Below are 230,686 nucleotides of genomic sequence, written 5' to 3'. Positions count from 1 at the left end.
ACCGGACTTCCGCTTCCGTTTATCAGTTTTGGAAGCAGTTCGCTGATCAGTATTTTTATTGGTATGGGGCTTGTGCTCAATGTAGGACTGCAGCGGGTACCACGACACTACTAATTCCTAAGGAGGGGTCTGAATATGACAATTGGCTTAATTGCACATGATGCAAAGAAAAAACTGATGCAGAATTTCTGCATCGCATACAGAGGGATTTTAAGCAAGCATTCTCTGTATGCCACCGGAACAACCGGAAGACTCATAGAAGAGGTTGCAAATCTTAATATCCACAAACATTTGGCTGGTCATCTGGGCGGGATTCAGCAGATGGCGGCTCAGATTGAGCATAACGATATGGATCTGGTTATTTTTTTGAGGGATCCCCTGATGCCCAAGTCACATGAGCCGGACGTAAATGATGTAGTCCGTCTCTGCGACACCTACAACATTCCTCTGGCTACCAATCTGGCGACTGCGGAGCTTTTGATCAAGGCTCTTGACAGAGGTGATATGGAATGGAGAGAGGTTGACAGATAATGAAGCGGGGGTATGTCAGAGCTTGGAGTGCCCTCATATTGGCTGCTTCTTTGTGTCTTGGAGGCTGCTTTGGCGGCTTTTCTGATGCGTATTCTCTGAAAGAGCGCCTTCCGGCGATTGCCTTGGCAGGTTCAGAGGAAGAAGTCATGGAAGGTTTCGCCTCAGATCTCTGCGTTGTATCCGATGAGAGTGTCTTTGATCCGAATTTTCTCACCTCTGAGGCGGGAGCGCTTTTTGATCTGAACGGCCATCAGACGCTTTACAGCAAGGATGCCTTTGAGACCATGTATCCGGCCAGTATTACAAAGGTAATGACTGCTCTGGTGGCGATCAAATACGGCAATCTGGAGGATCAGGTAAAGGTTACGGATGAAGCGGTAATTACAGAGTCAGGCGCTACACTCTGTGGCATTAAGCCGGGTGATACCCTTACGCTGGAGCAGCTTCTCTATGGTCTTATGCTTCCGTCTGGAAACGATGCGGGTGTAGCCATTGCGGTTCATATGGATGGCAGTATAGAGGCATTTGCAGACCGGATGAATGAGGAAGCGAAACGTCTGGGCGCAGTGGACAGCCATTTTGTAAATCCGCACGGACTTCATGATGAGGATCATTATACCACAGCCTATGATCTCTATCTGATATTCAACGAGGCCTTCAAATACCCCCAATTTCGGGAGATTATTGAGGCGAAGGCGTACACGGCAGATTACATTAATGGGGCCGGAGAGAGTGTATCCAGAACCTGGAAATGCAGCAACCAGTTTATCACAGGGGAACGGGATACGCCGGAGGGAGTTACCGTGTTAGGCGGAAAGACGGGTACCACAAAAGCAGCCGGCTATTGCTTAATTATTGCATCAAAGGATGATGCCTCGGAAGGAAATTTTATATCTGTTGTGCTGAAATCGGACAGCCGCGCCCATCTTTATGATAATATGACAAATATAATTTCTAAAATCGTCAAATAGTGATTGCGTTCCGCATGAATTTGTACTATAATCAAGGTAATCTTAATTGATTTTTTATACAACATATATAACTCAAGGAGGAGATAGGTATGGTTCAGATTATTGCAGGAAAAAAAGGTAAAGGCAAGACAAAACATCTGTTAGACATGGCCAATGCAGCAATCAAGGGAGCCAGCGGCACCGTTGTATATCTGGATAAGAGCGCTCAGCATATGTATGAGCTGAACAACCGGATCCGTCTTATCAATGTGAACGAATTTCCGATCACACACAGCGAAGGATTTTTAGGATTTATCTGTGGCATTCTTTCTCAGGATCATGATCTTGAGACTATGTATCTTGACAGCTTCTTAAAGCTGGCGTGCTTAGAGGGAGCGGACATTTCCGAAACCTACGAGACATTGAAAAAACTCAGTGACAAATATCATGTTACTTTCGTATTAAGCATTTCCATGGACGCGGATGAGCTTCCGGAGAATGCAAAGGGTGATGTGATTATTTCATTGTAATGATACATATTCTGTGATAAAATAGCAGACAGAACTTAGGCTGCCTGCCGCACGAGGTTTTGAAGTACGCCTGGTGCGGAGGGCAGCTTTTTTACGAAACAAGACTTTAAAAGGAGAGCCGTTATTCATGGCCAGTAAAAAGCACAGAAAAAACAGAAAGATCATTCCTTACCGGCGGCCACGCAATGATATCGGCAAGCTGATATTCGGTGTTATCTTTCTGTATCTTCTGATCAATATTTTTATCTATATGGGACATGAAAAAATCCAGTTTTATGAGGTGTCAGAAGGCGGTATTGTAAATGACCGTCCCTACACAGGACTGATCCTGAGAGAAGAACAAGTCTATAATGCGGATAACAGCGGGTATATCAACTATTACCTACAGGAAGGCAAACGTGCCTCCGTAGGTTCCAGGGTTTATTCTCTGGACGAAACCGGCCGCCTGGATTCCCTTTTAAAGGAGCATGGGGTTGAGAATCAGACGCTCAGTGATGAAAACCTGGCTGATTTAAAAAAACAGCTGTCCTCCTTTGTTACCAGCCGTTCGGACGAGGATTTCGGGGCGATTTATGATGCCCGTTATACCCTGGAAGCGGCAGTGATGGAGTATTCCAGCTTCAGTGCTCTGGATCAGCTGGATCAGATTGCCAGGGAATCCGGCATTGTCTTTGAACAGGTGGTATCGCTTCAGTCAGGTGTGGTATCCTATGGCTTTGATTCCTATGAAAGTCTTAAGCCTGAGGAAGTGGAGACGGCATCTTTTGACCGGTCTGCCTATACGAAAACCTTTCATAAATCAGGAGATCTGATCGAGAGCGGAACACCTGCCTATAAGATTGCAACTTCTGAAAACTGGTCGGTTGTATTCCCTCTTACAGAGGAGGACAGGGCCCTCTATGGGGACAAGTCCTCGCTTGAGGTGGAATTTAAGGATCACAGTATTGAAACCACCGCTTCTTTTTCCATTTTTACGGGAAAGGACGGCTCTGTTTTCGGTAAGCTGGATTTTAATAAATACATGGCACAGTTTATCACAGACCGTTTTGTGAATTTTGAGATTCGCCAGGATCAGGCAAAGGGGCTTAAAATCCCTGTCAGTGCAGTAACTGAGAAAAATTTCTATCAGATCCCAAGAGATTTTGTCACTCAGGGCGGGGACAGTACAGACAGCGGTGTAAATAAAGAAATCTATGATGCAAATGGAACAACAGCTGTCTTTACCCCTATAGAAATCGGCTTTGATGATGAAGAATTTTATTATATTGCTGTTCAGGAGGACGGCCCCTTAAAATCCGGCGACTATATTGTAAAGCCTGATTCCCAGGAGCGGTTCCAGGTGGGAAGTACCAGGGCTTTAAAGGGTGTTTTTAACATTAACAAGGGATATACCGTATTTAAAGAAATTGAAATTCTGGATTCCAACAGCGAATACTATACCATAAAAAAAGGAGCAAGCTACGGTTTGTCTGTATATGACCATATTGTGCTGGATGCCTCTCTGGTTACGGAAGGCCAGATCCTGTATCAATAGGATCGCTGTTTTAAATCAGGATTTGACAGAGGAGGATGAAACGATGTCAGAGATAAGAGACAATCTGGAAATAGTAAGAAGGCGTATCGAGGAGGCCTGCCAAAGAGCGGGAAGAGATGCGTCCGAGGTAACGCTTATTGCGGTAAGCAAGACAAAACCTGTTCCCATGCTTGAGGAAGCTTATGAGGGAGGAGCCAGGGATTTTGGTGAAAATAAGGTTCAGGAGATCCAGGCAAAATATGGCAGCCTTCCTGATGATGTGCGCTGGCATATGATCGGACATCTGCAGCGCAACAAGGTTCATCAGGTTTTGGGAAAGGCCGTCCTGATCCATTCTGTGGATTCCCTGCGCCTTGCCAGACAGATTGAGGAGGAGGCTGCAAAAAAGAATATGGAAGTGGATATTCTTTTGGAAATCAATGTGGCAAAAGAAGAGAGCAAATATGGCTTTTTTATGGAAGATGCCGAGGCGGCCATACGGGAGATCAGCACCTTCCCTCATGTGCATATCCGCGGATTGATGACAATTGCGCCATTTGTTGAGAATCCAGAGGAAAATCGGGGAATTTTTAAAAAATTATATGAATTTGCTGTTGACATAGGTAGGAAAAACATTGATAATGTTACTATGGATGTGCTTTCTATGGGTATGACCGGAGATTATGAGGTCGCTGTTGAGGAAGGCGCTACCATGGTAAGGGTCGGCACCGGTATTTTTGGTGAGCGGCATTACGGCGCTGTGTAAGGCAGCGTTGATAGAGAGGAAATGGAGAGAGTAAAATGAGTCTGTTAGGTAAGTTGATGGATACCATGCGATTAAATCCTGAAGAGGAGGGTGAGGATTACTACCTGGACGATGACTTTGAAGATGAGCCGCCTAAAAAGAGCTTTTTCTCAAGGAAGAATACTGCGGATGATGAAGAGTATTACGATGAACCTCAGGACAAATCCCGTTTTCTGGGACGTCCTACGCCAAAGGTGGTTCCCATGCGCCGTTCCGGTATGGAGGTTACGATGGTAAAGCCTACCTCTATGGACAGTTCCAAGGATATCTGTAATTACCTTTTATCTGGAAAAGCAGTGGTTCTTAATATGGAAGGAATCCACATGGAGGTAGCACAGAGGATCATTGATTTCGTATCCGGAGCTGCTTATTCCATGGATGGCAATCTTCAGAGAATTTCCAACTATATTTTCATTGTAACCCCTAATTCTGTGGAGCTGTCCGGTGATTTTCAGGACATGCTGGCAGCCGGTGATGTGTCCGGTATGGAGATGGCAGGTATGACCATTCACATTTAAACTACATAGGGACAGGATTTGCGGAGGCTGCTGCCACTGGGAGAATTTTATTTCCTGCAGCAGCCCCCGTTTTTCTGTTCATACTACACAAAATTCAGACAGATCAGGAGGAACTTGACGTATGAAGGAACGTTTGACGGTTTGCAGGGATGGAGATCCCATTTATGATATTTGTATGGAAACATCCTTTGAAGGACTGAAGGAGGAACTGGCGGCATTTCATCTGGAAAAGCGCAAAATATGTATTGTTACAGATTCTAATGTGGCATTCCTTTATCTGGACAAGGTAAAAGAAATCCTAAGCCAATGCTGCAGCATGGTTTCTGTTTTTATTTTTCCAGCAGGTGAAGAACATAAAAACCTGGATACGGTTCGGATGCTTTATGAACATCTGATTTTAGAGCATTTTGACCGAAAAGATATGCTGGCAGCTCTGGGAGGAGGCGTGACAGGAGATCTCTGCGGGTTTGCTGCTGCCACTTATCTGAGAGGAATCGACTTCATCCAGATCCCCACCACACTGCTGTCTCAGGTGGATTCCAGCATCGGAGGAAAAACGGGGGTGGACTTTGCGGATTACAAAAATATGGTGGGTGCCTTTCATATGCCCAGACTGGTATATACCAATCTGGAAACACTTTTGACGCTTCCTGCGGAACAGTTTTCTTCCGGAATGGGAGAGGTGATAAAGCATGGACTGATTCAGGATAAGGCATACTATGAGTGGTTAAAGGAACATCGTGATGCGGTGATGGCCCGTGATCTTACGACATGCCGGCAGATGGTCTTTCGGAGCAATGAGATAAAAAAAGCAGTGGTGGAAAAAGACCCTACAGAGCAGGGAGAACGGGCATATTTAAACTTTGGCCACACATTGGGCCACGCTGTGGAAAAGTTAAAGAATTTTACTATGCTTCACGGCCACTGTGTCGGCCTGGGTTGTGTGGCAGCAGCCCGTATCAGCTGTTTAAAGGGTACTTTGAGTGAAACGGAAGCAGATGATATTAAACATACGATGGCGTCCTTTGAACTTCCAACTACTGTAGATGGCCTGATCTGGAAGGAAGTATTTGAGGCTACAAAGAGTGATAAGAAGATGGAAGCAGGAAGGGTGAAATTTGTCCTTTTAAATGGAATCGGAGATGCTTATGTGGATCATTCCCTTTCAGAGGATGAAATCCGTGCCGGTTTTGAGGCTGTTTCCCTGTAAAAAAGATTATGCCTTTGACCGGGGCAGAAATACGATTGATATGAAGGAGTAACAATGATGAGCAGACAAAAACGATCCCTTCTGGTAAGCTTCTTAATCGGTTTTTTGATTCTTGTGGGGCTGGATCAGTGGACAAAAGGGCTGGCGGTTCGGTTTCTTAAGAACCAGGAGCCGGTAGCCGTAATAAAAGGCGTATTTGAATTTTCCTATCTTGAAAACAGAGGTGCCGCCTTTGGAATGCTGCAGAACCGTCAGTTTTTTTTCTTCCTGATCGGAATAGCCGTATTGGCAGCAATCCTGTATATGATGTGTCGGATGCCGGAAACACCGAAATATCGTCCGTTAGCAGTATGCCTGATGCTGGTAGCCGCAGGGGCAGTCGGCAATATGATCGACAGGATGACCCAGAATTATGTGGTTGATTTTCTTTACTTTCGCCTGATTGATTTTCCCGTATTTAATGTGGCAGACTGCTACGTTACCATAGCGGCAGCAGGACTGGTGCTTTTAGTGCTTTTTTATTATGATGATGAAGATTTGGACTGCTTCCAGCCCGGAAAGGCTCATGGAAAGGAGAAAACGCAGTGAAACAGGAAATCTGTGTAGGCGACCAGGAAGGCGGTCTGCGTATTGATAAATATCTGGCCGAAGCTGCCGGACAGCTGAGCCGCTCCTACATCCAGAAGCTTTTAAAGGACGGACGGATCCTGGTAAACGGAAAGCCGGTAAAAGCAAGCTATGTGGTAGAAGATGAGGATATTCTTTCCATGGATATTCCAGAAGCGGTGGAACCAGAAATAGAGCCGGAGCATATGGAACTGGACATTCTATATGAAGATCAGGATGTGATCCTGATCAATAAGCCAAAGGGAATGGTTGTCCACCCCGCCGCAGGCCATTATTCCCATACATTGGTCAATGGACTGATGGATCATTGCCGCGGGCAGCTTTCCGGTATCAATGGAGTCATGCGTCCGGGGATCGTACACAGGATTGATATGGATACAACCGGCGTATTGATCGTATGTAAAAACGATATGGCACATAATTCGATTGCGGCTCAGTTAAAAGAACACTCTATTACCAGGCGCTATCAGGCGATCGTTCATGGCGTCATAAAAGAAGAGGAGGGAACGATTGACGCTCCCATTGGCCGCCATCCGGTGGAACGGAAAAAGATGAGCATCAACTATGACAAGGGAAAATCAGCAGTGACCCACTATCATGTATTAAAACGTTTCAGGCAGTTTACTCACGTAGAATGCAGACTGGAAACAGGACGTACCCACCAGATTCGTGTTCATATGGCCAGCATTCATCATCCTCTTTTGGGAGACGCCGTTTATGGCCCGGCTAAATGTCCGATTTCCGGTCTTAAAGGTCAGACACTCCATGCAGGTGTCCTTGGATTCATTCATCCCAGAACAGGTCTTTATATGGAATTTTCCGCCCCCCTTCCAGATTACTTTGAAAATCTGCTTAAGACTCTGAATTAATTAGACACAATTAGTGGATTTTATCACTCTTGTCTAATAATGTGCTTTTAAAATAGAATTTTCTGTATATTTCTATATACTTTTCTGAATTTTTGAGTTATAATACAAATATGGCAGAGAGAGCAGGGAACAGCTTGGTTCCTGCTGTGAGGCCAGAGAAAGGGGTATGCAGAATGTCAGGAAATCTTGTTATTACGATCGGCAGACAGTGCGGCAGCGGCGGAAAATTGATCGGAGAAAAGCTGGCGGAAAAGATGGGAGTGAAATGCTATGACAAAGAGCTTCTTTCAAAGGCAGCAAAGCATAGCGGCCTCTGTCAGGAATTATTTGAAAAGCACGATGAACGTCCTACCAGCAGCTTTTTATATTCTTTGGTGATGGATTCTTATTCTATGGGCTATACAGCCGCAGGATACTCGGATATGCCTATTAATCACAAAATCTTTCTTGCGCAGTTTGATGCGATCAAGCATCTGGCAGATGAACAGTCTTGTGTGATCATTGGACGATGCGCAGATTATGCCCTGGAAGATTATCCCAATGTTTTGAACGTATTTATCGCGGGCGATGAAAAAGATAAGCTGGAGCGGATTAAGACGCTGTATAACCTGGATGATTCCAAAGCAAAAGAGGTTATTGTAAAGACAGATAAGAAGAGATCCAGCTATTATAACTATTATTCCAACAAGCGCTGGGGTGATCCCAGAAGCTATGATCTGTGTTTAAACAGCAGTTCGGTAGGTCCTGATGGTGCTGTAGAGGCTATTATGGCCTTTGCAAAGCTGAAACAGCAATGGAAGGATCAGAAGTAATTTCAATCACGATAATTTATGAAGTTTTTGATATGCCCCTTTCTGGCAGCAGTTTTTTGGTATTTCATCTGTCTGTCTGAAAGGGGATATTTTTTATATTTACAAATTTTACCATCAGTGGACAATGAATCAGATTTAATGATTCCGTAAGACTTTACAGCTGTATTTATCTGTTTTCCTGTGGTAGAATAGCTGTTATGAAAGAAAATGAAACAGAGGTGAAAATCCATGAATTACCATGATAATGAGGATGAACTTTTACGAATGCAGTCCAGGCGCAGGAGGACGGGCTCTTACGGAAACGTGCCTTCCCGCTCCAGGGCCTCTTCTTCCCATGACGGCCGCAGTTTTCGGGAACGGGAATCCTTTGATTCCATAGATGACGCTTATTTTGAAGACGAGTATGGCTGTGAAGACGGACTGGATATACCGTTTTCAGATGAGTCTTCCAAAAGAGGTACATCCCAGGGACGATCTGCGAAAAGAGCGGGAGGTTTTTCCAAAAACCACAGAGAATCCTATAGCCGTTCCCGAAATAAGTTTAGGACAGGAGAGAAATCCCGCCGCAATCCGAAAGGCAGTTCTGTCAGAGAAAGACGTCGTAAAAGAAAGAAAAAATGGCCGATGCTTTTGATATTCCTTCTTTTAGCGGTTACGGCATATGGAAGCTTTCTATACCTTCATCGTCCTACAGGGATCTGGACAGTGGCTGTATTTGGTGTAGACAGCCGTGACGGTAATACGAAAAAAGCGCTGGCAGATGTACAGATGGTCTGCACACTGGACAGAGAAACAGGTGAGATACGGTTAGCCAGTGTATTCAGAGATACATATTTAAAAATTGACTCCAAGGGAACGTACCATAAAATCAACGAAGCTTATTTTAAAGGCGGGCAAAAACAGGCCGTAGATGCACTGGAAGAAAACCTGGATCTAAAAATAGATGATTATGCTGCCTTTAACTGGAAGGCAGTGGCTGAAGCGATTAACGTTTTAGGCGGTATTGATTTGGAAATTACTCCGGCAGAGTTCAAATATATCAATGGATTTATTACAGAAACCGTCAATTCCACGGGTATTGGATCGACGCAGCTTAAACAGGCCGGAGCCAATCATTTAGACGGAGTTCAGGCGGTAGCATACAGCCGTCTGCGGCTTATGGATACGGATTTTCAGCGTACAGAGCGCCAAAGGAAGGTGATTGCTCTGGCGTTGGAAAAAGCAAGACAGGCAGATGCAGGCACGCTTACTAATCTTGCAAAAGCTATTTTACCTCAGATTTCTACCAGTGTAGGGATTGAAGATGTGCTGCCTCTGGTAAAGGATATTGATCAACTTCATATTGCAGATACGGCAGGTTTTCCTTTTTCCAGGGAGACAAAGCGGGTTGGAAAAATGGACTGTGTGATCGCAACTACTCTGGAGAGTAATGTGATCCAGCTGCATCAGTTCCTGTATGGAGAGGATACGCCATACCATCCATCTTCCGGATTAAAAAAGATCAGTGCCCACATTTCGGAAGAAACAGGGCTGTATGAAGAGGGAGCAGCTGCACCCTCTAAATCTTCTTCGGGCTCCGGAAAAACAGATTCCAAGGATAAGACAGGCGGCGCCGATGCTCCAAAGGAAACAGAGGCTTCAAAGCCACAGGAGACAATTCCGGAGACTTCTGCAGAAGAAACGGAAACAGAAGAGGAGAGCAGCAGCTTAGAAGAAACGGAAGAAACAAGGGAAACGATCAGTATAAAGGAAAGTGAAAAAGAAACAACAAAAGAGGAAGAGAAGAGACCGGGAATTTGGGGATCGGGCAGCAGTAAGGAAACCGAATCAGAGAAAGAAACGGGATCTCTGGAAAATAAGCTTTCTGAGGAAAAGGAAGAAGAGGACACTTCCAGGCCTTTAGGAGAAGCAGGAAGTACAGGACCTGGGGCATCCTCAGACCAGCAGCCGGGCGGAGGCCCCGGTATCTCTGCCTTACCGGGAGCCTCTAAAGATACAAAGCCCGGGGAGTCCGTAAGTAACCAGGGACCAGGGATTTAAGCATCTGCAGAATCGGCAGCTTTGCTCCAACCGGGTATATTTCCGTCTGTAATAGCACGAAAAAGACAATCCTTAATATGGGGGTTGTCTTTTTGCAGTTTCTGGATCAGTTCTTTGATGTACTGGCGTTTGGTGTATCCATCCATAGGGCATGGATTTTTACATACTGGAAGCTGGTACTTATTTTTAAATCCGATAACATCTGCTTCCGATACGAAAATCATAGGACGTATTACAGTCAGATCCATCCGGTCCAGATAGGTGTTGGGAGGAAAACAGTAAAAGCGTCCTTCATAAAAAAGGGACATCATCATTGTTTCCATCACATCCTCTTTATGATGGGCATAGGCGATTTTATTGCATCCCAGTTCTTTGGCTTTTTCATTTAAGGCGCCTTTGCGCATTTTTGCACAGAGAGAACAGGGATTGGATTCCTTTCGTATATCAAAGAGAACGGTTCCAATCTCTGTGGGAAGCACATAATAGGGAATTTCAAATTCTTTGCAGAGTTCCCTTATCGGATCCAGGTCAAGATTTCCAAGCCCCAGATCTACAGTGATGGCTGTAAGATCGTATTTTTGGGGATAGAACCGTCTTAAATGGTGAAGCGCATAGAGCAGTGCAAGACTGTCTTTTCCACCTGAAATTCCCACTGCAATATGATCTCCGTCCTGTATCATATGATATGTATCGAGAGCCTGGCGGACCAAGCTTAATAAACGCTGGAGTTTCATTTTATAATCCTTTCTTTCATAAATTTGTACCAAATTATTCTAATCGTCCGTTCCTCCGGTGTCAAGTGTTTATAATCAATGGTTGTCATTAACAGACAATTGTGTTACTATAAGGATAGAGATTTTCAATAATGTCATAAATAAAAGATTAAAATCAAACAACAATGCCGTCTATTTCTGTAATATTGAAGATTTAATTTAAACACTAAAACGCAAAGGATGATAAAAATGATAAGCTACAGATATGTTATTTCAAACAGACAGGGACTTCATGCATCAAATTCTATGAGCTTAAGCCGCGCGGCTTCAGATTATCAGAGTCAGATTACCATATCCAGCGCCAAAGGAGAGGCAAACTGCAAAAATGTGCTGGCACTTATGAGTCTGAACGCCAGACAGGGAGAAAACCTTGTACTAAAGATAGATGGTCCGGACGAAAAACAGGCTGCCGGATTTTTAAATGGATTACTTCGGACGATTTTATAATAAAATAAGTTTGTCTGCACAGATGTAAGATACGAATATGTCCCGGATAAAAATTGTCCGGGACGTTTTATTCATTTGACAATAATGAAGAGTATGTGATATAAAACAGAAGGAAGCAGGGGCAGCTGAAAATCAGTGAAAGTCGATGATTTAGTAAAATCAGTAATTCCTGCCTCAACTATTCGTTAAAGCTGTGTTTCGCGAATAGTTGAAACACTGTCTCTCATCACATAACTCCAACTGTTTTTATAAAATGAATTGTATGGAGTTTTTATTATGAGTACATTATCCTATCACGAACAAAAAGACAAAGAAAACATTATACGCCTTCGCGGTTTGATCCGGGATCTTCCGGGATTTTGCGCAGATTTCTTCCGTGGAATTGAACCCAGGACTTCTTCACGAACCCGAATTGCATATGCATATGATCTGCATATATTTTTTGATTTTCTCCATAAAGAAAATCCGGCGCTGAAACAGATTGCTATCACAGATCTTTCTCTTGATCTTTTAGATCAGCTCTCTGTAACAGATTTTGAAGAATATATGGAATATCTGAAATATCGGTTTAATGACAAAAATCAGGAAATTATGAATAAAGAACGTGGAATCATGCGCAAGATTTCATCACTCAAAAGCTTTTATAATTATTTTTACCGAAATGAACGTATTAAAAATAATCCGGCTGCATTAGTCCGTTTACCCAAAATTCATGAAAAAGAAATCATTCGTCTGGATATAGATGAAGTTGCTCTTCTGCTGGATGAGGTGGAACAAGGAGAAAATCTGACAGAAAAACAAAAGGCATATCATAATAAGACAAAACTTAGAGATCTGGCCATTATGACGCTCCTTCTTGGTACGGGAATCCGTGTGTCAGAATGTGTGGGATTAAATATTGCTGATATTGACTTTAAAAATGGAGGTATTCGTATCTACAGAAAAGGCGGCAAAGAAGTAACGGTATATTTTGGAACGGAGGTTGAGGAGGCTCTTTTAGATTACTTGGAGGAAAGGGACCGTATCATTCCGGAAACAGGCAGTGAAGATGCACTCTTCCTGTCTCTCCAAAAGAAACGCATGGCTGTACGCAGCGTGGAAAATCTGGTAAAAAAGTATGCCCGCACAGTGGCCCCTTTAAAGCCAATTACGCCCCATAAACTGCGCAGTACCTATGGTACCAGTTTGTATCGTGAAACAGGTGATATTTATCTGGTGGCAGATGTTCTTGGACATTCAGATGTAAATACAACAAAACGTCATTATGCGGCGCTTGAAGATGAAAGACGGCGTAGTGCCCGTAATAAGGTGCAGCTTCGAGAATCAGGGGGGAAGAAATGATACCCCCCCTATATATTACTTAATTCCCGTCCCAATTTCCTGCATCGCTCCAGTGCTTCTTCATCCGGTGCTTCCTGACAGATTACTCCTGTTCCACCCTGGATTTTGGCTCCTGCCGCAGCCATACGCGCTTCCCAATCGCGCATCCACTGCCCATCACCCCATCCATAGGAACCAAACAGGCCGATTACTTTACCGGATACAAACGGTTCAGACTTTGTTACAAACGGTTCCATCTCGTCCTCTTCCAGAACCTCTCCTCCCATAGCCGGACAGCCCAGAGCAAATACATTGGCTTTTTTTAATATCTCTGGCTCCGCTTCAGATACCTCCAGAAGCTTTGCCTGGTTCCCCTCTTCTTCTATCCCCTGGGCGATCGCATGAGCCATGGCCTCTGTATTGCCGGTCTGTGACCAGTATATAATGAGAATTGTTTTCATATAGTCCTCCTTGCTATACAGCCGCTGTGCTGTAATAATATGGGTGGTGCAGCGCTATAATGTGTCTGACGGTCATACCTCCAGCCATGAGACGGATCACACGCTCTCTGGCGTGATCATATTTATTAAAAATACGCCGGCATTCTTCCGGATCGGAGTATACTTTCCAATAACCGCTGTAAAGAGAATCCTGACCTTTATTTTCTATAAATCCCTCTACATCCGCCACCGGATATCCCAGAAGCAGGCCGATTTCATGGGGGAATTCTCTTCTGCCCTCCATATGGTCCTTATAGCATTGGCCTAAAAGAGAAAGGATTTCATCCAGCTTCATCCCCGTATAACCAAAACGTTTCATCAGTCCCTTGACAGAAGGCAGATCCAGATATGCCTTCAACTGCTCCTTCATATATAAGAGAAAAACAGCCTTTCCTTGGGATTGGCAAAGCAAAAAGCAGGATACCGGCGTACGGCTGAACAGACGTGCTGTATGGATCCGGTTGTTTTGATCAGTTGTCAGAAGGTTTGAAATCTTTATACCTGTTAAAAGCGGAGCACACTGCATTACAACCTGTGTTTCCAGTTCCTTTCGGTTAAGGCAAAGCATCATTTCGAGAGTCTCTTTACACATAGTATACCTCACATCTGCAAAATTATAAGTTAGTTTAATCTAACTATAGTTATATCTTAGCATAAGTGTGGAAAAAATGCAAGGCTGTTTTCAGAGGTGCCGTTATTTATAATAAACAATGGTAAGGTGCGCGCCGGCATGGATTGTATCTCCTGTCAGTCGGTTCATCCTCTGGAGCTGTTTTACATACTCTTGTGTAGTCATCCGGCTTCCTTTTCGATAACGGTCTGCAATTTTCCACAGGCTGTCACCCTCCTGGATTTCGATGCTGCTGTAATAAGGCAGCCCTTGAACTGGCTCCTCTTCTGCCAGTGTGGTCAGCATACTGTACCCTGTCACTGCGATCACGAGAATCAGAAGCATAAAACAGGATGCAAAAAAGCGCCGCCTTGTCATTTGAATGGTTTGTCTCATACCAGCTCCTCCTCTGTAAAACGTATGTTCTGCGAACGTGTGTTCTTATAGATGCAGTTATACTATAGCATCAGAACATATGTTTGTCAATGGGGCGCAGAAAAATCCGAACAAAGGTTTGCATTTTTTTCGAACATATGTTACTATAATATCAGCAAATGATGCCCGTATTATACAGCAGACAGGAGGTAAGGATTATGGAACAGGATAAGATCACTGCAAAACAGCAGGAAATATTAGAATATATTAAAAATACGATTTTAAAGAAGGGATATCCCCCGGCTGTTCGGGAGATCTGCGAGGCTGTTCGTTTAAAGTCAACGTCCTCCGTTCATTCTCATCTGGCTGCACTTGAGGATAAGGGATATATCCGCCGTGATCCTACAAAACCGAGAACCATTGAAATTCTGGATGATACGTTTAATTTTAACCGGAGAGAGATGGTAAATATTCCTGTGATCGGCACAGTGGCCGCGGGAGAACCCATTCTGGCAGAAGAATGTATTGAGGATTATTTTCCCTTTCCTGCAGAAGCCCTTCCCAATGCAGAGATTTTCATGCTTCATGTAAAAGGAGAAAGCATGATCGGTGCAGGGATCTTTCCGGGGGATAAACTGATCGTAGAACAGCGTTCTACTGCAGAAAACGGAGAGATTGTAGTAGCTCTTCTGGATGATTCCGCTACTGTAAAGCGTTATTATAAAGAGAAGGATCATTATCGTCTGCAGCCGGAAAATGATGCTATGGAGCCGATCATTACTGATCATGTAGATATTTTAGGAAAGGTCATTGGTCTGCTCAGGATGATGTAGCCAGCGGTGCTGGGTACTCAGGTATGAAAGTAGCATAAAAGCCGCAGCTTTTCGAAAAATCCCCATCCCGGATTCCAGCGAAAAGCTGCGGCTTATTATACCTTTATAAATCATATATTACAGTTCATTTACATCTACAAATGTCTTTCCGTCTCTCCAGATACGTTCCAGATCGTAGAATAAACGATCCTCTCTGCAGAAGATATGGACAATCACATCTTTATAATCCATCAGGATCCAGTTTCCGCTCTGGTATCCTTCGATCTGTCTGCATTCACATCCAGCCTTTGCCAGCATTTCTTCTACATTGTCAGCCATTGCCTGAACCTGATTGACATTGCTTCCATCTGCGATGATAAAATAGTCTGCAAGGACAGATACCGGCTGGATATCGATGATTTTGATATCCTGTCCCTTTTTATCGCTGAGCGCCTCATAGGCGATTTTAACCATTTCCTTAGAAGTCATTCTTCATTTCCTTTCATCTGAGCCTTAAAGTATTCATATGCCTGCAGTGTCATGGGGTCTATACAGCCGCCCTTTCTTTGGAGATATTCCAACGTGCCTTTTAAAATAGCATACATGGTCTGATCAAGATCCTCATAAGCCATACGGCGGATCTGAGGCAGGTTGTCTGCTTTGTAACGTCTGGGTTCGATATAATCTGCAATATAAAGAATCTTATCCAGAACGGTCATCTCCGGTTTTCCGGTAGTATGACAGGCAATGGCATTCAAAATTTCAGAATCCTCAATCTGATATTTATGCCGGGCCAGCCAGGCTCCGTACTTTGCGTGGAGCACTGCAAGAGCCTTTCTCTCTCCTTCTGTAACGGGAATTCCATGCTTTAGGCATTTTTTTAAAATAACCGAATCTGGAAAACGCTTGCCGCAGTCATGAAGAAGACCTGCCAGCTCAGCCTTATCTATATCATACCCATAACGCATAGCCAGATTCATACAGGTAAAGGAAACGCTGAGTGAATGTTCATAGCGCATGGGATCCAGTCTGGATTTAAGTTTTTTCCGAAACATTAAAACCTGATTGCATTGGTGATCCATTTTCATCCGAAACCGCCTTTCTTTGCTGCGGCCCTGTCTTACTGATACAGTCCGTGGGCTTTTATATATTCCGCTACTTTGTCCGGAAGCCATTTAGTCAGATCGCAGCCCTGTTTCGCAGCTTTGCGGACAGTCTCTGAAGAAATGTCCATTTCCTCAAAATGTATCCGTTCGATTCTGGCACTGTATTTATCCTTTAAATAGGCAATCTGAAGATCAAGAGGCCTGTGGGTATGTTTGTATGGGCGGCCCGCAACCAGGATCGTTGTTTCCTGCATCACCATTTCCGGATGATACCAGTCCTCGATCTCATACAGAGAATCCGCCCCTTCTATAAAATAAAATTCATCATGGGGGTATGCTTCCTTTAATAACATAAGGGTCTGAGCAGTATAGCTGTTTCCGTGACGCCTGAATTCAAAATCAGAATACTGAAACCACGGATAATCCCTGATAGCCAGCTTTACCATATCCTGACGCTCGGTTCCTTCAGTCACCTTCTGCGCTCTTTTGTGAGGCGGAAGGCTGGAGGGCATAAACCAGATCTGATCCAGCTTAAACTGCTCATATGCCTGCTGTCCCAGTGCCAGATGTCCTTTGTGTATGGGATCAAAGGTGCCTCCCAGGATTCCTATATTTGCCATAATAGACCTCCTGCATTATTTAGGAAGTACGATTTTTCTCTTCGCCTCATCCTTTGCAGGACGGTACAAAACAATCTTGCGTCCGATTACCTGGACCACCTGAGAATGGGTTCTTTCCGCCAGTACATCAGCGATGGAACGCCCATCATCCAGACAGTTCTTTAATACAGTAATCTTGATCAGTTCCCTGGCTTCCAGTGCTTCAGCCACAGCCTGGGTTACTTCAGGCGTGAGGCTGGCTTTTCCAATCTGGAAAACAGGATCCAAATTCATAGCCAGGCCCTTTAAATAGGCTCTCTGCTTACTTGTCATAGCTGCTCCTTTATACTTGAATCACAGGGGCCAAACGATTTTTTGACCCCGATATCATTATTTATAATAGTCAAATTCCAGTCCGTACATCCGGACCGTGTCGCCCTCATTGATCCCGGCCTTTTCCAGATCATCCAAAACACCTGTATTTTTCAGGAATTTCTGGAAAAAGTCAAAGCCTTTCTCAGAATCCAGGTTGGTATAGCCAAGCATTTTTTCAATTCTCGGTCCTTCTACCACATAGGCGCCGTCATCAGCTCTGGTAACGGTATAAGGAAGGCTTCTGTCTCCCTGATACTGAATTTCAAACTCCTTTTCAAAAACGACAGGAGTCTGATCAACCGTCTTTAAAAGATCATTGATATGCCATAAGAGTTCCTTTACACCCTGACGGCTTACTGCAGAGATTGGGAATACACGGATGCCCTTGGGTTCAAATTCAGACTTTAATGCATCCAGGACCTGATTTTGGTCTTCTTCGGAATACATGGCATCCATCTTATTGGCAGCAATTACCTGCGGACGCTCCAAAAGCTTTGGATTGTACTTCTCAAGCTCTCTGATAATGGTGCGGATGTCCTCCAATGGGTCACGGCCCTCCACAGAGGCAGCGTCTACCACATGAACCAGCACCTTGGTACGCTCAATATGGCGCAGGAAGGAGTGGCCCAGCCCTACGCCTTCAGAGGCTCCCTCGATCAGTCCGGGGATATCGGCCATAACAAAACCGGCTCCGTCTCCTAAGTCCACTACACCCAGATGGGGATTTAATGTAGTAAAATGATAATTGGCAATTTCGGGCTTTGCATTGCTGACAACGGAAAGCAGGGTGGATTTTCCTACATTTGGATAACCTACAAGGCCTACATCTGCAATGACTTTGAGCTCCAGCTGTACCCACAGCTCCTGTCCGGGTTGTCCGGGCTGGGCATACTTTGGCACCTGCATGGTAGAGGTGGCAAAGTGCATATTTCCAAGTCCGCCCTTGCCGCCTTTTAGGATTACTTCCCGTTTGTTGTCTCCTGACATATCGGCAATCACCTTGCCGGATTCAAAATCTTTGATCACAGTTCCTTCTGGAACTTTAACGATCAGATCATCGGCATCTGCTCCGTGGCAGCGGCGTTTTCCGCCTTCCTGTCCATCCTTTGCGATGTATTTGTGTATATGACGGAAATCGATCAGTGTATTTTTTCCTGTATCAACCTGAAAAATCACATCGCCGCCTCTTCCGCCGTCACCGCCGTCAGGACCGCCGTTAGGAACATAAAGCTCCCGTCTGAAGGACACATGGCCGTCGCCGCCCTTACCGGACTTGATAAATACTTTTGCACGATCTGCAAACATATAACAGCACCTCCTGTATGGTGTGGCACACGCTCCGTCATCCGGAACGCATGGTTTTTGTATGCCCCGTCTTTTCGGGTACACTGTCTAAAAAAAGGGCTCCATACACCAGGTATGGGGCCCCTCAGAATTATTCGTTGATTGCTCTTGGGTAAACAGAAACCTGCTTTCTGTCTCTGCCCTTTCTTTCAAACTTAACAACTCCGTCTACTAATGCAAATAAGGTATCGTCACCGCCTTTGCCTACGTTGTTGCCAGGATGAATGTGAGTACCGCGCTGTCTGTACAGGATGTTTCCTGCCAGTACGAACTGTCCATCAGCTCTCTTGGCGCCCAGTCTCTTGGACTCGGAATCACGGCCGTTCTTAGTAGAACCAACACCCTTTTTATGAGCGAATAACTGAAGGTTCATCTTTAACATGTCTTACACCTCCTTGAATCGGATGATAATATATGTTCTCCCATAATCCTTCTCAATATTCTGAAGTCCCAGAATAAGAGAATTCATAAGGAGCTGCGACTCAGGACTTATATCTGAGGTAAACCGAAAGTCAAACTGAACGTCCTCCTGTCCGGCAGCCCCCTCAAATGGGTCTTCCGTAAATGTCTCTACCGAATTATAAAAATTGATCGCCAGCGCCGATACAGCTGCGCAGATGATATCCTCACCCTCTTCAGCATATCCAGCATGACCTTCAATCACAATCCCCCGGTAAAGCACATTGCCTGAATCTCTGGAATCTTTTAATACAGTTGCCTGAATCATATCATTTACAATTAGGCATTGATCTTTTCGATCTTAACCTGTGTATAGAGCTGTCTGTGGCCGTTCTTCTTGTGATAGCCAGTCTTTCTCTTATACTTGTAAACGATCACTTTCTTAGCCTTACCTTCCTTCTCAACTGTTGCTGTAACAGTTGCTCCGGCTACGGTTGGGCATCCGATCTGCAGTTCGCCGTTGTTTACAGCCAGCACCTGGTCAAATGTTACGGTCTCGCCTGCGCCTGCGCCCAGTCTTTCTACCTTAATGACATCGCCTTCTGCTACCTTGTACTGCTTTCCGCCTGTTGCAATAATCGCGTACATAAAAGGCACCTCCTATGTTCATTACTCGCCAGCTTCGGTGCCGGTTTTCTGGATGCATCCATTCTCCCGGACTTTTACCCCGCTGTGCGGCATACTCGTATACTATAGCATTCCTGTTTTAATCTGTCAATATGTTTTTAGAATTTTTTGTTTTTCCGTCCGTCAGGCAGATACTTTTTTCACGGATGCCGAACGTATCAAAATATGCGTTTTCTTTCGGGATCCATTCCTGCTTAAAACGTTTGCACATTGCCTCGCCGTTTCTGATCCGGATTCTGTTTAACTGCTCTGCGGGATCAATTTCACAGAAAAACCTCAGATCCCAGATGTCTCCAAAGAAGGGGTGCTGGCTGTAGGAGCCTTCAATGATGCTTAAGGGAGTCCAGTCCGTTTGTATTCGGCAGTCCAACCTCTGAGCCTTACAGCTGTAGATTTGATATTCCAGTCCCTCTCTGTCATTTAAGTGATCTAAAATCTCTTTTTTAAAACGTTCATAATCTACATTCCCGCCGATCTGGGACAGCCGGTCGGCGGTGCGCTGATAAGGCTGTAAAAAAAAGTCATCCATATGGAACAGCCGGCAGGAGTAAATACTTTGAAGAATCCGCCCCATGGTACTCTTCCCTGCAGCGCACATCCCGTCAATGGCAATCTGTACCTGCATCCTCTCTCTCAAAGCCCTGTCAATCCTTACGAAAGCTTCATAATAGCGTGCATAGCTGGCGGAAACGATCCGATAGGCCGGATGATAGGCACTGCGGTAACAGCTACTGTGACGGACGGCGGGATATCCCTGGCTGCGGTATGTATCCAGAAATGCTTCTGCCTGAGCCAAAGTGAACGGAAGCTCTCCCGACCGGCAGCACTGGAGCAGACACCTTAGTTTCTCCTCAAAGCCTTCCCTTGTTCCGGATGCTCTGGCTGCAGTTTCTGTAAACATCCGGTTTAAAGTTTCTTCGGACAGTCCGTCCTCCAGAGCAGACAGATAAATCCGGTACATTTCTCCCCCGATTGGTTCGCATATAATGGGAGAATACTCCCACTTAAAGCTTTTGTACTCTTCTTTCAGACGATCCAGGCTTTTTTCAGGACTGGTGATCATATGGCCGCCGCCAAATTCGCTCTGATACAGCAGCTTTACCACATCCTGGAGCTGCATCTGGGGATATTGTTTTAAATGCGCAAGCAGTATTTCTTTCATATTTTATTCGATTACCTTTGCTTTTCTCAATGTTATAATAATAACAGGAATCAGGACAAGCTGCAAGATAATTCCCGGGACTGCCTTTAAAAGGGCTCCGCTTAAAAAAATCTGCACAGAAAAGGCATTTCCCATAATTCCATAAAGGACCATGCTTACAAGTCCCCATACGATACGCCCGAAAATCATGGCACCGATCAGACTGATATAAATGGAAATGGTATTTTTCTCCAGTTTTTCATAGAGAAGCCCTGTAGAAGCTCCGTAAGCTGCAAGTTCAAATGCCATAGCAGCTGCTACGGGCATCATAGGAGGCATTCCAAGAGTCATGCTGCGCAGAATGGGAACAATCAGGCCGACTAAAAGCCCCCACTGCCAGCCGCAGACATAGCCGCAGATCAAAACCGGAATGTGCATGGGAAGAAGCATACTTCCAATAGTTGGAATCTGACCGGTGAAGAAGGGAAGCACCATGCCAAGGGCCAAAAATACAGCTGCTGTTACCATGTTTTTTGTTGAAAATCGTTCTGTCATACCTTACTCTCCTTTTTGCACAAAAAATACCAGAAATGTACCTATCCTGTCGGATTTTTGTACCTTCCTGGTATCAATTACGCATGTTTATTTTTAAATATTCCGCTTTTGCGGGAACGGCTTCAGCCGGGAACGCTGGCTTGTGCCAGCTACTTTATTTATTATAACGGACAAGGGGCACTACGTCAAGAAAATATGAAAATCCAAGGATGGCGTTGTTTTACGATGTTTTGCGATAAAAGAAGGATAACATAAAAACAGCGCCTGCTCCCTTCACATTTCTGAGAACAGACGCTGTCTTTCAGTTATCCTTTCTTCCACGTTCCTGGCGAAAACAGCACCAAGATCGGGAAAAGCTCCAGCCGTCCGGCCAGCATATCAAAGATCAATACCAGCTTTGATAAATCAGACAGCATGGAAAAATTAGAGCTTGGTCCGACGGTCGATAAACCGGGCCCAATGTTGTTAAAGTTTGCAGCCACCGCAGAAAAACTTGTGGCAAAATCAAAGTTATCCAGACTGACCAGCAGCACAGACACTGCAAAAATCAGGGCATAAAGAATCAGATATGCATTCAGCGAACGCAGGATGGGGTGTCCCAGCACTTTTCCCTCGTATTTAATCACCTTGACGCTGCGGGGATGGATCACTGCTGCCATTTCCTTTTTGGCCTCCTTGAAGGCCATCATAATGCGTGATACCTTGATGCCGCCTCCGGTGCTTCCTGCACAGGCGCCGATAAACATCAAAAGCAGAACGATGCATTTGGAAAATTCCGGCCACTGGTTAAAATCCACTGTCGCATAGCCTGTAGTTGTGATAATAGATGCTACCTGGAACAGAACATGGTGAACTGCCAGAAACAGGGATGGAAACAGGTGGCGTACATTCAGAGTAATCAGGATTACTGCTCCCAGAATGACGGCCAGATAGCCGCGCATTTCTTCACAGCGGAAGGCATCCTTGGGTTTTTTGATCAAAAGCAGGTAATAAACATTAAAATTCACGCCAAAAAGGATCATTGCGATACTTAAAACGGCCTGCTGATACAAGGTATAATCTGCCTGGCCGCTGTTTCTGCAGGCAAAACCGCCGGTTCCTGCTGCACCGAGACTCATGCAGATGGTATCAAATACAGGCATTCCGCCAATGAGCAGAAAGCCCATGGTAGCAATGGTCATAAAAAAGTAGATCTGGTACAGAAGCTTTGCTGTAATGCGGATTTTTGGCACCAGCTTTCCTACAGAAGGACCGGGGCTTTCTGCACGCATGATATGCATATTGTAATCCCCGGTCATGGGCAGGATGGAAAGGATAAAGACTAAAATCCCCATACCGCCGATCCAGTGGGAAAAGCTGCGCCACATCAAAGTAGCCTTGGAAAGCTCTTCTACCTTTGGCACAATACTGGCTCCGGTAGTTGTAAAACCGGAAACAATTTCAAACAGCGCATCAATAAAATGAGGAATTTCGCCGCTGAGCCAAAAGGGCATACAGCCAAAAAAGCTGAGTACGATCCAGCCTAAGGACACCAGTACAAAGCCTTCTTTTGCAAAAAACATTTTTACTTTGGGCTTTTTCCTGGTACACAAAAAGCCCAAAACTCCGCAGATGCAGGAAACAGCCAGATAGAAGGTGATTACGGATTCCCGGTAAACGGCTGCCGTAATAATAGGCAGAAACAGCAAGACGGCTTCAATGTTCATAATCCAGCCAAGCATATAGATAATAATACTTCGATTCATCTCTCTCCCGCCTTTACCTTAAAATATCTGTAAGATCGTTTAAGCCTGTATGAGTCGTAACGACAATAACCGTATCTCCAGCTTCAACCGTATCTTTGCCTCGTGGAGTGATGATCGTTCCGCCCCGGTTGATGCAGGCCACTAAAAGATTATCGATCAGCTTCAGTTTTTCCAAAGGAATGCCAAGAATCGGCGATCCCTCCTTTACGCGAAATTCCAGCGCCTCCGCTTTATCTGCGGCAATTTTATAAAGAGTCTCAATATTGCTGCTTCCCATGGAATTCTGCATAGCACGGACATACTGGAGGATAATCTCAGCAGTGAGCATCTTGGGCTGGATCAGACTTCCGAGATTTAAAGAATTAATAACATTTTCAAAAGCAATCTTATTGACTTTTGTGATAAGTTTTGCTTTCGACTGGCTGGAGGCATAGAGGGACAGCATGATATTTTCCTCATCAAAGCCGGTAAGACTGGCAAACGCCTCTGTCTGTCGGATCCCTTCCTCCAAAAGGAGCTGTTCATCCGTACCGTCGCCGTGGATGATCATAGCTTTGGGAAGAAGTTCGCTTAACTGGCGGCACCTCTCTTCGTCTCTTTCGATGATTTTAATCTTGATTTTTGTGTCCTCCAGCAGCCTGCACAGATAATGGGTCAGCTTTCCGCCGCCCACAAACATTGCGCTTTTGACAATATTATTGTCAACTCCCGCTTTTTTAAAGAAATCCGCACTTTCCTGATGAGAGGCAATAAAGGAAATTTTATCTCCCTTTTTCATCACAAAATTACCGTCCGGTATCACAACGTCATTTCCGCGCTCCACCACACAGATCAGAACATTGCTTTTTAGACGGTTTACAACGTCCATGACCCGCATATCATTCAGAAGAGAATGCTCCGGGATCAGGAACTTTAAAAGCTCGATCCGCCCCTTTGCAAAAGGCTCGATCTTAATTGCAGAGGGGAAACGAAGAAGGCGGGCGATTTCTCTGGCGGCTGCCAGCTCCGGATTGATAGCCAGAGACAGATTCAGCTCTTCTCTGATATAACGGATCTCGGATGAATATTCCGGATTTCGGATACGGGCGATGGTGTGGCAGTTTCCGGCCTTTTTTGCGATCAGACAGCAGAGCATATTTAATTCATCTGAATTTGTGGTAGCGATCAGAAGATCTGCATCCTGGATCCCTGCCTCCATCTGTACCTGATAAACTGCACCATTTCCCGTCACGCCCATTACATCCGCGCTGTTGGAAATATTTTGTATGGCTTCCTCATTCGTATCAATGAGTGTGATATCATGATTTTCTCTGTTCAGCTGTTCAGCCAGGGTGGTTCCCACCTTACCGCAGCCAACAATTATGATCTTCATAGGTTTTTATCCCCCCGCATCCCGTCATAGGTTTGTCCCGCCTGTTCATAAAGCGGTTTTCTTACCTTTTTTCTTGTCAGTTCCACCAGCCCCAGAGGCGTCATATCCACAACCACCGTACGGACCGGATCCGTTGACACAGCCTGTTTTAAGCAGTCTAAAAGGGCCTTTTTGTCCTCCTCCTGCTCCATATCAATAAAATCTACCATAATGATGCCTGAAAGATTCCTTAAACGCAGCTGGGCTGCAATGGTAAAAGCCGCCTCGTTATTGATTTTCCGGATGGTGTCGGCCATTTTCTTTCTGCCTTCATACTTTCCAGTGTTTACATCGATCACCGTCATAGCCTCTGTAGGCTCAATAACCAGATAGCCGCCGGATTTAAGCCAGACACGTTTTCCAAGAGCACGATCCAGTACAGTTTCCAGGCTGTAAAGCTTATATAAAGGCAGAAGGCTGTCGTCATAAAATTCAAGCTTTTCCAGATCCTCAGGCTGCTCTTCCTTCAGATAGGCCTTAAGCTGGTCATACAGCCCCCTGTCATCGGTTACAATAGAAGAAAGCCGGCCTTCATAGGCATCCCGCACCCCTGTAATATAGGACGGCAGAGGCTGGTACAGGCAGGAACCACTCACTCTGCAGGCCGCGTCTTTTATTAAAGCTTCCAGACGTTCTTTTAAAAGGATACATTCTTTTATAAGAGCATCCATGCCGGCCTGGTAGGCATTCGTCCGTACGATCACGCCAAACCCACTTAAGGGAGCTTCCTCCAGACAGGCCTTTGCTTCCTTTTTAAACAGGCTGTCGCTGATCTTATTGGAAAAGCCAATGCCTGTTCTGCCTGCGGTAACCACACAGAGACGGCCGGGAAGGGACAGGTTTGCTGTCAGCACCGGAGCCTTTGTCTTTACGCCCTCCCGGCTGATCTGCACCAGGATTTCATCTCCCTGGCGCAAAGGCCCCTCTTTCCGGTTCCTGTCGGTAAACAGATGGCTGCGGTTTTCTGTAAGACTGTAATAGCCTACACCGTCTCCCGTGTCGATAAATGCCGCGTTGATGCCCGGTACTACCTTCTGTACCCGTCCCACATAAATACGGTTTAAAACAGAGCAATCCTCGTCCTCCAGAGTCAACTCCACCAAAGAGCCGTCCTGGATAAAAGCAGTACAGATCCTGCCCCTAAGCCATGTAATGATCCGTTTTTCCATCACTCAATGTCCTGTCCCAAAGCTCCAAGAGGAATAAAAGAATGAATTCCCTGCTCTCTCTCATGCTCTGATGCCTGATCTGCGTATACTTCCTCTCTCTGAACCATAAAGGCAAAGGGAGAACGTTCCTTGCCCAGTGCTTCATAATAAGCATCCAACAGAAGCTCCGGCTTAATATTGGATGCGCTTCCGGTGGAAATCTTCATAAAGAGCTGTGACTGTGCTGCATCATTTCCGGCAATCACGCCAAGGTCATAGATAAGAGGCTTAAGGTCCATTTCCTTTTCGCCTTTTTTCGTCTTTTTAAGAACCATAACCTGAGGCTGGTCAAAAAAAGCAGTAAGCTTTTTAAACCACTCTTCTGCGCTTTCCTCCTCCGGCTCATAGCCGGGACGGAAGGTTAAGGTGTAATCTGCGGCAGCCACACTTGACATGGCGTTGGCAGCGGTATCAGGAAGAAGCTTGTACTCTGCGATCTCAAAGCCCTCGGCCATAACGGCATTTAAACGCTCTAACATCTCAGCCGTGGTGCCGGTGGAGTGTACTTCAATATCCACATATTCGCCGTTGCTGGTGATTCCCACGCCTAAAGGCGCTGCAAAGGACATGATCTGATGAGGGCTGAACCCCCCGCTGTAGCAGATCTCCACATCGGCTCTTCGGATGGCCTTCTGGAAATAGCGCATCACATCCAGGTGGCCGATGAATTTCATAATACCTGTTTTTCTGAACTTAATACGGATTTTCATTGGTTTTTCCCCCTGGTTTCAAAACATACGCCGCCGCCAAAGCCCATGGCTCCGCAGCCGGAACATTTCTGGCGGCAGTTGGGCGTCACCTCACCATTTAAAGCCTGCTGCCATTCTCTCTTTAAAAATTCCTTTGTCACGCCTGCATCAATAAAATCCCAGGGGAACAGTTCATCCAAGCTGCGCTCTCTGGTGGTGTAAAAATCAATGTCCACGCCGCAGGTCTTAAATGCATCCATCCAGATCTCATTTTTAAAGAACTCGGACCAGGAATCAAAGATGGCACCGTTTTTGTAGGCCTCCTCGATCACAGGGCCTACCAGGCGGTCGCCTCTGGCAAGGACGCCCTCAAGAACGGTCAGCTCTGCCTCATGCCAGTTGTATTTTAAGCTTTTGAAATTTTTCATTTCACGGAATTTGCCGCGGACAATATTGGCCCTCTCTAAAAACTCCTCTTTCGTGCACATTCTGGCCCACTGGAAGGGGGTAAATGGCTTTGGAACAAAGAAGGAGGAACTGGCAACTACCTGGACTTTTCCGTTTCTCTGATCCTTTGGAATGTCATAATAGGCTTCTGCGATCTTTTCAGACAGCAGGGCAATGCCCTCCATATCTTCTACGGTCTCTGTGGGCTGTCCCAGCATAAAGTAAAGCTTTACCCGGTTCCATCCGGCCTGGAAGGCTTCGGAAGCGCCCTTTAAGATTACCTCTTCGGTCAGTCCCTTATTGATTACGTCCCGCAGACGCTGAGAGCCGGCCTCAGGCGCAAAGGTAAGGCTGCTCTTTTTGATATCCTGAACCTTGCTCATGACATCCAGGGAGAAGGCGTCGATTCGTAAGGAAGGCAGGGAAATATTGACCCCTTTCCCCTTAAACTCGTCAATGAGGAAATTCACAAGGCCCTCCAGATAGGTATAGTCGCTGGAGCTTAAGGAGCTTAAAGAAATTTCCTCATGGCCTGTACTCTTAAGCATATCGTAGGCATAATGCTTTAAATATTCCAGGCTGTGCTCTCTTAAGGGACGGTATACGTTTCCGGCCTGGCAGAAACGGCAGCCCCGGATGCAGCCTCTCTGAATCTCCAGAACCACGCGGTCCTGAGTGACCTTTATATAGGGAACCAGAGGCTTTTCGATATAACCCACACTGTCCATATCGGCAACGACCTGCTTGCGGATCTTCTCTTTTGCGTGGCTGTTGTTGGGGGTAAAGCTTTTTAAGGTGCCGTCCTCATTATACTCAGGATCATAGAAGGAGGGCACATAAATGCCGGGAATTTCCGCCGCCATCTCCAGAAAATCCTTTCTGGAGCCGCCTGCCGCCTTATTTTCCTGATAACGGTCAATAAGGTCAAAATACACAGTCTCGCCCTCTCCGATGTAGAACAGGTCGAAAAAGTCCGCCAGCGGTTCCGGATTGTAGGCACAGGGGCCGCCGCCGATGACAATGGGATCATTTTCACAACGGTCGCAGGCATGAAGGGGGATCTGGGACAGATCCAGGATCTGAAGCACATTGGTGTAGCACATCTCATACTGGAGGGTAATGCCCAAAAAGTCAAAATCCTTTACCGGCTTCTGGGATTCTAAGGTAAAAAGAGGGATTTTCTTCTCTCTCATAATGGGATCTAAGTCCACCCAGGGGCTGTATACACGCTCACAGCACACATCTTCTCTGCTGTTGAACATGGAGTAGAGGATCTGGATGCCGAGGTGGGACATGCCAATGTCATAGACATCCGGGAAGGCGAAGGCGAACCTGGTACGTACTTTGGAGTGATCCTTTACTACCATATTTACCTCTCCGCCGATGTAGCGGGCAGGCTGCTGGATCGATAGCAGAATTTCATCACTTAATGCTAATTTTCTCATTCTTTTTCCTTTTTGATTTTATTTGATTTGCAATGTTTTATATCTTCATTGCGGATAATTATACAACACATACTGAATTTAGGCAACCGTGAGTTGGCTTACAAACTTATCTAAATGACAGCTCCGACAGCTTTCGTAAAAAAGAAAAGCACCAGAAACGGTGCTAATCTTCATACTTCCCAAGTCCTTGTGATAGTCCATCCCGATCTATGCTCTTAATAAGTTCATTGATCCTCTTAACTATCTTTTTGTCTTCCAGCTGCCAGTCTGTGTATTGCTGCCATGCAGTTGGAGTAAATACCAAATTCATTATTCGTATGCCTCCAGCTCATCAATGGTCTTTACAACAAACCCACCTGCTTCAGCTTCAGCCATAGATTTATCTATCATTGCAAGATAATCAGCGTTTCTCTTCGCTTTCATCATTTCATTATACTCTGCCTCAGATAACATCACAACATTTTCGTTTTTCGGTCTTGATATAATGAGAGTTTCACCCCGAAAAACTTTGTCGCATAATGATTTGAAATTATCTCTAACATCCATGCTCTTTACTGCTAACATTTTCAACACCTCATTTCTGCATTAAAAATCGTATGGTTTTTCGTATTTTTATTATATATTAGCATCTTTTACCTGTCAAGTACCATGATGATATAGGATAGTCTTTGTGAAAGGAATCTTATTCCAGCTTGACCACACCTTCCCCAATGACAGATTCCAGTCTGGCTCTGGCATCACCCACATATTTCTCCGGGGTGTCTATAAAACACCTGTTTTCCAGAAATCAGTTCCCAACTGCTGGCCGGATAAGAGCCGTTATCCTGCTTATAGAAACAACATAGCCCATGATGGGTGTCTGCTGTTTCTGGCTTTTGTTGTTTTAAATCTGAATTATTACATTTTGTAAATCAATCATTCCGCCTGCATTGCCAGAGCCATCTTTTTTGCAATAAATACCAGAAGGATCGCGGCTCCTGCAAGTATGGCAGAACCTATGTATCCGGCAACATAGGAGCCGGTAGAATCATAGAAGCTGGCGCTGATTTTAGGTCCCACAAAGGCTCCGATTCCGTATCCGATAAAAATCAGACCATAATTGCGGTTATAGAAACGGGAACCGAAAATGGTTTTTACCATAGGTGCAAATACTACCAGCAGGCCTCCAAAGGAAAAGCCAACCAGACAGATGCAGAGAATAAAGTATGAAAGAGAGTGGGCGGCAGTCAGCATACACATGGAAATGCCGTTGATCGCAAGCACCAGAAGCAGGGGGTTCCAGCCCTTTAACCGGTCATAAATAAAGCCAAAGCCGATTCTTCCGCACATATTTGCAAGGGTCATAATGCTGACGCACATAGCGGCCATCATTGGAGTCTGTCCAATCTGGTTTTGAGCAATCGGCGAGGTGGCGCTTACCATCATGGTTCCGGCTGCATTTGCAAAAATGAACATCAGGAGCATAACCCAGAAAACGGGCGTTTTTACCATCTGAGGAATATTGTAATTGCTGCCGTTTAATTCTTTGGACTGAGCTGCACTGGGAGTCCAGCCTTCAGGCATCCAGCCCTCAGGACAGGGCACGATCATCCAGGCGACTGCTCCCACTCCGATCAGAAAGATAACTGCCAGGATTTTGCATGCTGCCTGTGCTCCGTAGGTATCAATGAGCCACTGGGCAATCGGGGACATGATGAAGGGCCCGCAAGATGCCCCGGCCTGTACCAGGCCGGAAATGGATCCGCTTTTATCAGGAAACCATTTTAAAGCCGTAGGAAGACAGGCCGGATAAATGGTGCCGGCTCCTGCTCCGGCAAAAATTCCATAAAACAGATAAAGCTGCGGGATGGATGAAGCAAAGCCGGTCAAAAACCATCCGGCTGCAAAAAATGCCAGTCCCAGATAGATCGCCACTCTGGGCTGAAGCTTTTCAGCCAGAAGCCCGCCTAAAAATCCAACGGCACAGTAGACAAACATATAAATCGTATAGGCCATGCTGAATTCAGAGCTGCTCCAGCCAAACCGGGTGGTAAGGGGCAGGGCAAAGAGGCTGAAAAATGCGGTGGCAGAGGTAAAAAGGCTCTGGATCCATACGCCTGCAAATACGCGCCATCTGGTTGCTTTTGTGATCTTCATATTCCTCTGCCCTCCTACTGCTGTAGTGTGCCCAGATCAAGTCCCAGGTCGCGTCCGGAAAATTTGCCTCCGGCCCTGCTGGTTCCCAGCCAGTAAACCATATCGGAAATATCCTCTACATCTAGGAAAGGAACGCCGTCATACATTTCCTGCCAGTTTTTAAAATCGTTTCCGGTCAGATCATTGATAAACTTCACATAACTTTCCGTCTCACACATAGGTGTTTTTACTTTGGTCGGACAGATGGTATTTACCACAATTCCCGTTCCTTTAAGCTCCTGGGCCAGTGTTTTTGTAAGTCCTCTCACACCCCATTTTGCCATACAGTAGGTAGCCAGCTGGGGCGTTCCATACATTCCGGAGGTAGACGCAATGTTGATAATGCGGCCAAAACCCTGCTTCCTCATATACTGAGCGGCATATTTATTTGTACGCCAGGTACCGATCAGGTCAATGTCGATCACCTTCTGAACCTGTTCGTCTGTGAGCTCCCAGGTATAGCCGAAATTGATCACACCTGCATTGGCTACCACCACATCCAGTCGTCCAAAGGTTTCCCAGGCTTTTTCAAACAGCACCTTCATATCACTGTCGCTTGTGATATTGCAGCGTACAGCCAGCGCCTTAACGCCCAGAGCCTCAATCTCCTTTACGGTAGAGGAAAATACCTCTCCTGCCGGATCCTGCATATCCGCCAACACTACGTCAAATCCGTTTTCTGCAAATTTCAGAGCATGAGCCCGTCCCTGTCCCATGGCTCCGCCGGTAATAAGAACTACCTTTCGTTCCATTTTCATATCCCTCCTGTTAATTCGTTGATTGTTACTTTTATAACAATCATTATGTATTACTATGGACCTTTTATTTCATAAATACTATTGAATTATTTTTATTAAATCCATAAATAAAAATACATGAATTTTTGATATGATAAGAATATCATCTATGGATAAAGGGAGGAACGAGTTTTATGAATCTGGAGCATTTAAGATATTTTGAAACCATAGCAAAGCTGGAGCACTACGGAAAGGCGGCCAGTCTTCTTCACGTTACACAGCCTAATCTGAGTCATGCCATGGCACAGCTGGAGGATGAGCTGGAGATCAAGCTGTTTGAAAAATCAGGGAGGAACGTGCGCCTCACCCGTTACGGAGCCGTCTTTTTGGAAGCAGTTTCAGGCTCTCTTGAGCAGCTAGACCGTACGGTCCGAAATTTAAAGGAGATCCAAAGCGGGAGCGGCCTTATTATTCTTGGCTGTACCAGGGATTTAGGATCCAGTCTTGTCCCCGTTCTGATGCGTGATTTTAAAAGGACAGCCCGAGGAGAAAAGATCGTCTTTCAGCTCCATACAGACAGCAGCTTCAGCCGTGTTCTGTTAAATCAGGCTCTTGAGGGGCGTTACGATATGGTATTTACCTCATTGCCTGGAGATCCGTTCTGTATGGAATCCTTTTCTTTTGCACAGCCGCCTTTTATTGCGGCGGTTTCACTAGATCATCCGTTGGCCGGAAAGGATGAGATTTCATTACGTGAGACACTCTCCTTCCCTCATATCTTTCTGTCCAGAAAGTCCGGCCTGAGAGCGTTTACGGATCATCTTTTTTATCAGATTGGGACGTTTCCCTCCATCAGCTATGAAACAGAGGAAGACTTTGTAGCCGCCGGACTGGCCTCTGCCGGCTTTGGCATTGCCATTCTTCCGAATCATCCTTTTTTACACACCATGGATTTAAAGCTTTTAACGCTCACTGACCCGGATCCAAAAAGAACCGCCTATCTCTCTCTTGCAAAAGAAATCAAGCGGTCCAAAGCGGCGGAATATTTTTATGAATTTTGTCGGGAAAGGCTTGCATAATCCTCACGGGATACGTTTTCTTTTATATTAAAAAAACCTTCAATGGGGTACCGTCACTAAGAGGTCCGCTTCCAGCCGGTATAATCGGCTGTGATGTCCAGCCTGCCTCGCAGCAGGCGGGTGCACCAGCTTTTTTTCGGAAAATCATCGGCCAGAGTCACTGTGATCTCCTTTATATTTCTGTGCGTATTCTTCCATAAATTTGTCTAATTCATGGAGATACACGTTCGCAAGCACTGGACTGACACCTACTCCCTGCGGTACACCGCTGTATGTCCGATTGTACGTCCATTGCTCCATATATCCTGCTTTTAGGAATTTCCAGATAAGTTGTAGGAACATTTCATCATCAATGCGTTTTCTCAGCAATCAGATGATTGTGTGGTGATTAGAACTGTCGAGGCAGGCGTGTATATCACCCTCAACAAACCAGTTTGTTCCCGTAAAGGTTTTCTGAATCTGGTATAATGCTGTCAGACAGCTTTTGTTTGGTCTGAACCCATGAGATGTTTTCTTAAACACAGGCTCATAAATGCTTTCTAAAATCATTTTCACTACTTCCTGCACCAGTTTGTCATTGCCCGACTGGATTACCAGCGGGCGCTTTTTATTGCTGTTTTTCTTAGCAATATATTCCCTGCGTGCAGGTTTTGGCAAGTAACTTTTATCTCGCATGGATTCAATAATCCTTTGGATTCTTTCGTCACTCATGCCATCAATGCTTTTCGTATGCGGAGTGCGGATTCCCCCACTCTGGCTATCGTTCAGGCAGTTTAGCTTTGTACCTCATACACGAATTTTTATTCTTGAATTTTCAGATACACAGGATTAGTACCTTATCATTCAGGATCTCGTCTATTAACAAGAGCGACAACATTCTACACTCCCATTTGGGTTTCCCCTCTCGGATAAGTTGTAGAATAATAGGTTGTGATTTTTCATCACTTGATACTTTTACCTACTGCTTGCTAAAGGCAGTATTTCATAAATACCACGCCGCCAAATTTATAATGCGCTGGCGACTTCTGGGCGCACGCAATTTCCTACCAGGGTTTCCCATATTTTGTCATATTTTGCTTTAATCTGCGACAGGGATTGGAGGATGATCGTACAGGAAATTTCGTATTTCCTCATGGTTGATAACATTTTGTCAAAATCGGGAATTTCTCCGAATAGAGATAGGTAAGCCTCTGGTGTTACCACCTCGGGCTTTTCAGCCGCTCCACACCGTGCGTGATAGTTTCCCATCACACGGCGTTCCACCGACTAAGATTACTTTTTAGTGCCTATATAGTCCTCGAATTATATTTCTTCCAACTCCCTATGTTTTCGGAGTTTATTGATTTTCTCTTTCATTTCTTCGGTCAAGTCTAAGTCTGTAAGCAACTTTCTGATTTTTTCCGGATTTGTTGCTCTGACCACTTCTGATACCGCTTTTGACAGGATAATTAGATTCCTGTAGGTGTCGTTTCGCTCTCCCTTACAGGGTTTGATGTGCACACAGACCATATCTGATATTGACAGAGCATTATGCGTTACCGCACATTTACCTTTTTGTACGATATACCTCGAAAGAGCGTTTTTCACCATATACTTCATAACATCGTAACTAATACAATTTTCGATGTCGGAATATTTCCTCACATATTTATTGACTTCATGCCTTTTATATTTAGGATATTCGTATGACACATATCCTACAGGTATAATCATTTTTCCATTTATCCACTGAAACTGCTTGGATTTTCCATACTTTTCTTGAATAATTATACATGTAAAGGGTGGTTTCTGCCATCTAATACATATGACTGCGGCTCATTTGTGGTAAATTGAAAAGCAGTTGTAAGAATGGAGTCAAAAAGCCTTATAACCGCTGGAAATCAACACAAAAGGAGCTGAATTTTATGAAAACTATCTTTGAAGAAATGGGCGGTACATACCGTCAAGTGGGCGATTATTTCATTCCCAGCATTACTTTGCCGGATGACGGCGAATATCAGATAGGCAAATACGGGCGTATGCGCCGCAGCTACCTGAAAGAGTACCGTAAAATCCTCTACAACAACTATGTGTTGGAGGGAACACTGTTCAAGCATTTAGCTGAAATCGATCAAATCGGCAACGAGCGCATTGAAAACATCGTTTCCGCTATGGCAAAGCAGGAAGGCGTCTGTCCCGCCATGCAATCACATTTTCAAACTCCCGTTGTGTTCTGGAGGAATCCTCCAATCGTGCAAGGGCTTCTGCCCGCAGTTCTCGTTTGAGCTTCTTACGATCCGGTTCTTCCTCGTCAGTACCATCCTCAAAGGGATGTTCCTCGGCGTCGGCTTCCAGTTCTTCGATAAGCTGTTCTTCTTTTGCAATCTGGCACATGGCTTGTTCGGATAATTCGGTTTCTTCGGTATCCGTATCATTGTCAGCAAGAACAACTTGGTTCTTCCGCTTCTTTTCGGGAAGATCGTCAGCAGCTTCTTCCTCATCGTCCCAAAGGGATTTTCATCTTCTTCCTCATCGACTATGTAATCGGAATCGTCCGTTTCATATTCATCTTCATAGTCAGTATTTTCTTCATAAAAACCGTCATGTTCATATCGTTCGGGATCGTCGAACACCGCAGACCCCTCCCTTCGAAAATATTTTCAAAAAAAGCTGGTTACTTCTCTCTGCGCCAACTACGACAACGAGTACGGCTGCCTGCCATTGGACTGTGACTGTCCAGTGTTGGGGATCTGTTTTACCAACAGCGCACTATGCAGATATTTCCGCAAGTCTGTCCTGCCGGAAGATGCAGGGTTGGAAGCCGTATTCACGCAAACACCGACCACTCATTGCAAACAATGCGGCAAGCCGTTCCCAACTGACGGAAAACGGGTGTACTGCTCACAGCGCTGTGCCAAAGGCTTTTTGAGGGTATTTTTGCATTGGCAGGGTGTTAATACCTTTTCTATTAGACGAAAAAATAATGAATATTTCAACACGGAGGTAACTGCCTATGGCAAAAAACGAGAACAGTAATTTTTCTTATATGACTCGCCGCATTGACGGCACCACCTATAAAGTTAAAGTAATATTCAGCGATACAGAGAAAGAAATAATGGAGGATAAAGTTTTACGGATGATTCGCAATGAAACGGTTACAACTGGCGGAACTTGTCGTATAATAGATTCACCACAAATGAGCCGACAGTCTGAAAGGAGCGCATCATGAGCATAAAACAGACTGAAGGAAAAATCATGGAACGGGGAAAAGATAGTTATCGTTAGCCATCTTTTTCTCTTTTTTATAAAAAAATTTCAGGGCCGGTTGTGACTCGCATAAGTCACAACCGGCCCTGTTTTAGGCTATCTATTTCCCGACAACCCCTTTTCATAGAGTGATTTACATATTAAAATAATTCTTCTTCTTTTACACAGTGGTTTTTAAGTTCGCCTACCAGAGACTGAAGAGCATCAACCACATGGGGACGGATATCTCCGCCGACTAACACCAGCATGATATCGTCTCCTACCTCCAGCTGTCCTTCATTCAGCCATACACGGACATAACCGATTCCCGGCATATTCTGTGTGTTCTCTACTGCCTCTTCCACCTTCTCTTTGTCATAAGAGAATACCATTCCTTTCACATCGGATGCAGAAATGTCTCCCTGTCTTACCTTTGCCTTCGCACTCTGGCGGACGATTCCATTGTGGAACAGATACATTCCGCATTCAGGTGCGCTTTTATCTTCTTTTGCCTCTTTAATCCATGCATCCATGGAAGGTACTGTGGTTTTTGTATGCTCCATACGATCCATTTATTTTATCCTCTTTTCTTTATTGTATTAAACCGACATTTTAATATATTATTTTCTGTAAATGAGCAAGTTCGTGATTTTGCACAAAAGAAAGACACTGCGAAGTCAAGTAATGATTTTGATTCATTTATGAAGCTGGCAATATAATTTTATGCAATTTTTCAAATTTGCTCATTTATAGTTATTTTTATATTATAAACGGTTTTTAAATGAATGACAACCATCTCATTGAAGCCAGAAGATCTCATACACCATAGGCCGGCACTCCTGCGTTTCTGTTTTTCCATGTCGATCACCGGCGAGATAAACATGATCTATCATACATATTTTTAATGCTGTTATCATCCTTACTTTTCTGTATAATGGTGGAATGGATTTCAATGAAAGGAAGTGAAAATACGATGATTCTATATTTTACAGGAACAGGAAACAGTGAGTATACTGCCCGGAGGATAGCGAAAGAACCCGGGGAAAAATCTGTAATCTTTTTACAAAAATGCTTGTAAACGGCAAACCCCATTGGGGAAATAAATGTACCCACTGTATGACCTGTATCTGCCGCTGTCCCCAAGAAGTGATTAAGTATGGAAAACACAGTCAGGAGCTTAACCGATACACCTGCCCGAAATAAAAAGAACCGCCCCGTCTCCTTTTGAAAAGAGATCAGGCGATTTTCGGGCTGCAGAACATGTTGGTCTGTTTGATCAGGAAAGGCCCGCGTAAACCTTCGCTGCATTCTGATACAGGATCTGTTCCCGCTCTGCATCATTTAGCCCTTCCATCTCCCGAATCCAGCGCACATAGTCGCCATACGGAGCCTCTTTCAGGGCTGAAGGCATATCTGTGCCGAACAGCAGCTTATCTGCGCCCACCAGGTCTCTTGCCAGCCGTACATAGGCTCCGGCTCTCTTCCAGGGCTCGGAAGCATCCATACAATTATGGGGTACGCTTGCCAGGTCAAACCATACATTGGGGAGGGCCAGCCTTTCCAGAGCCCGTTTCAGTTCCTCCTCCTGCTTTCCGTTGGGAGCCAGAAGATGGCAGATCACAAAGTTTACGCCCGGATGGCGGGTAACTACGTTTTTAAGTCCCTCCGCCTGCCCGCTTTTACTGCCGCACTTTCCGATGTCAATAACCATCACATGGCCCATACGCTCCCCATAGGAAAAGGCCTCCTCCATGCGTTCTCCGTCGATGAGGAAATCAGGATGGATTGCCATCACGCCGGAGCCGGTGCTGACCTCGAACTTTTCAATCTTAAATCCCAGTTCTTCAAACAGAAAGCGCCGGATTCCATCCCGGTCAAAGGAATAGGGATCATAGCTGGCGGCGCCGATAAAACGATCCGGATACTTTTTTACAGCCTCCCAGGTATAATAATTCTGAAAACCGTAGAAGTTTCCCTGAAGGAGCACGGATTTTTCGACTCCGTTCTCATCCATGATTTCAAGAAGCTGTTCCGGGCTTACGCCGTCTGTATGAAACTGCTCCGGTATCATCCGGACTACCTGTCCGTTGGCATAGCGGGCCATTCCGCCGCCGATGCTGCGCAGCTCTCCGCCGGAGCCGATCCCTGCGATGTACTGGACAATATGGGCGTGGCTGTCGATTATCTTCATAGTTCCTTTTAACCTGCCTTTTCTCTGTTATTTAAAAACGGCATCCATGTTTTCTGCCGGCTTTTTCCTGTCTGTGATGGCCGCCGCAATGTTCCCTTTGCGGTCTGTGGAAGGCTTCCCGCTGTCCTGCTTCACCATAACGGTCGCAGACGCCGTCCTGATCCGCGTCCTCATAATACCTGCCGCATCCCGGCTCGGCTGCAAAGGTGCTTACTGAACCCATTGCAAACACAGCTGCCGCTGCAAAAAACGCTACAGCCGTCTTTTTTATGTTCCGTTTCATAGAGGTTCCTCCCTTCTTTTTATACCATAAATATAACACAGTCCGACGGCTAAATCCAGTGGGAGCCGGTATGTCTGCTGTGCAGTTTTACAGTTCAATCTGAAGTTTGTTTTCCAAAAAAAATAAACAGATATGGGCATAGTGATGCTAAAAAATAGGATAAAACTCCACCAGAACCTATTCTGACAAGCAGACGTATTATGATTCTGTACCAGCCTATAGGATACAAAAATAGAACTATCCCAAGAGCGCCTAACAGGTCAGGCATTACCAGTTCCAATGCTGTTATGATTATCTGAAATATTACAGTTATACTGGCTGAATAAAACAGGATTTTTCGAGAAAAAAAAACGAAAAATAAATCTTCCAAGCAAAAGAGCGATTGCAAAGATTGCTGCTTCCAGTATGTAGTTTTCCTGTTCTGTATGAACGCTGTATGTGATATCCGCATAAAAACCAATCGTTCCTGTGATCAAACAATAGGCAGGGACAATCCAAAGACCGTGCATTTTATATTTTATATTCAATTACAGCTCTCCTTTTCATGTTATTTTAGGATATACCATATCTTAAATATACCACAAACCTGTGTTTTGCTGTCTTACTATTTTTTTACATTTTTACATGGATATAAAACAAAAAAGCGCCCCATCCGGCTTTCAGCCTCCGGACAGGACACTTTTATTTTACTTACCTATGAAACAAAACTTTCTTCCCATACCTGCCATGCCTCCCTGGCCTGGCGGTATTTTTTATTGTGCCATTTCAGCGCTTCGCTGTTTCCGGCACATTTGGCAAGGCTTTTTTCAAAGCGTTCGTCGATGGATACTTCTTTATCTCCCTGGATCATCTTATCTGCTAGATATACAACCAGGGTTTCGTCTGCCTTTGAGGGCATCCTGTCCAGCCAGTGGTGCTGCCGTACAATCTCCGCTGCCCGGCTGTAGCCGCTTTCCTTTAAAAGCGCTGCTCCTGCTGCTGCATGATCTGCGCTCCCCTTGCGGATGTCATGAAGAAGGGAAGCGGACCGAACCAGATTCAAATCCAGGAGTATCCCTTTTTCCTGCAGCTTTACAGCCATGGAAAGAGCCTTACGGCTCACTGCCTCGCTGTGGCGGCGGAGGTGATCCGGCATCTGAGCGGTTTCCAAGAGCCATTTTAAGGCTTCCCCATCAGGATATCCCTGTCCTCTGCTGCCCTCCAACTGTAACAGACGGCGGTATTCCTCTTTTGTATCTGCATCTACAAAACTGCCCTCATCAGCGACTTCTACATCCAGAATCAAATCTGAGCAGCTTTTTAAAAAGCCCTTCAGTCCCTGCTCTCCCTGATACGATAATACAGCTTCCATCATTACTGAGCTGAGTTTTACCGGATGTCCACGCCGTCCGGCACATTTTGTCCGGACAATAGGGCTGTCTGCGTCTATGATCTTTTTTACAGTTTCTTCGGTTACGGCAGGCACGTCCACGGGCATGACAAGCACCTCGCTGCATTGTCCTTTAATTGCTTCGAACCCCAGCTTTAACGAATCGAGCATTTCCGTAGAAGCATACTGCCGATTTTGGATAAATATAATATCCGTATCCTTTAACTGCTGTTTTAGCTCTTCTCCCCGGTATCCTGTAACCATTACAACAGGGGATACGCCGGTTCGCGCAAGCATCTGCGTCAGATGCCTGGCAACACATTCTTTTCCAAAGGGAAGCAGGGGTTTAAAATCTCCCATCCTGGAGGAAAGACCCGCTGCTGCAATTACAGCGCCTGTTTGCTTCATATGTTTACCTCTTTTATGCCTGTTTGCTGATCCGTTCTGCACGCTTTACAGCGTAATCCTGAAGAGTCCGTTTAAGGCCGATTTCCGCCATCTGAGCGCAGTGGATGCTCTCCTTTTCAAGTCCGCCGAAAAACTCAGACAGCTGGGCGGCATTGATCAGATATGCTTCCATTACAGGTTTGCCCAGTGCACATTCTGCGACTCTTGCGGCACATGCTTTTAACGGAGGGCAGGCGGTATCGGTAACTGTATAATGAAATTCTGTAATAACTTCCCTTTTTGTATCAATAAACATTTCCAGACAGTCGCCGCATCCCGGCTCTTTAACCTCTCCCGCTCCCAGAAAGTGCTCCGGCTTTCCCAGATTTTCTTTTTTTTCACTGTATAACAGAATTTTCTCCCTGTCCATTTTACAATATCCTTTCTTTGATGCCGGAGAGGTCTTTTGTCCTCCCGCTTTTTATTTTATCCAACTGGATGGCTTAAATCAGAATCCAAGGAATCTCCGGATCATAACCTTTGCCATTTCAATCTTATAACCGTTCATCTCCAGAGGAATTGCCTTCTTAAGGGCAATCTCTGCTGCTTCTTTTGCGGTTTCCTCTGTAAGTTCCTTACCAAGCAGATACTGCTCTGCCTCCTGTAATTTCATAGGAATCGGTGCAGCTGCTCCCAATACAAGGCTGATTTCCTTTACAATGCCTTCTTCCAGACGAAGGGTACCTGCTACTGCAAGAATAGCGAAATCAATTGATTTTCTCGTTCTGTACTTATCATAAACAGCAGTTGTGCCTTCAGAAGGCATTGGAACTACGATTTCCAGAACAATTTCTCCCGGCTTTAAGGTATCCTTTACGCGGGTAGAGCCTGCAAAGAAGGTTTCTGCGTCCAGCTCTCTCATATTTGTACGGATTTTTGCACCGTAAGCATACAGCATATTTGCCATGTCGCTTGGGTTTACAGCCAGACATCCGCAGTTGAAGCAGCGGGATGCCTCATGCTTTACAGCACTTTCATCCAGTCCGCTTAAATCCTCCTTATCCATGGCTCTGTCTTCTACAGAAAGGAGGGACGCCTTTGCTGCCTCGTGATTATGACGGCACTCATTTGTAAAGGATGCCAGTTTTTCTTTCAGGCGGGCAGCAGCTGCCTTCTCAACCTCAAGGGCGTCTGTCTGGCAGTATTTGCGGATAGCGATCGCAGTGTCCTTTCCTGCCGCAATTGCCTTGATAACGGTTGCAGGTCCGGTTGTTACATCGCCTCCGGCAAAAATGCCTTCCACGCTGGTCTTGTTTCCTTCTAATGCCTTGATGCGTCCGCGTTCAGTTTCAACCTCATAAGCGCCTTCCAGGAAGTCCAGATCAGCCTTCTGTCCGATTGCCATCATGATAACATCTGCATCTACTGTAAGCAGATTGTTTTCATCATATACAGGATTGAAACGTCCTGTTTCATCCAGAACCTGAGGACAGTTCTTGAATACGATTCCGCTGACTTTTCCGTCTGTTCTCAGAACTTCCTTGGGTCCCCAGCCGTTGACGATCTTTACGCCCTCTTCCAGTGCCCTTGTAACCTCTTCTTCATTTGCCGGCATGGAATCTCTCTGCTCAAGACAGACCATGGTTACATTGTGGGCGCCCAGACGTTTGGCAGTGATGGCAACGTCCATGGCAACGTTTCCGCCGCCGACTACAACAACATCAGAACCGGGTCTGTCAAGAATATAATTATTTACGTCAATCAGGAATTCCAGGCCGAACCGTGTGAGTTCTTCGCCTGCAAGCCCGATCAGAGGACGTTTCCATGTGCCTGTATCCAACATTACGCTGTCGCTGATTTTATAAATTTCATCCAGAGTAATGTCTGTGCCTACATTACAGCTGCAGCAGAATGTGACACCCATATTTTTAAGAACAGAGACGAATTTTCTTACGATATCCTTTGGAAGCCGGTATGCCGGAATCGCATAGGAAAGGCAGCCGCCCGGTTCTTTCTGTTTCTCATATACGGTAACTGCAAAGCCACTCTGGCGGAGATAGAAAGCGGCGGTCAGGCCCGCAGGACCGGAACCTACGATGGAAATTTTCTTTCCGTTTTCTTCCTTCGGTCCCTGCATAAAGTCCTCGGAATGCTCCAGGATCATATCTCCAAGATAACGCTCAATGCCGCCTACATTCAGGCTCTCATCATATGTATTGCGGTTGCAGCCTTCCATACAGAAGTGAGCGCATACGCGGCTGGTAATAGCCGGCATCGGATTTACCTCCAGGATTACGCGGGCCGCATCCTCATATCTTCCTGCGCGTACCATTTCCATATATGCGGAGATGTCTGTATGGGCTGGGCAGTTTCCGGTACATGGAGTCTCACATACCTTTGCTGCACCGAAAATGGAGTGATAACGGTTTTCACCCATCATAGCGGAGCAGAGATGGCCGCTCTTACGTGCACAGTCAATCTTTCCGCCTAGAATATCCGGATAGCGGTAATACCAGCAGCGAATGTCCTGACACAGATTTCCGGCTACGGTAGCAGTATTGCGGATGTTAGGAGTGGCAACACTTGTAGCGGCAGTGCTTAAAGCACCCCAGTGCTCTTTTACCGCTTCAGAATCAGCTACCTGACGCAGAGTTGCCTCCGCGCCAATGTGAAGTCCGTCCTCCTTTACTTCGATCTGGGACAAGCCGGGAAGCTTCTTTAAACTAACCACCTGCTCCGGATATTCCGGAAGCAGTCCGTCCTTTAATACGCCAATCAGATCCGTGCCTCCGCCCATGGCAACTGTGCCGGACTGTTTCAGCAGCTCAGACGCATCCTCCACAGAAGATGGATTTATGTATGTAAAATTTTTCATTTATTTGCCTCCTTTTCCTTCAGCGCTTTCAGGACTTTTGCAGGTGAGAATGGATAAGAATCCAGCTTAATGCCGCAGGCATTGTAGATTGCCATACGGATGGCAGGACCGCCGGGAGCCAGTAAGGGTTCTCCTACTCCCACTGCGCCAAATGGATAATCATTCTCTGTATTCTTCATAGACTCCAGGACAATGTGGTCATGGGGAACTACATCATTAAAGGTTCTTGTCTTATAATCAATATTGCTTGCGTTTAATACCCGGTAATCATTGGGATCCCATACGGTTTCTTCCATACATGCGATATCAATTCCCGCAAAGAAGGACTGCATCTGGTTGCGCAGCGGAAGCGGGTTTACAATTACGCCTGCATCAGATCCGCCAAAGTGGTCTACAAGTTTAAAGGTACCCATTTCCAGATCCACCTCTACTTCTACAAACTGAAGATGGAAAATGGTACTGTCATGAACACCGTCAAAATGGCCACAGCCGGTAACGCCGTCTACTTTTCCCATCAGGTGAGGGAAAAGAAAGTATTTTTCTTCCGGATTGGACAGACGGCATACGTATCCGCCCTTAAATTCCAGATCATCCTCAGGAAGGCCGAGCTTTTCATGAGCCAGCTGATAAAGCTTCTTTTTCACATCCTCACAGGCGCGCTTTGCTACGATGCCTCCGCAGTAGGTAGAACGGGAACCGGTGGAACCGAAATCAGGCGGCGTCATTCCTGTATCAGAATCGGACACACGGATGGACTCCAACGGCATATCCAGCTCTTCTGCCACAACCTTGAGCATAACGTCTCTGGTACCTGCGCCAAACTCAGACATACAGGTTGACAGATAGACTGCGCCCAGTCCGGTAAGGGTAACATTGGCATTGGATGGCTTTCCGCCGGTATCTGAATGGCCTGCAGCGCCTACTCCCACGCCTCTTACCTTCTTTCCGTCAGCAGATACCCAGGTAGGAACGCCCCAGCCCTTGAATCGGTCAGACCAATGGAATGCATCTGCTGTCTTGACAACCAGATCGCTCCAGTCGGCCGTCTTGTTATACTGCCATGGATGAGGCTCTGCATTTGCATTGTGATACCGGTCGCCCTTCTTCATCGCATTTTTAACCAGATAAGTTACAGGATCAATATCCAGCTTTATACATGCCTCCATAATTGCCTGACTTACCAGAGCCGTAGACTCCATGTAGCCATATCCGCGGAAGGAACCGGAAGGCATATGGTTGGTAACAACTACTTCTGCATCGTATTTCTTATTGTCTGTTTTACAGAGGATGGGAAGAGTATTAGTTCCCACCGCCAGCATGAATTCCTGAGTGGAAGCACAAACGCCTGCATCTGCAACCTGATTCATAACAACTGCGCTTGCCAGACCGTCTTTCTTCATACCAAATTTAAGATGAGCCTTGGTAACCATACGGTTCTGATGGATCGCAAAATGCTCTTCTTTGCTGTAATTAAACATAACCGGACATCCGGCAGCCTTCGCCATTACTGCTGTAAATACAAGAGGCTGCACATTGCCGCTGTATAACTTGGAACCAAAGCTTCCTCCTACTGCCGGAGCGGTAAGGCGTACCTGCTCATAAGGCACATTTAAGGATGAAGCCACATTCTGATGACAGTACGCAGGAGCAGCAGCAGATGCGATAAAGTTATATGTATCGTTTTCATACCAGCAGATGGTAACTGGAGGCTCTACTGGAAGCGGATTCTGTCCGTTTTCGATAGAAGAATCAACCTCAACGATTACATCTGACTCCTCAAAGCCCTTCTCTACATCTCCTACCTCAAAGTTCAGGTTATTTTTGTGAGGGGCAATATTTCCCGGAAATTCAGGATAAAGCTGTGGTGCATCGGGAGCCAGCGCTTCCTCGATGGTGAATATGGGCTTAAGCACTGTGTAGGTTACGTCAATCAGCTTCATTGCTTCCAGAGCAATATCCTCTGTCTCGGCAACTACCAGGGCAACTGCATCTCCGATGAAACGGACATACTGATCCATAATATGATGATGCTTAGGAGGGGTAAAACCGTTTGTGATGTAAATATTCGGATCCACATCCTTCCAGGTCACAACGGCAGTAACTCCGGGATAAGCCTTGGCCTTTTCAACGTCAATGGCTTCGATTTTGGCATAGGGATGGGGGCTTCTTAAAATTTTTCCGTACTGCATACCAGGCAGCTTAAAATCACCGGTATATTTTGCTTTTCCCGTTACAATCTGAGGACCTAACAGGCGAACCTTTTCCTTGCCTACATACTTTAATTCTTTCATTCCTGCTCCTCCTTTTTGCTTTTATTGCTTTCTACATAGGCCATAATGGATTCTACTGCCGTATAGTGTGTTCCGCAGCGGCAGTAATTTCCGGCTAATGCTTCTCTGACCTCTTCCTCTGTGGGTTCCGGATTTTCATTTAAAAGCGCTTTTGCTGTCATGATCACACCGGGAATACAGAAGCCGCACTGATAACCGCAGTTGTCTAAAAATGCCTGCTGCAGGCCGTCCAGTTCTCCTGTGGCCCGGTCAGCCAGACCTTCAATTGTGGTAATCTCTGATCCGTCACAATCCATAGTCAATGTCATGCATGACGTAACTGCCTTTCCGTCCATGATCACGGTACAGCAGCCACAGGCTCCCTGATCGCATCCGATCTTTAAGCCTGTAAGGCCCAGACGATCCCTGAGGGTATGAGCCAGAGTCTCGCTTTCGGGCATATCATTTCTGCCCGTTCCCACGGTGATGTCGTAATCCTTTCCGTTTACCTTCAAGGTAATGATTTTTTGAACAAGTTCTTTCATATTGCTTTTTTCCTTTCTATAAAAGTGATCTTTGAATCAAAAGGTACCTTTTTATGGACGTTCATCATTTTTTACCAGGAAGCTGAAGAATACCGCAACCGCTGCGCATCCAACGAAGATGTACCATACAAAGGAATAACTTCCTGTTGCATCAATTACCCGTCCTACAATGATAGGCATAATCAGGCTTGCCATCTGGAACAACAGGTTCTGTGTGGAGGCGGCAGTTGCTGTAAAACGCTCTCCTGCCAGCATCATGGCAGAGGTGGTGTAATGAGTGGAAGGCAGATAGGAAACCGCACCATAGATAATTCCTATCAGAATCAGTCCGGTGTAGCTTCTCTGCATAGAAAAGATAATGGTCATCACACCCATGCCTGCAAGGGTCATCATAAGGAAATTCCGGTGGCTCATGTGAAGTTTCTGGGCAATGCTTCCGGACAGACAGGAGGCGATAATGCCTGCAATGCTGTAGCAGGTAATGATCATGCCACCCTGGACAGGGCTGAAACCGATGCTCTGAACATATTTATTAGTCCAGGTAGCAAAACCTACGCTGATAAACATGAACATAAATCCGCTGGCGCCCAGAAGAAGCTGTTGTTTATTGGTAAAGAAACCAACCAGTCCCTCCAGCATTCCGGCCTGTCCGGTTCCGGGAGCTTTGGCTGCTGCGGTCTGTGCTGCTGCCTTGGGGGAGGAAGCTTCCGGCACTTTCTTTTCAACGGGCTGTACAAATACAGCTAATAAAACCACGATAACAGCTGCTACTGCGCCTACGATCATAAAGGTAGTCCGCCATCCAAAAGCCTGGTTGAGAGGGGCACCTAAAGACTGAGCCAGCGTGATACCGAAAGGCGGGGAAGCCAACACTACGCCCATAGCAGAAGCTCTCTCTTTTGGTGCAAATGTAAGGGCAACTACTTTTGAACACTGGGCCATAACGCAGCCGCTGCTCACACCTGTGACCACACGGATGGCCAGTCCCATTTCATAGCTGTTTATAGCTGACATAAGGGCTGTCATAGCGCCGCCTAAAACGGTACAGGCAATCAGAATATACTTGGGCTGATATTTGTCTGCCATAATTCCGCCCGGAATCTGTGTTACCAGATATCCTGCAAAAAAAGCGGACATATAAAGTCCTGCCTGTGTAGCGTTAATACCAAATTCCCCGGATACGTCTGCCATCAGAGGGCTCCAGATGTACCGGCTCAAAAAGGTAAATGAAAACGCCAGTGTAACCGCTGCCAATGACATATACTTGTTTGTTTTTTTCATTTGAGTTCCCATGACCTCTCCTTTTAGTTATTTTTTTAACATTTGTGTTTAAAAAAAAGAATTCAGCTGACCTTTTTGTACTATACAAACACATTTTGTATACTGTTGATTTTAACCTTTTTTATCCATATAGTCAATATAATTTTGTAATTTAATTCAAAATTTACGTTATTAATTTATATAAATAACGTTTTTTTCGATTTTTTCACACAATACAAAATATTATTTGTATAGCACTATTTTTCTTGATTTTGTCAGATAATATAACAATCTTCTTTGTTCATATTTACTTGGCAAAGATTTGTCATTGAGTTATAATGGTTTGGGAAGGCCAGAGTATTTTCCTCCTGACCATCCATATCAATCTAAAGGGAGTCCAATATTTGAAAGAAACAGAATCCAGAAATTTAAAAGAAGAAATTCTGACGGTAACCGGCCGTATGTTCCTTGAATACGGATACAGCGGCACTACATTTCAGAAAATTGCAGATGAATTAAATATTACAAAAGGCGCCATCACTTATCATTTTAAGAACAAATTTATGATCATGGAAACGTTTATAGATGATCTGTTCAGTCAGATCAAAGGATATGTAGACTCGTTTCCGGAAGAATATAAAAACCGATACTGGCGTCACTGCATAATCTATATCTACGCCTACAGAAAGATAATGAGCACGCCTAAAAACATGGAATTATTTTATCATAAGGATCAGCAGCTGATCTGGCAGAATCATAAGCTGGCCATGATCGCCGGAATCTATGAAGAGATTGAAAAGGACTTCCACAAATCCTATGACCGAAAAGATCTGCAGATGAAGGCATACATGGATATGGGGGTTCGATCCAGACTGTTTGAAACCTACCAGAATCATCCCGGCGTATTTACCCTGGATCAATACTGCTACTATCATATCTATCTGTTGGGCATTTTATGCAAGCTGGATGAAATGACCATCCAGGAAAACATAAAAGACGCCTTTACCTTTGCCGATTCCCATCCTTTCGATATACGGTCATGTATTTTTGAATAAAGCGCCCCATTCCGAAGATCCGGAAGGGACGCATTTGTTTTTATCGATCCATTTCCCCGAATCGCTTTGCAATCCGGATCAGAAGCTCTGTAATGGTTTCCATAGATTCTGCACAGATATACTCATACTTCCCATGGAAATTGTGGCCTCCGGTACACAGGTTGGGGCAGGGAAGGCCCATATAGGAAAGCCTTGCTCCGTCTGTGCCGCCGCGGATGGGTACGATCACCGGAGTGATACCCAGCTCTTCCATAGCTGCCTTTGCCTCGTCGATCAGGTACATATAGGGCTCGATCTTCTCTTTCATGTTGTAGTAGGAATCTTTTACCTGTACCTCTATAGAACCAGAGCCGTATTTTTTGTTCAGATAGGCAGCTGCTTCCTTAAACAGTTCCTTTTTATCCTCAAATTTCTGCTTATTGTGGTCACGGATAATGTATTCCAGAGAAGCCTCCTCTACACTGCCCTCCATCCGGTCCAGATGGAAGAAGCCTTCATACTCCTCTGTATACATGGGATTTTCAAAGGCCGGTAGCAGGGACTGAAATTCCATTCCCATTAAAAGGGCGTTTTTCATCTTTCCCTTAGCGCTGCCGGGATGGATGCTGGCTCCATGGATCTTTACCCGCCCGGATGCCGCATTAAAATTCTCATATTCCAGTTCTCCGATCGCTCCGCCGTCCACGGTGTAGGCCACATCTGCTCCAAAGCCATTTACATCAAAGCGGTCAGCGCCCCGTCCAACCTCTTCATCCGGGGTAAAGGCGATACAGATCTTGCCATGCTTTTCCTCCGGATGGGATAAAAACCAGGCTGCCATGGTCATGATCTCTGCCACACCCGCCTTATCATCTGCCCCTAAAAGGGTGGTGCCGTCAGTGGTGATAAGCGTCTTTCCCTTATAATTTTTCATTTCCGGAAAGTCATTTGCGGAAAGCCAGATGGAGGCGTCCTTATTTAAACAGATATCCTCTCCATCGTAATTTTCAATAATCTGAGGCTTTACGTTTGTGCCTGAAAATGCAGGCGCTGTATCCATATGGGAAATAAAACCCAGAGCAGGTGCCTGATGGCCTTCCTCCAGATTTGAGGGGATCACGCCGTATACATAGCCGTTTTCGTCCTCCCGCACATCCGATACGCCCAGCTCTTTCAGTTCCTCTGCCAGCATATGGCCTAAAACCCTTTGCTTTTCTGTACTTGGCATCTGCTCCATATCATCCGCAGACTGGGTGTCTACGGCTGCATAGCGCAGAAAGCGCTCTGTTACCTGTGATCGATTCTGTACCATTGTGTTTCCTCCTTAAATGTACCATTTTCACAAAGTTCAGTTTCTAAAACTGTAAATAAGTATATCACAGGAACCCTATCCTGTCCAATCCGCTTTAGCTTACGTCTCTGCATCCTCCAAACCCTCTCTCAGCTCCAGATCCCTTGCGATCATTTCCAGATAATGCACCAGCATATCCCTGTGAGCTCGGATCCGCCAGGAATGGTCAATTTCATCATAGGTAAAGCTCTTGCGCCCTCCGGCTTCCATCCGGTCCCAAAAGTGCTTTACGGTACGGAAAGGCACATAATATATCTCATCCATCCCCGTATAGTACAGAACAATAAAGGCAATCCCACCCTGAGCCTCAAACTCCTCCATAAAACGGATCTGGTGAGCATGGATGTTCTGCAGAGGAAAAGTAGATGCACTGCATTCCTTGGCATCAAAGCATACGGGAATCCCCTGAACCGCCCCGATATAGTCCACGGTACTCTTCTGGTCAAAATAAGCCAGAGTGATGTGCCGGCTGGACTTATCAATCTGGATCGGTGTGATGGGCGTGGGGATTTTCTGTATCAGGGCAAGCTTTTTCTCCCTGTAGCTGTCATTGGTACGGTTAATCAAATCCTCAAGGGTAGAGCCCCGAAGGCCTCTGGTGTTCCAGGTTCCCATCGTGTGTCATTTTCCTTTCTGATGTCATGATGCTGATGATACACATAAAAGTATAACAGGAGAATCCACTAAGAGCAAGGCGCAAAAAAAGCGCTTTTTCCTATAGATAATTCTCCTGAAAAAGCACTTTTTATTCATAGCAAACGGTTATTCATTATTTTTGACATAGACCGGTGAAACATAGGCCCATTGCCGATTTTTCTGACACACTTCCATATGATATACATCCTGGGAAAGCTGTGGAACGTTATCTACAATTTCCCCCTCAAACTGGTAACGGGTACATGGAAGAGCAGGATGGATTTTAAATGCCTGAGAATGATAATATTCCATTTCTGTCACATAGCCATATTCCAGAAGATCTTTGATAGAAGCTTTATACTCCTTGTGATTGATCTTAAAATAAACAATCGTGCTAAGATCTCCCTGTATCTCAAACACCAGAGAAGAAGTAGAGGGATGGAGTGTAGATTTATTTCCTACCGTATCACAAGTCCATTCTGCCCTGTCTTCATCTATTACAGAGGTATATGTTGCTATATCATTGATACTGTCAGCATCATAGGATTCATCCTGAGAAGGCGCCAGTACGCTTCTTCCGCGGAAATATGGGTTCAGAGCAATGATTTTTCCTCCTGTTACCTGTATTCTGCCATTCCAGCGGTAAAGATTTTGCTTTCCCCACCCCATTTCGACACGGAGTTTATACCGCCCTTTATCAGGAACCTCTCTGTATGTTTCTCCATTTTCCACATAAATCGGCACCTGATTTTTATAAATCACAATTTTATCCAAGGCATATTCTGTTTCTACACTCCAATGTATCTTTCGTCTATTTCCATATGTTTTTGCGCCCATCGGCACTCCGTTTATATCAAAACTGCAGCGGATCCTGTCGCCGGTAACAGCATATGTGCGACCAGCTTTGATGGCCTTCCAAATATTTTCTCTGCTTTTTTCTTCTGCCCATACGGCTGCCATTCCGTCTCCATAAGATCCGGGAAATCCTGCATGATGATCGGTAGATGCTACAAAACTGAACTGTTTGCCTCTTTTTAATCCCTCATATATCAGATTCCGCCCATCTCTCGGCCCCATATTATGATAATATGGGTAATCTGCTTCTTCACACATTCCGCAGCCATGTTTGGAATATACCTCTACCACAGGTGAGATCGAGCTGTCAAATGCGTCCCAGTTGATTCCTCTGTATCCGGCCGGATAACCAATATGGTGAGGAATTACAATCGCATCTTTGCCGCAGGCCTTTATCAGATCTTCAGGTGATCTGCCGTATACCAAGGGAAGGTCATCCTCAGGTGACAGCAGATGATGATCGCCATACTGGCTTGAATGCAGCTCATATCCCTGAAATGTAACAAGTCCTTCCTGACCTGCTTTTTTTACTTTTTCACGTATTTCGGGCCAATGATCGTTCAGTTTTTTGAATCCTACCTCGTGAAAGTCTACAACAAACTCTGTTTCGGGACGCTTTTCGTACATATCCGGCCACATAGCATGTCCGGTAAAGGCGCAGAAATCCAACTGGCTTTTTGCACGTTCAATTGCGTGTTCCAGACTTCCAAACCCATATGTAATTCCGCAGTGATTATGAAGGTCTCCCCAATAAATATTCATTTTCTAATCCTCCTGTTTTAAATCCGGCCACTGGATCGATCGTTCTTCTTTCCCAATTCTGATCCGTATGGTGCGTTCTGCTGTTTCAACCTGCGGAATACATTTCATATAGCGTTCTGCCTGATTGGTACGGTCTGCCAGAAAACAGTCGATCAGCAGGTGACAGCCCGGCTTTAGACGCCGGCAAATTGTGGGAAGCACAGCCAGATTATATAAAAGATTTGTGTTTGGGAAAGTATCGATCAGTTTTGCCTCTCCATCTGTTAAAGCAGCTGCCCCGCTAATTCCCCACGGCAGACAGGCAAATATGCTATTTTGATCCTGTTTTATCTGGTCTGGCCTGTATTTTCCGGAAAGAGCTCCTGACTGCACCTCAAAACAGGTTTCCGCTTCAATGGAAAATCCACCGTCAGCAGTGTCAATTTCTTTATCTGTAGAAATATGATGTATTCTGATATGCCATGGCCCAAGAGGAATAATCGCACTTTCTGCTTCAACTCCTGGCATAAGCGTATAGTCCAAAAATACAGCCTGCTCTGTCACTCGAAAATGATTAGTTCCGTATTTCATTCGATAATGTTCATCTCCTGCAAGAGAGGCAGCAAGCGTATTATCGAATGCACCATCCTGAAGCCTGTGCCCTCTGGACACGCTGAATCCGAATTGATTGGAATATACGAACTTTTCATATTTTTCTGATACACAGCCATGATTCTGGCAGTGCTGTCCTGCTACAAAAGCCTCTGCATGATCATTTTCATGGACAACCAGCATATGAGGATGTGTTAAAAGACGGATCGGCTCGAAAACAGGAAAACGATCCGGAGCCGTCCAGAACGGATGGCTGTCACTTAAAGCCAGCATGAAAAATGTCTTTAATCCCCAGTAGGGTGAGCCAGGCCCGTTATATCGTTCACTCATAAAAAGATTGGGATATCCGTATCCGATACTCAGAATACCTGCGTGATTGAAGATAGGGTGGGAAATCCACTGCATCAGGTTTCCAACCGCAAGGCGCCTGTAAACACCATAGTCAATTTCTTCCACTTCTGCAAAGGCCGCCGCAGAAAAAAAGGCTCCATGAGCAAAACGATATGTAAGGCTTCGTCCATAAGGAATCTCCCGGCCGTCCTTGTCAAACCAGTATATAAAATCATCGGCAAATTTTCTTCCCCGTTCTTTCAAAATATAACTGTATTCAGGATCTTCCTTTACCATAAACTTTGCATATAGCAAACCATAAAAATGAATTGCAAAAGGGATATAATAGTCCAGCTGTCCCTTATTTCCATCATGGTACCAGCCGTCTCCTTCATAACATCCTTCAATCACAGCCCGATCCTCTTCCATCCGTTCCTTAGACCAGGGACAGCCGATCATACGGAACATGGTATTTACCAAAATCCGGAAAAATCTCCAGTTATTAGGGTGAACACCATGATCGTTGATCTGATTCATCCAACAAAAAAAACGTTTTTTCTGTTCCGTGTTTAACGGTTCCCACAGTGTTTTGGGAGACAGGCTTACGGCAACCGCTAAAGCTGCCATTTCTACCATTTTCTGATCATAATCGACCAGATCCCCCCAATATTCTTCATGTGAAGGGTCTGTACCGTGTATAATTCCGGAGAGATACCGCTGCTTCCACTCCTCCGCTTCCTCTTTTAATTCTTTGGAAAGAGCCGGACTTTCCTGAGACCATAAGGGACCAAGCCCCCATAAAACTCTGGCAAATCCTTCCATTCTGGATGATTTTTCTCCGTAATGCACCCCGGAATCTCCTGCATGAAGCCATGCATTTCCTTTACTGTAATATGGTTTTAACGGACGGATCATATCTAAAAGCAATTCCGCTGCATCAGCTCTGCTTTGAATTGTCCTTCCCTTCCACTTCTCTATCATTTTTCCTCCTCTACCTGAATCGTAACCTGAAGCATACCGGATTCATCTGGTTTTATGACAAATTCCCATGCCTCAAATCCCCCTGACAGGCAAAAAATCGGCTGCGGTTTCTCTATATTATCTTTGTTTGATATGTTTATCTGCAATACTCCTGATTCTCTGGGAATCATAAAACCTTCTTTTGTTTCGGAAATTCCCATATGGTGCTTTCCAATGACAGGAAGGATAAAAGCAGGAACTGTATTGGACAAAGCTTTTGTCACTCCCGTAATTTTTACATAATGATCTGTAACTGTATACTCCAGACAGCCAAATACATGGTGATCGAAAGGCTGATGCATCATATCCTTTAATTCCATCTCCGAACGGATTTTTATTTCTCCATTTGTTTCCTCTGCAGTAATGCAGGGGGTATAGTCATAACAGCTGGCGTATTTTTTTGTTTCCAAAGTCAATTCCAGTCTTGGAACCAGGCTTTGATGCTGAGATTTTTTTAAAGAAAGCTGCATATTATGAGGTTCCTTCAGCCAGTAGTCTGTCATAGATGCCATAATGATCGGCCCGGCTGTTTTATGCCACAGCATAGTCAGAGTTCCGCCGGAAGCATGACCGCCCTTCATATATTCAAAGTCATACCCCGTCACCGTTCCAAGAAATCCGCCCTTCGATATTTTCCATGTATCTATTTCCGGATAAAACATCAGGGGAGCGGCCTGTTCGGAAGGAATAAGTTCGTTTCTGCTGCTCCATTTACCGCAATCAAGCATAGAAGCCAGAACCTTAGCATGACAAAATGTATGATGGATACATGGCTCTTCACCGTGGGCTGCATAATGAGGTCCTCCATACAAAAGTCCTTCCTGGCTGCATTGTTTATACAGCATTAAATTTCTGACAGCAGCTTCATGAAATACAGGTTCTTCTTCTCCCCATATTCCATATGCTGCCTGACAGCCGTCAGAAGTTCGGCTTCCCCAATAAGTCCATTTATAATTCCGTGTTCCAAAACTGTTGTCCCACCCTCCATCAGGAAGCATAAAATAAAGCTGTTTTCTTAAAATCTCCTTCAAACGGCGAAGCAAAACATCATTTTGAACCGTTCTGGCATAAAGAACCAGGGAAGGGATGGATTCTTCTGCATTATAACCTATGTCTACTGGACGACATCCCCGCTTTGTTACATATTCTGCCGGCTGTCCCTCTCCATAAAAAAGGCCGCTTTCCAAAAGATGCATTTTGCAATGATCAGCCAGAATTTTTGCCTGCTTTAAAAATGTTTCCCGGTGCAGATAACTTCCAGTTAAAGCAAGAGCTGCTGCTGCAGATGCATGGTAATTGATATTTGTTTTATAATCAGTCGTTATTGTCTTCTCAATCCACTCCGCCCCCATCTCCATCCGTTGTTCCCATTTTTTTCTGGTATCTGAATCCAACAGATGTCCGTGGTATTTTAACGCTTCACACAGGCTGATTACTCCAAAAACTGTGATTCCATTCCACTCACTTTGAGCATCGTTATAAAAGCTTCCATCATCGCAAACCATGTTGGAACCCCACTCAAAAACAGCTTCTGCTGCATCCTGATATTTTTTCTGGCCTGTGAAATCTGCTGTACACATCAGCGGATACACTGCATCCGAACTTCTTCCATGGATCATCTTACAGGCGGGACAGAAAAAACCGCCATAAAATCGAGGATCTTTTTGTTCCCTTATCTGGTAGCGAATCAAACCATCACACCAGCTTTTTAACAGATCAAAACACCCTTCCCTTTCCATATCTTCTCCTTTACCAGATCATAAAATCTTTTCCCAAAAGCCTGAGTATACCTTCCAAGAAAAAGTAATCTCCGTAAATCAGCGGAACATGAACCTGCTTTCCGTAAGCAACACTTCCATCCTGAAGAATACCGTCTTTTTCTGTATCCCAACAGCAATGCTTTTCTTCAAGTGCTTCCAATATCCGTTCTGCACTGTTTTGATATAAAAATTTTTCATTTTCATCTACTGCCTGCGCAATCTCAAGAAGTCCGCAGGCAGCACAGGCAGCAGCGGAAGTATCCCAACAAACCGGCTCTTCAGGTGCTCTAAAATCCAGAAGAGATACAAAACCGGTGCAGGCTACATTTGCAATAAAATAGTGAGCAGCCCTCTTTGCTGCCTCCAGATACTCTTTCGTTCCCGTATGACGGTATCCCAGCGCAAAGCCATAAACAGACCATGCCTGCCCTCTGGACCAGGACGAACCTTCTGCATATCCCTGTCCGGCCGGAAATTCAAGTGGTTCTCCTGTTAGCGGATCAAATACTGCAATATGATTACAGGATCCATCCGGTCTTTGCAGATATTTTACTGCAGTATCGGTATGACGTCTGGCAATCTCTTCAAAACGGGGATCCTTTAACTCCCTGCCTGCCCAGTAAAGAAGCGGTACATTCATCAGACAATCTACGATCATCCACCCCGTTTTATCTTCATTCCATGCCCGTATATAATTACCTGCCGGATTAAAGCGGCCTGCCAGTATGTTGGCAGCGTGAAGCCCTCTGGTTCGTGATTTTGGATTCTCTGTAAGACGGTAGTCAGCTACTGCCGTGTGGAGAAACAGAAATCCCACATCATGGTGAAGTGCTTCAAAGTGCTCCAAAATTTTGTCAAATTCCTGTTCTGTATGTTCTGCCGCAGTTTTGTATGCAGAGTCGCCTGTACACTGATACATCTGCCAGAGAATTCCCGGCCAGAAGCCGTTGGTCCACCAGGACAGTTTTACATCACGCATATCCGAATATGTTCCATTTTCTGCTATGTAAGGAATACGCTCTCCGAGCCGGAGACATTCCGCATGAATTTTCGCTTCCATCTTCTTAAAAATTTTTTCTGCATCCATATATATTTACTCCTTTACTGCTCCTGCAATCGTTCCTTTTGTAAAATGTTTCTGTAAGAATGGGTACACACAGAGGATCGGAACCGTAGCTACTACAATTGTGGCATATTTAATTGTCATTGCAACGGATTCCTGATCCATGGTTCCTACACCTGTAGTCATTGACGTCACATCATTCTGCATCAGTATCTCTCTTAAAATAACCTGCAGAGGGTAGAGCTCTCTTGTACGGATAATAGCAGAAGCCCAGAACCAGGAATTCCAGATAGAAACACCATAGTACAGAACCATAACCGCTAATATTGCCTTTGAAAGTGGAAGCACAATCTGGGTCAATATGGTAACATGACCTGCTCCGTCAATCTGAGCTGCTTCAATCAGGCTTTCCGGAATGCTTTCAAAAGAGGTCTTTAAAATAACCAGATTATAGGTACTGATCATAAACGGCACAATCAGTCCCCATAAACTGTCCGTCAAATGAAGATCCTTCAAATTCAGATAAAATGGGATCATTCCGCCTGAAAAGAACATGGTGAACATAATAAGCATCATAATCGGCTTTTTAAACATAATTCTGCGCCGTGAGAGAAAATATGCTCCCAGAGATGTCATAATAATATCCAATGATACTCCCACTACAAGTATAAACAGTGTATTCAGATATCCTTTTACGATCATTGGGTTTTTAAATACTTTGTTATATGCTTCCACGCTCCAGCCGTCCGGCTTTAATAAAAGCCCTGTATGTTGGGTAAGCATATTGCTGTCGCTGAAAGATGCTACCACTACATACCATACCGGGTATAGGCAGATCAGCATGATTAACGACAGAAAGATGTAATTGAAAACAGAGAAAATCCGCTCTCCCCTGGAACGTTTTACTTTCATTGATTTCATATTAATCTCCATTCCGCCGCCTTCGGCTGGCGGCACAAATAGTAATGAAAGTGTTCCAACTCTCTACACTGTGCTGTAAAATAGTTTGCAAGAAGCTACACTACAAAGCACGGGAGGAGGAGTTGTAATAACTTCCTTCGTTTTAGACAGCATATTAATCAGTGTAAGTTCTGCCTTTTCAAGCACAAATAAGTGGCATCATGAATCCGTACACTAAGAATTGTTTAAGCCTTTCGTTTAATTGTGTGGCAGTTCAGTCAATGGCTTCTTATCATTCACGAAAGGAGTCTGACTATGAAAGTTACTTATCAAACCTGTTGTGGTGTCGATGTTCACAAATCTTTTCTCGTTGCCACAATTGTAAAAACTACCGGCGGCATTGAGCCTTCTTACCAAAAGAAGCGTTTTTCCACCTTTAACAATTCAATTCTTGAATTCAAGCAATGGCTTCTCGACAATGATTGCCATGATGTCTGCATGGAATCCACAGGTAAATACTGGGTTCCTGTCTTTAATCTTCTGGAAGATGATATCAATGTTGTCATTGCCAATCCTAAATGGGTAAAGGCGGTGAAAGGCAACAAAGATGATACAAAAGATTCTAAATGGATTGGGGATTTGTTCCGTCTTGGACTTGTCAAAGGCAGTTATATTCCCTGCAAGAAAGTCCGTATTCTCAGGGAATACACTCGCTATCGTTACAAGCTTGTTTCCTGCCGTTCAAGTGAAAAGAATAGATATCAGAATGCTCTTACTGTTTGCAATGTTGCATTAGATTCTGTTGTTTCCGATATCTTTGGGAAGTCATCCACATCCATTATCGACTATCTGCTTGAACAATCGGGTTCATCCATTAACCACGAAGAAATCGCATCAAAACTTCTTCGGAGCCTCAAATCCAAAGAAGATGCTGTTATAGAATCCGTCGAAGGATATCAGATGACTGATGCCCAAAAATACCGTATGCGCCTTGTCCGCGCACATATGGATTATATCACAGCCGAAATCAATGATGTTGATAAAATGATAGAAAATATGATTTCTTCTAACACTGATTTTGAAAATGCTGTCCAGTTCCTCTGTACCATTCCGGGTGTCAAACGTGATAGTGCAATCACTATCATCTCCGAAATTGGCACTGATATGTCTCAGTTCTCAAGTTCCAAACGTTTATGTTGCTGGGCTGGTTTAACACCTGGCAGCAATGAATCTGCTGGTAAGAAGAAATCTGTCCGGATTACACGTGCCGGAGTCTACCTCAAACCTGCATTAGTACAGTGTGCTCATGCAGCCGTAAAATCTGACAAATCTCCTTACTACAAAAAGAAATATGAATCTCTTGTTAAACGTCGTGGCAAGAAAAGAGCCATTATCGCTATTGCCCGTATGATTCTTACCGCCATCTACCAGATGCTGTCTACTGGTGAGCAGTGGAATCCGAGCGATCTTTACAAAATCGATATGCCTGTAGCTCTTGTTGAAAAACAAAAAGCGAAGGCTATCAAATAAGCCAGGAAACTATTGCAACGAGAAGGATTACTTCCTCCTGATGAACCATTCGCTTCTTGAACTAATTTCCTAACTCTATAACACTTCAAAAAGTTGCCTGCTTTAGACAGCTTATTCAAGTGCGCCAATCTATGGCTTTCCTCTACTTTCTTTCACACTATCTCCTCCTACCACAGACTTGTCTCACCGCACTTGCGTGCAATTTTATTCGTGAGCAGCAGCAATCCCAAATTGATCACTGAGTTAAACAGACCGATTGCGGTTGAATAACTCCAATCCTGCTCCAAAAGACCGATTCGATAAATATACGAAGAAATAATATCCGCGGTTTCATAGGTTGCCGGATTATACAGAAGGATTGTTTTTTCATATCCCATATTCATCAGGGTTCCCATTTTCAGGATAAACATTATGATAATCGTAGGGGCAATTCCAGGAAGGGTAACATGAATTAACTGCTTCCATTTCCCGGCTCCATCAATCTGAGCTGCTTCATAAAGCTGGCTGTCTACTCCCGATAATGCTGAAAGATAAATAATGGATCCCCAGCCAATTTCCTGCCAAATGCCAGAAGCGACATAGATTGTACGATACAGATCAGGGTTCTGTAAAAGCGGAGAGCGTTCACCGCCAAACAGTTCAATAATATCGTTGAAAAGGCCGCTTGTCATACTGAAGTCAACCAACATTCCTGTTACAACAATCATAGAAATGAAATGAGGAAGATATGTAACGGTCTGTGTCAATCCCTTGAATTTTTTGTTTTTAACTTCATTCAATAAGAGAGCCAGTATAATTGGGGCTGGGAATCCAAAAAGCAGGCTGTAAAAGCTTAACAGGATTGTATTGCGGATCAGACGTCCAAAATATACACTGCTGAAAAAACGTGTAAAATTGTCCCAGCCTACCCAGGGGCTCTCTGCAATTCCCAAAGCGGGTGTATAATCTTTAAATGCGATAATTGCCCCGTACATGGGCTTGTAATGAAACAGAATAAAAAAAATCAGCACAGGAATAATCATCAGATACAGTGACCGGTTCCTCATCCAATCCTTCTTTACTCTGTAAAAAAACGATGACTGTTTCATTTTATCCTCCATTCTGTTTTTCAGGATTAAAAAAGGATGCTGCAAATTGTCGCAGCATCCTTTCTTCAGCCTTTAACGGGCATTATAACGTTCTAATGCCGCATTCTGAATCTCAAGTGCACGATCCAGTCCCATGCTTTCAATATTCTTTACATAAGTATCAAAATTGTCCAGACTTTCTGTACCGAAGATAAACTTTAATACCATTTCATCGCGATATGTATTGATTTCATTCATGATAATGGAATATTCTTTACTTTCTTCCGAGGTAGGAGTAACCGGAGGCATTTTATGAGCTTTAGCATTTGTATCTCCCCATACATCTGGTGTTTCCTTCTGCTGGTCAATGGTATAATACTGTTCCAGATAACGCATATCCTGAACAAAAGGTCCGTTGTAATTTCCACGGATATATGCTGACATTGCCTGAGATACTGGCCATCCATCTGGATTTTTCATTACCCAATCCGTATAGGTAGGATAATCATCTTTCATCTCATAGGATTCTCCCTCTACACCAAAGTTAAAGAGCATATGTCCTTCTTCTCCATAAGCATAATCCAGAAGTCTTGCAGCTCTCTCAACATCTTTGCAGGAAGTGGTGATTGCTACACTGGCTGTTCCTGGATACTGATTATCCATCTGACCAAATTCCGGCTTTGCTCCCTTTTCAAGCGTTGGATATGGTGCCGCTACTAACATATAATTGGGATCATTAGCCTGGGCTGCTGTTATCCATGCTCCCATGCGGCTTCCTGCAAATCCGATCGAAGCACCTGCGGAGCCATTAGTCATCTTGGCGCTGACCTGATCAAATTTCAAAGTGGCCATATCCGGATCAATGAGTCCTTCTGCATACCACTGATTCATAAGTTCCAGATATTTCTTATAATTTTCCTCTACTGCACCGAATTTCACTTTCCCATCATCACCCAGATAAAAGCTGCGGCAGGTATTAAAAGCGTAGGCAAAAGGATCATTATCTTTAAAATCTTCCCTTGTCCACTCCGGACAATACGGGGCCGCTACACCCTTTTCATTTTTAAATGCAGTTAAAACAGTATGCCACTCGTCAATGGTCTCCGGCACTTCCAGATTCAGTTCTTCCAACCAGTCCTGACGCAGCATCAGGCCAATCGTATTGCAGAGTTTTTCATCACCCCGGATAAACGGAAATACATAATAATGACCATCATCTGTTTTAATCATTTTGTCTACTTCCGGATGTTCTTTTAAGTAAGCAGTAATATTAGGACAATACTGCTCAAATACATCATTTAAAGGAATGATAACCCCATCTTTAATTGCTTTTTCCGGGCCGCCTGGATAATCCTTGATCCAGGTATACTCCATCATATCCGGAAGGTTGCCATCTGCAAGTATTAAACTAAACTGTTCTTTTACCTGTCCCGTAGGAGGATGCATAAACTCAATGTCAACCCCGGTTTCTTTCATCCATGTTTTTGCAAAAGGTGTTTCTCCCAGATTGGAATAATTGGGACTTACTGTACCCTGAAGTTCACACCAGTAAGTGAGAGCATCTCCTGCCGTCATAGGATAAGAAAACTCCCCGCCCCCATCTGCTTTCTGAGCGCTTTCTGTTCCTGCTGCAGCGGCAGTTGTTGCTTCCGGCTCTGCTTTTCCCCCGCAGCCGGCCAGCGCCAGTGTCATGGCCGCTGTCAAAAACAATGCTGTTTTTCGTTTTTTCATTGTCCTTCTCCTCCTTATATTTTGTTGCAACTGCTTTGCTTTGTGCCATGATCATATCATACGCCTGCTTATCTTTATATGAGAAAAATGCAAATTTCATTGGCAAAATCGCTTCTGAATATTTGCATTTTCTAAAATCAATAGTAAAAATCTAAAATTCTCTTTTTAATTGTCCTGGCGTAATACCCTTTTTCTTCTTAAAAGCCCGAATAAATCCGGCACTGTCCCGAAATCCCGATCGTTCAGCAGCCTCTGAAACACTGACCCCCTTCTTTAATAATTCTTCTGCAAAATCCATACGCACATTGTTGATAAATTCCAAAAGACTTTTTCCTGTCTGTTTTTTATAGAGTGAAGAAAGGTAAGAGGGTGTCATTTTGAAATGCTGACTTGTTATGGAAATATTAAGATCCGGATCTGTAAAATTAGCTGTCACATATTCTTCTACCTTTTTGCTGAATACATGATCATCACTGGCCTTTGAATGAATTTGGCGAATCTTCATGCATATCTGCTCCAGACAATCCAGAAAACACTCCCTGGCTCTTTCAGCCGGAGTTTTTACCGAAATCTGTTCTAAACTGCTTATTTCCTGGTAAGCGTGATTATATCCTCCAGTACTTGCTCCTTTTAAAAGAGTGCCAATCATATCAAAAATTAAACATTGATACGTATTTGCCTTTACTTTGCCGGAGAGATTTCGGTCAAATACCTGCATCATACATTGTCCTGCTGTTTTCTCATCGCCAGCCTTCATAGCAAGGATAATTTTCTGCTCCATTTCTTCTGGATACTCATATGTAAACCGTAAATCTTTTACTTTATCATATCGGATGATTGATGTATCCAGAAGACTGACATATTCTTCCATTCCCTGTGCCTGTATATAAGATTCGTGAATACCGCCGATTCCTTCAGATGCCATACCCATAAGAGCGATACAAGTAAAGCTGAATGATTCCTCTGTAATCTGCTGCAGATTCTCAATACATTCCTGCAGTTGTTCCATATTTTGGTCAGATGACTCTTTCATCCCAACAATAGCAGCTTCCTGTTCCCCCATTTCTGTCATTTCTATCTCAAAATATTGCTGAGATATTTCCTCAAATACATTTGCTATTATGAACTTTCGCAGTGTTTGAGCTTCTTCACCCATACGTTCCGCCGTCAGTTCGCCTTGCGGTTCCGGTTTAAACAGCACAACAGCAAAATATTCAGAATAAAGATGAATCCCACTCTGCTCTTGAGGATTTTTCTCACAATGTTCCATCATAAGACGTGACAAATAATATGTCTTTAATGTTTTTCGACTGTTTTTTAATAATCTTTGAGTATCGATATGTTCTTTAAAAAAAGTCTCCATCTTTCGATTCAGCCATTGATATTCGTTCTCTCCCTCCATAATCTTTGAATTATCATGGCGTGCAAAATTTTCCATAAGCATTTTTAAAGGATTATAACTTTTCTTAGCCAGATAACTTGCAATTCCAAATCCTGATATAATACAGATAAACAGCCCCAATACAGACCATATCTGTATCTCATGCGCCTCTTTATCAATCACAGCATTGGGCACTACCGCTTCAAAACGCCAATCTGTTTCATCTGAATCTATTCCAGTAATGATGTAAGAATCCTGCTCTGCCAATTCAGGAAGCATATCGCTTTTAGAATCCAGACATATTGTTTTGTTTCCACTGTTCGCAATTCGTATATGCACCTGCTCATCCCATTTTCCAAAGAGAAGCTTCTGGCGAAACTGGCTTTCATCAACGACGATCCCTATGGTTGCTGGAGATTCTCCGGTATTCGCATTGAGTGTGCTCATAGTAAATATAAGCAATTCCTGTCCAGATGAATCCTTAATCTCCAGTATATCATTATAGCGGCGGCTGGTCATATACTCTCTAAACTGATCCAGGCTCATGGATTCATCTTTATAATAAAGATTATAGTAAAGAGACATATCCATATTTCCAAGACTGCTGCTTATTTTTTCTGTTCCAGGGAAATACACAAAGATATGGTTTAAAAATGATTCTGCTACATCAATCATCCGTAAATCCGTATAAAGATAATATAATGACTGCTGATCTTTCAGATCAAAGTGTCCCTCTCTCTTTTTCGAGAGATTTTGAATCATATTATCAAGAGCCAGACGACTTTCTATCTTGTGAATGTTTTTTATTTCGCTGTCTATCTCTTTCTGTACCATATACAGGAGATTTTCATTTATCCGAGCTGTCTGGGTTCGTATGACCTGCCATGCCCTCCCATATATTCCCAAAGCCACAAGAATTGGGATAATTAAAATTCCCAAATAAGATAAAAGCAATTTTAAATATACGCTTGATTTTCTTTTCATAAATAGTTTTCCTCCACCCCAGCCGACCCCATAGCTGTATTCTGACATTTTTATTATATAGCTTTAAGTTTTCTATGTAAATCGAAATATTGCGAAAATCCCATCATTGCCATTTTCCCCCCTTTGTTTTATAATAAAAAAGGAACTGTAAACCCTTACATAAAAAGCAAATGATTACGAGGTGAACCAATGAATCCGTCAAACGTTTATTTCACAGATTTTCACACAATTGCCTTTGGCGACAGTCTTCCTACCAAGTTAAAAAAGCTGATCAAAAAGGCTGGGATTGAAAACCTGGATCTGGATGGAAAATTTGTTGCGATCAAGATGCATTTCGGAGAGCTGGGAAATATCAGCTACCTGCGTCCCAATTATGCCAGGGCCGTTGTTGATGTAGTAAAAGAGCTGGGCGGAAAGCCCTTCCTTACAGACTGTAATACCATGTATCCAGGCAGCAGAAAAAATGCCCTGGAGCATATGGAGTGCGCATGGGAAAACGGCTTTACTCCTTTGACCGTGGGATGTCCCATCATTATCGGAGACGGCCTTAAGGGAACCGATGATGTAGATGTGCCGGTAGAAGGCGGCGAATATGTAAAAGCTGCAAAGATCGGACGGGCAGTGATGGATGCTGACGTATTTATCAGCCTGACCCATTTTAAAGGCCACGAATCCACAGGATTTGGAGGCGCTATCAAAAATATCGGTATGGGCTGCGGCTCCAGAGCCGGAAAGACCGAACAGCACAGCAGCGGAAAACCCCATATTACCCCTGAGCTTTGCAGAGGCTGCCGCAAATGCCAGAAGGAATGTGCCAACAATGGCCTTATCTTCAATGAAGACACCCGCAAGATGGAGGTCAATCTGGACGGCTGCGTAGGCTGCGGACGCTGTCTGGGAGCCTGCAACTTTGACGCCATTGCCTTTAATGACAACGCGGCCAATGCCCTTCTCAACTGCCGCATGGCTGAATACACCAAAGCTGTAATTGACGGACGGCCAAACTTCCATATTTCCCTGATCGTGGATGTATCCCCCAACTGTGACTGCCATGGTGAAAATGATATCCCGATCCTTCCAAATATCGGCATGTTCGCATCCTTTGATCCTCTGGCCTTAGACCAGGCCTGCGTGGACGCCTGTCTGGCAGCTGCTCCCATGCCCGGAAGCCAGCTGGCAAGAAATATGGCAAAGAAGGATTTTGTGGATCACCATGACCATTTCCGCAATTCCACTCCTGAATCCGAGTGGAAAAGCTGCTTAGAGCATGCGGAAAAGATCGGACTGGGAAGCAGGGAATACACCTTGATCAAAATGTAATATGTGATCCGCAAGAAACAACAAAACAGGAGCATATCAGGCTTTTTGCAGCCAGATGTGCTCCTGTTTGACTGTGGTGCGCCTGACGGCACACGTTTCATTTATGCTTCTGACTCGCTCTTAAATCTGGCTGCCTGCTCTGCGATCAGTTCCTTGTCCTCAAAGTAATTGATCTTCATGGCGCGCTTCATCTCTGCCAGTGTTTCTGCTGCCTTTTTCTCAGCTTTGATGCTTCCCTCTTCCAGGATCCTGTATACAGCGGGAATATCCTTTGCAAACTCTTTTCTGCGCTCACGGATGGGGCGAAGCTCATCCTGGATCACATTGTTTAAAAATTTCTTAACTTTTACGTCTCCCAGTCCGCCTCTCATGTAATGAGCCTTTAACTCATCCAGATTTTTGTACTCCGGCAGATACTTTTCAAAGTGAGCGTCCGTACAGAAAGCATCCAGATAGATAAATACAGGATTCCCTTCCACCTGTCCCGGATCCTGAACTCTTAAGTGGTTGGGATCGGTATACATGGACATGATCTTCTTTTTAATCTCCTCCTCAGAATCAGACAGGTAAATGCAGTTTCCAAGGGACTTGCTCATTTTTGCCTTTCCGTCGATTCCCGGCAGACGCAGACATGCCTTATTGTCTGGAAGAAGAATCTCAGGCTCTACCAGACTTCCGTCATAGACGGAGTTGAATTTATGGACGATCTCTCTGGTCTGCTCGATCATGGGCGCCTGATCCTCTCCTACCGGCACGGTCGTCGCCTTAAAGGCAGTAATGTCCGCAGCCTGGCTGATGGGATAGGTGAAAAAGCCAACCGGAATGCTTGTTTCAAAGTTGCGCATCTGAATCTCAGATTTTACCGTAGGATTTCTCTGGAGACGGGAAACCGTCACAAGATCCATATAGTAGAAGGTCATCTCACAGAGCTCAGGGATCTGGGACTGGATAAACAGAGTAGACTTCTCAGGATCTAGACCGCAGGCCAGGTAATCAAGGGCTACTTCGATGATATTCTGGCGTACTTTTTCCGGATTATCTGCATTGTCTGTCAATGCCTGAGCGTCTGCGATCATAATATATATTTCATCAAACTGACCAGAATTCTGCAGTTCCACTCTGCGTTTTAATGAGCCTACATAATGTCCAACATGAAGGCGGCCTGTAGGACGGTCGCCGGTTAATATGATTTTTCCCATTGTATTTTATCCTCTCATCTCCAGTTAAAAACCGGAGTTTATAATAAATAAGCATACCCCAAAGGTGATATTCTGTCAAGCACGGAAGAGGCTGTTTCCAGCCTTGCTTATGCCAGTCCTTCGCCTTTCATAACTCTTAAAAATGACTCGGGAAGAGGCGCTGAAAACTCCTTTTTGCCAAGATAATGAAGAGGCGCAGGAAGATATTCAGGCATAACCAGACGGAAGGAATGAAGCATCTGGGAGGTGATTTTGTAGTTTGACCGCACACGTTCATTGACCCTTCTGTCACCATACTTAAAATCACCTAAAATAGGATGGCCGATGGAGGCTAAATGGGCCCGGATCTGATGGCTGCGCCCGGTAATCAGCGTTACCTGCAAAAGGGTCACTTTTCCGTTTGATTTAAGGGGAACATACTCCGTCATAATGGGTACGCTGTCTGCTGTCTGCTTTGAATGGATCTCTACTTTGTTGGAAGCTTCATCCTTCTTTAAAAAGCCTGTGATCAGCTGTTTTTCTTTCACCTCTCCTTTAACCAGGCACTGATAATATTTGTGGATGCTCCTGTCTTTGAATATGCGGTTCATCCCCTGGAGTCCTGCCAGTGATACGCCTGCCGCCACAAGTCCGCTGGTATTCCGGTCCAGACGGTTGCAGATAGAGGGCTTAAAGGTACGCAGCTGCTCAACCGGCAGATGGCCGGACTGGATGAGGTAGTTTAAGATATGTTCATTTAGGGAAATATCACTCTCTTTTGCTTTCTGAGAAAGCATGCCGGAGGGCTTGTTGACGATCAAAATATGACTGTCCTCATAGATGATATCCAGCTTTACTGCCTGGGCGCTGTTTTCCTTTCCCGTCTTTTTGCAGCAGACAGTGCTGCTTTCTGATACCAGCCGACCGTTCAACGTCTGCGGGGTTTTTAAAGCCTGAGGGACTTTTGATGCAGACGGGGCGAAGGATAGATCGGCTGTGATCTGGGAAAATTTAGCAATCGTCTCATCCGCCAGAAACAGGCGGATCACATCTCCTTCCTCCAGTCTCTCGGCTCCCTCACACTTCTTTCCGTTAAGCGTAATGTTTTTTTTACGCATCATTTTATATAAAAAGCCTTTTCCTGCCTGATTCAGATATTTGGTTAAAAGCTTGTCTAACCGCTGTCCGGCCTCATTTGCCGTGACCTTCAATTCCTGCATGGTCTTTTTCTCCTTATATCCTGATTTAGGATTCCCACCGGCTGCCCTTTGGCGCGTATTCGATCCGTTCCATTACATCCAGGATCAGGCGGTGGGGCAATAGCTTTGTAAGCAGATAGAAAGCCTTCATGGTCCAGCCATAAACAGAAAGCTCACGTCTGGATACACTATCCCGGATGGCTTTTTTTACCACCCGGTCCGGCTTTGCCATCACAAACTGCTTATAAAGGGGGATTTCACCTGTTGTCTGGGCAATATCAAAAAATTCCGTTTTCACAGGTCCGGGGCAGATGGCTGTTACAGAAATCCCCCGATCTTTTAATTCCCGGTTTAAGGCTCTGCTATAGCTTAGTACGTAGGCTTTTGTCGCCGCATAGACCGCAAAGCCCGGCTGTGGCAGAAAGGCGGCGCTGGAGGCAAACTGGAGGATCCGGCTGTTATTTGGCATAAAGGGAAGAACCATAGACGTAACTGCCGTAAGGGCCGTGCAGTTAAGCTCTGCCATTCCTGTCTGGTCTGATACAGAAAGTTCCCTTACACCGCCAATCTTTCCAAAACCGGCGGCATTTACAAGAAATTTTACCTGAGGCCCGGCCTGCGTAAGAGCTGCCTTTAATCGTTCAAGGTCTTTTTCTTCTGTAAGATCCAGATCAAAGGTGCGTACAGGAATACCGATGAAATCCTTTAACTGCTCCAGACGCTCCTTTCTGCGTCCTATGGCCCAAATCTCATCCAGGCCTTTAAACTGCTCCCACAGTTGAATGGCGCATTCTCTCCCCATTCCTGAGGTGGCTCCTGTCACTACAGCAATCATCATAATAAGCCCTACCTTCCCTTCTTTTTATGGATATTGCGAATGGCTTTCTTCTTTCCTGACGGCTGGCCTTTGTCTGTTTTCTGGACAGGCCGGCTGTTTGTCCCCTTTCCTCCCTTTGATCCGCCGGAACTGTTTTTGCTCCTGTAGTCCTTCGTTCCACCCGGACGCACCAGACACTTCTTATCATAGCCGATCAGATCCGTCCTTCCGGCAATCCGCAGCGCCTCTGTCACAAGATCGTAGTTTTTCGGGTCGCGGTACTGGATCAGCGCCCTCTGCATGGCTTTTTCATGTGGATTGACCGGCACATAGACTTTTTCCATGGTACGGCAGTCATAGCCGGTATAGTACATACAGGTGGAAATAGTAGAGGGCGTGGGGTAAAAGTCCTGTACCTGCTCCGGCATATAGCCCAGATCCCGCAGATATTCTGCCAGCTCCACCGCTTCCTTCATGGTAGAACCGGGGTGGGAGGACATCAGATAGGGAACCAGATACTGATCCTTTCCCAGACGCTCATTCATCTCCTTATATTCCTTGACAAACTTGCGGTAGACCGCATTTTTCGGCTTTCCCATACGGTTTAACACAGCATCAGAAACGTGCTCCGGAGCTACTTTTAACTGTCCGCTTACGTGGTATTCGCACAGCTCCTTTAAAAATTTTCTGCTGGTGTCCGCTAGCAGGTAGTCAAAACGGATCCCGGAACGGATAAATACCTTTTTCACCTTCGGAATAGCCCGCAGCTTCCTCAAAAGGGCCACATAATCGGAATGATCTGCTTTCAGATTTTTACATGGCTCAGGAAACAGGCACTGCTTTGAGGGACAGGCTCCCTTCGTAAGCTGCTTTTCACAGGCCGGGAAGCGGAAATTAGCCGTAGGCCCGCCTACATCATGGATATAGCCCTTAAAATCAGGCTCTTCTGTCAAACGCTTTGCCTCTTCCACTAAGGATTCATGGCTTCTGGCCTGAATGATCCGTCCCTGATGGAAGGTAAGGGCGCAGAAACTGCAGGCGCCAAAGCAGCCCCGGTTGCTGATGAGGCTGAACTTGATCTCACGGATAGCCGGAACACCGCCAAGAGCCTCATAAGAGGGGTGATAGCTTCTCATATACGGCAGAGCATAGACGTCATCCATCTCCTGCTTCGTAAGGGGCTTTGAAGGCGGATTCTGCACCACAAAAAGTTTCCCGTCATAGGGCTCCACCAGACGTTTTCCAGAAAATGGATCTGTATTGCTGTACTGGATAAAAAAGCTTTCCGCATACCTTTTTTTATCACGGACAAGCTCCTCATAATCCGGCAGAAGCTTGTAGTCATAGACACTTTCCAGCTGCTTTGTCTTATAAACCGTACCGTCAATAAAGGTAATATCCTTCACATCCAGACCGCTGTCTAAGGCATCTGCTATCTCTATGATGGAGTGCTCTCCCATTCCATAGGAAATAAGATCCGCCTGGGCGTCTAAAAGGATCGAGCGCTTTAACCGGTTGGACCAGTAGTCATAGTGGGCCAGACGGCGCAGGCTGGCTTCAATGCCTCCGGCGATAATAGGAACATCCTTGTAGACGGAGCGGATCAGGTTGCAGTAAACCACAACCGCATAATCCGGCCGTTTTCCCATGACGCCTCCCGGAGTATAGGCGTCCTCTTTCCTGCGCTTTTTCGATACGGAATAATGGTTCACCATGGAGTCCATATTTCCCGCAGAAACTAAAAAGCCCAGCCTGGGGCGTCCGAATGTCTGTATACTTTCCTTTGTTTTCCAGTCCGGCTGGGAAATGATCCCCACACGGTAGCCGTGGGCCTCCAAAAGCCTTGAAATAATGGCGGTTCCAAAGGAAGGGTGATCTACATAGGCGTCGCCTGTCACATAGACAAAATCACACTGATCCCAGCCTCTTGTTTCCATATCCTGCCGGGTAACCGGCAAATAATCATGTATCATACGCTCTGCTCCTTATAAAAGCTCTCTAAAATCACAGATAAAGCCGTCTGCCAGAGCTTCCTTTTCTTTCCGCATGGCTTTGGAAAATGTATCTTCCACTGCGTACACCGTCATCCCGGCTCTCTTTCCAGCCATGATTCCAGCCGGAACATCCTCAAACACCAGACAGTCCTCCTGCTTTGCTCCCAGCCGTTTCGCTACCTCCAGATAGATATCCGGAGCCGGTTTTCCAAAGGGTACCTCACAGGCCGTTACCACCTCACGGAAATATTTTTCCATATCAAGGGATTTTAATACAGCGGATACCATTTCTCTGCCGTTGCTGGTGGCAATGCCTGCGGGAATCCCTCTGGCTGCAAGCTCCTCCAGAAATTCCCGTGCTCCCGGTTTTAGAGGAACTTCCTTTTCATATTTTTCCAGAGACATGGCAATCCAGGCTTCCTTGATTTCTTCTATAGAGTCAGGAAGTCCGAAGCGCTCCTTAAAATAAACAGCCGTCTCTGTAAAGCTCATGCCTTCAATGGCTTTCTGCAGATCCTCCGGGCAGGACAGGCCGTACCGTCCCAGATATTCGATGTCAATATCCTCCCACATCCACATGGAGTCTACCAGTGTTCCATCCAGGTCGAAAATGACTGCTTTTATGTGATCCAGTATCATATTTCTGATATTTCTCCTTTCAGACCGGCCAGTTCCTTTTGGGTAAGCGGCCTGTATTCTCCCGGCAAAAGCGCCGGATCCAGACAAAGCGTTCCCATGGACAGCCGCTTTAAAAATACGACCCTGCAGCCCAGAGCTTCAAACATCCGCTTTACCTGATGGAATTTCCCCTCATGGATGGTCAGGGTCACAGGAGCCGCTTCTGCAAAGGCTGTCTCCGGCGCACGTCCCAAACGTTGTTCCCCCTCTTCTCTGCTTAAACAGATAAGCTCTGCCGGCCGAGTCTTTACTCCATCCTCTAAAATCACGCCATTCTTCATCTGTTCTGCGGCATCTTTAGGGAGAGTTCCCTCGATATAAGCCAGATAGACCTTATCCACATGTTTTTTCGGGGAAAGCAGTTCATGGGCCAATGCTCCGTCATTGGTAATCAAGAGCAGGCCCTCTGTATCCAGATCCAACCGTCCAACCGGAAAGAGATCTCCCCTGAGGGCATCCCCGATCAGGCTTACTACAGTAGGATAACGGCCATCCTCTGTGGCAGATACGGTTCCCTGAGGCTTATTTAACATAAAATACTCCATCCGGGCATAGCTTACCGGCACACCGTCAAGGAAAATCTCATCCTTTTCCGGATTTATCTTTGTATCTGCTGCCTTTACGGTCTGTCCATTGACCTGGATCCGGCCCTTTCTCGCAAACTCCTTTACCTGGCTGCGGCTTCCCTTTCCCATTTCTGTGAGAAATTTATCCAGACGCATCTGTCCGGTATTCTGTTTTTTCTTCTCTGCCATATGGATTTTACTCCTGTTTTTCTTATCCGCCGCTGGCAGCTTCACAGTTACTGTAAACGCCAGCCGGGATAGTATTTATTTTTCAGTGTCATATTGTTTCCCTTGGCCCAGCCTAGTGGGAAACCTCTATAGGCCACCAGGCACCAGCCTTTTATGGGGCCTTCCTCCGGCAGCAGGCTGATCGTTTCCCCTTTCAGGTAGCGCGCCACACGCTCATCTTCCTCAGAAAGATTTAAAACCACTGGATATTCCTCTATGCGCAGCGCCATTGCCAGTGCCTGTGAGGGCTCAAAACGGCCCTTTTTCAGTTCTCCGATCAGCAGGCCGGTGCGCAGAAAACGTAAAGGCAGACCCGTTTCCAGTCCGCAGGGCAGATAGTATACATGTTCCTGATGGATGAACATACGTTCCTTTTCCCAGGAAATCCTGCACGAACGTAAAAATGCTTCCAGCTCCCGAAGGCCTGTATCCTCAGAAGCCGAAGATTTTTTGCCCTGGATCTTTCTGCTTTCGGCTCTGTTGGGATGACGTTCTCCCGGTTTGGCAGGATGACCGACCGGGGTTGGTATCTTTTTTGATCCTTCACTCTTTTTTCTTAAAAGCGCCAGAAAATGGCCTTCCCCCTTCATCCGGTGGGGAAAAAGGCGCATACAGCCGTTCAGTCCGATGCCGTCTGCGGATCCGGGTACAGAGGCAAGATTGAAAGGCACCAGCTCCATTTCCGGGTGCGATTCTAAAAGAAAGTTTACATTATCCTCATCCTCCAGCCTTGAAAAGGTGCAGGTAGAGTAAAGGAGCACACCGCCCGGTTTCAGCATAGCCACGGTCTGCTCTAAGATCCGGCGCTGGATGGGGCTGTAATATTCAGGACCTCTGCTGGTCCAGTCTTTTACCATGTCATCATCCCGCCGGAACATCCCCTCGCCGGAACAGGGAGCATCTACTAAAATTTTATCAAAAAATTCCGGCCAGACCTCTGCCAGCTTTTCCGGGTCCTCGCTGACCACTGCAATATTGGCAGCTCCTGTTAATTCCAGATTTTTAAGCAGGGCTCTTGCCCTGGAATAGCTGATATCATTTGATACCAGAAGGCCCTCTCCCTTAAGCTTTGCCGCCAGCTCCGTACTCTTTCCTCCCGGAGCCGCACATACATCCAATACCTTATCTCCCGGCTCCACTGGAAGCATGGCCGCCGGCGTCATGGCGCTGGGTTCCTGAAGGTAGTACAGCCCTGCAAAATAGGCAGGATGTCTGGATGGCCGGTCCTGGCTGTCATAATAAAACCCATTTTTCGTCCAAGGGACTGGAGAAAGTTTCCAGGGAGAAAATTCTAAAAATTCCTCAGGAGAAAGCTTAAGCGTGTTCACTCTCAGTCCCGGTTTCCATTCTTCCTCATAGCTTTTTATATACTGGTCGTATTCCTTTCCCAAAAGTTCTTTCATCCCGGCAAGAAAGTCTTTTGGGAGCATTTTCACATCTGTCATCTTTTTGACCTTTCAATGTTTTTCCATATTGGTTATATTACTGTACTTCTTCCATATACTGATACAAAACTCCCACCCTCTAAGGTTCTTCATGAAACACTCCCTCGGCGGTTTGGGGGCAGTCTTCTGCCTCATCCTTCTTCTTGCCTGCCCGGCTCTGGCCCTCACAGGAGCCAGAAATGGGCTTCTTCTCTGGGCGGATGTGGTTCTTCCCACCCTTCTGCCCTTTATGATCTGCTCCGGCATGATCGTGGCCCTAAACGGCGTTCCCCTGCTCACAAAGCCCCTTTTCCCTTTTTTATCCCGTTTTATGGGCCTCTCCCAGCCGGGAAGCTTTGTCTTTATCACGGGCCTTCTATGCGGATACCCCATGGGAGCACGGATGGACAGCCGTTTCCTGGAAGAAGGACGGATTGAACTTAATGAAGCCAGAACGCTTCTTGCCGTCAGCAACCACCCCAGCCCCATGTTTATCCTGGGTTATATCTGCGTTCAGGCCGCATCCCTTTTTTCTTCTTCAAATGCCTGTCCGCCCTGGATCTTTCTCACCGCTTTGTATCTGCCCATACTTCCGGTTTCTTTTCTGGCAAAAAAATGTTATCATCTGAATCAGGAAGCGTCTCTTTGCAGACAGGATAACTATAAATCGGAGCATACACGCGTTTCCTTTGACGCCCACTTAATGGACTGTCTGGAAACCATGGAGAAAATCGGCCTTTATATTATGATTTTTTCCATTTTGGCTTTGTATCTGAGTGCACTTCCAGATTCCCTTCTCCCTCTTACGCTAAGATGCGCCCTCTTAGGCGCGGTAGAAATCACTACAGGCATCCAGGCGATCTCAGGCTCTGTTCCCGGCTTTGCTGGAGCCCTTCTTATCACAGCAGCCGGAGCTTTTGGGGGGATTTCCGGGATCTTTCAGACAAAAAGTGTACTAAAAAGTGCCGGACTGTCTATCCGGCACTATATTCTGTGGAAGTTTTTCCACAGCGTCCTTTCCTGCGCGGCCTTTGCTCTGTGCTTTTTCATAAATCAAAGCCTGCAGATCGGTATTTAATCAGCCTGTGTTTCCTGATTCTCCACAGCGGCCGCAGCCTCTGCATTCTCCTCTTTCACAATCCCTCCGGACAGCTCATTGCGGTTGGCAGAAACAATATCATAGCTGGACTGCATGGAACTCATAAATGCGTCAAAACGCCCCTTTGCGTTGTCCATGGTGTGGTTAAGAATGGTCTGCAGGCTGCGGAGCATATCATCCGTATACTGAATGGAGCCCTGTCGGATATTATTGGCGTCATTCACTGCGGCATCTACGATTGCCTGAGCCTGGATATTGGCCTGTGAAATAACCTCCTCCGCATGGCTGTAGGCCCGCTGCATGATCTCATGCTCATTGATCATCTCTGTCGTCTGCTCATTAGCCTGAGCTACCATGGAGTTTGCCTCCTCTGAAGCCTGGCTTACCATGGAATTTGCCTGCTCTGTCGCCTGGGCGATCATGGCGTCTGCCTGAGCCTTTGCCTCAGAAAGCATGGCGTCGGACTGGGATCTGGCGTCATTTAAGATGGTCTGCTGCTGACTGATGATCTTCTGATACTTTGTGATTTCATCCGGGATCCGCATACGAAGCTCTACCAAAAGCTCCTCCATCTCCTCTTTGTTCACAATGATCTTGCTTTTGGACAGCGCCTGAGACTTGCAGCTGTCAATATATTCTTCAATCTCGCTTATCAACTGTTCAATTCTGCTCATATTACGATCTCCTTCATCCCTGTACTTTTTTTATCTCTTCCAGCTTTTCTCTTACTCGTCTGGCTGTGGCCGGATGGAGAAAGCCGCTGATATCACCGTCATACTCCGCGATTTCCTTCACAATGCTGGAACTTAAATAGGAGTATTTCAGGTTGGTCGTCAAAAATATGGTATCGATCTCAGGGGCAATGACCCTGTTTGTCTGGGCCATCTGAAGCTCATATTCAAAATCCGTGATGGCGCGAAGACCTCTTACGATCACCTTGGCATCATTTTGGCGGACAAAGTCGATCAGAAGGCCATGGAACGCCTGAACTTCCACATTGGGAATATCTCCTGTCACTTCCTCTAACAGCTCTACCCGCTCTCTGGCCGTAAACAGGGGCGATTTTGCCCGATTATTTAATACTCCGATAATTACCTTATCAAACATGGATGCGGTACGCTTAATAATATCCAAATGACCCAGAGTGACCGGATCGAAGCTGCCTGGATATACTGCAATTTTCATTTATTCTCCCTTGCCAGCAAAGATATGCTTGTTGGTCTTGTATATTTTTTCTTTTGTCATATGGTAACCAGCTTCCTCTAACCAGCCAAAATCCGTTTCTTTGGACGCTTCTATTATGATCTGTGTATCCTCTGTTACCATCGGTGAATCCGAAAGATACTCCAGAACCCGTTTTTCAAGTTCCATTCCATAGGGCGGATCCATAAAAATCAGGTCAAAACGATAATTTCTTCCTTCCAGCCGCTTAAGTCCTGCAATTACGTCAGATTCCAAAACAAGAGCCCCCTCTTCCAGGTGGGTACAGCTCAGATTTTCGCGGATACACTCCACCGCTTTTGGATTATTTTCAATAAAGACTGCCTTTCTGGCTCCTCTGCTTAAGGCTTCAATCCCGATGGCACCGCTTCCGGAAAAAAGATCCAGAAAAAAGCATCCGGGAATCTGGGGCTGGAGCATATTAAAAAGTGTCTCTTTGATCCGGTCTGTAGTTGGACGTGTGTCCAGACCTTCTATTGTTTTTAAAAGCAGCCTTCTGGCACTGCCTGCGATAACTCTCATGGAAAAACTCCTGTAATTAAGCAATTTTCATTCCAAACAAGTATAATATGAAATGAGCTGTAATACAAGGTTTTTTTGGAATTTTCTAAAAAGAGCAGACACAGTTTCCCATGTCCGCTCGTTTGCATCTGTTTCTTTCCTATCCTGCCCTCAAAATCAGTACCCGTAAAAGATCTGGGCAATGGGTGAAGTCTTATCAAGGATCAGCGTATTATTTCCGCTCGTAAGAGACGCCTTTGCCGCATCCAGAGAGCGGACAAAATTGTAAAAATCCGCCTTGCTGGCGTCATTATAGGCATTGGATAAAATCTGCATATACTGGGCTTCTCCTTCTGCACGGATGCGTTCCGCCTCAGCGGCCGCCTTGGATTTCATCACAGACACCTCTTTTGTGGTGTCATTTTTAATCTTCTGGGCAGAGGAATTTCCCTGAGCCGTATAGGAAGCGGCAATGTTGTTCCGCTCAGAGATCATACGGTCGTAAACAGACTGCTTATTGTCATCCGGCATATCTAAAGACTTGGTTTCTACCGCCATTACCTGAATGCCATAGCCGTCCAGAGAATCTCCAATTCCGCTGCTGATATCAAGAGCCAGCTTTCCGTCTCTGTTTTCAATGATCTCGGCCTGATCCATGTTGGAAATGACAGATTTCATGGTGGAAAAAACAGAAGCCGCAATACGGGACTGGGCCTGAGCTACCTGTCCGTTTAAATGTCTGGTAAAGAGCACCGGGTCAGAGATCTTCCACAGTACAAAAGCATCGGCGATCATGGTCTTTTTATCCTTTGTAATTACATCCGACTGGGGGATGTCATAGATCTGAAGGGACTTTGGAATGGAAGTCCCTGTCTGGAGAAAAGGCACTTTTAAGCTCACTCCCGGAGTTTCCACTACCCGGACGATCTCGCCGAACTGGCGGATCAGCTTATACTCGTTGGGATAGGTCACCACTAAGGACGCTCCCAGTAAAACCGCAGCAGCAGCCGCAGCAAAACCTGCTATGATACCGACTTTTTTCATTCCTGCGCCTCCTCTATGGTGATCTCTCCGGATGGCTGGCCGGAGGCTGTCTGCTGTTCCATGGCTTCTGCAAAACGATCCAGGGGCAGCAGCTTCTGAGTCCCGCTTTCATCTACAATATAAAGCTTCATATGAGGCAGAACCTCTTCCATAGTCTCATAAAACATACGCTGTCTTGTGATCAGAGGATATTTGGTATATTCCGCATACATCTGTTCAAATCGCGACACCTGGCCCTGGGCCTCATTGATACGGGCTTCCCGCTCTGCCTCTGCATCCTTTATAATCTGGTCGCACTGAGCTTCTGCCTGAGGAATTTTTTCATTTCGGTCCTTATTGGCATTATTGATGGCAGTTTCCTTTCCCTGCTTGGCGTTTTCCACGTTTTTAAAGGCATTCAGTACCTCTGTGGTAGGAGGAAAGGCGTCCTGAATGGTAATATTTACCACTGCAAGACCGATATCCTCTTCCATCATACGGTTTGTAAGTTTTTCCTTGATTTCTGATTGGATTTCAGATTTTCCTGTGGTAATTACATCGTCTACATTGTGGGTTCCCACCGTATCGCGGATATAGGACTGGGCCAGCATTTTTAAGGTGGCAACAGGCTCTGAGGATGCGTAGAGATATTTGACCGGGTCATTTACCATATATTCCAAATAGAAATCCGTGTTTACAAAGTTAAAATCCTTGGTGATCATGATAGATTCAGATTCATCACTCGTTCCGGTCTCAGGGTCATAGCCAATCGGCATTCCCTTAATGCCCTTGGATACCCGGCGCACATTCTGGATAAATGGGATTTTAAAATGAAGCCCTGCCTGAGATACTGCCTGGGCACTTCCCAGCGTACTGACAACTGCATAATTTTCTTCATCCAGAATATAGTAGCTGTTCGTACCCAGAAGGATCAGTATAACAGCCGCAGCTGCCACCTTTCCCCCTCTGGCAAAACGGCGTCTTTTTTTCTTCTTTTTTACCGGGTTGCCGTTGGAATCAAAGCGCTCCGGCTCCGGCGTCCCGTCCTTCTCCCCCTGCCCGTCTTCCGGCTTTTTACCGCTGTACTGTCCATTCAGCTGCTGAAAAAGCTTCCGGAAATCAGGGTTTTGTCCCAATGGATGTTTTTTCATGTAACTCCTCCTTATCTGCCCGACATAGGTCACTCATCCCCCGAAAAATATATAAGAGGATTATAACAGATAGAAGGCTGGTTTTCAACCAAAATGACAGTCTTTTACAGATCCAAAGCCAGATTTCTTAGCCATTTTTTCTGACGGTACCGCCAATAGCCCAAAATCATTTTATAGATTTCCTCAGAAAGTACCAGAGCGTATACCAGATAAATCGGAAGATGCCATACAAGCGCTCCCAGAAAAGCCAGCGGAACACCGATGATCCACACGCCGCTGGTGTCCAAAAAGAGGCACATTTTCGTGTCGCCGCCGCTTCTTAAAACACCTACCACATTTACATAGTTAAACATTTTTGCAGGCATATAGAGGGCAAATACCAGCAGGCAAAGATTTACATCCATGGCTACCTGAGGGGTAATGGTATAAATCCCGATGATCTGCCACCGTCCTGCCACCATCACAAGGTCAGCTGCCATAGTTATGATAAACTGCAGGATAAAAAACTGGGTGGCATATTTTTCTGCTCTCTTTATCTTTCCCGCGCCAAGTTCATTTCCAAGAATGACGGCTGTAGCCGCGCTTAAGCCCTGGAACAGCACTACAAAAATATCCTGGATCGTGGTAGCAATGGTAATGGCCGCCACTGCGTCATCTCCCATACGGCCATATGCCAGAGAGTACAGTGTAGTCCCCAGTCCCCACATAAATTCATTTGCAATAACCGGAGCCGATGTATCTGCGAAACGGAGGATAAAATCCCTGCTCCATCCAAACAGGCCTTTAAAGCCGCAGGCCAGAGGAAGCTTTTTGCCGTAAACATATAGGAGCACAAGACTGACCTCAATGCACCGGGCGATCAAAGTCGCGCAGGCAGCGCCTGCCACGCCCATCTGCGGAGCACCGAATTTTCCAAAGATCAGCACATAGTTTAAAACAACATTGATAGCAATTGCAATACAGCTGCATACCACAGGATATACAACCTTATTTACAGCCCGCAGCATGGCGACGTACACATTTGTCATGGCAATAAAAGGGTATGTGAGCACGGCGATCCGAAGATATTTTATGCCCAGTTCAATGCTGCTCTCACTGGTTGTAAAGATCCGCATCACCTGATGGGGCCAGATCAATCCCGGGAGCACAAATACAAGTGCTCCGGCTGCGGCCAGGAGAATAGATAAGCCCAATACTTTCCGTATGCTCTTTACATCTCCATTACCCCAGTACTGGGCCGCTAAAATACCGGCTCCGCTGACAATGCCGAATACCAGCAGTGAAAATACAAAAAAATACTTATTTGCAAGTCCCACGGCGGCAATGGCGCTGGAGCCAAGGCCTCCGATCATCAGAGTATCTACCATATTTACTACTGTATTAAGCATACCCTGCAGTGCCACAGGGCATGCGATCATCAGCGCTTTTTTAAGAAATCTCCGGTCACGGAGCATTTCTCCCGTGCGGATCATCAGCTGTCTCATCGTTCGTTTCCATTCCTTCCTCGTTCATTCTGTTTTTCCTGTCTTCCAGCAGTTTTTTTGCAAGTACGCTTTCAATTTTCTTATTTCCGATCGTTAACACCTGAAAATGCCAGCCGGACTGGTCGATGGAGGGCTTTTCGCCCTCTGCCGGAATCCGGTCTAACCGGGATGTAAGAAAACCGTTTAATGTATCGTACTCCTCCTCGTCCTCTCCCAGGCTTAGTTTTAGCGCCTCTGAAACCTCATCAAAGGGCGCCAGTCCGCTGATAAGCCAGGAACCGTCCTCTCTTTCGGTCATATAGTGCTCTTCCTCGTCATATTCATCCATGATGTTCCCCACGATTTCTTCTAAAATGTCCTCCATGGTCACCAGGCCTGCGGTTTGTCCATACTCGTCTACCACGATTTCCATATGGATCTTTTCCGACTGCATTTCTTTAAAAAGAGAATCAATCTTTTTTGTCTCAGGGATAAAAGCCGCCTCTCTTAAAAGTCCCGGCACTTTACGGATTTCCTGTTCCCTGAATTCTGCTTTGCGGGCCAGCATGGCCGCATCTCTCAGATGAAGGATCCCGATAATATCATCCATATCCTCGCCATATACGGGATACCGTGTATTGATGCCCTCATCCAGCATAAAATCAAGGGCAGCCTCCAGCTTCATGGAACCGTCAAGAGCCGTGATCCCGGTTCGGTGAGTCATAATATCTTCTGCCGTTGTGTCACCAAGCTGGAAAATATTGGATATCATTTCTGTTTCATCTGCTTCCAGCACCCCCTGCTCATGGCCTTCATTGACCATGGTCATAATATCTTCTTCCGTTACATCCTCATAACCGTGTAACTTGATCCCAAAGCGCCTTAAAGCTGCAAAAAGCTTTTTTCCAGGCCCCCAGCTTCCATCCTCCATAGTAAATTCAAAAACTCCTTTCTCTCGTTCCCAGCTCCAGGCTGATCCGCATAGCTTCATCTACCCGTCTCATCATTTCCCCGTCAATATGACAGATTCTTTCTCTCAGCCGCTGTTTATCAATGGTGCGTACCTGCTCCAGTAAAATGACAGAATCCCTGACCAGACTCCGGTTTCTGGCTTTCAGCTCTACATGAGTAGGCAGTTTTGCCTTATTCATACGGGAGGTGATCGCCGCACAGATTACCGTAGGACTATGTCGGTTTCCCACATCATTCTGAATGATCAGCACCGGACGCACACCTCCCTGTTCAGAGCCCACAACCGGGCGAAGATCCGCATAAAAGATATCTCCCCGTCTGATGATCATAGCTTTCCCCTCCCATGTACTGATACACTATCAGCATATGTAGGGGGACAGTCCAGGGAGCGTGTCTGTACCTCTTATAAATATCTTATGGCTCTTCAAACCCTTCGTAGCGGTCATCAAAATAATCCTTTGTTCCTGCAATCGCACCGTCTTTTATATAGACTCGGGGCACCCGCTTTCCAATATCGCAGATGATCTCATAGTGGAAGCCACCTGAGCAGGCAGCCATTTCTTCTACTGTGATCTCTTCTTCCCCATCCCTTCCGATCAAAGTAACCTCATCATCCTCTTTTGCCTCAGGGATATCCGTCACATCGACCATAAACTGATCCATGCAGATCCGGCCAAGGATCCTGGCCCGCTTTCCGCGGATAAGGACAAAACCTTTATTGGACAAAGCGCGGTTGTAACCGTCCGCATATCCGGTAGGAATGGTTGCCACCCGCATAGTCTTATCTGATACAAAGGTGCTGCCGTAGCTTACTGGCGTTTTTGGTCCTATTTCCTTAATATAGGTGATAAAGCTCTTAATTTCCATTATAGGCGTCAGTCGGATCCGGCTTCGATCCACTTCATCCGATGGATAAAGACCATAAATACAGATTCCGGCACGGACCATATCCATATGGTTTGAATCCAGATCTTCTACGATCCCGGCGCTGTTGGAACAGTGGCGGATGGGAATATTGACCCCATATTCCTCCAGATAACCTAAAAAAACCAGATATTTGTCATACTGCTCCCTGTAAAAAGTCTTGTCTGTCTCATCTGCTCTTGCAAAATGGGTAAAAAGCCCCTCGATTTCAATGCCCGGAAGGGACGCCATCCCGGCTGCCTCCTTTGCAGCATCCCTGCTGGGAGCCATGCCGATCCGGCTCATGCCTGTATCAAGGGCCAGATGGATTTTGGCCGTAAGGCCTCTTTCCTTTGCCAGACAGGATAATTCCTTGGCTTCTTTTAAACGGAACATAGCCGGGGTGATCTTGTACTGCAAAAGCTCCTCAAACCGCTGTCTGTGGGTCACACCTAAAATCAGGATCGGTTTTTGGATCCCATGGCGGCGCAGATTGATCCCTTCGTCTATATTAGATACCGCATAACCTTCCACATACGGATCCATGGCCCAGGCCACCGGAACTGCTCCATGGCCGTAGCCGTCTGCCTTTACGACACCCATAATGGCTGTAGAGGCCGGAAGGGCCTCTCTCATAGCTTTCATATTAGAAACAACGGCATCCAGATTTACCGTTGCATATACTCTGCTGTAAGGTCTCATTTTGTTTTGATTTCCTCCTTCTGCCGATCCATAAAGGCCCCGGCTGCCTCAGCAATCTCTGATGCAAGCAGGCTGTGAAGCTTATTTCCGGCTGCACGCTCTCCTGCCAGCCCATGAATATAAACGCCCAAAGCGGCTGCTTCCTCTTCCTCCATTCCCAGGGCCATCAGCCCGGCCAGGATGCCGGTAAGCACATCTCCGGATCCGGCCTTTGCCATAGCGCTGCTTCCGCTGGTATTGATATATAAAGTCCCCTCTTTTCCTGCGGTCACGGCTGCCGCATCTTTAAGAACGCAGGTAATCCCGTAGTGGGATGCATAGGAAAATGCCGCAGCCGGAAGATCGGCCTGAATTTCACTGATTTTCTGGCTTGTAAGCCGCGCCATTTCCCCCAAATGGGGAGTGATCACAATATTTTCCGTATAGTAGGAGGTCAGATAGGGGTGAGATGCAATGGTATTTAAGCCGTCCGCATCAATGATCACAGGCACAAAGGCGCTTGTAAGGATATCCTCTACCAGATATTCCACATAAGGCTCGCTTCCAAGACCAGGGCCTAAAACCACCACATCTGCCCAGTTCATCTCAGCCTCGATCCGTTCCTTAAAATCCTCTCTCCCGCCTAAAAGCTCTTCCGGACGATAAGAAGAAATAATGGCTTCCGGAAGAAGGGTCTGTAAAACCGTCCTGTTTTCTTCCACGGTCAGGATTTTTACAAGTCCCGCTCCGGCCCTGTAGGCTCCAAGAGCGCTAAGATAAGCTGCTCCGCTCATGTTTTTAGAGCCTGCTGCGATCAGCACGCGGCCAAAGGTCCCTTTATTTGAATAGGCTTTCCGCTCCGGTACCCGGTTTAAATCGCTTTCCTCGCAGGCATACGCCATAGAGATCGGATCCTCCTCTTCCTGCTCTGCCCTTAAGGCCTCCTCAGGAAAACCGATGTCTGCAACCGTAACATTTCCCGCATAGTCCCTTCCCGGATATACGGCAGTTCCAATCTTCTCCCAGCCAAAGGCTACGGTTTCATCTGCTTTCAGAGCAATCCCCATCACCGCTCCCGTACCGGAATGGATCCCGGAAGGAATATCGACAGCAATGCACCATGGCTTTGTTTTTCCATTCCCTTTAAGAATCTCTGCTGCAAGCTCCATACAGGCTCTGTATTCTCCCTGGATTTCCCGGCTTAATCCCACACCGAAAAGGCCGTCGAAAAGAATCCCGCAGTTTTCTGCTTCCTCTTTCATAAGTTCCCATTTTTTTACAGGTATCCCCAGCTTCCTGGCAATGGAAAGCTGGAGCTTTAATTCTTCTGTCGCCTTTTCCTCTGAACTGGCCAGAAAAATAACTGCAGGAAGTCCTTTTAAATAAACCATCCGGGCTGCCGCCGCTGCATCCGCTCCATTATTTCCCACACCGCACAGCGCCCAGACCGGACTGTGTGCGGCAAATGCTCGGGCTGCCTTTAATGCGCAGTCTGCGACCGCCAAAGCTGCCCGCTCCATTAAAACCAGGGAAGGAATCCCGACCTCATGGATGGTGTAATGATCCACTGCTTTCATCTTTCTACCTGTCAGAAGGGTTCTCATATCATGTTCTCCTCTCTGCGGACGTTTCCTTTTCGCCCACTGCAAATGCCATGGCAAAATCCTCTGTATTGGAGATAGACACATGGATCTGTGTCAGCCCCATTTCCTCAGATCGCTTTTTAGCGCCGCCGTAAAGATTGACATAGGGTTTTCCAAGCTCATCCCGAAGCACCTCGATATCTCCGGGCATAAATCCCCGGAACCCGGTGCCGAACATCTTTGCCACGGCCTCCTTCACAGCAAAAGAGCCGGCCAGCTTAGAGGCAGACCCCTTCGCTTGCCGGCTTTCCGTCTCCGTAAATGTGCGAGCGACAAAATGAGGCCTCCTGCAGGCCTTTTCCATGCGCTTTATTTCGATCAGATCGGTTCCAACTCCCAGTATCATCCTACTTGCTTCCTGTGCGTTCGTTTTTTTCATCCCGGTCCAGCATACTGCATACCCGGTAGGACAGCCGCATCAGACTTTCAGACAGATGCACATTTTCCACAACTACATCCTCCGGTACAACAAGATCCGTATGGGCGAAATTCCAGATTGCCTTGATTCCTGCTGCTACCAGACGATCCGCAATCTCGGGAGCCTTTGTCTTTGGTATGGTAAGAGCCGCGATCTGGATCTCATTCTCTTTTATAAAGCTTTCCAGATCGTCCACGGACCGGATTTCAATCCCGCGGATCACCAGACCGATCAGCTTGGGATTGATATCAAACATCCCTTTGATCACAAAACCTCTCCGTTCAAAATTTGTATAATTGGCGATTGCCTGTCCCAGATTTCCGGCTCCGATGATGATCAGATTGTGCTGCTGGTCGATTCCCAGAATCTTTGCAATTTCCGAGTACAGATATTTTACATTATAGCCATAGCCCTGCTGTCCGAAGCCGCCGAAATTATTCAGATCCTGGCGGATCTGAGAAGCTGTAACCTTCATGCGGTTGCTCAGTTCATTGGAAGAGATACGCTCCACTCCTTCTTCAATCAGCTCCCCCAGATAGCGGTAATAGCGGGGCAGTCTCGAAATAACCGCTTTCGATATTTCCTTGCGTTCCATCCTGTGCCACCCTCTCCTTATATGATTCAATCTAATGCTTTCTATTATAATCGGGCGTTAAAAAAATGTCAAATCACTTTCAGGATGTTCTTGAAAAAAATATGTTCCTATATTATACTGATTGGTGCATATTATGCAAAAAACATAGAATTTATGCTAAAAAAGGAGTTTTGAAATGATCCTGTCATGCAGCAACATCAGCCGGTCCTTTGGAGATAACCATATCCTCAAACGGGTCTCATTTCATATAGAGGAACATGAAAAAGCCGCTGTCGTAGGGATTAACGGCGCGGGAAAATCCACTCTTTTAAAGATCATCATCGGTGATCTGGCACCAGATGAGGGAAGTGTAACCTGGGCCAAGGGCGCTTCCATCGGATATCTGGCCCAGCATCAGGATCTAGAGGGCGCTGAGACCATTTATGACGCTCTTTTAGAGGTAAAGCGGCCTATCCTTGAAATGGAGGAGCGTCTGCGAAACCTTGAACAGTCCATGAAATCTGCCTCCGGTGAAGAACTGGAGGCTATGCTTTCCGAATACAGCCGCTTAAACCACGCGTTCGAGCTGGAAAACGGCTACGCCTGCCGCAGTGAAATTACGGGGGTATTAAAGGGTCTGGGATTTTCAGAGGATGAATTTTCAAAGCCCATCCAGGCGCTCTCCGGCGGCCAGAAAACCCGTGTATCCTTAGGCAAGCTTCTCTTAACCAAACCCGATATCCTGCTTCTGGACGAGCCCACCAACCATCTGGATATGGAGTCTATTGCATGGCTGGAAACCTATTTAAAGGGCTATTCAGGAAGCGTGATCATCGTGGCCCACGACCGGTATTTCCTGGACCGTGTGGTTACAAAGGTCATCGAGCTGGACAATGGCACCGCCACTGTGTTTTCCGGCAATTACTCCGCCTACAGCGATAAAAAAGCCATGCTCAGAGACGCACAGATCCGTGCTTACTTAAATCAGCAGCAGGAAATCCGCCATCAGGAAGCGGTCATTGCCAAATTAAAATCATTTAACCGTGAAAAATCCATCCGAAGGGCAGAAAGCCGGGAAAAGATGCTGGATAAAATCGAGCGTCTGGAAAAGCCAGTGGAAATCAACGATTCCATGGATATCCGTCTGGAACCGGACGTAGTCAGCGGAAATGATGTACTCACCGTCACAGACTTAAGCAAGTCCTTTGATACTCAGACATTATTTACACATGGCAGCTTTGAAATCAAACGTGGGGAACGGATTGCGGTTATCGGAAATAACGGTACCGGAAAGACCACGCTTCTTAAGATCATAAACGGCCTGATCCCTGCTGATGCCGGAGAAATCCGCCTGGGCGCCAAGGTTCATATCGGCTACTACGATCAGGAACATCAGGTTCTCCATATGGATAAGACCCTGTTTCAGGAGATCCAGGATACCTATCCCAATATGAACAACACTCAGATCCGCAATACCCTTGCTTCTTTCCTCTTTACCGGTGATGATGTGTTTAAGCTGATCAAGGATTTAAGCGGCGGCGAACGGGGCCGCGTTTCACTTGCAAAGCTTATGCTTTCAGACGCCAATTTCCTGCTCCTTGACGAGCCCACCAACCATCTTGACATTACCTCAAAGGAGATCCTGGAAAGCGCTTTAAACCGGTATACGGGAACGGTTCTTTATGTATCTCATGACCGTTATTTCATCAACCGCACCGCTACCCGGATCCTGGATCTGACCGGACAGTCCTTTGTAAATTATATTGGCAATTATGATTATTATCTGGAGAAAAAGGAGGATGTGGAGGCTGCATTTTTTGCAGGACGAGGCTCTGAGACTCCAAAATCAGCTTTAGGCCGTCCGGCTGATGCCGGAACGGGAGCTTCTTCCGGTACCGCTGCCTCCTCTTCTGCTTCAGATACAGGGGCCAAGCTTGACTGGAAGGCTCAGAAGGAAGAACAGGCCAGGATCCGCAAACGTCAGAATGAACTTAAAAAGACCGAAGACGCCATCCACCAGTTAGAAACAAGAGACAGCGAGATCAATGAGCTGCTGGCGTTGGAAGAAGTCTATACCGATGTGTCCAGACTGATGGAGCTGAACAAAGAAAAGGATTCCATCAGTGAAAAACTGGAAAAACTTTACGAATTATGGGAGGCGCTGGCAGAGGAATGAAACTAAAACGTATTCTGGCCCTTCTTGGAGTCCTTCTTCTTGCAGGGCTTGTTCTCCTGTTTTTTATTCTGGCTCTTACCGGGGCTTCCAAAAATACACTGATGGCTGTGGCTTTTTCGATCCTCTTCTTTTCCATCCTGTTTTATGCTATGGCGCTGATGGCAAGGGTGTTAAAGCATGGAGACGATCCAGGTCAGGAAGAGGATGAACGAAAAAAAATATTATAGGTTATTGATAAATCGGGAGCCTTCCGGGAGTATGTCTTCATAGGCTGCGGTCATGCAAATGACCGCAGTTTCCTTTTTTACGATAGGATCTGAATTTCTGCTGTCAACCTCTGCAGTTCATTCCGTGTAAATCTTACTAATTTTTTTCTCTATGAAATCCCCTTAATGGCTGCTTCCCCATCGGATGAATACCATCTTCTGTTTCACGGACAGGGTATTGTCCTGCCAGCTGCTCTAAATATTTCTTTCATTTTTTCAGAAGGTCACCGTACTATTCTTCCTGTGTCAACTATACATCCCACACATTTACTGGATTTCTTTTTTATTTTCATTATCGGGTTTTTCTCCCATTCCCGGTTTATTGTCCATTTCTCCGGGTCTTTTACCATTCTCCGCCGGTTCCCTTTCCATGGGCGCCCTCCCGCCTGTGGGAACTTCGCCGTTCTCAGGCCCCCTACCGCCTTTAGGAGTCTCACTGCCAGCGGGAGCCTTTCCATTTTCAGGAATATCGGTGCCGTAAACAAGACTGTCCATAGTAATCATTTTCTCCTCCGTACCGGCTGTTAATGAATAGCTTTCTCCCTGTCTGATATCCGGGCTGCTAATGAGGACAGATGAATATTCTTTTTCTGCTTTCCAGGATAAAAGCTCTGTGCCGTCACTGTTTTTCAGGGCGATCTGCGTTCCGGCTTCCTGCGGATTCAAAGTAACCATTATTATCCCCTGGGTAGAAGATGAATCAAAATTTTGTGCCATATCGGATGCACCTGATGAAGCAAAAATCCCTCCTGTGACCACTGCTTTTCCATTATAATTCAATGAACTGTTTCCACCATTGACCGGCCCGGACAAATAGGTTTCTCCACCGGAAATCATAAGATCTCCATTTGAATCAATCCCATCTCCTGACGCGTTGATTCTCAGGCTGCCGCCTGAAATTGAAATATAGGCTCCTTCCATAGATACAAACGGATCTTGTCCTTTTTCCATACTGCTTCCGTCTCTGCCTCCAGCAGCATTCACACCGTCGTCAGATGCTGTAATATCGATCGTCAAACCTTCTATTCCTTCGCAGCTTTCTGAAATCTTAATACTGCCTCCGGAAATGGCAGCTCCGTCATCTGCATGGATTCCATCATCTCTGGAAGACAGAGTGTAATCTCCTCCGGTGATAAAAACATATAAAATGTTATTCCCCGTCGCCAGTTATGCTTTTACACAGTCAAGCGACGGGGATATAAATTCTCCAGAGCCGTCCCCCTTTCCGGGGAAAGGGGCGGAGGGGAAAGGCGAACCTTGCTGATACCCATTCTATATAAGAAGAAACGGAGGTTATTCAATGAAACGACCCTTAGCATATCTGACTGCCGCATGGAGCGGACAACCGGAAATCGACATGGAACTGGCGGCGGGCTACTGCCGCCTTGCTTATGAGGCGGGATTTTCTCCCATCTGTCCGCTGATCTACCTTCCGCTGTTTTTAGACGACAGCGTACCCGAGGAACACAAAGCCGGGATTGACATGGCCCGGGATATGCTCCGCCGTTCCCATACGCTGATTGTCTGCGGGGAAACAGTGGATGAAGATGTGAAAAACGATATTGCAGTTGCCGGAAGGCTTGGCATTGCGGCAACGACTTTAGAGGGCGTCCTGGCAGTAAAAGGACATGGCAGAAATACCTGACATTAAGCTGGGAAGTCTGTTTGACGGGATCGGGATCTTTCCCCTTGCTGCCTCCCGGTGCGGAATCCGCTCGGTGTGGGCCAGCGAGATTGAGAAAGCCCCGATTTCCATTACCAAACGGCACTTGCCTCTTTTGCACTTCTGTTCGGACGATAGCCATAGCTACCCTCTGCAAACAGTGGTTCATAGATTGGCACTAACTGTTGGGTTATTGTCTGTTGAAGTGTACGGTCTAGCACTGTTGGTATGCCAAGCTTTCGCACACCACCATCTGATTTGGGAATCTCAACTCATCTTACTGGAGACGGAGTATACTTTCCACGATAAATGCGGTCGGTTATCTCTCGTTGATGTTCCTTTAAATATGGAAGAGCCTCCTCAATGGTCATGCCAGCAATTCCTGGCGCTCCCTTGTTTGCCTTAACTCTCTTATACGCTCTGTTAAAGTTGTCTTTATACAGTATCGCTTCCAAAAGTCTCGGCTGTGCACTGTCTCTTTCTTTCCATATCCGATTGAATGACCTAGACGCTTTCACATACCCTTCATGTTCCGCATTATCTCTTTGCGAACAGCCATTGTTTTCAATGTTTTCTGCCATAGACGGTCATTCCTCCTTTCTCGGTCATACTCAAGACTCCTACTGATTCGGTCCTTCACCTCTCGGCTACTATGACCTCTGCTGACTTCTGTGCGTTCAGCATTGCTTTATGTAATGGTTACCTCTTTCAAGGCGTGCCGCACAGACCTCCCTAGGTACCACACGTTTCTTCCTCTCCATCCATCTGCCTCATCTATCATGCATGATTCCGTGTAGTTATTGGACTTCGACTTGGATGGCAGCCTTACCCTCATGCATGACCTCATATGAGATTTCTGTTCGTCAGACCAGAGAGTTGCCCGTGAGTTAGTATGTTCCTCACATCCAGCTTCCTTCAGATCCCACCTCACGATGGACACCCTTGCCTTCGGCTATATCCTTCCCACTACCGGGCGGATTCGGGACTTTAACCCGTTAGAAACGTGCGCCGCTAGGCGCACCATCCATAAAACAGGGTGTGCAGATATAAAAACTGCACACCCGATCGCAACATCCTTCTGCACTTATATCTTCCCATATGCAGCCAATGCCTCGCCAGCCCTTACTCCCAACGCTGTCGTATGATACAAGACAACTCCATCGAATTTTGCACAAAGCTCCGTTCGTTTCCCATCCGCATAAGCTTCAAAAACCCCAAACTTTTCTCCACAGCATACCCGCTTCCCCGCTGTAATAGAGGGATACCAAAAGCCGTCAGAGACTGCCTCCTCATAAACGGCTTCTTTTATATCTGCCTGCGATGTTTTTTCATATGAACCCTGTTTTATCCCAAGAAATGCCATAATGCGGTGCATATCCTCCATACACCGCTCCACTTCATTCTCCGACCACAGACCGCCTGAACCCCGTTCGATCAAAAGAGACGGAATCCCCTTCTGTACGGCCCAGCTGTATAATCCATTTTTCGCCTGAGAGCTTACCCTGTAAGGTACGGATAATACTTTGGCTGCCTGTAATGCTTTATCATTAACCGCCTTCTCTCCCTTTGTGGGATAAAAAACAAGAGGAATCAAATCTTCATTGCTGTCTCCGCTGTGAAGATCAATCAGAAAATCTGCACAGGGATAGATATATTCTTCCATGGTATAAGCAATCCGTTCAGAAATCGTTCCATTCGATTTTCCAGGGAAAACCCTGTTTAAATTTTTTTCATCCTCCGGAACCACCTGCTTTCTGCCGTCAAAAAATCCGCCCCTGTTTACGAGAGGGATCAATATCACGTTTCCCGCCAATTCCATGGGGTCAAGAAACTCAGCCATTCGCTTCGCTGCTTCTATCCCCACATACTCGCAGCCGTGAACTCCTGCCGTTATGACCAGAGTTTTTCCCTGATTTTTTCCACAGATACAAATTCCTTCCATTGCCTCCGCCTGTAAGACCGGAATTTTTATATGTTTCTTTTCCCCCGCCTGTATCTCGTATCCGCAAACGATCATGATGCCTCCTCTGTGTCAAAAACGATAATAGATTCTAAAAGCTTTCTGGCATAGATATCCTTTGCTTCGCTTAGCTGCTTTACCGGAAGATACTCTGTCACCCTTCCCTGGTACAAAAACAGCACATCATCACAAAGATAGGTTATAGATGTAAGATCATGGGTAATGAAAATATAGGTCAATCCAAGCTTTTCCTTTAAATCAAGCAAAAGATCCATGATCTGAACCTGGGTATGGGCATCTAGTGAGGAAATCGCCTCATCAAATAAGATCAACTCCGGTTTACACGCAACCGCCCGGGCAATGCAGATCCGCTGAAGCTGGCCTCCTGACAGTTCATGGGGAAACCGACCGGCAAAGTCATAGGACAGGCCTACCAGCTCAAGCAGCCGGCGGATCTCCTTTTCCTGATTCAGCTTTTTCCTCTCTCGTCTTTGACGGACAAAGAGGCCTTCCTTCAAAATATCCGCCACTCTGAAACGGGGATTGGCTGAGGTTGTATAGTCCTGAAAAACAATACTTAACCGATCCTGCAGATTCTTACGTCCCTGTTTTGAACCGTATACGGAAACTCCATTGAGGAATACGGTTCCCGAATCCGGTTTTAAAAGTCCGCATAACACCCTGCCCATAGTAGATTTTCCACTTCCGGATTCACCCAGAATCCCCAGGCAGGTTCCTTTTTTCACCTCCGCTGATACATCAAATAAAACCTGCTGTTTTGTATGTCCAAACAGCTTGTCTTGGCATTCCCTGCGGAAGCTGACGCATATCTTATCCAGCTTGAGCATGACTGCACTCTCCTCCTTCCAGCGCCTGTCTGTATTTTCTCATAACATCCGTCCGTTTTTCAATCAACAGCCTTGTATACGGATCTGCCGCATGGTGGATAATGTGATGGAAATCCCCCTGATCCACTACTGTTCCCTGGTTCAGAACCACAATTTTATCTGCTATCTGCGAAACAGCATTAAGGTCGTGAGAAATAAAGATCATCGCGGTCTTATGCTTTTGTTTAATGGCTGCAAATTCATTTAAAATATCAAACTGTGTAATGGCATCGATTGCAGTGGTGGGCTCATCTGCAATCAGCAGAGACGGCTCCATGGACATGGCAATTCCAATCATAATACGCTGCAGCATTCCGCCGGAAAGCTGGTGTGGATATTTTTCCAGTGCCTCCTCTGGATTTCGGATCTGCATTTTATCTAACATTTCAATGGATCTCTCTTTTATTTCTCCGGCATCCCATTTTTGATGAGCTGCAAATGTTTCTGCAATCTGGTTTCCGATACGGTACAGAGGATCGAAACAGGTCATGGGATTTTGCAGTACGATTCCAACCTGCCCGCCTCTCAGCCTGCGCAGCTGCTCTGCATTTTTCCCAACCAGCTCATCCCCCTGAAATTTCGCGCTTCCGGAAACAACAAAATTCTTATCAAGAAGCCCCATGGCTGCCTTAATTGACATGGATTTTCCGCTTCCTGATTCCCCCAAAATTCCCAGGCACTCCCCCGGCTTTACCGAAAAAGAGACGCCTTTCACTAAATCCGTATTCCTTTTTTTGCCTCGCAGGGATACCTGAAGATGATTCAATTCAAATACTGGTGTCACTTTGCCACCTCCTTTGGATCAAGAACGTCCCGCATCGCATCTCCCAGCAGATTAAAGCAGCACACAAGGGCAACGATTGCAATTCCTGGCGCAAGCATCTGAGTTGGGTTGCTGGTCAGAACCTCCTTAGCCTCATTTAACATAGCGCCCCATTCTGGTGTGGGTGCCTGAACTCCCAGTCCCAGAAAAGATAATGTAGAGATGTTAATAATCGCCCATCCAATGTCCAGAGAAGCCAGAACTGCCAGATCAGAAGTGATGGACGGCAGCAAATGACGGAACAGGATAAAACGCTCTGGCATGCCTACGCACCTGGAAAACTGTACAAAATTTTTATCCCTGTACTGCATAACTCCGGTACGGATCATGCGGGCATACCAGGCCCATTTTATAAACACATTGGCAATGATCACATTCTGGACACTGATTCCCAGCAGGGCCACCACTGCAAATACCATGATCTGGCTGGGAAAGGAGAGCATCACATCTACGATCCGCATAATAATCTCCTCTGCAATCCCTCTGAAATATCCGGCTATAATGCCCAGGACTGCCCCAATCCCAATGGTTCCTGCCATAGTAAGAGCTGCCAGCCCCAAGGTGGGGCGGATTCCAAAGATCATGCGGGAAAGCACACATCTGCCCAGCTGATCCGTTCCAAGGGGGTACTGGACGCTGTAGGAAGCAAACTTATTGATAATATTGGTTTCATAGGGATCGTTCGGGGCAATAACCGGAGCAAAAATCCCAATAAGAGCAATGAGCAAAACTGCAAATGTTGTAAAAACTGCCGTTCTGTTCTGAAAAAAACGCTTTACCATGTTCTCTAATCCTCCTTTCTCAGCCGTGGGTCAGACACTGTCTGCAAGATATCAAATATCAAATTAAATACTACAAAAAGAACACCGATCAGCAAAACATAGGTCTGAATAACTGGATAATCCCTGTTAAAAATAGAACTGATGCACAGAGTTCCAAGTCCCGGCCATGAAAATACATTTTCTACAACAATGGTACCTGATATCAGCTGAGGGATACTCATTCCCATTGCAACAATGCAGGTATGCATGGAATTTTTCAGAACATGCTTTACCCAGATCGATTTTGGAGATAATCCTCTGACATTGGCATAAAGGACATAATCCTGTTTCATATTCTCCAGCATATTATTGCGTATCAGCCGGATATAGGTCGATATATAGCTTAATGCCACTGTAAATGCAGGAAGGATCAAATGCTTCCATGTTCCGTTTCCATTGGTAGGCAGCCATCCAAATTTTACGCCGATTGCCCACATCAGCAGCAGTCCAACCCAGTAAGGAGGCATGGCAGTGGTAACAAAGACAATGCTTCTCATCATCTTATCAAACCATCCATCCTTGTATACTGCACACAAAAATCCGATTGGAATACTCAAAAGCAATACGATCACAAAGGAAGCTCCCGCAAGCTGCAGGGTGGCCGGAAGACATCTTAAAATTTCTCCGGCTACGGTTCTTTTGGGATTCACATAGCTGATTCCAAAGTCTCCCTGCAGGCATCCTGCAAGCCAGTCAAAATACCGGATCAAAAACGGCTTATTCAGACCAAGCATTTCCTCCATCCTGGCAATGGCCTCTTCTGTTATCACAGGCATTTGCTGTACCCTTAGGGCAACCTCTGCGGGATTAGATGGAATCAGATTGATAAACAGAAAACAGATAAAGGAAATCGCAAGCAGCAATGGAACAGCCATCATCAGACGGCGAATGACATATCGTTTCACAGCTTTTCCCCTCTTTCTTATAGATTTTCAGGTCTTATCTTTTAAAAAGCCGCTTCTCAGAAGAAACGGCTTTTCCTGATTATTCAAAATACATGTCAGAAAACGGAACATCATACTGGTCTGTTCCAAAATGAACGCCTTGTAAATTCTTTGTATAAAGCGCCTTGTTGCATTCAAAAGTCAGAGGAATATATACGGCATCCTCGTGGAGACGGGTGAGAACGAACCGGTACAGTTCCTGACGTTCCTCTTCATCTGTGGTAGTCAGGATATCCGTAATTGCCTGATCAATTTCTTTCTTATCTGCCAGTCCCTGCTGTGCCGCAAAATCTCCGTAAACCGGCGCTCTCATTGCCGCCAGAGAAGACTGTGGATCGTAAGGCATACCCCAGCAGATGTTGAATACCATATCAAAATTGCCTGCTTTCATATTGTCCCTGTAGGACTGCTCCTCCTCACCATGTATGTTGAGGGAAATTCCAAGCTTCAGGTATTCGCTCTGCAGATATTCAGAAATGGTTTTTTCCGTTACACTATCGCTGTTATACAATAAATCCAGTTCCAGTTTTTTTCCGCCTTTCTCCCTGATGCCACTGCTTCCCATAATCCATCCTGCCTCATCCAACATACTGGATGCGGTTTCTGTACTATATTCGTATGGTGTCAGTTCTACATCACAGTAAGGAACCGTAGCTGCGTAAAGCGTATCTGCCGGCTGCTCCAGCCCATAAAAAATACCTTCCGAAATTGCCGTTCTGTTGGTCGCATGCTGCAGTGCCTGACGGACAGCCGTATCACTGAGAATCTCATTCGTCGTGTTTAATACAATATGTCTTGTAGAGGTAGGATCGGAAAGGGCAACTTCAAATTTATCACTGTCCACATACTGACTGATGGCATCTGCATCCAGCATATTTTTACCAAAAATCAGATCGATCTCTCCAGACTCCAGCGCCATAATACGGGTCTGGTTATCGGGAATTACTTTTACGGTAATCCTTTCAATTTCAGGCTTTTCTCCCCAGTAATTTTCATTGCGCTCAAATACGGCATATTGATCTGTCTCGAAATCAGTAAGCACATAAGGACCGGTTCCGATATACCTGCTCACTCCGTCTTTTGTACTTCTGTTAATCATGCAATTGGGAGAAATCATGGCAAAAGGACGGATACAGCCTAATTCCGTAAGCATTGGATAATAGGCTTCACTCAATTCTATTACAAATGTATGGTCATCCGGAGCCGATACCCCAACCAGCAGGTTCATCATCTCCAGCCATGTATGACGATCTTTATTCTCAATAATTGCATTAAAATTCGCTAAGATTGCATTGGCATCGCAGACGGTTCCATCCGAAAAAGTAACTCCATCGCGGATTTTAAATGTATATATTTTTCCATCCTCGCTGATGGTCCAGCTTTCTGCCAGGCATCCCTCATATCCGTCTTCTGTAATGCTCACCAGAGTATCGTACAAAATGCTCTGGGCATACATTTCTCCTGCATACAGATGTGGATTTAAATCCCGGATATCACGATAATTTACAAAAACCAGTTCCTGATCGGAACTGTTGGCTGAAGCGGCCGATTCCGATGATGCTGTTGAGACCGATAATGCAGCTTCTTTCTGGCCGCATCCGCTTAAAAGACCAATCGCCAAGATTCCTCCCAGAACCAGTGCCGGAAATCTTTTTCTCATAGTGCTTACCTCCAGTAATTTTATAACTTTGTCTGACCTGTATTATTGTATCAGAGTTAGTTTCAACTTACCAGATAGTAATTTGTTCTGCAACCCCATAACAAATTGTTATAGCATTTGATGAAATTTTTCCAGAATCCATCCTGCCTGCCTGGAAAGAATACGGGCTGGATCTTTTACATAACCAACCTGTAAAAATGGTTCACAGCCATTGATAGGAAGCGCTTTTAAATCATACTGGGAATAGGGCTCATACATAAAATCAAGCCCTAGACTGCATACATTTGTATATAAAAGAAGGTTGACAGTCAGATGGTCGCTGTTGGTGTAGGCCGCATGGTTCAGGTCTTTCGTATCGATCACGCCCATGCTGACTGTTTCCAGATGGTGCTCCATAGAGAAAAAATCTCTTACTCCGCGGACAAATTTCAGCTCCTGAAGCTCAGAAAAGTCTACGCTTTGCTCATGGTACAGAGGATGGCAGGGACCCACATACAGACAGATTTTCTTCGTCTTTAACGGTATGAATTCCAAGTTTTTATGGGATAGAATGTGCTGGAAGATCTGAACCTGATGCTGTGCCACATAAACGATCCCTATCTCAGAAATCCCCTGATGTACCTGTTCTGTAATGTCCTCTACCGTTCCTTCATGGTGCTCTATGGAATACACATGTCCCCATTCTTTATAAAAATCTGTCAGAAGCCTTGCGATCATATTGCTTGGATAAGTGGAAATCCGGATACTGTTTTTCATATCCGGAACCGCTAGAGAGGAAATGGTCGCCGTTGCTTTCAGTATCATTTTTGCATATTCCAGAACGGTTTCTCCATAAACCGTTGGAGAAACGCCTTTTCCGCTGCGTTCAAGCAGCGGCCTTCCCAACTCACGCTCCAGAGAACGGATCGTTTTGCTCACATTTGGCTGGGAAGTATATAAACAAATGGCCGCCTGAGACAGGCTTCCCCGTTCACAGGCGGTCACAAAAAACTCCAGTTGCTTGATATCCATTTCATCTTCCTCCCACGTCGTTTATTTAAGTCCGTGGTTAGTTTACACTGATTTTCATTTACAGTCAATATCACTGTTTTAACATCTACCCCTTTACAGTATCCGAAAGGCAGTCTGCAGGCAGCATTTTCCGCTGCATACTGTTGTAGTACACAAACATTACATAGCTGCCTGCCCCAATCCATGCAAGAGGTGTGGCAATACATACTCCTGTGTATCCCCACAGGGAACAGATAAACAATGTGCTTCCAATACGCATCACCAGTTCAATCATACAGGCGATAAAAGGTGCCGCTGTATTCTGCATACTCTGAACGGCACAGCGGTAGATACTGAGCGCTCCCAGTATCAGATAGCAGGGGGCCACCCAATTCAGATAACCATTTGAATACCAGATAACCTCTTTAGGCGGATTGGCAAGAAACATTTCCACAATAGGACGGCGCAGAAGGAGGATTCCCACTCCCATCATAAGATTCAGGCACTGAGTCTGGATGAGTGCGGCATGTACTCCCTGACGAATGCGCTTCCATTTTCCGGCTCCATAATTTTGAGAAACATATGCAGACAAAGCGGACGCAGTTGCATTATTGACAAGCACAGAAACCTGATCCGCTTTCGTAGCCGCCGTATAACCGGCCACAGCCATACTTCCAAATCCGTTAACCGCACTCTGCATGGCAAGCTGGCCTATACACATAACGGACATCTGAAATCCCATAGGAAACCCGATTTTGAGTTCCCGGATACAGATCCTCCTTAGTCCGGAAAAATCCCTTCGTGACAGCCTTAGCTCCTCATATCTCCTTACACCTGAAACGGCACATAATAAAGAAGCCAGAAGCTGAGATAAAACAGTAGCCCATGCAGCACCTGCAACACCGCCCTTAAAAGGCACAATAAACAGGATATCCAGAACAATATTCAGCAGAGAAGAAAATACCAGATAGTACAGGGGCGTCCGGCTGTCTCCAAGAGCCCGCAGTATATTGGATATCATATTGTAAAAAAAGGTGGCTCCGCTTCCTAAAAGAACAATAAACATATATTCGTATGCCTCATTATAAATATCTCCAGGCGTTTTCATAAATCTCAGGATTGGATGCGCCAGACCGCAGAATACAACCGTAATAACAGCCGTAAATACCAGACTCAGCCACAGAGATGCCGCAGCTCCTTTTTTGATCTCTTCCAGCTTCCCCTCTCCTGCTTTCTGTCCCAGGTAAATGCCAAAACCATTTGTCATTCCCTGAATAAAGCACAGCACAAAATATACGATAATGCTTGTAGCCCCTACTGCCGCCAGAGAAGAAGTCCCCAGGGTTTTTCCTACGATCACACTGTCTGCCAATGTATAAAAAAGCTGAAACAGGTTCCCTCCTATTACAGGAAGCGTAAACTGCATAATGACCCTGAACGGACTTCCCTCTGTCAGATTGATTTTCTCCTTTTTCCCTGTTTTGCTCATGATAATCTCCTTGTAAATTCTTTCTGCTTGACTGCTTTTAACATTATACAGAACTCCTGGAAAAAGTCTATTCATATTTATATTTTTTTCATGTTTCCCGTAAAAAGCCAGTCGTATTTACAGCCCAAAGGGCAATGTAATACCACTGGCTTTTTATTGTTTTTATCGGGCAAGCAGCTTCACAAGCCGCCCGGCTGCCTCTTTCGTATCCTCCGGCGAGCCAAAGGTAGAAAAACGGAAATATCCCTCGCCGCAGGCTCCAAAGCCTTCTCCCGGAGTTCCCACCACCTGGATTTCATGAAGCAGATAATCGAAAAATTCCCAGCTTCCCATTCCATTCGGACACTTCATCCAGATATAAGGAGCATTTTTTCCGCCGCAATACCAGATTCCCAGCTGATCAAGGGCATCCATCAATACCTTCGCATTATTTTTATAAACCTGTATTCTTTCACGGATCTGCCTCTGTCCTTCTTCCGTAAAAACAGCGGCTCCTCCCTTTTGGATAATGTAAGATACCCCGTTGGTTTTCGTTGTACGGTTGCGTATCCACATCTCATTTAAGCTCATCCCGTTTCGTTTCAGCGCTCCAGGAATCACTGTATAGCCCAATCTGGTGCCAGTGAAGCCCGCTGTTTTAGACAGGGAACATATTTCGATCGCACAGTTTTTTGCCCCCTCTATTTCAAAAATACTGTGGGGAACATCCTCATCTTCAATAAACGCCTCATATGCGGCGTCAAACAAAAGGACAGCGTCCGTGCGGTTGGCATAATCTACCCACTGCTTTAATTTGTCATAATTGAAAACGGCTCCTGTAGGGTTATTGGGGGAGCAGATGTAAATGACATCCGCTGTAACGCTTTCATCCGGCAGCGGAAGAAATCCCTCCTTCTCTCCCGATGGGATGTGAATGATTTTATTCCCTGCGATTATATTGGCGTCTACATAAGCCGGATAGGCCGGTTCCATGATCATAACCGTTTTATCCCTGCCAAACAGATCGAGAATATCTCCCAGCTCGTCACTTGCCCCGCTGGAAATAAATACTTCCTTCTGTGAAAGCCCTACGCCTCTTTTTTTATAATATTCAGCAATTATCTTTCTCAGTTCAGGGTCTCCGCACTCCGGCATATAGCCGTGAAAACGGCTCTTTTCCCCCTGATCGTCGACTGCTTTGTGAAGTGCTTTGATCACCTCGCCGCAGAGAGGAAGGGATACGTCTCCGATTCCCATACGATACAGATGCGCCTCCGGATGCTCTTCCAGATAACTCTTTGTTTTCTGGGCAATATGATAAAACAGATAGGATTCCTTCAGATTATTGTAATTGGTATTCGGTATCATAGATTTTATTCCTTTCTACTGATTGTTCCTCTCAGACAGCTTTCTTTCAAATCGGTCTTTCCGAAGATCCGTTGGTATTTTTGTAGGATATTGTCCATGAAAACAGGCTGCGCAATAGTCATTGCCGTCAATCAGCCTGTTCAGCTGATCCACCTGCAGATATCCCAGAGAATCGACTCCGATCAACTTCGCGATTTCCGCTGTACTGTGATGGCTGGCAATCAGATTTTCTTCTGAATCAATATCTGTTCCATAGTAGCAGGGATGCAGGAAGGGAGGCGCGGAAATCCTCATATGGATCTCCTTTGCTCCCGCTTCGCGCAAAAGCTTTACGATACGCCTGCTGGTCGTTCCTCTGACAATGGAATCATCGATCAGAACCACATTTTTCCCCTCAATCACACTTTTTACAGGAGAAAGCTTGATTTTTACCTGATCCAGACGTTCGCTCTGCCCCGGAGATATAAACGTCCGTCCAATATATTTGTTTTTAATCAGTCCTATGCCATAGGGAATGCCGGATTTTTTAGCAAAGCCCAGGGCAGCGTCCAGACCGCTGTCCGGAACTCCGATCACAATATCCGCGTCTGCCGGATAGGTCTCCGCCAGCAGTTCCCCAGCCCTTATCCGCGATTCATGGACAGATACTCCGTCTATCACAGAATCCGGTCTGGCAAAATAGATATACTCAAAAATACAGGTTTTTTTCTTCTGTTTTCCGCAATGCTCTCTTCTGGATTCCACACCATCCGGATGAAAAACCAGGATTTCTCCCGGCAGTACGTCTCTGATAAACTCTGCCCCCACTGCTGACAATGCGCAGCTTTCTGAAGCCACAACATAAGCGCCGTCCGGCATCTTTCCATAGCACAGGGGTCTGAAGCCATAGGGGTCGCGGGCGGCGATCATCTTCGTGGAAGACATAAGAACCAGGGAATAGGCCCCTTCCAGCGACTCCATCGCATTGCTTACAGCTTCTTCAATACTGGGTGTCTTCAGCCGTTCTCTGGTAATAATATATGCGATGGTTTCCGTATCGCTGGTGGTATGAAAAATAGCTCCTGACAACTCCAGCCTGTCGCGAAGCTCCAGAGCATTGCTCAGATTTCCATTGTGAGCCAGAGCCATTTTCCCCTTCTGGTGATTGACTTCAATGGGCTGGCAGTTGCTTCTCGTGTTTCCTCCTGTGGTTCCATATCTTACATGTCCCACAGCTATAGTTCCCTCCGGCAGATGGGATAGTGTATCTTTAGAAAATACTTCGCTTACAAGCCCAAGGTCTTTATAGGAAGAAAATACTCCGTCGTCATTGACAACGATCCCGCAGCTTTCCTGTCCTCTGTGCTGCAATGCATAGAGTCCGTAATAAACCAGCTCTGCCACAGGCTCCTTTTTTTTGTTCATTACTCCAAATACGCCGCATTCCTCATGAATTCCCATCCCGTTATTTCCTCCTACTGATCTTTCCTTACTCTACCGTAACCGATTTTGCCAGATTTCTCGGTTTATCAATATCACAACCGCAACGCCTGCCGAATCATATCCTCTGTATTCCAGCCGTTTTAAACCGTCCAACAGTACGGAAACCGCCTCTGTATTTCCTGCGAATCCGATAATTCCACACATATTTCTACTCCTATTTTTCTTCTGTCTGCTTTAATGCCGCAGAAATAAAGCCTTTAAACAGGGGATGAGGCTGATTGGGGCGGCTCTTAAATTCGGGATGAAACTGTACGCCTATAAAAAATGGATGCTCCGGCAGCTCTATGGTTTCAACCAGCCTGCCGTCTGGAGAAGTTCCGCTTATGACCAGTCCAGCTTTCTCCAGCTCCCCGCGATATTCATTATTAAACTCATAACGGTGGCGGTGACGCTCATGGATCTGTTCTGATCCGTAGCACTCTTCCATTTTCGTCCCGGCCTTGATGCAGCAGGGATAGCTTCCCAGACGCAGCGTGCCTCCCTTATCAATCTCCCCGCTCTGTCCCGGCATAAAATCAATTACCCTGTGGGCGCACTGCTCGTCAAATTCTCCTGAATGGGCATCCGTAAGCCCCAGAACATGCCGTGCAAATTCGATAACAGCAATCTGCATTCCAAGGCAGATGCCAAAATAAGGTATCCTGTTTTCACGGGCATACTTTGCAGACAGGATCATGCCTTCAATTCCCCGGCTTCCAAAACCGCCGGGAACGATAATTCCATCCAGTCCATGCAGAACATCATTTACAGTTTCCCTGGTAATCCCTTCGGAATCGATCCAGTGGATTTTTACAAATGCATTCTCTTCATATCCGGCATGATTCATTGCTTCTGCTACAGACAGATAGGCGTCGTGAAGCTTTACATACTTTCCAACCAGGCCAATGTGTACTTCTTCAGAGCGGTTGTGGATCCGTTCTACCATCGCCGTCCAGTCTGTCAGATCCGGCTCTGGCGCCTCAATGTGAAGCTCCCTGCACACCACATCGGAAAAACCGGATTTTTCCAGCATCAGCGGCGCTTCATAGAGATTTGGCAGCGTTATGTTTTCAATCACACAATCTTCCCTGACATTGCAGAACAGGGAAATCTTCCGAAAAACAGATTCCTCTAATGGCCTGTCAGAACGAAGGACAATAATACCGGGATTGATCCCCATTCCGCGAAGCTCCTTAACAGAGTGCTGTGTCGGCTTTGACTTATGCTCCTCTGAACCGCTCAGATAAGGAACAAGCGTCACATGGATAAACAGGCTGTTTTCCTGTCCAACCTCCAGCGAAATCTGGCGTACCGCCTCTAAAAACGGCTGGGATTCAATATCGCCGATGGTTCCGCCGATTTCCGTAATCACCACATCCGCATCCGTCTTTTTTCCTACGCGGTACACAAATTCTTTAATCTCATTGGTAATATGAGGGATCACCTGAACCGTCGATCCCAGATATTCTCCTCGCCGTTCCTTATTCAGAACGTTCCAGTACACCTTTCCTGTTGTCAGATTGGAATACTGATTCAGATCTTCATCGATGAACCGCTCATAATGTCCCAGATCCAGATCGGTTTCCGCCCCGTCTTCCGTCACATACACTTCCCCATGCTGATAAGGGCTCATCGTACCGGGATCTACGTTAATATAGGGATCCAGCTTCTGGGCTGCAACCTTTAACCCCCTTGCCTTTAAAAGCCGTCCAAGAGAAGCAGCTGTAATTCCTTTTCCCAGGCCGGACACCACTCCTCCGGTCACAAAAATGTATTTTGTCATTGTCTTTCCTCCATTTTTGAACGCAAAAAGGGCAAAGAGGCCTTTAAGTTTATCTAAACTTAAAGACGCCTTTGCCTTTATGGACGCTATTCTACCTCTTAAGCCCTATCTTGTCAATCCGTTTTTTCTGAAATTCGCTCAGCCCTATCGCTTCGGATATTCTGTCCCATCAGGTCTGAAAGAGTAATATGATCAACGTAGTCATTTGCCATATGGTAAAACTCTTTCCACATATCTCCTTATCCTATTGTACTGCGTGACGCTCCAGCCACAGGGACAGGGTTTCGAATCTGTATTTTAATAATAATTACAGAACTTTAGCGATCATACAGAAAAAAGAGTGGTTATTTTATTTTCCGCTGTCTCCGTAGTTAGAAAGCACACGCGCAGATGGGTCATTTACGTTACATCCCTTCCACGTTTTGTTTGGCATCCAAAAATCAACTACCATCTCTGCCTGTCCCGGATAGAAAGTTTCAAAAATCTCCCTGTATAATAATGACTCTTTTGTAAAAGGACGGGCATACATATAACGTTCACATCTGCTTTTAAATTCTTCATCTGTATATTGGCTTTCTGCATATTCCTTCAGATAATCAACCATGGAATGGCCTACTGCATCTGAAAAGGCAGCTTTCTCTCTCCAAAGGATTGTGTCCGGAAGATAACCGCCCTGTTCGAAGGCATGGCGGAGCAGATATTTTCCCTTTCCGTAGGTATTCAGTTTCAATTCCGGATCCAGCGCCATCACATACTTTACGAAATCAAGATCTCCAAAGGGAACCCTTGCCTCCAGGGAGTTTACAGAAATACAGCGGTCTGCACGCAGTACATCGTACATATGCAGTTCACGAACCCGTTTCTGGGATTCCTCCTGAAAAGCCTTCCCGTCCGGTGCAAAGTCTGTATATTTATAGCCGAACAGCTCGTCTGAGATCTCTCCAGTTAAAAGAACTCGGATATCTGTCTGGTTATGGATTGCCTTACACACCAGATACATTCCTATGGATGCGCGGATTGTGGTTATATCATAGGTTCCTAACAGCTGAATCACATTTTTCAGAGAGGACAGTACCTCATCCGGCGTCATGTAAACCTCTGTATGGTCGCTTCCTATATAATCCGCCACCTGCCTTGCATATTTTAAGTCGATGGCATCTTCGCTCATTCCGATGGCAAAGGTCTTGATCGGCTCGCTGCTTTTCTTTGCTGCAATCGCACACACTAAGGACGAATCCAGGCCGCCGGAAAGCAGGAATCCCACCTTTGCATCTGCTATCAGGCGTTTCTCCACACCTGCCACCAGCTTATCATGAATCTTCCCGCAGGCAGTTTCCAGATCATCATAACAGATCCTATGGACTTTGGCTATATCGCAGTAACAGATAAACTGTCCCTTTTTATAATAATGTCCCGGAGGAAACGGCATGATCCTGTCCGTAAGCCCTGTCAGATTTTTGGGTTCACTGGCAAATATGATCGCGTGATCTTTATCATATCCATAATACAGTGGGCGGATTCCAATGGGATCTCTTGCTGCGATAAACTCCCCTGCTTCCCCATCGTAGAGGATGCAGGCAAATTCCGCATCCAGCATGGCAAACATATCTGTGCCGTATTCCCGATACATTGGCAGCAGAATTTCACAATCCGAATTGCTTTCAAACGTATATTTTACTGACAGCTCTTTTTTCAGCTTCTCAAATCCATAAATTTCTCCATTACAGACTACATAGCTGTTTCCGAGCCGGAAGGGCTGCATTCCCGACGGAGTCAGGCCCATAATGGCTAATCGGTGGAATCCAAGAATTCCATCGCTCGTTTCAACCACTCTGCTGTCATCCGGCCCCCTTGATATGGTTTTTTGAAATCCTTCCATAAAACTGCTCAGAACCGCATTGCGGCTGCAATAACCCATGATGGAACACATAGGAACATACCTCCAAAATCTTAAGTTTCCTTTTTTATTCTACGTCCTGCAGGGCGTCAAAGCCCTCTTCTCCTGTTCTTACCTTTACTACATTTTCCACATCATAAACAAAAATCTTGCCGTCTCCGATATGGCCGGTATAAAGAACCTTCTTTGCCGTTTCAATCACCTTACGGACCGGAACCGCACTGACTACAATCTCCACCTGTACCTTCGGGAGCAGGCTGGCTTCTACCTGTACTCCACGGTAATACTCCGGTTTCCCTTTCTGTGCGCCGCAGCCTAATACATGGGATACGGTCATACCGGTAATACCGAGTTTCATCATTGCATTCTTCAGCGCTTCAAATTTGGATTCCCTGCATACGATCTCAATTTTCGTAAATTTAGGGGTTCCTTCTTCAAAAGACGGCACTTTTTTAACCGGAATCGCTTCTGCAGCCGGAACCTCTCCGGTTACTGCAGCCGGAACAGCCTCACCCTCTGCCGCAATATCCGGCTGCATTGCAAAGCCTGCATAGGCGGTTAAAAGACCGTGTTCTGATACGTCCAGTCCGGCAATCTCATCCTCTGCATCGGCCCGGAGCCCAATGGTATATTTGATCGCTAGAAATACAATCGTAATAACAACCGCCACGTATATTGCCACAGAGACGACGCCTGCTGCCTGAACTGCCAACAGATGGACTCCGCCGCCATAAAAAAGACCTGCTTCTGTCGTTACGCCTGTTGCAAACAGGCCGGTGAGTATGGTTCCTGTCGCGCCGCACACGCAGTGAACGGACACAGCGCCCACAGGGTCGTCAATTTTGGCGATCTTATCAAAAAACTCTACTGCCAGAACAATAAGGATTCCGCATATGATCCCAATAACAGCTGCCCCAACCGGACTTACCGCGTCACATCCGGCCGTAATTCCGACAAGACCTGCCAGCGCCGCGTTATACGTCATGGAAACATCCGGCTTTTTATAACGAATCCACGTGAACAGCAGGGTCGTACAGCAGGCTACGGCTGCCGCCATATTTGTATTGAAAAATACCCGTCCCGCCGTATCCATCAGCGCGTCACTGTCCATGCCTACCGTAGACGCGCCGTTAAATCCGAACCAGCAGAACCAGAGAATAAACACTCCAAGGGCTGCAAAGGAAAGATTATGTCCCAGAATTGCCTGCGGTTTTCCGTTTTTATCATATTTTCCAATACGGGGACCAAGAATTTTGGCGCCGATCAAAGCGCAGACACCGCCTACCATATGTACTGCCGTAGAACCTGCAAAATCATGAAAGCCCATCTGCGCAATCCAGCCGCCTCCCCAGATCCAGTGACCGGAAACCGGATAGATCAGCAACGAGATCGCAGCGGAATAAATGCAGTAAGCGCTGAATTTTGTTCTCTCTGCCATTGCTCCGGAAACGATTGTGGCTGATGTGGCGCAGAATACAGTTTGAAATATCACAAACGCCCAAAGGGGGACACCGGCAGGCAGGATGTGGCTGTAATCTCCTCCGACCAGGGGATCAAAGGTTCCTATGACGCCGGAACCTGCGCCGAACATAAGTCCAAAGCCTACCAGCCAGAAGGCAGGAGTGCCAATGCAAAAGTCCATCAGATTTTTCATCAGGATATTTCCGGTATTTTTTGCTCTGGTAAAACCTGCTTCACACATAGAAAAACCTGCCTGCATGAAAAATACCATTGCTGCTCCAAACAGTACCCAGATTGTGTTAACCGCACTGTACGTCATAAACATTCCTTCTTTCTGTTGTTGTATGATCCAGAGTTTCCGCCGAAACTTATCTTACGCTGAATAATAAATCTCCGTAAGTCGGGAAGGGCCAGAATTTCTTTGCGGTCATGGTTTCTGCACTGTCGCAGGCGATTCGCAGCTCTCCCATTTTACTTAAAACCCTGTCCCGGATCATGCAGGATTCCTCAGTGATATCCGTAATATCCTGAACCTTAAGCACTGCATCCTCCAATTCCTCTGCCTTGATCATGATCTGATCCTCCAGAATTGCCAGCTTCTTCAGCAGTCCGGTTTCATAATTGCAGGAAATCGAGCTCTCTGCCGCTTTCTTTGCAGCCGCTGTTTTGGCAAGCTCCAGTACGTATTCGCTTACGGCCGGGGCAATCTCTGTTTTTGCCATATCGATCATGGTGTTTGCCTCGATCAGCACGGTCTTGCAGTAGTTATCCAGCATGATCTCGCATCTGGATTTTAATTCTGCCTCTGAAAATACTTTATGGGAGGTAAGCATCCGTACATTTTTTTCATCCAGAAGATGAGGCATGCAGTCTGGCGTGGTCCGGTAGTTGAGAAGTCCCCTCTTCTCCGTAGCTTCCTTAATCCATGTATCATCATATCCATTTCCATTAAAGATAATATGCTTATGGTCTTTGATGGTCTTTCGGATCATTTCATGTAAAGCGCTTTCAAAATCCTCTGCTTTTTCCAGTCGGTCTGCATAGATTTTCAGGCTTTCGGCTACTGCGCTGTTTAACATGATATTGGCGCAGGCAATACTGTTGGATGAGCCCAGCATACGGAACTCGAACTTATTTCCGGTAAATGCAAAGGGTGAAGTACGGTTGCGATCCGTGGTATCCCTGTTAAATTTGGGGAGCACATTTACTCCCAGCTTCATCTGGGTTTTTTCTGTGCCCGCATATGGGGTATCGTTCTCTATTGCCTCCAGAACCCCGTTTAATTCATCTCCAAGGAAGATGGATACCACTGCGGGAGGCGCTTCATTTGCTCCAAGCCGGTGATCATTTCCTGCTGTTGCCACGGAAAGGCGGAGCAGATCCTGATAATCATCTACCGCTTTGATCACTGCACACAGGAATAATAAAAACTGTGCGTTCTCATAGGGTGTTTCACCCGGCGAAAGCAGGTTTACGCCCTTATCCGTTGCCAGGGACCAGTTGTTGTGCTTACCGCTTCCATTGACTCCTGCAAAAGGCTTTTCGTGGAGAAGGCATACCAGACCATGCTTTGCCGCTACCTTCTGCATTATTTCCATAGTAAGCTGATTATGATCGGTTGCAATATTGGTTGTGGTATAGATGGGGGCAAGCTCGTGCTGTGCCGGAGCTACTTCGTTATGCTCTGTTTTTGCAAGAATCCCCAGCTTCCAGAGTTCTTCATTCAGCTCATCCATATAGGCGGCTACTCTCGGCTTAATTACGCCAAAATAATGATCATCCATCTCCTGCCCCTTTGGCGGCTTCGCGCCGAAAAGGGTACGCCCTGTAAAACGGATATCCTTTCTCTGCTCATACATTTCCTCTGTAATAAGGAAATACTCCTGCTCCGGACCGACCGAGGTGCGGACACATTTCACATCCTCATTTCCAAAAAGATGGAGGATACGCATAGCCTGTCTGTTTAAGGCTTCCATGGAGCGGAGAAGGGGAGTTTTTTTATCAAGCGCCTCTCCCCCATAAGAACAGAATGCAGTGGGGATGCACAGTGACTTCCCTTTAATAAATGCGTATGAGGTAGGATCCCATGCCGTATATCCCCTTGCCTCAAAGGTAGCCCTAAGGCCGCCGGACGGAAAAGAAGATGCGTCAGGTTCTCCCTTGATCAGTTCTTTTCCTGAAAATTCCATAATCACACCGCCATCCGGCGACGGGGAAATAAAACTGTCATGCTTTTCTGCCGTTACGCCGGTAAGGGGCTGAAACCAGTGTGTATAATGTGTCGCTCCATTTTCAACCGCCCAATCTTTCATGGCTGCCGCAACGGCATTCGCCACACTGATATCAAGCTTTGCGCCTTCATCAATGGTTTTTCTCAGCGACTGATATACCTTTGATGACAGTCTTGCTTTCATTACTCTGTCGTCAAATACCTTACATCCAAAATAATCTGATACCTTTTTCATAACAATCTCCTCTCCAGCAGCATATTTTTAATACAAAAAGCAAGGATGTCCTTCACAGCACCTTTCCTGTGCTGCAAAAGACATCCTTGCCTTTATGTGTGGCATAATACACCCCGAAAAATCATTTGTCAAGCACTTTTTTCTCCTGACAAACCTCTTGACAAACCCTGTTCAGAGCTGTATAAATAGTGAATATGAGCAAGGGCGTTCATTTTTAAATCAGAGAAAATTCTGCTTAAAAATGAATGTCCCTGCTTTTTTATTTATTGAAAGGAAGGTACAAAATGTATGAAGATCGAAGGTCAGGTGAGAATCCCTTCAGGCTGTGCAATCTCGGCAGTAATTTCCAAAGATGGAAATAAGATGTCCGGCGAAAGTATCACAAATTCCATGAAGCCTATGCATGACCGCTCCAACGGATTGGGCGGCGGCTTTGCAGGCTACGGCATTTATCCTGAATATAAAGAATTTTACGCACTGCATATGTTTTTTGACACCCGCGATACAAGAAAGAAATGCGAAGCTTTTTTAAAGGAACAATTTGAGATCGTTCAATCCGAGGTTATCCCTACCCGTAAGCTCCCGGCGATCACAGATGAACCTATTATATGGAGATATTTCGTCGCACCCTTAAAATCGGTTCTGGCTTCGATGCAGCTGGATGAAAAAGAATTTGTTGCCCAGACGGTTATGAAAATCAATGCGGAAATGTCCGGAGCATATGTTTTCTCCAGCGGAAAAAACATGGGTACATTTAAAGCAGTCGGATTTCCCGAGGATGTAGGCGTCTTTTATAAACTGGAAGAATATGAAGGTTACTCATGGACTGCCCATGGACGTTATCCCACAAACACCCCGGGATGGTGGGGCGGAGCGCATCCCTTTACATTACTGGATTATTCCATCGTACATAACGGTGAAATCTCCTCTTATGACGCTAACCGCCGCTTTATCGAAATGTTCGGCTATAAATGCACCCTTCAGACGGACACAGAAGTAATTACCTATATCATGGATTATCTGCTCCGCGTACAGGGACTTACCCTCGGTGAAGCCGCAAGCGTCATTGCGGCGCCTTTTTGGAGTACCATCGCTTCAAAAACAGATCTGGAGGATCAGAAAAAACATACCTATTTAAGAACCATGTTTTCCAGCCTGCTGATCACCGGCCCGTTCTCTATCGTTTTAGGCTTTAACGGCGGACTGATGGCTCTCAATGACCGCTTGAAGCTCCGCTCCATGGTAATCGGAGAAAAAGATGATAAGGTTTTTATTGCCAGTGAGGAAGCCGCGATCCGGACCATGGAACCAAATGCAGAAAATATCTGGTCTCCCGCCGGCGGAGAGCCTGTTATTGTAAAAGTAAAGGAAGGTGCGTTTTAATGGGTATCGAATTTATCTATCCGGAATTTGAAGTAATCCGAAACGAAGACCGCTGCACGGTCTGTCATGCGTGCGAACGGCAATGTGCCAATGAGGTTCACAGCTATGATGAGGAACTGGGAGTCATGAAGTGTGACGAATCAAAATGCGTAAACTGCCAGCGGTGCGTTTCCTTCTGTCCAACCAGAGCGCTGAAGATCGTAAAAACCGACTGCTCTCTCAGGGAAAACTCCAACTGGCAGAGCAATACGATTAAAGAGATCTATAAGCAGGCAAACAGCGGAGGCGTTCTTCTTTCTTCTATGGGCAATCCCAAGCCCTTCCCCGTTTACTGGGATAAAATACTGATCAATGCCTCCCAGGTAACAAATCCCTCCATTGATCCTCTTCGGGAACCAATGGAAACCAGAACCTATCTGGGGAAAAAGCCCCAGAGAGTAAGCCGCAATGCAGAAGGAAAGCTGGACTGCCAGCTTCCGCCCCAGCTGGAGCTTTCCATGCCTGTTATGTTTTCCGCCATGAGCTATGGTTCCATCAGCTACAATGCCCACAAATCCCTTGCCCTGGCAGCCACAGAACTGGGAATCCTTTACAATACCGGCGAAGGCGGTCTCCACGAGGATTTTTACTGTTATGGTGAAAATACCATCGTCCAGGTCGCTTCCGGACGTTTCGGCGTCCATGAAAAGTATTTAAATGCCGGAGCTGCCATTGAAATCAAAATGGGACAGGGCGCAAAGCCCGGGATCGGAGGCCATCTTCCCGGGGCAAAAATTGTGGGAGACGTCTCACGCACGCGAATGATCCCGGAAGGCTCTGACGCCATCTCTCCGGCCCCCCATCACGATATCTATTCCATCGAGGATTTGCGTCAGCTTGTTTTCTCCCTGAAAGAAGCTTCGGAATACAAAAAACCGGTTATCGTTAAGGTTGCCGCAGTACATAATATCGCAGCAATCGCAAGCGGAATCGCAAGAAGCGGCGCCGACATCATTGCCATCGACGGTTTCCGCGGCGGCACAGGCGCTGCTCCCACCAGGATCAGGGACAATGTGGGAATTCCCATAGAGCTTGCCCTGGCGGCTGTTGATCAGCGTCTGCGCGACGAAGGCATCCGCAACGATGTATCTCTGGTAGTTGGAGGAAGCATCCGGAGCGCTTCCGATGTTATAAAGGCCGTTGCGCTGGGGGCAGACGCCTGCTATGTGGGCACTGCCGCACTGCTGGCTCTTGGATGCCACCTGTGCCAGAGCTGTCAGACCGGCAAGTGCAACTGGGGTATCGCCACTCAGCGTCCAGAGCTGGTAAAACGGCTGAACCCGGAAACAGGAAAAAAGCGGCTGGTCAACCTGATGACTGCGTGGAATCATGAAATAAAAGAACTGATGGGAGGAATGGGGATCAACTCCATCGAGGTACTGCGCGGAAACCGTCTGATGCTGAGGGGAATAGGGCTTACGGAAAAAGAACTTGAAATACTGGGAATCTCTCATGCAGGAGAATAATATTTCTGCAAAAAAACGTAAACATTTTTTTGGAGGTATGGTACAATATGCTAATCATCGATGCTGCAAATTCAGATTATAAAGCTGTAAATGAAAAGCTCCGCAATACGGATGAGGACTGTACGATCGAGGGCTGCTGCGGACAGCGTTTTATCGCCGCCGGTATGTCTGGAAAAAACGTCACGATCCACGGAATCCCCGGAAATGCACTGGGCGCATACTTAAATGATTCTCATATTACTGTAAACGGAAATGCCCAGGACGCCGTAGGCGATACCATGAATGAAGGGAAAATACTGATTTATGGAAACATCGGAGACGCTGCCGGTTATGCCATGAGGGGCGGAAAAATCTATGTACAGGGCAATGCCGGATACCGCGCCGGAATCCATATGAAGGCTTACAAAGAAAAAATCCCCGTTATGATCATCGGCGGATGCGCAGGGAGCTTTCTGGGAGAATACCAGGCCGGCGGTATTATCATAGTTCTTGGACTTCACAAAAACAGCAAAAGCATTGTAGGGAATTTTCCATGTACCGGTATGCACGGCGGGAAAATGTTTCTGCGCGGAGACTGCGGAAACATACGCTTTTCAGGGCAGGTAACTGCAAAAACAGCCGGGGATGAGGATCTGGAGGAAATCCGTGAATACCTGTCGGAATATTGCGCGGACTTTGGGTATTCTCTTGACGGGATTTTATCTGAACCCTTTACAGTTATCACGCCAGACAGCAAAAATCCGTACAAACAGATGTACGTGGCAAATTAAAACAGAAAGCAGGTAAGGTTATGAAATATTCAAAAGAAGAGGTGCTCCAGTATATGCAGGAAGAGGATGTGAAATTTATCCGCCTGGCATTTTGCGACGTGTTCGGCAAACAAAAAAATATTTCCATTATGCCCCAGGAGCTTTGCCGAGCGTTTGAACATGGCATTGCCATTGATGCATCCGCTGTCGCCGGTTTTGGGGACGAAAGCCATTCTGATCTCTTCCTGCATCCGGATCCGGATACGCTGATGCCTCTTCCCTGGAGACCGGAGCACGGGAGGGTGGTAAGGATGTTCTGCAGTATTACCTATCCCGACGGAACCATATTTGAATGTGATACGCGCTCTCTTTTAAAGAAAGCGGTTCATGAGGCAGAGCAGGCCGGATATCAGTTCTTCTTTGGCGCAGAGCAGGAATTTTATCTGTTCCATCTGGATGAAAATGGAAACCCCACAAAAATCCCCTATGATCATGCAAGCTACATGGATATGGCTCCTGAAGATAAGGGTGAAAATATCCGCCGGGAAGTCTGCCTGACCCTGGAACAGATGGGGATTTTTCCAGAAAGCTCACATCATGAGGAAGGACCGGGACAGAATGAAATTGATTTTCGTTATTCCGATCCTCTGGCAGCCGCGGACAATTCCATGACCTTTCAGACCGTAGTAAAGACCATCGCCGGACTGAATGGGATTTTTGCAGATTTCAGTCCTAAGCCACTGGAAAATGAAGCGGGAAATGGCTTCCACATCAATATGTCTGTGAAATCCTCTGACGGCACAGACCATATGGACAGCATGATTGCCGGTATTCTGGATAAAATTTCTGATATGACTGTATTTTTAAACCCCACCGCTGATTCCTACAGGCGCTTCGGCTGCAATAAGGCTCCCAAATATATTTCCTGGTCCAGTGAGAACCGTTCCCAGCTGATCCGTGTTCCGGCGGCAATCGGAAGGTACCGGCGTGTGGAACTGCGTTCGCCTGACCCATCTGCAAATACATATCTGGCGTTTGCTCTTATGATCTATGCTGTTCTGGAAGGCGTACAAAACAATCTGGCGCTTCCGCCTGCTGCAGACATCAATTTATACCGGGCAGAAGCTTCTGTCCTTTCAGGCTTTGGTCAGCTTCCAAAAAACTTTGAAGCTGCCTGTGATGCTGCGGCGCACAGTGATTTCATTCTGAAATATATACCAAAGACCATATTGGATATCTACTGCGGACAATAGATTTTTAACAGGAGGGGTGAAAATGAGTTTAAAAGAGCGAACCTACAGTATCCTCATTGTGTCGGCAACGGATGTACTCACCTCTGCCTTTGCCGGCCTGCTTCCTGAAACCAGATATTCTCCTGTTCATGCTGTTTCAAGTATCAATGCCGCCAGACGTACGCTTACAGAAAAGACGTATGATTTTATTATCATTAATGCTCCTCTGCACGATGATATGGGCGTTCGTCTTGCTATTGATATTTCCAGCAGCAAGCAGTCAGTTGTCCTTCTTCTGGTAAAAAGCGATATTCATAACGAAATCCATGACCAGGCTGCAGAATATGGTGTATTTACCCTGTCAAAGCCAATCTCAAAGGCAACGATGACCTATGCCTTCAGCTGGCTGGAAAGCGCCAGGGAGCGCCTGAGGCAATTTGAAAAAAAATCTTTGTCCATTGAAGAAAAAATGGCCGAAATCCGCCTTGTCAATAAGGCAAAGTGGATTCTGATCAGCCAGCTTTCCATGAGTGAACCAGAATCCCACCGCTACATAGAAAAACAGGCAATGGACCGCTGTGTTACCAGGCGATCCATTGCCGAAGAAATCATCAGAACCTATTCTTAAACTTTTATTTTCTGAAAATAATATCCTCACGCCCGGGACCATTGGAAACCATGGTAATGGGCGTTTCAATTTCTTTTTCGATAAATTCAATATACCTGCGGCAGTTTTCGGGAAGCTCTTCGTAGTTTTTAATACCGCGGATGTCGCATTTCCAGCCCGGAAGCCTGGTAAACACCGGTTTTGCCTTCTCCAGCTTTGCAGTGGTCGGGAACTCTCTTGTGACTTCTCCATCGATTTCATAACCGATGCATACGGGAATCTCATCCAAATATCCCAATACGTCCAGTACGGTAAATGCAGCCTCTGTGGTGCCCTGAATGCGGCAGCCGTATCTTGTCGCCACTGCGTCAAACCAGCCTACTCTTCTTGGGCGTCCCGTAGTGGCTCCGTATTCGCCGCCGTCGCCGCCCCGATGCCGTAACTCTTCCGCTTCCTCTCCAAAGATTTCGCTGACAAAGGCGCCTGCGCCTACTGCGCTGGAATATGCCTTCACAACGGTTGTGATATTTTTAATCTCATAAGGTGCAATGCCTGCACCGATCGCGCCATAGGCAGCCAGGGTTGAGGAAGAGGTAACCATGGGGTAAATTCCATGATCCGGATCCTTTAAGGAACCAAGCTGTCCCTCTAACAGAATGTTTTTTCCTTCTTTGATGGCATGATACAAATAGGAGGATACGTCGCATACATAGGGGCGGATCATCTCCCGGTAGCTGATCAGCTCATCAAACAGTTCATCCGCATTCAGGAGGGGTTTATGGTAAAGATGCTCCAGAAGCACGTTTTTGATCTCACACACTCTCTGGCATTTTTCTCTTAACAGTTCCTCGTCGAACAGCTCGCTGACCTGAAAGCCGATCTTTGCATATTTATCCGAATAAAAGGGAGCAATGCCGGACTTAGTGGAACCAAAGGATTTTCCAGCCAGGCGGGCCTCCTCATAAGTATCAAACAGCACATGGTAGGGCATCAGGATCTGTGCACGGTCTGAAACCAGGATATGAGGCTTCGGCACTCCCCGGTCTACAAGGGACTGGATTTCCTTGATCAGATACGGAATATTTAATGCTACTCCGTTTCCGATGATACTTGTAGTATGCTGGTAAAACACGCCGGAAGGAAGCAGGTGAAGGGCAAATTTTCCATATTCATTGATAATGGTATGACCTGCATTGCTTCCACCCTGAAAGCGTATGATAATGTCAGACTCTTTCGCCAGCATATCCGTTATTTTTCCTTTTCCCTCGTCTCCCCAGTTAGCTCCTACGATTGCTCTAACCATTGCTTCAATCCTCCTTGGGCTGCTGCCCTGATTTAAATATCCCGCAGCATAGCGGGACCTCATATAATAAGTTCTCTTTTACTCTACTACAAGCTTTCACATAAGTAAAATGATTATTTATTATGTGAGGCATAAGTAAACCTTATACCATTTAGGAAGATTCTGCCATTTCGTCAAACAGATTTAAAAGCTTCCTGCCTGCCAGAGAAATCAGGCTGTTCTCACCCGTAACAACACAGATGTGGCGCAGAGGCATTTTCTCCTTAAAATCCAGCTCAAACACTTCTCCTTTTGCTATGGCATCCTTTGCAAATCCGTCCATGACGCAGCCTACGCCCATATTCCGCTTTGCAAACTGAACGATCATATCGCTGGTAGCAAGCTCAAACTCTGGCGTCAGTTCCATTCCTTTTGCAGAAAGAAACGCGTCCATAAAGGCTCTGGTACTCGTGTTTTTTTCCAGAAAAATACAGGGCAGACTTCCAAGAATACTGTAATCCAGCTTTTTTCCTTTCAGTTCGCCAAAGCTGTCTCCTGCAATAAAAACCGTTCCAATCGGTTTTACCATCATCGAATGAATGGTACTTTTGCAGGAAAAAGGCGTTGTCACTACGCCAAAGTCAATTTTTCCTTCCTCCAGGCTGCAGATGGTTTCTGGTGTGGGGGCATTGGTTACGGTAACTTTGATCCGTGGGTACTCTTTGTGAAACTGCTCCAAAAAAGGCAGAAGAAAAAACTGAAGCGTCATATCGCTGGCTCCGATTCGAACCTCTCCCATATCCATATCCAGCATTCTCTCCAGCATTCTGCCGCCTTCCAGAAGCTGTTCCACGCCCGTTTTCACATAACGGAATAAAAGCTCTCCTTCCCTTGTCAGCCGGATGCCCTTGGAGGTACGCAAAAAAAGCCGTGTTCCGGCCTCTTTTTCCAGCTGGCGCACGGCCTGGCTTACCGCAGGCTGGGAAATACACAGCTTTTGGGCAGCCGCTGTCAGGCTGCCCTCTGTGCATACATAATAAAATACTTTGTAATATTCCAGATTGATATTCATGGTCTTTGAAGCATTTTTATACATTGATCTCCGCAGTCATACCAAGAGCTTCTTTATTGGCCTCCAGTACAGGACGGATCACTTCCTCAAGGAATTCTTCCACCTGTCTTGGTGCACGGCCTACATACCTGGAAGGTTCCATGGCCTTTTTAAGATCCTCTAAGGACAATCCGAATGCAGGATCTGCTGCAATCAACTCTAACAGGTTGTTGTCCCCGCCCTGCTCTTTTACATTCTTTCCTGCCTCCATGGAAAGCTGACGGATGCGCTCATGGAGCTCCTGTCGGTCTCCTCCTGCCTTTACAGCGTCCATCATAATGTTTTCCGTAGCCATAAAGGGCAGCTCTGCCATCAGATGCTTTTCGATGACCTTAGGATATACCACCAGTCCATCCACTACATTTAAGTACAGATCCAGGATTCCGTCCACCGCCAGAAAGCCCTCTGGAATGGACAGACGCTTATTGGCGGAATCGTCCAACGTACGCTCAAACCACTGGGTAGAAGCTACCAGCATAGGATTCATCATATCGCTCATTACATAGTTTGCAAGAGAAGCAATCCGTTCGCTGCGCATGGGATTCCTCTTATAAGCCATGGCGGAGGAACCAATCTGATTCTTCTCAAAGGGCTCTTCCACTTCTTTTAAGTGCTGCAGCAGACGGATATCATTGGAAAACTTGTGGGCGCTCTGGGCAATGCCGGCCAGTACGCTTAAGACACGGCTGTCTACCTTTCTGGAATAAGTCTGTCCGGATACGGGATAGCAGCCCTCAAAGCCCATCTTTTCCGCGATCCGCTGATCCAGTCTGCGGCAGCGCTCATGATCGCCGTCAAAGAGTTCCAGAAAACTAGCCTGTGTGCCTGTAGTTCCCTTGGAGCCTAACAGGCGCATGGACCCGATAAGATAATCCAGATCGTCCAGATCCAGCTTTAACTCCATCATCCAGAGGGCTGCCCTTTTTCCTACAGTAGTAGGCTGAGCCGGCTGGAAATGGGTAAATGCCAGAGTGGGCAGATTCTTATATTTATCCGCAAACGCTGCCAGTTCCGCCAGTACATTCAGCAGCTTTCTGCGGACCAGCTTTAATGCCTCTGTCATAATGATCACATCGGTATTATCTCCTACATAGCAGGAGGTAGCTCCCAGATGGATGATGCCCTTTGCCTTCGGGCACTGGGTGCCATATGCGTACACATGGCTCATCACATCATGGCGCACTTCTTTCTCACGGGCCTTTGCCACATCATAGTTGATTTCATCTGCATGGGCCTTCAGCTCATCAATCTGCTCCTGGGTAATATTAAGGCCTAGCTCCTTTTCTGTCTCAGCCAGAGCAATCCACAAGCGTCTCCATGTCTTAAATTTCATATCCGGTGAAAAAATATACTGCATCTCCCTGCTGGCATAACGCTCTGAAAGCGGGCTTACATACGTATCATGATTGCTCATGTCTTATCCTCCATCTGTTTGTTATAAGTTTTATATATAAATATGCTATGATTCAGAAGAAATTATAATACTTTCTTATTTTGAACACAAGACAGACAGTCATTAAAATTCCTAATAAATCATCTCTGCCCTTCTAATCATCACAGGCTTCCTCGTGAATCCGAAAAAATACTATGCGCCCTTCTTTTAAAAACAGGGAAATCCCCTGCTCTGTCCGGCTGGCGTTCTCTTTCTCCCTGCGAAATTCTTCTTCATAAAAGGGATGGATTTCTATGAATGCGGGCAGGCTGTCTATACGGATTTCTGCTGTGCGTTTTCCAGACTGCCAGTCCTTTGCCGAGGCCGTCTCCAGACAGATACAGACAAATATAAGCATCCGAACCCCCAAACGCCCTTTTTTGTCTTTTTCCTGCCGCTTTTCGCGCTGCCTGTTTTTTCTTACAGCTTTCCATCTGTATACGGCCTTTTTACGTCTTCTTTTTAAACAGCGGTTCCGTTCTCTTTTGTTCATGGTTTCCTTTCCCACGCACTCCTGACTGCATTATAGACGTAAATCCGCCTGACTGCAACAAAAAAATCTCCCTGAAGCTTCGAAAGCTGTATCTGCTCTCCAAATGCTCAGGGAGATTTTCCGTCTGTCCTCCGGTTTTAAATGATTTTATTTACCGGTTTTGTGTCTCGGCTGTGGACTCAGATTCAGTTGTATCCATTATATCCCTTTTTATGTCCTCTACGCCTTTTCTCACATCATCTGCAATCCCGTCCATGACCCCTTCCCCGGTGGTATCTGTTTCAGACCGGGATGTGGCGTCCGTATTTTCAGTTTCATTTGCGGCTGCGCCCTGGTCTGTCTCTGTGCTGTAGGAGGCAGAGGTTCCCGGTGTTCCCGAAGAAGCTGTAGGCTGCTTGGAATCTCTGCTGCCGCATGCTGTAAGGGATGATGCAAGCACGGCAATCAACAGTACCATCATAACAGGTCGGATCTTTTTCATCATACATTCTCCTTTCGTGCTCCAGGCATCGTTTTCTGTCCGGTGCCCTATTAAAAAAGTGTATCCAAACCTTACGTTCAGATACACTTAGTATAAGCTCCCAAAAAAGTTTTATTCCTGTTTACAGACCGATCACATCTGTCATGGTATAAAGTCCCGGCTGTTTTCCGGCCAGAAACTTTGCCGCCTCTAAAGCTCCTTTTGCAAAAATGGCTTTTGAATAGGCCGTATGGCTGATCGTAATAACTTCATCCTTTCCGGCATAGATCATATCATGTTCTCCTACGATCGAGCCTCCCCGTACAGAGGAAATACCGATTTCTTTTCCATCTCTTTTTTCGTGGATACTGCTTCTGTCTGTTACGAAATGATACAGACCGCCCATGGCTTCATTCACCGCTTCTGCCATCGCAAGAGCAGTTCCGCTGGGAGCATCCTTTTTCTGGTTATGGTGCTTCTCTACGATTTCCATATCAAAGCCCGCATTTCCCAATACCTTTGCCGCGTCCTGAATCAGCTTTAAAAGCAGATTTACACCAAGAGACATATTGGCAGAGCGAAGAACCGGAATCCTTTTGCTGGCATCCTCTGCCCTTTTTAACTGTTCTTCTGTAAGTCCTGTGGTACACAGCACCAGAGGAAGCTCTTTTTCCAGACAGTAATCCAAAAGTTCGTCCACTGCCTTTGCAGAAGCAAAATCCACCACTGCGTCCGCAGCCTCTGTACACTCTCCCAAAGAGGCATATACCGGATAATCATAATTTTTTTCCGTATTCAGATCAACGCCCGCAGCGATCCGGATTCCGTCCATTTCCTGTGCCATGGCGGAAATCACCCGTCCCATAGCGCCGTTGCAGCCGTGCATTATAAAATTGATCATTTTCTGTGGTATCCTTTCTTTACTGAGTCTTCTTTTGGCAAGGCCCAGGGCTCTTTTCAAACGTTTTATGCCAGAATGCCGTATTCCTTCATGGCCTTTTTAAGAATTTCCTGATGCTCCGGCTCCATCTCGGTCAGAGGCATGCGCAGAGGTCCTACTTCTTTTCCCATCAGGTTCATGGCAGCCTTTACGGGGATAGGATTTACCTCACAGAACAGGGCGTTAATTAAAGGAATCGCCTCTAACTGCATCCGGGCGCTCTTTTTTACATCTCCTGCAAAATAGGAGGCACAGATTTCATGAGCCTGTGAAGGAGCCACATTGGAGAGAACAGAGATAACGCCCTTTCCGCCTAAAGATAAAAGAGGCACGATCTGATCGTCATTTCCTGAATATACGTCGCAGTTTCCATCGGTCAGGTTCATCAGCTGGGCAATACCGGAAAAATTGCCGGTAGCTTCCTTTACACCCACTATATTGTCTACTTCACGGCAAAGAGAAGCAATGGTCTCAGGCTGGATATTTACACCGGTTCTTCCGGGAATATTGTAAAGGATCATGGGTATTTTTACTGCGTCTGCCACAGCAGTAAAATGAGCCTTGAGTCCCTTCTGGGTCGCCTTGTTGTAATAGGGAGATACAACCAGGATACCGTCTGCCCCCCTTTCCTCGGCCTCCTTTGACAGGTAAATGGCGGTCTGTGTACAGTTTGAGCCTGTTCCTGCCACAACCGGAATTCTCTTTTTGGTCACATCACAGATAAAGCCGATCACATCCAGATGCTCTTCATGGGTCATGGTAGATGCCTCTCCTGTGGTTCCGCAGGCAATGATCGCATCGGTACCGCCTGCGATCTGCTCCTCTACGATCTCCTCCAGCTTATCGTAATTTACTTCTCCGTTTTCCTTAAAAGGCGTAATCAGCGCAACGCCAGCTCCTTCAAAAACAGCCATGCTTATCTTCTCCTTTTTTACAGTCTTATTTACCATCAGTAAATGCGCATGATAAACAAAGTGTACATATCCCGCACCGGTTTTCGCCCCCGTACCAGCGAAAAAAGAAGGGCTGAGGTAAATGTTTCAGCCCTTCCCATACAAACCCGTTCTTACTGCGGATACATATCTTCTGGTAGCTCTCCATCCACCTGGATGACAGTCACAGGATTCTTCATCCTGCACCCAGAAACGATCCTGCAGGATAACCGCTCCTTCGGCGCTTTTCCCTTTCACGGCTTTTCTTCTGTGCCTGCCACATCCAAACCGATATTCATGATCAGCGCAGCCTCTACTCTGTCTATAGTCTTATCCTATCATCATTAAAAATAGATGTCAACAGGGAACTTACTCAAATCGCGTCTGAAGCTTCGTCACCTCATCCACCCATTCATCCAAAGCCGCCGGATAAACGGTTCCTGTCATGATCAGCTCGGCCTCCGACTGTCTTGCCTGGCCGATCAGGGCGCACAGCTCCTCCAGGGTGAGAATCCCTTCATCCAGGATCCCCAGGATCTCATCCAGGATCAGGATATCGCATTCTCCGGTTACAAGAACCTTTTTTGAAAAATTCAGCCCATTGCGGATATTGATCCTGGCTTCCTCTTTTTCCTCTTCAGAAAGCTGATCAAAAACCACAGGAGATTTTTCAAAACGGAACAGTTTAAATTCCGGTTCCAGACGTTTTAATACTTCCATGTTGTCGGAATCCATAGAACCCTTTAAAAACTGAACCATGATCACATTTTTTCCATGGATCAGGGCGCTGATCCCTCTTCCCAGAGCGCTGGCCGTTTTCCCCTTACCCGGTCCGCAGATCACCTGTATCGTACTGTCTTTCATCATCATGCACCTCATACTGCCTTCCGGACACCTTCCCTATGTGTGTCTGGAACATCAATTCACAACACACACTCTAGCACAATATAAGAAATAATGCAAATATTTCTTATATTTTCCGTAAGGAAATCGTAAGAGAATTTATTGATCCGACTCCTCGCCGCATTCCAGCTTGCTGATAGAAACCTCGTATGCCACCCTCTTTTCACACTCTGTCTCGCTGAGCTTTTTTGTATATTCCCTGCTCTGGACTCTTCCCCAGATACGGACTCGGGTGCCTACCGTAAAGCCGGAGGCAAAGCGGGCATTTCTTCCCCAGCTGATACAAGGTATGTAATCTGATTTTCCATAAGGACGGTTAACTGCCAGCAGAAGATCTGCAATCTCTCGTCCAAGAGGGGTTTTTCGGTAGATCGGAGGCTTGCATATGTAACCGTCCAGGAAGATCTGGTTGGTTCTGGTGTAATCCGTAAATTCATCCAGAAAACGAATCTCTCTGGCAAAAACAGACAGCATCAGGCGGTTTTTTACACCCTCATGGCGGTTATAGGACCGGAACTGCCCCACTGCCTCGATGGTGCTCCCCCGCAGATCCTTATGGACATCCATAAGACGTTCCGACACCATAAGCGGAATTACATCGGCCTGTTCGCTGAGACGGTTTACCGACAGATCCACCATGTAAAACCCTTCGCCAAATACCTCGTGGCTGAAGGAGAACTCCGATACGATTTCTCCGATCACGCTCACCCTATTGTTTTCAATCATTTTTTCTGCCATTGTACTTCTCCTCTTATTTTCCAATTTCACTCCGGGTTACAATTTTCCCGTATGCACATAATCAATCTATGCAATTATAACCAGAAATAGACGGAAAACAAAGGTCAATTCATCGCATCGATTCGACAACTCAGGAAAATAACGTCGATTTTAGCAAAAAAATCTGTAAAACGCAAAAAATCTCCCGGACTTTGGAAGAATATTCCAAAAATTCCGGGAGAACTGTCATATTTTATTTAAAAAATAAATTTTATTTTTTGAAGGAAGCTCTCTTTCGTAAAAGAGGATCCAGGATCTTTTTACGGATACGCAGGCTCTCCGGGGTTACCTCCAAAAGCTCGTCTGTATCAATAAAGTCCAGGCTCTGCTCTAAACTCATGATCTTTGGCGGAGTCAGCTTTAAGGCCTCATCTGCACTGGAGGAACGAGTATTGGTCAGCTTCTTTGTCTTGCAGACATTGATCTCAATATCCTCTGCCTTGGGGCTCTGTCCCACAACCATACCGGAATATACCTTTACGCCCGGCCCGATAAAGAGGGTTCCTCTCTCCTGAGCATTAAACAGGCCGTAGGTAATGGCCTCACCGGCCTCAAAGGCGATCAGAGAGCCGGTAGGACGGTAGGATAAGTCGCCCTTGTACTCTGCATAGCCGTCAAAAATTGTATTTAAGATACCATTTCCCTTGGTATCCGTCATAAAGTCGCCGCGGTAACCGATCAGGCCTCTGGACGGGATAGAAAATTCCAGTCTGGAATAGCCTCCGGCTGCCTGGCTCATGCCCTGCAGGGCGCCCTTTCTGGCTGTCAGCTTCTGGATCACCACGCCGGTATACTCCTCAGGAACATCAATATAAGCAAGCTCCATGGGCTCTAATCTGCGGTTGCGCTCATCATAGTGATAAAGCACCTCTGCTTTACTTACCGCAAACTCATAGCCCTCGCGGCGCATATTTTCGATCAGGACCGACAGATGAAGTTCACCGCGTCCTGATACCTTAAAGCAGTCTGCAGAGTCTGTTTCCTCTACACGGAGGCTCACGTCTGTATTCAGCTCGCGGAACAGACGGTCTCTTAAATGACGGGAGGTGATATACTTTCCTTCCTGTCCGGCAAGGGGACTGTCATTTACCATGAAGTACATAGCAATAGTAGGCTCAGAAATCTTCTGGAAGGGGATTGCCTCCGGGTTCTGTGGAGAGCAGATGGTATCCCCGATATGGATATCCGCAATACCGGAAATGGCAACGATGGAGCCGATTTTTGCCTCCTGAACCTCCACACGCTTTAAGCCGTCAAATTCATAAAGCTTACCGATCTTGATTTTTTTAAATTTGTCAGGATCGTGATGGTTTACCAGCACACACTCCTGATTCACCTTAAGGCCGCCGTTTTCCACCTTGCCGATACCGATACGGCCTACAAACTCATTATAGTCAATGGTACTGATCAATACCTGGGTGTCCGCATCCGGGTCGCCTTCCGGTGCGGGAATGTGGTTTACAATGGTCTCAAAGAGAGGTCCCATATCCACCTCTGGATCGTCAATATTAAATTTTGCAAAACCGGCTCTTGCAGAAGCATAGATAAAGGGGCAGTCCAGCTGTTCATCGGAAGCATCCAGATCCATCATAAGCTCCAGCGTTTCGTCGATCACCTCTTCCGGACGTGCTTCCGGACGGTCGATCTTATTGATGCACACGATTACGGACAGATTTAACTCCAATGCTTTCTGAAGCACAAACTTGGTCTGGGGCATGGGGCCTTCGTAGGCATCCACAACCAGAACAACGCCGTTTACCATCTTAAGCACACGTTCTACCTCGCCGCCGAAATCGGCATGTCCGGGAGTGTCGATAATATTGATCTTTGTATCCTTATAAAATACAGCTGTATTTTTTGACAGAATGGTGATGCCTCGCTCACGCTCAATGTCATTGGAGTCCATGACGCGCTCCTGAACCTCCTGATTGGCTCTGAATACGCCGCTCTGCTTTAACAGCTGATCCACCAGAGTGGTTTTGCCATGGTCTACATGGGCGATAATGGCAATATTTCTTACATCTTCTCTTTTCATCTTCATAGTGATCATTCTTCCTTATTTATGCAGAAAACTTATAGATTTAGTCACGGTTTTATAGTATAGCATTGGTATCTTAAGATTGCAAGACCCAAATCCAGGTGCATTTTAAAATACGATCAGCTCTCCCCGGTTCATGCCGTAGTACAGTTCTTTTCCGGTGCGTATCCTCGCCCGGCCGTTGGTCCCTTCTGTGATCTTGGTCTGGAAGCAGTCCTTTACGGCAACCGGTACCAGAAAATCAAACTCTGCCTTATCGGAATACCTGCTTTCCAGAGTATCGATCCCCTCCTGGGCCGCAATATACTGGATCTTTCCCACGCTGTTGTAGTCGGCTGTGACCTCCAGCTGCACTCCCAGCTTTTTTTCTACAACCGAACAGTTTAAAAGCGCTTCTTTTACAGCACCGGAATAAGCTCTTACAAGGCCCCCTGTCCCTAAAAGTGTACCTCCGAAATACCGGGTAACTACTGCACATACATCGTGGAGTCCCTCTCCTGCCAGCACATCCATCATGGGCTTTCCCGCCGTCTGGGAGGGCTCGCCGTCATCGCTGCACCGGGCCGTCTGAGCCCGTTCTCCTATAATATAGGCGTAGCAGTGGTGCCTTGCATCCCAGTATTTCTTACGGACCTCCTCAATAAAGGCAAAGGCTTCTTCCTCCGAAGCCACGGGACGGATCTGGGCAATAAACCGGGACTTTTTTTCCACCAGCTCCCCATCTGCGCCCTCATATACGATCTTGTAGCTTTCTACCACTTTTCTCTCTCCTTTTCCCTTTTTTTCAGAAACTGCACCCACATTTTCCTTATTTTTCTTCTGTTTTTTATCATAATATAGTTAGGCTTTCATGGCAAGCCATATTTATGCCTTTTCAATTCCATAAAACTGTTGTATAATTTAATCGTCTGCCAAATGCCTCAGGGCTTTGTCATACGGGGGGAACTTGTTGTAAAGGAGAAACTATGAATTACGGAACACATGAGTCTGAGCGCAGGCTTAGGGCTCTCCAGTCAAAATCGGCCAAATATACCTCAAAGCTGTTTTTTAACATCTTTAAGGCTTTTTTTGTATTGTTTCTTTTTCTGGCCATCGCAGGCACTGCCATCGGTTTCGGCATGGTAAAGGGGATTATCGACAGCGCCCCTTCCGTAGACCTTATGAACATCCAGCCGGATCGCTTTGCCACTACCGTTTATGACATAGGCGGCAATCTCACCGACACAATTGTAACCAGCGGTTCCAACCGTGAATCTGCTGCCTATGAGGAACTGCCCCAGGATCTGATCGATGCCTTTGTAGCCATTGAGGATTCCCGTTTCTGGTCCCATAACGGTATCGATATCCGTTCCATCGCCAGAGCGGTCAACGGCCTGATCAGCGACGACTATGCCGGTGGCGGAAGCACCATCACACAGCAGCTTATCAAAAACAATATCTTTGCCGGCGGTATGGAAACCAGCTGGGGAGCCCGTATTGAACGAAAGCTCCAGGAGCAGTATCTTGCCGTACATCTGGAAAAAAATTCCGGCATGTCCAAGGAAGAAACAAAAAAAGTCATTATTACCAATTATCTCAACACCATTAACCTGGGCTATAATACTCTGGGTGTAAAGGTGGCCGCACGGCGGTATTTTAATAAAGAAGTATCTGATCTTACCCTTTCCGAATGTGCGGTTCTCGCCTCCATCACGAAAAATCCCTCCCGTCTCAATCCGATCTCCGGCGCCGAGGCTAATGCCGAACGCCGCAGCATTGTCCTTCAATATATGTATGATCAGGATTATATCGACAAACAGGAGCTGGAAGAGGCGCTGGCAGACAATGTGTATGAGCGGATCCAAAACGTAAATACAGCCGCACAGGAAACAAACTCCCATTTCAGTTATTTTACCGATGAGCTGGTCGAACAGGTCATTGCCGCTCTTATGGGGGAGCTTGGATATTCGGAAAGCCAGGCGAGAAATCTTCTTTATGCGGGAGGACTTAAAATTTATACCACACAGGATCCCAAGCTTCAGGCCATTGTGGATGAGGAGATCAACAATCCGGAAAATTATACTGCTGCCAAGTATTCCGTAGAATACCGTCTTTCCATCACACATACGGATGGGACAACCGAGCATTTTTCAGAAGAAAATTTAAAATCCTACCACAAGTCTGTATTGGGAGATACGGGCTATGATGGCCTTTATCCAAGCAAAGAAGCAGTCCAGGAGGATATCGAACGCTACAAAGCATGGCTGATCAAGGATGGCGACACCATTATCGGAGAACGCCAGAACCTGATTTTACAGCCTCAGGCGTCCTTTGTACTGATGGATCAGCGTACCGGTGAGGTACGGGCCCTTTCCGGAGGACGCGGTGAAAAGACCGCCAGCCTGACCTTGAACCGTGCCAGCAATGTATACCGCCAGCCCGGTTCTGCATTTAAGGTAATCACTGCCTTCGCTCCAGCTCTTGACACCTGCGGAGCCACCCTGGGAACGGTTTATTATGACGCTCCTTATACGATTGGAACAAAAACCTTCCGTAACTGGTGGGGTTCCGGGAAAGGCTTTGTAGGCTATTCTAATATCCGTGAAGGCATCATTTACTCCATGAATATCGTAGCAGTGCGGACCCTGATGGAAACCGTAACGCCCCAGCTTGGCATGGAATACGCTGAAAAAATGGGAATTACTTCCATGACAAAAAATGATCTCGGCGCTGCCCAGGCTCTGGGCGGACTCACAAAGGGCGTTTCCAACTTAGAGCTCACTGCCGCCTATGCCTCCATCGCAAACGGCGGTGTGTATACAAAACCCCGGTTCTTTACAAAGATCCTGGATCATGACGGGAATGTGCTCATCAACAATGAGCCTGAAACACGGCAGGTATTAAAGGATTCCACTGCCTTTCTGCTTACAGATGCCATGGCGGATTCCATGAAAGCAAACCGGAAATTTGCGCGTTCCGGCGTATCCATCAATTCCACCAGTACCAGAGCAGCCCTGTCTGGAATGTCTGCAGCCGGCAAGAGCGGCACTACCACCGGAAATAATGATATCTGGTTTGTAGGTTTTACTCCCTACTATACAGCCGGTGTCTGGGGCGGCTGTGACAGCAACCAGAAACTCTCTGCCGGAAACGGAGGTACCTCTTTCCATAAGGATATCTGGCGCAATATCATGAACCGTGTCCATGAGGGGCTTTCTGATCCCGGATTTCCCGTTCCAGACAGCGTGGAAACGGCCGAAATCTGCCGCAAATCCGGCAAACGGGCAGTACCCGGCGTCTGCGATCACGACCCAAGAGGCAGCGCCGTATATACGGAATACTTTGCTAAAGGAACCGCTCCGTCCGAGGTCTGCGACAAGCATGTGGCTGTAACCGTCTGCGCCCAGTCCGGCCTGCGCCCCACTCCGTACTGCACGGAAAAGACAACAAAGGTATGCATGGTACTGCCTGAGGGAGAGGAAAATCTGGCAACGGATGATTCCGTATTTTCCATACCAGGTACCTGCACCATTCATTCCGGCAATTCTACCATTATCGCACCTTCCTTTGGCTCGGATGAGACTGGTGGCTCCGGCGAAAATGTAACCATCTCTCCCATCGGCCCCGGTTATGAGCCTCAAACCCGGCCGCAGTGGGAAAATTCGGGGCCCGGCGTCCGACAGAACTGATATTTAAAGAGAATAAAAAGAATCTGTGAATACAGCTGTATTTTACATACTGTTTCACAGATTCTTTTTTTGCAGCGTCAAGCTGGCCCTATAGGATCTTCCGCCGTCTTACTCTGCAATATAATATCCGTCCCGCCCCTGTTCCTTCGCCTTATAAAGCGCCCGGTCCGCTCTTTCATAAAGATTTCTAAAACCCATCCCCTTTTCTGCTTCTGTAATTCCCACAGAGGCACCATGATCATGATCTGGCTGGTATCCTGCCGGCCGCTGGTAAACACATCAGAAACATAAGCTCTCCCCTTTTCCATAGCAGCCAAAAGCTCACTGTCATCTATCTGCCAGCGGTTTCCCGTATCGTCTATGGTATTCCCTTCCTGATCCATAATGCCTATCTGTGCAAATCCCGCCCTGCTCCTGATTTCCTGAAGTTGTTTTACGATTTCCGCGGAAGTCATTTTCTCTGGTACGCTGAAATTTTCCTCACCTATATTTAAAATCTCTGTACAATGCCTCATCTCACTTCGTATAATCTTTACAATATAGTCAGATAAAAGGGAAATCTGCTCCATATTACGGTTAAGAATTTCATTATGTATACGGTTGGAATAGTGAAAAAACAGCGAAAAAATATTGATAACGGAAAAAGAAACAATACCAGCGATCAAAAGAATCCAGGCTGCAGTTTTATAGCGGTTTGATCTCTTGTCTTTCATATATCTGCCTCATACAATATTTTAAAAATACGTTTTTCTAAAAAGAACCCGCCAGTTCTCTCCCGGCGGGATTTTTTCCAATTATACCAGATTGCCAGGGACATATGCAATAGTTTTAAAGTATTAAACTTCCCCTCACTTCATCTTGGGCTTAAAAAGTACGGAAGCTGAATACCCGAATATGAGAGCCCCGGTGATTCCGGCAGATGCGGCGGTCAGCCCACCTTTAAATAATCCCAATACTCCTTCCTCTGCCAGCGCAGTTTTTACCCCCTTAAAAAGCGTATTTCCAAAGCCCAGAAGGGGAATGCTGGCTCCGGCTCCGGCCCAGGAAAGAAAGGGCTCATAAATCCCTACCGCCCCCAGAATGGCTCCTGAAACGACTAACAGTACCATGATCCGTCCCGGCATCAGTTTCGTCTTTTCCATCAGGATCTGAACCAGAGCACAGATAATGCCTCCTGTAACAAATGCTTTTATATAATCCATATATCTGCTCCTTATTTATGCTGGATCCGGCCTTTAGGGCCTCCCCCATTATTCCAAATGCTCTATTACCACCCCATGGGCAATTCCCGGTATGGTCTGTCCTTCGTTGTAACTTACCGTAGAAAGAAGAGCGCCTGTAGGCACAAAAAGAACACGTTTCCAGATTCCCTCCCGGATTTTTGGCAGGATCGCCGCGCACAGCGTAACCGCAGAACAGCCGCAGCCGCTTCCTCCTGCATGGGTATCCTGGGTTTCTTTGCTGTAAATCTCAACGCCGCAGTCCATATGGCGTTCCTTCAGGCTGCGCCCCTTTTTCTCCATCAGATCCAACAGGATCTGCGTTCCTACCTCTCCCAGGTCTCCGGTGATGATCCTGTCATACCAGGTCTCATCCGTTCCAAGATCCTCCAGATTCTGTTCGATTGTATGAAATGCCGCCGGAGCCATGGCAGCTCCCATATTCATAGAATCTCTGGCTCCAATATCGATCGCTTTTCCGGCAGTAAATGCCGTGATCTTTGCCAGTCCCGACTGCCCCTCTTTCCCAATGACGACTGCCCCGCACCCAGTCACCGTCCAGGTAGAAGACATAGGGCGCTGGTTCCCGTAGGCAAGAGGAAAACGGAACTGTTTTTCTGCGGTGGCAAAATGGCTGGACGCCATGGATAGCACATGATCCGCATAGCCTGCATTTACCATCATTGCTCCCAGGCTCATGGCCTCTCCCATGGTGGAACAGGCCCCGTAAAGCCCAAAGAGGGGAATTTCCAGATCTACAGTTCCAAAAGAGGTGGCAATCAGCTGTCCCAGCAGATCTCCCGCAAAAAGATAACGGATATCATCCCGTTTCAGTCCGGCTTTTGTAATGGACAGATCTGCAGCCGCCTTCTGCATGGAGCTCTCTGCCTGCTCCCAGTTTTCCATCCCCTTTCCATCATCCATGATATGACGGTCAAAAAACGGTCCTAAGGGTCCTTCACTTTCCTTCTTTCCAACTATACTGGCTGCTCCGCAGATAACCGGAGGCCGTGCAAACGCTACCGTCGCTTTTCCTTTCTTCTGTTCCATCTGCTATGTGCTCCTTTCCCATATCCGACCGTATTTTCCATTGAAAACATCCGGCGATTGGAAATATTATGCGTAAACAGATGTGATTTTATGCAAATGACAGAAAAAGCATCCTGTTAAAAAATCCCTTCATTGACAGATCACAGTCTCGACTTTATACTAAAAACAGCATAGGGAGGTGCTATACTTATGGATCTTAGTAATCATTTTTCAGTCTGGAACCGCCTGACCCCGGCCCAGCAGGAGCTTATATCCACCCATCTTATCTGCCGGGATGTGAAAAAAGGCACTGTTTTGTATAATGGAAGCTCTGACTGCCTGGGACTCGTACTTATAAAAAAAGGCCAGCTGCGGGCCTATATGATTTCCGAGGAAGGACGTGAGGTCACGCTGTACCGGCTTTTGGAGCGAGATATCTGTCTTTTTTCTGCTTCCTGCATTATGAAAAATATCCAGTTTGACATTACGATCGAGGCGGAAAAGGATTCTAACATCTGCATCATACCAGCAGTGATCTACAAACGTCTCATGGAGGAATCTGCTGCTGTCTCCAATTATACAAATGAGATCATGGCAGCCCGCTTTTCTGAGGTGATGTGGCTCATTGAACAGATCATGTGGAAAACCTTTGACCGGAGACTGGCCTCCTTTCTTTTAGAGGAAATGGCTCTGGAAGGAAGTTCCGGATTAAAAATCACCCATGAAACCATTGCAGGCCATCTGGGTACTGCCAGAGAGGTAGTAACTCGGATGCTGCGTTACTTCCAGGAGGAAGGCATGGTAAAACTCAGCCGGGGGATGATTAACATTACCGATGAAAAACGACTTAGAAAACTGTCCGAATCATAAAATAAGCCAGACGCAGGTAATACGAACGCGTCTGGCTTTTCGATCACAGATATCTATTTTTTACCATTTTTCCCTTTGCAGATCAGCTGGGTCATGGTTCCCATGGGACAGTATACGCACCAGCTGCGGGGCTTAAACAGCACCATGGTAATGAGTCCTAATATGGTAGAGGTCAGCATCACGCTGTAAAATCCAAAGGCAAACTGGGCTGTGCCGGGATGGAACAGGGTTCCGTGGTAGGCCCAGTGCCATGGAAGCTTAAATATCCACAAGAGCGTCACAACCTGCTTTAAATCAGAGGCTCCTGTAAATACCAGAACCGTATTCCACAGCATCTGGCAGAACATAATGAGGAAGAATACCAGAAAGCCATATCGAAACGCCCTGCTTTTCATCCATCCCGGAATGTCCTTTTTCCTGGAAAGCCCCAGCCGGCCGCCTAACAGCCCAAAAAGCTGCCCCCTGCCGCAGTAGCGGTTACAGTAGCCTTTATTCCCCTGCACCAATGCAATGATCAGGGGGATAAAAAAGCATAAAAGTCCCAGCCACGCAAACATAATATTGAAAAATCCCAGGATCAGATAGATCAGGGACAAAATCCACATATAATCATACCAGTGTTTTTTCATCATCCCACCTCCCTGATCTCAATCACGGAAGCCGGGCATTCTTTTGCACATTTTCCGCAGCCTACGCATTTTTCCAAATTCACCTGAGCCCACATTCCACCTGCCACATAGCAGCCTACGCATTTTTCCAAATTCACCTGAGCCCACATTCCACCTGCCACATAGATTGCCCCTAAGGGACAAACCTTTACGCAGCAGCCGCAGGCCACACACAGGCGGCTGTCTACGGATGCTTTCCTTTTCTTTCTAACTCCCGTTGCCATATTCTTCCTCCGCTCTCAGTTTCTATCGGCCGCCGGCCAATACCGAAACGGCTTAATTTTATATTGAGTATAGCGGATTGCGGGAAATATGTCTGTAATTAAGTCACATATAACACGCCCCCAGCTCAGACACCGGGATTTTATTTAACTTTCTTCTGTTTCATGGCTATTTCCATTCTTTCCATACATCCGGTTCATAGCCTATGGCTGCCTGCTTTCCATTACGGACGATCGGCACCTTAAGGATCTTCTGATTTTCCAGTATCTTCTCTACTCTGTCTTCCTCTGCAATATACCGGATCAGAGCTAACAGATCCTTATCCCTGCAGTCCGGATCAATAAGCTTTTCATAACCGCCCACAGCCTGGCATACAGCGTTAAATTCTCCTTTGCTGAGCCCTTTTTCCTTCATATCTATAAATTGGTATTTAATCCCCCGCTCCTTAAAATACCGCTCTGCTTTTTTACTGTCAAAGCTCTTTTTCGTTCCAAAAATCTGTATATTCATGCGTATCCTTTCACCTTTTTATCTTCTCCCAAACCGTTCTGCGATCCGGCCGTCACGGTAGGCCTTTAACAGCTGTTCCAGATCTGCGATCTTTTCCTTCAGCTGCTGTCCCGTATCCGTATCTCCTACCAGCTTCCGGCTGGCTGTCCGTTTTACAATAATATCCTCCGAATAGATATCGCTTTCCTGTTCAATGGCGGCTGCCCTGGACTCAAAGGGTTCATGAGCTGCCAGGATCAGGCCGTAGGAATTATAAATCAGGGTATATCCGGCGATTCCCGTCTCTTTCTGGTAAGCTCTGGAAAAGCCGCCGTCAATTACCAGAACCTTTCCGCCGCATTTAACCGGATTTTCCCCATTTTTCGACTTGACAGGAACATGGCCATTGATGATATGGCTCTCCTCTCCGCCCAGTCCAAATTCTCCCAGGATCATATCTACGGTTTTTTCATTTTCAAGCATCCGGTAATAGGGATTTTTCTTTTCTTTATGGCTTTCCTCATCTTCCAGAAAATACCGTTCAAAGGTAGCCATCTTATCCTTTCCAAAAAGCGGGGAATTTTCTCCCAGCCATATGTACCACATGATGTCCCGGCCCCTTTTTCGTTCCGTCTCATCCTCCGCCATAAAGCCTCTGCGGATATAGCTTTCCAGCACATCATAAAGTCCCCTGCCTTTATAGCACTTTCCGTAAACAGACGTTTCCTTTAAGCTTCCGTCCTCACAAAGGGGAACGCAGCCGTGATAGAGGAGGTTTTGATTATATACCTTATACAGGCTTCCCTTTGCCAGAAGAAACCGCATATGCTGCTGAAGCTTTTCACAGTTTAAAAATGCCTTTTCCAGCCGTTCCATAATGGTCTCTTCCTCAGGAGAAAGCCGGTAGGGATCTGCATGATCCACCGTAGGGAAATGCATATCCTTCATGGGCAGACGTCTTCCATCCAGAACAATGGTGCCATTTTCATAATTGATCCGGTGAAGAAGGAGGCGGCGTTCCAGACCAAACTCCGGATACTCCTTGATCAATTGGCCTTCTACCTTAAACTGGATAATGGAAATGGCCTTGTGCATACGCAGATTCAGTTCCTTTTCTCCGGGACTGCATGGATGGCTTCCCTTTAAGGCAAAACAGCTGCAGGGATCATCCCCATAGGTTTCCAAGGCAAAGGTAGCAAGAGGAAGCAGATTGATGCCATAACCGTCTTCTAAAATATCCAGATTCCCATATCTGGCGCAGATACGGATCACATTTGCTATACAGCCCCTCTGCCCTGCAGCCGCTCCCATCCAGAGCACATCATGGTTGCCCCACTGGATATCCAGAGAGTGATACTGCATCAGCTTATCCATGATCAGGTGCGGACCGGGGCCGCGGTCATAAATATCTCCCAATATGTGCAGATGGTCAACGACCAGGCGCTGGATCAGCTCACAGAGAGCTCTTATAAACTCCTCCGCCCGGCCCACCCGTATAATCGTGGCGATAATGGCGGTGTAATAGGATTCTTTGTCTCGGATATCTGCCTTTTCCGTCATCAGCTCTTCAATGACATAGGCAAATTCCGGCGGCAGCGCCTTGCGCACCTTAGAACGGGTGTATTTGCTGCCAGAACGCTTGCTGACCTCTATAAGACGGTAAAGAGTAATCTTATACCAGTCCTCCTTATTTGCCGTGTGCTCTAAAATCTGCGCCATTTTCTCTCTGGGATAATAGATCAGCGTTGCCAGACTGCGCTTATCTTCTCTGCACAGCGTATTCCCAAACACGTCATTTACCTTGCGCCGCACTGCGCCGGAACCATTTTTCAGCACATGGGAAAATGCCTCTGCTTCCCCGTGGATATCCGTAAGGAAATGCTCCGTTCCCTTAGGAAGATTTAAAATGGCCTCAAGGTTAATAACTTCCGTAGAAGCCGCAGCTACTGTAGGATAAAGCTCTGCAAGCCGTTCCAGATATCGGGTTTGAAGATCTGCCATGAATACCCTCCTTTTGATGGATCCGTTATTTTTCCGTATGCTCTATAAATGTTCCCTCTATGGGATCTATATGGTCTAATTCCCTGTAATCATCTGTACGGGCAGAAAGCTTTTTTCTTCTGAGCATCCCGCAGATATATTCAGAGATCAAACGATAAAATACTGCAAATACCGGTACCGCTATGATCATTCCGACAAAGCCGAAGAGTCCTCCGAACAGCAGGATGGAAAACAGCACCCAGAAACTGGGAAGGCCGGTGGAATCTCCCAGGATCTTGGGCCCTAAAATATTTCCGTCAAACTGCTGCAGCACCAGAATAAAGATCAGGAAATACAGACATTTTAAAGGGCTTACAAGCAGGATCAGAAATGCGCTGGGAATGGCTCCGATAAACGGACCGAAAAAGGGGATCACATTTGTAAAACCAATAATAACGCTGATCAAAAGCACATAGGGCATTTTTAGAAACCGCATTCCGAAAAAGCACATAATGCCGATGATCAGAGAATCCAGAAGCTTTCCTGTAATGAAACCGCCAAACACATGGTGGGCAAAGCGGATCTCATTAATCAGCCGGTTTGCCATGCGAACACTGAACAGGCCATAGATTATTTTCTTAAACTGAGCGCAAAGTGTCCACTTTAAATTCAGCAGATAGATCATTACGATCAGACCGATCAAAATATTTTTCACCACTGTAACCGCATTGATCACTCCGGCAGATACATGATCCAGGATCAAATAAATACTTGGCACCAGATCTGTCGTCATCCAGTGCTGAAATTCCATGGCCGCCTCATTAAAATGAGGCATCACGATTTCTTCCAGTTCCGGATTATCTTCAAGAAGCTGTGACAGCCATAATGTGAGGTTATTGATATATTCGGCCAGGCTTTCCTGAAATCCGAGAATGCTCTCCATGATCTGTGGGATAATCATCCAGACCAAGCCGCAGACCAATATAAGCAGAAACAGCAGACTGGCAATTGTAGCTGCTGTTTTTCCCGCTCTGCTTCTGACTTTTTCTGTGGTAAACAGCTTTTTCGTATTACGGCAGACAAAGAAATAGACCGAATTATAGACAGGAAGCATCAAGTATGCAAGAACGCCTCCATAAATAATAGGCATCAGAATCTGAATGATCTCTCCGATCACTCCAAAAATAGTCTGAACCTTCATCAGGGAAAAAGCCAGAAAAACACTGCAGGCAATAACAGCCAATGCTGTAAGCCCCCAGTTGATATACAGCCGGAATCTTTGGTTTTTCATAATCGTATACTCCTGTAATAAAATTTAAACGGTTCCTGCTGGAAAATGCAGGAACTCCGTTTTAATTTAGTATACCATGGTTCCCTGTTTCCCACAATGCAGTGGGAAACTTTCTTGAAAATTTAGCAGAATTTTTATATTTCTGAAACGAAAGGCGGCTTTCCGTGATATAATGGAGCAAAAAAGGAAGGAACTGAATATGTCATACATCATAAAAATGGCCCTGGATATCAAGGCCGGCTTTGAGCCCCCGGCTCAGATGTCCTCTCCCATCGAGGCCTACTGCGCCATAGGGACCGTTGCAAAAGCCATGAGGCTTGACCTCCCGGCGCGAAGAGACACACTCTTTGAAATGCGTGAAGATTTAAAGAATGAGATAGATGGCAAGGACTTTCCGGAACCCCGGATTGAAAAAATCTGCCATATTCTTATGAGCTTTATCCGTAATGAGACCACTACGGACCGGATGATGGAGTATATGGTGTACGGGTATGAGAATGAACCGATATAAATGCGGCATTCCGCCATGGGGAATCTATCCTTAGAGGGTATCAGCCTCACCGTGGAAAACAATTCCCGTCTGACGTCTTACCTCTTCAATAATACCTATCTGGGTCGCTGTCTGCTTCTGATACCATTCCGCTCTCTGGAAATCTCTGTTTTCCAGAATGGAGGCCAACACTTTTGCCTCCTCATAAAGGGGATTCGGATCCTTCGTCAATCTGAATACCTGCTCCTTTTGATTCCTGAGCTTCAGAGTGATCCTGGAAGGTTCTGATATCATATCCACAAGGATATTTCCTTTCTCTCCCTGGATCTGGCTTTCCCCTATGGTATCCGTAATCTTGGAATAAAGGATCTCACTGATCATACCCGGATAACGGGCAAGAATGGTACCGATCCCCTCCATTCCGTTGGACAGTTTTACATTGAGTCCTCTGATCTCTTCCGGCTTTCCGAACAGACGTACCAGCCCGTACACTGCGTACACCCCAATATCCATCACAGCCGCATTGGCCAAAGAAGGATTGAATGCGTTAAGAATCTCTCCATTTAAAAACGCATCATAACGTGAGGAATACTTTCCATATTCCAAAGTTGCCCTGCGCACCGGTCCGATCAGAGGGATCAACTCCTCCAGTTTTTTCAGGCCGGGATCAAATGCAGTACGCATAGCCTCCATCAGGATCACCTGATGCTTTTTTGCCTCTTCCAACAGCTCCTGAAGTTCTCTCACGGAAGGAACCACCGGCTTCTCACAGATCACATGCTTTCCTCCCCTGAGCATCATCATAGACTGGCTGAAATGGCAGCTATTGGGACTGGCAATGTATACCGCATCCACATCCTTCATTTCTGCCAGCTCCTCAAGAGACACTGTCACCTGAGAAATTCCGTACTCTTTTGCAAATGCCTTTCCTCTCTCTTTATCTCTGGAACAGACAGCTTCCAGACGATAATTTCCGCTCTTTAAAGCCGCCTGGGCAAACATATGAACAATTTTGCCGGTTCCGATCATTCCTAAGCGAATCATGTATGTTCTCCTCCTAATACCTGAAATACTTCCATACCCTTCATCCTGACAGGCAGCCCGTACGTCATTATCCATAAGAGCACAGTAGTAAATAAATGAAAAACAGACCACCGAAAACCGATGGTCTGCTTTACAAGCTTCCAGCCGGACTCGAACCGGCGACCCCTTCATTACGAGTGAAGTGCGCTACCAACTGCGCTATGGAAGCATACAACTATTAAATTTTAGATGTAAATCAATATCCATAAAGATGAAAAATGGCTGTTGCAATGCAACAACCATCCCATCAGTGACCTGACCGGGAATCGAACCCGGGTTTACGCCGTGAGAGGGCGTCGTCTTGACCGCTTGACCATCAGGCCTTGAAAAATCGAGGCGACGTGATTCGAACACGCGGCCTCTGCGTCCCGAACGCAGCGCTCTACCAAACTGAGCCACGCCTCGATTACGTACGTAAGTATAATACACTTTTCAGGAAATGTCAACCATAAATTTTCATAATTTTTAAAATAATTTAAACAACTGGAAACATTGCCATTTGAAGATTTATTAATGTCTGCATCGACCACAAAAATAAGAATTATATGAAACACCTGTCATAAACACCAGGATTACTACCGGCTTATTTTAAAAGTTTTATAGAATATTTATAATTTATTCTTCAATTTCCGTTGAACTTATAAATTTTTTTCTATATACTATTGATATAAAACACAAAGGAGACTCATATGCATCCAACGTTAAACAATTTTATTCCTGCTGCAAAACTGATCTCACAGACCTTTGACTGTGAGGTTATCCTGCACGATTTCTCCACACCTCAATCTTCCGTTGTATATATCGAAAATAATATCGTTACTAACAGGGCTGTCGGAGAAAGCTTTACCGAGTATTTTGTAAAGGAAGTTCTTCTTTCCAGAAAATTTCACGATGACTGCTGTGCCAATTATATCATGGAAGGTAAGGACGAAAAAAAAATCAAATCCTCTACCAGTCTGATCCGGGATAATAACGGGAAAGCTATTGGTGCCCTGTGCGTAAACATTGATCTGACACGGCTAAGCAATGTTATCGCTGATCTCAGCCGGATTCTGGGAATTCCTGAAACGACTGCACATACCGGCACTGAACAAAATGAAGTCATTCCCAGTATTCAGGAACTTGTAAATGATATCATTGACAAAACCATCGGAGATCGTGACGTAGAAAATATGAGCCGGGATCAGAAAATCGATATCATACGTTTTATGTATGACAAAGAAATATTCATGATCAAAGGCACTCTCGAAAAAGTGGCTGAACGCATGAATCTTTCCAAAGTAACTATTTACAGCTATCTGGATGAAATCCGTAAAAATGATAATCATTAAAAAAGAAATGCTTCCTTCTGTAATAACAGAGCAAGCATTTCTTTTTTCTTAATTATGATTCACCGTAATGATATTCATGCTCGATTTCTTTTAATATCTGAAGATATTCTTCTTTTGTAACCTCTGGAACAAATTTGTTTTTTATATCTTTCGCACATTGCGCGCCATCTGCCAGAAGATCAATTACCGTACATGTCATAATCTTGATTGGGATAATATAAGCATCCTCTACACTTACGATCCTGTAATCCTTGGAGTGAAGTCCGCCTTCTATTCCGGTTGTAATACCGTGAAGGACAGGCATTAATAAAGATACATCTCCCATGTCAAAAGAAGCAGTGCTCTTCATACAGTCAAGGATTTCCTCCTCTTTGTAAAAATACAGTGCATTCTGACGGAAACAGTCTGCCATATTTAAATCTGCTTTTAACGGCATTTGTCCCGGAGCATCTGTTACAACCGCTTTTCCACCTAAAGCGTACACCGCGCCTTCAATGCTCTGATTGATTTTTTTATTGGTAGCGCGCAGTGCATTTAAATTCCCTGCTCTTACAGTAGTTTCAAGCCGTACATCCGCCGGAACTGCATTTACAATATCACCGCCTTTATTGATAATCTGATGAACCCGCACGGTATCCTCTTCCCTGAAGGTTTCACGATGATAGGCCATAGCCGTCATTGCCAGACTGGCCATATTTAATGCATTGATCCCATCCCAGGGTGCAGCGCCTGCATGAGACTGTTTTCCCAGAAAACGGGTATTCTTTCCAATAAATCCATTTCCAGTATTACGGGCAGCCAGTTTATACCCTTCTTCAGCCAACGGGAAATTGTGTACCATCATACACATATCCACATCGTCAAAAGCGCCTTTTGAAATCAGTTCCACTTTTCCTGCAAAATAATTTAATTTTCCTTCGTCTTTAAGCTTCTGACGGTAATCCATTTCAATATATTCTTCTGCCGGAACTGCCATGAAATCTATTTTCCCGTCAAGCTGATCCAGAATACCGGAGTGCACCAGCGCATCAGCAACACCATACATAACGGTTGTCTGTATATTATGACCACAGGCATGAATGGCCCCCGTATCCTTATCGCAGTCTGGATGTTCTGGACACACAACAGAATCCAACTCTCCCATGACTACTACTTTAGGACCCTCTTTATTTTCATTCGCATAAGAACGGCAACCGGTAACTGCAATATCGCGGTCTGTTTTTAATCCCAACGCTTCTAATGCATCGGCCAAAAGTTTTGTTGTTTTTACTTCTCTGTATCCAGTTTCCGGATTTTCATAAATCGTTTTTCCCAGAGTCAAGTAACATTCTCTGTGTTTGTCGATAACCGCAATGGCTTTTTCTTTCATTTCTTCTTTTGTCATATTTCTTCACCGCCTGTTATTGTTTGACAACTAAATGATTCCCTGAATGGATAATACAATATGCGAAATGATTGCAGAACCGAAAAATGTTCCACAGAATACTACAAGGGCAACCAGTACCATTTTCCAACTCAGCTTTTTAATATCTCCAAGCTTACAGCCGATAGAAATACCTGCAATGGCCATAATTGCATCACTTATATCAGATGTTACGATCTGTCCAATCAAATCCAGAACCAGTTCCTGGATGGGGCACCATGGCGTAGTTAAAAACAGTGAAATCAAAGATGCCCAGGCAAATGCGGGGATTTTAAGCGGAAGAATCTCCTTGATCTTAAGAGAAACTAATGATACAAGAATAAGGATTGCCATACCACTGACTGCCTTACCCACATTAATCTCCGCACCTTTAATAACAACCCGCCCGGCATAAATGAGCATTACAGAAAGACCGCAGAGAAACAGCACCTTTAACTGATTTAATGTATTTTCAACTTTTGCTGACATAAACATATCCTCCTTTATGCATCTTTGCGTCTTAACAGTTTGCTGTATACTCGATATAGCCTTTCCGCTACTGGAATTGCGATAAAACACTCCATATAAAGACCATCAATATTACTGCAGATATTAGACATGGAAGCATAGGCCATAATTTCCTCTGCCATCTCCGGAACAGTTGCAGCAAGGCTTGCCGATGATGCAGTCATCATAGAACCAGACCCCATGCCACAGGCCATTGCCAGCGAATATGGATGAAGGCCTGTATTAACTGCCAGAGATGCAAGAACTCCAAAAAATACTGCGCCAAACAGATTTCCTACCATATAGGTTCCCATACAGCCAAGAAATTCCGGTGAATTGGCTCCATAACGTTCGTTAATCAGTCCCAGAGACGGCTCGCGGCAGATACTCACCGTTGCGCCAAAGGCTTCGCGCTTCATTCCAAGAAGCATGGCAATCGGAAGACCCACCAGCATTGTTCCCAGATTTCCAAACTCCTGCAGAATCAGTGCTGGTCCAGCCTGAAGAATTTTCAAAATATTAGGTCCGGAACTGGTTCCTAATTTTACGCCCAGAATCAAAAGCATAAAAGAAAGAGCTGCCTCACTCAATTCAACTTCCTTTTCACTGCAGATACTCTTTAATGGTGAAAATATTTTCCCCAAAGCATCCGGTGTTACCAGTACTGCAATAAGCATGGCAAATACCATGGCAGTAATGTTTACCTTCCCAACACTTCCAAGAGGAATTGTTTTTGTGCCAATAATCTCCGAAATAATACCGGCAGCTGCTACAAGAACAAAAAGTTTAATGAATACAGGCCAACGACCATTTTTACTGCTTAAAATCCGGTCTACGGTTACCTCTGTTTTCTCTTTTGACATTCTTGAAAACCTCCTTTGTTTTTGCTCCCATTATCCCCTTACTGCTTTTTCAACAGATAAATATCACTTCTCCTGTTTTTTAACAAAGGGAGCTCCTGTCTGACTTTTTTTACTTTGTCAAGATCCAGAGTCTGAATCATGAAGCCCTCCCTCTCTTCCATTTGTCCCATTATGTCACCCCAGGGCGAAACTGCTATTGTATGCCCCCAGGATGTATAACCTGCATCAGCATCCCTTGCAGGGGCTGTTCCAAGGGTATAAACCTGATTGTCTAACGCCCTGGTTCGGAAAAGGATTTCCCAGTGAGCCGGTCCCGTTGTCATATTAAAGGCGGCAGGTACCAGAATCACCCGAGCACCTTCAAGCACCATCAGACGCGCCAGTTCCGGAAAACGAAAGTCAAAACAAATACAGATTCCCATTTTTCCAAATTCAGTATCAAACACTGTCACCTGATCACCAGGCGTCAGCGTATCGGATTCTTTAAAGGACTGTCCGCCTTCGACCTCTATATCAAACAGATGCATTTTCCGGTGCTTAGCGATCTGTTTTCCGTTGCGGTCAAATACATAAGCAGTGTTAAAGATATGCCCCTGTTCATCTACTTCTGGAACAGATCCCGCCGAAAGATAAATTCCATATTTTGCTGCCAGGGCAGAAAGAGCCTGCCAGGTTTCTCCTCCTTCCTTTTCGGCATAGACAGGGAAATTGCTGCTTTGATAAGGGCAGTTAAACATCTCAGGCAGCGTTACCAGATCCGGCTTCTCTTTTGCCAGTTCTTCCAGATTTACGCATAGAGCACGGATATTTTCTGCTTTATCCGAATATACATGTGACTGCAGCATTGCGGCTTTTAATTTTGTCATATGCATTCCTCCAAAATAATCTATAATAGCCGATTTACATTACAAAAGTTTTCCCCTGCATTCTACAGATATTTTTTCAATCACCTGTCCCTTCGATACTAGATATGCATATTCATGAAGATTCACTACCGGACAGATATGATTCGGGATAATTTCCACCTTATCTCCCACTTTTACATGATCACGGAATTGTTGATTATAAATAATCGCATGTTCATCGTACACATCGAAAATCTCAACATCTGGCCATCCCTTAATAAGCCCAAGACCCTGTGTGGCACAAAAACCTTTGCTTCTGGTCTGTGCTGTAATTCCCTTTGCACCAACATCTGTAATCACCCGTTCAGCAGTCGGACGGCTGATAATGGTTGTAAGAACTGTCGCAGCGTTTCTGTCCAGAGAGCCATAGGCATTTGCCTGAGAGGCATCCATGAAAATGTAAGTTCCCGGACGTATCTCCGTAACTCCCTCCAGAATCGGAAAATCATGCATCATCGATGGAGTAGAACCGATACTGACCGTTTCAAGCTCCATCCCCTCCTCTTTTGCCAAACGAGCAAATTCCAGTGTCCGTTTCTGAGCCGTCAGATGAATATTCCGACATTCTGAAATATCTGCCGCTCCATATGAATTGCCATCATGAGAAAAAATGCCTTTCAGATAAATATTTTTGCATGTTTTCAGATAATGAAGCAGTTTTATATAATCATCCTGTTCGATTACGCCGGACCGCTCCTCGCCTACTTCAATTTCTATAAGCACCTGCGCCTTCTTATCTGCACCTTCAAATGCGGCTTCAATCATTTTCGCCTGATCAATCGAATCTAGGCCAAAGGAAATATCAATTGATTCTGCTAGCTTACGAATTCTTGCAAGCTTTACGGCTCCAACAATTTCATTTGCAATAAAAATATTTTTAAGCCCTGCAGCAGCCATTACCTCTGCTTCCCCAACCTTAGCTACGGTGATTCCTTTTGCTCCAAGGTCCTCCTGAATCAGCGCAAGCTTCGGCATTTTATGAGTTTTAGTATGCGGCCGCAGCGCCACCTTTTTTCTATCTGCATAATCCTGCATAAATCTGAGATTATCCATCATAATCTCACGGTCAATTATCAGAGCAGGCGTATCAAGTTCCATATAGTTCATAAATTTTTACTCCTTTCCGCAGGCAGCAACCGCTTCTATTTCCACAAGACAACCTCCATACAGATGATTCGTCGGAACAACAACCCTGGCAGGTTTATGCGCTCCAAAAAATTCTGAGTATACCTGATTAAACTCTCCCCAGTAAGCAACATCTGGAAGATATACCCTGCACTGGAGAACATCTTCTTTATTTAAGCCTGCTTCTTTTAAAACTGTATGCAGATTCTTCAATGCCTGGGCTGCCTCTGCTTTTACTCCTCCCTCAGGAACTTTTCCTATTTCCGGATCAATCGACAATTGACCGGATATGTACAAAACACCATTGTATTTTATGCCCGGTACATAATGTCCTCCGTCTCTGACAGAATATTTTGTTTCGATAACTTCTGGTTTGTTCATTGTACTGCCCCCTTATGGATTGATAATCATATTATAGAATATTTTATATATAATGTCAATAATTATTTCTATATAATTCTGTATTTGATAGATATTTTTACTGCTTTTTATATTAAAAACTCGATTTGATTTGCAAAAATATACAATTTTATTTATCTACAAAAATCGTTTCTTATATAAATGTATAATTTTTTATATAGACAAGTGAGACAGGACTCTTAGACATCAAATGAGCCAGAGTATAGGAAACTCTGGCTCATAATTGTTTCTGCATGATTTTTACACTTTCCTGTTATCCAAAAAAGCTCCCACATAACGTGTATTTAAATAGCTGCGAAAAAGTTCAAACCCATTTTTACCCCCTGTTTACAATTTTCAAAAAACCTGCCCAAATAGATGAGCAGGTTCTTTGAGAACATCTGTAAATTATCCAATATAACCTTCAATCAAAATAAACAGTACAATCAGAGGAAGGATACAGGACACATAGACTCTGGCCCAGGTCGGGAAAGCAATCCCCTCTCCTTCATTTGCCTCATTTACAAAGTTTTTAAAGCCCCATCCATACCGGCTGGTACAGAACAGCAGATACAGCACACTTCCGATGGGGAGAAGGTTATTGCTGACAATAAAGTCTTCCAGATCCTGAATGGTGGTTCCCGGTCCCAGAGGCTGAATACCGCTCAGGACGTTAAAGCCCAGAACACACGGCATGGACAGCAGGATGATTACGATCACATTCCAGAACACAGCCTTTTTAACGGAACAGCCGGTCAGGTCTGTGGCAAAGGAAATGATATTCTGGAACACGGCGATTACCGTAGACAGGGCCGCAAAGGTCATAAATACAAAGAACAGAGCGCCCCACAGCTGTCCCCCTGCCATATGGTTAAATACATTTGGAAGGGTAATGAAGATAAGGGACGGACCGGATGTAGGCTCGATCCCATAAGCAAAGCAGGCTGGGAAAATGATAAGACCGGACATAAAAGCAACTGAGGTATCTAACAGAGTAATGCTGATGGCCTCTCCGGTAAGTCTCTTTTCCTTGCCGATATAGCTTCCGAAAATCGCAAGAGCGCCGATTCCGATACTTAAGGTAAAGAAGGACTGGCCCATAGCTGCAAAGATCGCTTCTCCCAGTCCGGCCTCCTTCATCTTTCCGAAATCCGGCTTTAAATAAAACTCAAGACCCGGAGCACCACCCTCTAACAGTACCGAATGAACGGCCAATACCACCATTAAAAGGAACAAAAGGAGCATCATGATCTTTGTAATACGCTCTACGCCAGATACAAGTCCCTGCGCGCAGATGGTAAAGCATACCAGAACAATGACAACCATAAATACCGTCATGATCACCGGATCAGCCAGCATTTTGCTGAATTCCTCTGCCGTACCGGCAGAATCAAGTCCATTAAAGTCGCCCCGGAGCATTTTAAAAAAGTACAGAAGCATCCAGCCGGCTACTGTAGTGTAAAACATCATCAGCATATAGTTTCCGGCCATTGCTATATATTTTGTCAGGTGCCATTTGCTTCCCTTGGGTTCCAGCAGATCAAAGGACAGAGCCGCGCTCTTTTTGCTGGCCCGGCCCACGGCAAACTCCATCACTACAATAGGAAGTCCCAGGACCAGAAGAAAAGCAAGGTAGATCAGCACAAAGGCGGCTCCACCGTATTTTCCCACAATATAGGGAAAACGCCATACATTGCCCAGACCGATGGCGCATCCTGCTGAAATCAGGATAAAGCCCAGCCTGGAAGAAAACTTTTCACGTTCCATTTCTCATATCTCCCATAATTTTTTTGTATTCCGGCCCTTATGCATTCCCCCGCAAAGCCGGAAAAGAGCTTTTTATAAAAAAAGCTCTTCCGTATCATAACACAGATTAAATAAAATGGCAACGGCTGTCTTTTTTACAGATCAAACAGAGAAAGCTGATTGGACTGGGGCAGATCCTTTAAAAGTCCCAGATCCGACATCAGGGCACAGATCGTTCCGTTTACGCGGGTACGGCTTGAAAAATCCTCCACAGACAGGAATGGGCCGTCCTTTACCGCATCAACGACCGCATCCGCTGCCTTTTCTCCCAGACCGTCAATACTGCTTAAAGAAGGCATAAGCTTACCATCAATGATCTGGAAATCCCTTGCCTTTGCCCTGTAGATATCAAGAGGCATAAAATCAAAGCCTCTGGCGTACATTTCCTGAACAATCCTCATATCTCTTAATGTATCCTGTTCCTTTTTTGACAGGGTATCTGCCCGTTTTTTATAATCTGCCAAATAGTACTCCAGCTTGTCCCGGCCCTGGCACATGATTTCATAGGAAAATGCATTGGCGCGGATACTGAAAAAGGCTGCATAGTAGGCTAACGGATAAAAAATCTTGCAGTAGGCGATCCGCCACGCCATCATAACGTAAGCTGCCGCATGGGCCTTGGGGAACATGTATTTAATCTTTTTACAGGACCAGATATACCAGTCAGGCACCCCGTGGGCTTTCATTTCCTCTTCCCATTCAGGTTTTAATCCCTTTCCCTTCCGCACACTCTCCATGATCGTAAAGGAAAGCCCCTGCTCCATCCCTCTGGCGATCAGATAAACCATAATATCATCTCGGGTACAGATGGCGGTCTGAATGGTTGCCTTCCCCTCCTGGATTAACGTCTGGGCATTTCCCAGCCATACATCCGTACCGTGAGCCAGTCCTGCGATCCGGACCAGGTCGGAAAAGTACTTCGGCTTTGTATCAAGGAGCATCTGCATGGCAAAATCCGTACCAAACTCAGGTACGCCCAATGCTCCCAGCGGACAGCCTCCGATATCGTCCGGAGTGATCCCCAGCGCCTCAGTGCTCTGAAACAGGCTCATAACCTCCGGACTGTCCAGAGGGATATCCTTAACCGGGTCAAGACCAGTCAGATCCTGGAGCATTCGTATCATGGTGGGATCATCGTGTCCCAGAATATCCAGCTTTAACAGGTTGTGGTCAATGGAATGATAGTCAAAGTGGGTCGTTATGGTGGAGGTCGTCATATCGTTGGCCGGGTGCTGCACCGGAGTAAAGGAATAAATCTCCTCTCCCAGCGGAAGCACGATAATGCCTCCGGGATGCTGGCCTGTGGTACGGCGCACGCCTACGCAGCCCTGGACGATCCGGTTGATCTCACAGTTGCGCTTTCTGGTTCCCCTTTCCTCATAATATTTTTTTACATAGCCAAAGGCCGTCTTATCTGCCAGAGTACCGATGGTACCTGCCCGGAAGGTCTGACCTTTTCCAAAAATAACCTCTGTGTAATCATGAGCCTTACTCTGGTACTCACCGGAAAAGTTTAAGTCAATATCAGGCTCCTTATCGCCCTTAAAACCAAGGAATGTCTCAAAGGGAATATCAAATCCGTCCTTTTCAAGAGGCGTACCGCAGACCGGGCAGGCCTTATCGGGCATATCGCAGCCCGCCATACCGGAAAATGACTTTACCTCCTCTGAATCAAAATCATAGTAGCGGCACTTGGGACAGTGGTAATGGGGACTTAGCGGGTTTACCTCCGTAATACCAGACATGGTTGCCACAAAGGAGGAACCGACAGAACCTCGCGAACCTACCAGATATCCGTCCTCATTGGATTTCCATACCAGCTTCTGTGCAATAATATACATTACCGCAAAACCGTTTGTAATAATAGAATGAAGTTCCCGCTCCAGACGGTCTACTACGATCTGAGGCAGATCATCCCCATACATTTCATGGGCTCTGTCATAGCAGATCTTTGTCAGCGTCTTATCGGAATCCGGGATGACCGGAGGACATTTATCCGGCCGCACCGGAGCGATCTTTTCACACATCTGTGAGATTTTGCGTGTATTTGTCACCACTACCTCATAGGCCTTATCCGGCCCCAGATAGGCAAATTCTTCCAGCATTTCCTCTGTGGTCCTTAAATACAGAGGCGCCTGATCGTCTGAGTCCTTAAAGCCCTGCCCCGCCATGATGATCCGGCGGTATACCTCATCCTGAGGGTCCAGAAAATGCACATCGCAGGTAGCGCAGACCAGCTTGCCAAACTGTGCGCCCAAATCTACGATCCGTTTGTTGATCTCGATCAGATCGTCCCTCGTCTTTACTGTGCTTTTTTCGTCCCTGAGCATAAACGCATTATTTCCAAGAGGCTGGATTTCCAGATAATCATAAAAATTTACCAGCCTGGCAATCTCTGCATCCGGCGCTCCTCTCAAAAGAGCCTGGTACAGCTCTCCTGCCTCACAGGCAGAGCCGATAATAAGTCCTTCTCTGTGTGCGTTTAAAACGCTTTTGGGGATTCTGGGACGTCTGGAAAAATAATCCAGATGCGACCAGCTCACCAGACGATACAGGTTAATGCGGCCGATATCATTTTTTGCCAGAATGATCACGTGGTTGGTGGGAAGCTTCATAATGGTATGGGCATCCATGGCGCTCAGGCGGTTGAGCTGATCCAGATTTTCGATATCACGATCCCGGAGCATCTTTACAAAGGCCGCAAAGATCTCTGCCGTGGCTTCTGCATCATCCACGGCCCGGTGATGATTTTCCAGTGAAATGTTCAGAGCTTTTGCCACTGTATCCAGCTTAAAACGGTTCAGATTCGGCAGAAGCAGTCTGGCTAAGGATACCGTATCCAGAACCGTTGGCTGAAAGGGAAGTCCCTGTTCCTCCGCATAATGGCTGATAAAGCCCACGTCAAAGCCTGCATTGTGAGCTACCAGGGCGGAATCTCCTACAAATTCCAGAAACTGGGGTAGGATAACGTCAATGTGCGGATAGGGGAGCACCATTGCGTCATTGATGCCTGTGAGCTTTTCTATATCAAAGGGAATGGGAACATCCGGGTTTACAAAGGTGGAAAAGCGCTCTGTGATAGCTCCGTCCACTACCTTTACCGCCCCGATCTCAATGATCTTATTTTTCAGCGGGCTGAAGCCGGTGGTTTCTATGTCAAAAACCACATAGGAATCCTTAAAGCTCTGTCCTTTTGAATTTTCCACCAGCTGCTTTGTATCGTCTACCAGATACCCCTCTACCCCGTAGATGACCTTAAAGGGATCTCCCTTATCCAACGCATGGTTTGCATCCGGAAAGGCCTGGACACAGCCGTGATCCGTCACCGCGATTGAGGTCATTCCCCATTTCTTAGCTCTCTTAATGATATCCTTTACCTCTGAGACACCGTCCATATCGCTCATCTTGGTATGGCAGTGAAGCTCCACACGCTTTTCAATGCTGGTATCCATACGCTTGCTGGTAAAGTCCTCGCCCTTTTTGATTCCCACGATCGAACCTAAGGTCAGTTCGCCGTCAAATTTATCAATGGTGGTTACGCCTTTGATCTTAAGGAACATTCCCTTCTGTATTACATTTTTTACCTCGTCAAAAATCTCCGGACGGATGAACATTTTAGCTGTAATGGTATCTGTAAAATCCGTAATATCAAAGGTCAGGATAAATTTGCCGCTTCGAAGCTCCCGGCTTTCGCAGGTAAGCACCTGCCCTCTTAAGGTAACCTCTCCAATCTCACCGTCAATCGTCTCAATTTCCAGAAATTCATCTTCAAAATCACGGCCATAGAGCACATCGGGATTATTCGAACGCTTGACAGAAAACTTTTTATCCTCTCCAAAGCCATTATCCCGGCCCCAGCCCTTTCTCCCTTTATTTAACTGGGGACGCTTTTCCTTTCCGGGAGAGTTGTTTCCGGTTCCGGTACTTCCAGACCCGGCATTTCCTGCCGGAACAGCCTGAAGGGACGCTTCCTCTCCGCTTCCCACCTCTCCTGAAGCTGCCTGTGCCATAAGCATATCCCAGGGGGCGCCGTCCTGAGGAGCTTCCATCAGAGCATCCTGAGGGCCGGCCGTCTGCTTTAAAAGCTCTTTTCCCTCCAGGCCCTCTGCCGAAAAGCCTCCCATGGCTTCCAGCTCTTCCCTGTGGTTGCGCCAGTAGATAGCCTGTGCCTCCTTTTCAATCTTTCGCTCAAGCTGTTTTCTGCGCTCTCCGCCGGAAGGGGGAATATAGGCAAAGTGCACCTCTACCGGAAGGCCGCAGCGCTCTGCAAAAACCTTTTCCAGTACCCGTTTTAACTCCCCGGTCCGGTCCCGGTTCACCATGGTATCCTCTACGGTCAGTACCATCAGATCCTCCTGTTCAAACCGGATCTGTGATTTTCTGAACATGGAGTATTCGATGATGCTGTAATGCTTCAGTTCCAAAAGCAGGCTGTCCTTATAGATCTTTAACAGCTTTTCCGGCGTATACTGACCGGAAAGACGGTATCTTTCCTGGATTTTTACTGTTACCTGCTTGTCAGGAAAAAGCTGATCCTTTATTCCCTTTTCCAGATCGTAAATATTCTGTTTGTGTATGAGCCGCGGGCTTTTCACATAAACGCGAATAGAGCTTCTATCTCTGGTAGAGGTAACCTTTTCTACCTCTGTCAGAGCTAAAAGCTCTCTAAGCGGCTCTGCAATATTCAGTGAAGGAAATACCTCCAGAAAATTCTTCGCCATAAAATTACTTCTTTCTTTCCACTGCCATTGCTGTTAATTCCTCTTTCAGCACATTTAACAGCTGTTCCTCCGGCACCTTTCGGACAATTTCGCCTTTTTTGATCAAAAGCCCCTCTCCGATTCCGCCTGCAATCCCGATATCTGCTTCTTTTGCCTCGCCCGGTCCGTTTACCACACAGCCCATAACAGCAACCTTTACGCCATCCAGTCCCTCAAGACCGGTAACCATGGTTTCTACCCGGTTGGCCAGTCCGATCAGATCAATGCGCGTGCGGCCGCAGGTGGGACAGGAAACAACCTCTACTCCGCCTTTTCTTAAGCCCAGAGTCTTTAAAATCCGCCTGGCAGACTTGATTTCCTCCACCGGATCGCCTGTAAGAGATACCCGGATCGTGTCTCCGATTCCCTGGTACAGAATAATCCCCAGACCTACCGCGGACTTAATATTTCCGGACATAAGAGTACCGGATTCTGTGATGCCTACATGAAGCGGATAATCGGTCTTTTTGGCAATCTCCTCATGGGCTTTCACGCACATCATTACGTCTGAGGATTTAATGCTGATCACCAGATGATCGTAATCCATGTCTTCTATCATTTTCACCTTATCCAGCGCACTTTCTACAATCCCCTGTGCAGTCACACCCCCGTACTTTGCAATCAGATCCTTTTCCAGAGAACCGCTGTTTACGCCTACACGGATGGGAATCCGGCGCGCCTTTGCAGCATCTACCACAGCCTTCACGCGTTCCCTGCTTCCGATATTTCCGGGATTGATACGGATCTTATCCGCTCCGTTTTCTATGGCTGCCACTGCAAGACGATAATCAAAATGGATATCTGCCACCAGGGGAATATGGATCTCCTTTTTTATCTGTTTCAGGGCCTCTGCCGCCTCCATCGTTGGCACAGCCACCCGGATGATCTCGCATCCGGCCTCCTCCAGTTTAAGGATCTGAGCCACTGTAGCCGCCACATCCTCTGTTTTTGTATTGCACATGGACTGGATCAGTACCGGATTTCCTCCTCCGATCACCCGGTCTCCGATCCTGACCACCCGTGTATCGTTTCTTGTCATCTTAACGTTTCCTCCTGTTAAAACAGCTTTCTCACATCGTTAAACAGAATAAATACCATAAACGCCAGTAAAAGCGCCATTCCCGCTGTATGGATCATAGCCTCCTTTTCCTGGTCAACAGGCTTTCCTCGAAGAGCCTCCAAAAACAGGAAAAACAGCCTTCCGCCATCCAGGGCCGGAAAAGGGATCAGGTTCATCACACCCAGATTGGCGCTTAAAAGAACGCCGAAATTTACCAGAGTCATCGCCACAGCCCCGGCTCCCGCCTGTGACGCCTCATCCACGGTCTGATCGATGGTGCTTACGATTCCAACCGGGCCGCTGATATCATCAACCGATACGGCTCCATGAAACATCATATAAAAGGTATCAAATACATATCGGATCCAGAACTGTACCTCATATACCGACTGGCGCATCAGCTCCAAAAGTGTATCTGCCGGTTCAATCCCAGGCTGAAACTGTACGCCAATGAGCTGCTGTCCATTTTCTGTAAGCACAGGCGTCACAGAAGCGCTCAGTTTTTCCTTTTTTCCATCTTCTCCTTCCCTCTTCCAGGTGAGCTTAAGCTCCTTTCCCGGATGAGTAAACACATAAGTTGTAAAATCCCGGTAGGAATGGATGGAACGGCCATTGACATGGGTAATCACATCTCCTGGTAAAAGACCGGCCTCCTTTGCAGGAAAGCCCTCCTCTACCCCCAAAACCTCAGGAACCGTATAGCCGCCGGAAACGCCCACCAAGATCATTGCCAGAAAAAATGCCAGTATAAAATTAAATACAGGGCCTCCGGCCACGACGGCAATTCTGGCCCAGACCGATTTATTTCCAAAGGCGCTCTCCTCATCCGCTTCCTCATCTTCTCCCAACATGGCACAGGAACCGCCAAAAGGAAAGGCCTTGATGGAATACTTGGTTTCCCCCATCTCCACACTGAACAATCTGGGCCCCATACCCAGAGAAAACTCCACTACCCCGATTCCACAAACCTTTGCCATCAGAAAATGGCCCAGTTCATGGATCAGAATAATGGCCCCCAGGATCAGTATTGATAAAATGATATTCATCTGGCTAAATGCGTTCCTTTCTTAATGTCTCTCTGATAAAGTCATATGCCTCCTGCTCCGCTGCCAGAATCTGATCCACATTCGGAGCCGCTTTTCTCTTATGGTTTTCCATCGCGCCCTGGATCAGATCTGTGATGGCTAGATAGGGGATTTTTTTCTCCAGAAACAATGAAACCGCCAGTTCATTGGCCGCGTTAAACACGGTAGGCAGGGAGCCTCCGGCTTTTCCGGCCTCGTAAGCCAGCTTTAAGCCCCGGAAGGTTTCCATATCCGGCTCATCAAACGTAATCTCTTTTAACTTTGTAAAATCCAGACGGTCTCCCGGAAGGAAACGGCGCTCCGGATAGTAAAGAGCGTACTGAATGGGCAGCTTCATATCCGGTGTGCCAAGCTGTGCGATCACGGCTCCATCCTCATATTCGATCATGGAGTGGATCACGCTGGCAGGCTGGATCACTACCTGAACCTGATCCATATCCACATCAAAGAGCCAGTGGGCCTCCATAACCTCCAGTCCCTTATTTACCATAGTAGAAGAATCAATGGTAATCTTGCGCCCCATGGACCAGTTGGGATGCTTTAAGGCATCCTCCGGCTGTACACCGGCCAGCTGTTCTCTGGAGCGGCCTCTGAATGGGCCTCCGGAAGCCGTCAGAAGAATCTTGTGGATCCGGTTCTCTCCCGCTCCCTGAAGGCATTGGAAAATAGCAGAATGTTCCGAATCTACAGGAAGAATCTTTACTCCCTTTTCCTTTGCCAGAGGCATAATGATATGGCCTGCCGTCACAAGGGTTTCCTTATTTGCCAGGGCAATATCCTTTCCCGCCTCCATGGCCGCTATGGTAGGGCGGATACCGATCATGCCTACTACAGCAGTCACCACAATCTGAGCCTCCGGCTCACAGGCTGCCTCCATCAAGCCTTCCATCCCGCTTACCACCTTCACATCCAGATCCCTGATCCGGCGTTTAAGCTCTCTGGCCGCCTCTTCTTTCCAGAGGCAGGCGATTTTTGGATGAAATTCCCGTACCTGCTTTTCCAAAAGCTCCACATTGGAACCTGCCGCCAGCGCAGTGATCCCAATGTCCTGATTGTATCTTGCAATTTCCAGTGTCTGAGTACCGATGGAACCCGTAGAACCCAGAACTGAGATCTTCTTTATCATAACTTATATTCTCCTCATTTTACGAAAATACACATTTTTCACAAAATCGTTTATCCTAAAAAGGTAAGAACAAAATAAATCGCCGGAGCGGTAAAGATCATACTGTCAAACCGGTCGAGAATCCCTCCGTGCCCCGGTATGATATGACCGTAGTCTTTTACTTTGTGATTACGTTTAATGGCAGATGCCGCCAGATCTCCGATCTGGGAAATAACAGCCGCAATGGCACAGGCTACGGTACAAGCAATCACGGGTTCTTCAATCCCGTGCATTCTGGAACCAAAGATCCATGCATAAATGAGACCTAAAATCGCAGAACCAAGAGTACCGCCTATTGCTCCCTCTATGGATTTTTTAGGGCTTAACACAGGAGCCAGCTTATGTTTTCCAAGAAGCATCCCACTGCAGTAAGCGCAGGTATCACATCCCCAGGAACTTAAAAAGATCAGCCACACCAGATAAACTCCGTCCTGCATTTCCCTGGTCTGATACAAAAAGGAAAGCATCACCGGAACATAGCATACACCGAAAAAAGCCCCTGTAATCTCTTCTGTCTTGTACTTTGGAAAGGTAAATACATAAAGACCCATTAACACCATCAGACAGAGGATAATCATAAGGTTCAGATACTCATGGCCTTCCCACCACAAAATCCCATAGTAAGAAAGGGCTGTAATATAACCCACCGCACCTACCGAACGATTTTCAATCCCCAAAACACGATACAACTCAAAAAGGCCCACAAGTGAAATAAGGGCTGTGACTCCAAACAGGATCAGTCCTCCCTTTCCCACAAAAAGGACTGCCAGAAGCACCAGTATAATTCCGCTTATCAGTCGTGTGGTAAACATGGACTTCTGTCTCCTTTCCTACTTTACTCCGCCGAACCGCCGGTCTCTTTTATTATACTGCAGGATTGCCTTTTCCAGCTCTTCCTGGCTGAAATCAGGCCACAGACAGTCTGTTACATAAAGCTCTGTATAAGCCAGCTGCCATAAAAGGTAATTAGACAGGCGCAGTTCACCGCTGGTACGGATCAAAAGATCCGGATCCGGGATTCCCGCCGTATCCAGATAAGAGGCAAATACATCCTCTGTTACAGCATCCGGATCCAGCGCTCCTCTGGCGGCGTCAGTTGCCAGTTTTGCAGCTGCCCTGCGGATCTCATCCCTGCCGCCGTAATTTACCGCGATCACAAACGTAAGGCCTGTATTGTCCTTTGTCTCATTTTCCAGACGGTTGATGCCTGCAATGATATCCTTTGCAAAGCGGGACCGGTCTCCGATCATCTTCACCCGGACATTATTTGCAGAAGCAATTTTTAACAGGCGCACCATGTAGTAGCGGAACAGCTGCATCAGAGCTCCTACCTCATCCTCGGAGCGCTTCCAGTTTTCCGTGGAAAATCCATAAACCGTCAGATAACGGATGCCCATTCTGGCTGCAATTTCCACCGTTTTCTCTACTGTAACGCAGCCCTCCTTATGTCCCATGGTTCTGGGAAGCCCTCTTTTTTTAGCCCACCGTCCGTTTCCGTCTAAGATCAGGGCCACATGGGCCGGTATTACTGCATTTGTATCTAAAGCCATTCTTTCTCCGCCTTTCTCTCCAGGAATATTTCTGAATAGATGAAAAGGCAGGAGTCGCTCCTGCCTCCACATATGGGAAGTATCCCTTTCACGGCCTTAAACGGTCATGATTTCCTTTGTCTTTTCTTCTACCAGCTTATCTACGCGCTCAACCATCTTATCGGTAAGCTTCTGCATCTTCTCTGTAGTCTCTGCCAGTTCGTCCTCTGACATATCTCCTGCTTTTTCTGCCTTTTTAAATGCGTCATTTGCATCCCGGCGGATGTTGCGGATGGCAACCTTGGCTCCATCTCCCTTTTTCTTTACATCCTTGGCAACCTCTTTTCTGCGGTCCTCTGTCATCTCAGGGAAGACTAAGCGGATGCAGTTTCCGTCATTGGTTGGGTTAATGCCCAGCTCAGAGGTAAGGATTGCCTTTTCGATGGCCTTTAACAGGCTCTTCTCCCATGGCTGGATTACGATCATGCGGGCCTCGGGAACAGATACATTGCCCACCTGCTGAATCGGGGTCGGAGTGCCGTAATAGTCAACTCTGATCTTATCAAGAACATGGGGATTGGCACGGCCTGCGCGGATGGCAGCGTAATCAGATACCAGTACGTCCAGTGTCTTGTTCATCTTATCCTCATAAAACTTTAAATCTTCCATATGTCCTCCTGTAATGCGGGCCTGTCGGCCTGATTTTATAAAATTCATACCCGGCGGCGCCTGCGTCCTGCCGGAAACTATGCGGTAACGATGGTTCCGTTGATCCGGCCCTGCATAGCGTTTGCAATGCCGTCTGGTTCATTTAAGCTGAATACAGCCATGGGCATCTTATGCTCCATGCACATGATGGAAGCAGTCAGATCTACCACTGCCAGCTGCTTATCGATAACCTCCTGAATGGAAATGGTATCATACTTTTTCGCTTCAGGATTCAGCTTAGGATCGCTGTCGTATACGCCGTCAATTGCCTTTGCCAGCAGAATACAGTCTGCATCCATCTCAATGGCCCGAAGCGCAATTCCCGTATCCGTAGAGAAGTACGGATGACCGGTTCCGCCTGCAAAAAATACCACCATTCCCTGTTCAAAGCACTTATTTGCACGGTCTTTTGAAAACAGCTTTGTCATAGAGCCGCACTCAAAGGGGGTTAAAATCTGGGTTTTCATCCCTGCATTGCGGAAAATCTCAGATACATAAATGCAGTTCATAATCGTAGCCAGCATGCCGATCTGATCCGCTTTTGTACGGTCAATAGCCTCACTGGTGCGGCCTCTCCAGAAATTCCCGCCTCCGATCACGATACCTACCTGGACACCTGCATCCACAGAAAGCTTTACCTGTCTGGCAACTTCTTTTACCGTATCCTCATCAAACCCGGTCTTTTTCGGTCCGGCAAGTGCCTCGCCGCTTAATTTTAAAAATACTCGATTCATTTTCATGGGTGAATCTCTCCTTTGTTCACTTATCACCTGACAGCCGAACACGGCGGCAGCTGATACTCTCATTACAGTATACCATACTCCGGTCCATTTGCAAAGAAAAAGGAAACAACTTTTATATTTTTCAGCATTTTTGAATTAAATTTGAGATTTTGCCTGTATTGTACTATAATGGAATATATTGGTACGTTGCAGGATTTTAAATATCGCACATTTTTAGGGAGATTCATATCCCAAATCGGCATCTGCTCCTGTCCTGCCTATGGAGCGGATATGACCTCGGTCCTGAAAAATCTCGACGCTGCCGTATCTGCCGCTGAGGAATACGGTCCAAACCAGTACGCTGTCTTTGACTCCAAACTTCACGAGCAGGTTCTGCGCCGCCAGGCCATTGCCCGATATCTGCAGACTGCTCTGGAGAAAAATGAAATCGAGGTCCGCTACCGCCCCATTGCCGAGGACTCCGGGCAGATACGGGCCGTTGGCTACTATGCCCTGGAGGATGCGGGCCGTTTGATCGCACGTCTGATGGAAGAAGGAAAAGAGTTTGAATCCATCTGTATTCCTGTATCTCCTCTCCTGCTGACCCAGGAGGACTTTATAGACAAGGTAGAGGATGTAATTACCCGTTTCCATATCCCATCCGGAAAACTTGCTTTAGAGCTGGATGATACAGCTTTATCCTCCGTTTACTTAAACGTAAATATTACCATGCAGGAGCTGGCACACCTTGGCGTGGAGCTGGTACTGAACCATTTCGGTTCCGGCTGTGTCCCGGTTACAGGCATCCTTGACCTTCCGGTAAACACAGTAAAGCTGGAGCGTATGTTTGTATGGCAGCTGGAAACAAATCCTTCCTGCGCAGCCATCGCCGGGGGCCTGATCCAGATTGCAAAGAATTTAAACATCCATATCATCGCTGAAGGCGTGGAAACAGAAAATCAGCTCAATACCTTAAGTGGAAGAGGAAAAGAAAAAGATGGCGCGCTAAAGCGCATTTATAAAAGGAAGAGACCTGGTTTCAGATCCCTTCCTTTAATTTTGCCAGAATCCGGTGGGCGTCGGAGGTTTCCTCCATCCCGCACAGATCGTAAATTTTTGCTGTAAGCTCTGGGTCATTTCCTGTATTTTTAACAACCCAGGCTCTGGAAGCATCTGCCTGATAAAGACGCAGGATCTTTGCGATCAAAAACAGCATTTCCTTATCCTTTTTCTCCTGCATATGACGCTTCTGCTGACGCTCATACCTGTTTTTCTTCGGTTTTTCCCGTTTTGCGATGGCATCTTCGGGCGTTCCGTAGCCCTTTTCCAGCCATATGGTTTCCAGCGTATAGGCTCCGTTTTCTATGGTCATCACCGCCATGGAAAGGGGCAGGGTACCACGTTTATAGCCGCAGCTTCCTGGATTGAGCCAGAGCCGTCCATTTATCTCCTGCTGCTGGTACATATGGGAATGGCCAAAAACAACCACCTGAGCGTCTCCCAGGCTGCCCGGAATCTGTGTCCTTTCGTGGGCCATGATGAATTTTACGCCTTCGATCTCAAAACGCTTAATCCCCGGAAGGCCTCCGGACCAGCCGCGGTCATTGTTTCCCCTCACCGCAAAAAGGGGCTGGTTTACCTCCAGCTTGTGATAAAGCATCTGCGTATCAAAATCTCCTGCATGTACGATCACATCGCAGGTCTCTAAAATCCGTTCCACCTCCGGCCTTAAAACGCCGTGGGTATCTGATATAATAGCCGCCCGTATGGGTCCCCGTTCCATTTGTCTCCTCCTTTAGGGCTGTGTCGTCCCACGATTTATGATTATAAAGGAAAGCTTCCATTTTTTCAATGAAAGGATAACAAAAAACAGCACATTTTCTGACAATTTTGTGAACTTTATTGTGTGGAACTTTTCTATATGATACAATAGACCTGTAAATTTCAAAAAATTACCAGAAGGAGAACCTTTGATCATGAAAAAATACAAGTCATTCATTCCTACCCTCGGAGCAGCCCTGCTTCTCTCTTTGGGTTCTGCATTCTGCGCTCAGGCCGCGGATATCGGCTGGGTCACGGAGGACGGCACCTGGCGTTATAAGGATGCTTCCGGAAACTATGTGACAAATACCTGGAAAACCTCCGGCGACTCTTCCTTTTATCTGGGAAGCGACGGAAAGATGACTGTGAACCAGTGGATCGACGATGAATACTATGTAAATGATTCCGGCGCCATGGTCAAGAATTCCTGGATCCACATCACCGAGGAGGGCGGCTCAAAGCCTGCGGGCTGGTACTATACGGATTCTAAGGGAAAGCTTGAGCGTGACGGCTGGGAAACCATTGGAACGTATAAATATGCCTTTGACAGCGACGGCCGGATGCGTACGGGCTGGTTTTTTGACGGGGATGATATCTACTATCTGGGCGGCGAGAACCAGGGCTATGCCAAAACCGGCTGGCAGTGTCTGGATTACGATGAAGAGGACAAGCCCGAAGACGGCGACATTTCCGAAGCACGCAGCTCTGCCTCCGATTCCTCCAAATGGTTTTACTTTCAGTCCAACGGCAAGGCAAAAAGGGCAGATGACCGTACCTACGCAGTCGAAACCATCAATGACCGGAAATATTATTTTAATGAGGACGGCGTTATGATGACAGGCTGGATCGCTGCTGAGGAGGAGGCCGAGGCAGGAGACACGACAGGGATCAGCCGCTTTGTCTATCTGGGCGATGAAAATGACGGTACTATGGCAAGAGATACCTGGCTGGAGCTGACGGAGCATCCTGCAAGCTGTGATGACAAGGATGAGCTTGCAGAGGGAGACACGGACGAAATGCCAGAAGACGGAGATTCCAACTGGTACTATTTTGAAAGCGACGGAACGCCGGCCTATTTAAATGCAAAAGCCTCCAGCATGAGCCGGGCTACTACAAAGGTGAATGGGGATTCCTATTTCTTTAACCCTTACGGCGTGCGCCAGACCGGTATGATCCGCATGGTAAACCAGTCCGGGGAAGAAATGGTAGGCTATTTCGGAGACAGTAACTCCGACGGAAAAATGGTGACCGGAAAGAAGACCAATCTGAATGTAGACGGAGACAGCGGCACCTATTACTTTGCAGACTCCGGTTCTGATAAGGGAGCCGGTCTAAACGGCACCAAGGACGGCTATCTTTACTATCAGGGACGGCTGGTAGAGGCCGAAGACGGCTCTGATTTTGAAGTCTTTGAGGTAAAAAACCGCCTGTACCTTGTAAATGAATCGGGAAAGGTTCAGACGGACAGCAAAAATTATAAGGTAGACGGTTCCTATATGTATAAAATTTCCGGCGGCACTATCTACTATATTGATGATGATAAGAATGTAGAAGGAAAGGTAGAAGCATCTGATGCCTCTACCCTTCCAGAAGTCATTTATGATAAGGAATACGTTTTAAACGGAAACTAATACCAGTATACCTTCCAGTCGGCGGTCAGACGGGTGAGGGCTTCCATGAAGAAATAATCTCCCCAGGTATTGCACTCATCCACCCCCCGGTTGGTACAGGGATTTCCCTTGCTGGCTCTGGCATAGGTTCCGTGAAGAAGAAGGCCGTTTGACTCACTGTGATCCTTTACGGCGCAGTGATCGCAAAGGGCCTTTATCAGTTTTTCTGCCAGGGCTGTATATTTTTCTGCCTCCTCAGGCTCCAGATATTTTGCCATCTCCAGCATACCGCAGGCTGCGATTGCTGCGGAGGAGGAATCTCTGGGTTCTGTACTGCCGTCATCAAAATCAAAATCCCAGTAGGGGATCAGATCGGAAGGCAGATGCGTTACAAAATAATCTGTAACTTTTCTGAAAATATCAATATATGCAGGATCCTTTAAGAAATGATAGCTTAAAGCACTGCCGTAAATTCCCCAGGCCTGTCCTCTGCTCCATGCGGAACCGTCGCGGTTGCCCTGATGCGTCACACCCTTTACAGGCTCTCCCGTCTCAGGATCAAAGAAATAGGTATGGTAGGTGGAATGATCCGGGCGGATCACACAGTTCATGGCTGTGAGAATGTGAGCCGTCGCCTTTTCTCTGTACTTTGGATCTCCTGTCACCTCACTGGCCCAAAACAGCAAAGGCATATTTAAAAGACAGTCAATGATAAGACGGTAATTGTCCTTTGCTCCCAGTTCACCCCAGGCCTGAAAGAACCTTCCCTTTTCCTGAAACCGTTCCATCAGATTATCCGCTGCCATAAGGGCGGCTTTTTTTGCAGTTTCATCACCGGTAAGCCGGTAAGCCGCCACACAGGACGGAGTATAAAGAAATCCCATATCGTGGTTATCTACGTCCACACGCTCTGTAATCCTCTTTAAAAAAGACTTTGCCTGAAGCAGCCCCGCTTTTTTCAGGTTCTCATCCTTTGTTCGCTCATAAGCCAGCCAGATCTCTCCGGTCCAAAAGCCGGTGGTCCATTCTCTGTTTTCCGTCTGCGGATAAAAATTTTCCTCGCTGTTGGAATCGGGAAAATATTCTGTAAATTCCGGCAGGTTTTCCTGTACCAGTTTCACTGCCCTGGCCAGAAAATCTTCTGCTTCCCGGCCTGTAATTCTTTCATATTGTTCTAAGCGTTCCGCTGTCTGCATAATTTTTCTCCATTTGTTATATGATTCTGCTCCCAATCGGGCAGTTTTACCAGGAAAGAACCGTCATTTCAGGTTCCGGCTGGTTTTCCTCACAGATCATCACCCGGCCCAGGCCGTAATGTCCGTCTGCTCCGATATATTCCATATCGGCGCCTGTCTCCCGATGATTGAATACGGCTAGATAGGAATGGTCTCCCATTCTGATACGCAGGGCCTGAGCATCCTGATCCTTTAACACTTCTCCTGTTACTGGAACGGTCACCGGAACCAGGCTGGCGTCTGCTGTATTGTCATTAAAAATGACTGTAATCAGAGTGCCTGGAAGAGCCATCTTTTTTCGGATGCAGATCCAGGGACATTCCGTAAGCTGGTTATAGTGGAAGGATACCGGCCCCTGCTCCATAGAGATTTCTGCTCCCGGCGTCAGAACAAACGCCTTTGCTCCTGTTTTGATTCCCTGATAGGAAAATCCCAAACCAGATGCCTGGTCTTCCTTTGTAAGCGTTGTCTGTCCGGCTGGATTTAAGTGGAAGTGCTGACTGCACACATGCTCCCCAAAACCGTAAAAACTGTCTGCGATTATCTGAATCTTTGTACCGATCGACAGAACTTTTCGGCATACATAGACTCCCGCATCCATATATCCCAGATGGGCTCCCTCAAACAGTGTATACTGCCCTTTCTGCACCACTCTCATTCCGGCATAAGCTGCGGCATTTCTTACATTCCAGGAGCCAGTACACTCTGTATATTCTCTGTCATCTGCCATAGGGACATTGTGAGCCTTTGCAGACTTTAATGTCCTGCGCAGAGTTCCATCCACATAGGTATAACGTCCTGTATCGATCAACACGTCCTCTCCCTCATAAGACAGATCCAGATGGAGCTTGTCAAAGTGGCCGTGGCCGCCTCCCAGGCTTCCGCACATGAAATGAAGGTAATCTGCCTTCTGATCCCATCCGGAACGCAGAACGGCCTGTCCGCTGGCCTCCAGAGAAACCAGCTCATTTTGGGGAGTTTCCTTCGTCATCTGTTCATAGCCGATCACAGCCTCCATTCCCATTTCCCAGGCACTTTCAAAATCCAGACAGTCATAACCTCCAAAGCGAAGAAGCGGATCCTTAAGCAGCCATGCGGCCGGTGTAAGCACATCCCGAAGATCTGTCCGGTCGCTGTCCCCGTTTGCAGGCTGGGTATGATCCGGCTTGCTCCACAAAAGATCTGCCATGGCCATAGCTCTGGCCGCATTTTCAATATCCTCCGCCACCGGAATCTCATACAGCTCTGCGACCCTTAAAACCTCCAGAATACAACGCAGAACCTCATTATGGTACATGGGAGACTGTTCCCAGTGGACTCCGTCGTCCATTACCTGGATTGCCAGCTCCCGCTTAAGCCTTTTTAAAGCCTCTTCGATATAAAGAGCGCCCTTTTTCCGGCTGCTTTCCTCAATCGCCCATTCCTTTTTTGAAAGGAAGGCTCCGATACAGAAAAGTCCGTGATTTTCCAAAACGCCCCAGTTGCTCTTATCGCTGAACGGAACCCGGCAGTTAAAAAGATATTCCCCATGAAGGAGCAGGCCCTTTATAAAGGCCTGTTTCTCCTCATCTCCCATATGGGGACTGGATTCAAAATACTCAATGGCTTTGCACCAGTTTTCTCCGCGGATACCGGCTTCAATGGTTCTCCAGGTAGTCTTTTTTGTAGACTCTGTAATCGGATTTTCCGAAATCCAGGATAAAAGCTGCTCTTTAAAGCAGGCCGCATAGGCTTCATTTCCTGTAAGCGCATAGGCCTGACCCATACAGATCCAATAGCGGTGACGGTTAAACTGATAGATAAACTCAGGATCGCCTCCGGGCATATACTGCCAGTCAATCTGATCTGTAAAAATCACAGGCTCCGTGGTCTGCTCCATATCCCAGGGCAGATCAAAGAGAAATTTCCGATTTAAAACATCCTCTGCGGTCTGTATACTGTGGCTGCACTGATCAGCCCAGCGGCTCTTACAGTATCCGGCCTGCTCCTTCATCACTTCTCCTGTCATAGGCTCACCCCTTTACGCCGCCGGCTGTGATGCCTTCCACGAACCACTTCTGGCATACCATAAATACGATGAGCACAGGGATCAGAGAGCAGACTGAAGCAGCCATGATCAGTGCATAATCTGCGCCGTACTGGGAAATAAACATACGGATACCTAACTGGATGGTCTTTAACTCTGTACTGTTTAAATAGATCAAGGGCCCCATAAAGTCATTCCAGATATTTACAAATGTAAAAATAACCAGGGTTGCAATTCCAGGCTTTACCAGAGGAAGCGCCACTCTTGCAAAAATTCCGTATTCGTTTAAGCCATCAATTCTGGCTGCCTCCAAAAGTTCATTTGGTACACCGATCATAAACTGACGGATCAGGAATACGCCAAAACCGGAGAATGCCTGCATCAGGATCAATCCCAAATGGGAGTCGGTCAGATGCATACGGGAAATCAGTGCAAACTGCGTTACCATGTATGCCTGCCAGGGTACTGCAAAGGTGGTAACAGAAATTAAAAACAGGGTATCTCTTCCCTTAAACTGAACTTTTGAAAAGCCGTAGGCTGCAAAACAGCTGGTGAGAACCTGAACGGCTGTGGTGCAGATGGCAATTTTAAATGTATTTTTAAAGAAGGTAAGAAGCGGGATCTTCTCCCAGATGGTCTGATAGTTGACCCACTGAAATTCCTTGGGGAGCAGACGCATGGGGATGCTGAACACCTCGTTACTGGTCTTTACAGATGCAAGGAGCATCCATCCGAACGGTATTACCACTAAAATGGCAAGTACAGTCAGAAGACCATAGATAAATATGCGGTTAACGTTTTTTCTTGTTTCCATGATCTTTCCTCCTTATACATAATCGGTGAATTTCTTTTCACCCTGGAACTGTACCAGCGTAACCACCAGAACAACAGCAAACAGCACAAGAGCGCTGGCGCTGGCATAACCGAACTTAAAGTCAACAAAGGCTGCATTGTAAATATGGTTTACAAGCACATTGGTTGCACGTCCAGGGCCTCCGCCTGTCATAACATAGATCAGGTCAAATACCTTAAAGCACTGGATCGTCATCATAATGATAACAAAGAAAGTCGTTGGCTTTAACATGGGAAGGGTAATATAGCGGAACTTCTTAAAGCCGGTTGCTCCGTCAATGCTGGCTGCCTCATAAAGATCTCCGGAAATGCCCTGAAGTGCAGCCAGATAAACGACCATGTAATAGCCCATGTATTTCCACACGCTGACGATAATAATAACGGACATGGCCCAGTCGGTAGAAGCGCACCATTTCGGCGGGTTGGCGATCCCGATCCATTTTAGAAATTCATTGATCGGTCCAAACTCCGGCTGGAACAGCATATTCCAGACCGCACCTACAGCCACCAAAGATGCCACATAAGGGAAAAAGAAGGCGGTACGGTAAATCACAATTCCCTTGATCTTGGAATTTAACAGAATTGCAATGAGAAGAGCCGCCACCATAGTAAGGGGCACGGTAAATACGGCGTAATAAATCGTATTTTTAAACGAAATAATAAAACTGCTGTCATGAAACAGTTTTACAAAGTTTTGAAGTCCTACAAATTCCATGGGAGCAGAAGAACCGTCCCATTTCATCACACAGAGAACGAATGTAAAGATCACCGGAAGGAAAATAAAGAGAAAATATCCGATAAAATTGGGGAGGATAAAAGAGTATCCGATCAGGTTCCTCTTTAATATTTTTTTCTGTTTTTGTGTCATTTTTTCTCACCTGTCCTTATATAAGGGTACAAAAAGAGCGTCCAACTTTCGCTGAAGACTGAAATCAGACGCTCTTACGTTTTGTATTATGGCTTTGGATCCAAAATGAGGATTAGTCCTCTCTTGCTTCCTTTGCTCTCTGGTTCATGTTTGCAATACCTGTATCAATATCCTCTTCACCGATCATGATCAGGTCATGCTCTTCCTCAAGAACCTTTCTTACTGCTGCCATCTTGGCATCGATCGGACGGTCAAGTACCCAGCTTGTGATATTTAAAGCGTCGGTTCCATCCTCAGGGAAACCGGGAATTGCTGCCAGCTTCTCATTGATCGCATCGGTAGATGCAGCCGGGAAGATACCGTTGTCAGCCAGAGCCATTGCGCCCTCCTCACCGGTTGCAAATTTTACAAACTCCCATGCAAGATCCGGATCATCTGACTTTGCGTTGATAGCAACGGGTGTAGTAGATCCTACGGTAGCTCCTGCCTCTACGCCTTCCGGATGAGGAATGGTGGTTACGCCCCAGTTAAAGCCGAACTTTCCTGCCTCTTTATCCTGGATCAGAGTACCGATAAACCAGGAACCCATAGGAAGCATTGCGCACTGCTGCTGCTCAAATACGCTGATATAATGGATGCTTCCTGTCTTTAAGTTCGCATAAGACTGCATAATGCCTTCATCCTGCATCCGTACGGCCTGCTCATAAGCCGGCTTCATAAAGCTGTAATCCTCGCTCATCAGGGTGTTCTTTCCATCCTGTACGGCCCAGTTAGAAACAAGTGCCTGCCAGGTATGGTTATGAGTTCCGTATACCTTGCTGCTGCCCTCGCCGCTTGTCATCTGCTTTGCCAGTTCTTCATACTCATCCCAGGTCATATCAGCGGATGGATACGCAACGCCTGCCTTATCAAAAAGATCCTTGTTGTAGAACAGCATATACCAGTCTTTGCGGAATGGAAGGGTGTAATTGCTTCCGTCCATCTGAAGCTGCTCTGCTACGCCCTGGTACATTCCAAGATCAATGGCATCTTTCTTAATGTACTCATCCAGATTTAAGATCTGTCCCTTTTCCTTCATGGATACCTGATTCTCTGTATCCTTTACAAAGATAACATCCGGCTCGGAATCGCCGCCTGCCAGCATAACCGTTACCTTGTTGTTATACTCACTTGACGGAGCATCGATAAACTCGATGGTCACATCCGGATTGGCTGCCATAAATGCCTCTGCCACTGCGGTAAACTGAGGAGTTGCATCATTATCCCATACGGAAATGCTTAAGGTCTTCTTCCCATCGGAAGCTCCCTCTTCTTTTTTCTCCTCCGTGCTCTCTCCTGCCGCTGTGGTATCTTCCGCCTTGGAATCAGCTGTGGATGAGCTGCTGCCGCATCCTGCTGCCATAGAAGCTGTCATAGCGGTTACCAGTGTAAGCGCTGCTGCCTTTTTTAATCTCATTGTAAAGCCCTCCTTAAAATAATACCTCTTTGCTTTCTGTGTATACTATAACAAAAACAGCTTCCAAAGCCCATTCAACAAATAAAGACTTTTTATAAAAATTTCAGGACAGGCCTATTTCTTTTTATACTTTTTTTATATTATTGCACTTTTTTACACTTTTTCCCTTTTACACCTCATGGCCGGCTTTGAAACATTCTGCTTCATATTCCTTCGGAGAAAGACCGGCGATCTTTTTAAATACCTTACTGAAATAAAAAGGCGTATCAAAGCCCAGCATATCGGAAATCTCATACATCATATACTGATGGCCGGCGATCAGTTCCTTGGCCTTTTCAATCTTTACGGCTGACACGAATCCTGTAAAGGATTCCCCTGTCTGCTTTTTAAAAGCCGTGCTTAAATACCCCTGGCTGATACCCAGGGCTTCGGCTGTCTGTCCCAGAGTGATCCGTTCCTTATAATGGGTCATTACATAATCCCGGACCATTTCCGCAATCTTATCCGTGCGGCTGTCTCTTCTCCGATCCAAAATAGCAGATATAGAAGCCTCAAACCAGCGGATCCATTTCAAAATCTGTTCCAGTGTGCCAAAACGCCCCAGCTTTTCCATAATGTTGACCTCGTAGGGAAAACCGCCTTCTTCATCATCCTCAAAAAAAGATGCTATAAAAAAATACAGATTGGCACAGGCATTCACAGCCTGTTCCCTTGAAGGGTGATATTCCTCCAAAAGCTGCGTCAACTGACCGATTACCTGTCTTAAGCGGCTGCTGTCATTTAAGGCGATCGCCTGGGACAGATCTTTTTTCAGGAGGCCGATATGAAAGCTTCCCGGGTGGCCCGCATCAGTCGGTCATTTTTTGCGGACAGTTCATACATGCTATCCTTTTCTGTTCTCTGCTCCTGCGTTTGCTCTCGTTTGATTTCTCCCTCCGTATCTTCTTGGCACAAGCAGAACAATACCTTGATGCACCAGAGCCCGGGACATATTCAACGCCGCACACCGTACAGTTTTTAGCGGGCATTGCTGCCCACCGTTTTGTAGGTATGATATGTAATTCATCGACAAAGCCGATGAATTTATAGTAAATCTTGATTTCCTGCTTCACTGTTCCGTCTGCCATCTTCTCACGCTCCGAAACAAGTATCTTGTCTATGAGTGCGTTTATAACTGTTGCATCCAGTTCTTTTAAGCCTTGATAATTTCGGATAAGGGCGAGGAAGTCACGGATTCCCCGTGATTTCTCGTAGCTTTCATTAAGAGTTTCCGTCACCTCTTTCAGCCTTGCTTCAATTTCAAGCTGCTCTTTCTGGTATTTCCCCGACATCATCTCAAAATTCCGCTCGGTAATACGCTCCATGACCTTATCCTCGTAGAGAGAGGAAAACAGCCTGTCCAGTTCCGCAAGGCGTTTGTTCAGCTTCTTACGTTCTTTCTCTAATGCTTTCGCCCTGCTCTGGTCTGTTTCCGTGAGCCGCTTTTCTATGGCCCTGACCGCCTTTTCATCATTCACTGCCATATCCGCAAAACAGTTGATGTCGGCAAGAACGGCATTGAATAAATCCCTTGCTTCTATATTGTGGGCACTACACTCGCTTCTTCCGTTTCTTGCATAATTATTACATGAATACTGTACACAGTCGATAATCTCTGGGCGTTTCCTCCTGTGTACGTTCATTGCCCGCAGAGCACATCCGCAGTCCACACACTTGATAACACCTGCAAAAATATTTACAAATCCTCCCTTGTTCTGTGGAAGCCTACGACTTGTAATAAGCTGTTGGACAATATCAAATTCCTCCTGCGTGACTATTCCCTCATGGGTATTGGGTATCACTTCCCATTCTTCGGGCAGCTTAGAGGGGCGTTTCTTGCTTTTCATATTGGCGGCAATCCGTTTGTAGCCTACAAGATTTCCCGCATATATCGGGCTTCTTAAAATGCTCCTCACGCTGTTTCCACTCCAAATATAGCGTTTGTCCTCGTTCCCCTCAAAATGACGTTCAAAGCCTGTTTCGCCACGCTCCGCCGCATAAGCGGCAGGGCGTAGGATATGCTGTTTATTAAGATGTCTGCAAATTTTGGCAACTCCATTCCCTTTTAATGCAAGGTCGAATATCTCTTTTACAACATGTGCCACTTTATCATCTATCAGCAGATGGTTGTGGTCGGCAGGGTCTTTGATATAGCCATAAGGGGCGGTAGTTCCCATGAATTTCCCCTGTTGAAACCTCGCCCGATATGCCGATTTTATCTTAACAGATATGTCAGCGGCATACATTTCGTTTAAAATGTTGCGGAAAGGCGTGATGTCCATAGCAGATTTATTCAAGGTATCTACGCCGTCATTGACCGCTATATACCTCACGTTATGCTCTGGGAAGAAAACTTCCAGATATAACCCACAATCAAGATAGTTTCTCCCCAGACGGGATAAATCTTTCGTAATCACGCAGTTTATCAGACCGCTTTCAATGTCTTTTATCATATTCTGGAAACTTGGTCTTTGGAAATTTGTACCAGAATAACCATCGTCCACATACGTTTTTGCTATGTGCCATCCCTGCCTTTTCACATAATCCGTGAGGATGGATTTCTGTGTCGCAATGCTCGCACTCTCGTTATCCGTACCATCGTCTTTAGATAAGCGGCAATAAATGCCGACTAAATAGATTTTCTTTTCTTCTTTGATTCCTGCCATACTGTAAAACCTCCGTATCTGTCCTATCTGTTTTCATGTCCCATTGCGTACATTCTAAGCGGACAGCCCCTCATTGTCGAAGGTGTCGCCCTCGGCAATCTTCTTCCGAATATCCTCGGAGATAATCGGGACAAACGCTTCTGTAACGGTCTGTGTGCCGACATATTCACGGCTGATTATCATCTGCACTGGTGCTTTCGGCACGATACGCTTTCTCTTTTTATCTGCTTTCTTATCCTCGCCCATACTTAAATCTTCCTTTCCAGACAGGGCAGGGAAGAGTTTGGAAATGTCCCCGCCCTGCCAATCAGATACCATTAATCCTCGCTGTTTAATTCTTTCTGTAATGCTTTAAGGAGTGCCGCCGCTTCATCAGCGTTCAGCGTGATTCCCTTGCCGCACTTTTCACGGTTCGGGGAAAAGCTGCGGATGTCATACTTCGGCTCTTTCCCATTCCATGAAATGAGATTGATTTCCTTTGTGTAGCCACTGTCGCCCGTAGACAATACTGCGATTTCCTTTACGATTTCATACTGGATTTCTTTCATTCTCTCTACCTCAACTCTCTGTATTTACTTCCCGAAAAAAGAAGATTAGCGGCTGTCACGGTTGCGTTTCCTCTGCAACTCACGCTCCAAAAGTTTGATGATGGTTTCCTCCATCTGCTTCGGCGTTGTGTTCTTCGGAAAGTATTTTTTCAGCTTGCTTGTGTTGATTTTCAAGGTTTCTTTCTGATTTCCCTTTTCCTCCGTCATAATCGCAAATATCATATCCATGTCAAGCCGCCCACTCTGGCTTAGGCTTTTCATCCGCTGTGCCTGTGAGAGTGAGGGCGTTGCTTCTTCGCTCTCCATCGTGGCAAAGAGGTTTTCCTGCTCGTCTTTCTTCAAGAAGGACAGTTCCACCGCAGGCGTGAGGGCGATTTTCCCCTCGTCCACCATCTGCAAAATCGGCGGTATCAGTTCCGTCAGGCGGATAAAACGCTGCACGGTCATCCTGCCCACGCCGAAGCCCTGTGCCACCTTGTCGTCCGTCCGCAACTTCGTCACAACTTGTGACGAGGTTAAGTCTGTGCGGAAACCCTGCCGCTTCATGGCTTCGGATTTCATCTTGTAAGCAAACGCCCGCTCCGATGGCAGGATATTCTCACGCTGCAAATTGCTGTCTACAAGGGTGATGATGGCTCGGTCACGGTCTAAGGGCAGGACAAACGCAGGCACGGTATTTATCCCTGCAAGTTCAGAAGCACGGACACGCCGCTGTCCCGCAATCACTTCATAGCCGTTCCCGTCCTCTTTCGGGCGTGTGATTATCGGCGTGACAATGCCAAATTCCTTGATGCTTTCCGCTAACTCTGACAGTGTTTCATCTTCTGCCACATGAAACGGATTGTCGGGGAACGGGTACAAATCTTTGGTCTTTAACACCTTAAAATCCTGTTTCTTCATTCACATATCTACCTTTCTTTCGCTCTGCTTCTATGATTTTTCTGCAATTCTTCCAACACTTCGGGCGGTATTTTTGACAGCAGCCGCCCCATCTGCTCGTTGGTTCTCTGCAATTCAAATATCTTCTGATTCGCTTTCTGCACCTTTAGTTCCTGCTCGTACTTTTCATCACGCATACGCCCCGCATAGTCTGATTCCTGCCCAATTCTCTCTTTCAAACTGTCGATATACGCCTGCTGTTTCCCGATTTCCTTAGAGAATTTCTCCACGTCTGGCAGCCATGCAGAGAGTAAATCTAACGCTTTATCCCTTTTCTTCCCTGCGTTAAAGGCGTTGATGTCGGATAGGGCAGACACGATTTCTTCATACTGTTTATCAAGCCTACCGCCTAATTTATAGAGCCATGTGGGGACGTGTTTCCGCTTGGTTTCCATTGAGGACTGCCCCCGTTCAAGCTGATTCCACCGTGAGGACATCCGCTCATGGTAGGCGGTCTGCCACTCGGATAATGATTTCTGGTTGCCTAAGATAGCTTTCGCTGACAGCTTATTGTCTGGCGTAATCGGCACAAAGCAGAGGTGCATATGGGGCGTTCTCTCGTCCATATGGACGACAGCGGAGAGGATATTCTGCTTTCCAACACGCTCCGAAATGAAGTCAAGAGCCGTCTGGAAATACGCTTTTTGTTCTTCGGGCGGTAACTGGTTCATAAATTCTGGTGAAGCTGTGATGAGCGTTTCCACCATCATCACGCTGTCTTTCCTTGTCCTGCACCCCGCTTCGGCTACCATGCGGTTAATCTCTTTCTTGTAGGTGTACTTTGGTGGTGCTATGAGATGGTAATTGTTTTTAGAGCGTTCCATATCTATATCTGGGTTGCTTTTGTAGGCTTCTTTCTTCCGCTCGTTGTGGCGTTCACAAGCCGCAACGCCGCCCGCTTTTCGTTTCTGGAAACGCAGGATTGCATAAGGCATAGGCGGATTCCTCCTTTCTTTCGGCGGGTGACCGTCCTTTGGGGTGACAGCGGTGACGGTGGTGACAGCAGTTTTGGGATACCCCCTGCCGACTGCCGCAACTGTCACCCTCACCCCCTGCATGACGGTCATGTCGATGATGACGGTGTTTTTGGGATACCCCCCCCCCCTCGCAAGAGCCGTCACCGTCATGCCGCCATTCTTTTATCCGAAGCCGTAAGGCGTAGGATAGCAGGGCACAGCCCTGCCTTAAGGGAGTCCAGAGGGAACGTCTGGCACACGACTTTGCAGGGCAAAGTGTAGTGTGTTACACCCTGTAAACGCAGTCGGAAAAATCGGAATGATTTTTCTGACCGCAGGAGTGGTTTTACACGACCGAAAAGGGCGAGTAAATCTCACGCCTGCATTTTGCGTTTACGGGGTGTTCTCCCGTAGGGATGACAGCGGCAGGGTATCCTAAAATCACTGTCACCACCGTCACTGCTGTCACCCGCAGGGCAGAGCCGCCAGCTTTACATGGCTTTAAGCGTCAATGACAGTAACAGGGGGGTATCCTAATATCGCTGTCACCACCGTCACCGCTGTCACCCGCCCTCCTTGCAAGGGCAATCCGCCTGCCGTCTTTCCTGCGGCTGTACTGGTAGCAGATACGGTTCTCGCTTAAAAATGTGGTGCGGTATTCATTCAGCCATTTCGTAATCACCGTGGGTATGGTTTCCGTTTCCCCCATAGCGGCTAACAGTTCCGTTGCCGTGCCTATCCATTCTTCCTTATCCCTCATAAAATCCACCAACCGAAAAAGGACATCTGGTATCGTTTCTTTCGCAAGCTGCTCCTGCGTTTTCCGCTCCACAAGCTCCCAACGGCAATCACGGAAACGCAGCGTGTATTCCTGATAAGGCGTGTCCCTGCCCGTCACATACAGCTTGGCGGTGTCAGACGCACGTTTCTCCTTTTCCAGAACAAAGGTAGCGTCCGCACTCCCCGTTAATCCTGTCGTCCCAGACACCTTGTTGAACACGTCGCTGTCATTCTGCTTTCGGATGTGGTGTACGACAATGACCGCCAGAGAGTGCCTGTCGGCAAAGTCTTTGATGAGGGAGATGTCCCCATAGTCGCTTGCGTAGGCATTGTCTTTTGAAGCTGTACGGACTTTCTGCAAGGTATCAATCACAATGAGCCTGCTGTCTGGGTAATCTTTCAGATAATCCTCAAGCTGCACGATAAGACCGTCTGACAGCTTGCAGCTTGCCACGGCAAAGTGAAGCCGCCCGCTTGCTTCGTCCGTCAAGCGGAATAATCTGTCCTGTATGCGGCAGAACGTGTCCTCAAGGCAGAGGTAAAGCACGTCGCCCTCCATTGTCGGCATATCCCACAAGGGAAGTCCCTGCGACACGCATAGGCATAGCTTCAGCATGAGCCAGCTCTTGCCTATCTTCTGTGAGCCGCAGAACAGCGACAATCCTGTGGGGATAAGGCTGTCCACCACAAAGGACGGCTTCTCAAGCGGTTCATAAAGGAGCGTTTCGGCGTTGACTGTCTGTAACTTCTGCATGGCTTTCCTCCTTTCGGGCGGTGTCTTTGTTTTCGTTACACATAGGCGTTGACCTCCTTAGAAATAGATTTACTCCCACGAAAAAAAGTGAGAGTATGTAATGCCGCCAATCCCACACAAATAAAAAACAGATTTCTTTTTCGGGCGGTATCAGTCACGGTTGGAGATATTTCCTCATTTCCGCCTTTACTTTCTCCTTTGCAATCGCAACAGATTTCTGTATTGCTGAAGCGGTGCAATGCTCCATCGCAGCGATTTGGTAAAAATTGAAATCATGCTCGTAATAAAGCAGGAAACGCCGCCTTTGTATCTCTGGCAGGCTCTCAACCGCCTTACGGAGCGTTTCATTCCGTTCTTCTTCAATCATGCATTCATCAAGGCTCTTAGGCACACGCAACGCCCGTCTGTAAAGGGTTTCGTCCCATACCTCGTTAAACTCTCTGTGGCGTTGATTCCATTGCTGAAGGTTTCTGTTTTTCCGTTCCATCTGCCGAAACTCAAAGAAAAGATTCTCCGATACTTCCAGTTCATGGTGTTCCCCCTGCCCGTCCTTGAAGCTGATAAAATACCTTGTTCCGCTTTCCGTGGATTCCTCCCGAAGCGTGTACGCCTTAGCCTTATATGCCATCCCTCTGTCCTCCTGCCAAAAAATAAGCGGGGAGATTCCACTCCCCACCCAGTAGCCCGCAGGATAATGGGATGTATTAGACGCTTACAAAATTTTCCGCAGCTTCTTCCGAAGATGGTCTAACCTCGCATAGATGGCCCAGCCGTCAAATGCACAAGCGGGGCAATCTCCTTTGTGGAATACCCCTGCATTTTCAGCAGGACGATTTTCAAGGTACGCCCGTCTACTGTCACTAACAGTTGATAGAGATTTTCGCTCTCAATCTCGTCCAGTAACTCCGCAACCGTACCCACTTCCGCTTGCCGCTCCCTGTCTGCCATATCCTCAAGGTATTCCGCAACGTCATTCGTCCATCGGTAAAACCGCCTGTTGGAATTGAAGTCTGCCCTGTCCGCTATGCGTATCTGCTCAATGGTCGCTTCATCAACGCCGCACTCACGCAGCAGCTTTTCCTCCGCTTCTTTCCAGATACGCCATTTCCTGTCCTCCCGTCCGTGGTTGTATGCCATTCTTATTTCCTCCAATCAGAATTGATTGAGAGGGCAGAGAAAAGCCCCCTCATTTTCCCAAAGGAAAAAACAAGGGGGCTGAACGCCTTAAAATTTAATTTTCTATTATCTTTCTTAGTTTTATTAGGATTCTGGCTTTGCGTTTGTTCACAACGCTCTGGGTTATGCCGAACCTCGCCCCGACTTCACGCTCGGAAAGTCCGTCAAAAAAGATTGCCTGTATCAACTCCTGTTCACTATCCGACAGCAAAGGCAGGGCGGCTTTCAGCCTGTCCACCATAACCGCATTGACAACGGTTTCCGCAATGTCCGCCGCTTCATCAGCGATAAAGTCCAGAGGATTCCCCTCGCTGTCCGTAAATCCATCCAGAGAAAGCAGGCTGTTCTTCGTATCTAATTTTTGCAGATAACGCCACCGTTCCTTATCTCGGTAGAAGTCCGTGTATTGCTCCCTTACTACCTCAAGCAGACAGCCTTGAATGGGGATAAACAGCTTGTCCATATAGGTCTGGTCGGCTTGCCTGCGGCGGCAGAAGTCCGTGTAAGATAATTCCACATAACCGCCGCTTTCTTTGATATATACTTTTCTTGGTGCATACTTCACCGTAAGTACCTCCTATCTGAATTTTTGAAATTCTTAAAATCCAGATGGAGAGGCGGAGAACGGCAACGCACATCAGAAACACCCCTGCGGCGCTTTCCAACAAAAATCGACAAAAGAAAAACCGCAAAGGCTCTGTGACCTTTACGGTTATGGGAAATAATAATTCTGTTGTATGGAGATTCTACTTCTACCTTCATGGTGAGAAGTCCCGTTGCACTGACAGAAATTTTTTTAAGGGGTTTTCTGCCTTTCCCCGATGTGCTATGTATGAATAAACTTTATTTCGTGTGAGCAGATAGATAACTGCCCGAAAAAAGAACATAAAAAAATCCCTCCAAATTTAAAAACAAATTCAGAGGGTAATTTAGGGTATAACAAAATAACCCACCCGAATATCGTTTTTTTTATTTGGTGAGTTTGTTCTTTCAAATACGAAACAAAAAGAGCCGATGATTCGTGAATTGTTCCACAATTTCATCGGCTCTGCGTCTTAAGCGTCTGGCTCTTTGATGACAGTTATCTTCAAGTTGTCAACTTTAATCAATCTTTCCTGTCTGCATTTTGGACAATAAAGGGGATAATTCTTCAAAACAGTGTCCTTCCTAATTTTATTACGGGTTTTGCTCCCACAAACAGGACACAATATCCATTCGCATTTCATCATAATTAGTCTCTAATCCTTTCAAATCTCATTTTATATGACTTTTGCAAGCTGTTAAGCTAACTTGTGGAACATATGCCGAACCTTATCTATACGGCTATTCGGGCGGCGGGGTTGGCAAATAAATTTACCAATAGCTGGCTGGTATCCTTTTAACTCTGTCAAGCAGACTCCCTGCCCATTTGTGAAATAAGTTAAATCGTTCCTGTATTCTTGAATACATCTGGCAGGGATTTCTCCTTTCAGAATGACCTCGTCATTCTTTATCTGAGTACTTACAATATCTGCACAATACCTTGGAGCATCATGATACGCCCGTGAGAGATATTCCTGCGGTGCATAAATTTCAAAGTGGAGATATGGCTCTAATAGTTCTGTCCCTGCTTTTTTTAAAGCCTGCTCCAATACGATAGGGGAAAGCAGCCGAAAGTCTGCGGGGGTACTTACAGGACTATAATACAATCCATATTCAAAACAGATTTTACAGTCTGTCACTTTCCATCCATACAGCCCCTGCTCGCAGCCATAAAGAACCCCCTCCATAACCGCATTTTGGAACGATTGGTTTAAATATCCAAGTGAAACTCTGCTTTCATACTGCACTCCGCTTCCAATAGGGAGCGGCTCTATGGACAACCCGACAGAAGCCCAGAAAGGATTTGGCGGGACTTCTATGTGGATGGTATATTCTGCTTTTCTAAGCGGTCTTTCCATATATATAACAGTAGGCTCTTTTATTTCTGCCTCCACATGATATTTTTCCTCAAGGATGGCACAAATGACTTCCATCTGCACATTCCCCAAAAAAGAAAGTATAATCTCATGCGTTGTAGTATCCACATAATATTTTAAAAGAGGGTCGCCATCTGAAATTTCTGTAAGTGCCCCAAGCAATATTTCCCGCTGTTCAGATTTCTTTACTGCAATCGTTGTTTGGAGCATAGGGAGAGGATTTTCAATAAATTTTCTCTGCGGCAACAGTATTTCGTTCCCCAAAATACTGTTTAGCTGCAAAACATCATTTGGTAAAATTACAATATCACCAGAGCAGGCTGTATCGGATGAATATAATTCACCGTTTGTCGGAACACACATCTCTGTGATTTTTATTTTCTCTTTTTCAGATATTCTAATAACATCCCTCAAATGCAATGTTCCGCTATATATACGCACATAAACAAAACGCCGCCTTTTCTCTGAATATTCAATCTTGAAAACCTGCCCGCATAGTTCAGATTGACCTTCAGGCGTTGATGAATAAAACTTACTGGCAATCACTTCTATAAGCTGCCGAATCCCCAGATTGTTTTTAGCGCTTCCGTGATAAACGGGAAATAACGTTCCGTTTTGGAATCTCCTGTTTTCTTCCTGTTCCAGTTCTGACATTTTAAACGGTTTCCCTGACATATATTTCTCTAATAGTTCATCGTTTCCCATAATTACCGCATCCCACTGTTCCATATCGTCATTGTCCGTTACATTTATATGGGGATGCTGCCCAACCTTTTGCTTCACTATAATTTCCGAAGAAAGCTTTGCTTTCATTTCCCGATATACCATTGGCAAATCAATCCCCTCTTGGTCAATTTTATTGATGAAAAAAATTGTCGGAATCTTCATTGTCTGTAGTGCATGAAACAGTATACGGGTCTGTGCCTGTATGCCATCCTTTGCAGAAACTAATAATACTGCTCCGTCTAATACGGATAAAGAACGGTATACTTCCGCCAAAAAATCCATATGGCCTGGTGTATCTATAATGTTGACTTTTACATCCCCCCACTGAAAAGATGTCACTGCTGTCTGGATAGTGATTCCCCTTTGACGCTCCAAATTCATTGTATCTGTCCTTGTTGTGCCTTCATCTACGCTCCCTAGTTCTGCAATTGCACCACTGGTATACAATAAACTTTCCGTTAATGTTGTCTTTCCTGCGTCAACGTGAGCCAGAATGCCTAAGTTAATTATTTTCATGTGATTTTCCTCCTATCAACACCCAAAAAAGGGCATAAAAATACCCAGTGATAAATACTCCTATCACTGGGTAAATAACTCCAATAGCCCCAAAACACTTATATGTTTTCGGGCATATAAAATTACATGATAAAAGTATTCTTAAACTGGGTACAAAAAACTAAGCCCCATATTAAAAGTGAAACGGGACTGCTACTTTTTGTTCCCACTATCAAATTGACAGTTTATTTAAGAATACCTTGCCGCATATTTATTAACTCCTTGTATAATACTGAATCTAATTATATTCCTTAACCCTTTATTTGTCAAGCTGACAAACTAAAGCAGAAAAAGCGGCAGGATTTCCCCCTGCCACTAATCATCTGTTTATGCAAAAATAATTTCCTTTTCCACAATCTCCCTCGCACAAGCCCTTATGTTATTGAGGCATCCTGTCCATTCTAAGGCGTTTTCTGCCTTTAGCTGTTCCGTTATGCCCTGTGCCTGTTTCATACCCTCTATGAGCCTTTCAAAGCGTTCCTGTGCCTGTCTGTTGATGTCGGCAAGGTAGGCGTTTAGCCTGCCGCTTGTAAGAAGATTGGTGTATGTAACTTTACGGTACTGTTTTAGATAATCTAAATGCCGTTGCCCCCAGATGCCTATTGCCTGTTCTTCTTCGGCGGGTACAGTTAAGCACGGTATCAAATAATCCCCTTGCCTTTCGTATTTGCCGCCCAGTTCCTCAAATAATGATTTTGCCATTGTCTGTTACCTCCACATTCTTTTTTATTTTGAATGTCCGCAAAATCCGTCCTACATCTGTTTCACACTGTCTGGAATAAAAGACTACCGGATCTCCGGAATGGCCGAAATAATAGCTGGTAGCGCTCATGGCCTCATAGAGCAGGGCCGGAAATTCACGCAGGCTTTCCTTTCTGGTGCTGACTGCCACGGATACCGGCACCTCAAAGTAATCCTTTACCACAGACCGGATTTTTTCGCCCAGACTTCGGATGACCGTCTGATAATTTTCCACTCCTGCAGCAGACAGTACAAGCACCAGGCTGTCCAGCTCCCGGCGCACCAGACAGCTGCTGTCGAAATAACCTCCTGTCATCTGACCGATAATATTTTCTGCAAAGGAAATCACTTTTTTCTGGTCTTCTCGGGTAAATCCCTCCGAAAAACCCTCAAACCCGTAATTGAAGCTGATAATCACAAGCACTGGCTCCTTAAGCGTCTCCTCTGCCTCCTTAAACCCTTCTGCGGGCTCATCTCCGACCAGAAGCTGCTCGATCAAACGGCGGATCCGGTCTGCTTTGGAGGGAAAGCCCGGGGACGCTTTTTCATTTGCAAGCCGTGTCAATTCGCAGCGCTCTTTTGCAAGCTTTAAAGCCTCTGAAAGTTTCTCCTCTGTCAGTTCCATTTTTACCAGATATTCTACGGCTCCTAAAGACAGCGCCTGACGAGCCAGGTTAAATTCCTCCAGATTGGTGAGAATGATAAAAACAATATCATCCCAGCCCCGTTCCTTTACAGCCTTCATAAAGGAGATTCCATCCATTCCCGGCATCTTAATATCTGTGATCACAATATCCGGTCTCTGTTCCTCCATCAGCTTTAAGGCCTGTTGTCCGTTCCCTGCCTTTCCGGCGATCACACACTCCTGCTTTTCCCAGTCTAAAAGAGAGGCGATTCCTGCAAGAATCAGCGGCTCATCATCCACAATCATAATCTGATACATTCCTCTTCCCCCTGTTGCATTTATATTTTAAAATTCCAGCGGCATGGTAACGGTAATTTCCGTAAATTTTCCCTCTGTGCTGTCAATCATCAGGCCATAGGACTCCCCATAATTTAACTTGATCCGGCGGTCTACGTTGGGAAGCCCGATCCCGCTCATGGAATTTCCCTTTACTTTTTCTGTATTCTCAAGAAGTGTTTTTAACCGTTCCTCTGGAATCCCCACACCGTTATCCCACACGGTAAGAACCAGCATATCCTCTTGTCTGGATGCCCGGATTTTGATAATTCCATGACGGCCCTTTGGTTCAATCCCGTTGAAAATAGCATTTTCCACCAGAGGCTGCAGTGTCAGCTTAATCACCTTTGCTTCATAAAGCCCGGGATCATCCACCTGTATTTCCAGATCAAACAGCTCCACATACTTTACCTTTTCGATGGTTACATAGTCATTTAAAAATTCCAGTTCTTTTTTCAGAGTCACTTTTTCATTAAAGCCTTTTGCCATGTTTTTAAGAAGGCCTGATAAGGCGGTCACCATTTTTACAATGCCGCTGTTTTTCTGGATCACTGCGATCCAGCGGATGGAATCCAGCGTGTTGTAAAGAAAATGAGGATTGATCTGGGCCTGGAGCATCTTAAGTTCTAAATCTCCCTTTTCTTTTTCTGCCTTCAGCTGCTGATCCATCAGTTCTTTGATCCGCAGAGCCATATCATTTACCACACAGCCTACACGGCCGATTTCATCCTCGCCTTCTATCGAATCGTCCCTGATAAAATTTCCCGCCGCAATGGTTTCAATGTGAGCAGTCAGGCGGTCAATAGGCTTTTTTATCTGCTTTGTAATCCGCGCGGATAACAGAAGTCCAAAAATCAAACAGGCCAAAAACATGATCACTACAGTCTGTACAATCATCATCCGGTCATTGGAAAGCTCATCTAAGGGCATGGTTTCATATACCATGATCCCGCTTTTATCATAAATCTCATATGTTACTAGACTGTCTTTCCCATGAACCTTCATTTCCAGCAGCCCTTTATCCTTTTTCTGCTCCTGAAGACTGCGGATAATCCGGTCATTTTCCTCTCTGTGTTCCCCCGGTTCTTCAATAGAAGCAATCCGGTCTCCGGCCGCAGTTACGATCACCGTTTCCTGTCCGTTTGCCGTGTCCAAAAGCATATCCTTAAAGAGATCCGTAGAAAGACACAGCACCGCCCAGCCGCCGGAGCCAGAATGCTCCAGCTTCCTGGCAATTGGAAGGATATTTCCCTCATACTGGGAAAATGGAGATGATTCCAGATCCAGCTGATAACGGTCCATGGTTTTTTCAAGCTCCCGATCCAGCCAGCCGCTCTCTATGATCCCCTGTGCATCATCTGTGCTTCCAAATGAAGATCCCGTCTGAACCAGATTCCCCTGATCGTCAAAGACAGACAGCTTTACAATATAGTTTCCGTACTCTGTAATCGCACAGTAATCTCTTATAAGCTCCGCATAATCCAGTCCGAGTTTTCTGGCTCCTGAGGTATGTCCTCCGTTGATTCCGGACAGATCAAAGGTTTTCCGCTCTGTACAGTTTAAGATAATATTGAGCATTTCCTCATATGCCAGCCGGCTTCGGTAGGAAATACTTTCTACATGGTGTTTCTGAGAATTTTTTGCCACCTCCAGAGTTTTCTGGTTCGCAGTTATGTAGGTACAGATACTTACAAAGGTTGCAATCAGGCATATGATCAGAAAATGATAGCGCATCAGCTGAACGCGCAGTGTTTTGGTTCGGATATATTTTTTCATGGTTTTGTTTCCTTTTTCATTTTCATCCCTTTAAAAACCACTCTGTAAGCTCCCTGTGAGGCCGGTTCGGATCCTTTTCAAAGAGATTTACAAAATTCAGGGCGGCGCCCCGCTCTTTAAAAGCCGGGTATAAAAAGCCAAACTCCGGCTCTCCCGGCTCATATTCTCCGGTTAAAGGGCTGATAGCGCAGATCAGGTATTCGTACACCTCTTCAGAACCTTCCATCCACGCTTTATCCAGCCCTTTTACCGGCACATCGTATCGGCCATGAAAAAGGAAGCAGGACCATGGACCGTCCGGACGGTATTTCTCTCCTAAAATCTCATAAAACAGATCCGTATAGGCGTCATTTTTCATGCCGCATTCCTTAATGGCGCTTAAAAGCTGCCACAATCCTCCCGGCCGTCTGGCTTCTTTGGTAAGCGTATATTCCTTTAGCAGAGAATTTGTCTCAGAAAAAAGCACAGTCTTGGCGATGGAAAGGTTCTTTTTCCTCTCCGGTACGGAAAGCTTTAAGAAATTGATATTAAAGGTACCGTCCACATAGCCCTCTGCATCAAAGTACGCTCCGGCAATCCGGCCCACAGAAGAACGCTCCGGCGTTAGCCTGCGGGTCAGCTCCAGCATATCATTTCGGTCAATCATCCTGTTTCTTCCTCCCCTTTGTTTTTAAAGCTTAAGCTGGAAGTAAATCATGTCGTCCAGCTGTTTTCCTCCCTCATAAATCGGATGGTCATAGTGATCCATGAAAAAATGCGGAATCACAGATCCCCGTATAAAGCCGCAGTGCTCGTAAAACGGCACTGTAAGAGGGCTGTCTCCCGTTCCTGCCTGAAGGGTATGGAACTGATTTTTATATTTCTGACAGATAAAACGGATCAGCCTGCGCCCATATCCCTTTTTCTGGCACACCGGCTCCACCGCGATGTTTTTAAGCTCTAATACCCCATCTCCCTCATCTGTCACTACACAGAGAGCCATCCCTAAGGGCGTTTTTAAAACATACATATCTCCGCGTTCCAGATACCGGTCAATCATTTCTTCTTTCTCATCCCCCAGAAGCAAAAGCTCTAAATACTTCTTTTTGTTTTCTGTAATATTTATTATCTCTTCCAAATTTATTTTCCTTCCGTTCCGTCTTTTTTTTCCGGCTTTTCCGATGTATTTACAACAAAAATTCCAAGACTTACCAAAATCAGCGCTGCCAGTACATTCCATGATAAAGCCTGGCTGCTTTCCCCTAAAAAAACGGCTGACAGCAAAACTCCAAAGACCGGGATCATAAAGCCAAAAACAGTTACACGGCTGACCGGATTGTATTTTAAAAGAATACTCCAAAGCGTATAGGCCACAGCAGAGATCAGCCCCAAATACAGAAGAAGAACCACAGCTTCAGCTCCTGCCATAAGATCAACTCTTCCTCCGCAGCCAAGTCCGATCAAGATCAAAATGATCCCTCCCATGGTAAACTGATATCCGCTTAAAACAACTACGTCATACTGTTTGGAGTAGCGTTTTACCAATGCGCCGGATAAAGCATAAAAAATCTGTGCAATAAATACAAAGCCTTCTCCCCGGAAGGATACATCAAACAGCCCTTCGGATGTCTGTCCGGAAAGGTTGACCAATACAATGCCTGCCAGTCCAAACAAGCAGCCAAGCAGCTTTCTTCCTGTAAGCTGTTCATATCCAAACAGAAGGCAGGCGATCAGGATTGAAAGAAATACATTGGTACCTGTTATGATCGCCCCATGAACCCCTGTTACATAAACCAGCCCCATATAAAAGAAGTAATACTGGAGCACCGTCTGACATAGGCAGAGCTTTAAAATGCAGCTTCCTGCTCCCGCCGGAGGCAGGATCAGCCTCTTTTTTTGTATACAGTAAAAGCCGATCACCATCAATCCGGCAAGCAAAAAGCGAAGTCCGGCAAACACGATAATACTCCATGAATCCGTACCTTCGATGTGGAATTGTTCATAGCCGATCTTTATGGCTGGAGTGGCGCTTCCCCACAAAAAGGTACAGACGACAGCCAGGCAGATCATCACCGGAAGCCGGGACAGGGTTGTATCTTTATGATTTTTTGTCTCTTCCATTTTTTTACTCTCTTCTTTTCTTCTTTTTTTCTGGTTTCTTTGTCCGTCTGAGACAGAAAAGAAAGGCAGATGCCGCCATAAGATCAAAAGTGCCTAATGCGGCTCCCCACAGAGGAAAGGCAGGATAAATCACCGGCTTTAAAAGACCGGGGTCTCCCATCCTCTGGCTGTACTCTCTGTTTTCCGCTCTGGCATTCAAATACATATAGAGCACCTCTTTGGAGGTTCTGCGAAGAGCATGATAATAGAAAGCCTCATTTTCCTCCGTCAGGAAGCGGAATTTTCCATCATTTAAAATCCCATCCATCCACAGGCTTCCTCCGGCCCGCAGAGCCTGATCCCCGTTCATATATTTATGGTGATCCGCATAATCTGTGACAATGGCTCCATGAAAGCCCCATTCCTCTTTAAGGATTCCGGTTAAAAGGGCCTGGCTCCCCCCGGCCCACACCGCTCCGATCCGGTTATAGGCTGTCATAAAGCCAGTTGCTCCATAATCCTGAACCAGCATCTGGAAGGGCTTTAGATACAGTTCCCTGAGCGTCTGCTCTGTCATCCAGGTATAAATGCCGTCCCGGTAAATTCCCGATTCCTGATCATTGCAGATCAAATGCTTTACATAGCAATATACGCCCATATCCAGGCTTCCCCTCACTACAAGACCACCCATATGGCCTGAGATCAAGGGATCCTCCGAATAATATTCATAATTTCTTCCGTCAAAGGGGCTGCGGTGAAGGTTCACCGCAGGAGCATACCAGCCGCTGTAACCAAACTGGCCTGCTTCTTTTGCAATTGCTCTTCCCATTTCCCGGGCCAATGCGTTATTCCAGGTCTGAGCCAGTATGCCGGCATTGGGGAAGCCAGTTCCTGCCGGAATCTGGTGAAAGCTTCCGATCTGGGCTGGTCCGTCTGCCTCTCTGGCTAAGGGTTTTCCCAGTACAGATAACGCCTCAGTCTTTACATAGCCATGCAGAAAGAGCTTTTCCATATCAGAAAAGGTAAGCTGATCCAGTACCTCTTCCCATCTGGGATCTTCCCAGTTTTTTCCAAGTCCATATCCCAGATCTGTAAGGCTTCCCATTCGTTCTACCATAAGCGTAAGCTTTTTTACAGACCTTTTGTCCCGTAACGCTTCATCTGAAGCAGTCCATGTCTCATCTGAATGCCAGGTATCCGCCAGTTCTTTGGTATACAGATTCAGGGCCGCCCCTTTATGAGAAAGACGGCGTACCGGCACATTGGCTTTTGGAAAGGTTTTATTAAAATCAGCCCGGCTCAGATAATGGATCGCTCCTCCTGCATCAGAACCGTCTATGGAAACACCGTCCTGAGCCTGTTCCCCCGTAAATTTATTGAAAACAGGAGCACCTGTGATCCGGTCTGTATCATAAAGCGTTCCAGCCGGTACATACAGACGGATGGTATTTTGATCCATGGCTGCCAGATGGTGGGCATCCGAGCGCAGAGACAGCTCATATATGCCTGCCTCCAGTTCATAACCCTGAAATCCGTTTTTATTTGCATCCTTTTCATCATAGGAAGCAAAGGAATAAACAGGAACGGTAAGCGTAAGAGTTTCACAGGCTCCCGGCTCAAGGAGCGATGTTTTTGCATAGGCTGCTAGGGCAACGGATGATTTCTCAATTCCCCCCGGAGTATACGGAGGCGACACATACAGCTGGATCACGTCCTGACCGGCCCGTTTTCCCGTATTCGTGACACGGACCATAACAGAAATTTCTCCGAATGGATCCGGAACCGTCTGTTCCTTTGGAGCCTCCAAAAATTCCCATTGAAATTCCGTATAGGAAAGGCCGTATCCAAACGGATACTGAACCACTCCATCATAGCCCTGCCCATATCTGTTTTCTACCCCATCCCAGAAATGCTGTGCATCTGCTGTCTCATACCATCGATAGCCCACATAGATTCCCTCTGCGTAGTCTACATAGGAAACCTGGTCATAGGCAAAATTTTCTCCCAGATTGCCGCATTTCGTGCCATCTGCAGGATAGAGCGTCTCTGCGTTGGTATAGCGTCCCACACCCTCTCCTCCTGCATTGGCGTAGCTGGCGGCTGTGGAAAAATCATAAGCCCAGGTATCCGTTGTCCGTCCGGAAGGGTTTACGCGCCCCCAGAGGATTTCCGGCAGTACGCCCGCTCCTGATTCTCCCGTAAGGCCTGCATAAAGGCAGGCATCAATGCCGGAAAGACGTTCGATCGCACCCAGAGCCATCACATTTCCCGTATTTAAAACAAGGATCACATTTTTATAGCTTACACCCAGATAGCGCAAAAGATCCTCTTCCTCTTTAGACAGATCCAGATAGGTCCGGTTTGGATCCTCTGTAATTTCTCCCCCTTTTTTTGTCTGCTTATACTGTACCTTGGGACAGTCATTACTCTCGCCTGCAAACCGGCCGATCACAGCGATCGCTGTGTCCGAATAGTCTCTGGCATGGTCTAAAAGTTCCTCTGTATAATACTCCCGGTCTGAAATATGAGGTTCATAAAGGCGGCAGGATTCCTGCGGCCAGCTGTTTAAGGTATCACTATAAGGACGTTTGGGCTGAAATTCACGGTACATCCCTATCAGTTCTTCATTATAAGAAACCCCCGCATCCCTTAAGGCAGCCAGAAAATCCGTCTTAACCTGGGTGATCCGTCCGGAACCGGAGCCTCCGCCCAGCCACTGGGTAGACGCCCAGCCAAATACATTTACCTGGCGGACCGAATCAGAAAGAGGAAGTGTATCTTTGGTGTTTTTTAAGAGTACGCTTCCCTCTTCCTGTATCCTGTGAGACAAAAGCTGACTCTCCTGCGCTGTCTTTTCCATCTCCTCTTCCGATACTCTGGTACGGTCTGCTGCCAGATACAGATTTACTATATCTTTAAAATAAACCGCCGTTCCCGTTACTCCAATACTGACGGCAAGAAGAAGGGAAGTAATCACAAGGCCCGGCCTTATAGCACCTTTCTTTTTGGAATGTGTTTTTTTCTGTCGTATCATAAGGTCAAACTCCTGTCTTTTTTGCACTTCTCCGTTAGTTTAACGCGGATTTGCCATAATATCAATCATTCTTTTTAGCCTGTGGTAAATTTGTCCTGACTATTTTATTTTTACGGCTATTTATTGTGCATAAAAGAGAACCTTTGTTTTTTTGCGTCTGCTGCGGTATAATTTTCAATCTGGGTATTGATTTTTACAGCCGATTTCGTTTATCCTTAGATAGAAGCTACATCAAAATTTTACATATAGCGAGGTATATGACATGAAACCGTTCAAAGAAGGAAAAGTTCGTGAGATTTATGACAACGGCGACAGCCTGATTATGGTTGCTACTGACCGGATCAGCTGCTTTGACGTAATCCTGCACAACGTTGTGGCCGGGAAGGGTACGGTACTGACCCAGATGTCCAGATTCTGGTTTGATTTTACAAAGGACATCCTTCCCAACCACATGATTTCCGTAGATGTAAAAGATATGCCTGAATTTTTCCAGCAGCCTGAGTTTGAAGGAAAAAGCATGATGTGCAAAAAGCTTACCATGATCCCGGTAGAGTGCATCGTGAGAGGCTATATCACAGGCAGCGGCTGGAAGAGCTATCAGGAAAACGGCACCGTATGCGGCATCCATCTTCCTGAAGGCTTACAGGAATCAGAAAAGCTTCCTGAACCCATCTACACCCCTTCTACCAAGGCCGAAATCGGTGATCATGATGAAAATATTTCTTTTGAGCAGAGTGTTTCCCACCTGGAGAAATATTTTCCTGGAAAGGGCGAGCATTACGCGACCCTGATCCGCGATTATACGATCGCTCTCTATAAAAAATGTGCAGACTATGCATTAAGCCGTGGCATCATCATTGCTGATACCAAATTTGAATTTGGTCTGGATGAGGATGGCAATGTGGTTTTAGGCGACGAGATGCTGACGCCTGACAGTTCCCGCTTCTGGCCTGCACAGGGCTATGAACCCGGCCACTCCCAGCCTTCCTTTGACAAGCAGTTTGCCAGAGACTGGCTGACCGCTCATCCGGGCAATGACTGGACCCTTCCTGAGGAGATTGTGGAAAAAACTATTGACAAATATCTTCAGAGCTATGAAATGCTTACAGGAACCAAATTACAGTAAGCGACTTCTGTCCCATACCGCTGAGACAAACATTCAGGCAGAACCCTTTTATACAGGATTCTGCCTGTTGTTTATAATGCTACAGCACTCCGCATTCCCTGAGAAGTTCTCCTATCTCCGTATGTTCAATTTTTTTAATCGCCATTTTCCCTGCTTTCTCAAAACATGCCGGAAGCCTTTTCTTTAAAGGTGAAACTCCATCCATAAGCTTCACAGAGGCATTTAAAAGCTCTCTCATATCATAAGCGCTGCCCCATACCTCCGGTACCCCCCGGTCTACGCCGCACAGGCCGTAAACAGCCTCCATAGCCGTGCGCACGGAATACTCCGTTGTAAAAACCGTGTCTCTGGGAGTTTGGGCAAACTGGCCGATAAAGGCGGCATTTACGCTTCCTTCAGGAATTACATCCGGGCGGTCTCCCTCTCTTCTGGGCATGAAAAAGGCCGTAATATAGGGCATCATAGCCGGAACGCAGACCGCTCCCCAAGCAGCCAGATCATGAATCTGGTCAGCCGGAACTCCCAGATGATACAGCCATTCCTCCGTGATTTCCCTTCCCGTGCATTCACTCATAGGCTTGGGCACGAAATTTCCCACTCCATTTGGAAATAATCCATAGAGCCAGATGCATACCTCTTCTTTCTTCTGAGCCTTAAACTGACCCTGGCGGTTGACCGTCCAGCTTAAAAGCCAGCCGGAATCCTGACAGCTGACAATTCCTCCCGTAACTACCTTTCCTGTACGCGGATCTCTTCGGGCTATCTTTTTTATATAAGAAAGGATCGTCTCATCCGATGTAGTAATTGTGGCTGATTCCCAACAGGTCTTTTCACGGTTGGAGCAGAATTTTTCCGGACGTCCAAAGGACGTATCCTGTACTGCTATATTTTTCCAGAGTGTCCAGCAGTGTTCAGCCTCCGACTGTCTTTTCGGGTCCGGTTTATGATCCTGGTCTCCGTAAACCGTTCCCTCTGTACAGCTTCCATTTGTAATAAAGACCAGATCCTGTTCTGTAAGAGGAATCTGTGCTTTTGCGCCATTTATCATGCAGTCCAGAAATTTTGCCGTCTTTTTTCCCTCTCTGATGTCAAACTCCACATTTGTCACTGCAACTCCAAAGCGAAATTCCACACCGGCTTCTTCCAGATACCGTTTCAGAGGAAGGATCAGTGATTCATACTGATTGTAGCGTGTAAATTTCAATGCTGAAAAATCAGGAAGTCCACCGATATGATGAACAAAACGCCTGAGATAAAGCTTCATTTCCAGAGCGCTGTGCCAGTTCTCAAAAGCGAACATGGTGCGCCAGTAAAGCCAGAAGGGCGAGTCAAATACTTCATTGTCAAATACATCTTCTATGGTTTTATCATACAGGTCTTCATCGCAGGTAAAAAACAGCCTCATAATCTGACGTCCCGCCTTTTCGCTGAGACCAAAATACCCCTGTGTACAGGCAGGCTTTCCCTGTTTTTCCGTTACCCTGCAGAGGGAATAATTGGGATCAGCCTTATTAAGCCAGTAAAATTCATCCAGCACCGAGGCCCCCGGCGTATCAAGCGAAGGGATGGATCGAAACAGATCCCACAGGCATTCAAAATGATCCTCCATCTCACGTCCGCCGCGCATAATATATCCTCTCGATGAATCCAGAATTCCGTCGCAGGCTCCCCCTGTACGGTCAGAGGCTTCCAGAATATGGATTTTATCCCCGGACATTCCGGCATCCCGGATCAGAAAACAGGCCGCCGCCAGAGAAGCCAGACCACCGCCGATTAACCAGGCCGACTTTTCTTCTATTCCCTCAGGTTTTTCAGGACGGGCAAATGCCTCATAATTGCCTTTGGAATAATAAATCCTCTGATTTTCTCCCTTTGCCCCTTTATTTTTACAGGAGGAATTGCTGTCCGTAAGCCTGTACATCCGTCCCTTTTTCCGGCTGGCCATCATAAGGACTGCTCCTGTTCCCGCAGCCATCATTCCTGCAGCCCCCGCCTTCCACATTTTTCCCTTTTTCATAGACTTTCCTTTCGTTTTTACCAAGTATCCGGCACAGGCCTTTCATCCGCCCATGCTGCAGATCTGATGATAGTCTGTACCGAAATCCGGATTTTTAATCGAAAAGCGTTTTTCTAATTCCAGGGCATTGGCTGGGAATGAATCTTACAGCCCTCTGACATGACAGCCTCCTGGAGCAGCAGAGCCATATAGCTGTCCTGAAGAGCATCCCTTAAAGGATAAATTTCTTTTCCCGAATCGAGATACTCTCTCATATCATAAAGCATACAGGCAATGGCATATTCATCCTCAATCTCATCCAGATACAGCTCAGGCTTCCAGCCCCGGACACAATCCCTTAAACGTTTTGTTTCAAGCTGTCTGTACCGTGAATCTAATTCCGGCATAAGATATAGGGTTTCAGGGAAATTTTCTTCTGTAAGCCTGTAAAGAATCTGATCCGTAAGCTCTCCTTTCTGCCCGCGAACGGTCACATGGCGGCTGCGTATAAAAGACCGGTACTGTTCCCCCGAAAAATCATAAAGCGCCGTCTTTCCGGAAGCAAATTCAAACAGAGCCATGATTCTCCCCCGGCTGCTTACAGAACCATCCGTAATAGCCCCCTGACGGGAATCTGTTTCTGTCAGCGGAAACGTAAACTGCTTTCCTATAACAGAAAAGCGTTCATGCCCCATCAAAAGATATTTTCTGATCAGACTGGCCCCATGGTATTCATGTACCAGCGACAGATACATGGAGTCTGGCTGCCCTATGGCTTCATTTTGAATCTGATGCAGTCCTGCCCTGAGTGTGGGACAATGAAAATACTGCTCGCAGACCTGAATTTTACAATGGTATTTCTCTTTTAATTCCCAGATTCGTCTTAACTGTTTCAGAGTGCATCCAATCGGTGTTTCAGTAAGCACAGGATAGCCCATCAACGCCCATTTCTCTGCCACATCTGCAATATTCCCTTTATTTACTGCCACAACCACGAAATCCGGTTTGGAGTTTTTGCAGTCCTCGTCTGATACAGTTGTGGGAAAGCCTGTTTCCCCATGAGCCTTTGCGGCCTTCTCCTCAGATCTGCATAATATGTATTTTAGTGTAAACAGCTCCGGATACCGTCTGGCAATTCTCCCGTAAAACATGGCTCTGAAGCCGGAGCCGATGATAACAAATGACAATGGTCTCATATTTCCTCCCTGATCCGTTTTTCCAGCTCCCTCTCATACTGCACTTCGTCTATCGGAAGAGAAACAGGCGCTCCCATCCAGGCAGAAAGATAGGCGGCATTGGTAAGCTCCAGAGAATTTAAGCCTTCCAGCCCATTGACTCTGACCGGACGTTTTTCCAAAACAGCCTGTGCAAAATCCGCCAGCATTTCCTCATAGGGTTCTTCATCCTGAGGAAATGTTTCCTCTGTAACTCTCTCCTTCAGTTCTTCTCTGGAATTGCAGGAAGCCGTCCTTTTATATTCTTCCAGATCCCGATCATACAGATGAAGGGTCAGATGGCTGTCCTCCAAAAGAAGCGTTCCCTTAGATCCCACAATTTCCAGCCGTTCGGTCCAGGTTCCTTCTCCCGTAGTAAGAATAAATACTGCTGTTTTCTTATCCGGATATTTCATCACAATCGTAGCCTCATCATCCACTGAAAAATCGTTATATTTTCCATAGGGAATCAAAGCGTAAAGGCTTTCCGGCATTCCAAAAAGCCACTGCCAGATATCAAGCAGGTGCTGTCCCTGGTTTAAAAGTGCACCGCCTCCTTCTCCCCTCCAGCTGCTTCGCCAGCTTCCGGATTTATGATAATGCCAGGTTCTGTAATATCTGGAGTTCTCCATCAGAATGCGGCGGATTTGTCCCAGAGTCCCACTTTCAAGAAGCTCATGGATCCGTTCGTACTTTGGATACATCCTCTGATGAAACATCATTGCAAAAACAAGATCCTTCTCTTCTGCCTTCTGACGGATCTTCAGGCACTGCCCCATGGAAACGCCTATGGGCTTATCACAGAATATATGCTTTCCCTTATCAAATGCCTGTATAATCATCTCCGGATGCAGCTTATGGGGCGTAACTATAAGACAGGCGTCAAACAGATCTGAGGCGTCAAACAGTTTCTCTGTGTCCTGAAAGACAGGAAGCTCTCCGCCAAGCTCCGCTTTTGCCCACTGACTGCTTTCATGGCTCCTGCAGCAGACTGCCCCAAGACACATCCCGGAAATCCTTCCCTCCTGTATCATTTTCGCATATTTTTTTCCCATTGTACCGATCCCAATAACGGCCATTCTGATTTTTTCCATCCGTCTTCCCTTCCTTTCTGTTTTAAGCAGCAGGCGGGCCGGAAAACGTTTCCCGGCCCGCCTGATTCATCATTTACTCCGGATCATTCACGGCGCAGCCTTAAATAAAGAACCCTCTATGGGTATTGTAAACACCTTATCACCAGAATGCAATAGACAGATTAAATAGCTTTCAACGAAGATAGCTTATTCTCCAATACAACGACTGCTTTGAACCCTGATTTAAAATCAGTGCTAACAAATTGAAATAGGCAGCCTTTTTTATAGCTGCCTACCCGCCAATGGAATATTTGGATTCGGGCATTACCCATGCCTTCCTACGGTCTATTTTATTATATTCACAAACAGACCCTTTATCCATGCAAGGACAATATTTTATTATATAAAGCCCTCCAATTTGTCGGTAAAATGTTCATCTTATATATATCCAGTTTCGTTTTCCATATAAGTTTATCCAATTCCTCTGCCAACATATCCCCATCCTTCTGCGGCAGTATTTTCTTTAACGCATACAATCTTGAATACAGATTTGTATTATCTGGAAGAACATCGGAACTGTCCCTATTATCTGGTATTACCACTGAAGAAGTCATACCTGCCAGCATAGAATGATGCGCACAGTAATTTCTAAGATTCCTGATCGCATCCAGCCATGTATCCATCTGTTTTGTTGTTTCTTTTTTATAATTATTTCCCGGATAGGTATAATTCAATACTTCCTTTCGCAAATCACCACGCAAATATGAATAAAGCATAACAATCGTTCCCATTTCAAAATATGAAAATGCCGCCCATACAGGCAATACATTATTTTGACGGGTTCCTCCCCTGCGATACTCTTTCAATTCCGGATGTTTAACCACATCTCTTCTCAGTTTTTCTTCATCACTGGTCAAGCCGGCAAAAAACCTTGTATTAAAAAATAATACATTTTTATTTCTGGTCTTTTTATCCTTTTCACTTCTGGTAGGAGTATAATATTGCTTATCCAGATAAAAACCTGCATCTCCAGTCTTTAGTGAAATCGCATTCGCAATCGCACTTTTAAAATAGACTTCTGCCTTCTTACAATATTTGAATAATAACAATCTCAGCTGCATATCGAAATCATACAACTCAAAGAAAACCTTTGCATCTGCTTTACTTCCAAATACATTGACCTGTGTTAACAGATATTTTCCATAACGGCTTGCTCTAAAGTATCCTGCATATTCTAAAAAATCTCTCATCTTTTTTCTCTGTCGAAAGTTTACATACTTTTTCATAAGTACCACCTGATTTTCCAAATCTATAGGCAATTCAGTATTTGACACTCATAACACCTTCTTTCATAGTAAAAAAAAAGAATGGATATACCATTCTTAATCCCGCCAATGGAATATTTGGATTCGGGCATTACCCATGCCTTCCTACGGTCTATAATTATAGTAACACATGCAAAGCAAAACTTCAACCACCTTTTTCACCTGAACCTTCGCAGTTGAAGCCACCCAAAATAAATAAGTATGTACCCCTGAACTACGCAGCATGCGGGCCGGAAAACGTTTCCCGGCCCGCCTGATTCATCATTTAGTTATTCTGCAGCCTACTCAATGGGTTCAAAATCAGCTGCGCCATGCTTGCACAACGGGCAGATAATATCATCCGGCAGAGTATCTCCCTCATAGATATAGCCGCATACCTTGCACACAAAGCCCTTCTTGCCATCTGTCTGAGGCTTCGGCTTTACATTGTTTTGATAATAGGTGTAGGTCATGGTCTCCCGATCGCTCATCACCCTTGCTTCTGTTACGGAGCAGATAAACATACCGTGAGTATCCAGATCCACATACTGATCTACCTTTAATGACATAAAGGCATTGATATACTTGGGCAGGAAAGCCAGGCCATTGTCCGAACGGCAGATCTTCATACCTGCAAATTTATCTGCCTGACGTCCGCTTTGGAATCCAAAGGTTTCAAATATCTTGAAGGGAGCTTCCACGGACAGGCAGTTTACATTCATAATACCGGTCTGCTTGATCACATGATGGGAATAATTGGCCTTGTTAATATTCACAGCTACCCGCAGAGGCGTATCTGTTAGCTGCGTTACCGTATTTACAATGAGGCCGTTATCCCTTGTTCCGTCATTTGAGGTCACTACATAAAGACCATAGCCGATCTTAAAGAGAGCCTTCATATCATGCTTATTTGCCGTGACCTGAGAACGGGCAATATACTCCTCACAGAGTTCAGCAGCCATTCTGTCAATCTGCTCTCTGTTCTCACTGCTCAGCGAGGACTGAATGGTAATTTTATCCTTTAACCAGGTAATATCCTTTGACTTTTCAAACATAGACTTCATGGTCTTTGCCGCCAAAGGTGCCCAGGAACCATTTTCAATCAGGCCGATGGTGCGCTTGCAGTATCCCCGCTCTGTCAGATGGTCAATAAAGGTTCTCATAAACGGGAAAATCTCCGCATTGTAAGTAGTAGTTGCCAGTACCAGCTTTCCGTAGCGGAAGGCATTTTCCACTGCCTTTGACAGATCCATACGGGCCAAGTCGCAGACTACTACCTCCGGACAATTTTTTTCACGCAGTCTGGAGGCCAAAAGCTCAACTGCCTTCTTTGTATTTCCATAGACAGAGGTATACGCAATAACCACACCCTCTGACTCTGCCTCATAGGAGGACCAGATATTATATTTTTCAAGATAATGCCCCAGATTTTCCTTGAGAACCGGTCCGTGAAGAGGGCAGATCGTCTGGATATCAAGAGCTGCAGCTGCCTTTAAAAGCTTCTGCACCTGTGCACCGTATTTTCCCACAATACCGATATAATAGCGGCGGGCTTCATCGTCCCAGTCCTCCTCTGCATCCAGAGCACCGAATTTTCCAAAACCATCCGCAGAAAACAGCACCTTATCTGTACTGTCATATGTCACCATAACCTCCGGCCAATGTACCATAGGCGCAAATACAAAGGTCAGTACATGAGAACCCAGAGTAAGCGTATCTCCGTTTTTCACCTCAAGAGTATGTCCCTCCAAATTCATATCCGGAAAAAACTGTCCCATCATGGCAAACGCCTTGGCGTTGGATACAATGGTTGTATTGGGATAATTTTTCATGAAATTATAAATATTTGCGGAATGATCCGGCTCCATATGCTGGATAATCAGATAATCCGGCGCCTTTCCCTTCAAAATACCGGACAGATTGTCCAGCCATTCGTGAGTGAATCTGGCATCAACCGTATCCATAACAGCACACTTCTCATCGCAAATCACATAGGAGTTATAGCACATCCCGTTGGGAACCTTATACTGTCCTTCAAAAAGATCTACGCTGTGATCATTAACGCCTGCATAAATAATATCTCTGGTAATTTCCATTATTATGCCCCTTTCTTCGTGATAGCTTTATTCTACCACGAATATGACGATTTTTCTATTAAAATCAGGTCTCATATTGTTAATTTTTTATTAATCTTCCCAGAGCATAACATATTCCTTCTGCCCTGTCATCTCATCGGTTTCCTCCATCTGAATCCGGAAGCTCTCCCTCTGATAAAAACGTACAGCCCTGGTATTTTTTGCATATACCCTCAGAGTCAGTCTGGAATGCTGCTTTTTTATATAGTCAAGGAGACGGCCCCCTATCCCCTGTGACCAGCTCTGGCTTTGCACAAAAATCCCCGCAATATACTCTCCGTCCAGTCCCACAAAGCCCTGAACTTTTCCTGAACCCTCTTCTTCCCATACATAAATTTCAGCCTCTGCAAGCATTCCCCTCACCGCTTCAAAATGATCCCTCCAGTATGAGGCAGGAATAAAATCATGTGCCTTAATATTTGTATCCAGCCAAATCAACGCAACCGGATCAAGATCTGATTGTTTCATACTACGTATCATACTATACTCTCCAATTTTGAATTTTCTAACAGCAAAAAGCACCCGCATCGTTTAAACCATGCAGGCGCTTTTAATTTACAACTTTTTATTGGTTGGTGCAAGTTTTTTATTTCTTTTTCAAGATTTATTATACTGCTTATGCTTATAAATATATCAGAACATTTTTCCAAGTGTACAGATATGGCTAAAAATTACATCTTAAATATAACGGCAAATATGATCCACTGCTATATCTGAAAACCCATAGGCTTCCGCCTTTGTCATTTTTCCATTGCAAACCTCTATGACTTCCTTTAACAATCGTTCTCCCGCTTCTTCAATCGTACAGGTTCCTTCCATTATCTCACATACACCTATATCAATGTTATCATGCATACGTTCAAACGTATCTCGATTTCCGGTTACTTTAAGAACTGGTGCCAGCGCATGTCCCGTTGGTGTTCCCCTGCCTGTGGTAAACACAATAAGACTGCCCCCGCTACCATTGAGGTAACAGATGCAATATCATAGCCAGGAGTATCCATAATAATTGCGCCTTGTTTTGTAGGTCTTGCTGTCTCAGGCAGAACTTCCACAATGGGCCTTGTACCTCCTTTACGGATACATCCCAAACTTTTTTCTTCCAATGTAGATAATCCCCCTGTTTTATTTCCCGGTGTCGGCTGGCCTGTCCGGCAGTCCTATCCGGCTAAAGCCAGATGCTTCTCATAATCTTTACAAATCTGGATAATCTGATTATGAATCTCAGGAGTTGCACCACGTTTTGCTCACTTAGACAAATTTTATTATCTATTTACAATAGTTATATGATTTAGAAGCAGAAGTCAACATTTTTCATTATTTTCTTTATAAAGTTGTATGTTTTATAGTTATTTTTACATTAGTTGTAATTTATATCTTTTTATATTTTGACGTTTTATACAATCAGCCCCGGTCTGTGTGGTCATTTTATCATTTTTTTGGTATTTTGCGTCCTGTTTTATGTTTTTTTACAATTAAATGCTGTCCAGGTGAACAATAACCACTTCCGGCCTGTTATTAAACCGTACCGGAATGATACTGCTTCCTATTCCTCTGCTGACAATCATAGTTGTACGGTTTTCTGAATAGGCTCCTGCATCATATTTGGGAAAAATCCCCTGACCAGGCGCGATCAATCCACCGATAAAAGGCAACCTGAACTGTCCGCCATGGGCGTGTCCGCTTAATACCAGATCAATGCTTTCGGACACATAGGTTCTGAAATACTCCGGTCTGTGAGACAGCAAAATGCAGTAATCTTCCGTAAGCTTCATCCCCTTTATTTTATTTTTTAATGCGCTTTCTTTTTCAGATAAATTCCCAGTGGTAAAATCCGGATCGTCCAGACCTGCAATCTGTATCCTTTCATTATCCTTCATAAGCCCTACGGATCTGTCATGCAGGATGATAACATCTGTATCAAGCAGTTTTTCCTCTAATTCCTGATACCGTCCGCCAATCCACGCTTCATGGTTTCCTGTCACATAATAGCATGGTGCAATCTCTGTAAGTCTTTTTATCAGCTCCTCCGCTATTTTCATATCGGTTCTTTTGGAATCTACAAAATCTCCAGTTACAGCAATCATATCCGGACTTTCTTTTTTGATTATGGACGTCAAACGGCAATTATTTTCTCCATACTCCCCATTATGCAGATCCGATACAACGGCGATTTTGTATTGGTCAAATGCAGCCGGAAGACTGTCGCTTAAAACAGTATAATGTGTAATACCAACCGTGTTATTCTGCCAGCCGGTCCATATTATCAACGCCGCTGCTACCGCCGCCAGTTTTATATGTTTCACTATTTTCACCTCCGGGGAAATTTCGTCTATGATCCATCCGTTATTTAAAAATCAAATACAGTGCAAGGATAATCCCATTCATCTATCTACCATTTTCCTTCCTTAGCGTGTTTCTGTTTTACCTTTCATCTGTGTTCTTTTCCATCACCTGGGTAATCTGCTCATAGCCATGTCTATGCAGAACCCTACTCCAGTACAGGCCAAACCAGATCCTGATATACACCTGCATTATAATCTATAGATTAATGCATCGTAAAGCGCAAATCCGTTTCAAACCGCAAAAAACCCTTGAAAATGCCCATTTCTGAGCTTTTCAAGGGTTTTAACCTAGATTTTATTCAGGAAATTACTTACCCATCTGAGCTGCAACCTCAGCTGCAAAATCCTCATTCTTCTTCTCAAGACCCTCGCCGGTTTCGAAACGAACGAACTTCTTGATCTTAACGTCTGCATTGTTTGCCTTTGCAACAGCTGCAACATACTGAGCTACACTCTGCTTGCCATCCTCAGCCTTTACATAAACCTGATCTAACAGACAGAATTCCTTTAATTCTTTGTTGATACGTCCCTGGATCATTCCCTGGATTACCTTCTCAGGCTTGGAAGCCTCTTTAGGATCATTCTGGATCTGAGCCATCAGGATGCTCTTCTCATGCTCGATGAAAGCCTCGTCAACCTCATCTCTGCTGGTGAACTGCGGCTTTAATGCAGCTGCCTGCATAGCTACGTTTCTAGCCATCTCTTTGATCTCGTCATTTACAACGTTGGTCTCAACGTCAACCAGAACGCCAATCTTTCCGCCTGCATGGATGTAGGAAGCAACAAAACCGTTCTCCTCTGTTACCTTCTCAAAACGGCGGATATTCATGTTCTCGCCGATGATGGAAATCTGAGAGGAAAGAGCCTCTTTTACAGTCAGGGACTCATCCTTAGCCCACTTCTCAGCCATAAAGCTGTCCATATCAGCTGCGGAAGAAGCCAGAGCCTGTGCTGCTACGTCTGCAACATATGCCTGGAATACGGCATTCTTTGCAACGAAGTCAGTCTCAGCATTAACCTCTACTACTACTGCGGTCTTCTCATCAGCAGTCAGTAATGTATCTACGATACCCTCAGCCGCAATACGTCCAGCCTTCTTAGCTGCGCCTGCAAGTCCCTTTTCTCTTAAGAACTCAACAGCCTTGTCCATATCGCCGTCTGTAGCTGCAAGAGCCTTCTTGCAGTCCATCATTCCGGCACCGGTCATCTCTCTTAACTCTTTTACCATTGCTGCGGTTACTGCCATCTTGTCATCCTCCAATATTAAAAGTTTTAATTACGCCTCTGCACCCTCTGCTTCAAATGCATCTGCAGGTACTTCGATCTCCATTGCGCCCTCTAAAACTTCGCCCTGCTTAGCCTCGATCACAGCGTCAGCCATCTTGGAAACGATCAGCTTAACAGCTCTGATAGCGTCGTCATTGCCAGGGATCACATAATCTAACTCTTCAGGATCGCAGTTTGTATCAACGATACCTAACAGGGTGATACCCAGAGTATGAGCCTCCTGAATACAGATGTGCTCCTTCTTAGGATCTACTACGAAGATTGCGTCTGGAAGCTTCTTCATATCCTTGATTCCGCCCAGGTTCTTCTCTAACTTGTCCCATTCCTTCTTTAACTCGATTACTTCCTTCTTTGGAAGAACATCAAATGTTCCGTCCTCAGACATAGCCTCGATCTCTTTCAGTCTTGCAATACGGCTCTGGATGGTCTTGAAGTTGGTCAGCATACCGCCTAACCATCTCTCGTTTACATAGTACATACCGCAACGCTCTGCCTCAGTCTTTATTGCTTCCTGAGCCTGCTTCTTTGTACCTACGAACAGGATAGTGCCGCCCTCAGCTGCGATATCAGATACAGCCTTGTAAGCCTCATCTACCTTTCCTACAGACTTCTGTAAGTCAATGATGTAGATGCCGTTTCTCTCTGTGTAGATGTATGGAGCCATCTTAGGGTTCCATCTTCTTGTCTGGTGACCGAAGTGTACACCAGCTTCCAGTAACTGCTTCATAGAAATTACGCTCATGTTTATACCTCCGTTTGGTTTTTAGCCGAACCGCTGAGCATGGGTTCCGGCATCGTCCGCCTGCTTCTCATGCTTCTTCAGAAGACCTCAGGCTCTGCCCCAGGCACCTTTCCGAAAAATCCACAGACGTGTTTTTTCAGCCTTTCTACTATATCATAAAAAAAGACAGCTTGCAAGCACTTTTTGCAAACTGTCCTTTATCTTTTTGATAAAATCCTATTTCAGATTTGAATTAGACGCCTTAATGGCCTTTAACTCATCAAACACCACGTCGTTGAGAACCTTGATATAGGTACCCTTCATGCCGGAGGAACGTGACTCAATCACACCAGCGCTTTCAAACTTGCGAAGTGCATTTACGATCACAGAGCGGGTAATACCAACCCTGTCTGCAATCTTGCTGGCTACCAGAATGCCCTCATTTCCGTTAAGCTCTTCAAAAATATGGATAATGGCTTCCAGCTCCGAGAAAGACAGGGTGCTGATGGCAGACTTTACAATCTGAACCTTTCTTGTTTCCTCTGCATTTTCCTCATTCACAGAGCGCATCATCTCAAGTCCTACCACCGTAGTGCCGTATTCGCTGAGGATGATATCATCAATATCATACTGGCTGTCTGATTTATAAATAAATAATGTACCCAGACGCTCCCCTGCAATATCGATGGGGGTAATAATGGCCTGATACTTTTTCACGTTCTCCTCCGCAAAGCCCAGCGTTGCCAGGTTTACGTTCTCCTTTGTAGACAAAACACTGAGAAGACGTTCATTTAACATTTTGTCAACAAAGCCGCCTACCTGATCTTCGATCAGCTCCTCGATCTCATCCACGCCTGGGCAGAGACTTACGCCAAGGACTTTGCCCTTCCTGCTGATAACAAGGATATTGGATAACAGGATCTCACTCAAAACTTTGCAGATGTCATTAAAAACAACCTTATGTGAATTGTTGTTATGCAATAGCTTGTTGATTTTTCTTGTTTTGTCCAACAATTGAACGCTCATAATCGAAACCCTCCTTATCTCAAAGGTATACTATACTAATAATTGAATTTTAGCACAATTTCAAAGCAATAACAAGAGTTTTTTGAAGTTTTCGATTATTTTAAGATATTTGTCTTTTTCTACTTTTCTTTTTCTGCCGGATCCATACGATAACCGCAGGTTTCATCCGCGCAGAGCAGCTTACTGCCCTTTTCTACCATATAAGAGCCGCACTTGGGACATTTTTGAGTGGAAGGCTTCTGCCAGGACATGAAGTCACAGTCCGGATTTGCCTCACAGCCGTAATAAAGACGGCCCTTTTTCGTCTTCTTGCGCACCACCTCTTTGCCGCACTTGGGACAGGGAACGCCGATCTTCTCCAGATAGGGTTTCGTATTTTTGCAGTCCGGAAAGCCAGGGCAGGCCAGGAACTTTCCATGGGGACCGTATTTGATCACCATGTTCCTTCCGCAGAGTTCACAGATTTCATCCGTAACTTCATCCTCGATCTTAACCGATTCCAGCTCCTTTTCCGCGATCGTTACCGCCTCGTCCAGATCTGGATAAAAATTACTTACCACGGTTTTCCATGCCACCGTGCCGTCTGCCACCTTATCCAGAAGGGATTCCATATTTGCGGTAAAGCTCACATCTACAATGCTTGGGAAGGACTGCTTCATGATCCGGTTTACTACCTCTCCCAGCTCTGTCACATAAAGATTTTTATTTTCCTTTGCAACATAGCGTCTGGCAATAATGGTAGTAATGGTGGGCGCATAGGTACTGGGACGTCCGATTCCCTGCTCCTCCAGCGCCTTTACAAGGGAAGCCTCTGTATAGTGAGCCGGCGGCTGGGTAAAATGCTGGCTGGGCTCCAGTTTTTCCAGAGAAAGCGCACTTCCCTTTTCCATGGCTCCCATGGTCTGGCCCTTCTCCTCTTCATCATCTGCATCTACATATACAGACATAAAACCGTCAAAGGACAGCCGGGACGCAGCTGCACTGAACAGCTGGTTTCCTCCCCGGATTTTTACCATGGTCGTCTCATACACGGCCGGAGCCATGCGGCTGGCAGCAAAACGCTTCCAGATCAGCTGATACAGACGGAAAAGGTCTCTTGGAAGAGACTCCTTTACCATTACAGGAGTAAGGGATATATCGGTAGGGCGGATAGCCTCATGAGCATCCTGGATCTTTCCCGCATTCTTTTTGGCCGGTTCGCCTGCAGCCATATAGTTTTCTCCATAGTGCTCTTTTACAAAGGCTCTTGCCGCAGCATCTGCTTCTTCCGCGATACGGGTAGAATCGGTTCGCAGATAAGTGATCAAACCAATGGTGCCGTGCCCCTTTACCTCTACGCCCTCATAAAGCTGCTGAGCCAGGCGCATGGTCTTCTGGGTCGAAAAATTAAGAGCCTTTGAGGCTTCCTGCTGCATGGTACTGGTGGTAAACGGAATCGGTGCTTTTTTCACACGCTCTCCCTTTTTCACCTCATCCACAAGGTAGGATACGTTTTCTAAATCCTTCATAACCGCATCCAGCTCTGCCTTGCTGCGGATCACCGTCTTTGCGCCCTTTGCCTTTTCCTCCTTTCCGCTGTCTGCAGGGCCGTAATAACGGGCAGTCAGAGGCTTTTTCATTCCGGCAATTTTAAAAGACGCGTCCAAGTTCCAGTATTCCTCAGGAATAAATGCATTGATCTCATCCTCACGGTCGCAGATCATGCGCAGGGCCACAGACTGAACGCGGCCGGCGCTTAAGCCTCTCTTAACCTTTGCCCATAAAAGCGGACTGATGCGGTAGCCTACCATACGATCCAACATCCTGCGGGTCTGCTGAGCATTGACCAGATTCATATCCAGCGTTCTCGGAGCCTTTAAGGAAGCCTTTACTGCATTTTTAGTAATCTCATTAAAGCTGATGCGGTAAACGGATTTATTCTTTACCTCATCCAACTTTAAAGCCTTCATCAGATGCCATGAAATGGCTTCTCCCTCACGGTCCGGGTCCGTTGCCAGATAGATCTTATCTGCCTTTTTTACCTCCTTGCGCAGCTTCGCAAGAACATCTCCCTTTCCGCGGATCGTAATATATTTCGGTTCATAATCATGCTCCGGATCAAAGCCAAGCTGGCTTTTAGGCAGATCCCTTACATGGCCTCCGGAAGCGTCTACCTCGTAGCTGCTTCCCAGAAACTTTTTTATGGTTTTCACCTTTGCAGGTGATTCTACGATTACCAGATGATTCGCCATGGTGTAAAACTCCTTATTTTGTGTTACTGATTCTTTCTGTCAGTTTCCCCTTGGGGCCATATCATAAATCCCCTCTGACATAGTACAGACCTGTTGTCCGCACTGCATAGCCTTCCAGCTCCAGAGTGAGAAGGACATCCATGGACTGGCTTACAGAAAGTCCTGCCCTCGCTGCGATTTCCTCTGCATGGAGCGGTTCGGAATCCAAGCAACTATACACCATTTTTTCACGCTTTGCAAGTCCCTTCTCAATTTTTTCCCCCGCCCGGTCTTTCTTTTTGTAGGAAATGCCCATGTTTTCCAAAAGGGTTTCGGCAGATATGAGGACGAAAGCGCCGGAAGCGATAAGCTGATTGCAGCCTTCGCTTAAGGAATCTGTAATCCGTCCCGGAACTGCATAAATATCCTTTCCCTGATCCAGTCCTGTTTGTGCTGTAATCAGGGAACCGCTCTTTTTTCTGGCCTCTATCACCAAAACTGCGTCTGAAAGACCGCTGATGATCCGATTTCTCATGGGGAAATTGCGGGCCAGAGGCGGGGTATCCGGGGGATACTCCGATATAAGACCGCCCTGTTCCCCAATTTGAGTATACAGGCTGTAATTGGATCTGGGATAACAGATATTTACGCCGCAGCCCAGAACTGCAAAGGTTTTTCCACCTCCATCCAAAGCGCCTTTATGTCCGGCTCCATCGATTCCCCTGGCCAGGCCGCTGATAATCGTTACGCCTGCCTCTGCCAGCTCTTTCGCCATATGCTCTGCCGTCTGCCGGCCATAAGCCGAACACTCCCTGGCACCGATAATAGCCGCCGCCGGTTCATCTTCTTTTGGGAGATCTCCTTTCACATACAAAGCAGCCGGAAAGTCATACAGGGAAAGAAGACGGGACGGATAATCCGGATCCAGATGCGTGATAAAACGGATTCCTTTTTCTGCCAGACGGTAATATTCCTCTTCCATCGGATAAAATTCCTTTTTCCAGGCATCATACCGTATGCAGCTTTCCTCTGTCTTTAAGATCCCCGCTTTTTGAAGTTCCATTCCTTCTATATAATATGCATTTCGATAGCTTCCTGCAAATGCTCCGATCCGTTTTACAGTCACAGCTCCCATTCCCTCCATCCGGATGAGCCAGTGCAAAAACAGCCGTTCTAATTCTTCTCCCGTCCCCATAACCGTCCCTCCAGTGTGCGGTATCCAAATGCCTCTGCCAGGTGTTCCCGCCTGATATTTTTCTCTCCTGCCAGATCCGCTATGGTTCTGGCTGTCTTTAAAACCTTATGATAACTTCTGGCACTTAATCCTCTTATTTCATAAACTTTTTCGGCAAACTCCCGTTCCCTTTCTCCCAACGGACAAAAACGCCGGATTTCCGCCGGCCCCATCCGGCTGTTAAAGCGGATTTTCGTTCCTTCAAAGCGCTTTTTCTGTATTTTTACGGCCCGTTCCACCCGTGTGCGGATCTCTTTTGAGGATTCATTTTCCGCCGGAGTCTCTTCCAGCTCCCGAAAGGAAACGGGAGCCGCCTCCACCCCCATATCGAAGCGCTCTAAAATAGGGCGGGACAGCCTTCTTAAATATCCCTGGATCTGCGCCTCTGTACAGCTGCACCGGTTACGGTTCGGAAAAAAGCCGCAGGGGCAGGGATTCATGGCTCCCACAATGAGAAAATCCGCCGGAAACTCACAGCTTCCCCAGACACGGCTGATCACAATTTTCCGTTCTTCCATAGGCTGACGCAGCGCCTCTATGGCGCCGCGGCCAAAATGAGGCAGCTCATCTAAAAACAGCACACCTCCCGAAGCAAGTGAAAATTCTCCGGGAACCGGAAAGCGGCCGCCTCCCGTAAGGCCCTGAGGAGAAATCGTATGGTGAGGACTGCGAAAGGGCCGCTTAGAAAGCAGCGGACGCCCAGGGGGAAGCTTGCCGCAGACGCTGTAAACTCTGGATATCTCTATATCCTCTTCTCTGGTGAGACCAGGAAGAATCGTGGGGATACGGGAGGCTACCATAGATTTTCCGGTTCCCGCACTGCCGCACATCAAAAGTCCGTGCATTCCCGCCGCAGCCACCTCTGCGGCCCGCCGCAGCACTCCCTGCCCGTTTATTTCCTTAAAATCGACCAAATCTCCTTCGCAGGATCTATCCTTCTCCTCCTCTTCTGTCTCCTCTTTCTGTCTTGTACTTTTCCAGTCCGGCCTGGCCAGCGTCTGGACCAGCTCTTTCAGTGAGCGGATCCCGATGATCTGTATTCCTTTTATGAGCCTCCCTTCCCTTTCATTTTCCCCCGGCAGGATACACTGTCTCAATCCCCCTGCTCTTGCGGCCTCCGTATGGACCAGAACTCCCGGAACTGGTTTTACGCTTCCATCCAGCCCCAGCTCTCCAATCACAAGACATTCTCCCAGTCCGCCTGTATCTAAGACCCCAAAAGCACCTAATACTGCTACTGCAATGGGAAGATCAAAGGCCGTTCCTCCCTTTTTTACACCTGCCGGCGATAAATTTACCGTAATCTTTTTAGCCGGAAGCTGAAAGCCGGAATTTTTTAACGCGGTCCGGACCCGCTCCTGTGCTTCCCTGACCTCTGTGGACAGCTGACCGGATATGGAAAAACCTGGAAGACCATTTGCCACATCCGCCTCCACAGACACCGGATATGCCCCGATTCCCTGTATTCCGCTGCTGTTAATCCTTGTAAACATAAACCCACCTCCTGTTTCGTTAAAAAGGTACACTTCGCCCCTGACTCGCCAATGGTAAACGGGAATAAAAAAGATAAAACCAATGAAATTCAGATATGATCAAACAGATTTGAAAAATTTGTTTAATAGATCAAACAGATATTTTTACTATACCGGATAACCTGCAAAATAGCAAGCAAAATTTAAGAGCCATACCAGCCGTTGGAACTCTGTCCGCTTCTGCTGATATGGCTCCTGTATTTTATTCTCTGTAGCCGTCCGGATTCATGGACTGCCATCTCCAGGAATCGGCACACATTTCCTCGATTCCCTTTTCAGCAACCCAGCCTAACTCCTCTTTTGCCTTTGTGCAGTCCGAGTAGCAGGTTGCGATATCTCCGGCCCTGCGGGGCTGAATTTCATACTTTAAAGTTTTGTGGCAGGCTTTTTCATAGGCATGAAGCACATCAAGGACGCTATAGCCTACGCCTGTACCCAGGTTGTAGATGCTGACACCCTCTTTGGATTCCAGCTTCTTCATGGCCTTTACATGGCCTTTCGCAAGGTCTACCACATGGATATAATCTCTTACGCCTGTGCCGTCCGGTGTGTCATAATCATTTCCGAATACATTTAAATGATCTCTCTTACCGATCGCTACCTGCGCAATATAGGGGACAAGATTGTTCGGAATTCCCTTGGGATCCTCTCCGATCCTTCCACTCTCATGGGCGCCGATTGGGTTAAAGTAACGCAGCAGCACTACATTCCACTCCGGATCTGCAGTATGGAAATCCGTCAGGATCTGCTCCAGCATTCCCTTGGTGCGTCCGTAGGGATTAGTGATCTCACCCTTGGGACATTTCTCTGTAATGGGGATCTGTGCAGGATCGCCGTATACCGTTGCAGAAGAGCTGAATACAATGTTCTTTACGCCGTGATTTCTCATCTCATCACACAGGATCAGCGTTCCTGTAATATTATTGTGATAATATTCCAGAGGCTTCTGAACGGATTCACCTACTGCCTTTAAGCCTGCAAAATGGATCACAGCCTGGATGGATTCCTGATCGAAAATCCTTTTTACCGCCTCGCGGTCCAGCAGATCTGCCTGATAAAATTTCAGCTTCTTTCCCGTGATCTCCTCAACACGCTCCAGGGCCTTCTCGCTGGAATTGTAAAGATTGTCTACGACTACTACCTCATAGCCTGCATTCAGCAGCTCTACGCAGGTATGGCTTCCGATATATCCGGCGCCTCCCGTTACTAAAACAGCCATGTCATTTCCTCCTTATCCTGTCTTTCCTACTCAGTATAAACGGAAATCATTTCCATGACAATGCATATTTTTTTAATTTATTTACACTTTTATCCTGTATTTTAGATATTTATGGCGCTGCCGCTTAAAAATGCTCAAATTCTGCCCGAAGCTTCCCTATCGCCCGCTTTTCAATCCGGCTGACATAGGATCTGGATATCCCCATACGGGCTGCAATTTCCCTCTGTGTATGCTCCCTGCCCCGAAAGAGGCCGTACCGCATGGAAATGACCTGTTTTTCCGGATCTGTCAGGCAGCGGTCAAAGGCCCGGTACATTTCCCTGATATCCTGATCCAAGATCAGCCCGTCTATGGTTTCGGGATTTTCCATCTCGATCACGTCCATCAGGCTTACCGTCTCTCCGTCCTTGTCTACTCCGATGGGTTCATAGAGGGATACCTCTCTTGCAAGTTTCTTATTGCTTCTGAGCTTCATCAGCACTTCGTTTTCCACGCACCGGGCCGCGTACGTCGCCAGTTTTGAACCTTTGTCTGCATTAAATGTATTGACTGCTTTTATCAGTCCGATGGTTCCCACCGACAGAAGATCCTCTGTTTCGTAATCCGGGCACTGATATTTTTTTACCACATGGGCTACCAGACGCATATTATGCTCAATGAGCATATTTCTGGCAGACTGGTCGCCCCCTTTGCAGCGCTCCAGACACTCCTTTTCTTCCATCTGGGATAATGGTTTTGGAAAAGTTTTCAAAGAAAGCCACCCCTGCATATTCTTACTTCATCATATGCCAGAGCAGCTTGCCAGGTGTACGTACTATTTTTCCAAAATGATCCTGCGGTAAAAAATCAGAGTGAGCACCGTTGCCGCGATCCATCCAAAGGGCCAGGCCATCCAGATTCCGGTGCTTCCAAAATGCGGGGTTAAAAGCTCTGCCATACAGATCCTTAAGATCAGATCCGGCACCGTAGCGATCACAAAATATTTCATAGCCCCAGCTCCCCGGATAATGCCGTCTGTCATCAGCTTTACCGCTATCATAAAGTACATGGGGCTTACGATCCTTAAAAATAATACCCCTGCTTCGATCGCAGCTTTGCTCTCCCCGCCCAAAAACAGCCCCATCATCTGCCTTCCAAAAAAGGCATACAAAATCACAAATGGAAGAGCTGCAAACAGTGACAAGCCGATCCCTGTGTGAAATCCGGCCGGAAGGCGCTCCCTTTTTCCTGCCCCCAGGTTTTGGGCCGTATAGCTGGAAAGACAGCTTCCCAAAGCCATGAAGGAATTGATAGCAAAGGTATTGAGCTTGATCGCCCCGGAATATCCTGCAATCACCGCAGAGCCGTACCGGTTTACAATCTCCTGGACAAACATATTTCCCACAGACAGGACGCTCTGCTGAAGGATGCTGGGAACCGCAATAGCTGCAATCTGGCCCAGAAGCACCCAGTCAAACAGCCGCGGCCTTCCCTCACAGAAAATCTTCGTAAGCCGGAACCTCAGCGTCACAAGTGCCAATACAGCGGAAATCCCCTGAGCAATAAAGGTCGCCCAGGCCACGCCTGCCACTCCCAGGCCAAGTCCTGCCACAAACCAGAAATCCAGAAAAATATTTCCCAGAGAAGAACCGATCAGAAAATACAGAGGCGTCCTGGAATCTCCCAGGGCCGTAAAGATTCCCGTACATACATTGTACAAAAACAAAAAGGTCAGTCCATATACATAAATCTTAAGATAGAGCTCACCTTCTGAAAAAATATTTTCCGGCGTATGTACCAGCTCCATCATCCAGCCGCAGAAAAACCAGCCAAACAGCGTTAAAACCGCGCTTAACACACCGCAGGCAATAAAAGCCGTGCTGACTGCAGATTTCATCCTCTTTAAATCTCCGGCTCCAAACAGCCGTGACACCACCACCGATGCTCCCAGATTGCTTCCTACGGCAAAGGCCATAAATATCACTGTAATCGGATAGGAGGCACCTACTGCCGCCAGCGCATCTTCTCCTGCGAACCGTCCTGCAATGCTGCTGTCCGCAACACTGTAAAACTGCTGAAACATTACGCTTGCCAGCATGGGAAGAAGAAAGCGCCACAGGGTATGACGCGGATGCTCTCTTGTCAGATCTTTCATTCTCATTATCCTCGTTTCATGCCGGTATAATTCCCCATAATTTTCCTTTTTAAATCGGATAAAAGGCCCATGGACCGTTTGGCCCATGAGCCGTGTCTTTTGGCGGGATCCTTTCAGCTGCTCCGATGGATGCAGTACAGCTATGCTTTAATGATGGAACAGGCGGATTCCCGTAAATGCCATCACCATGCCGTACTGATCGCAGGTTTCGATCACCTGGTCATCCCGGACAGAGCCTCCCGGCTGTGCTACATATTTTACACCGCTTTTATAAGCCCTGTCAATATTATCTCCGAAGGGGAAGAAGGCGTCCGAGCCAAGAGCTACGTCCGTAAGGCCGTCCAGCCATGCCCGCTTTTCCTCTTTTGTAAATACAGGGGGCTTTTCCTTAAAAATGCGCTCCCATCTTCCCTCTGCAAGCACATCCATATAATCCTCGCCAATGTATAAATCAATGGCATTATCTCTGTCTGCCCGGCGGATACCGTCGATAAAGGGCAGATTCAACACCTGGGGTGCCTGGCGCAGATACCAGTTATCTGCCTTGCTGCCTGCCAGTCTGGTGCAGTGTACTCTGGACTGCTGTCCTGCTCCGATTCCGATGGCCTGACCGCCTTTTGCAAAGCAGACGGAATTGGACTGGGTATATTTTAAGACAATGAGAGAAATCAGAAGATCTCTTGCTGCATCCTCTGGAAGTTCTTTTTCCTTTGTAACAATATGCTCGAGCAGAGTCTTGTCAATCTTTAAATTATTGTGACCCTGTTCAAAGACAACGCCAAATACCTGCTTGCGCTCCAAAGCCTCTGGCTCATAGTCCGGATCGATCTGGATCACATTGTAATTGCCGTTTTTCTTGGTCTTTAAGATTTCTAACGCCTCCGGCTCGTATCCGGGAGCGATCACGCCGTCTGAAACCTCTCTCTTGATCAGCCGGGCTGTGTCCACGTCGCAGACATCCGATAATGAAATAAAATCTCCAAAAGAAGACATACGGTCTGCGCCTCTGGCTCTGGCATAGGCACAGGCTAAGGGAGAAAGCTCTCCAAGATCATCCACCCAGTAAATTTTCCTTAACACCTCATCCATGGGAAGGCCCACGGCGGCACCAGCAGGCGAAACGTGCTTAAAGGAGGTGGCTGCCGGAAGTCCCGTTGCCTCCTTTAACTCTTTTACCAGCTGCCATCCGTTTAAGGCATCCAAAAGGTTGATATAACCCGGTCTTCCGCTTAAAACTGTAATGGGAAGCTCTCTGTCATTTTCCATGAAAATCCGTGAAGGCTTCTGATTGGGGTTGCATCCGTATTTTAATTCCAGTTCTTTCATGCTTCTCTCTCCTGACTCATTTTTTTAATGATTATTGATTCTTATTTACAATTCTTGTCTCTGTCTCACCTGTAGCAATGTCGATATATCGCACAAAGAGGGATACCTTGTTATCCTCATTTAAGCTGTTCCAGACCATTGAGGTAAATTCGTCAATGGTTCCCTCAATGGCTACAGCCTTTGGCTCACCCTCAAAGCTTGGAAGAGGACTGCCGTCATGCATATAGGTATGGATGAAATGGCCCATTCCGGCTGCAGGGTTCTGATATGCATAGGTAAAACGCAGACAGGAGGAGGGGTCACCCTGATTGCTCTTTAAAATAGACATGGCATAGCTGTAACGGCCATTTTCCGTGTGAAGGATACCGGAAATCCGGGGCGTATAGTTGGGAGCATCTGGCTCAAACTCACGGCTGCGCAGAGATTGCTCAAAGGTAAGCTGATGATCCATTCCCTCATAAATGGTATCCGTCTGATCACCGTTTGTTACAATGGTCTTATTGCCCAGCACGCGGACCGGAGCATAGATGATCAGGCTGGGATCTTCCAGCTTTTCAGGATCAAAGGCCTGCGTACGGATACCTTCTCCCTCTGTCACAAATACGCGGTTGCGGCTGTTTGCGCTTCTTCCCATGATAAAATAGGCGGTCACCGCATATCTGCCATCCCCAGTCTCTCCGATGACGATCCCCCGTCCCGGATACGCATTGGTCTTTAATTCCTGTTCCAGTGATCTTACATTCATGTCTTGGCCTCCATATATAAAAGTAAAATAAAAAACCGGTCTCCTGGTACACATTGAAAAAGGTGCCCAGGCGGCCGGCTCGTAACTGCGAACATATTCTGTCCCGTTTCGCGTGCTCCCTGTGGTTATTCCCACCATCCGCCAGTCACACGCTCGCTCATTCGCTTTCAGTATATATGATTTCTGCTTATATTGCAAATTATTTTTAGAAGCATTACTTATTATTTCTGCTTATGAACCGCCCTGTGCCCTATTCGTTCCGAATAGCTGCCAGAGGGCTTAATTTCATAGCGCGGACTGCCGGCATAAAGCCTGCGGCCATGCCTACAAAAACAGCAAAGCCAATGGCTGCCATGGAAAGCCATGGTGGAATCCGGGACAGATCTCCCGAAAGCCCCATGGACTGGGACATATTTACAAAACGGTTTACAATCGCGGAAACACCATAGCTTAAAGCCACTCCTATCGTTCCGCCCATAAAACCGATAAATCCTGATTCAATCAGAAACATATTCCGTATATTTCCCATATCGCAGCCCAAAACCTTCATCACACCGATTTCCTTGGTACGTTCATAAATCGACATCATCATGGTATTGGCAATACCGATGGCGGCTACAAAAAGGGATACCGCGCCGATCCCGCCCAAAACAGCCTGGACCATGTTGGACTGCTGTCTGGAGCTTTCCAGAAAGTCCATCTGGCTGTTTACCTGATAGCCCATAGCTGCCAGCTGTTCCTGTACCTGGGTCACATTTTCCATATCGTCTACAAAGACCTCTGCGCTGTTGTAAACCAGTTCATTTAAAGGCTTTCCCTTTTTATTGGTGGGCTGTCCGGGGATGGGTGTTCCCTTTTTAAATACTTTTTTTAACTGGGCTTTCAGGCCGTCAATATCCGTAAATACATACCAGGAATAATTGCTGTAGCCGTTTTCCCCTCCTGCCAGCATTCCCGTAGTTTCGATCATGTACTTTTTAGGCGGCTTTACAGGAGTCCCGTCTGAAGAGCTGCCGGAACCCTGACTTTGATAGTAAGCATCCATGTCAAAAATGACAAACATGGGTTTTCCCATAGGATCCACATCCGGCATCTCTCCCGTATCCCAGTAGCCCTTTCCGGTCTTGGCATTCGTAAAATCACGGATTACCCCATTTCCAAATACCAGCCCCAGTTCTCCCGGCTGCGGGAGCCGTCCCTCTGCCAGCTCTAACTGCTCCAGATAGGACTGGCTTACTCCCTTTAACTGGACATAGGTAGAAATATAGGCCCCCTGGCGCATGACCACATTCATGTTTAAAACGGGAGAAACCCCCGTCACATGAGGAATCCGCTTAAAATTGTCTATTACCTTATCTGTGATATAGTTCGGTTCCGATTCGCTGTTCTGAGAGGACATCGCCGCTCCCATCATCTGCATCCCTCCGCCGGAACTCTGGCTGTACACTTCAATGGTAGTCAGACTCCCCCAGGACGCAATCTGTTCCATAGTCATCTCATTTAAACCGATTCCCAGGGAAACCATAACGACGATCGCAGCTGTTCCTATGATGACTCCCAGTACCGTCAGCACCGTCCGCAGCTTCCTGCGCCTTAAATTATTCATGCTCATGATCAGAAGATCAGGAAATTTCATCTTCTATATCCTCTTTCTCCTTTGCCGCCCTGCGCTTTTTACGGATATGACGCACGGTGACGAAACCTACAGCCCCTGCAGCCGCTGCGCCTCCCATCAGAATCCACATTTTATATGCTTCAAAAAAGGACGGCTTCTCCTGCTCCATAAGCTCAGGATCCATAGTAAGGGACGGATCAAACTCTGTTTCCATTTCCTCCGTCACCATCAGATTCAGTTCTTTTTCCACCGGCTCCGCCGCCTGTCCGTTTTCATCCTCATAGTGGATCTGAAGACGGATGGTGCCGTCATCCATAGTCGGAGCAATGCCCGTAAGCATGGTATCCACATTTCCCGTCTCTCCGGGCTTAATATTGCCTACATATGTATCCACAGGCTTGATGGAATCTCCCTCAAAGGTTACGTTTACATTATAAAGGATCACCTTTCCCGTGTTGTTGATGCCAAACATCACGTTGGATTCAGAGCCAACCGACATGGTATCCGGCATTACATCAATATTGCTGGTGCTCAGACGGGCATACTGCTTTACGGGAATATCCACAATAATGCTTTCCTCTGCATTTTTAAACTCAGGGCTGTCATACTTTTCTTTTACCGTAATGCCATAGGAGCGCTGATCCACACCTGCCTTGGCTGTGAATTTAGCCCGGATCTCTGTGGTCTGGCCCGGAGCCAGAGAATCCACAACCATAGATGCCGTACCGGACTCTGTGGTAAAAACAGCGCTATCGGAAACCTTTTCCGATTCCAGATTAAACAGGATATTCGAGGCCGGAACCGTAGTAGAGGCATTTTTCATATTTAATACAAGCTCAAATTCATTGCCCGCATAGACCTCCTCCGGCACCGTATGATATCCCTCTACGATCACTCTGGCCCGGACTCTGTCATTTGCGTCAAATTCCCCCAGGTCGTCCTCCTTATCCTTGGACACCACATGAACGTAAAATACGCCCTCCTCTGTGTGAAGGTCGCCCTCAGAGCTTAAGCGGAAGGTAATGGTAAATTTGATCGGATAATAGCCTGTATAGGAATCCTCACGGATGGCCATGCTGTACTGGGCAGCCACGGTTTCTCCCGGACTGACCCGCTCAAAGGTTCGGTCATAATTGCCGTCATTGATCTCAAAGGGGAATTTGGCGTCATCTTCCGAAAGCCCCATGGAAATGGTTACATTCTGGGCTGTGGTTTCTCTTTTATTGCGGAAATTGACGCCAAAATCAATGACATTGGGATAAACTCCCCTGGGTGTGGACTGATTTTCACCGATCACAAAATAATTTCCCTCTTTTTTATCCTCTTCCTCATCCTCAGAGGTAGTGGAACTGGTGGAAATCCAGATATTGATGTAATCCACATCATAGCCCCCATCCCACTCTAACTGAATGGGGATGCTGTAATAGCCCTGGGCGGCGTCTCTGCGGACTCTGGCGGAAAGGGAAACACTTTTTACATTGCCCGCCTTTATATTTCCTACATTTTTCCCCACAAAGGTGGTTTCCATAATTTCAAATGGATAGTAATCAACTGTATAGTCGCTTTCACCTTTTGACTCGATCTGCTGAAATTCCGTTGTTTCAAGAAGGCTTACCTTTAGATTATCCATATCCTCATCCGTCGCCCGAACCCGGAATGAAATGCTCATAGACTTGCCGATATTCCCCTTGGGAGACTTGGTTGTGAATATATGATCATTATCACTGGCATTTGTGTTGTAGCCTGTCTTAAAATCACTGGCCATAGACGGGATGCCTCCCGCTGCTGCCATAAAAGCCGCTGCAAGCATAAGCAGGGCCTTTGCCTTTTTCCATGCTTTCATACTGTTTTCTCCTCCGTCTCATCTAAGGCTGACCGGCCCCCGGTCTCTATGCCCGTGATCTTCCCGTCCACGATCCGGATCCTGCGGTCTGCGTAGGAAGCCAGGTTGTTGTCATGGGTAACCATCACAAGTGTCTGCTTCTGTTCTCTTACAATGCGCTGCATTAACCGCAGTACCTCCATGGTGGTCTTGGAATCCAGATTCCCCGTAGGCTCATCCGCAAAAATGATCTGCGGGTCTACCACCAGAGCCCTGGCGATGCCCACTCTCTGCTGCTGGCCTCCGGACATCTGGTTTGGCATATGCTTTTCCTGATCTGCCACCCCCATCAGCGCCAGAAATTCCCTGGCCTTTTTAAGCCGCACTCTTTTGGCCACTCCCCGGAACGATAAGGGAAGAGCTACATTTTCAACGGCATTCATGGTATTTAAAAGATTATAGGACTGGAAAATAAATCCAACCTTTTCCCTCCTGAATGCCACAAGCTGTTTTTCCGTCAACCGTTCCATATGAACCTTTCCTATGATGATCTCGCCTTTGGTGGGCTTCTCCAGTCCGGCCAGCATATTCAAAAGGGTGGATTTGCCGGAACCGGAGGTTCCTACAATGGCTACAAACTCTCCCTTATAGATTTCAAAATCCACGCCGTTTAATGCCCGTACCTTTGTCTCTCCCACCCGGTAAATCTTATACAGATTCCTTACACGGATTACGGGAATCGGAGCTTTCTTCTCTGTTTCTGTCAATGAACTCTCCTTTGCCTGCCTGTAAAAGGCATGGTTGTGTTGTCTGTCTTTAGACAGTATACCATAAAACGTCAATAGCCGCTGTCCCTTTTTCCTTTAAAGTTCCTTAAATATTTTTTACGGCCGCCCAAATTCTACTTGACTTCTTTGTCATTCTATGTAAGAATATGACGAGGCACAAATCAGTGCCATATCTGGCTGTCCGGCTATCGCACTGGTTCAGTGTGGACTATTTCCCAAAATCACTTAAAATAAAATAGAAAAGGCAAAGGAGAATCACATGAGACACTTACTGAATCCCTTAGACTTCTCTGTGGAGGAAATCGATGACCTTTTAGCATTAGCCAGAGACATCGAGAAAAATCTTCCCAGATATGCGCACGTTTGCGACGGCAAAAAGCTTGCTACCCTGTTTTATGAGCCCAGCACCAGAACACGCTTAAGCTTTGAAGCAGCCATGATGAACCTGGGCGGCAATGTTCTCGGCTTTTCTTCCGCTAATTCCAGTTCCGCTGCAAAGGGAGAAAGCGTTGCCGACACCATCCGCATGATTTCCTGCTACGCTGATATCTGCGCCATGCGTCATCCCAAGGAGGGTTCCGCATTTGTAGCAGCCCAGAAGGCAGAAATTCCTGTCATCAATGCAGGTGACGGCGGCCATCAGCATCCTACCCAGACCCTGACAGACCTTATGACCATCCGCTCCTTAAAGGGACGCCTGGACAATTTAACCATCGGCCTGTGCGGCGACCTTAAATTCGGCCGTACCGTTCATTCTTTGATCAGCGCCATGGTTCGCTATCCGGGTGTAAAATTCGTTCTGATCTCCCCGCCGGAGCTTCGTATTCCAGACAGCATCCGCGAGGACGTACTGGAAGCCAACAACATCCCATTTGAAGAGGTAGGAAATCTGGACGACGCTCTGGGAAGCCTGGATATCCTTTATATGACCCGCGTGCAGAAAGAGCGCTTCTTCAATGAAGAGGATTACATCCGCTTAAAGGACTGCTATATCCTGACACGCAAAAAGATGAAGCTGGCAAAGCCGGATATGTACATCCTTCATCCCCTTCCAAGAGTAAACGAAATCTCTGTGGAGATAGATGACGATCCAAGAGCTGCTTACTTCAAACAGGCCCAGTACGGCGTATATGTCCGTATGGCACTGATCATGACATTACTGGAGGTAGAAAAGCCATGTTAAATATCAGCGGATTAAAAGAAGGCATTGTCCTTGACCACATTGAGGCAGGAAAGAGCCTGGATATTTACTATCACCTGGGCCTTGACAAATTAGACTGCCAGGTTGCCATCATTAAAAATGCCCGAAGCAACAAAATGGGCCGCAAGGACATTATCAAGATCGAAGGCGGTTTAGATAAGCTGGATCTGGATATTCTGGGCTATATCGATCACAACATCACCGTAAATATCATCCGTGATGACAGAATTGCTGAAAAGAAGGCCTTAAAGCTTCCCAAAAAGATCACCAACGTGATCCACTGCAAGAATCCGCGCTGCATTACCTCCATCGAACAGGAGCTTCCACACATCTTCTATCTGGCAGATGAAAAGACAGAAACCTACCGCTGCCAGTACTGTGAGGAGAAATACAGCGAGTACAATCAGTAATACGCTCCGTCCAGTTGGACGCAGCCCGTTAAAAAACCGGCTCCCCGCTTTAAAGCGGAGGCCGGTTTCCTTTTTCCTTCTTTATTTGTTTTCCGGAACAATCTCAATCCAGTATCCATCCGGATCGGAAATGAAATAAATTCCCATAGCCGGATTTTCATAGCAGATGCAGCCCATTTCCTGGTGCTTTTTATGGATCGCGTCATAATCATCCACATGGAAAGCCAGATGGAATTCGCACTCACCCAGATTGTAGGATTCTGTGCGGTCCTTAAGCCAGGTCAGCTCCAGAGTAAAGTCGCTGAGACCGTCTCCTAAATACACCAGCTTAAAGGAGCCGTCAGAAGCATCCTTTTCTCTTACCGGCTTAAGTCCCAGGGCTTTCTCATAAAACTCCAGGCTCTTTTCCAGGTTCAGTACATTAAAATTAAAATGATTGAATTTTACCATATATTTACTCCTGTTTATTTCTGAGGAATCATAACTTCCATTCCGCCCATATAAGGCCTTAATGCCTCAGGGATCTTTACGCTGCCGTCTGCCTGCAGATTGTTCTCCAGGAAAGCGATCAGCATACGGGGAGGCGCTACTACGGTGTTGTTTAAAGTATGTGCCAGATACTTGGTTCCGTCTTCGCCATTTACACGGATCTTTAAGCGGCGGGCCTGAGCATCTCCTAAGTTGGAACAGCTTCCCACCTCAAAATATTTCTTCTGCCGTGGGGACCATGCCTCTACATCACAGGACTTCACCTTAAGATCAGCCAGATCGCCGGAGCAGCACTCTAAGGTTCTTACCGGGATATCCAGGGAACGGAACAGATCTACGGTATTCTGCCACAGCTTGTCATACCATACAGGGCTTTCCTCCGGTCTGCAGACAACGATCATCTCCTGTTTCTCAAACTGGTGGATGCGGTATACACCTCTCTCTTCAATGCCGTGAGCACCCTTCTCCTTGCGGAAGCATGGGGAATAGCTGGTGAGCGTCATGGGAAGCTCTGCCTCCGGCGTAATGGTGTCAATAAACTTTCCGATCATGGAATGCTCGCTGGTACCGATCAGATAGAGATCCTCGCCCTCGATCTTATACATCATGGCATCCATCTCGGCAAAGCTCATAACGCCTGTTACTACATTGCTGCGGATCATAAAGGGAGGTACACAGTAGGTAAAGCCGCGTCCGATCATGAAGTCTCTTGCATAGGAAATCACTGCAGAGTGAAGTCTGGCAATATCGCCCATCAGATAGTAGAAGCCGTTTCCTGCTACTCTTCTGGCAGCATCCAGATCAATGCCGTTAAAACGCTCCATGATATCTGTGTGGTAGGGGATCTCAAAATCAGGAACCACTGGCTCACCGAACTTCTCGATCTCTACATTTTCACTGTCATCCTTACCGATGGGTACGCTTGGATCGATGATATTTGGGATGGTCATCATGATCTTTAAGATCTTCTCGGCAAGCTCGCTCTCCTTTGCCTCTAACTCAGCCAGTCTGGCGGAATTGGCGCTGACCTGTTTTTTCACCTCTTCTGCCTCTTCCTTCTTTCCCTGGCCCATGAGAGCGCCGATCTGCTTGGACAGCTTGTTTCTGCTGGCTCTGAGATCGTCAGCTTCCTTCTGGGTAGCGCGGTTTTCAGCGTCCAGCGCGATTACCTCGTCTACCAGGGGAAGTTTTCCGTCCTGAAATTTATTTTTAATATTCTGCTTTACGATGTCAGGGTTTTCTCTGACAAACTTTAAATCTAACATGATACTCCTCCTGGATCTCCTTACTGTATTTACATACTTGTTTATGAGTATATAACATTTTCCAGTGAAATAAAAGCCTTTTTTTGAAAAAGCTCCCTTCCGGCGCCTATTTGTCCGTCATCTGGCACAGGCTGCCTAAAAGCAGTTCAAAACAGACTCCGTTTTTAACCGGTATCTGAAGCTCTCCGGAACGCACAATGCAGTCTCTTACGAAATCAGCCGCCAGATTAACAGACCTCTTTAGGCTCCAGCCCCGGATGCATCCCCCGGTGATAATGGAGGAAAACACATCTCCCGTACCGGGCCGTTCCTCTCCTGCGGCTTTGCGGCTCAAAAAGGAAACCTCACCTTCTCCCTCTGCCATGGCATTTACCAGGTCAGGTCCCTTTCGGATCCCTGTGATCACAACAGCGGAAGGCCCCAGCTTCTGAAGACGTCTTACAAGGCCGGCCAGCGCCTCATAACTCATTTCCCCGCTCTCGTAGGGAACATCGGCGAGAATACAGGCCTCTGTAAGGTTGGGAGTCAATATGTCGGCCATGGCAGCCAGCTCCCGCATCCGGCTGCACATGGACGGCGTGTAGGTCGCATAGGCGATTCCGTGATCTCCCATAATGGGATCTACCAGAACCTTTGTCCCAGACGTGCGAAAAGCTGCGATCATATCCTTCACAATCTCAATCTGGCGCTCCGAGCCCAGAAATCCTGTGGCAATGCCGTCAAAGGTAAGCCCCAGCTCCTTCCATTTCTCAATATAGGGCTCCATATGGTCGGTATAATCATCAAAATAATACACTGGAAAGCCTGTGTGATTGGAAAGGATCGAGGTCGGCACCGGACAGCACTGGATGCCCATGGCCGATAAAATGGGAAGAGCCACTGTAAGAGAACAGCGGCCGTACCCGGAAAGATCGTTTATCATTGCAATTTTCTTCTGATGGTAATTTGGCATAACGGATACTCCTTATTTCAGCTTGTCAACCAACCCGGATCGGATCAAAGCCCGGCGAAGGGGCATGTAGATCACAAGGGAAGCAATGGCGGAAAGAACTGCATTGATGGAGGTGGAGGCCACGTTCCATACAAGGGCGAGCTCTGCCGCCGGCTTTCCAAGGATCAGAAGCTTGTAATAATATCCAAACAGCGGATCAAAGATCATATTAAAGACAAGACCGCAGACCGCTCCTGCTGCTGCAAAGCGCAGCACATGGCCCTGGTCGCTACTTTCATCGATATGCCCCAGCCTGTGAGCCACAAACCCGGTGATCAGACCGATACAGAGCTTCAGGATAAAGGTCTTAGGGGCATATATTACATAGACAGGATCGAAAAGATCCCCAATGGTCATGCCGATGGCTCCGCCCAGACCGCCGTAAAAGCCGCCTAGGATCAGGGCACCCAGCACACAGACCGCATTTCCCAGATGAATGGAGGTGGCATCTCCGCCGGGAAGGGTGATCTTAATCTGCAAAAAGGTAAATACTACATAGGAAAGGGCTGCAAAAAGTCCGGTCATGGCAATCTTTGATAATTTCATAATCATCCGCTCCTCACTTGCATTTTATGATGCATATGGTACCACTAAAGTGGATGGTTACAAATATCCAGTTTATCACTTTTTAACCAGTCCAGTTTCTCCGATCATCAATCATGAGATTCCACCGCCATCAGAACACCCTCTGAAAAGGTAATCCGTCCCTCTTCTTCTATGAGTTCATTACTGATGCAGAGACTGGTACCAATACAGATATCTTTATTTTCCAGCGGATATTTAAAGCCCTTTAAGGTAATTCCTGTTACCTCCTGTGTAAGAGGCAGGAAGGAAATATACGTTCCCCAGACTTCATGCCTGCGAAATACAGTTTCTCCGTCAATCAGATACAGACGGTTCTGAGGATCTATGATGCTGGCACGGATTCCCTTTTGAAGGCAGGGATATAAAAGCTGTATATTACCGATCATATGATCCAGACGTCCTCCGGTGGCTCCAAGGATAACAATTTCTCCTGCTCCCATGGCCATGGCCCGCTTTAAGGCCAGCTCTGTATCCGTATCGTCCTTTTCCGGCTGGTGGACCTCCCAGACAATATGCTCCATCTTCCGGTAAAATGCCAGAACCGCCGGATCAACGGAGTCAAAATCACCTACGATCACATCCGGCACAAGGCCCAGCTCCTTTGCACCTTTCAGTCCGCCGTCTACCGCGATCACTCTGTTAAATTCCTCTGTTTGTAAAAAGGAACCGGCGAAGGCCGGATCAAGCCGTCCGCCGGTAAGGATCAGACATCGTTTCATTTCTCGTATTCCTTAAAAATTTCGACCATCTCTCTTGTGCGGGCTGCCGGATCTGTTCCGAACACGGCGCTTCCTGCTACAAAGATATTGGCTCCTGCCTCTAAAACCTCTCTTACATTGGCTGCGCTGATGCCGCCGTCTACCTGTATGTCTGTCGTAAGGCCCCGCTCGTCACAAAGCCTTCTCACTGCTTTTACCTTTTCGATGGTATAGGGGATGAACTTCTGTCCGCCAAAGCCCGGATTAACGGTCATGATCAAAACCATGTCCACCTGATCCAGAATATGTTCCAGCACAGAAACAGGAGTCGCCGGATTTAAAGCCACTCCGGCCCGACAGCCGGCTTCCTTGATCTGGCTGATCACCCGGTCTAAATGCTTACAGGCCTCGGCATGGACGGTGATCACATCCGCTCCTGCCTTCTTTACATCCTCCACATAGCGGCCCGGCTCCTCCACCATCATATGAACGTCAAACACACGATCCGTTACCCGGCGGATGCTTTTGATCACTGGCATGCCAAAAGAAATGCTCGGCACAAAGGCGCCATCCATCACATCCAGATGGATCCACTCTGCTCCGGCCTCTGAAACAGCCCGAAGCTGACTTCCAAGCTCTGCAAAATCTGCCGCCAGAACTGACGGCGCTACCTTATAATACATGATTTAATATCTCCTTTTCTGCTTAAGTTCTTCATAGATCAGACGGTAATTCTCATAGCGGCTGAGACTGATTTTCCCCTCTTTTACCGCTTCCTTTACCCCGCAGACCCTTTCTCCTATGTGGACACAGCCCAAAAAGCGGCATTCATTCTCAAACTCTGCAAACTCCGGAAAAAACTCCTTCAGCTCAGAAGCCTCTATTTCCGGCGTATACATGGAGCTGAAGCCCGGTGTGTCCATCATATAAGTATCTTTTTCCACAAAAAACAGTTCTGAATGACGGGTGGTGTGCTTTCCGCGCTCAATCTTCCGGCTGATGCCTCCTGTTTCCATGGATGCCTCCGGCTGGATCCGGTTTGTAAGGGAGGATTTCCCTACTCCGGAAGGGCCGGCCAGCACCGTCGTACGCCCTCTTAAAAGCTCACGAACCTGATCCATCCCCAGGTCAGTCCTGGCACTGATAAAGTGAACTTCATAACCAGCGCCCTCATATATCTTTTTGTACTCCTCCTCCATGGCACCATCTCCCAGATCCGCCTTATTAAAGCAGATCACTACCGGAATCTCCTCCATAGCCATCATCACCAGAAAGCGGTCCAGAAGATTTAAATTGGGGGATGGCTGAGTCAGGGCAAAGAGTACCAGCGCCTGATCCACATTGGCTGCCGCCGGGCGCACCAGGGCATTTTTTCTCGGAAGGATCTCGTCGATATTTCCCTCTCCTGCCTCTTCATCCAGGATGGAAAATTCCACATTATCTCCTACCAGGGGTTTAATTTTCCTGTTTCTGAAAATACCTTTTGCCCTGCACTGGTACACCCGGTTTTCGCCGTCATTTACATAATAAAAGCCTGCAATTCCCTTGATTATCTTTCCTGTCATATTGTTTCCTGTTCTTTTTTATCCTGCCGGGAAAAAGGATACCGGCCAGGATTGGATCACCTTATCGTCATTATCCACATCTACAACCTCCACAATCCCGCTGTCAACGCCGTATGCGCCCTTGATCCGCGAGAATACAACAGGAATATCCTGAGAGCCTACTACCAGTCTGGGACTGATCAGGTTTGTGTATACATAGGTATTGGCATCCTTGGGATCCTTTTGTTTTAAACGGATCAAAATACGCACGCTGCTTGTCTGGGAAGCAGGGCCAATATAATTGCTTAAGGAGCAGGTAGCGTCAATGGAACCAACATAATATTTCTCTTCCTCTCCTGTTTTTGCCGCAGCAGCCTCTGTGGAAGCCTGAGCACTGTCATTAACTACATAATCCACTGCAGACTGGGGCTCCAACATGGTTCCCGGAAGTTCACTCTGAGAAAGAACCTGCCCATGAGGCTTGGAAGGATCGTACTCATAGGTCACTGTACCGCTCACAAGACCGGCTGCCTTTAAAAGAGCATCTGCTACTGCCGCATCGCCGTCCGTCAGCTTTGGCACCTGTCCCTGAACGGTTTTAGGGCCTGAGCTTACAAAAAGCTCCACCGTATCTCCCGCCTTTGCTTCTTCTGTTCCAACACGGATCACCTTTCCCTTCGGCACCGTATCATTTGCTTCTTCTTTTGCAGACGGAATCAAATCCTTATCTTTTAAAATCTCCTCTGCCTGCTTTTTATCCATACCGGATAAATTAAGCGCCTTTACGTCTACCCGTTCGCTTCCCTTGCTGATGGTAACTCCTACGGTACTCCATTTTTCTACTGCTGTCCCCTCGTCCACATCCTGGCGCATTACATAGCCCTTGGAATAGTTTTCGGAGTACTCTTCCCCTGTAACCTTCATTACAATGTCATATTCCTTAAGCTTGCTTTCCGCCATATCTCTGGGCAGATCTAAAACATTTGGCATTATAGTCCCTCCCTCATCCGGGATCACCTGGATTTCCTCCATAGATGCGGACTGCGTGACCGCCTCTGTCTGATTTTCCTGGCTGTCTTGCCCGCTTCCGGGCCAGAACAGCCCTGTAAGTCTTGAAAACACAAAAACAACCACGATCACGACCAGTATGGCAGCTATAATGCCAATCGCAGCGATCATCCGTTCAAACTGTGTGCTTACATCCTCGTCCCGCTTTCTGGAGGGAATCTTTTTATGAAATTCTCTTTTGCGGGAAGAATGATGCCTGCTGCGATGATCTCCCGTGCCGTCGCCAAACTCCTCCGCATCCTCTTTAGACAGGCTGTCTGGGGATCCATTTTCTTCATCAGACGTTTCAAGACCCTCTGTCCCTTTTTCCGCCTCATCTGCACCAGTCTCCTTGCTTTTACGGCGGTGATGATCCCGGATCTGGCTTAACTCGTCTTTAGAAATAGGGCGTGTCTGATAGGGATCCCCCCCTTCCTCTATTTCCTCATTTTGGTAAATATCACATTCCGGATCCATAAGCACCCGGCGCAGATCGTGGATTACCTCCTCCATGGAGCCATAGCGCCTGTCCGGCTTCTTTTTGGTACATTTTAAAATAATATCCTCCAACCCCGGATAGACCTGAGGATTATAATCTCCTGGCGGGACCACCGGATCCTCCAGATGGGCCAGAGCCACAGCAACCGTATTGTCCCCCTCAAAGGGAACCCGGCCTGTAACCATTTCATAAAGCGTAATTCCAAAGGAATAGATATCGCTTCGCTCATCACAGTATCCGCCTCTGGCCTGTTCCGGTGAAATATAGTGCACCGAGCCCACAGCAGCCGATGAATTAACCGTCTGGCTGGAAACGGCTCTGGCAATGCCAAAGTCTGCTACCTTTACCTTGCCGTCTTTTGAAATGATCATGTTCTGAGGCTTGATATCCCGGTGGATGATATGCTGCTCATGAGCTGCCGCAATCCCCTGTGCCACCTGGATGGCAATACCGATCGCCTCTTTGCTGTCTAAAAGTTCCTTTTTTTCAATGTAGCTTTTGAGGGTAATCCCCTCAATAAGCTCCATCACGATATAATGAAGATTTTCCTCATCTACTACATCATATACATTTACAATATTGGGATGGGAAAGCCGTGCTGCTGCCTGAGCTTCCATCTTAAACTTGCTTACAAAATTCTCATCTGAGGCAAATTCTTCCTTCAGTACCTTAATCGCTACCAGACGGTTTAAGGTATGGCATTTTGCCTTATAGACAACAGACATTCCGCCTGAGCCGATTTTTTCCAGAATTTCATACCGCTCCTGAAGGTAGGTTCCAGGATTTAACATAGGCCGGTTCCCCCTTCCTCGAATTTTACAAGAACAACCGCAATATTATCGATTCCTCCACTCTCATTGGCTTCCTCGATCAGACGCTCTGCCTTTTCCTTAAGAGTGCCGGGTTCGGATATAATGGCGCAGATCCGTTCATCGGCCACCATATTGGTAAGGCCGTCGGAACAGAGAAGTATATAGTCGCCCGACTCTAAATCCGCCTCAAAAAAGTCTGCCTCTACATGGGTTCCGATTCCCATTGCCCGGGTAATGATATTTTTCCTGCGGTTATAGTCCGCACTTCCCCGGACCATTTTCCCTCTGGCTACCATTTCCTCCACATAGGAATGATCCTTTGTAACCTGGCGGATCCGGCCTCCATGGATCCGGTAAAGACGGCTGTCTCCGATATTAGCCGCATAGAGGATCCCATCCTCTATCACCGCTGCTACAAGCGTGCATCCCATACCGCTCAGTTCCTCCCTCTTAAGGGATTCATCGTAAAGGCCTGCATTTACCTGGCGGATCCCCTCCTGCAGCTGAGCCACTGCCGCTCCCTTTTGGCAGCGGTTTAAGTACACCACCAGATGTTCCACTGCATACCGGGAGGCAAAATCACCGGCCTGATGACCGCCCATGCCGTCAGCTACCAGAAAAAGGTTTGGAAGGGAACCAATGGTTTCCTGAGAGGCATAAATATAATCCTGGTTCATGGAGCGGACTCTCCCTGTATCTGTCAGTGCATATGCTTCCATGTCATCCCCCTCCTTCTATATAACTCTTTCTTAGCTGCCCGCAGGCTCCGCCGATATCCCGCCCCATCTCCCGGCGGATCGTGGCATTGATGCCGTGGTCTTCCAGATAGTTCCGAAACGCCTCAATGGCCCTGCGGTCGGACTGAACGTAATCCCGTTCCTTGATGGGATTAACCGGGATCAGATTTACATGGCCATGCTGATCCTTTATCAGTTTCGTAAGGGCTGCGGCCTCCTTTAAATTATCATTTACCCCTTTTACCAGGCTGTATTCAAAGGTCAGCCGTCTGCCGGTTGCTTCAAAATATGTATGGCAGGCATCTAAAATATCTTCCAGACGGTAGCTGTTTGCCACCGGCATCAAGGTTTTTCGCACCTCGTCATTGGGGGCGTGCAGAGACAAGGCTAATGTGACCTGAAGCCCCTCTTTAGCAAATTTTAAGATTCCCGGCACAATGCCGCAGGTGGATACCGTCAGATTTCTCTGGCTGATGTTAAGCCCCTTCTCATGGGAGATCAGGCGCAGGAAACGGATCACGTTATCATAGTTGTCCATGGGTTCTCCGGAACCCATGATCACCACATTGGATACCCGCTCTCCTGTAATGGTCTGGATCCGATAAATCTGATCCAGCATTTCTGAGGCCCGCAGGTTCCGCTCCAGACCGTCCAGGGTGGAGGCGCAAAAGCGGCAGCCCATACGGCAGCCCACCTGGGAGGAAATGCATACGGAATTGCCGTGATGGTACTTCATCCACACACTCTCGATCACATTCCCATCTTCCAGTCCAAAGAGGTACTTTCTGGTACCGTCCACAGCCGAAATCCGTTCTCCTACAACCTTTAATGCCGTAACGCTGTAATGCTCTTTAAGCCTTTCCCGAAGGCTCTTTGAGAGAGTACTCATCTGATCAAAGTCTGTAACCAGCTTTACATGGAGCCAGTCGTAGAGCTGCTTTGCCCGAAAGGGCTTTTCTCCCAATGTGCCAAGCTCTGCGGTTACTTCCTCCAGGGTCATGGATTTGATATCTTTTTTACCATTGCGGTCTGTTAAATCTAACATAAAAAACTCCTGTACTTTAAAATAAACCGGTCTTTTTATCCCCGGCGCTTAAAAACGCTGATAAAAAAGCCGTCAAATTCCTTCCATGGGCCAATCCCCGGCAGGATCTGGATCTGTCCCTCCTGTAAAGAAGCAGAAGAGGCTGCTTCCCATCCCTCCGGGAGCTTTCCTCTTATATCCACAGGCTCAAAGGGAAGATTCCCGCGAATCCAGGAAGCATTTTTCTCATTTTCTCCCTTATTGATGGTGCAGGTACTATAAATCAGTGTTCCGCCGGGCTTTACATACCGCCATACAACGGATAAGATCTGGCGCTGCAATTCTTCCAAAGCTTTCAGACTTTCTTCTGTCATGTGGTACTTGATATCCGGCTTTCTCCCAATAATTCCCATGCCGGAACAGGGAAGATCTGCGATCACGATATCTGCCTTTTCCTCACTGGACGGGTCAAACACAGTGGCGTCCCATACCTTTGTCTGAATATTTGTCAGACCGCAGCGGGCAATATTGTCCTCAATAAGGGAAACCTTCTGTTCTGTTAAATCCCTGGCTTCTACCAGGCCGGTCCGTTTTAGCTGATCTGCCAGATGAAGGCTCTTTCCTCCAGGAGCAGCGCATACATCAATGATGATATCACCCTTTTTTGGAGCAGCCAGCTGTCCTACCAGGCTGGAGCTGATATCCTGAACCTGGATCCAGCCCTCCAAGAATGCAGTCAGCCCTTCCAGATAGTCATAGCCCCGCAGGGCGATCATGGAATCAAAGCCTTCCATACACTCTGCACCGGCTCCCTCTTCCTGAAGAGATTTTAATATCTGAGATACCGGTACGGTACTTTCATTGCATCGAACCCAGGTAGGACGGGGCTCTAAAAAGGATGCGGCAATGATCTCGGCCCTCTCTTCTCCCCAGTCTCTGACCCATTTATCATACATCCAGTCTGGAACACTGAAACGCATGGCTGGATTCTCAAAGGAAATGTGTTCCTTTTCTCTGGAAATGGTACGCAGCACTCCGTTTACAAAGCCCTTTAAACCCTGAAACCGATGCTTCACTGCCAGCTTTACCGCTTCATTGCACACAGCGCTGTCAGGCACCCGGTCCATATAGAGAAGCTGATAGACGCTCATTCTTAAAAGGTTCCGGATCAGTGGCTTCATCTTGTTCGTCTTTGTCTTTGAATACCGGTTGATCACCCCGTCCAGCTGAAGCATATACTCCAGTGTCCCTTCTGTGACACGGGTGATAAAGGCTCTGTCTGCCTTATCCAGATATTGATATTTATAAAGAGCCTGGTTTAAAACAAGATGGACGAAGCTGCCCTTTTCGAGCACCTCCGTCAACACCCCAAGGATTATTTCCCTGTTTTCCAGACCCCTGTCTGTCTGTTTTGCCATAAATCCCTCCTGTTAATTATCCCTGTCTCTGTTTCCGAATAAAAGAAGCAGACGAAGGAGCTGGAGGACGGAAGCTGCTGCAGCAGCTACATAGGTTAAGGCAGCTGCGCCTAATACCTTTCTTGCCTGCCCCACTTCCTGATCCCGAAGAATCCCAATGGAATCCAGAAGCTTTACTGCACGGTGGGAAGCATTATATTCTACCGGCAGGGTCACAAGCTGGAAAAGCACGGAGGCTGAAAAAAGCAGGATCCCTATATCAACCAGAAAGCCTCCGCCTATAAAGAAGCCGATGAGGATCAGGGGCCAGGAGATCTGGGCGCCGAAGTTGGCTACCGGCACCAATGCAGCTCTTAACCGCAGGGGAACGTACTCTCCTGCATCCTGCATGGCATGGCCGCACTCATGGGCCGCCACACCGATGGCTGCAATGGAGGTGGCTCCGTATACCGCATCCGACAGGTTTACTGTTTTGGTGCGGGGGTCATAGTGATCTGTAAGGTGACCGGATACACGGCGCACTGCCACATCATAGATCCCCTGGGAACGGAGCAGCCGCTCTGCCGCCTCTGCTCCCGTAAGCCCGCAGCGGCTTCCCACACGGGCATAGGTGCTGTAGGTAGCGTTCAGTTTTGCAGAAGCCATTAAAGACAGCACCATTCCGATGAGGATCAGAACGTAGGTAGGGTCAAAATAGGGCATATAAAACATATAGATTCACTCTCTTTCTAACGTAACAGCATGATTGCGGGAAACTTACTCTCCCAGTATTTCTCCCTCTTTTACGGAATAGCCTCTGAGGAAGGTTTCCACATCCATCCGCTTCTTTCCTTCCAGCTGAAGCTGGCGGATGGATAACAGCCCTTCTCCTGCAGCCACTACCAGACGGCGGGGATCACAAAGGACTACCTGTCCCGGTCTGGCATCCGTCGTTTCCTTCAAAACATCCCCATCCCAGAGCTTTAAGGTCTTTCCATGAAGGGAGGTATAGGCGCTGGGCCAGGGATTTAAACCGCGGATCAGGCGTTCAATGGCCTCTGCCTCCATAGACCAGTCAATGCGTCCCAGAGACTTTGTAAGCATCTTTGCATAGGTAGAATCCTCGTCCTTCTGAGGCGTCCTTACTGCGGTGCCCTTCTCAAGCTTATCAAGGGTGGAAAGAATCAGCTTTCCCCCTGCCTGGCTGAGTTTTTCAAACAGGCTTCCTCCGGTTTCCTTCGGATCCAGAGGGATCACCGTCTTTTCCAGCATGTCTCCCGTATCCAGTCCCACATCCATCATCATGGTGGTAACGCCGGTTTCCTTCTCTCCGTCGATCACCGCCCACTGGATGGGAGCTGCTCCCCGGTACTTTGGAAGCAGGGAGGCATGGATATTGACGCAGCCATAGGGCGGAATATCCAGAATGGCCTTTGAGAGGATCTGTCCGAAGGCGATTACTACGATCGCCTCCGGATGAAGCTCCTTTAAAATCTCCACAAAAGCCGGATCCTTTACCTTTTCCGGCTGATAGACCGGAATGCCGTACTCTAACGCCTGAAGCTTCACCGGCGTCATCTGTACATCTTTTCCTCTGCCCTTTGGACGATCCGGCTGGGTCACTACCGCAGCTACCTCGTGGCCGGCATCCACCAGGGCATTTAATGCCGGAACGGAAAAATCCGGCGTCCCCATAAATACGATACGCATCTTACATCTCCTCTTCCTCTTCTTCAGCCTCTGTATCCAGCAGCTCGCCTTCGACCAGCTCTACATAGAGCTGGCCATCCAGGTGTGCGCACTCATGACAGATGGCTCTGGCTAAAAGATCCTGTCCCTCTAACTCATACTCCTCCATGTTTTCATTCAGCGCTCTTACCTTTACATAATCCGGACGGGTTACGATGCCGGTCTTGCCGGGAACGCTTAAGCAGCCCTCGTATCCGGTCTGGGCGCCCTGCTGCTCCACAATTTCCGGGTTGATCAGCACATACTGATTGCCGTCCTCTACGTCAATTACCACGATTTTCTTTAAAACGCCCACCTGGGGAGCTGCAAGGCCTACGCCGTTTGCCTCATACATGGTCTCAAACATATCTTCGATCAGCTCTGCCGTACGGGGAGTCATCTCCTTTACTGGCTTGCATTTTTTATTTAAAACTTCATCTCCAATTACACGAATCTGACGGACTGCCATTTTATTATCTCTCCTTTTTCATATTCAAACCATAAACGGCGGATATACAAACCCCTTTTCTGCTGTTTGGCCTATAAAGCCAGATCGGACTGGAGGGAAATCCCTTCCATGCCATCCAAGCAGGCCTCCGCCATTTTTCTGATCTGTATCAGTATATCATAGTTTTCATTCTTAATATATAAAATTTTTCTGTAAATATCATTAACTTTGTACACCGGGGCATTCACAGGG

At 46.4% G+C, this 230,686-nt stretch carries 213 protein-coding genes, 3 tRNA genes, 7 pseudogenes and 2 riboswitches (2 of these 225 only partly in view); of the genes and pseudogenes, 41 read left to right on the top strand and 182 right to left on the bottom strand.

Annotated elements, in window-relative coordinates; all coding sequences use genetic code 11:
• From BN3656_RS12070 to BN3656_RS12010, 12 genes are all read left to right on the top strand, one after another.
• Nucleotides 1-114 carry the final stretch of an FtsW/RodA/SpoVE family cell cycle protein gene (locus BN3656_RS12070; protein ID WP_066548495.1) on the top strand. Its footprint begins 1,008 nt before the window's first position, so only the last 114 of its 1,122 coding nucleotides appear in the window; its start codon lies beyond the left edge, outside the window; the stop codon is at nucleotides 112-114.
• A 21-nt stretch (nucleotides 115-135) separates the two neighbouring features.
• Nucleotides 136-531, top strand: coding sequence for a methylglyoxal synthase (gene mgsA / locus BN3656_RS12065; protein ID WP_066548492.1), 396 nt, complete (start codon nucleotides 136-138; stop codon nucleotides 529-531).
• Nucleotides 531-1,502: a serine hydrolase gene (locus tag BN3656_RS12060; RefSeq protein ID WP_066548490.1), complete on the top strand. Its 972-nt coding sequence runs from the start codon at nucleotides 531-533 to the stop codon at nucleotides 1,500-1,502. The genes mgsA and BN3656_RS12060 overlap by 1 nt, the downstream gene beginning before the upstream one ends.
• 89 nt (nucleotides 1,503-1,591) lie before the next feature.
• Nucleotides 1,592-2,011: a twitching motility protein PilT gene (locus tag BN3656_RS12055; protein WP_066548488.1), complete on the top strand. Its 420-nt coding sequence runs from the start codon at nucleotides 1,592-1,594 to the stop codon at nucleotides 2,009-2,011.
• 127 nt (nucleotides 2,012-2,138) lie between these two features.
• Nucleotides 2,139-3,545, top strand: a complete 1,407-nt coding sequence (locus tag BN3656_RS12050; RefSeq protein WP_066548486.1) for an HlyD family efflux transporter periplasmic adaptor subunit — start codon at nucleotides 2,139-2,141, stop codon at nucleotides 3,543-3,545.
• A 43-nt stretch (nucleotides 3,546-3,588) separates the two neighbouring features.
• A complete protein-coding gene (locus BN3656_RS12045; protein WP_066548484.1) occupies nucleotides 3,589-4,290 on the top strand; it encodes a YggS family pyridoxal phosphate-dependent enzyme in 702 nt (233 codons plus the stop codon).
• 35 nt (nucleotides 4,291-4,325) lie between these two features.
• Nucleotides 4,326-4,847, top strand: a complete 522-nt coding sequence (locus BN3656_RS12040) for a cell division protein SepF (protein WP_066548482.1) — start codon at nucleotides 4,326-4,328, stop codon at nucleotides 4,845-4,847.
• Nucleotides 4,848-4,968: 121 nt separating this feature from the next.
• Entirely contained in the window at nucleotides 4,969-6,057 is a 1,089-nt protein-coding gene (gene aroB / locus BN3656_RS12035) for a 3-dehydroquinate synthase (RefSeq protein ID WP_066548479.1), read from the top strand.
• Nucleotides 6,058-6,111: 54 nt separating this feature from the next.
• Entirely contained in the window at nucleotides 6,112-6,645 is a 534-nt protein-coding gene (gene lspA / locus BN3656_RS12030) for a signal peptidase II (RefSeq protein ID WP_331467924.1), read from the top strand.
• A complete protein-coding gene (locus BN3656_RS12025; RefSeq protein ID WP_066548477.1) occupies nucleotides 6,642-7,553 on the top strand; it encodes an RluA family pseudouridine synthase in 912 nt (303 codons plus the stop codon). The genes lspA and BN3656_RS12025 overlap by 4 nt, the downstream gene beginning before the upstream one ends.
• Before the next feature lie 173 nt (nucleotides 7,554-7,726).
• The gene (locus BN3656_RS12020) at nucleotides 7,727-8,365 is read left to right on the top strand and encodes a cytidylate kinase-like family protein (RefSeq protein WP_066548476.1); all 639 of its coding nucleotides are present in this window, start codon (nucleotides 7,727-7,729) and stop codon (nucleotides 8,363-8,365) included.
• 228 nt (nucleotides 8,366-8,593) lie between these two features.
• The gene (locus tag BN3656_RS12010; RefSeq protein WP_081422950.1) at nucleotides 8,594-10,405 is read left to right on the top strand and encodes an LCP family protein; all 1,812 of its coding nucleotides are present in this window, start codon (nucleotides 8,594-8,596) and stop codon (nucleotides 10,403-10,405) included.
• Here BN3656_RS12010 and BN3656_RS12005 read toward each other — a convergent pair.
• Nucleotides 10,402-11,139: an ATP-binding protein gene (locus BN3656_RS12005; protein ID WP_066550787.1), complete on the bottom strand. Its 738-nt coding sequence runs from the start codon at nucleotides 11,137-11,139 to the stop codon at nucleotides 10,402-10,404. The genes BN3656_RS12010 and BN3656_RS12005 overlap by 4 nt on opposite strands.
• A 228-nt stretch (nucleotides 11,140-11,367) precedes the next feature.
• On the opposite strand from BN3656_RS12005, the gene BN3656_RS12000 reads away from it, so the two are divergent.
• Together BN3656_RS12000 and BN3656_RS11995 are read left to right on the top strand one after the other, a co-directional pair.
• Nucleotides 11,368-11,625 carry an HPr family phosphocarrier protein gene (locus BN3656_RS12000; protein ID WP_066548471.1) on the top strand — a complete coding sequence of 86 codons (258 nt, stop codon included), beginning with the start codon at nucleotides 11,368-11,370 and terminating at the stop codon, nucleotides 11,623-11,625.
• 276 nt (nucleotides 11,626-11,901) lie between these two features.
• A complete protein-coding gene (locus tag BN3656_RS11995; protein WP_066548469.1) occupies nucleotides 11,902-12,966 on the top strand; it encodes a tyrosine-type recombinase/integrase in 1,065 nt (354 codons plus the stop codon).
• Between the two features lie 8 nt (nucleotides 12,967-12,974).
• Here the strand turns inward: BN3656_RS11995 and BN3656_RS11990 are convergent, their stop codons facing one another.
• The 3 genes from BN3656_RS11990 to BN3656_RS11980 form a co-directional block, all read right to left on the bottom strand.
• The gene (locus BN3656_RS11990; RefSeq protein WP_066548467.1) at nucleotides 12,975-13,406 is read right to left on the bottom strand and encodes a flavodoxin; all 432 of its coding nucleotides are present in this window, start codon (nucleotides 13,404-13,406) and stop codon (nucleotides 12,975-12,977) included.
• 13 nt (nucleotides 13,407-13,419) lie between these two features.
• Nucleotides 13,420-14,016 (bottom strand): DUF3793 family protein, encoded by a 597-nt coding sequence (locus BN3656_RS11985; RefSeq protein WP_242962998.1) that lies wholly within the window; start codon nucleotides 14,014-14,016, stop codon nucleotides 13,420-13,422.
• Between the two features lie 123 nt (nucleotides 14,017-14,139).
• Nucleotides 14,140-14,451, bottom strand: coding sequence for a LysM peptidoglycan-binding domain-containing protein (locus tag BN3656_RS11980; RefSeq protein ID WP_242962997.1), 312 nt, complete (start codon nucleotides 14,449-14,451; stop codon nucleotides 14,140-14,142).
• A gap of 197 nt (nucleotides 14,452-14,648) precedes the next feature.
• Between BN3656_RS11980 and lexA the strand changes: the two genes are divergently transcribed.
• Nucleotides 14,649-15,263: a transcriptional repressor LexA gene (lexA, locus tag BN3656_RS11975; protein ID WP_066548463.1), complete on the top strand. Its 615-nt coding sequence runs from the start codon at nucleotides 14,649-14,651 to the stop codon at nucleotides 15,261-15,263.
• 117 nt (nucleotides 15,264-15,380) lie between these two features.
• Here lexA and rsfS read toward each other — a convergent pair whose 3' ends face one another.
• The 19 genes from rsfS to BN3656_RS11875 form a co-directional block, all read right to left on the bottom strand.
• On the bottom strand, nucleotides 15,381-15,731 hold the full coding sequence (gene rsfS / locus BN3656_RS11970; protein ID WP_066548460.1) for a ribosome silencing factor: 351 nt from the start codon (nucleotides 15,729-15,731) through the stop codon (nucleotides 15,381-15,383).
• On the bottom strand, nucleotides 15,728-16,330 hold the full coding sequence (yqeK, locus tag BN3656_RS11965) for a bis(5'-nucleosyl)-tetraphosphatase (symmetrical) YqeK (RefSeq protein WP_331467923.1): 603 nt from the start codon (nucleotides 16,328-16,330) through the stop codon (nucleotides 15,728-15,730). The genes rsfS and yqeK overlap by 4 nt, the downstream gene beginning before the upstream one ends.
• Nucleotides 16,331-16,362: 32 nt before the next feature.
• The gene (gene nadD, locus BN3656_RS11960) at nucleotides 16,363-16,968 is read right to left on the bottom strand and encodes a nicotinate-nucleotide adenylyltransferase (RefSeq protein WP_066548458.1); all 606 of its coding nucleotides are present in this window, start codon (nucleotides 16,966-16,968) and stop codon (nucleotides 16,363-16,365) included.
• Nucleotides 16,969-16,983: 15 nt separating this feature from the next.
• A complete protein-coding gene (yhbY, locus tag BN3656_RS11955; protein WP_066548457.1) occupies nucleotides 16,984-17,280 on the bottom strand; it encodes a ribosome assembly RNA-binding protein YhbY in 297 nt (98 codons plus the stop codon).
• A 57-nt stretch (nucleotides 17,281-17,337) separates the two neighbouring features.
• Entirely contained in the window at nucleotides 17,338-18,627 is a 1,290-nt protein-coding gene (gene obgE / locus BN3656_RS11950) for a GTPase ObgE (RefSeq protein ID WP_066548455.1), read from the bottom strand.
• A gap of 130 nt (nucleotides 18,628-18,757) precedes the next feature.
• A complete protein-coding gene (gene rpmA, locus BN3656_RS11945) occupies nucleotides 18,758-19,048 on the bottom strand; it encodes a 50S ribosomal protein L27 (protein ID WP_066548452.1) in 291 nt (96 codons plus the stop codon).
• Between the two features lie 3 nt (nucleotides 19,049-19,051).
• Nucleotides 19,052-19,393: a ribosomal-processing cysteine protease Prp gene (locus BN3656_RS11940; protein WP_066548445.1), complete on the bottom strand. Its 342-nt coding sequence runs from the start codon at nucleotides 19,391-19,393 to the stop codon at nucleotides 19,052-19,054.
• An 11-nt stretch (nucleotides 19,394-19,404) separates the two neighbouring features.
• Nucleotides 19,405-19,713 (bottom strand): 50S ribosomal protein L21, encoded by a 309-nt coding sequence (rplU, locus tag BN3656_RS11935; protein ID WP_066548443.1) that lies wholly within the window; start codon nucleotides 19,711-19,713, stop codon nucleotides 19,405-19,407.
• A gap of 118 nt (nucleotides 19,714-19,831) precedes the next feature.
• Nucleotides 19,832-20,914, bottom strand: a complete 1,083-nt coding sequence (locus tag BN3656_RS16900) for a hypothetical protein (protein ID WP_242962996.1) — start codon at nucleotides 20,912-20,914, stop codon at nucleotides 19,832-19,834.
• A 3-nt stretch (nucleotides 20,915-20,917) separates the two neighbouring features.
• The gene (locus BN3656_RS11925; RefSeq protein WP_066548434.1) at nucleotides 20,918-21,448 is read right to left on the bottom strand and encodes an ECF transporter S component; all 531 of its coding nucleotides are present in this window, start codon (nucleotides 21,446-21,448) and stop codon (nucleotides 20,918-20,920) included.
• 305 nt (nucleotides 21,449-21,753) lie between these two features.
• Nucleotides 21,754-23,193, bottom strand: coding sequence for a TrkH family potassium uptake protein (locus BN3656_RS11920; RefSeq protein ID WP_066548431.1), 1,440 nt, complete (start codon nucleotides 23,191-23,193; stop codon nucleotides 21,754-21,756).
• 13 nt (nucleotides 23,194-23,206) lie between these two features.
• Nucleotides 23,207-24,565 carry a Trk system potassium transporter TrkA gene (trkA, locus tag BN3656_RS11915; protein ID WP_066548429.1) on the bottom strand — a complete coding sequence of 453 codons (1,359 nt, stop codon included), beginning with the start codon at nucleotides 24,563-24,565 and terminating at the stop codon, nucleotides 23,207-23,209.
• On the bottom strand, nucleotides 24,562-25,773 hold the full coding sequence (locus tag BN3656_RS11910) for a ribonuclease E/G (RefSeq protein ID WP_066548427.1): 1,212 nt from the start codon (nucleotides 25,771-25,773) through the stop codon (nucleotides 24,562-24,564). Before BN3656_RS11910 ends, trkA begins: the two co-directional genes overlap by 4 nt.
• Nucleotides 25,773-26,522, bottom strand: coding sequence for a TIGR03936 family radical SAM-associated protein (locus tag BN3656_RS11905; protein ID WP_066548425.1), 750 nt, complete (start codon nucleotides 26,520-26,522; stop codon nucleotides 25,773-25,775). Before BN3656_RS11905 ends, BN3656_RS11910 begins: the two co-directional genes overlap by 1 nt.
• Nucleotides 26,519-28,393: a TIGR03960 family B12-binding radical SAM protein gene (locus BN3656_RS11900; RefSeq protein WP_066548424.1), complete on the bottom strand. Its 1,875-nt coding sequence runs from the start codon at nucleotides 28,391-28,393 to the stop codon at nucleotides 26,519-26,521. Before BN3656_RS11900 ends, BN3656_RS11905 begins: the two co-directional genes overlap by 4 nt.
• 163 nt (nucleotides 28,394-28,556) lie before the next feature.
• On the bottom strand, nucleotides 28,557-28,703 hold the full coding sequence (locus BN3656_RS11895; RefSeq protein WP_081422949.1) for a type II toxin-antitoxin system YoeB family toxin: 147 nt from the start codon (nucleotides 28,701-28,703) through the stop codon (nucleotides 28,557-28,559).
• Nucleotides 28,703-28,957 (bottom strand): type II toxin-antitoxin system Phd/YefM family antitoxin, encoded by a 255-nt coding sequence (locus BN3656_RS11890; protein WP_066548423.1) that lies wholly within the window; start codon nucleotides 28,955-28,957, stop codon nucleotides 28,703-28,705. Before BN3656_RS11890 ends, BN3656_RS11895 begins: the two co-directional genes overlap by 1 nt.
• Nucleotides 28,958-29,308: 351 nt before the next feature.
• Nucleotides 29,309-30,529, bottom strand: a complete 1,221-nt coding sequence (locus BN3656_RS11880) for an OFA family MFS transporter (RefSeq protein WP_066548413.1) — start codon at nucleotides 30,527-30,529, stop codon at nucleotides 29,309-29,311.
• Between the two features lie 14 nt (nucleotides 30,530-30,543).
• Nucleotides 30,544-31,320: an SDR family NAD(P)-dependent oxidoreductase gene (locus BN3656_RS11875; RefSeq protein ID WP_066548410.1), complete on the bottom strand. Its 777-nt coding sequence runs from the start codon at nucleotides 31,318-31,320 to the stop codon at nucleotides 30,544-30,546.
• Between the two features lie 179 nt (nucleotides 31,321-31,499).
• On the opposite strand from BN3656_RS11875, the gene BN3656_RS11870 reads away from it, so the two are divergent.
• Entirely contained in the window at nucleotides 31,500-32,384 is an 885-nt protein-coding gene (locus tag BN3656_RS11870; protein WP_066548406.1) for a LysR family transcriptional regulator, read from the top strand.
• 174 nt (nucleotides 32,385-32,558) lie between these two features.
• Here BN3656_RS11870 and BN3656_RS11865 read toward each other — a convergent pair.
• Nucleotides 32,559-33,110 (bottom strand): annotated as a pseudogene (locus BN3656_RS11865) (reverse transcriptase/maturase family protein); the annotation flags it as partial.
• Nucleotides 33,111-33,389: 279 nt separating this feature from the next.
• Nucleotides 33,390-33,632, bottom strand: a complete 243-nt coding sequence (locus tag BN3656_RS11860) for a TraM recognition domain-containing protein (RefSeq protein ID WP_066548401.1) — start codon at nucleotides 33,630-33,632, stop codon at nucleotides 33,390-33,392.
• A gap of 656 nt (nucleotides 33,633-34,288) precedes the next feature.
• On the opposite strand from BN3656_RS11860, the gene BN3656_RS11850 reads away from it, so the two are divergent.
• The 3 genes from BN3656_RS11850 to BN3656_RS11835 all read left to right on the top strand — a co-directional run bounded on the left by BN3656_RS11850 (nucleotide 34,289) and on the right by BN3656_RS11835 (nucleotide 35,592).
• Nucleotides 34,289-34,648: a TnpV protein gene (locus tag BN3656_RS11850; protein WP_242962994.1), complete on the top strand. Its 360-nt coding sequence runs from the start codon at nucleotides 34,289-34,291 to the stop codon at nucleotides 34,646-34,648.
• Between the two features lie 385 nt (nucleotides 34,649-35,033).
• Complete coding sequence (locus tag BN3656_RS11840) at nucleotides 35,034-35,399, top strand: cysteine-rich VLP protein (protein WP_081422948.1); 366 nt, start codon at nucleotides 35,034-35,036, stop codon at nucleotides 35,397-35,399.
• A complete protein-coding gene (locus BN3656_RS11835) occupies nucleotides 35,377-35,592 on the top strand; it encodes a transposon-encoded TnpW family protein (protein WP_066548395.1) in 216 nt (71 codons plus the stop codon). The genes BN3656_RS11840 and BN3656_RS11835 overlap by 23 nt, the downstream gene beginning before the upstream one ends.
• A gap of 178 nt (nucleotides 35,593-35,770) precedes the next feature.
• On the opposite strand, the gene BN3656_RS11830 is transcribed toward BN3656_RS11835, so the two are convergent.
• The 10 genes from BN3656_RS11830 to BN3656_RS11780 form a co-directional block, all read right to left on the bottom strand.
• Nucleotides 35,771-36,172 (bottom strand): molybdenum cofactor biosynthesis protein MoaE, encoded by a 402-nt coding sequence (locus tag BN3656_RS11830; protein WP_066550773.1) that lies wholly within the window; start codon nucleotides 36,170-36,172, stop codon nucleotides 35,771-35,773.
• Nucleotides 36,173-36,885: 713 nt separating this feature from the next.
• Nucleotides 36,886-37,800: an amidohydrolase family protein gene (locus BN3656_RS11820; RefSeq protein ID WP_066548392.1), complete on the bottom strand. Its 915-nt coding sequence runs from the start codon at nucleotides 37,798-37,800 to the stop codon at nucleotides 36,886-36,888.
• Nucleotides 37,801-37,831: 31 nt separating this feature from the next.
• Nucleotides 37,832-38,083 carry a hypothetical protein gene (locus BN3656_RS11815; protein ID WP_066548388.1) on the bottom strand — a complete coding sequence of 84 codons (252 nt, stop codon included), beginning with the start codon at nucleotides 38,081-38,083 and terminating at the stop codon, nucleotides 37,832-37,834.
• 260 nt (nucleotides 38,084-38,343) lie between these two features.
• Complete coding sequence (locus BN3656_RS11810) at nucleotides 38,344-38,610, bottom strand: hypothetical protein (RefSeq protein WP_066548386.1); 267 nt, start codon at nucleotides 38,608-38,610, stop codon at nucleotides 38,344-38,346.
• A 167-nt stretch (nucleotides 38,611-38,777) separates the two neighbouring features.
• On the bottom strand, nucleotides 38,778-39,860 hold the full coding sequence (locus tag BN3656_RS11805; protein WP_066548383.1) for a DVU_1551 family NTP transferase: 1,083 nt from the start codon (nucleotides 39,858-39,860) through the stop codon (nucleotides 38,778-38,780).
• 13 nt (nucleotides 39,861-39,873) lie between these two features.
• Entirely contained in the window at nucleotides 39,874-40,269 is a 396-nt protein-coding gene (locus BN3656_RS11800) for an iron-sulfur cluster assembly scaffold protein (RefSeq protein WP_066548382.1), read from the bottom strand.
• A 78-nt stretch (nucleotides 40,270-40,347) separates the two neighbouring features.
• A complete protein-coding gene (locus tag BN3656_RS11795; protein ID WP_066548380.1) occupies nucleotides 40,348-42,714 on the bottom strand; it encodes an FAD-dependent oxidoreductase in 2,367 nt (788 codons plus the stop codon).
• Entirely contained in the window at nucleotides 42,711-45,005 is a 2,295-nt protein-coding gene (locus BN3656_RS11790) for a xanthine dehydrogenase family protein molybdopterin-binding subunit (RefSeq protein ID WP_066548378.1), read from the bottom strand. The genes BN3656_RS11795 and BN3656_RS11790 overlap by 4 nt, the downstream gene beginning before the upstream one ends.
• Nucleotides 45,002-45,529 (bottom strand): (2Fe-2S)-binding protein, encoded by a 528-nt coding sequence (locus tag BN3656_RS11785; RefSeq protein ID WP_066548376.1) that lies wholly within the window; start codon nucleotides 45,527-45,529, stop codon nucleotides 45,002-45,004. The genes BN3656_RS11790 and BN3656_RS11785 overlap by 4 nt, the downstream gene beginning before the upstream one ends.
• Before the next feature lie 51 nt (nucleotides 45,530-45,580).
• Entirely contained in the window at nucleotides 45,581-46,822 is a 1,242-nt protein-coding gene (locus BN3656_RS11780) for an MFS transporter (protein ID WP_066548373.1), read from the bottom strand.
• Nucleotides 46,823-47,193: 371 nt separating this feature from the next.
• On the opposite strand from BN3656_RS11780, the gene BN3656_RS11775 reads away from it, so the two are divergent.
• Entirely contained in the window at nucleotides 47,194-47,844 is a 651-nt protein-coding gene (locus BN3656_RS11775) for a TetR/AcrR family transcriptional regulator (protein WP_066548370.1), read from the top strand.
• 40 nt (nucleotides 47,845-47,884) lie between these two features.
• On the opposite strand, the gene pepT is transcribed toward BN3656_RS11775, so the two are convergent.
• The 7 genes from pepT to BN3656_RS11740 all read right to left on the bottom strand — a co-directional run bounded on the left by pepT (nucleotide 47,885) and on the right by BN3656_RS11740 (nucleotide 57,112).
• The gene (gene pepT, locus BN3656_RS11770; protein ID WP_066548366.1) at nucleotides 47,885-49,135 is read right to left on the bottom strand and encodes a peptidase T; all 1,251 of its coding nucleotides are present in this window, start codon (nucleotides 49,133-49,135) and stop codon (nucleotides 47,885-47,887) included.
• Nucleotides 49,136-49,234: 99 nt separating this feature from the next.
• On the bottom strand, nucleotides 49,235-49,789 hold the full coding sequence (locus BN3656_RS11765) for a Holliday junction resolvase RecU (protein ID WP_066548363.1): 555 nt from the start codon (nucleotides 49,787-49,789) through the stop codon (nucleotides 49,235-49,237).
• 147 nt (nucleotides 49,790-49,936) lie between these two features.
• Nucleotides 49,937-51,427 (bottom strand): DUF3604 domain-containing protein, encoded by a 1,491-nt coding sequence (locus BN3656_RS11760; protein ID WP_066548359.1) that lies wholly within the window; start codon nucleotides 51,425-51,427, stop codon nucleotides 49,937-49,939.
• A 3-nt stretch (nucleotides 51,428-51,430) separates the two neighbouring features.
• Nucleotides 51,431-53,329, bottom strand: a complete 1,899-nt coding sequence (locus BN3656_RS11755; protein WP_066548357.1) for a DUF2264 domain-containing protein — start codon at nucleotides 53,327-53,329, stop codon at nucleotides 51,431-51,433.
• Nucleotides 53,326-55,107 (bottom strand): hypothetical protein, encoded by a 1,782-nt coding sequence (locus BN3656_RS11750; protein ID WP_066548355.1) that lies wholly within the window; start codon nucleotides 55,105-55,107, stop codon nucleotides 53,326-53,328. The genes BN3656_RS11755 and BN3656_RS11750 overlap by 4 nt, the downstream gene beginning before the upstream one ends.
• A gap of 10 nt (nucleotides 55,108-55,117) precedes the next feature.
• On the bottom strand, nucleotides 55,118-56,215 hold the full coding sequence (locus BN3656_RS11745; protein ID WP_066548350.1) for a glycoside hydrolase family 88 protein: 1,098 nt from the start codon (nucleotides 56,213-56,215) through the stop codon (nucleotides 55,118-55,120).
• Between the two features lie 6 nt (nucleotides 56,216-56,221).
• Nucleotides 56,222-57,112, bottom strand: a complete 891-nt coding sequence (locus BN3656_RS11740) for a carbohydrate ABC transporter permease (RefSeq protein WP_331467971.1) — start codon at nucleotides 57,110-57,112, stop codon at nucleotides 56,222-56,224.
• Nucleotides 57,113-57,406: 294 nt separating this feature from the next.
• Here BN3656_RS11740 and BN3656_RS11735 point away from each other — a divergent pair, with 294 nt between their 5' ends.
• Nucleotides 57,407-58,621 (top strand): IS110 family transposase, encoded by a 1,215-nt coding sequence (locus BN3656_RS11735; RefSeq protein WP_066545109.1) that lies wholly within the window; start codon nucleotides 57,407-57,409, stop codon nucleotides 58,619-58,621.
• A 167-nt stretch (nucleotides 58,622-58,788) separates the two neighbouring features.
• Here the strand turns inward: BN3656_RS11735 and BN3656_RS11730 are convergent, their stop codons facing one another.
• From BN3656_RS11730 to BN3656_RS11720, 3 genes are all read right to left on the bottom strand, one after another.
• The gene (locus BN3656_RS11730; protein ID WP_331467972.1) at nucleotides 58,789-59,667 is read right to left on the bottom strand and encodes an ABC transporter permease subunit; all 879 of its coding nucleotides are present in this window, start codon (nucleotides 59,665-59,667) and stop codon (nucleotides 58,789-58,791) included.
• A gap of 114 nt (nucleotides 59,668-59,781) precedes the next feature.
• Nucleotides 59,782-61,419 (bottom strand): extracellular solute-binding protein, encoded by a 1,638-nt coding sequence (locus BN3656_RS11725; RefSeq protein WP_066548343.1) that lies wholly within the window; start codon nucleotides 61,417-61,419, stop codon nucleotides 59,782-59,784.
• A 151-nt stretch (nucleotides 61,420-61,570) separates the two neighbouring features.
• The gene (locus tag BN3656_RS11720; RefSeq protein ID WP_066548342.1) at nucleotides 61,571-63,784 is read right to left on the bottom strand and encodes an AraC family transcriptional regulator; all 2,214 of its coding nucleotides are present in this window, start codon (nucleotides 63,782-63,784) and stop codon (nucleotides 61,571-61,573) included.
• 189 nt (nucleotides 63,785-63,973) lie between these two features.
• Between BN3656_RS11720 and BN3656_RS11715 the strand changes: the two genes are divergently transcribed.
• Complete coding sequence (locus tag BN3656_RS11715) at nucleotides 63,974-65,104, top strand: DUF362 domain-containing protein (RefSeq protein WP_066548337.1); 1,131 nt, start codon at nucleotides 63,974-63,976, stop codon at nucleotides 65,102-65,104.
• Nucleotides 65,105-65,205: 101 nt separating this feature from the next.
• Here BN3656_RS11715 and trpS read toward each other — a convergent pair whose 3' ends face one another.
• From trpS to BN3656_RS11680, 7 genes are all read right to left on the bottom strand, one after another.
• On the bottom strand, nucleotides 65,206-66,303 hold the full coding sequence (gene trpS / locus BN3656_RS11710) for a tryptophan--tRNA ligase (protein WP_066548335.1): 1,098 nt from the start codon (nucleotides 66,301-66,303) through the stop codon (nucleotides 65,206-65,208).
• Nucleotides 66,304-66,410: 107 nt separating this feature from the next.
• The gene (locus BN3656_RS11705) at nucleotides 66,411-67,502 is read right to left on the bottom strand and encodes an RluA family pseudouridine synthase (protein WP_066548331.1); all 1,092 of its coding nucleotides are present in this window, start codon (nucleotides 67,500-67,502) and stop codon (nucleotides 66,411-66,413) included.
• A gap of 25 nt (nucleotides 67,503-67,527) precedes the next feature.
• Complete coding sequence (locus tag BN3656_RS11700; protein ID WP_066548327.1) at nucleotides 67,528-68,319, bottom strand: SDR family NAD(P)-dependent oxidoreductase; 792 nt, start codon at nucleotides 68,317-68,319, stop codon at nucleotides 67,528-67,530.
• A gap of 8 nt (nucleotides 68,320-68,327) precedes the next feature.
• Complete coding sequence (locus BN3656_RS11695) at nucleotides 68,328-70,271, bottom strand: YgiQ family radical SAM protein (RefSeq protein WP_066548323.1); 1,944 nt, start codon at nucleotides 70,269-70,271, stop codon at nucleotides 68,328-68,330.
• A gap of 12 nt (nucleotides 70,272-70,283) precedes the next feature.
• On the bottom strand, nucleotides 70,284-70,931 hold the full coding sequence (locus BN3656_RS11690; protein ID WP_066548319.1) for an HAD family phosphatase: 648 nt from the start codon (nucleotides 70,929-70,931) through the stop codon (nucleotides 70,284-70,286).
• Nucleotides 70,928-71,725, bottom strand: a complete 798-nt coding sequence (locus tag BN3656_RS11685) for a pseudouridine synthase (RefSeq protein ID WP_066548315.1) — start codon at nucleotides 71,723-71,725, stop codon at nucleotides 70,928-70,930. The genes BN3656_RS11690 and BN3656_RS11685 overlap by 4 nt, the downstream gene beginning before the upstream one ends.
• Before the next feature lie 47 nt (nucleotides 71,726-71,772).
• A complete protein-coding gene (locus BN3656_RS11680) occupies nucleotides 71,773-73,209 on the bottom strand; it encodes an RsmB/NOP family class I SAM-dependent RNA methyltransferase (protein WP_066548312.1) in 1,437 nt (478 codons plus the stop codon).
• Nucleotides 73,210-73,300: 91 nt separating this feature from the next.
• On the opposite strand from BN3656_RS11680, the gene BN3656_RS11675 reads away from it, so the two are divergent.
• Nucleotides 73,301-74,266 (top strand): nucleoside recognition protein, encoded by a 966-nt coding sequence (locus tag BN3656_RS11675; protein WP_066548307.1) that lies wholly within the window; start codon nucleotides 73,301-73,303, stop codon nucleotides 74,264-74,266.
• Here BN3656_RS11675 and BN3656_RS11670 read toward each other — a convergent pair.
• The 12 genes from BN3656_RS11670 to BN3656_RS11615 all read right to left on the bottom strand — a co-directional run bounded on the left by BN3656_RS11670 (nucleotide 74,263) and on the right by BN3656_RS11615 (nucleotide 84,858).
• Entirely contained in the window at nucleotides 74,263-74,961 is a 699-nt protein-coding gene (locus tag BN3656_RS11670) for a vacuolar family H+-ATPase subunit H (RefSeq protein WP_066548303.1), read from the bottom strand. The two genes, BN3656_RS11675 and BN3656_RS11670, sit on opposite strands and share 4 nt — an antisense overlap.
• A gap of 13 nt (nucleotides 74,962-74,974) precedes the next feature.
• Nucleotides 74,975-75,472, bottom strand: coding sequence for a pantetheine-phosphate adenylyltransferase (coaD, locus tag BN3656_RS11665; protein ID WP_066548300.1), 498 nt, complete (start codon nucleotides 75,470-75,472; stop codon nucleotides 74,975-74,977).
• The gene (gene rsmD / locus BN3656_RS11660) at nucleotides 75,473-76,030 is read right to left on the bottom strand and encodes a 16S rRNA (guanine(966)-N(2))-methyltransferase RsmD (protein ID WP_066548295.1); all 558 of its coding nucleotides are present in this window, start codon (nucleotides 76,028-76,030) and stop codon (nucleotides 75,473-75,475) included.
• Nucleotides 76,031-76,186: 156 nt separating this feature from the next.
• Entirely contained in the window at nucleotides 76,187-77,053 is an 867-nt protein-coding gene (locus tag BN3656_RS11655) for a protease modulator HflC (RefSeq protein WP_066548293.1), read from the bottom strand.
• On the bottom strand, nucleotides 77,050-78,183 hold the full coding sequence (gene hflK / locus BN3656_RS11650; protein WP_081422945.1) for an FtsH protease activity modulator HflK: 1,134 nt from the start codon (nucleotides 78,181-78,183) through the stop codon (nucleotides 77,050-77,052). Before hflK ends, BN3656_RS11655 begins: the two co-directional genes overlap by 4 nt.
• Before the next feature lie 104 nt (nucleotides 78,184-78,287).
• Entirely contained in the window at nucleotides 78,288-79,667 is a 1,380-nt protein-coding gene (locus tag BN3656_RS11645) for an MATE family efflux transporter (protein WP_066548291.1), read from the bottom strand.
• Entirely contained in the window at nucleotides 79,627-80,637 is a 1,011-nt protein-coding gene (locus BN3656_RS11640; protein WP_081422944.1) for a hemolysin family protein, read from the bottom strand. The genes BN3656_RS11645 and BN3656_RS11640 overlap by 41 nt, the downstream gene beginning before the upstream one ends.
• Nucleotides 80,585-80,947, bottom strand: a complete 363-nt coding sequence (locus BN3656_RS11635) for a type II toxin-antitoxin system PemK/MazF family toxin (protein WP_066548287.1) — start codon at nucleotides 80,945-80,947, stop codon at nucleotides 80,585-80,587. Before BN3656_RS11635 ends, BN3656_RS11640 begins: the two co-directional genes overlap by 53 nt.
• Before the next feature lie 85 nt (nucleotides 80,948-81,032).
• On the bottom strand, nucleotides 81,033-82,223 hold the full coding sequence (alr, locus tag BN3656_RS11630) for an alanine racemase (protein ID WP_066548284.1): 1,191 nt from the start codon (nucleotides 82,221-82,223) through the stop codon (nucleotides 81,033-81,035).
• A complete protein-coding gene (locus tag BN3656_RS11625) occupies nucleotides 82,220-83,806 on the bottom strand; it encodes a bifunctional ADP-dependent NAD(P)H-hydrate dehydratase/NAD(P)H-hydrate epimerase (protein ID WP_066548282.1) in 1,587 nt (528 codons plus the stop codon). Before BN3656_RS11625 ends, alr begins: the two co-directional genes overlap by 4 nt.
• 1 nt (nucleotide 83,807) lies before the next feature.
• Nucleotides 83,808-84,191, bottom strand: a complete 384-nt coding sequence (acpS, locus tag BN3656_RS11620; protein WP_066548279.1) for a holo-ACP synthase — start codon at nucleotides 84,189-84,191, stop codon at nucleotides 83,808-83,810.
• Nucleotide 84,192: 1 nt separating this feature from the next.
• A complete protein-coding gene (locus tag BN3656_RS11615) occupies nucleotides 84,193-84,858 on the bottom strand; it encodes a redox-sensing transcriptional repressor Rex (protein ID WP_066548277.1) in 666 nt (221 codons plus the stop codon).
• 175 nt (nucleotides 84,859-85,033) lie between these two features.
• Here BN3656_RS11615 and BN3656_RS11610 point away from each other — a divergent pair, with 175 nt between their 5' ends.
• Together BN3656_RS11610 and BN3656_RS11605 are read left to right on the top strand one after the other, a co-directional pair.
• A complete protein-coding gene (locus tag BN3656_RS11610; protein ID WP_066548274.1) occupies nucleotides 85,034-87,013 on the top strand; it encodes an ABC-F family ATP-binding cassette domain-containing protein in 1,980 nt (659 codons plus the stop codon).
• Nucleotides 87,010-87,240, top strand: a complete 231-nt coding sequence (locus BN3656_RS11605) for a hypothetical protein (protein ID WP_066548269.1) — start codon at nucleotides 87,010-87,012, stop codon at nucleotides 87,238-87,240. The genes BN3656_RS11610 and BN3656_RS11605 overlap by 4 nt, the downstream gene beginning before the upstream one ends.
• Before the next feature lie 306 nt (nucleotides 87,241-87,546).
• Here BN3656_RS11605 and BN3656_RS11600 read toward each other — a convergent pair whose 3' ends face one another.
• Entirely contained in the window at nucleotides 87,547-88,371 is an 825-nt protein-coding gene (locus BN3656_RS11600) for a carbohydrate-binding domain-containing protein (protein WP_242963038.1), read from the bottom strand.
• A 208-nt stretch (nucleotides 88,372-88,579) separates the two neighbouring features.
• Here BN3656_RS11600 and BN3656_RS11595 point away from each other — a divergent pair, with 208 nt between their 5' ends.
• Together BN3656_RS11595 and BN3656_RS16890 are read left to right on the top strand one after the other, a co-directional pair.
• Nucleotides 88,580-88,924 carry a hypothetical protein gene (locus BN3656_RS11595; RefSeq protein ID WP_066548264.1) on the top strand — a complete coding sequence of 115 codons (345 nt, stop codon included), beginning with the start codon at nucleotides 88,580-88,582 and terminating at the stop codon, nucleotides 88,922-88,924.
• Nucleotides 88,917-89,054, top strand: a pseudogene (locus tag BN3656_RS16890) (DNA (cytosine-5-)-methyltransferase); the annotation flags it as partial. The gene BN3656_RS11595 and the pseudogene BN3656_RS16890, both read left to right, overlap by 8 nt.
• Here the strand turns inward: BN3656_RS16890 and BN3656_RS11585 are convergent.
• The 16 genes and pseudogenes from BN3656_RS11585 to BN3656_RS11505 form a co-directional block, all read right to left on the bottom strand.
• Nucleotides 89,050-89,523, bottom strand: a pseudogene (locus BN3656_RS11585) (group II intron reverse transcriptase/maturase); the annotation flags it as partial. The pseudogenes BN3656_RS16890 and BN3656_RS11585 sit on opposite strands and share 5 nt — an antisense overlap.
• A 503-nt stretch (nucleotides 89,524-90,026) precedes the next feature.
• Nucleotides 90,027-90,959 carry a M14 family metallopeptidase gene (locus tag BN3656_RS11575; RefSeq protein WP_066548258.1) on the bottom strand — a complete coding sequence of 311 codons (933 nt, stop codon included), beginning with the start codon at nucleotides 90,957-90,959 and terminating at the stop codon, nucleotides 90,027-90,029.
• The gene (locus BN3656_RS11570) at nucleotides 90,956-91,750 is read right to left on the bottom strand and encodes a dipeptide/oligopeptide/nickel ABC transporter ATP-binding protein (RefSeq protein ID WP_066548256.1); all 795 of its coding nucleotides are present in this window, start codon (nucleotides 91,748-91,750) and stop codon (nucleotides 90,956-90,958) included. Before BN3656_RS11570 ends, BN3656_RS11575 begins: the two co-directional genes overlap by 4 nt.
• Nucleotides 91,734-92,573, bottom strand: a complete 840-nt coding sequence (locus BN3656_RS11565) for an ABC transporter ATP-binding protein (RefSeq protein ID WP_066548254.1) — start codon at nucleotides 92,571-92,573, stop codon at nucleotides 91,734-91,736. The genes BN3656_RS11570 and BN3656_RS11565 overlap by 17 nt, the downstream gene beginning before the upstream one ends.
• Nucleotides 92,570-93,394, bottom strand: a complete 825-nt coding sequence (gene opp1C, locus BN3656_RS11560; protein WP_066548252.1) for a nickel/cobalt ABC transporter permease — start codon at nucleotides 93,392-93,394, stop codon at nucleotides 92,570-92,572. Before opp1C ends, BN3656_RS11565 begins: the two co-directional genes overlap by 4 nt.
• Nucleotides 93,395-93,399: 5 nt before the next feature.
• Entirely contained in the window at nucleotides 93,400-94,338 is a 939-nt protein-coding gene (gene opp1B / locus BN3656_RS11555) for a nickel/cobalt ABC transporter permease (protein ID WP_066548235.1), read from the bottom strand.
• 79 nt (nucleotides 94,339-94,417) lie between these two features.
• On the bottom strand, nucleotides 94,418-96,037 hold the full coding sequence (nikA, locus tag BN3656_RS11550; RefSeq protein WP_066548229.1) for a nickel ABC transporter substrate-binding protein: 1,620 nt from the start codon (nucleotides 96,035-96,037) through the stop codon (nucleotides 94,418-94,420).
• Between the two features lie 108 nt (nucleotides 96,038-96,145).
• Nucleotides 96,146-97,048, bottom strand: coding sequence for a LysR family transcriptional regulator (locus BN3656_RS11545; protein ID WP_066548227.1), 903 nt, complete (start codon nucleotides 97,046-97,048; stop codon nucleotides 96,146-96,148).
• 85 nt (nucleotides 97,049-97,133) lie between these two features.
• Nucleotides 97,134-98,516 (bottom strand): MATE family efflux transporter, encoded by a 1,383-nt coding sequence (locus tag BN3656_RS11540; RefSeq protein WP_066548226.1) that lies wholly within the window; start codon nucleotides 98,514-98,516, stop codon nucleotides 97,134-97,136.
• A gap of 162 nt (nucleotides 98,517-98,678) precedes the next feature.
• Nucleotides 98,679-99,863, bottom strand: coding sequence for an LL-diaminopimelate aminotransferase (locus BN3656_RS11535; RefSeq protein ID WP_066548225.1), 1,185 nt, complete (start codon nucleotides 99,861-99,863; stop codon nucleotides 98,679-98,681).
• A gap of 15 nt (nucleotides 99,864-99,878) precedes the next feature.
• Nucleotides 99,879-101,303, bottom strand: coding sequence for an amidophosphoribosyltransferase (gene purF / locus BN3656_RS11530; RefSeq protein ID WP_066548224.1), 1,425 nt, complete (start codon nucleotides 101,301-101,303; stop codon nucleotides 99,879-99,881).
• A gap of 33 nt (nucleotides 101,304-101,336) precedes the next feature.
• A complete protein-coding gene (locus tag BN3656_RS11525; protein ID WP_331467951.1) occupies nucleotides 101,337-101,489 on the bottom strand; it encodes a hypothetical protein in 153 nt (50 codons plus the stop codon).
• A 10-nt stretch (nucleotides 101,490-101,499) separates the two neighbouring features.
• Entirely contained in the window at nucleotides 101,500-103,107 is a 1,608-nt protein-coding gene (locus BN3656_RS11520) for a CTP synthase (protein ID WP_066548223.1), read from the bottom strand.
• A 349-nt stretch (nucleotides 103,108-103,456) separates the two neighbouring features.
• A complete protein-coding gene (gene asnB, locus BN3656_RS11515) occupies nucleotides 103,457-105,037 on the bottom strand; it encodes an asparagine synthase B (RefSeq protein WP_066548222.1) in 1,581 nt (526 codons plus the stop codon).
• Nucleotides 105,038-105,071: 34 nt separating this feature from the next.
• Nucleotides 105,072-106,784, bottom strand: a complete 1,713-nt coding sequence (locus tag BN3656_RS11510; RefSeq protein WP_066548220.1) for an ammonium transporter — start codon at nucleotides 106,782-106,784, stop codon at nucleotides 105,072-105,074.
• 49 nt (nucleotides 106,785-106,833) lie between these two features.
• Nucleotides 106,834-108,930: a glutamine synthetase III gene (locus BN3656_RS11505; RefSeq protein WP_066548218.1), complete on the bottom strand. Its 2,097-nt coding sequence runs from the start codon at nucleotides 108,928-108,930 to the stop codon at nucleotides 106,834-106,836.
• A 288-nt stretch (nucleotides 108,931-109,218) separates the two neighbouring features.
• On the opposite strand from BN3656_RS11505, the gene BN3656_RS11500 reads away from it, so the two are divergent.
• From BN3656_RS11500 to BN3656_RS11480, 5 genes are read left to right on the top strand one after another with little or no spacing between them, the layout of a single operon-like run.
• Nucleotides 109,219-110,313, top strand: a complete 1,095-nt coding sequence (locus tag BN3656_RS11500; RefSeq protein WP_066548216.1) for a hypothetical protein — start codon at nucleotides 109,219-109,221, stop codon at nucleotides 110,311-110,313.
• A complete protein-coding gene (locus tag BN3656_RS11495) occupies nucleotides 110,313-111,818 on the top strand; it encodes a glutamate synthase-related protein (RefSeq protein WP_066548214.1) in 1,506 nt (501 codons plus the stop codon). Before BN3656_RS11500 ends, BN3656_RS11495 begins: the two co-directional genes overlap by 1 nt.
• Before the next feature lie 47 nt (nucleotides 111,819-111,865).
• Nucleotides 111,866-112,588 carry a glutamate synthase gene (locus BN3656_RS11490; protein ID WP_066548213.1) on the top strand — a complete coding sequence of 241 codons (723 nt, stop codon included), beginning with the start codon at nucleotides 111,866-111,868 and terminating at the stop codon, nucleotides 112,586-112,588.
• 20 nt (nucleotides 112,589-112,608) lie between these two features.
• Nucleotides 112,609-113,820: a glutamine synthetase family protein gene (locus BN3656_RS11485; RefSeq protein ID WP_066548207.1), complete on the top strand. Its 1,212-nt coding sequence runs from the start codon at nucleotides 112,609-112,611 to the stop codon at nucleotides 113,818-113,820.
• A 22-nt stretch (nucleotides 113,821-113,842) separates the two neighbouring features.
• Nucleotides 113,843-114,427 carry an ANTAR domain-containing protein gene (locus tag BN3656_RS11480; RefSeq protein ID WP_066548206.1) on the top strand — a complete coding sequence of 195 codons (585 nt, stop codon included), beginning with the start codon at nucleotides 113,843-113,845 and terminating at the stop codon, nucleotides 114,425-114,427.
• Between the two features lie 4 nt (nucleotides 114,428-114,431).
• Here the strand turns inward: BN3656_RS11480 and BN3656_RS11475 are convergent, their stop codons facing one another.
• From BN3656_RS11475 to BN3656_RS11425, 11 genes are all read right to left on the bottom strand, one after another.
• Nucleotides 114,432-115,709, bottom strand: a complete 1,278-nt coding sequence (locus BN3656_RS11475) for an adenylosuccinate synthase (RefSeq protein WP_066550763.1) — start codon at nucleotides 115,707-115,709, stop codon at nucleotides 114,432-114,434.
• Nucleotides 115,710-115,860: 151 nt separating this feature from the next.
• A complete protein-coding gene (locus BN3656_RS11470; RefSeq protein WP_331467952.1) occupies nucleotides 115,861-116,784 on the bottom strand; it encodes a LysR family transcriptional regulator in 924 nt (307 codons plus the stop codon).
• Nucleotides 116,777-118,213 carry an adenylosuccinate lyase gene (gene purB / locus BN3656_RS11465; RefSeq protein WP_066548204.1) on the bottom strand — a complete coding sequence of 479 codons (1,437 nt, stop codon included), beginning with the start codon at nucleotides 118,211-118,213 and terminating at the stop codon, nucleotides 116,777-116,779. The genes BN3656_RS11470 and purB overlap by 8 nt, the downstream gene beginning before the upstream one ends.
• A 133-nt stretch (nucleotides 118,214-118,346) precedes the next feature.
• Nucleotides 118,347-118,724: a hypothetical protein gene (locus BN3656_RS11460; RefSeq protein ID WP_143331352.1), complete on the bottom strand. Its 378-nt coding sequence runs from the start codon at nucleotides 118,722-118,724 to the stop codon at nucleotides 118,347-118,349.
• A gap of 151 nt (nucleotides 118,725-118,875) precedes the next feature.
• Nucleotides 118,876-119,208: a hypothetical protein gene (locus BN3656_RS11455; RefSeq protein ID WP_143331351.1), complete on the bottom strand. Its 333-nt coding sequence runs from the start codon at nucleotides 119,206-119,208 to the stop codon at nucleotides 118,876-118,878.
• Between the two features lie 118 nt (nucleotides 119,209-119,326).
• Nucleotides 119,327-120,085: a 4-hydroxy-tetrahydrodipicolinate reductase gene (dapB, locus tag BN3656_RS11450; protein ID WP_066548190.1), complete on the bottom strand. Its 759-nt coding sequence runs from the start codon at nucleotides 120,083-120,085 to the stop codon at nucleotides 119,327-119,329.
• Between the two features lie 65 nt (nucleotides 120,086-120,150).
• Nucleotides 120,151-121,038: a 4-hydroxy-tetrahydrodipicolinate synthase gene (gene dapA, locus BN3656_RS11445; protein WP_066548188.1), complete on the bottom strand. Its 888-nt coding sequence runs from the start codon at nucleotides 121,036-121,038 to the stop codon at nucleotides 120,151-120,153.
• Between the two features lie 168 nt (nucleotides 121,039-121,206).
• A riboswitch (Lysine riboswitch) is annotated at nucleotides 121,207-121,380 on the bottom strand.
• A gap of 45 nt (nucleotides 121,381-121,425) precedes the next feature.
• On the bottom strand, nucleotides 121,426-121,935 hold the full coding sequence (locus BN3656_RS11440; RefSeq protein WP_331624574.1) for a cob(I)yrinic acid a,c-diamide adenosyltransferase: 510 nt from the start codon (nucleotides 121,933-121,935) through the stop codon (nucleotides 121,426-121,428).
• 123 nt (nucleotides 121,936-122,058) lie between these two features.
• Nucleotides 122,059-122,697, bottom strand: coding sequence for a single-stranded DNA-binding protein (locus BN3656_RS11435; RefSeq protein WP_066548185.1), 639 nt, complete (start codon nucleotides 122,695-122,697; stop codon nucleotides 122,059-122,061).
• 250 nt (nucleotides 122,698-122,947) lie between these two features.
• Nucleotides 122,948-124,777 (bottom strand): translational GTPase TypA, encoded by a 1,830-nt coding sequence (typA, locus tag BN3656_RS11430; RefSeq protein ID WP_066548183.1) that lies wholly within the window; start codon nucleotides 124,775-124,777, stop codon nucleotides 122,948-122,950.
• A 105-nt stretch (nucleotides 124,778-124,882) separates the two neighbouring features.
• Complete coding sequence (locus BN3656_RS11425) at nucleotides 124,883-125,533, bottom strand: YigZ family protein (RefSeq protein ID WP_066550755.1); 651 nt, start codon at nucleotides 125,531-125,533, stop codon at nucleotides 124,883-124,885.
• Between the two features lie 206 nt (nucleotides 125,534-125,739).
• On the opposite strand from BN3656_RS11425, the gene BN3656_RS11420 reads away from it, so the two are divergent.
• Nucleotides 125,740-128,442, top strand: a complete 2,703-nt coding sequence (locus BN3656_RS11420; protein WP_066548180.1) for a transglycosylase domain-containing protein — start codon at nucleotides 125,740-125,742, stop codon at nucleotides 128,440-128,442.
• Between the two features lie 77 nt (nucleotides 128,443-128,519).
• On the opposite strand, the gene BN3656_RS16885 is transcribed toward BN3656_RS11420, so the two are convergent.
• From BN3656_RS16885 to BN3656_RS11405, 3 genes are all read right to left on the bottom strand, one after another.
• Nucleotides 128,520-129,155: a hypothetical protein gene (locus BN3656_RS16885; RefSeq protein WP_066548178.1), complete on the bottom strand. Its 636-nt coding sequence runs from the start codon at nucleotides 129,153-129,155 to the stop codon at nucleotides 128,520-128,522.
• A gap of 135 nt (nucleotides 129,156-129,290) precedes the next feature.
• Entirely contained in the window at nucleotides 129,291-129,644 is a 354-nt protein-coding gene (locus BN3656_RS11410; RefSeq protein ID WP_066548175.1) for a SpoVA/SpoVAEb family sporulation membrane protein, read from the bottom strand.
• A gap of 48 nt (nucleotides 129,645-129,692) precedes the next feature.
• Nucleotides 129,693-130,712, bottom strand: a complete 1,020-nt coding sequence (locus BN3656_RS11405) for a stage V sporulation protein AD (RefSeq protein WP_066548173.1) — start codon at nucleotides 130,710-130,712, stop codon at nucleotides 129,693-129,695.
• A 189-nt stretch (nucleotides 130,713-130,901) separates the two neighbouring features.
• On the opposite strand from BN3656_RS11405, the gene BN3656_RS11400 reads away from it, so the two are divergent.
• Complete coding sequence (locus tag BN3656_RS11400) at nucleotides 130,902-131,561, top strand: Crp/Fnr family transcriptional regulator (RefSeq protein WP_066548170.1); 660 nt, start codon at nucleotides 130,902-130,904, stop codon at nucleotides 131,559-131,561.
• 53 nt (nucleotides 131,562-131,614) lie between these two features.
• Here BN3656_RS11400 and BN3656_RS11395 read toward each other — a convergent pair whose 3' ends face one another.
• The 5 genes from BN3656_RS11395 to BN3656_RS11375 all read right to left on the bottom strand — a co-directional run bounded on the left by BN3656_RS11395 (nucleotide 131,615) and on the right by BN3656_RS11375 (nucleotide 136,211).
• Complete coding sequence (locus BN3656_RS11395; RefSeq protein WP_066548167.1) at nucleotides 131,615-132,190, bottom strand: hypothetical protein; 576 nt, start codon at nucleotides 132,188-132,190, stop codon at nucleotides 131,615-131,617.
• Nucleotides 132,190-132,453 carry a 4Fe-4S binding protein gene (locus BN3656_RS11390; protein WP_066548164.1) on the bottom strand — a complete coding sequence of 88 codons (264 nt, stop codon included), beginning with the start codon at nucleotides 132,451-132,453 and terminating at the stop codon, nucleotides 132,190-132,192. The genes BN3656_RS11395 and BN3656_RS11390 overlap by 1 nt, the downstream gene beginning before the upstream one ends.
• A gap of 166 nt (nucleotides 132,454-132,619) precedes the next feature.
• Complete coding sequence (locus BN3656_RS11385) at nucleotides 132,620-132,961, bottom strand: arsenate reductase family protein (RefSeq protein ID WP_066548160.1); 342 nt, start codon at nucleotides 132,959-132,961, stop codon at nucleotides 132,620-132,622.
• An 18-nt stretch (nucleotides 132,962-132,979) separates the two neighbouring features.
• A complete protein-coding gene (locus tag BN3656_RS11380) occupies nucleotides 132,980-134,941 on the bottom strand; it encodes a fructose-bisphosphatase class III (protein WP_066548155.1) in 1,962 nt (653 codons plus the stop codon).
• A gap of 25 nt (nucleotides 134,942-134,966) precedes the next feature.
• Nucleotides 134,967-136,211 carry an AI-2E family transporter gene (locus BN3656_RS11375; RefSeq protein ID WP_066548152.1) on the bottom strand — a complete coding sequence of 415 codons (1,245 nt, stop codon included), beginning with the start codon at nucleotides 136,209-136,211 and terminating at the stop codon, nucleotides 134,967-134,969.
• Between the two features lie 199 nt (nucleotides 136,212-136,410).
• On the opposite strand from BN3656_RS11375, the gene BN3656_RS11370 reads away from it, so the two are divergent.
• On the top strand, nucleotides 136,411-136,722 hold the full coding sequence (locus tag BN3656_RS11370) for a DUF3837 family protein (protein WP_066548148.1): 312 nt from the start codon (nucleotides 136,411-136,413) through the stop codon (nucleotides 136,720-136,722).
• A 30-nt stretch (nucleotides 136,723-136,752) separates the two neighbouring features.
• On the opposite strand, the gene BN3656_RS11365 is transcribed toward BN3656_RS11370, so the two are convergent.
• The 4 genes from BN3656_RS11365 to BN3656_RS11350 all read right to left on the bottom strand — a co-directional run bounded on the left by BN3656_RS11365 (nucleotide 136,753) and on the right by BN3656_RS11350 (nucleotide 138,189).
• Nucleotides 136,753-137,745, bottom strand: a complete 993-nt coding sequence (locus BN3656_RS11365; RefSeq protein WP_066548146.1) for a Gfo/Idh/MocA family oxidoreductase — start codon at nucleotides 137,743-137,745, stop codon at nucleotides 136,753-136,755.
• 135 nt (nucleotides 137,746-137,880) lie between these two features.
• Nucleotides 137,881-137,953 (bottom strand) — tRNA-Thr (locus BN3656_RS11360).
• A gap of 82 nt (nucleotides 137,954-138,035) precedes the next feature.
• A tRNA-Glu gene (locus BN3656_RS11355) sits at nucleotides 138,036-138,107 on the bottom strand.
• A gap of 8 nt (nucleotides 138,108-138,115) precedes the next feature.
• A tRNA-Pro gene (locus tag BN3656_RS11350) sits at nucleotides 138,116-138,189 on the bottom strand.
• Nucleotides 138,190-138,473: 284 nt separating this feature from the next.
• Between BN3656_RS11350 and BN3656_RS11345 the strand changes: the two genes are divergently transcribed.
• On the top strand, nucleotides 138,474-139,115 hold the full coding sequence (locus BN3656_RS11345; RefSeq protein WP_066548140.1) for a PAS domain-containing protein: 642 nt from the start codon (nucleotides 138,474-138,476) through the stop codon (nucleotides 139,113-139,115).
• Between the two features lie 52 nt (nucleotides 139,116-139,167).
• On the opposite strand, the gene BN3656_RS11340 is transcribed toward BN3656_RS11345, so the two are convergent.
• From BN3656_RS11340 to pyrH, 15 genes are all read right to left on the bottom strand, one after another.
• Nucleotides 139,168-140,499: an amidohydrolase gene (locus BN3656_RS11340; protein WP_066548137.1), complete on the bottom strand. Its 1,332-nt coding sequence runs from the start codon at nucleotides 140,497-140,499 to the stop codon at nucleotides 139,168-139,170.
• Nucleotides 140,500-140,529: 30 nt separating this feature from the next.
• Nucleotides 140,530-141,006: a hypothetical protein gene (locus BN3656_RS11335; RefSeq protein WP_242962993.1), complete on the bottom strand. Its 477-nt coding sequence runs from the start codon at nucleotides 141,004-141,006 to the stop codon at nucleotides 140,530-140,532.
• A 14-nt stretch (nucleotides 141,007-141,020) separates the two neighbouring features.
• Nucleotides 141,021-141,887: a DUF3100 domain-containing protein gene (locus BN3656_RS11330; protein WP_066548131.1), complete on the bottom strand. Its 867-nt coding sequence runs from the start codon at nucleotides 141,885-141,887 to the stop codon at nucleotides 141,021-141,023.
• 38 nt (nucleotides 141,888-141,925) lie between these two features.
• On the bottom strand, nucleotides 141,926-142,753 hold the full coding sequence (locus tag BN3656_RS11325) for a carbon-nitrogen hydrolase family protein (RefSeq protein ID WP_066548128.1): 828 nt from the start codon (nucleotides 142,751-142,753) through the stop codon (nucleotides 141,926-141,928).
• Between the two features lie 39 nt (nucleotides 142,754-142,792).
• Nucleotides 142,793-143,899: an alanine racemase gene (locus tag BN3656_RS11320; protein WP_066548125.1), complete on the bottom strand. Its 1,107-nt coding sequence runs from the start codon at nucleotides 143,897-143,899 to the stop codon at nucleotides 142,793-142,795.
• Between the two features lie 6 nt (nucleotides 143,900-143,905).
• Complete coding sequence (locus tag BN3656_RS11315; protein ID WP_066548122.1) at nucleotides 143,906-144,298, bottom strand: RidA family protein; 393 nt, start codon at nucleotides 144,296-144,298, stop codon at nucleotides 143,906-143,908.
• 426 nt (nucleotides 144,299-144,724) lie between these two features.
• The gene (locus tag BN3656_RS11310; protein WP_066548120.1) at nucleotides 144,725-146,083 is read right to left on the bottom strand and encodes a sodium-dependent transporter; all 1,359 of its coding nucleotides are present in this window, start codon (nucleotides 146,081-146,083) and stop codon (nucleotides 144,725-144,727) included.
• A 134-nt stretch (nucleotides 146,084-146,217) separates the two neighbouring features.
• Entirely contained in the window at nucleotides 146,218-150,843 is a 4,626-nt protein-coding gene (locus BN3656_RS11305; protein WP_066548110.1) for a PolC-type DNA polymerase III, read from the bottom strand.
• 4 nt (nucleotides 150,844-150,847) lie between these two features.
• On the bottom strand, nucleotides 150,848-151,921 hold the full coding sequence (ispG, locus tag BN3656_RS11300; protein ID WP_066548107.1) for a flavodoxin-dependent (E)-4-hydroxy-3-methylbut-2-enyl-diphosphate synthase: 1,074 nt from the start codon (nucleotides 151,919-151,921) through the stop codon (nucleotides 150,848-150,850).
• Between the two features lie 17 nt (nucleotides 151,922-151,938).
• The gene (gene rseP / locus BN3656_RS11295) at nucleotides 151,939-152,988 is read right to left on the bottom strand and encodes an RIP metalloprotease RseP (RefSeq protein WP_066548096.1); all 1,050 of its coding nucleotides are present in this window, start codon (nucleotides 152,986-152,988) and stop codon (nucleotides 151,939-151,941) included.
• A 4-nt stretch (nucleotides 152,989-152,992) separates the two neighbouring features.
• Nucleotides 152,993-154,150, bottom strand: coding sequence for a 1-deoxy-D-xylulose-5-phosphate reductoisomerase (locus tag BN3656_RS11290; RefSeq protein WP_347461182.1), 1,158 nt, complete (start codon nucleotides 154,148-154,150; stop codon nucleotides 152,993-152,995).
• Nucleotides 154,151-154,203: 53 nt separating this feature from the next.
• Nucleotides 154,204-155,004 (bottom strand): phosphatidate cytidylyltransferase, encoded by an 801-nt coding sequence (locus tag BN3656_RS11285; protein ID WP_066548082.1) that lies wholly within the window; start codon nucleotides 155,002-155,004, stop codon nucleotides 154,204-154,206.
• An 18-nt stretch (nucleotides 155,005-155,022) separates the two neighbouring features.
• On the bottom strand, nucleotides 155,023-155,742 hold the full coding sequence (locus BN3656_RS11280; protein WP_066550752.1) for an isoprenyl transferase: 720 nt from the start codon (nucleotides 155,740-155,742) through the stop codon (nucleotides 155,023-155,025).
• A gap of 96 nt (nucleotides 155,743-155,838) precedes the next feature.
• On the bottom strand, nucleotides 155,839-156,390 hold the full coding sequence (gene frr, locus BN3656_RS11275; RefSeq protein ID WP_066548080.1) for a ribosome recycling factor: 552 nt from the start codon (nucleotides 156,388-156,390) through the stop codon (nucleotides 155,839-155,841).
• Between the two features lie 77 nt (nucleotides 156,391-156,467).
• Nucleotides 156,468-157,169: a UMP kinase gene (pyrH, locus tag BN3656_RS11270; protein WP_066548077.1), complete on the bottom strand. Its 702-nt coding sequence runs from the start codon at nucleotides 157,167-157,169 to the stop codon at nucleotides 156,468-156,470.
• Nucleotides 157,170-157,442: 273 nt separating this feature from the next.
• Between pyrH and BN3656_RS11265 the strand changes: the two genes are divergently transcribed.
• On the top strand, nucleotides 157,443-158,276 hold the full coding sequence (locus BN3656_RS11265; RefSeq protein ID WP_066548076.1) for an EAL domain-containing protein: 834 nt from the start codon (nucleotides 157,443-157,445) through the stop codon (nucleotides 158,274-158,276).
• Here the strand turns inward: BN3656_RS11265 and BN3656_RS11260 are convergent.
• Complete coding sequence (locus tag BN3656_RS11260; RefSeq protein ID WP_066548075.1) at nucleotides 158,191-158,934, bottom strand: metallophosphoesterase family protein; 744 nt, start codon at nucleotides 158,932-158,934, stop codon at nucleotides 158,191-158,193. The genes BN3656_RS11265 and BN3656_RS11260 overlap by 86 nt on opposite strands.
• A 193-nt stretch (nucleotides 158,935-159,127) precedes the next feature.
• On the opposite strand from BN3656_RS11260, the gene BN3656_RS11255 reads away from it, so the two are divergent.
• The gene (locus BN3656_RS11255; RefSeq protein ID WP_066548073.1) at nucleotides 159,128-160,603 is read left to right on the top strand and encodes a hypothetical protein; all 1,476 of its coding nucleotides are present in this window, start codon (nucleotides 159,128-159,130) and stop codon (nucleotides 160,601-160,603) included.
• Here the strand turns inward: BN3656_RS11255 and BN3656_RS11250 are convergent.
• The 24 genes and pseudogenes from BN3656_RS11250 to BN3656_RS11125 form a co-directional block, all read right to left on the bottom strand.
• Nucleotides 160,600-161,778: a glycoside hydrolase family 88 protein gene (locus tag BN3656_RS11250; protein ID WP_066548067.1), complete on the bottom strand. Its 1,179-nt coding sequence runs from the start codon at nucleotides 161,776-161,778 to the stop codon at nucleotides 160,600-160,602. The two genes, BN3656_RS11255 and BN3656_RS11250, sit on opposite strands and share 4 nt — an antisense overlap.
• A 46-nt stretch (nucleotides 161,779-161,824) precedes the next feature.
• Nucleotides 161,825-163,825 carry an alginate lyase family protein gene (locus BN3656_RS11245; RefSeq protein WP_066548064.1) on the bottom strand — a complete coding sequence of 667 codons (2,001 nt, stop codon included), beginning with the start codon at nucleotides 163,823-163,825 and terminating at the stop codon, nucleotides 161,825-161,827.
• Nucleotides 163,826-163,829: 4 nt separating this feature from the next.
• Complete coding sequence (locus tag BN3656_RS11240; RefSeq protein ID WP_066548062.1) at nucleotides 163,830-164,657, bottom strand: carbohydrate ABC transporter permease; 828 nt, start codon at nucleotides 164,655-164,657, stop codon at nucleotides 163,830-163,832.
• A 12-nt stretch (nucleotides 164,658-164,669) separates the two neighbouring features.
• Nucleotides 164,670-165,563, bottom strand: coding sequence for a sugar ABC transporter permease (locus BN3656_RS11235; RefSeq protein ID WP_066548059.1), 894 nt, complete (start codon nucleotides 165,561-165,563; stop codon nucleotides 164,670-164,672).
• A gap of 112 nt (nucleotides 165,564-165,675) precedes the next feature.
• Complete coding sequence (locus BN3656_RS11230; RefSeq protein ID WP_066548057.1) at nucleotides 165,676-167,019, bottom strand: sugar ABC transporter substrate-binding protein; 1,344 nt, start codon at nucleotides 167,017-167,019, stop codon at nucleotides 165,676-165,678.
• A gap of 169 nt (nucleotides 167,020-167,188) precedes the next feature.
• On the bottom strand, nucleotides 167,189-167,764 hold the full coding sequence (locus BN3656_RS11225) for an AraC family transcriptional regulator (protein ID WP_242962992.1): 576 nt from the start codon (nucleotides 167,762-167,764) through the stop codon (nucleotides 167,189-167,191).
• Between the two features lie 103 nt (nucleotides 167,765-167,867).
• Nucleotides 167,868-169,724 (bottom strand): recombinase family protein, encoded by a 1,857-nt coding sequence (locus tag BN3656_RS11220; protein WP_009320311.1) that lies wholly within the window; start codon nucleotides 169,722-169,724, stop codon nucleotides 167,868-167,870.
• A 54-nt stretch (nucleotides 169,725-169,778) separates the two neighbouring features.
• Entirely contained in the window at nucleotides 169,779-169,970 is a 192-nt protein-coding gene (locus tag BN3656_RS11215) for a hypothetical protein (protein WP_001820669.1), read from the bottom strand.
• Between the two features lie 71 nt (nucleotides 169,971-170,041).
• Nucleotides 170,042-170,272 carry a PC4/YdbC family ssDNA-binding protein gene (locus tag BN3656_RS11210; RefSeq protein WP_000659122.1) on the bottom strand — a complete coding sequence of 77 codons (231 nt, stop codon included), beginning with the start codon at nucleotides 170,270-170,272 and terminating at the stop codon, nucleotides 170,042-170,044.
• A 45-nt stretch (nucleotides 170,273-170,317) separates the two neighbouring features.
• Nucleotides 170,318-171,172 (bottom strand): ParB/RepB/Spo0J family partition protein, encoded by an 855-nt coding sequence (locus BN3656_RS11205; protein WP_009320312.1) that lies wholly within the window; start codon nucleotides 171,170-171,172, stop codon nucleotides 170,318-170,320.
• Nucleotides 171,173-171,180: 8 nt separating this feature from the next.
• Nucleotides 171,181-172,146, bottom strand: coding sequence for a MobV family relaxase (gene mobV, locus BN3656_RS11200; RefSeq protein WP_001820668.1), 966 nt, complete (start codon nucleotides 172,144-172,146; stop codon nucleotides 171,181-171,183).
• Between the two features lie 529 nt (nucleotides 172,147-172,675).
• A complete protein-coding gene (locus BN3656_RS11195; RefSeq protein ID WP_009320313.1) occupies nucleotides 172,676-173,701 on the bottom strand; it encodes an AAA family ATPase in 1,026 nt (341 codons plus the stop codon).
• A gap of 154 nt (nucleotides 173,702-173,855) precedes the next feature.
• Complete coding sequence (locus BN3656_RS11190; RefSeq protein ID WP_009320314.1) at nucleotides 173,856-174,329, bottom strand: sigma factor-like helix-turn-helix DNA-binding protein; 474 nt, start codon at nucleotides 174,327-174,329, stop codon at nucleotides 173,856-173,858.
• Between the two features lie 84 nt (nucleotides 174,330-174,413).
• Nucleotides 174,414-174,838 (bottom strand): annotated as a pseudogene (locus BN3656_RS11185) (sigma-70 family RNA polymerase sigma factor).
• A 94-nt stretch (nucleotides 174,839-174,932) separates the two neighbouring features.
• A complete protein-coding gene (locus BN3656_RS11180; protein ID WP_009320316.1) occupies nucleotides 174,933-175,442 on the bottom strand; it encodes a sigma-70 family RNA polymerase sigma factor in 510 nt (169 codons plus the stop codon).
• A 490-nt stretch (nucleotides 175,443-175,932) separates the two neighbouring features.
• On the bottom strand, nucleotides 175,933-176,106 hold the full coding sequence (locus tag BN3656_RS11165; RefSeq protein ID WP_071705139.1) for a cysteine-rich KTR domain-containing protein: 174 nt from the start codon (nucleotides 176,104-176,106) through the stop codon (nucleotides 175,933-175,935).
• Between the two features lie 51 nt (nucleotides 176,107-176,157).
• Nucleotides 176,158-178,077 carry a tetracycline resistance ribosomal protection protein Tet(O) gene (tet(O), locus tag BN3656_RS11160; protein WP_008976815.1) on the bottom strand — a complete coding sequence of 640 codons (1,920 nt, stop codon included), beginning with the start codon at nucleotides 178,075-178,077 and terminating at the stop codon, nucleotides 176,158-176,160.
• 366 nt (nucleotides 178,078-178,443) lie between these two features.
• Nucleotides 178,444-178,818 carry a TnpV protein gene (locus tag BN3656_RS11155; protein WP_001129922.1) on the bottom strand — a complete coding sequence of 125 codons (375 nt, stop codon included), beginning with the start codon at nucleotides 178,816-178,818 and terminating at the stop codon, nucleotides 178,444-178,446.
• The gene (locus tag BN3656_RS11150; protein WP_066548055.1) at nucleotides 178,799-179,800 is read right to left on the bottom strand and encodes a response regulator; all 1,002 of its coding nucleotides are present in this window, start codon (nucleotides 179,798-179,800) and stop codon (nucleotides 178,799-178,801) included. Before BN3656_RS11150 ends, BN3656_RS11155 begins: the two co-directional genes overlap by 20 nt.
• Nucleotides 179,801-179,827: 27 nt before the next feature.
• A complete protein-coding gene (locus tag BN3656_RS11145) occupies nucleotides 179,828-181,594 on the bottom strand; it encodes a sensor histidine kinase (RefSeq protein WP_066548053.1) in 1,767 nt (588 codons plus the stop codon).
• 22 nt (nucleotides 181,595-181,616) lie between these two features.
• Nucleotides 181,617-182,240, bottom strand: coding sequence for a DUF4317 family protein (locus BN3656_RS11140; RefSeq protein ID WP_066548049.1), 624 nt, complete (start codon nucleotides 182,238-182,240; stop codon nucleotides 181,617-181,619).
• A gap of 24 nt (nucleotides 182,241-182,264) precedes the next feature.
• A complete protein-coding gene (locus BN3656_RS11135) occupies nucleotides 182,265-182,711 on the bottom strand; it encodes a GNAT family N-acetyltransferase (RefSeq protein ID WP_066548047.1) in 447 nt (148 codons plus the stop codon).
• Nucleotides 182,712-182,713: 2 nt separating this feature from the next.
• Entirely contained in the window at nucleotides 182,714-183,694 is a 981-nt protein-coding gene (locus BN3656_RS11130; RefSeq protein WP_242962991.1) for a DMT family transporter, read from the bottom strand.
• 4 nt (nucleotides 183,695-183,698) lie between these two features.
• Nucleotides 183,699-186,707, bottom strand: coding sequence for a glycoside hydrolase family 3 protein (locus BN3656_RS11125; protein WP_066548045.1), 3,009 nt, complete (start codon nucleotides 186,705-186,707; stop codon nucleotides 183,699-183,701).
• A gap of 253 nt (nucleotides 186,708-186,960) precedes the next feature.
• Between BN3656_RS11125 and BN3656_RS11120 the strand changes: the two are divergent.
• Nucleotides 186,961-187,833: pseudogene (locus BN3656_RS11120) on the top strand (phosphoribosylaminoimidazolesuccinocarboxamide synthase); the annotation flags it as partial.
• A gap of 79 nt (nucleotides 187,834-187,912) precedes the next feature.
• Here the strand turns inward: BN3656_RS11120 and BN3656_RS11115 are convergent.
• The 23 genes and pseudogenes from BN3656_RS11115 to BN3656_RS11010 all read right to left on the bottom strand — a co-directional run bounded on the left by BN3656_RS11115 (nucleotide 187,913) and on the right by BN3656_RS11010 (nucleotide 215,538).
• Complete coding sequence (locus tag BN3656_RS11115) at nucleotides 187,913-189,850, bottom strand: oleate hydratase (protein ID WP_066548041.1); 1,938 nt, start codon at nucleotides 189,848-189,850, stop codon at nucleotides 187,913-187,915.
• Nucleotides 189,851-189,963: 113 nt separating this feature from the next.
• Entirely contained in the window at nucleotides 189,964-191,025 is a 1,062-nt protein-coding gene (locus BN3656_RS11110; protein ID WP_066548037.1) for a Gfo/Idh/MocA family oxidoreductase, read from the bottom strand.
• Nucleotides 191,022-192,137, bottom strand: coding sequence for a Gfo/Idh/MocA family oxidoreductase (locus BN3656_RS11105; protein WP_066548035.1), 1,116 nt, complete (start codon nucleotides 192,135-192,137; stop codon nucleotides 191,022-191,024). The genes BN3656_RS11110 and BN3656_RS11105 overlap by 4 nt, the downstream gene beginning before the upstream one ends.
• Nucleotides 192,138-192,490: 353 nt before the next feature.
• Complete coding sequence (locus tag BN3656_RS11100; RefSeq protein ID WP_242962990.1) at nucleotides 192,491-193,402, bottom strand: Abi family protein; 912 nt, start codon at nucleotides 193,400-193,402, stop codon at nucleotides 192,491-192,493.
• Between the two features lie 320 nt (nucleotides 193,403-193,722).
• Nucleotides 193,723-194,319, bottom strand: a complete 597-nt coding sequence (locus BN3656_RS17130; RefSeq protein ID WP_347461181.1) for a flavin reductase — start codon at nucleotides 194,317-194,319, stop codon at nucleotides 193,723-193,725.
• A 42-nt stretch (nucleotides 194,320-194,361) separates the two neighbouring features.
• Nucleotides 194,362-195,516 (bottom strand): annotated as a pseudogene (locus BN3656_RS17125) (FprA family A-type flavoprotein); the annotation flags it as partial.
• A gap of 90 nt (nucleotides 195,517-195,606) precedes the next feature.
• A complete protein-coding gene (locus BN3656_RS11090; RefSeq protein WP_066548022.1) occupies nucleotides 195,607-196,035 on the bottom strand; it encodes a GNAT family N-acetyltransferase in 429 nt (142 codons plus the stop codon).
• A 198-nt stretch (nucleotides 196,036-196,233) separates the two neighbouring features.
• Nucleotides 196,234-196,646, bottom strand: a pseudogene (locus BN3656_RS11085) (hypothetical protein).
• 384 nt (nucleotides 196,647-197,030) lie between these two features.
• Entirely contained in the window at nucleotides 197,031-197,861 is an 831-nt protein-coding gene (locus tag BN3656_RS11080; protein WP_242962989.1) for a metallophosphoesterase, read from the bottom strand.
• Nucleotides 197,862-198,207: 346 nt separating this feature from the next.
• Complete coding sequence (tsf, locus tag BN3656_RS11075; RefSeq protein WP_066548016.1) at nucleotides 198,208-199,146, bottom strand: translation elongation factor Ts; 939 nt, start codon at nucleotides 199,144-199,146, stop codon at nucleotides 198,208-198,210.
• A 30-nt stretch (nucleotides 199,147-199,176) separates the two neighbouring features.
• Nucleotides 199,177-199,929 carry a 30S ribosomal protein S2 gene (rpsB, locus tag BN3656_RS11070; protein ID WP_066548014.1) on the bottom strand — a complete coding sequence of 251 codons (753 nt, stop codon included), beginning with the start codon at nucleotides 199,927-199,929 and terminating at the stop codon, nucleotides 199,177-199,179.
• Nucleotides 199,930-200,145: 216 nt separating this feature from the next.
• Complete coding sequence (gene codY, locus BN3656_RS11065; RefSeq protein WP_066548012.1) at nucleotides 200,146-200,934, bottom strand: GTP-sensing pleiotropic transcriptional regulator CodY; 789 nt, start codon at nucleotides 200,932-200,934, stop codon at nucleotides 200,146-200,148.
• Between the two features lie 119 nt (nucleotides 200,935-201,053).
• On the bottom strand, nucleotides 201,054-203,165 hold the full coding sequence (gene topA, locus BN3656_RS11060) for a type I DNA topoisomerase (protein WP_066548009.1): 2,112 nt from the start codon (nucleotides 203,163-203,165) through the stop codon (nucleotides 201,054-201,056).
• 61 nt (nucleotides 203,166-203,226) lie between these two features.
• Entirely contained in the window at nucleotides 203,227-204,339 is a 1,113-nt protein-coding gene (dprA, locus tag BN3656_RS11055) for a DNA-processing protein DprA (RefSeq protein ID WP_066548005.1), read from the bottom strand.
• Complete coding sequence (locus BN3656_RS11050) at nucleotides 204,318-205,871, bottom strand: YifB family Mg chelatase-like AAA ATPase (RefSeq protein WP_066547993.1); 1,554 nt, start codon at nucleotides 205,869-205,871, stop codon at nucleotides 204,318-204,320. The genes dprA and BN3656_RS11050 overlap by 22 nt, the downstream gene beginning before the upstream one ends.
• A 241-nt stretch (nucleotides 205,872-206,112) precedes the next feature.
• Entirely contained in the window at nucleotides 206,113-207,129 is a 1,017-nt protein-coding gene (gene galE / locus BN3656_RS11045; protein ID WP_066547990.1) for a UDP-glucose 4-epimerase GalE, read from the bottom strand.
• 124 nt (nucleotides 207,130-207,253) lie between these two features.
• Nucleotides 207,254-207,898, bottom strand: a complete 645-nt coding sequence (gene sigK, locus BN3656_RS11040; RefSeq protein WP_278284200.1) for an RNA polymerase sporulation sigma factor SigK — start codon at nucleotides 207,896-207,898, stop codon at nucleotides 207,254-207,256.
• A gap of 45 nt (nucleotides 207,899-207,943) precedes the next feature.
• Nucleotides 207,944-209,263, bottom strand: a complete 1,320-nt coding sequence (locus BN3656_RS11035) for an MATE family efflux transporter (RefSeq protein WP_066547988.1) — start codon at nucleotides 209,261-209,263, stop codon at nucleotides 207,944-207,946.
• Between the two features lie 147 nt (nucleotides 209,264-209,410).
• On the bottom strand, nucleotides 209,411-210,589 hold the full coding sequence (locus tag BN3656_RS11030; RefSeq protein WP_066547986.1) for a phosphoribosylaminoimidazolecarboxamide formyltransferase: 1,179 nt from the start codon (nucleotides 210,587-210,589) through the stop codon (nucleotides 209,411-209,413).
• A gap of 31 nt (nucleotides 210,590-210,620) precedes the next feature.
• On the bottom strand, nucleotides 210,621-211,334 hold the full coding sequence (locus BN3656_RS11025) for an IMP cyclohydrolase (RefSeq protein WP_066547984.1): 714 nt from the start codon (nucleotides 211,332-211,334) through the stop codon (nucleotides 210,621-210,623).
• A gap of 57 nt (nucleotides 211,335-211,391) precedes the next feature.
• A riboswitch (ZMP/ZTP riboswitch) is annotated at nucleotides 211,392-211,493 on the bottom strand.
• A gap of 91 nt (nucleotides 211,494-211,584) precedes the next feature.
• Complete coding sequence (locus BN3656_RS11020; protein ID WP_066547983.1) at nucleotides 211,585-212,970, bottom strand: ABC transporter permease; 1,386 nt, start codon at nucleotides 212,968-212,970, stop codon at nucleotides 211,585-211,587.
• Nucleotides 212,957-214,792, bottom strand: a complete 1,836-nt coding sequence (locus tag BN3656_RS11015; protein ID WP_066547981.1) for a hypothetical protein — start codon at nucleotides 214,790-214,792, stop codon at nucleotides 212,957-212,959. The genes BN3656_RS11020 and BN3656_RS11015 overlap by 14 nt, the downstream gene beginning before the upstream one ends.
• Nucleotides 214,789-215,538 carry an ABC transporter ATP-binding protein gene (locus BN3656_RS11010; RefSeq protein ID WP_242962988.1) on the bottom strand — a complete coding sequence of 250 codons (750 nt, stop codon included), beginning with the start codon at nucleotides 215,536-215,538 and terminating at the stop codon, nucleotides 214,789-214,791. The genes BN3656_RS11015 and BN3656_RS11010 overlap by 4 nt, the downstream gene beginning before the upstream one ends.
• 280 nt (nucleotides 215,539-215,818) lie before the next feature.
• Between BN3656_RS11010 and pyrB the strand changes: the two genes are divergently transcribed.
• On the top strand, nucleotides 215,819-216,742 hold the full coding sequence (gene pyrB, locus BN3656_RS11005; protein ID WP_066547979.1) for an aspartate carbamoyltransferase: 924 nt from the start codon (nucleotides 215,819-215,821) through the stop codon (nucleotides 216,740-216,742).
• Nucleotides 216,736-217,170 carry an aspartate carbamoyltransferase regulatory subunit gene (locus BN3656_RS11000; protein ID WP_066547976.1) on the top strand — a complete coding sequence of 145 codons (435 nt, stop codon included), beginning with the start codon at nucleotides 216,736-216,738 and terminating at the stop codon, nucleotides 217,168-217,170. The genes pyrB and BN3656_RS11000 overlap by 7 nt, the downstream gene beginning before the upstream one ends.
• Before the next feature lie 81 nt (nucleotides 217,171-217,251).
• Here BN3656_RS11000 and BN3656_RS10995 read toward each other — a convergent pair whose 3' ends face one another.
• The 15 genes from BN3656_RS10995 to priA all read right to left on the bottom strand — a co-directional run.
• A complete protein-coding gene (locus BN3656_RS10995) occupies nucleotides 217,252-217,620 on the bottom strand; it encodes a VOC family protein (protein WP_066547973.1) in 369 nt (122 codons plus the stop codon).
• Nucleotides 217,621-217,634: 14 nt separating this feature from the next.
• Nucleotides 217,635-218,924 (bottom strand): serine--tRNA ligase, encoded by a 1,290-nt coding sequence (serS, locus tag BN3656_RS10990; RefSeq protein ID WP_066547970.1) that lies wholly within the window; start codon nucleotides 218,922-218,924, stop codon nucleotides 217,635-217,637.
• Between the two features lie 106 nt (nucleotides 218,925-219,030).
• Nucleotides 219,031-219,876, bottom strand: a complete 846-nt coding sequence (locus tag BN3656_RS10985; protein ID WP_066547967.1) for a pyridoxamine kinase — start codon at nucleotides 219,874-219,876, stop codon at nucleotides 219,031-219,033.
• 12 nt (nucleotides 219,877-219,888) lie between these two features.
• Nucleotides 219,889-220,461, bottom strand: a complete 573-nt coding sequence (locus tag BN3656_RS10980) for an ECF transporter S component (RefSeq protein WP_081422935.1) — start codon at nucleotides 220,459-220,461, stop codon at nucleotides 219,889-219,891.
• A 107-nt stretch (nucleotides 220,462-220,568) separates the two neighbouring features.
• Nucleotides 220,569-221,219 (bottom strand): thiamine diphosphokinase, encoded by a 651-nt coding sequence (locus BN3656_RS10975; protein ID WP_066547957.1) that lies wholly within the window; start codon nucleotides 221,217-221,219, stop codon nucleotides 220,569-220,571.
• Nucleotides 221,216-221,881: a ribulose-phosphate 3-epimerase gene (gene rpe / locus BN3656_RS10970; RefSeq protein WP_066547949.1), complete on the bottom strand. Its 666-nt coding sequence runs from the start codon at nucleotides 221,879-221,881 to the stop codon at nucleotides 221,216-221,218. The genes BN3656_RS10975 and rpe overlap by 4 nt, the downstream gene beginning before the upstream one ends.
• A gap of 3 nt (nucleotides 221,882-221,884) precedes the next feature.
• Nucleotides 221,885-222,763: a ribosome small subunit-dependent GTPase A gene (rsgA, locus tag BN3656_RS10965; RefSeq protein WP_066547946.1), complete on the bottom strand. Its 879-nt coding sequence runs from the start codon at nucleotides 222,761-222,763 to the stop codon at nucleotides 221,885-221,887.
• Between the two features lie 18 nt (nucleotides 222,764-222,781).
• Nucleotides 222,782-225,079 carry a Stk1 family PASTA domain-containing Ser/Thr kinase gene (gene pknB / locus BN3656_RS10960; RefSeq protein ID WP_066547943.1) on the bottom strand — a complete coding sequence of 766 codons (2,298 nt, stop codon included), beginning with the start codon at nucleotides 225,077-225,079 and terminating at the stop codon, nucleotides 222,782-222,784.
• The gene (locus BN3656_RS10955) at nucleotides 225,073-225,819 is read right to left on the bottom strand and encodes a Stp1/IreP family PP2C-type Ser/Thr phosphatase (RefSeq protein WP_066547940.1); all 747 of its coding nucleotides are present in this window, start codon (nucleotides 225,817-225,819) and stop codon (nucleotides 225,073-225,075) included. The genes pknB and BN3656_RS10955 overlap by 7 nt, the downstream gene beginning before the upstream one ends.
• A 1-nt stretch (nucleotide 225,820) precedes the next feature.
• Nucleotides 225,821-226,882: a 23S rRNA (adenine(2503)-C(2))-methyltransferase RlmN gene (gene rlmN / locus BN3656_RS10950; protein WP_066547937.1), complete on the bottom strand. Its 1,062-nt coding sequence runs from the start codon at nucleotides 226,880-226,882 to the stop codon at nucleotides 225,821-225,823.
• A 35-nt stretch (nucleotides 226,883-226,917) separates the two neighbouring features.
• Entirely contained in the window at nucleotides 226,918-228,279 is a 1,362-nt protein-coding gene (gene rsmB, locus BN3656_RS10945) for a 16S rRNA (cytosine(967)-C(5))-methyltransferase RsmB (protein ID WP_066547934.1), read from the bottom strand.
• 12 nt (nucleotides 228,280-228,291) lie between these two features.
• Nucleotides 228,292-228,990, bottom strand: a complete 699-nt coding sequence (locus BN3656_RS10940; protein ID WP_066547932.1) for a zinc metallopeptidase — start codon at nucleotides 228,988-228,990, stop codon at nucleotides 228,292-228,294.
• A gap of 45 nt (nucleotides 228,991-229,035) precedes the next feature.
• Nucleotides 229,036-229,968, bottom strand: a complete 933-nt coding sequence (gene fmt / locus BN3656_RS10935) for a methionyl-tRNA formyltransferase (RefSeq protein ID WP_066547922.1) — start codon at nucleotides 229,966-229,968, stop codon at nucleotides 229,036-229,038.
• A 1-nt stretch (nucleotide 229,969) separates the two neighbouring features.
• Nucleotides 229,970-230,455 (bottom strand): peptide deformylase, encoded by a 486-nt coding sequence (gene def / locus BN3656_RS10930; protein ID WP_066547920.1) that lies wholly within the window; start codon nucleotides 230,453-230,455, stop codon nucleotides 229,970-229,972.
• Nucleotides 230,456-230,526: 71 nt separating this feature from the next.
• On the bottom strand, nucleotides 230,527-230,686 hold the final stretch of the coding sequence (priA, locus tag BN3656_RS10925; protein ID WP_066547918.1) for a primosomal protein N'. It continues 2,117 nt past the right edge of the window; only the last 160 of its 2,277 coding nucleotides appear in the window; the start codon falls outside the window, past its right edge; the stop codon is at nucleotides 230,527-230,529.

It is taken from the genome of Clostridium sp. AT4, assembly GCF_001517625.2.
Lineage (GTDB): Bacteria > Bacillota > Clostridia > Lachnospirales > Lachnospiraceae > Enterocloster.
The sequence above is the reverse complement of the archived record's forward strand: the minus strand, read 5'-3'. Positions and strand labels throughout refer to the sequence as shown.

Coding starts and splice junctions, on each gene's coding strand:
- BN3656_RS11325 (WP_066548128.1), bottom strand. CDS start 142,753: ATGACAAAATTAAAAGCCGCAATGCTGCAGTCACATGTATATTCGGAT.
- BN3656_RS11310 (WP_066548120.1), bottom strand. CDS start 146,083: ATGGAACGTGAAAAGTTTTCTTCCAGGCTGGGCTTTATCCTGATTTCA.
- BN3656_RS11995 (WP_066548469.1), top strand. CDS start 11,902: ATGAGTACATTATCCTATCACGAACAAAAAGACAAAGAAAACATTATA.
- BN3656_RS12055 (WP_066548488.1), top strand. CDS start 1,592: ATGGTTCAGATTATTGCAGGAAAAAAAGGTAAAGGCAAGACAAAACAT.
- BN3656_RS10975 (WP_066547957.1), bottom strand. CDS start 221,219: ATGAAACGATGTCTGATCCTTACCGGCGGACGGCTTGATCCGGCCTTC.
- BN3656_RS11000 (WP_066547976.1), top strand. CDS start 216,736: ATGTTAAATATCAGCGGATTAAAAGAAGGCATTGTCCTTGACCACATT.
- fmt (WP_066547922.1), bottom strand. CDS start 229,968: ATGCGTATCGTATTTATGGGGACGCCGGATTTTTCCGTTCCGGCATTA.
- BN3656_RS11335 (WP_242962993.1), bottom strand. CDS start 141,006: ATGTCAGCAAAAGTTGAAAATACATTAAATCAGTTAAAGGTGCTGTTT.
- BN3656_RS11725 (WP_066548343.1), bottom strand. CDS start 61,419: ATGAAAAAACGAAAAACAGCATTGTTTTTGACAGCGGCCATGACACTG.
- BN3656_RS11140 (WP_066548049.1), bottom strand. CDS start 182,240: ATGATTGACCGAAATGATATGCTGGAGCTGACCCGCAGGCTAACGCCG.
- BN3656_RS10985 (WP_066547967.1), bottom strand. CDS start 219,876: ATGCCAAATTACCATCAGAAGAAAATTGCAATGATAAACGATCTTTCC.
- BN3656_RS11875 (WP_066548410.1), bottom strand. CDS start 31,320: ATGGAACGAAAGGTAGTTCTTATTACCGGCGGAGCCATGGGACAGGGA.
- BN3656_RS11990 (WP_066548467.1), bottom strand. CDS start 13,406: ATGAAAACAATTCTCATTATATACTGGTCACAGACCGGCAATACAGAG.
- BN3656_RS11765 (WP_066548363.1), bottom strand. CDS start 49,789: ATGGGAACCTGGAACACCAGAGGCCTTCGGGGCTCTACCCTTGAGGAT.
- lspA (WP_331467924.1), top strand. CDS start 6,112: ATGATGAGCAGACAAAAACGATCCCTTCTGGTAAGCTTCTTAATCGGT.
- BN3656_RS11805 (WP_066548383.1), bottom strand. CDS start 39,860: ATGAAGCAAACAGGCGCTGTAATTGCAGCAGCGGGTCTTTCCTCCAGG.
- rlmN (WP_066547937.1), bottom strand. CDS start 226,882: ATGTTAGATTTAACAGACCGCAATGGTAAAAAAGATATCAAATCCATG.
- aroB (WP_066548479.1), top strand. CDS start 4,969: ATGAAGGAACGTTTGACGGTTTGCAGGGATGGAGATCCCATTTATGAT.
- BN3656_RS11625 (WP_066548282.1), bottom strand. CDS start 83,806: ATGAGAACCCTTCTGACAGGTAGAAAGATGAAAGCAGTGGATCATTAC.
- BN3656_RS11780 (WP_066548373.1), bottom strand. CDS start 46,822: ATGGGAACTCAAATGAAAAAAACAAACAAGTATATGTCATTGGCAGCG.
- BN3656_RS11220 (WP_009320311.1), bottom strand. CDS start 169,724: ATGGCAGGAATCAAAGAAGAAAAGAAAATCTATTTAGTCGGCATTTAT.
- BN3656_RS12020 (WP_066548476.1), top strand. CDS start 7,727: ATGTCAGGAAATCTTGTTATTACGATCGGCAGACAGTGCGGCAGCGGC.
- BN3656_RS11880 (WP_066548413.1), bottom strand. CDS start 30,529: ATGAAGATCACAAAAGCAACCAGATGGCGCGTATTTGCAGGCGTATGG.
- sigK (WP_278284200.1), bottom strand. CDS start 207,898: ATGCAGGGGTGGCTTTCTTTGAAAACTTTTCCAAAACCATTATCCCAG.
- BN3656_RS11100 (WP_242962990.1), bottom strand. CDS start 193,402: ATGAAAAAGTATGTAAACTTTCGACAGAGAAAAAAGATGAGAGATTTT.
- BN3656_RS16885 (WP_066548178.1), bottom strand. CDS start 129,155: ATGAAAGACAAGAGATCAAACCGCTATAAAACTGCAGCCTGGATTCTT.
- BN3656_RS11030 (WP_066547986.1), bottom strand. CDS start 210,589: ATGAAAGAACTGGAATTAAAATACGGATGCAACCCCAATCAGAAGCCT.
- codY (WP_066548012.1), bottom strand. CDS start 200,934: ATGAGCGTTCAATTGTTGGACAAAACAAGAAAAATCAACAAGCTATTG.
- BN3656_RS11800 (WP_066548382.1), bottom strand. CDS start 40,269: ATGGACAGGGAGAAAATTCTGTTATACAGTGAAAAAAAAGAAAATCTG.
- BN3656_RS11740 (WP_331467971.1), bottom strand. CDS start 57,112: ATGAAATCAATGAAAGTAAAACGTTCCAGGGGAGAGCGGATTTTCTCT.
- BN3656_RS11405 (WP_066548173.1), bottom strand. CDS start 130,712: ATGGAACAGAAGAAAGGAAAAGCGACGGTAGCGTTTGCACGGCCTCCG.
- BN3656_RS11790 (WP_066548378.1), bottom strand. CDS start 45,005: ATGAAAGAATTAAAGTATGTAGGCAAGGAAAAGGTTCGCCTGTTAGGT.
- BN3656_RS11475 (WP_066550763.1), bottom strand. CDS start 115,709: ATGGTTAGAGCAATCGTAGGAGCTAACTGGGGAGACGAGGGAAAAGGA.
- BN3656_RS11245 (WP_066548064.1), bottom strand. CDS start 163,825: ATGACAGGAGAAGTGATGAAGGAGCAGGCCGGATACTGTAAGAGCCGC.
- BN3656_RS11920 (WP_066548431.1), bottom strand. CDS start 23,193: ATGAATCGAAGTATTATTATCTATATGCTTGGCTGGATTATGAACATT.
- rpmA (WP_066548452.1), bottom strand. CDS start 19,048: ATGTTAAAGATGAACCTTCAGTTATTCGCTCATAAAAAGGGTGTTGGT.
- BN3656_RS11870 (WP_066548406.1), top strand. CDS start 31,500: ATGAATCTGGAGCATTTAAGATATTTTGAAACCATAGCAAAGCTGGAG.
- BN3656_RS11860 (WP_066548401.1), bottom strand. CDS start 33,632: ATGGGAAACTATCACGCACGGTGTGGAGCGGCTGAAAAGCCCGAGGTG.
- BN3656_RS11760 (WP_066548359.1), bottom strand. CDS start 51,427: ATGAATATTTATTGGGGAGACCTTCATAATCACTGCGGAATTACATAT.
- pepT (WP_066548366.1), bottom strand. CDS start 49,135: ATGGTACAGAATCGATCACAGGTAACAGAGCGCTTTCTGCGCTATGCA.
- rsgA (WP_066547946.1), bottom strand. CDS start 222,763: ATGACAGGAAAGATAATCAAGGGAATTGCAGGCTTTTATTATGTAAAT.
- BN3656_RS12005 (WP_066550787.1), bottom strand. CDS start 11,139: ATGAAACTCCAGCGTTTATTAAGCTTGGTCCGCCAGGCTCTCGATACA.
- galE (WP_066547990.1), bottom strand. CDS start 207,129: ATGGCTGTTTTAGTAACGGGAGGCGCCGGATATATCGGAAGCCATACC.
- BN3656_RS11735 (WP_066545109.1), top strand. CDS start 57,407: ATGAAAGTTACTTATCAAACCTGTTGTGGTGTCGATGTTCACAAATCT.
- rsmB (WP_066547934.1), bottom strand. CDS start 228,279: ATGGCAAAACAGACAGACAGGGGTCTGGAAAACAGGGAAATAATCCTT.
- BN3656_RS11440 (WP_331624574.1), bottom strand. CDS start 121,935: ATGAGGTGCATGATGATGAAAGACAGTACGATACAGGTGATCTGCGGA.
- nikA (WP_066548229.1), bottom strand. CDS start 96,037: ATGAGAAAAAGATTTCCGGCACTGGTTCTGGGAGGAATCTTGGCGATT.
- rplU (WP_066548443.1), bottom strand. CDS start 19,713: ATGTACGCGATTATTGCAACAGGCGGAAAGCAGTACAAGGTAGCAGAA.
- BN3656_RS11020 (WP_066547983.1), bottom strand. CDS start 212,970: ATGAAATTTCCTGATCTTCTGATCATGAGCATGAATAATTTAAGGCGC.
- BN3656_RS11395 (WP_066548167.1), bottom strand. CDS start 132,190: ATGAAAAAACACTGGTATGATTATATGTGGATTTTGTCCCTGATCTAT.
- BN3656_RS11615 (WP_066548277.1), bottom strand. CDS start 84,858: ATGGAACGCAAGGAAATATCGAAAGCGGTTATTTCGAGACTGCCCCGC.
- asnB (WP_066548222.1), bottom strand. CDS start 105,037: ATGTGTTCCATCATGGGTTATTGCAGCCGCAATGCGGTTCTGAGCAGT.
- BN3656_RS12045 (WP_066548484.1), top strand. CDS start 3,589: ATGTCAGAGATAAGAGACAATCTGGAAATAGTAAGAAGGCGTATCGAG.
- BN3656_RS11785 (WP_066548376.1), bottom strand. CDS start 45,529: ATGAAAGAACTTGTTCAAAAAATCATTACCTTGAAGGTAAACGGAAAG.
- BN3656_RS10995 (WP_066547973.1), bottom strand. CDS start 217,620: ATGGTAAAATTCAATCATTTTAATTTTAATGTACTGAACCTGGAAAAG.
- def (WP_066547920.1), bottom strand. CDS start 230,455: ATGGCAGTCCGTCAGATTCGTGTAATTGGAGATGAAGTTTTAAATAAA.
- BN3656_RS11635 (WP_066548287.1), bottom strand. CDS start 80,947: ATGATCATCAGACGGGGAGATATCTTTTATGCGGATCTTCGCCCGGTT.
- BN3656_RS11675 (WP_066548307.1), top strand. CDS start 73,301: ATGAAACACTCCCTCGGCGGTTTGGGGGCAGTCTTCTGCCTCATCCTT.
- BN3656_RS11490 (WP_066548213.1), top strand. CDS start 111,866: ATGCTAATCATCGATGCTGCAAATTCAGATTATAAAGCTGTAAATGAA.
- BN3656_RS11370 (WP_066548148.1), top strand. CDS start 136,411: ATGTCATACATCATAAAAATGGCCCTGGATATCAAGGCCGGCTTTGAG.
- BN3656_RS11545 (WP_066548227.1), bottom strand. CDS start 97,048: ATGGATATCAAGCAACTGGAGTTTTTTGTGACCGCCTGTGAACGGGGA.
- BN3656_RS11460 (WP_143331352.1), bottom strand. CDS start 118,724: ATGAACAAAAGAGAACGGAACCGCTGTTTAAAAAGAAGACGTAAAAAG.
- coaD (WP_066548300.1), bottom strand. CDS start 75,472: ATGAAAATTGCAGTATATCCAGGCAGCTTCGATCCGGTCACTCTGGGT.
- BN3656_RS11895 (WP_081422949.1), bottom strand. CDS start 28,703: ATGAATTTGGTATTTACTCCAACTGCATGGCAGCAATACACAGACTGG.
- BN3656_RS11305 (WP_066548110.1), bottom strand. CDS start 150,843: ATGGCGAAGAATTTTCTGGAGGTATTTCCTTCACTGAATATTGCAGAG.
- BN3656_RS11655 (WP_066548293.1), bottom strand. CDS start 77,053: ATGAAAAAAGTCGGTATCATAGCAGGTTTTGCTGCGGCTGCTGCTGCG.
- BN3656_RS11750 (WP_066548355.1), bottom strand. CDS start 55,107: ATGGAAAGGGAAGGGTGTTTTGATCTGTTAAAAAGCTGGTGTGATGGT.
- BN3656_RS11470 (WP_331467952.1), bottom strand. CDS start 116,784: ATGTATAAAAATGCTTCAAAGACCATGAATATCAATCTGGAATATTAC.
- BN3656_RS11410 (WP_066548175.1), bottom strand. CDS start 129,644: ATGGATTATATAAAAGCATTTGTTACAGGAGGCATTATCTGTGCTCTG.
- BN3656_RS11125 (WP_066548045.1), bottom strand. CDS start 186,707: ATGATACGACAGAAAAAAACACATTCCAAAAAGAAAGGTGCTATAAGG.
- BN3656_RS11850 (WP_242962994.1), top strand. CDS start 34,289: ATGAAAACTATCTTTGAAGAAATGGGCGGTACATACCGTCAAGTGGGC.
- BN3656_RS11575 (WP_066548258.1), bottom strand. CDS start 90,959: ATGATCGTTTGCGGATACGAGATACAGGCGGGGGAAAAGAAACATATA.
- BN3656_RS11815 (WP_066548388.1), bottom strand. CDS start 38,083: ATGAAACGGAACATAAAAAAGACGGCTGTAGCGTTTTTTGCAGCGGCA.
- BN3656_RS11205 (WP_009320312.1), bottom strand. CDS start 171,172: ATGAAGAAACAGGATTTTAAGGTGTTAAAGACCAAAGATTTGTACCCG.
- BN3656_RS11230 (WP_066548057.1), bottom strand. CDS start 167,019: ATGAGATTAAAAAAGGCAGCAGCGCTTACACTGGTAACCGCTATGACA.
- mgsA (WP_066548492.1), top strand. CDS start 136: ATGACAATTGGCTTAATTGCACATGATGCAAAGAAAAAACTGATGCAG.
- BN3656_RS11720 (WP_066548342.1), bottom strand. CDS start 63,784: ATGAAAAGAAAATCAAGCGTATATTTAAAATTGCTTTTATCTTATTTG.
- pyrH (WP_066548077.1), bottom strand. CDS start 157,169: ATGAAAATGAATCGAGTATTTTTAAAATTAAGCGGCGAGGCACTTGCC.
- BN3656_RS16900 (WP_242962996.1), bottom strand. CDS start 20,914: ATGAAAGAAATACTGCTTGCGCATTTAAAACAATATCCCCAGATGCAG.
- alr (WP_066548284.1), bottom strand. CDS start 82,223: ATGAGACCTTACAGCAGAGTATATGCAACGGTAAATCTGGATGCCGTT.
- BN3656_RS11680 (WP_066548312.1), bottom strand. CDS start 73,209: ATGACAGATGTGAAAATGCTCCCAAAAGACTTTCTTGCCGGGATGAAA.
- BN3656_RS11570 (WP_066548256.1), bottom strand. CDS start 91,750: ATGCTCAAGCTGGATAAGATATGCGTCAGCTTCCGCAGGGAATGCCAA.
- topA (WP_066548009.1), bottom strand. CDS start 203,165: ATGGCGAATCATCTGGTAATCGTAGAATCACCTGCAAAGGTGAAAACC.
- obgE (WP_066548455.1), bottom strand. CDS start 18,627: ATGTTTGCAGATCGTGCAAAAGTATTTATCAAGTCCGGTAAGGGCGGC.
- BN3656_RS11715 (WP_066548337.1), top strand. CDS start 63,974: ATGAATCCGTCAAACGTTTATTTCACAGATTTTCACACAATTGCCTTT.
- BN3656_RS11835 (WP_066548395.1), top strand. CDS start 35,377: ATGGCAAAAAACGAGAACAGTAATTTTTCTTATATGACTCGCCGCATT.
- acpS (WP_066548279.1), bottom strand. CDS start 84,191: ATGATACTGGGAGTTGGAACCGATCTGATCGAAATAAAGCGCATGGAA.
- BN3656_RS11165 (WP_071705139.1), bottom strand. CDS start 176,106: ATGATGAAATGCGAATGGATATTGTGTCCTGTTTGTGGGAGCAAAACC.
- frr (WP_066548080.1), bottom strand. CDS start 156,390: ATGGAAGATTTAAAGTTTTATGAGGATAAGATGAACAAGACACTGGAC.
- BN3656_RS11820 (WP_066548392.1), bottom strand. CDS start 37,800: ATGAAGATAATCGACAGCCACGCCCATATTGTCCAGTACATCGCAGGG.
- BN3656_RS11695 (WP_066548323.1), bottom strand. CDS start 70,271: ATGATACATGATTATTTGCCGGTTACCCGGCAGGATATGGAAACAAGA.
- dprA (WP_066548005.1), bottom strand. CDS start 204,339: ATGGGGACGGGAGAAGAATTAGAACGGCTGTTTTTGCACTGGCTCATC.
- BN3656_RS11510 (WP_066548220.1), bottom strand. CDS start 106,784: ATGACGTACAGTGCGGTTAACACAATCTGGGTACTGTTTGGAGCAGCA.
- BN3656_RS11595 (WP_066548264.1), top strand. CDS start 88,580: ATGAAACGACCCTTAGCATATCTGACTGCCGCATGGAGCGGACAACCG.
- BN3656_RS11150 (WP_066548055.1), bottom strand. CDS start 179,800: ATGTATCAGATTATGATTGTGGATGATGAGCCGCTGATTCTTGCAGGA.
- BN3656_RS11525 (WP_331467951.1), bottom strand. CDS start 101,489: ATGTGTGGAATTATCGGATTCGCAGGAAATACAGAGGCGGTTTCCGTA.
- BN3656_RS17130 (WP_347461181.1), bottom strand. CDS start 194,319: ATGAAGGCTCTCTTTAAGATCGGCTATGGTCTTTATGTAGTGACCTCA.
- BN3656_RS11115 (WP_066548041.1), bottom strand. CDS start 189,850: ATGAAAAAGGGAAAAATGTGGAAGGCGGGGGCTGCAGGAATGATGGCT.
- BN3656_RS11195 (WP_009320313.1), bottom strand. CDS start 173,701: ATGCAGAAGTTACAGACAGTCAACGCCGAAACGCTCCTTTATGAACCG.
- BN3656_RS11830 (WP_066550773.1), bottom strand. CDS start 36,172: ATGGAGCATACAAAAACCACAGTACCTTCCATGGATGCATGGATTAAA.
- pyrB (WP_066547979.1), top strand. CDS start 215,819: ATGAGACACTTACTGAATCCCTTAGACTTCTCTGTGGAGGAAATCGAT.
- BN3656_RS11015 (WP_066547981.1), bottom strand. CDS start 214,792: ATGAAAGCATGGAAAAAGGCAAAGGCCCTGCTTATGCTTGCAGCGGCT.
- BN3656_RS12050 (WP_066548486.1), top strand. CDS start 2,139: ATGGCCAGTAAAAAGCACAGAAAAAACAGAAAGATCATTCCTTACCGG.
- BN3656_RS11495 (WP_066548214.1), top strand. CDS start 110,313: ATGGGTATCGAATTTATCTATCCGGAATTTGAAGTAATCCGAAACGAA.
- BN3656_RS11645 (WP_066548291.1), bottom strand. CDS start 79,667: ATGAGACAGCTGATGATCCGCACGGGAGAAATGCTCCGTGACCGGAGA.
- BN3656_RS11455 (WP_143331351.1), bottom strand. CDS start 119,208: ATGATGAAAAAGATCCGACCTGTTATGATGGTACTGTTGATTGCCGTG.
- nadD (WP_066548458.1), bottom strand. CDS start 16,968: ATGGCAAATATAGGAATCCTGGGAGGCACCTTTGATCCCATACACAAA.
- BN3656_RS12010 (WP_081422950.1), top strand. CDS start 8,594: ATGAATTACCATGATAATGAGGATGAACTTTTACGAATGCAGTCCAGG.
- BN3656_RS11400 (WP_066548170.1), top strand. CDS start 130,902: ATGGATCTTAGTAATCATTTTTCAGTCTGGAACCGCCTGACCCCGGCC.
- BN3656_RS11435 (WP_066548185.1), bottom strand. CDS start 122,697: ATGGCAGAAAAAATGATTGAAAACAATAGGGTGAGCGTGATCGGAGAA.
- BN3656_RS11315 (WP_066548122.1), bottom strand. CDS start 144,298: ATGAACAAACCAGAAGTTATCGAAACAAAATATTCTGTCAGAGACGGA.
- purB (WP_066548204.1), bottom strand. CDS start 118,213: ATGAGCAATCATGATACGTATGTAAGCCCGCTTTCAGAGCGTTATGCC.
- BN3656_RS11285 (WP_066548082.1), bottom strand. CDS start 155,004: ATGTTTACCACACGACTGATAAGCGGAATTATACTGGTGCTTCTGGCA.
- BN3656_RS11240 (WP_066548062.1), bottom strand. CDS start 164,657: ATGGAAACAAGAAAAAACGTTAACCGCATATTTATCTATGGTCTTCTG.
- BN3656_RS11215 (WP_001820669.1), bottom strand. CDS start 169,970: ATGGGCGAGGATAAGAAAGCAGATAAAAAGAGAAAGCGTATCGTGCCG.
- rsfS (WP_066548460.1), bottom strand. CDS start 15,731: ATGACTTCTAAGGAAATGGTTAAAATCGCCTATGAGGCGCTCAGCGAT.
- BN3656_RS11905 (WP_066548425.1), bottom strand. CDS start 26,522: ATGAAAATCCGTATTAAGTTCAGAAAAACAGGTATTATGAAATTCATC.
- BN3656_RS11090 (WP_066548022.1), bottom strand. CDS start 196,035: ATGATACGTAGTATGAAACAATCAGATCTTGATCCGGTTGCGTTGATT.
- BN3656_RS11670 (WP_066548303.1), bottom strand. CDS start 74,961: ATGAGCAGAATTGAACAGTTGATAAGCGAGATTGAAGAATATATTGAC.
- dapA (WP_066548188.1), bottom strand. CDS start 121,038: ATGGCTGTTTTTGAAGGAGCTGGCGTTGCGCTGATTACGCCTTTTAAG.
- BN3656_RS11755 (WP_066548357.1), bottom strand. CDS start 53,329: ATGATAGAGAAGTGGAAGGGAAGGACAATTCAAAGCAGAGCTGATGCA.
- BN3656_RS11130 (WP_242962991.1), bottom strand. CDS start 183,694: ATGGAAGAGACAAAAAATCATAAAGATACAACCCTGTCCCGGCTTCCG.
- BN3656_RS11025 (WP_066547984.1), bottom strand. CDS start 211,334: ATGAATGTAAGATCACTGGAACAGGAATTAAAGACCAATGCGTATCCG.
- rpsB (WP_066548014.1), bottom strand. CDS start 199,929: ATGAGCGTAATTTCTATGAAGCAGTTACTGGAAGCTGGTGTACACTTC.
- BN3656_RS11365 (WP_066548146.1), bottom strand. CDS start 137,745: ATGATTCGCTTAGGAATGATCGGAACCGGCAAAATTGTTCATATGTTT.
- yhbY (WP_066548457.1), bottom strand. CDS start 17,280: ATGACAAGTAAGCAGAGAGCCTATTTAAAGGGCCTGGCTATGAATTTG.
- BN3656_RS11320 (WP_066548125.1), bottom strand. CDS start 143,899: ATGAACTATATGGAACTTGATACGCCTGCTCTGATAATTGACCGTGAG.
- BN3656_RS11925 (WP_066548434.1), bottom strand. CDS start 21,448: ATGACAGAACGATTTTCAACAAAAAACATGGTAACAGCAGCTGTATTT.
- BN3656_RS11640 (WP_081422944.1), bottom strand. CDS start 80,637: ATGAAGCTATGCGGATCAGCCTGGAGCTGGGAACGAGAGAAAGGAGTT.
- BN3656_RS11900 (WP_066548424.1), bottom strand. CDS start 28,393: ATGAGAAAATTAGCATTAAGTGATGAAATTCTGCTATCGATCCAGCAG.
- BN3656_RS11980 (WP_242962997.1), bottom strand. CDS start 14,451: ATGAGACAAACCATTCAAATGACAAGGCGGCGCTTTTTTGCATCCTGT.
- BN3656_RS11540 (WP_066548226.1), bottom strand. CDS start 98,516: ATGAGCAAAACAGGGAAAAAGGAGAAAATCAATCTGACAGAGGGAAGT.
- BN3656_RS11255 (WP_066548073.1), top strand. CDS start 159,128: ATGAAAAAATACAAGTCATTCATTCCTACCCTCGGAGCAGCCCTGCTT.
- BN3656_RS11535 (WP_066548225.1), bottom strand. CDS start 99,863: ATGATACCGAATACCAATTACAATAATCTGAAGGAATCCTATCTGTTT.
- BN3656_RS11375 (WP_066548152.1), bottom strand. CDS start 136,211: ATGAAAAACCAAAGATTCCGGCTGTATATCAACTGGGGGCTTACAGCA.
- BN3656_RS11105 (WP_066548035.1), bottom strand. CDS start 192,137: ATGGAAAAAATCAGAATGGCCGTTATTGGGATCGGTACAATGGGAAAA.
- rseP (WP_066548096.1), bottom strand. CDS start 152,988: ATGAATATCATTTTATCAATACTGATCCTGGGGGCCATTATTCTGATC.
- mobV (WP_001820668.1), bottom strand. CDS start 172,146: ATGCCTTATGCAATCCTGCGTTTCCAGAAACGAAAAGCGGGCGGCGTT.
- BN3656_RS11480 (WP_066548206.1), top strand. CDS start 113,843: ATGAGTTTAAAAGAGCGAACCTACAGTATCCTCATTGTGTCGGCAACG.
- rsmD (WP_066548295.1), bottom strand. CDS start 76,030: ATGAGAGTTATCGCAGGCAGTGCCAGAAGGCTGCTTTTAAAAACAATA.
- yqeK (WP_331467923.1), bottom strand. CDS start 16,330: ATGAAAATGGATCACCAATGCAATCAGGTTTTAATGTTTCGGAAAAAA.
- BN3656_RS11500 (WP_066548216.1), top strand. CDS start 109,219: ATGAAGATCGAAGGTCAGGTGAGAATCCCTTCAGGCTGTGCAATCTCG.
- BN3656_RS11385 (WP_066548160.1), bottom strand. CDS start 132,961: ATGAATATACAGATTTTTGGAACGAAAAAGAGCTTTGACAGTAAAAAA.
- BN3656_RS11505 (WP_066548218.1), bottom strand. CDS start 108,930: ATGAAAAAGGTATCAGATTATTTTGGATGTAAGGTATTTGACGACAGA.
- BN3656_RS11145 (WP_066548053.1), bottom strand. CDS start 181,594: ATGAAAAAATATATCCGAACCAAAACACTGCGCGTTCAGCTGATGCGC.
- BN3656_RS11155 (WP_001129922.1), bottom strand. CDS start 178,818: ATGGCAAAATCATTATTTGAGGAACTGGGCGGCAAATACGAAAGGCAA.
- BN3656_RS11260 (WP_066548075.1), bottom strand. CDS start 158,934: ATGGAACGGGGACCCATACGGGCGGCTATTATATCAGATACCCACGGC.
- BN3656_RS11110 (WP_066548037.1), bottom strand. CDS start 191,025: ATGAGACCATTGTCATTTGTTATCATCGGCTCCGGCTTCAGAGCCATG.
- opp1C (WP_066548252.1), bottom strand. CDS start 93,394: ATGGTAAAGCGTTTTTTTCAGAACAGAACGGCAGTTTTTACAACATTT.
- BN3656_RS11940 (WP_066548445.1), bottom strand. CDS start 19,393: ATGATTCAGGCAACTGTATTAAAAGATTCCAGAGATTCAGGCAATGTG.
- BN3656_RS11730 (WP_331467972.1), bottom strand. CDS start 59,667: ATGAGGAACCGGTCACTGTATCTGATGATTATTCCTGTGCTGATTTTT.
- BN3656_RS10940 (WP_066547932.1), bottom strand. CDS start 228,990: ATGTTTTATATGCCCTATTTTGACCCTACCTACGTTCTGATCCTCATC.
- BN3656_RS11910 (WP_066548427.1), bottom strand. CDS start 25,773: ATGGAAAAACGGATCATTACATGGCTTAGGGGCAGGATCTGTACTGCT.
- BN3656_RS12040 (WP_066548482.1), top strand. CDS start 4,326: ATGAGTCTGTTAGGTAAGTTGATGGATACCATGCGATTAAATCCTGAA.
- BN3656_RS11420 (WP_066548180.1), top strand. CDS start 125,740: ATGAATTACGGAACACATGAGTCTGAGCGCAGGCTTAGGGCTCTCCAG.
- BN3656_RS11705 (WP_066548331.1), bottom strand. CDS start 67,502: ATGCAGGAATTGAAGGTCACGGCAAATGAGGCCGGACAGCGGTTAGAC.
- purF (WP_066548224.1), bottom strand. CDS start 101,303: ATGGGAATTCATGAGGAATGCGGCGTATTTGGAGTAATGAACAAAAAA.
- hflK (WP_081422945.1), bottom strand. CDS start 78,183: ATGAAAAAACATCCATTGGGACAAAACCCTGATTTCCGGAAGCTTTTT.
- BN3656_RS11330 (WP_066548131.1), bottom strand. CDS start 141,887: ATGTCAAAAGAGAAAACAGAGGTAACCGTAGACCGGATTTTAAGCAGT.
- BN3656_RS11890 (WP_066548423.1), bottom strand. CDS start 28,957: ATGTTAGCAGTAAAGAGCATGGATGTTAGAGATAATTTCAAATCATTA.
- BN3656_RS11520 (WP_066548223.1), bottom strand. CDS start 103,107: ATGACAAAATACATTTTTGTGACCGGAGGAGTGGTGTCCGGCCTGGGA.
- BN3656_RS11250 (WP_066548067.1), bottom strand. CDS start 161,778: ATGCAGACAGCGGAACGCTTAGAACAATATGAAAGAATTACAGGCCGG.
- BN3656_RS11345 (WP_066548140.1), top strand. CDS start 138,474: ATGCATCCAACGTTAAACAATTTTATTCCTGCTGCAAAACTGATCTCA.
- BN3656_RS11485 (WP_066548207.1), top strand. CDS start 112,609: ATGAAATATTCAAAAGAAGAGGTGCTCCAGTATATGCAGGAAGAGGAT.
- BN3656_RS11390 (WP_066548164.1), bottom strand. CDS start 132,453: ATGGCAACGGGAGTTAGAAAGAAAAGGAAAGCATCCGTAGACAGCCGC.
- BN3656_RS11035 (WP_066547988.1), bottom strand. CDS start 209,263: ATGAAAGATCTGACAAGAGAGCATCCGCGTCATACCCTGTGGCGCTTT.
- BN3656_RS11985 (WP_242962998.1), bottom strand. CDS start 14,016: ATGATGCTTTGCCTTAACCGAAAGGAACTGGAAACACAGGTTGTAATG.
- BN3656_RS11265 (WP_066548076.1), top strand. CDS start 157,443: ATGACCTCGGTCCTGAAAAATCTCGACGCTGCCGTATCTGCCGCTGAG.
- BN3656_RS12060 (WP_066548490.1), top strand. CDS start 531: ATGAAGCGGGGGTATGTCAGAGCTTGGAGTGCCCTCATATTGGCTGCT.
- BN3656_RS11685 (WP_066548315.1), bottom strand. CDS start 71,725: ATGGCAGAGAAGAAAAAACAGAATACCGGACAGATGCGTCTGGATAAA.
- BN3656_RS11190 (WP_009320314.1), bottom strand. CDS start 174,329: ATGGCATATAAGGCTAAGGCGTACACGCTTCGGGAGGAATCCACGGAA.
- BN3656_RS10955 (WP_066547940.1), bottom strand. CDS start 225,819: ATGGAAGCATATGCACTGACAGATACAGGGAGAGTCCGCTCCATGAAC.
- BN3656_RS11050 (WP_066547993.1), bottom strand. CDS start 205,871: ATGTTTACAAGGATTAACAGCAGCGGAATACAGGGAATCGGGGCATAT.
- lexA (WP_066548463.1), top strand. CDS start 14,649: ATGGAACAGGATAAGATCACTGCAAAACAGCAGGAAATATTAGAATAT.
- pknB (WP_066547943.1), bottom strand. CDS start 225,079: ATGTTAAATCCTGGAACCTACCTTCAGGAGCGGTATGAAATTCTGGAA.
- BN3656_RS11700 (WP_066548327.1), bottom strand. CDS start 68,319: ATGATGATTGCTGTAGTGACAGGAGCCACCTCAGGAATGGGGAGAGAA.
- BN3656_RS12000 (WP_066548471.1), top strand. CDS start 11,368: ATGATAAGCTACAGATATGTTATTTCAAACAGACAGGGACTTCATGCA.
- dapB (WP_066548190.1), bottom strand. CDS start 120,085: ATGATCAATTTTATAATGCACGGCTGCAACGGCGCTATGGGACGGGTG.
- ispG (WP_066548107.1), bottom strand. CDS start 151,921: ATGACAAGAAACGATACACGGGTGGTCAGGATCGGAGACCGGGTGATC.
- serS (WP_066547970.1), bottom strand. CDS start 218,924: ATGTTAGATTTAAAGTTTGTCAGAGAAAACCCTGACATCGTAAAGCAG.
- BN3656_RS11380 (WP_066548155.1), bottom strand. CDS start 134,941: ATGGCAGATCTTCAAACCCGATATCTGGAACGGCTTGCAGAGCTTTAT.
- BN3656_RS11795 (WP_066548380.1), bottom strand. CDS start 42,714: ATGAAAAATTTTACATACATAAATCCATCTTCTGTGGAGGATGCGTCT.
- typA (WP_066548183.1), bottom strand. CDS start 124,777: ATGAAGATGAAAAGAGAAGATGTAAGAAATATTGCCATTATCGCCCAT.
- BN3656_RS11210 (WP_000659122.1), bottom strand. CDS start 170,272: ATGAAAGAAATCCAGTATGAAATCGTAAAGGAAATCGCAGTATTGTCT.
- BN3656_RS11280 (WP_066550752.1), bottom strand. CDS start 155,742: ATGGCTTTAGATACAAATGCAGTAATACCGGCCCATGTGGCCCTGATC.
- BN3656_RS10980 (WP_081422935.1), bottom strand. CDS start 220,461: ATGAAATTATCAAAGATTGCCATGACCGGACTTTTTGCAGCCCTTTCC.
- BN3656_RS11745 (WP_066548350.1), bottom strand. CDS start 56,215: ATGGATGCAGAAAAAATTTTTAAGAAGATGGAAGCGAAAATTCATGCG.
- BN3656_RS11605 (WP_066548269.1), top strand. CDS start 87,010: ATGAAACTAAAACGTATTCTGGCCCTTCTTGGAGTCCTTCTTCTTGCA.
- tsf (WP_066548016.1), bottom strand. CDS start 199,146: ATGGCAGTAACCGCAGCAATGGTAAAAGAGTTAAGAGAGATGACCGGT.
- BN3656_RS11340 (WP_066548137.1), bottom strand. CDS start 140,499: ATGACAAAAGAAGAAATGAAAGAAAAAGCCATTGCGGTTATCGACAAA.
- trkA (WP_066548429.1), bottom strand. CDS start 24,565: ATGAAGATCATAATTGTTGGCTGCGGTAAGGTGGGAACCACCCTGGCT.
- BN3656_RS11235 (WP_066548059.1), bottom strand. CDS start 165,563: ATGACACAAAAACAGAAAAAAATATTAAAGAGGAACCTGATCGGATAC.
- BN3656_RS11690 (WP_066548319.1), bottom strand. CDS start 70,931: ATGATACTGGATCACATAAAAGCAGTCATTTTCGACCTGGATGGAACA.
- BN3656_RS11610 (WP_066548274.1), top strand. CDS start 85,034: ATGATCCTGTCATGCAGCAACATCAGCCGGTCCTTTGGAGATAACCAT.
- rpe (WP_066547949.1), bottom strand. CDS start 221,881: ATGTATTATAAGGTAGCGCCGTCAGTTCTGGCGGCAGATTTTGCAGAG.
- trpS (WP_066548335.1), bottom strand. CDS start 66,303: ATGGGAAAAATCATATTAACCGGCGACCGTCCTACAGGCCGCCTTCAT.